Genomic DNA, 230,160 nt, shown 5'->3' with positions numbered 1-230,160 from the left:
CTCGCTCCTCGCCTTCAGCGCGGGCAGCACCCTCGGCGGCGTCGGCGGTGCGGACGACGCGCCCGCGCGAGCGCCCCGGCGTACGCTCTACGTCGCTGCGAAGACCGCCACCCTGGGATTCACGCGCACGCTCGCCGGTGAACTCGCCGATACCCCGGTCCGTGTCCAGGTGGTGTGCCCCAGCATTGTCGCGACGGAGTGGAACGGTGGCGTCTCACGCGGCAACCCCCGGGCCATGCTGCCCGAGGACGTGGCCTCGGCCAGCCTCGCGGGTCTGCGTCTCGGTGAGACCGTCTGCGTCCCTGGCCTGGAGGAACAGGACTCCGCTCTGGACGCGTTGCTCGCCGCTGAGGCCATGGTGATGGCGGGCGGCTTCCGGCCCGCCCCTGCGGCTCGCTACACGGATCAGTGATTTCAGGCAGCGACGACTGGCGGCCAGAGGATGGGTTTCCTGTCCTCTGCCCGCGCGCCTTCGGCCTGCGCCCATGCCGGTACTACGGCCTGGCCAAGGTCCGGCTACAGCACCAGCTCACCGCCACCGCCACCGCGAAACCCGTGGGCGCCGCTCCCATTTCGGCTCCCCGAGCACCGCTCATCCACAAGAGCCGAAAAAAATCGGGCGGTGATGTCGAGAACGCGTGGCCGGCTCCGTCCCCGCTGTGAACGCGACCACAATGGGTCGCACCAGTACCGAGGAGACCGACCATGGCCAAGTACCTGCTGCTCAAGCACTACCGAGGCGCCCCGGCTGCCGTCAATGACGTGCCCATGGACCAGTGGACGCCGGAGGAGATCTCGGCGCACGTGCAGTACATGAACGACTTCGCGGCCCGGCTGGAGAAGACCGGAGAGTTTGTCGACGGCCAGGCGCTCGCCCCCGAGGGGACCTGGGTCCGGTACGACGGTGAGGGGCGCCCGCCCGTCACCGACGGCCCGTTCGCCGAGACCAAGGACCTCATCGCCGGCTGGATGGTGATCGACGTCGACAGCTACGAGCGGGCCGTCGAACTGGCCGGGGAACTGTCGGCCGCCCCCGGAGCGGGCGGGAAGCCGATCCATGAGTGGCTGGAGCTGCGCCCCTTCTACGGCGTGTCGCCCACCATCACGGAGTGACCTCGTCGATGAACGAGGCCCTGCTCCGGAGCCTCACGCCGAGCGTGCTCGCCGTCCTCGTCCGCCGCGGAGCCGACTTCGCGGCGGCCGAGGACGCCGTGCAGGACGCGCTCGTCGAGGCGGTCCGCGTCTGGCCGGCCGACCCGCCGCGGGATGCGAAGGGCTGGCTGGTCACCGTGGCCTGGCGCAAGTTCCTCGACGCGACCCGCGCGGACGTCGCCCGCCGCCGGCGTGAGGACCTCGTCGAGGAGGAGCCGGTGCCCGGGCCCGCGCCCGGTGTGGACGACACGCTCCAGCTGTACTTCCTGTGCGCCCACCCGTCGCTGACGCCGTCCTCCGCGGTCGCGCTCACCCTGCGCGCCGTCGGCGGACTCACCACCCGCCAGATCGCCCAGGCCTATCTCGTCCCCGAGGCGACGATGGCGCAGCGCATCAGCCGGGCCAAGCGCACCGTCTCCGGCGTGCGGTTCGACCAGCCCGGCGACGTGGCCACCGTGCTGCGCGTTCTCTACCTGGTCTTCAACGAGGGCTACTCCGGCGACGTCGACCTCGCCGCCGAGGCCATCCGGCTCACCCGACAGCTCGCGGCGGCGATCGACCACCCCGAGGTGGCGGGCCTGCTCGCCCTGATGCTTCTCCACCACGCCCGGCGCGCCGCGCGGACCGCGCCCGACGGCAGCCTGGTGCCGCTCGCCGAGCAGGACCGGGGCCGGTGGGACACGAAAATGATCGCCGAGGGGGTCACGATCCTGCAGGCGGCCCTCGCCCGCGACCGGCTGGGCGAGTTCCAGGCCCAGGCCGCCATCGCCGCCCTCCACGCCGACGCGCCCACCGCCGAGGAGACCGACTGGGTACAGATCGTCGAGTGGTACGACGAGCTCGTACGCCTGACCGACAGCCCGGTCGTCCGGCTCAACCGCGCGGTCGCCGTCGGCGAGGCCGACGGACCACGCGCCGGCCTGGCGGCGCTCGCCGCGCTGGACGACTCACTGCCCCGCCACACCGCCGTGGCGGCCTACCTCCATGAGCGCGACGGCGACCTGGCGACGGCGGCACGGCTGTACCTCGAGGCGGCCCAGAAGGCGCCCAATCTCGCCGAGGTCGCCCACCTGACGCGGCAGGCCGCCCGGCTCAACGCCCGCCTACGCCGCTGACAGGGTCGTGCTCGGCGCCATGCACCGTCGGCGTACCCACCGTCTGCGCATGCACCGTCGCGCGACCGCACCGTCGGCGTACCCACCGTCTGCGCATGCACCGTCGCGCGACCGCACCGTCGGCGTACCCACCGTCTGCGCATGCACCGTCGGCGACCGCACCGTCGGCGTACCCACCGTCGCGCGCATGCACCGTCGGCGACCGCACCGTCGGCGTACCCACCGTCGCGCGCATGCACCGTCGGCGACCGCACCGTCGGCGTACCCACCGTCGCGCGCACGCACCGTCGGCGACCGCACCGTCGCGCGCACCCACCGTCGGCGACCGCACCAAAGCGACCGCCCCTCCGTTCTGCGGGTACGTTCCCGTCGCGCCCATCTCTCCGTCGTTCAGGACGGCGAGGTGGGCGCGGCGGGTCGGCGCCGGTCAGCGGTAGCAGGTGGTGATGCCGGGGCGCCAGGGGCAGGCGAGGGCGGCGAAGCCGCCGTTGGTGGTGATGTCGACCGTGAGGGTGTCGCCACCGCGAAGCACCCGCCGGTCCTGGACGAGGCCGTCGGTGCCGTCCCGGACCGTCTCGACCAGCCAGCGGCCGGGGGAGAGGGACAGCGGGACCTCCGCCGTGCGGGCCGGGCCGGCGTACACCCCGCCCAGGAACCAGCGGTCGCCGCTGCGGCGGGCGAGCACGGCCTCCTCGCCGGGCTGTCCGGCCAGGAGCCGCGTGTCGTCCCAGGCGGCGGGGACCTGGTCGAAGTAGGCCCGGGCGAGCGGCCGGGCGTCGTACGACTCGGGGGTGCCCGCGAACATCTGCAGGCCCGACTCGTAGGCGACGGCGAGACCGACCTCGGCCGCGTCGGAGTTGGGGCGCAGCCCGACACGCTGGAAGGCGCCGGGGGTGAAGTCCATGGAGCCGATGACGTTGCGGGTGAAGGGCAGGGTGGTCAGGTGGGCGGCCGTGTTCGTCCGCTTCTCCTCGCCCGCGACGCCCTCCAGGGTCATGACGTGCGGCCAGGTGCGCTGGATGCCCTTGGGGATCGTGGAGCCGTGGAAGTTGACCAGGAGATGGTGGGCGGCGGTCTCCGGGAGGATCGCGTCGTACCACCGGAGGGTGGACTGCGCCTCCGAGTCCATGAAGTCGATCTTGACGCCCTTCACACCCCAGCGCTCCAGGGTGGGCAGCCACTGGGCGCGCTCCTCGGCCGTGTCGAGGTCGCGCTGGTGGATCCAGACGATGATCCCGACGCCCTTGGCGCGCGCGTACTCGACGAGCTCAGGCATCCAGCTGTTGGTCTGCCAGTCCGGGTCGGTGGTGTCCCAGGCGTCGGACCTGAAGTACCAGCCCGCGTCGACGGCCTCGTAGGGCCAGCCGCGTTCGGCGGCGTAGTCGACGTAGGCCTTCTGCGCGGCGAGGCTCTGGCCGGCCGGGCGGCCGCCGGCGAGCCAGGTCCACAGCGCGGTGCCGGGCCGGATCCAGGAACGGTCGGCGACCTTGGAGGCGGGGGCGAGGTCGTCGGTGAAGGTGGAGCGGGTGACGGTCGCGAGATCACCGGTGACCATGGCCCGCCAGGGAGTGGCGAGGGGGCCGTCGGTCCTGACCCGGTCGTCGGCGAGCTTGACGCGGTAGGTGCCGGTGCCCTGGTCGTGGGCGAGCCGGGCGCCGGAGTAGGCGCCGGTGAGGTCGGACTCGGCGAGCAGGGTGTAGCCGCCGTCGGTCTCGAACAGCGCCTGGCTCGAGTACGCGCCGGTGGGGGCGCTCGCGGCGGTGTACCGGACGAACTGGCCCTCGTTGTCGGCCCGGTAGGTACCGAGCCACGCGCTCGCGTCCGGCGGCAGGTTGAACGCGGAGCTCTCGCCGAGCACATCGCCGTACCCGGCGGGCAGGACGTACCGGTAGGCCACCCCGTCGGCGGAGGCCCGGACGACCAGGTCGAGCCGGGCACCGGCGGCGGTCGCGAACGACAGCCGGGTCTCGTTCATCCGCACCCGGCGGTCCAGCCGCTTGCCGGACTTCGCCCGGTACCGCTCGTCGATCACCCGGTTCTCGCGGTGCAGGAAGCGGAGGCCCTTGGACAGATCGGCCTGTTCGGTGACGATGCCGACGGGCGACGGCTCGACGACCGTACGGCCGCCGCGTGACACCGTCAGGCTCAAGGCGCCGGTGGCGGAGTCCAGGGCCACCTGCGCGCGCGGCGCGTGTGCCGACGCGGACACAGCCCAGCCGCGGTCCCGTTGTTCGGCCCGCGCGGGCATGCTCGTGAGAAGTGTGGCCACCAGCCCGGCGCAGAGCCCGGCGACCGCGGTCCTGATCGGAACCGCCATGAGAACCCTCCCTGATGATGAGTATGTGGTCCTGACGGTGGCCTTTACGGCAGTCCCCAGGCCGCGCCCGGCTCGCTGACGGCGACGGGCGCGATGACGAGGTCGGGCCGGGAGCCCGCGTGGACGAGCACCTCGCGGTCCTGGGGCAGGTCGATGGCGAGGGTGCCGTCGCCCAGGTCCTGGGTGCGGGCCGGGGTGCCGTCGTCGAGGAGCACGGTGAGGCGGCCACTGAGTCCGTGCCGGAGCTTGAGCGGCTCGCCCGCCAGGCTCCTGATCCGGATGAACCGGGTCGACCCCGCCTTCCGGACGGCGCTGACCAGGAAGGCACCCTGGGTGCGGAAGTCGTGCAGCGTGACGTCCGCCCAGGCGGACGGGACGGCCGGGAAGACCCGGATCACGCCGCCCCAGCTCTGGCAGAACATGTCGTGCAGCGACTGCGAGGCGGACAGCGGCGTCTCGATGACCGGACCGGCCTCGGTGTAGTGGGTGTTGGCCTGGCAGGGATAGCGGGTGGTGGGGTCGAAGAACTTCCGCAGATACGTGATCGCGGTGTCGCCGTCGCCGGTCATCGCGTACATCGACGCGGCCCCCGTGTAGCTGTAACCCCGGTGCGCGCTGGGCAGGGCCTGCCAGCGGACGACCGACTTGGTGATCAGGTCACGGCTCTCGGGCTGCTCCCAGTTGACGAGGTACAGCGGGTACACCATCAGCAGATGCGAGTAGTGCCGGTGGGACTGCGCGTACGGGGTGTCCGCGCCGATCATGAAGCCGTTGTCGTCGACCGGGTACGGCGTCAGCCGGGCCAGCACCTCCTGCCAGCGCGGGATCAACTCGTCGTCCACACCGAGCAGTTCGGCCGACTCGATCAGCGTCTGGCACCCCCAGCGGATGAGGGCCAGGTCGTAGTTGGTGTCCTGCGGCGGCACGACCGGGTACTCGGGCGAGAGCGTGCTCGGCAGATGCAGCTTGCCGTCGCTGCCCGGGGTGAGGAAGTGCAGGTAGTAGTTGATCGCCCGGCGCAGCACGGGGAAGACCGTGTCGCGCAGCAGGGCCTTGTCCATGGAGTGCCGGTAGGTCAGCCACACGTTGTGCAGTGCCCAGGTGAGGTTGCCGACCTCGGTGCCGCTGCCCGGCCGGCCCACCCCCCGGTTGGCGAACATGTCGGAGCTGCGACCGACGCCGGAGCTGTCCGCGCGGTAGGCGGCGGGCACGTTGGCGATCAGCTGTTCCTGGTTCTGCCGCACGGTGGTGGCGAGTGAGTCGAGTTCCAGGTGGTTGGAGCCGTGGACGAGCCAGTACTCCAGCTGGATGTTGAGGTTCCACCAGACCGCGGGCCACGGCGTCGGCTCCAGCCACGGCCCCGAGGTGGCCATGACGGGGCCGCCCGCGCGGCTGGCGGAGGCGACCTTGTAGAGCTGGATCCAGTGGAAGCTCTGCAGCCGCTGATCGGGGAACGAGACGAAGCTCTTCGGGTAGAAGGCGTGCCACCAGCGCAGGTGCCGCCGCCGGAGAGCGCCGTACGACGCCGCGCGCCGGAGGTGGCGCAACGAGTCGGCCTCGGCGGCGGTGGTCGAGGGCGAGCTGTGCCCGACGCTGAGCAGCAGTTCGTCGCCGGAGCGGCGGTACGCGGTGGCGGTCTGGCCGCCGCCGGTGAGGGGCTGGAGCACCTGCTCGGTGCCGTCGGCGGTGGTGCGCGTCGTCCAGGGCGGGTTGGCGGTGTAGCCGGCGGGCGGGGCCTCGCTGATCTTCCGGGGGCTGATGGCCTCCTCGGGGTGGAAGGTCCAGCTGACCCGTTCGCCGCCCTTGGCCTTCGCGCGGACGGCCAGGACCTCGTCGTGGATGAGGGCGGAGAAGGTGAGGGTGCCGGCGGTGGTCGTGATGGTGCCGGTGAGTTCGGCGTTCCACAGGCTCAGCCGCCAGTCGACGGAGGTGATGGTGCCGACCGGTTCGAGTGTCAGGTGTCCGACCGGCAGTCGGCAGGTGCCCCAGCCGCTGCCGAACTCGGGCCGGTGGTCCTGGACCCGGCCGTGCTGCACGGTGAAGCGGATCTGGTGGGCGCCCGGCTCCTGGTAGATCATGCTGCCGAGCAGCCCGTCACCGAGGAACGGCCCCTCGTACCAGCGGGTGGGCAGCCTCGTCCATCGGAGGTCCTGGTCGCGCAGGAAACCCTCCCAGGAGCGGTCGGTGGTCATGGTGGAGCGGAGTCTCCAGGGGCGTCTGCCGCCTGAGGCCACCGCATCGGCATCGGCGGACGGTGCCGCCGCCGGTAAGGGCTGTCCGGCATGGGCCGTCCCGGGCAGGGCCGCCACCGCCGCTCCGCCCAGCGCGGTACCGAGCACGGCGCGGCGGGGCAGGGGTGAGTGACTCCCCGACTGCGAGGTCATCATCGTCCTCCAGACCTGAAGGGTCATCGATACATCGGGTGTATTGGCGAACCTAGGCAGACTTCGTGTACCTGTCAATGGTCGGGGTGATGGCGAGATTCGACTCAATGCAGGCCGGAATTAGGCTGTGGGAGAGCGGAATTGGGCCCCATGCTCACTTTGGCAACATGGTCCAGACGTTTGACCCCTCCGATGTATTCATTCCGGGAAGGACCCTGATGAAGAGGCGAACCGTCTTACGGGCAGGAGCCGGCGTGCTGGCCGGCGGTGCCGCGCTGACCCTGTCGCACTCCCCGCTCGCCGCCGCCGCCGCGACGGCGGTACCGGCCGCACCGGCCGCCGATCCGACCGACGGCTGGACGCGGACCTCGTTCACGTACAGCTGGCAGAAGCCCTGGAACCTCGACCTGAGCGACCGGCACAGCTACAGCGGTGGCGTCCACCGCATGTGGGTGTACAGCACCGACGAGCCGTTCGAGGAGGGCAACTCCACCGACCCGCGCACCGAGATGCGCTGGAAGAACGACTACACGACGGGCGACCACATGTGGGACGCCGACGTCTACCTCCCGGCCGGCACCGACGGCGCGTCCTTCGTCCAGACCTTGCGAACCCGCCGCCCCTCGGGCACGCCGGCCACCGACATCATGCTCAACGCCTACAACACAGGCGGCGGCACCGTGCGGCGCTACGACGGCACGGTGCTCAAGACCAACGCGTACGACACCTGGTTCAACGTGAAGATCGCCCACGAGGCGAGCAGCGGGACCGGCACCATCAAGGTCTACTTCGACGACTCCCTCGTCCTCACGGTCGACGACCGGGGCCCCGCCACCCGCTACTTCAAGAACGGCGTCTACCACCACGGCTCCGGCCGCGCCGAGGCCCGCTTCCGTAATATCGCCTACTGGACGCGGTGACCTGTGCGGGTCAGCGCCGGTCCGCGGCGGCTCGTACGAGGGCGTCGAAGAGGCCCTGTTGCGCGGGGTCCTCGTGGGCGGTGTCCTCGGGATGCCACTGGACGGCGGTGAACCACCCGGCCGCTCCGGGGAGTTCGAGTCCTTCCGTGGTGCCGTCGGCGGCGCGAGCGGTGACCTCCAGGCCCGCGCCGAGGCGGTCCACCCGCTGGTGGTGGTAGCAGGACGCCTCCACCTTCTGCGCGCCGGTGGCCTGCTCCAGCAGGGTGCCGCGCCGGATCGCCACCGGGTGCACGAGGTGCCGGTGTTCCCGTTCCGGGCCGCCCATGTCCTGTTCCAGGGTGCCGCCGAGGGCGACGTCGACGACCTGGAGGCCGCGGCAGACCGCCAGCAGGGGCAGGCCCAGGTCCAGGGCGCTGCGGGCGACTTCGAGGTCGAAGGAGTCCTGGACGTCGTCGACGTCGTAGACGCTGGCGTGGACACCTCGCGCTCCGTAGCGGTGGGGGGCGAGGTCGCCGCCGCCCGGGAGGAGGACGCCGTCGAACCGGGCGAGGCGGGACGTGACGTCTCCGGGAGCGGGGTGAACGGTCGCCGGTTCGCCGCCGGCTCGCCACACCGCCTCGATCAGGGCGCGGGCGTTGACCTCGGCGGCGTACCGCAGCGCCGAGGTCGTGGCGGAGAAGCGGGCCGGAACGGCGATCAGCGGTCGCGGGGGCGTGGTCACAGCTGGATCCACGTGGTCTTGAGCTCGGTGTACTTCTCGATGGCGTGTACGGACTTGTCGCGGCCGTTGCCCGACTGCTTCATGCCGCCGAAGGGCACGGTCAGGTCCCCTTCCTCGTAGCAGTTCACCCACACCGTCCCGGCCCTGAGCGCACGCGAGACCTTGTGCGCGGTGGACAGGTCGGAGGTCCACAGGCCGGCGGCGAGGCCGTACTCGGTGGCGTTGGCGAGCCGTACCGCCTCGTCCAGGTCGTCGAAGGTGAGGACGGACAGGACGGGGCCGAAGATCTCCTCGCGGGCCAGCCGCATGCCGGGGTCCACTCCGTCGAAGACGGTCGGCCGCAGATAGCTGCCGCCCGTGTCGGCCAGGGTGCGACCGCCGCCGGCCCGCAGCCGCGCGCCCTCGTCGAGTCCGGTGCCGATGTGGTCGAGGACGCGCTCCAGATGGCTCTCGCCCACCAGCGCGCCCATGTCGGTGGCCGGGTCGAGCGGGTCGCCGACCCGCAGCTCCCCGGCCCGGGCCACGATGGCCTCGGTGACGCGTTCGGCGACGGAGGAGTGCACCAGGAGCCGGGAGGGGGCGGTGCACATCTCGCCCTGGTTGAAGAAGATGCCCCAGGCGGCGGTGGCGGCGGCCTTCTCCAGGTCGGGGGCGTCGGGGAGGATGATGTTCGGCGACTTGCCGCCCAACTCCAGCCAGACGCGCTTGAGGTTGGAGTCGGCCGCGTAGCGCAGGAAGTGTCGGCCGACCGCCGTGGAGCCGGTGAAGGCCAGGACGTCCACATCGGGGTGCAGTCCGATCGCCCGCCCGGCCACCGGCCCGTCACCGGTGACGACGTTGAGCACGCCCGGCGGCAGACCGGCCTCGGTGGCGATCCGGCCCAGGAGCAGGGCGGACAGCGGTGCGTTCTCCGACGGTTTGAGTACGACCGTGCAGCCCGCGGCCAGCGCCGGGGCGACCTTCCAACTCGCCAGCGTCAGGGGGAAGTTCCAGGGGACCACGGCGCCCACGACACCCGCCGGCTCCCGGGTGATCAGAGCCAGGGCGTCCGGCGCGGTGTGCGGCGACTCGTCGGTGAGTTTGTCGGCCAACTGCCCGTACCAGCGGAAGGTGTTGATCGCGGCGCGCAGTTCGATGTCGTGCGCTTCCGTGAACGGCTTGCCCATCTCCAGGGTGATGGTCAGGGCGAGCTTCTCCCGCTGCTCTTCGAGGAGTTCGGCGACGCGGAGCAGGGTCCGGCCGCGGTCGGCGGGTGCGAGGCGGGGCCAGGGCCCGGAGTCGAAGGCGCGGCGGGCGGCTGCCACGGCGAGGTCGACCTCGGCGGCGCGGGCGTCGGCGACCTCGACGAGTGTCCGACCGTCTCGGGGCGACACGACGGCGAAGGAGGCGCCCCCGCCCGGCTCGTCCGTCCCGTCGATGTGGTGCTGGTCGGGCAGGTCCAGTTCCTTGGCGCGACGGAGCAGGGCGTCGTGGGCGAGGGCGGGCATCAGCTCACCTCTTCTTCTCGGTTCTTCTCGGGGGTTCGAATCGATGACGGTGGGCGGGCGGTCAGCCCGTGACGGTCTGCCCGCGCCGGGTCAGCCGGGCCACGACGAGGCCCAGGATCAGCACCACCGGGACGGTCAGCTGGAGCCACATCGCGGTGCTCTCGTCGCCGCCGATGAGCGTGGTGAAGTTCGCGATGATCAGCCAGATCGCCCCGGCGATGCCGAGCGCGCCCAGGATCGGTGCGATCAGCGTGTTCCAGGGCCGGGTGTCGGCACGGGAGCGGCGGAAGAAGACGACCACGGAGACGGAGGTCAGGAAGTACAGGAGCATGATCCCCAGTACGGCGACTCCGCTGAACCAGGAGAAGAGTGTCAGCACCGGGTCCTTGCCGAGGAGCGCGAACGGCATGACCAGGGCCGCCGCGATCACCGTCTGGACGATGCCGGCCGCCCAGGGGGAGTGGCGCCGGTTGAGCGTGGTCAGTCCGTGGGGCAGCAGACCTTCGCGGCCCAGGGAGAACAGATAGCGGTTCGCGGAGTTGTGGAAGGCGAGGATGCCGGCGAACAGCGAGGTGGCCAGCAGGATCGGCAGCACATCGCCGGTCCACGCGCCGAACCGCGCCGCGATGGGGGCGAAGACCCAGGACGAGGCATCGCCGCTCTCCAGCGCCTTGCCCGCCTCCGCGGTGGCCCGGGACGCACCGTGCGCGGAGACCAGCATCCACGAGGTGAAGGCGAAGAAGCAGGTGACCACCAGGACCGACAGATAGGTGGCGCGCGGGACCGTCTTTCTCGGCTCCCGGGCCTCCTCGCCGTAGATGGCGGTCGCCTCGAAGCCGAACATCGACGCCACGGCGAACATCAGCGCCACACCGGGTGCGCCCTGGAGCGCCGCGTCCGGCGAGAAGCTGTCGGCGAAGCCGAGCCCCTCGGGGCCGCCGCCCTGGACGAAGGTCACGAGGGCGAAGACGATCAGGATGCTGAACTCCGCCAGGACGAACACGGCGAGCACCTTGGCGCCCATCTCGATCCCGGCGGCGCCGAGGACCTGGACGACCACCATGGTGACCAGCGCCCAGACCCACCACGCGATCTGTACGCCGGCGTAGTGTTCCACCAGGCCGCTCACCGTCGCGCCGTACAGCCCGTACATCGCGGCCTGGATCGCGCAGTAGGCGAAGAGCGCGACGCCGGCGCTGCCGGAGCCGGTCGAGCGGCCCAGCCCCCTGCCGATGTACGTGTAGAAGGCGCCGGCGTCCACGACGTGCCGGCCCATGGCGACGAAGCCGATGGAGAACAGCAGGACCACGACGCCGGCCGCGAGATACGCGGCGGGCGCTCCGGCCCCGTTGCCGATGACGACGGCGATGGGGACGGCTCCGGCGATGCCGGTCAGCGGTGCCTGGGCGGAAAGGACGAAGAAGAGGATGCCCAGGACGCCGAGGGAATCGGGCTTGAGCCTGCCTGCGGGGGATGGGTCTTGTGTGCTGTGCGGGGCGACCGCCGTCTGACTGTCCACTCGGATCACCTGTCGGGGACGGGGAGGGATGGATTCGTTTCAGCCCAAACGAGTTGCCTTATCGTGGGCTCGAACTATCCGTTTGGCAAGGGGCTGCGGGAAGATTTCCGCAGGCATTCGGGAACCGGACGAGACCTGCGGCGGCACCACGGCGAAAGGCCCCGGACACCGAGCGTCCAGGGCATTGAAATGCGCAGGTCAGACGCTATTCACGGGCCTCGTCGGCGGTGTCGCCGTCGGCGTCGAGCAGCCTCAGCAGGGAGCGCAGCTCCGCCAGGGCCGCGTCGGTGACCTCGGGCTCGCCGAGGACGAGCTGATGCAGCACCAGACCGTCGAGCGCGGCGAAGACCAGCCGGGTCAGCGCCTTGTCCGCACCGGCCGGCAGCATACGGCCCAGCTCGCGCTGGGCCGCGTCGAAGTACTCGTCGTACAGCTCACGGATCTGCGGCAGCAGCTCCGGCCGACGGCGGGACTCCAGCAGCAGCTCGTACTGGAACGCCTGGGTGTCCGGATCCGCCGTGACCATGTCGGACACCCCGGTGGAGAAGTCCGCGACCCTGCCGGTGCCCGGTTCGAGGGAACTCGTGCTCAGCGAGGTGCGGATCGTGTGGGCGAGGGCCTCCTCGATCAGGGCGTCACGCGACCCGAAGTGGTGCACGACCAGACCGTGGGTGACCCCCGCCTCCTCCGCGACGGCCCGGTAGGTGAGCTTGCGCAGTCCGCCCCGCGCCACCACACGCACGGCGGCGTTCAGCAGGGCCTCACGCCCCTCGCCGTAGTGCAGACGCCTACGTGGCTTGCGGCTCTCGGAGGCGTCGGCGGAGTCGGTCATGCGGGTGACCCTACCTGCCCGTCTCCGCACCGGGAGGTCACCGCTGGGGCGGGCGGATGCCGCGGAACTCCCAGTCGCCGCCGAGGGCCGTGGACAGCACTTCCTCGGACTCCGTGGGCTGCGCGCCCACATCGGTCCGTACGGGCGTGGGGCCGGTGACGATGTGGTTGGTGAGCCGGCCGAGGCCCTCCACCTCCACCTCGACGACGTCACCGGGCTGTACGGGCCGGGAGTTGGCCGGGGTGCCGGACAGCAGGACGTCACCGGGGTGGAGGGTGATGGTGCGGGCGATGTCGGCGACGAGATAGTGCATGTCCCACTTCATCTCGTCCGTCGAACCGTCCTGGACGACCTCGCCGTTGACGTACGTCCGCAGCCGCTTGCCGTGGAAGTCCCAGTCCGTGACGAGTCCCGGCCCGAGCGGGCACAGGGTGTCCGAGCCCTTCACCCGGAGCATCGAACCGGCGTCGGTGTCGCGGAAGTCGTGCAGACCGTAGTCGTTGGCGATGGTGTAGCCGGCGATGTACCCGCCCGCCTCGGCCGGGGAGATGTTGCGCGCGGTCCTCCCGATGACGATGGCGACCTCGCCCTCGTAGTTGAGCCACTTGCAGCCCTCGGGGCGGACGATGGCGCCCTGGTGCGAGTTGAGGGACGACGTCGGCTTGTGGAAGTAGGTGGGCGTCTCGGGGAGTTCGATCCGGAACTCGTCGACGCGGCTGCGGTGGTTGAGGTGGACGGCGATCACCTTCGACGGCACGACCGGCGGAAGGTGCCGCGCCTCCTCGGTCTTGACGCGGCGGCCGTCCCCGGCGACCAGTTCGTCGCCGTCGACGGTGACCTGGACGGCGGCCCCGTCCAGGAGGATGCGGCGGTATTCGGGCATGGCGGGTCTCCTAGAAGCGAGTGGGGGGAGTGCGCGGGGCGGCGGCCGGAGCCGCCTTGATACCGTCGCCGGTCCAGCCGACGGCCGGCCGGTCGAACCAGAGATGGACCTGTCCGGTGCCGATGGAGTTCTCGTACTCCCCGTACTGCCGGGCCTTGGCGACACAGGACCGCTCGCCCAGCGCGCCCGCCAGCATCAGATAGTGGAAGAACTTGGCCTCCGGCCTGTACTTCCAGAACTCGTCCATCGTGTCGAGGACCTTGTCGTGGCGGCCCTCCTTGAACCAGCCGATCCGCTCGTGGTCGGCCGCGCGGGCCTCGGGTGTGAAGATGTGCGCCGGGTCGCTCGCCTCGTGGTCGCGCAGCTCGCGCAGCGGCCAGAAGGTGTGCGACAGCGCGCCCGAGGCGATCAGCAGCACCCGTCGCCCCGGAGTGGCGGCGATACCGTCGGCGAGCGCCCGCCCCAGCCGCAGATGGTCCTCCATGTCCCCGGTCTGGCAGACCCCGATGGTCACCCACCGCTTGTCGGGCAGACCCTCGCCGAGGAACTTCCAGAGGTTGATCGTGGCGTAGTAGATCGGCAGGTACTCGTCCTCGATCGCGGTGATCCACGTGCCGTGCTTGTCCGCGAACTTCTCGATGTTCAGGGCGAGTTCGGGGTCACCGGGGAAGTCGTACGGCATCCGGCACATCCCGCGCGGCAGCTCCTCGGAGGTGAAGAGACCGGCGCGGCGCGCCTGCGCGGTGACGACGAACTCGACCGTCGTCGCCCAGTGCGAGTCGAGGACGACCACGGTGTCGTATGCGTTGGCGGCATCACGCTCGAAGACGTCCTCGCGGAGCTGCTGGAGCCCGGTGACGAGGGTGATCTCCTTGCCCTCGTTGAGCTCGAGCCGGTCGGCCTCCGGCAGGACGATGGTGGGGACGTGGGCGAGGAGTCCCGCCCCGACGATCTCACCCATGGTGGTTCCATCCGTTCGGTGCGGTCACGGTGTTCTTGAGGTCGCAGTAGAAGTCGAAGCTCCAGGTGCCGCCCTCCCGGCCGACCCCCGACTGGCGGGTGCCGCCGAAGGGCGCCCGCAGATCGCGTACGAAGAAGCAGTTGACCCAGACGGTGCCCGCGACGAGCCGCGCGGTGACTCTTGCGGCGCGCTCGGGATCGCCGGTGGCGAGTGTGGCGGCCAGCCCGAAGCGGGTGTCGTTGGCGAGCCGGACCGCCTCGTCCTCGTCGGTGAAGGTCTGGAGCGTCAGGACCGGCCCGAAGACCTCCTCCTGCACGATCTCGGAGTCCTGGGCGACATCGGTGAGCAGCGTCGGCGCGTAGTACTGCCCGTCCTTCCGATGCCCCCCGATGACCGCACGGGCCCCGGCCGCCACCGCCCGCCGCACGAACCCGTCGATCTTCTCCAGCTGCCGGGGATGGATGGTGGGCCCGATGTCGGTGGCCTCGTCGCGCGGATCGCCCTGGACGAGCGTGGCGGCCTTCTCCACGAACCGCCGGGTGAACTCCTCGGCGACCGACTCCTCGACCAGGAACCGCGTCGCCGCCAGACATACCTGCCCCGCGTTGTCGTACTGCTCCACGGCGAGGTCCACGGCGAGGTCCAGATCGGCGTCCGCGAACACCAACAGCGGGGACTTGCCGCCGAGTTCGAGGCTGAGCGGGGTGAGATTCGGTGCCGCCGACCCGGCGATCCGCTGGGCCGTCGGCACGGACCCGGTGAAGCTGATCCGCCGCACGTCCGGATGCGAGGTGAGCGCGTCACCGATCTCCGACCCGTACCCCTGCACGACATTGAGCACCCCGGCGGGCAGCCCCGCCTCGGCGGCGATGTCCGCCAGCAGCGACGCGGTGAGCGGCGTCCACTCGGCCGGCTTCAGAATCACGGTGTTGCCTGCGGCGAGGGCCGGGGCGACCTTCCACGTGGCCAGCATCAGCGGCGCGTTCCACGGCGTGATCAGCACGGACGGCCCCGCCGGATCCCAACTCACCTGGTTGGTGTGCCCGCGCGTCTCGAAGTCCTCGTGCTCCAGCGTCAGCAACCAGTCCGCGAAGAACCGGAAGTTGTGCGCGACCCGAGGCATCACGCCCCGCCGGTGCGAGCGCAGCAGAGCACCATTGTCGTTCGTCTCGACCATCGCCAACTCTTCGAGCCGCTTCTCGACCCCGTCGGCGATGGCGTGCAGGATGCGGGCGCGTTCGGCACGGGGGGTGGCGGCCCAGGAGGGGAACGCGTCCCGGGCAGCGCCGACCGCGGCCTCGACCTCCCCCGGCCCACCGCGAGCGATCTCACCGAGAACACGACCATCGATGGGGGACACATCAGTGAACGTCCCGGCGGAGGCGACCCGCCGGCCGCCGATCCAGTGCCGGGTGTCGACGGAGACTCCGGCGACGGTGATTTTGTGAGCCATAAGAAGGGTGTTCCTTTCCGGCGAAGAGGACTGCGCCCACCCAGGGGCGCGGGGAACTGCGCGACCAGCCACAACGAACCCGCAGCGGCCCACGAACCTCACTCGGCAGACGCTTCCGACGACCTGGACTCCAACAAGCGCCCGCCGTCCCAAACGACCCCCACCTGGCGGTAATACGCAGCGATCGGCTCACGAATCTCCAAGCGGGCCAACTCCTCCGTAGGCGCCTCGAAAAGCTCCAACTCCGCGTCACCGACCCACGGCTGCCCGCCCTCGAAGTCGGCCGCCCCGGACTCGATCAACTCGTCCAGCGCCAGCCCCTTCCCTTTCTCGATGGACGGCAGCCACCGGTGATGAGCCATGGCATGCCCGTTCACGAACCCGTTCGTCTCCGACGGCTCCCGAAGCGTCACCACGGCCTGGGCCAGCCTCCGATCCGCAGCCGCCAACGTCGCCCCGAACCGAGCCCCCGCCGCAACCCGCGGAGCGGCCCCGTAGGGATGGGGCCGCGTCTGGTGGATGGACCCGAGCTTCTTCGGATACCCCTGGTGCAGCCCCCGGGCGATCGCGAAGTCCTTGTCGACCCAGATGTAGACGCACCGCGAGTACGTCCGCCCCTTGTACGCGCAGCGGACGACCGCGAAGGCCTCCTTGTACTGGGAGAGCACGGGGTCGAGCAGCTCCGCGCCCGACGCCGAGCAGGACTGCCAGTCGGCCCAGATGAGGGCGACCGCACCGGGGTCCTCGTCGGCCAACTCCAAAGGCTCCGGCAGCAGTTCACGCACCCGCGCGGGATCCGTGCGGTACTCGACGGTGAGCAGGTCGCCCGAGTAGCGCCACGGGGGAGCCGGAATCAGCGACGAGGCGCCGCTCGCCGTCTTGGGGTGGAGGTATCCACGGACACTGGTCATGGTCAGGTGGTTCCTTACGCGGTGAGGGCGGGCTGCTGGAGCAGTTCGGCGCGGTAACGGGCCGCGGCGGACACGGCGGCGGGGCCGCCGAGCGCGACGACACCGACCAGCCGGCCGGCGTGGTGGTAGCCGACCAGGACGTCCGCGGCCGGGTCGCCGTCCAGGACGCGTACGTCGTCCCGGCCGAGCGCGGGCGCGCCGAAGGACTGGAGCCGGAAGTCGTGCTGGTCGCTCCAGAAGGTGGGCAGCGGCGCGAAGGGCGCCGGCTCGGCGCCGGTGAGGACCTTCGCCGCGTGCTTGGCGGTGTCCGTGGGGATCGACCAGTGCTCGACCCGGCGCGGCACGCCGTCGTAGCGGGCGTTGGGGAAGCGGGCGACATCGCCCACCGCGACCACGTCGGGCCGCCCGCCGACCCGCAGTCGCCCGTCGGTGAGCACCCCGTCGGTCAGGTCCAGCCCGTTGCCGTCGAGCCATTCGGTGTTCGCGAGCGAACCGACCGACTCCACGACCACATCGGCGGGCAGCACGGTCCCGTCGCCGAGCACCACGCCCGTGACCCGGTCCTCGCCCTCGAACCTGGCGACGCCCGTGCCGAGCGCGAAGCGCACCCCGCGCTCCTCGTGCCGCCGGAGCAGCGCGCGCCCGAGGAGTTCGCCGAGCGGGCCGACCATGGGCAGCGGCAGCGGATCGACGACGGTCACCTCGGCGACACCGAGTCCTACGGCGGTGGCGGCCACCTCGCAGCCGATGAATCCGGCGCCCACGACGACCACCCGGACACCGGGCCGGGTCAGCTCCTCCCGCAGGCCCTGCGCGTCGGCGAGGGTGCGGACGGTGTGGCGGCCGGCGAGCGGGCCGGGGCAGCCCAGCCGCCGGGGCCGCATACCGGTGGCGACGACCAGACCGTCGTACGAGAGCTCCGACCCGTCGTCGAGTACGACGGCCCGCTCGGCGAGGCGGGACGCGACGACCTTGGTGCCGAGGCGCCACTCCACGTCGGCGACGCTCGCGCGGGGGCGGAAGGCCAGCGACTCGAAGGGTGCCTTGCCGGCCAGGACCTCCTTGGAGAGCGGGGGCCGGTTGTAGGGCATGTGCGGCTCGTCGCCGACGAGGGTGATCGCCCCGGTCCAGCCGGCCGAGCGCAGCTGCTCGGCCGCGCGCAGGCCCGCCATGGAGGCACCCGCGACGACCATGCGTCCTGTCATGGGACTCAGCCCTCGATCCGGATGGCCTGGAGCGGACAGACGTCGGCGGCTTCCTCGACCTCGTCGAGCAGCGCGTCGTCGGGGTCGTCGACGTAGGCCAGACGCCCGTTCTCGTCGAGCTGGAAGACGTCGGGGGCGGCGAAGACGCACTGTCCGTGGTCCTGGCACTTGTTCATGTCGACGACGACCTTCATGGCCGGTCCTCCTGGGAGTCAGGGCGTCGGGATGGGGGGAGAATGCTCGTTTGGCTTCAAACAACATAGGAAGTCGCCTCCCCCTGGTCAATACCTGTCCAGGTGGATAATTTTTCCCTCCCCGACCCCTTGCGGGCCGATGAAGTCGTTCTTATCGTTTGGCATCAAACAGTCGACCTAGCCGCCGAGGAGACCACGGTGAGCGCATCCGAAACACCGGCCGTCGGGCAGCACCAGGAGCGGCTGGCCGCCGAGGGCATCGACGTGGTCCGGGTGACCTATCCCGATCTCCTCGGCACCGACCGCGCCCGGGACGTCCTGCTCGACCACCTGCCGACGGCGTGCGAGCACGGCCTCGCCTTCTGCCGGGCCGTCTACCACACCTCACCCCAGGGGGACGTCGTCCCCGTGCCCGGCGGCCTGGACGCCGGTCTGCCCGACATCACCGTGCGCCCGGACCTCGACACCCTGGTCGCCCTGCCCTGGGAGCCCGGGGTCGCCTCCTGTCTCGGTGAGACCGTCGACCCGGCCACCGGGGCACCCGCCCCCGAGTCGCCCCGCGACCTGCTGCGCTCGGTGCTCGCCCGCTGCGCCGAGCAGGGCCTGCGCCCGGTGGTCGGCCCCGAACTCGAGTACTTCCTCTGCGACGAGGACCCGGCCTCCCCGAGCGGCTGGAAGCGCTACTCGGGCGCCACCGGCGTCGTCTACACGGCAGGCCTGCGCGCCGACCCCGACAACCATCTGCTGCGCACCCTGCGGCAGCTCCGCGACCTGCGCATCGGCGTCACCACCGGCAACCACGAGTTCGACGGCGGCCAGTTCGAGATCAACCTGACGCACTCGGAGGCCCTGTCGGCCGCCGACCGCTCCTTCCGCTTCAAGGCCGCCGTCAAGGAACTCGCGCGCAAGGAGGGCCGCCTCGCCACCTTCATGGCCAAACCCTTCAACGACGCGGGCGGCTCCGGCTTCCACCTCCACCTGTCCTGCGACGACGAGCAGGGCCGCAACTCCTTCGACGACCCCTCGGGCCAGTACGGTCTGTCCGGCACCGCCCGCCACGCGATCGCCGGCGTCCTCGCCCACGCCCCGGCCCTCGCCGCCCTCGCCAACCCGACGGTCAACTCCTACAAACGCTTCGGCCGGGACACCCTCGCGCCCTGGCTGATCGACTGGGGGCTGGACAACCGCAGCGCCATGCTCCGTGTCCCGCCCGAGCGCGGCTCCGGCGCCCGCCTCGAACTGCGGCTCGGCGACGCCAGCGCCAACCCCTATCTGCTCATCGCGGGCACCGTCGCCGCCGCCCTGCTCGGCGCCCGGGCGGGCGAGGAACCCCCCGCCCCGCTGGAGGGCTACGGCTACGACACCGCCCGCGCGGCCGTGCTGCCGACAAGCCTGTCCGCCGCCCTCGACGCGCTGGAGGCGGACACCGCCCTGACCGAGATCCTCGGCAAGGACTTCACCACCTCGTACCTCAGCTACAAGCGCGACGAGGTCGAACGCTTCCAACGGCATGTCACCGACTGGGAGTTCACCGAGTACGCCTACCACCTGTGAAGCCCGGGAGAACCAGCCCCATGACCACTTCCGCCCCCACCCCCTCCGTCAGCGAAGCCATGCGGGAACCCCTGCCGCTGGACGACGTGGACCTCGCCGACCTCGACAACTTCACCGACGGCATCACCCCGTGGCGCATGTTCCACACCCTGCGCCACCAGGACCCGGTGCACTGGCAGCCGGAGGAGGCCCCCAACTCCGGCTTCTGGGCGGTGACCCGGCACGCCGACATCGCCCGCGTGGACCGTGACGCGGAGACCTTCACCTCGACGAAGTTCGTCAACCTGGAAGAGGTCGACGAGGACCAGATCAAGAAACGCGCCTCCGTCCTGGAACTGGACGGCGTCCGCCACCGCGCCCTGCGCAGCGTGATCCAGCGCCAGTTCGGCGCGAACGTCATCAACAGCTACACCGACTTCCTGCGCGGCCTCACCGCCACCACCCTCGACGCGGCCCTCGCCAAGGGCACCTTCGACTTCGTCGCCGACATCTCCGCCGACTTCCCCATCAACGTCCTCGCCCGGCTCCTCGACGTACCCCCGGAGGACAACCAGCGGCTCATCGACTGGGGCAACCGCATCATCGGCAACACCGACCCCGACTACGCCGACGTCCTGCTGAACAGCGCGGAGAGCGAGCAGTACCGGCATCTGCCGTTCCGCTCACCCGCCTCCCTCGAAGTCTTCGAGTACGGCCGCGAACTGGCCCGGCAGCGGCGTGGCGGCGACGGCACCGACCTGGTGTCGAAGCTGGTGAACACCACCCCGAAGGACGGTGTGCCGCTCTCGCCACAGGACTTCGACAACTACTTCCTGCTCCTGGTCGTGGCCGGCAACGAGACCACCCGCCACACCATCACCCACTCGATGCTGGCCCTGCTCCAGCACCCGGAACAGCTCGCCCGCCTCCAGGAGGACCCGTCCCTGATCCCGGTGGCGACGGAGGAGTTCCTGCGCTGGGCGTCCCCCGTCTACCACTTCCGCCGTACCGCGACCCGTGATGTCGAACTCGGCGGCAAGCAGGTCAAGGAGGGTGACAAGGTCGTCATGTGGTACGCCTCCGGCAACCGCGACGAGGAGACCTTCGGCAACCCGTACGACTTCGACGTCGCCCGCGCCGACAACGACCACGTCACCTTCGGCAAGGGCAGCCCGCATCTGTGCCTCGGCAATCTGCTGGCCCGCACCGAGATCCGCATCATGTTCGAGGAGCTGATCCCGCGCCTCGCCGGCATCCGCCTCGTCGGCGACGTCCCGCGCGTGCGCTCCAACTTCGTCAACGGGATCAAGAAGCTGCCGGTCGAGGTGAGCCTGGCCTGACGCGGACTCGGGCACGGCGGGGGAGGACGCCGTGCCCGAGCCGCGCTTTCAGCGGGCGAGTTCCTTGGTGATGCGGTCCAGCATGAACGCGGACGACTCCTTCGCCCGCTCCTCCCACGCGAAGACGCAGGCGGTGGCCACACCGTCGAAGTCCAGCTCGCGCAGGGTGCCGAAGAAGGTGTCCCAGTCGACCTCGCCCTGGCCGATGTCCAGGTGCTGGTGGACACGGGCGGTCGTGCCGGGCGGGTTGAGGATGTAGCGCAGCCCGCTGGAGCCCTTGTGGTTGAAGGAGTCGGCGATGTGTACGTGCTTCAGCTTGTCGCCGGCGTAGCGCATCATCGCCGCGATGTCCGCGCCCACCTCCGAGGCACCCGACAGGTGGAAGGAGTGCGGGGCACAGTAAAGGTAGTTCACCCAGGGCTCGTTGATCGCGCGGACGAGATCGACGGCCGGGGTGTTCTCCTCGCAGAAGTCGTCCGGGTGCGCCTCCAGGTTCAGCGCGATGCCCTCCCGCTCGAACAGCGGCAGCAGCTCCTCCAGCGAGCGCCAGAACGCGGCCTCGCTCTCGGCGGCGCGTTCGGGGCGGCCGTTGAACTCCGAGTTCATCAGCGGACATTCGAGGTCGGCGGTGATCTCGATCATCCGCTTCCAGTAGCGGACGGCGGCCTGCCGCTCGGTCTCGTCCGGTGAGGACCACTTGTAGAGCGGCAGCACGGAGGACAACCGCACGCCGTGTGTGCGCAGTGAGGTCTTCAGTTCCGCGATGCGCTCGTCATCGGCCCGTGGATGCAGGAAGAACGGCATGAAGTCGTCGCGCGGCGACAACTCGATGTGCTCGTAGCCGAGTTCGGCGACCGTGCGCACCATCTCGTCGATGGACAGCGCGCGGAACATATAGGGGTCGAGGGCGATCTTCACGCGATGCCTCCGTAGAGTGCGGGCCGGGGCTTGAGGTCGGTGGCGACGACGCGGCCCGATTCCAGGGCCTCGACGGTCGCGCTGGTGATGACGGTGGCCGCGTAGCCGTCCCAGGCCGAGGGGCCGGTGGGTTCGGCGCCGGCGGCGACGCCCGCGATCCACTCGCGGAACTCGGTGTCGAAGGCGTCAGCGAACCGGCCCACCCAGTCGGTGAGCACCTCAGTGCTGTGCTGCCCTGCGCTGCGCAGGCCGACCGAGGCAGGGTCGGGCAGCCGGACCAGCCCCTCCTCGCCCACCGCCTCGCACTGGATGTCGTAGCCGTACTGGCAGTTGACGAAGACCTCCAGATCGATACGGACACCCTTGGCGGTCTCGAAGAGCATGATCTGCGGGTCCTTGAGGTGGGCGAACCGCTTGCTCGTGGCGCGCGGGGTGACCACCTGCGCGGAGACGATTTCGTCGTCGAGCAGCCAGCGCAGCACGTCCACCTCGTGCACCGCCGTGTCCAGGGCGGCCATGGAGGACGTGTACGACTCCGGCACGGTCGGGTTGCGGTGGGCGCAGTGCACGATCAGCGGCTCACCGATGCGACCGGAGGCGATGACCTGCTTCATCTTCCGGTAGCCGGCGTCGTAGCGGCGCATGAAGCCGACCTGGACCAGGCGGCGGCCCAGTGCCGTCTCGGCCTCGACGATCTTCAGACAGTCCTCGGCGGTCGTGGCCAGCGGCTTCTCGCAGAACACCGGTTTCCCGGCGGCGATCGCGTTCAGCACGTGTTCGGCGTGGGTCGGGCCCCACGACGTCACGAGAACGGCGTCGACGTCGTCCGCCGCGATCAGGGCCGTGCCGTCGGGCAGCACCCGGGCACCGACCGGCGCCGCCGCCTCCTCGGCCCGGGCGGCGTCGATGTCGGTGACCGCGGTGACGCGGGCGCCCGTGACGGTGTCGGTGAGACGCCGGATGTGTTCCTTGCCGATCCAGCCGGCGCCGATGACGCCTACACGTACGGTCATGGTCGTTTCCTTGGATCCTTGGAGGGAGAAGGTCAGGAGAAGCGCGCCCGGAGTTCGGCTTCGAGGGTTTCCAGCGAACGCCCCCGGGTCTCGGGGACGTAGAGCTTCACGAAGGTGAGCGAGAAGACGCCTGCCACCACGAAGAGGAAGAAGGTGTTGGAGACACCGATCCCGTCGACCAGGGACGGGAAGACGAGGCCGATCAGGAAGTTCGTCAGCCACAGCACCACCGCCGCGACACCCATGCCGAAGCCGCGCATCCGCATCGGGAAGATCTCCGACAGCATCAGCCAGGTCACCGGGGAGATCGCGCCCTGCTGGAAGGCGAGGAAGGTGACGGTCATGGCGAGCACGGCGTACGCGCGGCCGTCGCCGGCCGGCAGTGCGAGGGAGAAGATCCCGATCAGCAACAAGGCGGCTGTGGTACCGATCTGACCGGTCATCAGCATCGGGCGGCGGTTGACCCGGCCCAGCAGCCAGATGCCGACGAAGGTGGCCAGCACCGAGATCACGCCGTTGGCGATGTTCGCGGTCAGCGCGCTGTCGGCGGCGAAACCGGCGTCGGTGAGGATCTGGGTGCCGTAGTACATGATCGTGTTGACGCCCGTGATCTGCTGCACGATCGCGATGCCGAACCCGACGAACATCAGCCTGCGCACCCACGGCGTGGCCCTCATGTCCTGCCAGCCGCCCAGCTTCTGCTGCTCCTCCTTGACCGCGAGCGCGGACACCTCGCTCAGCTCGGCCTCGGCCCGCTGCCGGGACCGCACCTGCTTGAGCACGTCCAGCGCCTCACCGAAGCGGGTCTGGGAGGCCAACCAGCGCGGGCTCTCCGGCATGACGAGCATGCCGAACCAGAGCACGACGGCCGGGAGAGTGGCGAGCACCAGCATCCAGCGCCAGACACCGCCGGACTCGCCGCCCACCCGGGCGATGATCGCGTTGGAGGTGAAGGCCAGCAACTGCCCGGTCACGATCATCAGTTCGTTCCGGGTGACCAGCGCGCCGCGCCGCTCGGCGGGGGAGACCTCCGCGAGGTAGACCGGCACGGTCACCGACGCGCCACCCACCGCGAGGCCGAGGACGAACCGAGCCACGACCATGACCGCCGTGTTCGGCGCCAGCGTGCAGCCCAGCGCGCCGACGAAGAACACCACAGCGAGGACGAGGATCGTACGGCGCCGTCCTCGCGTGTCCGACAGCCGGCCACCGGTGACCGCGCCCAGGGCCGCGCCCAGCAGCAGCGAGCTGGTGACCATGCCCTCGGTGACCGGGGTCAGCCCCAGGTCGTCGGTCATGTACGGCAGAGCGCCGTTGATCACACCGGTGTCGTAGCCGAAGAGGAGTCCGCCGAAGGTGGCGATGAGCGTGATGAGCCGCAGCCGCCGCGAGACGGCCGGCGGCGCGTCGTCCGTGACCGTGGTGGCGGATGTCGTGCCGTCTTTGACAGCCATGGGCCGCTCCTACCGTTCGAGGGTGGGACGCCGGGTACCCGTCAGGCCGCAGCCCGACAGATGCTCACGGGTGCGTACGGCGATGGGCAGCGGAACCTCGGGCGCGCACGGGTAGAGGTCCTGCTCGACGATCACGAACAACTCGGCGTCCAGCCTGGCGAGTTCGGCCACGACCTCGGCCGGGTCGGGCACCCCGGCCGGAGGCGACACGCACACGCCCCGCTTCACGGCCTCGCCGAACGACAGGTCCTCGGCGGCCACTTGGGCGAGGATCGCGGGGTCCATCTGCTTGATGTGGACGTATCCGACGCGCTCGCCGAACCGGCGGATCAGGTCGAGGTTGTCGCCGCCGCCGTAGGCCACGTGCCCGGTGTCCAGACAGAGGTTGGTCCAGCGGGAGTCGGACTCGTTGAGCAGCCGCTCGATCTCCGGCTGGGTCTGGATGTGGCTGTCGGCGTGCGGGTGGACGACGAGCCGTATGTCGTACTCGTCGAGCAGCAGCCTGCCGAGCCGGTCGGCGGCCCGCCCGAACCCGGCCCACTGCTCGGCGGTCAGCTCCGGCGACTCCGTGAAGGCGCCGGTCTTCTCGTCCCGGTACATCGGCGGGATGAGGACGAGGTGGTGAGCGCCCGCGGCCGCCGTGAGGGTGGCGACCTGCCGGACGTGGGCGAGCATGTCGTCCCATGCTTCCGGCCGGTGGAGGGCGCCGAACGCGGTGCCGCCGGAGACCTGGAGGCCGCGAGCGTCGAGTTCCTCCTTCAGCCGCCTCGGGTCGGTGGGGAGATAGCCGTAGGGGCCGAGCTCCAGCCACTGGTAGCCGGCCTCGGCCAGCTCGTCGAGGAAGCGGGTGTGCGACACCTGGTGCTCGTCCTCGGGGAACCACACGCCCCAGGAGTCGGGGGCGGAGCCCAGGCAGAGGTTGCCCGCGATGGTGCGGAGCGGTGTTGGCGCCGTTGCCATGACGTGTGTCCTTCGCGAGAGGGGCAGGGACGACCAGGAAGTATCGCGCTCTACTAGCGCGCTCTAGTTCGAGTACGATGACCCCTGTCCAAATGTCATGTCAATAGCCTGTTGCCGGGAGATTTCAGGACCGCGGCCTGGGGCTGTACCGCGACCTGGGGCTGTCCTGTGTGATCCGCCGGGCAGGCCCTAAGGTGGGCGGCGATCGGAGGGTGGGTTCACAGGTGGATGCATCGGGCAAGCAGCGGCCCACGATGGCGGACGTCGCCGCGAAGGCGGGCGTCTCCCGGGCGCTCGTCTCGATCGTGTTCCGCCACCAGCCGGGAGCGAGCGACGAGACCCGGGAGCGGGTCCTGCGGGTCGCCGACGAGATCGGCTACCGGCCCGACAGCGCGGCCCGGCTGCTGGCGCGTGGCCGCAGCCGCACGCTCGGCGTGATGTTCACCGTCCAGCAGACCTTCCACACCAACCTCATCGAAGGCATCTACCCCGAGGCCGAACGTCTCGGCTACGAGGTCCTGCTCTCCGGCGCCACCCGGGGCCGCAGCGAGGAGAAGGCCGTCGAGGCGCTGCTCAGCCACCGCTGCGAGGCCCTCATCCTGCTCGGCTCCTTCGCCGAGCCCGACTTCCTCGAAGCCCTGGGGCGCCGAACCGTCGCCGTCTCCGTCAGCCGCCGGGTCCCCCACGCCCACGTCGACTTCGTGCACTCCGCCGAGGGCAAGGGTGTACGGCAGGCGATGGACCACCTCGTCGAGCTGGGGCACCGGCGGATCGCGCACCTCGACGGCGGCCGGGGTCCCGGCTCGGCCGAGCGGCGGCGCGCGTACCGGGCGGCGATGCGCCGCCACGGCCTGGAGCCCGAGGCGCGGGTCATTCCCGGTGACCACACGGAGGAGTCGGGCATCGAGACCGGCCGCCTGCTCCTCGCGGAACGCGACCGGGGGCAGCCCCTGCCGACGGCCGTCCTCGCCGGCAACGACCGCAGCGCCATGGGCCTGTTGATGTCCCTGACCCGGGCCGGTGTCGAGGTGCCCCGCGACCTGTCCGTCGTCGGCTACGACGACAGCCACCTCTCCCACCTGATGCCGATCGGCCTGACCACCGTCCGCCAGGACGCCGTACTCATGGCGGAACACGCGGTGCGGTTCGCGGTGGAGCGGCTGGAGAAGCCCGAACTGGAGCCGCGCGAGGCCGTGTTGGAGCCGAAGCTCGTGGTGCGGGGGAGCAGCGGGGCGGCGCCGGAGGGGGCATAGCCCCAGGCCATGGATCATGGGAGCGTCCGGCACCGCGTGTGCGATGCCGGACGCTCCAGGCGGTGCCATCGCGCTGATACGGGCCGCAGCGGTCAGCGGGTGCCCTTCGCCGCGAACTCGGCTACGTCGTCCACGTTCTCCTTGGTGATGAAGGCGGGGCCGGTGAGGACGGGGGCGGTGCCGCCGCCGCTGAAGTTGCCGTTGGTCTTGTGGAGCCACAGACCGTCGACGGCCAAGTAGCCCTGGAGGTAGGGCTGTTGGTCGACGGCGAACTCGACATCACCGTCCTGGACGGCCCGCACGAGGTCCTTGTTGAGGTCGAAGGTCGCGACCTTGGCCTCACTGGCCGCGTCGGACACCGACTGCACGGCGGTCAGCGCGATCGGGGCGCCCAGGGTGACCACCCGGTCGATGGACGAGTCCTGCTTGAGCTTGGCGGTGATCGTCGACTTCACGGAAGGCATGTCGGTGCCGTTGACGTAGAGGATGTCGGTCGTGCCGCCGAAGCCCTTCTTCAGGCCGGCGCAGCGGGCCTCCAGGGCGACCTGCCCCTGCTCCTGGATGACGCACAGGGCGTGCTTGGCGCCCGCCTCGTCGAGGCGTTCGCCGAAGGCCTGGCCCGCGATGTTCTCGTCCTGGCCGAAGTACTCCAGCATGCCGAGTTCTTTCCAGTCGTCGACGCCGGAGTTGAAGCCGACGACCGGGATGCCCGCGGCCGTGGCCTTCGCGACGACGTCCTTCATGGCGTCCGGCTTGGCGGCGGTGAGCGCGATACCGTCGACCTTCTGGTCGATGGCGTTCTGCACGAGGTTGGCCTGGTTGCCGGCGTTGGGGTCGGCGGAGTAGACGAGCTCGATGTTGTCCTTGGCGGCCGCCGCCTGGGCGCCCTTGCGGATGAGGTCCCAGAAGGTGTCGCCGGGGGAGGCGTGGGTGACCATGGCCACGGTCATGCGGGGGGTGTCGGCCTTGCCCGCGGCAGCGGTGTCCCCGCCCTCCTCGGACTCCTTTCCACCGGAGCTGCTGGAGCAGCCGGCGGCGAACAGGGCGCCGGCCAGAAGGGTGGCGGTCAGAGCGGCGACTCGATGGTGTCTGTGCATGTCCCTCGCACCTCGCTGTGCTGGTCAGGGTGGGTATGCGGACCTGTGGCCCGGCCACTGGCGCGCTTTACTAGTGCGCTCTAGTGGCATGACTATGGAGCCGCCCATCGGTGATGTCAACGGGTTTGTCAGGACGTCTCAACAAATCACGGTCCTGCTCGCGTCAGGCTCCTGCCGGAGCCAGGACGTCGGCACGGCCCGCCGGGACTTTCGTACCCGACCGGAGCGGGCACAGGATGTCGGGTCCGGCAGGGTGGTTCCTTCCTAACGTGGGTGATCGGAAGGGAAGGAGGCCGGGGTGCTGGAGCGGCTGAACCAGGCCATGGAGCACATCGAGCGCCACCTCGATCAGCGGATCGAGGTGGCCGACCTGGCACGGATCGCGGTGACGTCGGAGTACCACCTCCGACGGCTCTTCTCCGCGCTGGCGGGCATGCCGCTGTCGGAGTACGTCCGGCGCCGGCGGCTGACCGTCGCGGGCGCCGAGGTACTGGCGGACGAGCGGACGCTGCTGGAGATCGCGGTGCGCTACGGCTACGGCTCGGGGGAGGCGTTCGCGCGGGCGTTCCGCGCGATGCACGGCGTCGGTCCCGGGGAGGCCCGGCGGACCGGTGCGACGCTGCGGTCCCAGCCCCGGATGTCCTTCCGACTCGTCGTCGAAGGGAGCAGCAGCATGCGCTATCGGGTCGTGGAGAAGGAGGAGTTCCGGGTGGTCGGGAGGAAGGCTCGGGTCCCCCTCGTGCACGAGGGGATGAACCCGGCGATCGCCGACTTCATCCGCGGTATCGGCCAGGAGACGCTACGACAGATCGAGAGCCTGTCCGATCAGGAACCGGAGGGGATCGTCGCGGTCAGTGACAAGCTCGACGACAGCCGAGCCGAAGGGACCGAACTCGACTACTGGCACGGCGCGGTGACCCGCGCCGCCGTGCCCGAGGGCATGGACGCACTCACCGTGCCGGCCGGGACCTGGGCCGTCTTCGAGAACTCCGGGCCGTTCCCGCAGGCGCTCCAGCATCTGTGGCGCGACGTGTTCACCCAGTGGTTCCCTTCGAATCCCTACCGGAGCCGCCCGGGCCCCGAGATCCTGCGGACCCGGCTGTCGCAGGACGCGGCACAGGCGGACGCGGAGCTGTGGATTCCGGTGGAACGCACCCCACTCTGAGCGGGGGCGCGGCGGCTTCGGGTCGTCGCGCGCCTGCCTCAGGTCGTCGTCCGCCGGTAGCGTGAAGGGACGTCGACCTGAGGTGGGGGCATGAGGGCGATCGTCGTGGGTGCGGGTATCGGGGGACTGGCCGCGACCCTGAGCCTGCGTCGCGCCGGGTGCGAGGTGACGCTGGTCGAACAGACACCGCGCTTCACCGAGATCGGCGCGGGAATCCAGCTCGCGCCCAACGCCACACGGGTACTGCGTCGACTGGGTCTGCTCGACGCGGTCGTCGCGCGGTCCACCCGACCGTCCCGGCTGAGCTTCCGTACGTGGTCCGACGGCGGCGAGATCTGCCGCTACGCGCTGGGACGCGAGGCCGAGGACGCGTTCGGGGCGCCGTACCTCCAGGTCCACCGGGCCGATCTGCACCAGGCCCTGGCCGCCGCGGTGCCGCCCGAGTCGGTGCGGCTGAACACCGCGGTCGTGGGCATCGGACAGGACGACAGGTCCGCCCACGTGACGACCGCCGGTGGCGAGCGCCTGGAGGCGGACCTGGTCGTGGCCGCGGACGGCGTGCGGTCCGCGGCCCGCCGGTGGCTGTTCGGCGCGGACGAGGCCCTGTTCTCGGGAACCGCCGCCTACCGGGCGCTGCTTCCGGCCGACAAGGTCGCCGATCTGGACCTGCCGGAGTACGCGCTCTGGCTCGGACCGGGCCGGCACTTCGTGCACTACTGGGTGCGTCGCGGCGAACTGCTCAACGTCGTGGGCGTCATCGGGGCGGAGAAGGCGCGGGAATCCTGGACCGCCCGGGCCGAGCCGGGGGAGCAATTGCGGGCCTTCGACGGGTGGGACCCCCGGGTGCTCACCGTCCTCGCACGCACGGGGACGGTGTTCCGCTACGGCATCCACACCCGCGCCCCGCTCGCCCGCTGGAACATCGGGCGCGTGACCCTGCTCGGCGACAGCGCCCACGCGATGGTGCCCTTCCAGGCCCAGGGCGCGGCACAGGCACTCGTCGACGCGACCGTGCTCGGCGACACCCTCACCGGCGCGACACCGGCCGACGTACCCGACGCGCTCGACCGGTACGTACGCCGACGACTGGCCACCGCCACGAAGGTGCAGGCCAGTTCCGCGCGGGCAGGCGAGGACTACCACCTGCCGGACGGACCGGAGGCGCGGGCACGGAACGCCCGCCTGGCCGCCCAGGCGGCCCGGAACGAGTTCGGCCCCCATGCGGCCGCGTGGGCGGTCGACGCCCTTGACGAACAGGCGTGGTGAAGGACCCGACCCCGCGCCCACCGGTCGGCGGGTGCGCGGCCCTTGTCACGCGGTGTCCGTCAGACGGCTGCCGAGGCGGCGTGCGGGTTCTCGGCGGCCAGGACGAGTCCTTCGGCCGGGGAGTAGCCCTGAAGGCTCGTGTGCTCCATGGGTGGTCAGGCGGCGGGCGGGAGCATGACGGCGGCGCCACCGGCCTGGGAGGACTCGACGACGGCCTTGATGATCTCCATGGTCCGCAGCGCGACTCGGCGGAACGCTCCGACTCCGCCATCCCGCGGGCGTCTTCGAGTGATCCGGCGAGCGGCTTCTCGCACAGCACGTGCTTGCCCGCCGCGACCAGCGCCTGAGCGATCGGCCGGTGCAGGGCGTCGCCCTGCGCCGCCACGGCCTGGATGAACACATCGGCGGCCGCGTCTCGTCCTGCGGGGGACGACGGCGAAGCCCGTCTGACCGGCGCGTGGTGCCGCGTCGCGCCGGGCGCGCGCCGGTGCTCGGGCTTCTAGTGGGACGGCTGTGGCCTGTTCGCCCTGCTCATCGGCCTGGCCGCCGTCAGTCGACGACCGCCGTGGCCTCGATCTCGACCAGGTGCTCGGGGATGTCCAGGGCGGCGACGCCCAGGAGCGTGGCCGGAGGAGTCGGGGCCACTCCCAGCTTGGCGGCTGCCCGGGAGATCCCCTCCATGAGCGCGGGCATCTTGTCGGGCGTCCAGTCGACGACGTGGATGTTCAGCTTCGCCACGTCGTCGAAGGAGGCGCCGGCCTCGGCCAGAGCGGTACCGATGTTGAGGTAGCACTGCTCGACCTGGGCGGCCAGGTCGCCCTCGCCGACCGTGACTTCGGCGGCGTCCCAGGAGACCTGGCCGGCGATGAAGACCAGCTTCGAACCGGACGCGATCGACACCTGCCGGTACGCGTCGATCTTCGGCAGTCCGCCGGGGTTGACGAAGGTGATGGCCATTGCTGTACGCCTCCTTGCCGCGCGAGCCGGGCGGCCCGCGTGCTCTCTTGTGGTTACTCGGGAACCGTAGGAGAGTGCGCCCCGACATGGAAGAACGCACTTTTCAGTGACTGGGGAACCTGATGGTGACCTAGCAGTTCAGCGGCTTGCCCGAGGACGCGGACCTGCCGAGACCGGGGGCCTGAGGGTGAGACGACCCGTCAGTCGGCGGTCTTCCAGCCCGGGATCCTCGGCAGGACCTTTTCGGCGATGCGGAAGCCGGTGATCGTCGGGAGGGGAAACGGGATTCTGGCGTTCTCCGGAGGCGGCTTCGGACCAGGGATCAACGCGCCCGAGCGGATCAGCTCGCGGAGCTGATCGATGGCCTTGACCGTCAGACATGTGATGTCTCCCCCTGAGCAACCAGCTTTCTTCCGGAGCAAACCGCTCACATCCCGGTCCCGGCAGGCACATTCATCCCTGCACGACCGTTGACAGTGGTACGTCACATGCCTGACGTTCGTGCGTATGTCGCAATCGATCAGCAGGCGCAGGTTACTGGTCGGCGCCACGGCCGTCGTCGCGGCCGCAGCGGCCACCGACGTGTTCGTGGCCGGGCGCGCCCTGGCCGCCCCGAGGACCTACACACCCACCTGGGACTCCGTGAACCAACACCCCGCCGCCCCCGAGTGGTTCCGGGACGCCAAGTTCGGCATCTACTTCCACTGGGGCGTGTTCAGCGTCCCCGCGTACGACAACGAGTGGTATCCGCGCCACATGTACGACTCCGGCCACAAGGCGAACAGGCACCACATCGCCACGTACGGCGATCCGTCCGTGTGGCCGTACCACAACTTCGTCGACGGAGCGGACGACCTGGCGGGGAACCACAAGGAGTTCGCGCCGAAGCTCAAGTCGGCCGGCGGGAACTTCGACCCCGACGAGTGGGTGCAACTGTTCGTCGACGCGGGCGCCCGGTTCGCCGGGCCGGTCGCCGAGCACCACGACGGCTACTCGATGTGGGACAGCCAGGTCAACGAGTGGAACTCCGTGGCCAAGGGCCCACGGCTCGACCTGCTGGAGCTGTTCGCCGACGCCATCCGCGCCAAGAACCTGAAGCTGCTGGTGGCGATGCACCACGCGTACAACTTCACCGGCTTCTTCGAGCACGCCCCGGCGCAGACCGAGCCCAGCCTGAAGAAGTTCTACGGGCAGTTGAGCCACGCCGAGGAGAACCAGCTCTGGTTCGACAAGCTCAAGGAGGTCGTCGACCGGGCGCAGCCGGACATCCTGTGGCAGGACTTCAATCTGCCGGAGGTCGACGAGGCGCAGCGGCTGAACTTCCTGTCGTACTACTTCAACCAGGCCGACACGTGGGGCAAGGAGGTCGTCTCCACCTACAAGGACGGCTTCAACAGCCACGGTTCGGTCTTCGACTACGAGCGCGGCGGCCCCGCCGACCTCACCGCGCCCTACTGGCTGACCGACGACAGCATCTCCAACACCAGCTGGTGCTACACCGAGGGCATCGGCTACTACTCGCTCGCGCAGATGCTGCACTCGTTCGTCGACCGGGTCAGCAAGAACGGCAACATGCTGCTCAACATCGCGCCCCAGGCCGACGGCACCATCCCGCAGGGCCAGCGCGACATCCTGCTCGGCATCGGCGACTATCTGAAGCGCTTCGGTGAGTCGGTCTACGACACCCGGGCCTGGACCGCGTACGGCGAGGGCCCGACCAAGATGGGCGGCGGCTCCTTCACCCGGCCCACCGCCGGCACCGCGCAGGACATCCGGTTCACCCGCGACAAGGCGAGCACGGTCCTCTACGCGACGGTCCTGGGCTGGCCGGGCAGTTCGCTGACCGTCAAGACGCTCAACTCCGACCGGATCGACCTGGGCTCGCTGTCCTCGGTGAAACTCCTCGACACCACGGCCGGCACCTACATCGACCTCGCCACCCCGACGCAGGACGCGACCGGCCTGAAGGTGACCCTTCCGTCGGCGGCCCCCTTCGAGGCCCCCGCGTACGTCCTCAAGTTCCGCTTCTCCGGCCGGATCCCCACTCTCCAGCCCCTCACCGGCGCCCTGGTCTTCAAGGACGCCCGCTACTCGGGCGACAGCGCCGTACTCGCCCTCGGCGACCACACGGCCGAACAGCTCACCCTCTCCGGCATGCCGCCGCGCACCCTCTCCTCACTGAAGCTCGCCCCGGGCTACGAGATGGTCGGCCACTCCGGCGACGACTTCACCGGCACCGCTTGGACCTTCACCGCCGACAACCCCCGGATCCGGAACGGGATCACCTCGCTGAAGGTCATGTTCGCCCCCTCCGCCCGGTTCCGGATCACCAACGTCACCAACGGCCTGGCCCTGGACAGCGGAGGCGACGTCGCCGGCGGCTCCGACCTCAAGCAGTGGACCTGGGACGGCTCCACCAACCTCCAGTGGCACGCCGTCCACCTCGGCGACGGCCACTACAGGCTGGAGAACCGGGGCAACGGCATGGTCGCCGACGGGTGGGGTGCCACCAGCGGCGGCGCCACCGTCAAGCAGGCCGAGTGGAACGGCGGCACGAACCAGCAGTGGCTGATCACCCACCGCGGCGACGGCCGTTACTCCCTCGCCAACCGCACCACGGGACTCGTCCTCGACGGCGGCGGCAATGTCTCCTCCGGCTCGGTCGCCAAGCAGTGGGCCTGGGGCAACAGCACCAACCTGCTGTGGACCTTCACCGAGGTCTGACGCCCATCACGCCTCCCCGGACAGCTCCAGCAGCACCTTGGAGGCGACGGTGCGGTCCTGAGCCGTGTCGAACGCGGCGACGGACCGCTCCAGCGGGAAGGTGTGGGTGACGACCGGCTCGACGGGGAGGCCCTGGGCCAGCAGGGCCAGGGCCTCGTCGAACTCCGTGTCGAAGCGGAAGGCCCCGCGCAGTTCGAGCTCGCGGGTGACCGCGACATTGCCCAGCAGCCCGATCTCCCCGGGCGGCAGCAGCCCGAGCATGACGACGGTGCCACCGCGCCGCACCCGCTCCACACAGCTCCGCAGCCCGGCCGGTGCCCCGGACGCCTCCACGGCGATGTCGAAGGCCCCGGCCCAGGCGGGATCGTCGGCCCGGTCCGCCCGTACGGTGGCGGTGGCGCCCATCTCGCCGGCGATGCGCAGCGGTTCGTCGTGGAGGTCGCTGACGACGATCTCGGCGGCGCCGGCGTGCCGCAGCGCCGCCACGACGAGACAGCCGATGGGCCCGGCCCCGGCGACCAGCACGCGCCCGCCGCTCACCTGGCCCGCCCGGCGCACGGCGTGCAGCGCCACCGACAGCGGCTCGGCGAGCACGGCCCGGCGCAGGCTCAGCCCGGGCGGCAGCGCCCGGATCTGGTCCGCGGGCACGGTGATCAGCTGCGCGAAGCCGCCCTGGACGTGCGGGGTGTGCGCCGCGCTGCCCAGATAGCGGGTGTGGGCGCAGATGTTGCGCCTGCCGCGGGCGCACTCGGGGCACACCCCGCAGGGCGTGGCGGGATGGATCGCGACGGCCACGCCCACCGCCGGAGCGGCCGGCCCCTCGACCCCGGGCCCGAGCGCGGCGACATGGCCGACCACCTCATGGCCCAGCACCATGGGCTCGCTCACCGCGAAGTCGCCCACCCGGCCCCGGTGGTAGTAGTGCAGGTCACTGCCGCAGATCCCGCCGAGCGCGACGGCGACCGCGATCTCACCGGGCGCGGGACCGGTGTACGGCCGCTCCTCGACCCGGAGATCGCCGGCTCCGTGGACAACACACGCGCGCATGAGGGCTCCTTGAGGGGTCGGCCGGGTCACAGGACGGACAGCATGCCGCCGTCGACGTACAACAGTTGCCCGTTGACGAAGTCGGAGGCGGGGGAGGAGAGGAACAGCAGCGCACCGACGAGATCCTCGACCTTGCCCCAGCGGCCGGCCGGGGTCCGCCCCCGCACCCAGGCGCTGAAATCCTCGTCCGCGACCAGCGCGGAGGTCAGCTCGGTGTCGAAGTAGCCGGGGCCGATGCCGTTGACCTGGATGCCGTGCGGGCCGAGGTCGGCGCACATGCCCTTGGTGAGCATCTTCAGGCCGCCCTTGGTCGCCGAGTAGGGCGCGATACCCGGGCGTACCGCCTCGCTCTGCAGCGAACAGATGTTGATGATCTTGCCGTGGCCCCGGGGGACCATACGGCGGGCGACCTCGCGGCCCACGAGGAAGGCGCTGGTGAGGTTGGTGTCGAGCAGGGCGTGCCAGTCCTCGTCGGTGAAGTCGAGGAAAGGAGCGCGGCGTTGGGCGCCGGTGTTGTTGACCAGGATGTCGATCGGTCCGGCCCGGTCCTCGATCCGGGTGACGGCGGCGGCGACCGCGGCGGAGTCGGTGACGTCGAACGCCTCTGCGAGGACCGCCTCGCCGAAGGTCTCGGCCAGCTCCTCGCGGGTGGTCTCCAGGGCGACGGTGTCCCGGCCGTTGAGCACGACCGTGCAGCCGGCTTCGAGCAGGCCGAGGGCCAGGGCCCGGCCGATACCGCGGCTCGACCCGGTGACCAGGGCGACCTTGCCGGTGACGTCGAAGAGGGGGTGGGCCATGCGTGTCGTCCTCTCAGGCCTGGCTCGATGTGCCGGGCTGGGGCGGGTCGGCGGGTGTCGGTGTGCCGGGCTGGGCCCCGTCGTCAGGTGTCGGTGTGCCGGGGCGGGCCGTACGGCTGGATGTCGGTGTGCAGGGCTGGGCCGCGCCGTCGGATGCCGGTGTGCCGGGCCGTGCCGCGCTGTCCGGCAGTGGTGTTCTCGCCGGGCTGCCCGTGAGGACGTCGAGGATGTTGTCGACCGCGAGGTCCACCATGGCGGCACGGGTGGCCTCGGTGGCCGAGCCGATGTGGGGGAGGGCCACCACGTTGGGCTCACCGACCAGGGGCGACAACTCGGCGCCCATCGGCTCGCGTGCGAAGACGTCCAGGCCGGCGGAGTGGATGGTCCCGTCCCGCACCGCCTTGAGCAGCGCGTCCTCGTCGACGACTCCGCCCCGTGAGGTGTTGACCAGGGTGGCGGTCGGCTTCATCGCCGCCAGCTCGGCGGCGCCGATGAGGTGGCGGGTCCGCCCGGTCAGGGGGATGTTCAGCGAGACCACGTCGGACTCGGCGAGGAGGGTGGGCAGGTCCACCGGCGTGGAGAGCGCGTCGTCGCGTGCGGACCGGCTGTGGTGCAGCACCCGCATACCGAAGCCGTGGGCCCGCCGGGCCACCGCGCGCCCGATCTGGCCGTAGCCGACGATGCCGAGCGTGGCGCCGTACACGTCCAGGCCCAGGTAGTCGCCCATGCGGGGCACGTCCCACTGTCCGGCCTCGAGCGAGTCACCGGCGGCGCCGATCAGCCTGCGGGCCATCAGGACGAGCGCGAAGGTCAGATCGGCGGTGGTCTCGGCGAGGACGCTGGGCGTGTGCGTGACCACGACACCGCGCTCGGCCGCCGCGTCCCGGTCCACGCCGTCGAACCCCATGCTCGCCAGCGCGACGACCTTCAGCGAGGGCCCGGCGGCGTCCAACAGGGCGGCATCCACCCGGTCGTTGCCGAGGCAGAGGATGCCGGCGACGCCGGGGGCGAGGGCCCGCAGCTCGGCCGGTTCGGGCTTGCCGAGCCCGTCCCGGCGCACCAGCTCCGCCCGGCCTGCCAGCCGGTCCAGGCCTCCACCGGGGAGGACGGGCCGGCTGGTGAGCACTCGCTGCGTCATACACGGCTCCTGATTTTCCCGCTGAGTGGAAAGATTATCTACCCAATGGAAAACATCGTCGGCGCGACGCACGGGCGATGTCAACCACCGCGTGGCGCCGGGCACCACTGAGCGGTATCAACGAGTGGCACCACGGAGCGGTCTCAACGAGTGGCACCGCTGAGTGGGAGGTCTTTCCGCCCAGTGGTAATTTGCCGCTGTGAGCGGCAGCGAGGTACCGGCAGACGTGGTCGGACGGGCGATCCGGCTGCTCGTCCTGGTCGGCGAGCACCCGCACGGCATCACGCTGTCCGAACTGGCCCGCGCCAGCGGCGTCGCCGTCAGTACGGTCCACCGGCTGGTCAACTCCCTCTGCCGCGAGGGCCTCGTCGAGTTCGAGGCCGACGGCAAGCGTTACAAGCCGGGCCTCAGGCTCTTCCGGCTCGGCCAGCAGGCGGGCCAGGTCTACGGATTCGCCGGCACCGCCCTCCCCGTGATGCAGCGCGTGACGCGGCAGACCGAGGAAGCCACCCTGATGTCCGTCCTCGACGGCACCCGGCACCTGTATGTGCACTACGTGGACGGCCCCCTGCCGGTCGGCGTCCGCAGCGACCCGGGCCGCCACGGCCCGCTGCACTGCACCTCGATGGGCAAGGTCCTCATGGCCTTCGCCCCCGACGACGTACGCGCCGACCTCCTGGACCGCGTCGACCTCACCCCGCACGGCCCGAACAGCATCACCGACCGCGACGTCCTGCGCGCGCACGTCGCCCGCGCCGCCGAACTCGGCTACGCCACCGCCGACGAGGAGCACCACCCCGGCCTGCGTGCCGTGGCGGTCCCGATCCTGCGGCCCGACGGCACCGTCTTCGCCGCCCTCTCCACCGCCGCGCCCGCCTTCCGCCGCAGCATGGACGACCTCGTCGCCATGGTCCCGTTGCTCCGGACGGCGGCCGCCGAACTGGGCGTCCGGCTGCCCGCCCGCTGACTCCGCTGACTCCGCTGACTTCGCGGATGACTACACGACCATCATCAGCAGCATCGCCGACATGGTGCCGCCCATCCCCACATGGGCCACCAGGGCTGCCTCCGGTGCGGTGCCGCTCTTGCGGTGCCGACCGCTCTCGCGACCGCTGAGGGGCGCGTTCCGGTCGGTGCCGCGTACGCGGGCCCACACCGACGCCGCGATCGACCACAGGAAGTAGACGGCGAGCGCGGCCACCGCGATGCGCAAGCTGGTGGACGATGCCGCCGTCTCGGTGCCGGCGGAGGCGTGGGCCTCCATGGCCGGTGTTCCGGCCGTCGAGGAGCCGTGACCGTGGCCATGGCTGTGGCCCAGGGCGAGCACCGGGCCCGCCGACGTGGTCGTCATCGCCAACGTCATGATCACCATGCCGGCGCTGCCGACGACGAGGTGCACCCAGGGCAGGCCGTGCCGCCGGCCGCGCGCACGCGCGTGCACGCAGGCCAGGACGGCGCCGCCGAGCCCGAGCAGGGCGAACACCACCGCCCACACCATGCCGTGTCCGCCGTACCAGGCCGCCGTCGCGGGCAGTGCCATCGCGGCCATGCACAGCCCCATCAGCAGATCACCGCCCGCCGCGAACCGGGCCGCCCCACCCGTGGTCAGCACGCGCACCGCGCTGACGGCGGCGACCAGAGCGGCGACCGCCGCGATCGCCCAGCTCAGAGCCAGAGTTCCCATCTCCACCCTTCCTCGTACGTCGAGTCGAGGGGTACGTCGAGACCGTTGACTGTCCGGCCCTTAAGTACGCGGCGGGATGGGGGAGTGCTCAGAAGCGCGGGCTCCGATGTCGTCGGCGATCGGGGTCAGGGTCGCGGCACGGATCGCTGAGGCCGCACGCACTCGGCGTCGGATAACGGAGGTCGCGGCGCATGAAAAAACGTCCGGGCCGGCCCGTGAAGGGCCGACCCGGACGCCGTGATCGGGACGATCAGACCAGGTCGAAGCGGTCCAGGTCGGAGACCTTGGCCCAGGCCGCGACGAAGTCGTTCACGAACTTCTCCTTCGCGTCGTCGCTCGCGTAGACCTCGGCGAGGGCACGGAGCTCGGAGTTGGAGCCGAAGACGAGGTCGGCACGGGTGCCGGTCCACTTGACCTCGCCGGTGGCCGCGTCACGGCCCTCGAAGAGGGTCTGGTCCGCGGACGTGGACTTCCAGGTCGTGCCCAGGTCGAGCAGGTTGACGAAGAAGTCGTTGGTGAGCTTGCCCGGGGTGTCGGTGAAGACGCCGTGCGAGGACTGGGCGTGGTTGGCGCCCAGCACACGCAGACCACCGACGAGGGCCGTCATCTCGGGGGCGCTGAGCGAGAGCAGGTTCGCCTTGTCGAGCAACAGGTACTCGGCGGGGAGGCGGTTGCCCTTGCCCTGGTAGTTGCGGAACCCGTCGGCCGAAGGCTCCAGCGCGGCGAAGGACTCCACGTCCGTGTGCTCCTCGGTCGCGTCCACGCGGCCCGGGGTGAACGGCACCTCGACGTCGTAGCCGGCGTCCTTGGCGGCCTTCTCGACCGCGGCGGCACCGCCGAGGACGATCAGGTCGGCCAGGGAGACCTTCTTGGCGCCGGAGTTGAACTCCGACTGGACGCCCTCCAGGACGCTCAGGACCTGCCGCAGCTCGTCCGGGTTGTTGACCTCCCAGCCGCGCTGCGGCTCCAGACGGATACGGGCACCGTTGGCGCCGCCCCGCTTGTCGCTCTCGCGGAAGGTGGAGGCCGACGCCCACGCGGTGGACACCAGCTGCGAGACGGTCAGACCCGAGGCGAGCAGCTTGGCCTTGAGCGCCGCGATGTCGGCGGCGTCGATGACCTCGCCCTCGGCCTGAGGCAGCGGGTCCTGCCACAGCAGGGTCTCCGCCGGGACCTCCGGGCCGAGGTACAGCGACTTCGGGCCCATGTCACGGTGGGTCAGCTTGAACCAGGCGCGGGCGAAGGCGTCCGCGAACTGGTCGGGGTGCTCGTAGAAGCGACGCGAGATCTCCGCGTAGATCGGGTCGAAGCGGAGCGACAGGTCGGTGGTGAGCATCGTCGGGAGGTGCTTCTTCGACGGGTCGTGTGCGTCGGGGATGATCGCCTCGGCGTCCTTGGCGACCCACTGGTTCGCACCGGCCGGGCTCTGGGTGAGCTCGTACTCGTACTCGAAGAGGTTCTTGAAGAACCCGTTGCTCCACTGGGTCGGCGTGGCGGTCCAGGTGACCTCCAGGCCGGAGGTGATGGTGTCGCCGCCCTTGCCGGTGCCGTAGGTGGACTTCCAGCCGAGACCCTGCTCCTCCAGCGAGGCGGCCTCGGGGTCGTTGCCCACGTTGTCCGCGGGGCCGGCGCCGTGCGTCTTGCCGAAGGTGTGACCACCGGCGATGAGGGCGACGGTCTCCTCGTCGTTCATCGCCATGCGGCGGAACGTCTCACGGATGTCGCGGGCCGCGGCGATCGGGTCCGGGTTGCCGTTCGGGCCCTCCGGGTTGACGTAGATCAGACCCATCTGGACGGCGCCGAGCGGGCTCTCCAGCTCGCGGTCGCCGGTGTAGCGCTGGTCGTCGAGCCAGGTGGTCTCGGGACCCCAGTAGACGTCCTCCTCGGCCTCCCAGACGTCGGCGCGGCCGCCGCCGAAGCCGAAGGTCTCGAAGCCCATCTGCTCCAGGGCGACGTTACCCGTGAGGATCATGAGGTCGGCCCAGGAGATGGACTGGCCGTACTTCTTCTTCACCGGCCACAGCAGACGGCGGGCCTTGTCCAGGTTGGCGTTGTCCGGCCAGCTGTTCAGCGGCGCGAAGCGCTGCTGACCGGCACCGGCGCCACCGCGGCCGTCGCTGATGCGGTACGTACCGGCGCTGTGCCAGGCCATACGGATCATCAGCGGGCCGTAGTTGCCGAAGTCGGCCGGCCACCAGTCCTGCGAGGTGGTCAGCACCTCGGCGATGTCCTGTTTCACGGCCGCGAGGTCGAGGTTCTTGAACGCCTCGGCGTAGTCGAACTCCTCACCGAGGGGGTTCGCCACGGCGGGGTTCTTGGCGAGGATCTTCAGGTTGAGCCGCTCCGGCCACCACTGACGGTTTCCGCCGCCCTGGGTCGGGTGCGCGGCGCGCCCGTGAGCGACCGGGCAGCCTCCCGTCTCCTCGGGCTTCGCGTCCGTGACGATCGCGTCGTGGTTCTCAGTCATGGGAGTCCTTCCGGAACTGGTGGATCACGGTGCTGAACTGCTGGCTTCGGAACATGGGGGGCACAGGCCCCAGTAGATGACCTCGGCCTCGTCGATCGCGAAGCCGTGGTCGTCGGACGCGGTCAGGCAGGGGGCGTGCCCGACCGCGCAGTCGACGTCGACCACGGCACCGCACGAGCGGCACACGAGGTGGTGGTGGTTGTCCCCGACACGACCCTCGTACAGGGCAGGGCTGCCGGGTGGTTCGAGGCGGCGTACGAGGCCGGCGCCGGCGAGCGCGTTCAGGGCCTCGTACACGGCTTGGAGGGAGATGTGGCCCACACGATCGCGCACCCCTGCGGCGATCGCTTCGACGCCGAGGTGGTCGCCGTCCCGGACGGTTTCCAGCAGCGCGACGCGCGCGGCCGTCACCCGCAGGCCGGCACCGCGCAGCTCCTCGGCGGTGTTCGGAGGCTGGGATGCGGTCATGGCGACCAACCTACCCTCATAAACACGAAGAGTTCAAGAAAACGAACGACCCAAGTTTGATGGGACGCGGCGGACGCCGCCCGTGACCGCTCCGGCAGCGCCCGTACGGCCTCCCACCTGGGACGACCGGCCGCGCGGCCGCCGGGTCCCGCACCTTCCTCGGCGGCGGTTCCGTCGGACGAGGTGATCAGATCAGCCCAAGGTGAGCAGCAGTATCGCGAGCGCCGCACCCACGAGCCCGACCGTCTGCCGGATGTTCACCCGCTCGTGCGGCAGGGTCAGGCCGAGGGCCGTGGGCACCGCCGGGTGCGTCGAGGCCGGCACGGCCACGACGGACAGCAACTGCCGCTGGGCCGCCCGAGAAGAGGGGGCATTCGTCCGTGGATGCCCGGTACGCGAGAAGTCATGATGGATCCGGGACGGAGCGGGTACCCGGGAGCCAGTTCCGAGCCGGCTCCCGGTGAAGAGCTCCGGGCAGGCTCCCGGTGAAGGAGGTGGCAGCGGATGGGCACCACGAAGCACGCACGCGCTACCAGGCACCCGGCCCCCACCGAGCACACGAGCTCCCCCCGACGTGCGAGCGGAACGAAGCCCGTGAGTCCCACGAAGACCCCCTCCCAGGACCCGCGGGCCTACGACGCCGAGCCGTATCTGCCGAGCCGCGGCGGTCTCTCCGCCCATCGCCGTGCCGCGGCCGACTGCCGGGGGTGCCCCCTCCACGAGGGCGCCACCCAGACGGTGTTCGGCAAGGGGAACGAGTCCGCGCGGCTCCTCCTGGTCGGTGAACAGCCGGGGGACCAGGAGGACAGGCAGGGCGAGCCGTTCGTCGGTCCGGCCGGGCGGCTGCTGCGGCGGGCGCTGGACGAGGCCGGGATCGACATGGACGCGGCCTATGTGACCAACGCGGTCAAGCACTTCAAGTTCACCCTGCCCCCGGGCGGCGGCAAACGCCGTATCCACAAGGCCCCCGACCTGCATGAGGTCGCCGCCTGCCGCCCCTGGCTGCTCGCCGAGCTGCGCCTGGTGCGGCCGGAGGTCGTGGTGGCCCTCGGCGCGACCGCCGCCAAGGCACTGCTCGGCAGCTCCTTCCGGGTCACGAAGGACCGCGGGGCCCTGCTGCCCATGCCTCCCGGGGGATCGGACGGCGCCTCGGAAGCCGGCGAAGACCAGGCCGACCACCCCTACGTCGTCGCCACGCTCCATCCCTCGGCCGTGCTCCGCGCCGACGACCGGGAGGGCGCGTACGCGGGGCTCGTGTCGGACCTGAAGGTGGCCGCCGAAGCCTTGGCCAAGAGCGAGCCGTGATGTCTGCGGCTTCCTCTGGGCTCGCTCTACGGCTTGCGCGCCACCCCGCCGAAACAGTCGACCTCCCACGGCTCCTCGGAGCCCCGCCCGGTCCGCCACTGGGCCACGGACACGAGCCCGGGCTCCAGGAGCTCCAGCCCGTCGAAGAAGCGGGCGAGCTGCTCGGGGGACCGGTTGACGCGCGGGTTGTCGCTCGCCTCGTTCCACTGCTCGACCATGACCCGCATCGCCTTCGGCCGGTACACCTCCGTGCTGTCGCCCAGGATCAGATGGCTGCCGGAGGGCAGGGCGTCGAGGAGCCGGGTGACGACGTCGTACGCGCTCTCGTCGGGCACATGGGCGGTGATGCCGAGCAGGACGAGGGCGACCGGGCGGGTGAGGTCCAGGGTGCGGGCGGCGCGTTCGAGGATGGTGTCCGGGTCGCGCAGGTCGGCGTCGATGAACGCGGTGGCGCCCTCGGGGGTGCTGGTCAGCAGGGCCGTGGCCTGGGCGAGGACGGTCGGGTCGTGGTCGACGTAGACGACCCGCGCGTCCCTCGCGATGCGCTGGGCGACCTCGTGGGTGTTGTCCACCGTGGGCAGCCCGGCGCCGATGTCGAGGAACTGGCGTAAGCCGGCCTCCTCGGTGAGGTGCGCGACCGTTCGGCGCAGGAACGCCCGTTGGGCGCGGGCCACGTCGACGATCTGGGGGTTCACCCCGCGGATCTCCTCGCCGACCCGCCGGTCGATCTCGTAGCAGTCCTTGCCGCCGAGCCAGTAGTTCCAGATCCGGGCCGAGTGCGGAATGTCGCTGTTGATCACCGGTCGGTCAAGTGGCATGAAAACTCCCCGAGTTGACGCCTGAAGGTGCCACTCAACCTAACAAGGACGAGGCGACGGTTCCGCGACGACCCGGAGACCCCCGCCGACATCCGCGCGGCGAGCGCCGCCCCCGCCTCAGTCGCCGATCCCTGTCACCAGCACCACCTCCAGGGTGCGTGGACCGTGCACCCCCTCCACCCGGTCCAGCTCGATGTCACTGGTGGCGGACGGGCCGGAGATCCAGGTCAACGGGCGTGTCGGGTCGAGCCGTTCGAAAGCCTGCGGCACCGACGAGACGACCTGCTCCGGTACGCGTACGACGCAGATGTGATGGTCGGGCACGAGCGTGATCCGGCGGCGGCCCTGGTCGGGGGAGCCGTCCAAGACGATCGTGCCGGTCTCGGCGATGGCGAGGGCACAGGCGGTGACGACGCTGTCGACCTGGTCCAGCTCGTGCGGAGTGCTCTCCCCACGGTCCGGGACCCGCGTCACCTCGGTCGCCGCCAGCCACTCCTCCCTCAGCCCGGGCGGCGCGAGCACCGTCTTCGAGCCGTGCTCCCGCAACAGCCCGGCGACGACCCCGGCGAGCCCGTCGGCGTCCGTGCGGTGCACGAGAGCCCGGTAGTCCGCCAGGTTCTCGGCCAGCAGATCCACCGTCTCCGCGACACTCCGCTCGCCGTGCACCCGGAGGTAATCCCGCTGAACCGCCTGCTCGTACGGCGTGTCGTCCCGTCGTACGTCGGCGAGGGCGCGCCGCACCCGGCCCAGGATCAGATCCCTGCTGCTCACTTGCCCGTGTCCTTTCCGCCGTTCGTGCGCTGCCACCAGTCCCGGAACGGCTCGGCGGGCAGCGCGGGAAGATCGCGGCTGGCGCTCCACGCCTTGCCGGGGCCCGGCAGCGTACGGGGGTGGAAGCGGCGGGTGCGGGACGCGAGCCGCTGCCCGGTGCGCAGCGCGCCGGGGTGACTGAACGCCCAGCGTGCCGCGCGCATCGCCGCCCGTTCGGCGGCATGCCCCTTCGCGGGCTTGAGCACGACCTTGTTGCCCTGCTCGGTCACCGGCCCGCCCTGCGCGATGCGCTCCCGCAGATGCACCAGCACCTCCGGGATGTCGATGGCGACCGGGCACACCTCGTAGCAGGCGCCGCACAGCGACGAGGCGTACGGCAGCGAGGCGTCGATCTCGCTCGCCGTGCCCCGGAGCTGGGGGCTGAGGATGGCGCCGATCGGGCCCGGGTAGACCGAGCCGTACGCGTGGCCGCCCGCCCGCTCGTACACCGGGCAGACATTGAGACAGGCCGAGCAGCGGATGCAGCGCAGGGCCTGCCGGCCGACCTCGTCGGCGAGCGTGTCCGTGCGGCCGTTGTCGATGAGGACGAGATGGAAGGTGCTCGGTCCGTCCTCGTCCGTGGTGCCGGTCCAGGTCGAGGTGTACGGGTTCATCCGCTCGGCCGTCGAGGAGCGGGGGAGGGTCTGGAGGAAGACCTCCAGGTCCTGCCAGGTCGGCACGATCTTCTCGATGCCGACGACGGAGATCAGGGTCTCGGGGAGGGTGAGGCACATCCGGCCGTTGCCCTCGGACTCCACGACGACCAGCGTGCCGGTGTCGGCGACCATGAAGTTCGCGCCGGAGACACCGACCTTGGCGCGCAGGAACTTCTCCCGCAGATGCAGCCGCGCGGCCTCCGCCAGCTCGGCGGGCGTGTCGGTCAGGCCCTCGGGGGCGGGGCGGCCCCACTCGCTCATCTCGCGCGCGAAGATGTCACGGATCTCGCCCCGGTTGCGGTGGATCGCCGGGACGAGGATGTGCGACGGCCGGTCCTTGCCCAACTGCACGATGAGTTCGGCGAGATCGGTCTCGTAGGCGTGGATGCCCTCGGCCTCCAGCGCCTCGTTCAGCCCGATCTCCTGCGTCGCCATCGACTTGACCTTGACGACCTCGCTCTCACCGGTCGCCTTGACGAGATACGTCACGATCCGGTTCGCCTCGTCCGCGTCGGCGGCCCAGTGCACCGTGCCGCCGGCCGCCGTGACCGACTCCTCCAACTGCACGAGATACCGGTCGAGATGACGCAGGGTGTGGTCCTTGATCTGCTTGCCCGCCTCCCGCAGCGCGGCCCAGTCGGACATCTCCGCGACCGCGTTCGCGCGTTTGGCGCGGATGGTGTGCGTGGCGTGGCGCAGATTGCCGCGCAGGGTCGTGTTGTGCACGGCCTCGTGCGCGGCCTTGGGGAAGGCCGGCATACCGACGAACGTCCCGCTCATGCCGTCGGCTCCTCTTCCGTGCTCGCCAGGATCTCCGCGATGTGGACCGGCCGTACGGACGTACGCAGCCGGGTCATGGTGCCGCCGATGTGCATGAGACACGAGTTGTCGGCCGCGCACAGCACCTCGGCCCCCGTCGACTCGGCGTTGCGCACCTTGTCCGCGCCCATCGCCGCCGAGACATCGGAGTTCTTCATGGCGAACGTGCCACCGAAGCCACAGCACTCGTCGGCGCCGGGCAGTTCCACCAGCTCCAGCCCCTTCACGGCCTGGAGCAGCCGCCGCGGCCGCTCGCCCAGGCCCAGGCTGCGCAGCCCGTGGCAGGTCGGGTGGTACGTCACCTTGTGCGGGTAGTACGCGCCGACATCGGTCACGCCCAGCACGTCCACCAGGAACTCGGTCAGCTCGTATGTCTTCGGCACGACCGGCGCCAGCGTCCGCGCGAGGGTGTCTCCCCGCCCCTCCGCCCGCGCCCGCTCACCCATCCGTGGATACAGCTCCCGCACCATCGCCCCGCAGGAGCCGGACGGCGTGACGATCGCCTCGTAGTCCCGGAATACATCGGAGAACTGCCGGGCCAGCGGCTCGGCCTCATGCCGGTACCCGGTGTTGTAGTGCGCCTGCCCGCAGCAGGTCTGGCCCATCGGGAAGTCGACGTCGACGCCCAGCCTGGTCAGCAGTTTCACCACGGCGCGGCCGGTATCCGGATAGAGCGTGTCGTTGACACAGGTCAGGAACAGGGCGACACGCATCGCGGCTCCTTGGGGGTCGGTCATCGGATGAGTGCAGAGTACGACGCGAGTACGCGGAGGGCGAGAGTCCCCGCGCGCCGAGCGCCCACGGAAATGACCCGCGGGACGGTCGGCGACGGGACACCCCTGGCCGATCGGCCCGCGGGGACGGCCCCGCTCACCGCTCGGTGAGCCGGGCCTCCGCCGCGCGCCAGGCCGCCGGGTCGCCCTGCGGCTCGTACCGCACCAGCGGCTGGGTGCGGGCGAGGAGCTGCCGCATCGAGGCCCGGTCGCCCACCAGGCCATGGCTACGGGCCTGGACGAGGACATTGCCCAGGGCCGCCGCCTCCGCCGGTCCCGCCACCACCGGCAGCCCGCAGGCGTCGGCGGTGAGCTGGCAGAGCAGGGCGTTGCGGGTACCGCCGCCGACGATGTGGACGACGTCGACGGGGTGGTCGGCCAGCGCCTGGGCCTCGGTGACGGCCCGCCGGTGGGCGAGGGCCAGCGAGTCGAGGATGCAGCGGGTGATCTCGGCGGGCGTCCTGGGGACGGGCTGCCCCGACTCCCGGCACGCCTCGGCGATCCGCTCCGGCATCCGGCCGGGCGCGAGGAACGCCGAGTCCCCGGCGTCCACGACCGACCGCAGCGCGGGCACCGTCGCGGCGGCCCGCAGCAGCTCGCCGAGATCCGGGTCCCCCCACTCCCGTACGCACTCCTGGAGCAGCCACAGCCCCATGATGTTCCGGAGGTAACGGACCGTGCCGTCCAGCCCCAGCTCATTGGTGAAGTTGGCCGCCCGGCTCGCCTCGGTCAGCACCGGCGCGTCCAGCTCAAGACCGGCCAGCGACCAGGTGCCCGTACAGATGTACGCGAACCGCTCGCCGGTGGCCGGCACGGCCGCCACCGCCGAAGCGGTGTCGTGCGACCCGACCGCCGTCACCGGAACCAGGCCCGTCAGCCCGGTCTCCTCCAGCACCCGCTCCTGGAGGAACCCCGCCGGATCCCCGGGCCGCCGCAGTGGCGCGAACAGCTCCAGATCGACCCCGAGCCGCTCGGCCACGTCGTACGACCAGTCGCGCGTCCGGGGATCGATCAGCTGCGTCGTCGAGGCATTGGTCAGCTCGGTGCCCAGCTCGCCCGTCAGCCAGTACGTCAACAGATCGGGGATGAGCAACAGCCGCTTGGCGTATGCCAGTTGGGCGGAGGACCGGGCGGCGACCAGCTGGTAGAGCGTGTTGAAGGGCGCGTACTGCAACCCTGTCGCCGCGTACAGCTCGGCGGCGGGCACGGAGGCCCACACCTTCTCCGCGACGCCCTCGGTACGGGAGTCCCGGTAGTGCACCGGGTTGCCCAGCAGGGCCCCGTCACCGTCGAGCAGCCCGTAGTCGACGGCCCAGCTGTCGATGCCGACGGAGTCGACCTGCCCGGCCGCCTTCAGCCCGTCGAGCACCCCCGCGTACAGCGCGAGCACATCCCAGCGCAGCCCCTCGGGCGTCCGCACCGGCCGGTTCGGGAACCGGTGGGCCTCGACGAGTTCCAGCGAGTCCCGCCCCGCGCGGCCGACCATGACCCGCCCACTGGACGCACCGAGGTCGACCGCCGCGTACGACTTCACGGACCCGCTCATCGCAGGAACGCGGCGGCCACGCCGGCGTCGACCGGAACATGCAGACCGGTGGTGTGCGTCAGCTCCCCGCCCGTCAGCGCGAACACCGCGTTCGCCACGTGCTCCGGCAGCACCTCGCGCTTGAGGATGGTCCGCTGCGCGTAGAACTCGCCCAGCTTCTCCTCCTCCACCCCGTACACGGCGGCCCGCTGGGCACCCCAGCCCGCCGCGAAGATCCCGGAGCCGCGCACGACACCGTCCGGGTTGACCCCGTTGACACGGATGCCGTGCTCGCCCAGCTCGGCGGCCAGCAGCCGCACCTGGTGCGCCTGGTCGGCCTTGGTGGCGGAGTAGGCGATGTTGTTGGGCCCGGCGAAGACGGCGTTCTTCGAGGCGATGTAGACGATGTCGCCGCCCAGACCCTGCGCGATCATCACCCGAGCCGCCTCACGCGACACGAGGAACGAACCGCGCGCCATGATGTCGTGCTGAAGATCCCAGTCCTTCGCCGACGTCTCGAGGAGCGGCTTGGAGATCGAGATGCCGGCGTTGTTGACGACGAGATCGACACCGCCGAAGGCCAGCGCGGCCGCCTTGAAGGCCGCACCGATCTGCTCCTCGTCCGTCACGTCGACGGTCACGGCGACGGCCTTGTCGGCCCCGCCCAGCTCCTCGGCGACGGCGGCGGCGTTCTCGGCGTTCAGATCGGCGACGACGACACAGGCCCCCTCGGCGACGAGCCGATGGGCGATGGCCTTCCCGATCCCGCTCCCCGCACCCGTGACGAGCGCGACCCGCGTCGCCAGCGGCTTCGGCTTGGGCATCCGCTGAAGCTTGGCCTCCTCCAGCGCCCAGTACTCGATGCGGAACTTCTCCGACTCCTCGATCGGCGCGTACGTCGACACCGCCTCGGCGCCCCGCATCACATTGATCGCGTTGACGTAGAACTCACCGGCCACCCGCGCGGTCTGCTTGTCCTTGCCGAAGCTGAACATGCCCACACCCGGGATCAGCACGATCGCCGGGTCCGCGCCGCGCATCGCGGGGGAGTCGGGCTCGGCGTGCCGCTGGTAGTAGGCGGCGTACTCCTCCCGGTACTCGGCGTGCAGCTCCTTGAGCCGCGCGATCGCCGTGTCGAGATCGGCGGCCGGCGGAAGATCCAGCACGAGCGGCCGGACCTTCGTACGAAGGAAGTGGTCGGGGCACGAGGTCCCCAGGGCGGCGAGCCGCGGGTGCTCCGCACTCGCCAGGAAGTCGAGGACGACCTCGGAGTCGGTGAAGTGCCCGACCTGCGGCTTGTCCTGCGAGGCGATGGCCCGGATGTGCGGGGCCAGGGCGGCGGCCCGCTCACGCCTCTGGGAGGAGGCCAGGGCCGCGTACCCGTCGAGCACCGGCCCGAACGGCTCCGCCTTCCCCCGCTCGACGAGGAACTGCTCGGCGGTCCGGATGATGTGCAGCGAGTTCTTCTCGCACTCCTCGGCGGTGTCACCCCAGGCGGTGATCCCATGCCCGCCCAGGACACACCCGATGGCCTGCGGGTTCTCCCGCTTCACGGCCGCGATGTCCAGCCCCAGCTGGAACCCCGGCCGCCGCCACGGCACCCACACCACACTGTCCCCGAAACACTCGGCGGTCAGCTTCTCCCCGTCGGCGGCACAAGCGAGCGCGATCCCGGAGTCGGGGTGCAGGTGGTCCACATGGGCCGCGTCCACGAGACCGTGCATGGCGGTGTCGATGGACGGCGCCGCCCCACCCTTCCCGTGCAGGCAGTAGTCGAACGCGGCCACCATCTCGTCCTCGCGCTCCACACCCGGGTACACCTCGACGAGCGCCCGCATCCGGTCCAGCCGCAACACGGCCAGCCCGGCTTCGGTGAGCGTGCCGAGGTCCCCTCCGGACCCCTTCACCCACATCAGCTCCACGTCACCACCGGTGACGGGGTCGGTGTCGGTCCCCTTGGCGGACGTATTGCCACCGGCGTAGTTGGTGTTCCGGGGATCAGCGCCGAGCCGACGGGACCGAGCGAGAAGGGCGGCGGCTTCGGGATGGGTTGCCATGCGAGATCAATCCTTACGGTGACGTATGTACGAAAGGGGACTGCGGCGCCCCGTCAGGGGCGCGGGGAACTGCGCGATCAACCACACACGACCCGCAGTCCGCAACGGACGAGAACTGGCAGACGAGACCCGGTATCAGGCTCCCCAACCGGCTTGCTCTCCTCCCACCCGCTCCTCAACGATCTTCGAGGCCCACCCGGACCGCCGGTACGCCCCCATGGGATCGGCGTCCAACCCCATCTCCTCGCGCACCTCACGAAGCAACGGCCGCACATCCGTGTTGTACGCGTCCATCACCACGGCGTTGGCCTCGAGCACATCCCCGGCCTGCTGAGCGGAGCGCAACGCGTCCCGGTCAACCAGCAGCGCCTTCGCCGTGGCCTCCTGCACATTCATCACCGACCGGATGATCGCCGGAATCTTCGCCTCGATGTTGTGGCACTGATCGAGCATGAACGCGACCTCAGGAGTGAACCCACCGCCACGCACGACCTCGTACATGATCCGGAACAGCTGGAACGGGTCGGCGGACCCGACCATCAGGTCGTCGTCCGCGTAGAACCGCGAGTTGAAGTCGAACGCGCCGAGCTTCCCCTCCCGCAGCAGTGTCGCCACGATGAACTCGATGTTGGTGCCGGGCGCGTGGTGCCCGGTGTCGACGACGACCTGTGCCTTCGGCCCGAGCTTGAGGCAGTGGGCGTAGGCGGTACCCCAGTCCGGCACATCGGTCGTGTAGAACGCCGGCTCGAAGAACTTGTACTCCAGCAGCATCCGCTGGTCGTCCCCGAGCCGCTCGTACACCTCGGCAAGCCCCTCGGCCAGCCGGTCCTGGCGCTCACGGATGTCGTCCTGGCCGGGATAGTTCGTACCGTCCGCGAACCACAGCTTCAGGTCCCGCGACCCGGTCGCGTCCATGATGTCGACGCACTCCAGCAGGTGATCGACGGCCTTGCGGCGCACCGACGCATCCGGATGGCAGATGCTCCCCAGCTTGTAGTCGTCGTCCTGGAAGGTATTGGAGTTGATGGCGCCGAGCTTCACGCCACGCTCCTCCGCGTGCTTCGAGAGCTCTGCGTATCCATCGGAGCCCTCGACCTTGTCCCAGGGGATGTGGAGGGCCACGGTCGGGGCCACGCCGGTGAACTCGTGGACCTTGCCGGCGTCGTCCAGCTTCTCCCAGGGATTGCGCGGAACACCCGGCTGGGCGAACACCTTGAAGCGGGTTCCGGAGTTTCCGTACGCCCACGACGGCGTCTCGACGGCCTGGGTCTTGAGGGCGGCCTTCACCGCGGCGAGCTCGGTCACGTCAGGGCTCCTACCGACTTCGATGTCTGAAACGATTCAGAACGGGAAACTATGAGCGGCTCGCCAGACTGTCAACCCCCCTGGTCAAGACAGCTGCCCGTGACCCGGTTGTGACCTCTTCTATCGAAAGAATTTCGGCCGGAACCCATTGACGTGACCTGCGTGTGGTGCCTAACGTCCCGGCAATCCAGTTGAAACCTTTCACGACGCAGTGAGGCAGCTTCTCGCTAGCCACCGGCCGTCGTCGAGGAGCCCCCATGACCCACCGGTCCGACAAGGGTCCGGCCCCCGTTCTCGCTCTGAAGGGCGTCTCCAAGTCCTTCGGCGCCGTACGCGCCCTGCGGGACGTGTCCCTCGAACTGTTCCCGGGCGAGGTGCACGCACTCGCCGGGGAGAACGGCGCGGGAAAGTCGACCCTGATCAAGAGCCTCGCCGGGGTGCACCGACCGGACTCCGGTCAGGTGCTCCTCGACGGCGCGCCCACGGTCTTCCACGGCCCGGCCGACGCCCGGGACGCGGGCATCGCCGTGATCTACCAGGAGCCCACGCTCTTCCCCGACCTGTCGATCGCCGAGAACATCTTCATGGGCCGCCAGCCCCGGCGCGCCCTCGGCCGCATCGACCACAAGGCCACCCATGCGGCGACCCTCGCCCTGATGCAGCGGCTCGGCGTCGAACTCGACCCCGACCGCCCGGCGCGCGGCCTGTCCATCGCCGACCAGCAGATCGTCGAGATCGCCAAGGCGCTGTCCTTCGACGCCCGCGTGCTGATCATGGACGAGCCGACGGCGGCCCTCACCGGCAGCGAGGTGGCCCGGCTCTTCGGCGTCGTCCGCACACTGCGCGAGCAGGGCTCGGCCGTCCTCTTCATCTCCCACCGGCTGGAGGAGATCTTCCAGATCTGCCAGCGGGTCACCACGCTGCGCGACGGCGCCTGGATCTCCAGCGAACCGATCGACGGGATGACCGAGGACGACCTGGTCCGCCGCATGGTCGGCCGCGACCTCGACGAGCTGTACCCCAAGCAGGAGGTCGAGCCGGGCGAGGTCGCGCTCAGTGTGCGCCGGCTGACCCGCGAGGGCGTCTTCACCGACGTCTCCTTCGACGTCCGGCGCGGCGAGATCGTCGGCCTGGCCGGCCTCGTCGGAGCCGGCCGTACCGAGGTGGCGAGGGCCGTCTTCGGCATCGACCGCTGGGACGCGGGCGAGGTCGACGTCGACGGCAGGGCGCTCACCAACGGCGCCCCCTCCACCGCCATGTCCGCCGGGCTCGCCCTGGTCCCCGAGGACCGCCGCGCCCAGGGCCTGGTGATGGACATGTCCATCGAGCGGAACATCGGCCTCACCGGACTCCGTACGACCGTGAAGGCCGGTCTCGTCGACCGCGGCGCCGAACGAAGCCGCTCCCTCGACTGGGCGGTCAAGCTCCAGGTGAAGTACGCCCGGATCGCCGACACCGTCAACACCCTGTCCGGCGGCAACCAGCAGAAGGTCGTCCTCGCCAAGTGGCTCGCCACGGGCCCGAAGGTACTGATCGTCGACGAGCCCACCCGGGGCATCGACGTCGGTACCAAGGCCGAGGTGCACCGCCTGCTCAGCCAGCTCGCCGCCGACGGCGTGGCCGTGCTGATGATCTCCTCCGACCTGCCCGAGATCCTCGGTATGGCCGACCGCGTGCTCGTGATGCACGAGGGCCGGCTCACCGCCGAGATCCCTCGCTCCGAAGCCACCGAGGAATCCGTGATGGCCGCAGCCACCGGGAGGGCCGCCGCATGACGGTGACCACCCCTCAGAACACCCCCGTCACCGAGGTGCCCAAGTCCAGTGGCACCCGGCTGGTGGACCGCGTCTTCAAGATGCGTGAACTCGCCATCCTGGTCGTCTTCCTGGTGATGATCGTCGTCACCCAGCTGGGCAACAGCGAGTTCCTGACCGAACAGGGCATCAAGGACCTGCTGCTCAACGCGACCATCCTGGTGCTGGTCGCCGTAGGCCAGTCGCTGGTGGTCATCACCCGGAACGTCGACCTGTCGGTCGGCTCCACCCTCGGCATCAGCGCCTTCGCCGCCGGTACGTATCTCCAGGGCGGCGGGAACGCGGTTGTGGCCGTGCTGCTGGCGGTCCTGATGGGCATCGGCTTCGGTCTGCTGAACGGCCTGCTCGTCAGCCTCGGCCAGGTCCCCGCGCTCGTCGTCACCCTCGGCACGCTGTACATCATCCGGGGCATCGACTCGATCTGGGTCGGCTCCCGGCAGATCACCGCGGCCGACCTGCCCGACGGGTTCGTCGACTTCGGCTCCGGCGGTATCTCGGCGGTGCCGTACCTGGCGCTGATCGCGGTGGCGGTGCTGGTGGCGACGGCGTACTACCTGAAGCACTTCGGCAGCGGCCGCGAGCTGTACGCGCTCGGCTCCAACCCGGAGGCCGCCCGCCTCGCCGGTATCCCGGTCCGCAAGCGGATCCTGGTCGCCTACACCTTCTGCGGTGCCCTCGCCGGCCTCGCCGGAGCGCTGTACCTGGCCCGGTTCGGCAACGTCGACTCCAGCACCGGCAACGGCTACGAACTCACCGTCGTCAGCGCGGTCGTGGTCGGTGGCGTCGTCTTCACCGGCGGCTCCGGCAGCGTCTACGGGGCGGCCCTGGGCGCCCTGCTGCTGACCTCCATCAACAGCGTGCTGCCCGCCCTCGGCGTCAGCTCGGTGTGGGTGCTCGCGATCAACGGCATCCTGCTCATCCTCGCCATCGCCGTGGACCGTGTGGTCGCGCTGCGGGTGGCGACCGCCCTGAAGAAGAGGAACGCCCGCCATGGCTGACTCCACGCTGTCGCGCGCCGTCCGCTGGGACACGGTCGTCGGCGCCCTCCTCATCGTCGTACTCCTGCTGTCCTTCGGTAGCGTCGACGGCTTCGGGAACGCGCTCAACCTGTCCTTCCTCATCGGCAACACCCTGCCGATCGCGCTGATCGCCCTGCCGATGACCCTGCTCGTGGTGGCCGGCGAGATCGACCTGTCGGTCGCCTCCACGGCCGGACTGTCCGGCGCGGTGATGGGGGCCCTGTGGAACCAGGGCATGACCATCGAGACGATCATCCCGATCTGCCTGGCCCTCGGCGTGGTCTGCGGACTGATCAACGGCCTGCTGGTCACCCGGCTCGGTCTGTCCTCCCTCGCCGTCACCATCGGTACCCTCGCCGCCTACCGGGGCATCGCGCAGATCGTGCTCGGCTCCGACTCGGTGACCGACTTCCCCACGCAGTACCTGGACTTCGCGGCCGGCCGCATCGGTGACAGCTTCGTCCCGCAGGCCTTCATCCCCTTCCTGGTCCTGCTCGTCATCGCCGTGGTCGCCCTGCATCTCACCCCCTTCGGGCGCTCCCTCTACGCGATCGGCGCCAGCGAGGAGGCCGCGCGGTTCGCCGGCATCCGGGTCAGGCGGCAGAAGCTGGTCCTGTTCACGGTGACCGGCCTGATGGCCTCCCTCACCGGCGTCTTCTGGGCCCTGCACTACGCCAGCGCCCGCTTCGACAACGCGACCGGCCTCGAACTCTCCGTGGTGGCCGCCGTGTTGCTCGGCGGCATCGACTTCGACGGCGGCAAGGGCACGCTCGGCGGCGCGATCGCGGGAGTCTTCCTGCTGGGCACGCTGCAGAACGTGATGAGCCTCCAGGACGTCTCCGCCCAGTCGCAGATCGTCGTCACCGGCGTCCTGCTCGTCCTCTCCGTGCTCGGCCCCCGGGTCGCACGTCAGATCTCCGTCGCGAGGGCCGGCCGTAGAGCAGCCTCAGCGCCGGTGCCAAAGGCGCCCACTCCAGCCTCCTGAACGGCTGGGCCCCCACCGCCGACCTCGTACACGCTCACCCGCCCGTCCCTCAGTGACAAAGGAACCCTCATGCGCAAGGCAACACTCCGCCGCTCCTGTGCGGCCCTCGCCGCCGTCACCTCCTTCGCCCTCGCCGCCACCGCCTGCGGCGGCACCACCAAGGAGGACGTCAAGAGCGACACCGCCTCGGCGAGCGCCACCGGCAAGGCCGACCCGAACGCCGAGCTGAAGAAGGGCCTGACCGTCGGCTTCCTGCCGAAGCAGGTCAACAACCCGTACTTCACCTCCGCCGACAAGGGCGGCGAGGCGGCCCTGAAGGAGCTGGGCTCCACCTACAAGGAGGTCGGCCCGTCCAGCGCCACCGACACCTCCGGCCAGGTCTCCTACGTCAACACGCTCACCCAGCAGCAGGTCGACGCGATGGCCGTCTCCGCGCAGGACCCGGGCGCCCTGTGTACCGCGCTCAAGCAGGCCATGAGCAACGACATCAAGGTCGTCACCTACGACTCCGACACCAAGCCGGAGTGCCGCAACGCCTTCGTCTCGCAGGCCAGCGCCGAGGACCTGGGCCGCACCGAGGTCCAGCTGCTCGCCGAGCAGATCGGCTACAAGGGCGAGATCGCGATCCTGTCGGCCGCGCAGACCGCGACGAACCAGAACATCTGGATCGACTTCATGAAGGACGAGCTCAAGGACCCGAAGTACAAGGACATCAAGCTCGTCAAGGTCGCCTACGGTGACGACGACGCCCAGAAGTCCTTCCAGCAGACCCAGGGCCTGCTCCAGGAGTACCCGAACCTGAAGGGGATCATCTCCCCGACCACGGTCGGCATCAAGGCGGCCGCGCAGTACCTGTCGGGCTCCAAGTACAAGGGCAAGGTCAAGCTGACCGGCCTCGGCACCCCGAACGACATGCGCAAGTACGTCAAGAACGGCACCGTCGAGGCGTTCGAGCTGTGGGACCCGGCGAAGCTCGGCGAGCTGGCCGCCCGTACCTCGGTGGCGCTGGTCTCCGGTCAGATCACCGGCCAGGAGGGTGAGACCTTCACCGCCGGCGACATGGGCGAGTACACCATCGGCAAGGACGGCGTGATCAGCCTCGGCAAGCCGACCGTCTTCAACAAGGACAACATCGACCAGTTCAACTTCTGATCCCTGGAGGGGTGTTGATGAAACGCGTGTGCTTCCTGCTGAAGGTCAGGGCGGATCGCCTCGACGAGTACCGCGAGCGGCACGCCGCCGTGTGGCCCGAGATGCTCGCAGCGCTCTCGGCCACCGGCTGGCACAACTACTCGCTCTTCCTGCGCGAGGACGGCCTGCTGGTCGGCTACTTGGAGACCGAGGACTTCGAAGCCGCACAGGCCGGCATGGAGGCCACCGACGTCAACGCCCGCTGGCAGACGGAGATGGCGCCGTTCTTCGAGTCGCTGGACGGCGCCCGCCCCGACGAGGCCATGAAGCCGCTCACCGAAGTGTTCCACCTGGACTGATCTCCCCGTATCTCCCTTCCCCGCCCCCCTTCCCCGCACCTCGCTCGACAATGGAGTCCCCGAGATGAAGAGACGTACGCTGCTCGGCGCCGCCCTCGCCGGTGCCGTGGTGGCCCCCGCCCTCGGCGCCACCACCGCCCGCGCCGCCGACCCCGGCCCCTCGGTCACCCAGACCGGCAACACGCTGCTGGACAGCCAGGCCATCTTCTTCGTGTCCTACGACGGCCTCGTCAACAACAACTCGTTCCAGAAGAACGCCCTGCTGACCTACAAGGGCTACCAGTACGCCGTCTGGTACACCGCCGACCGCAACGCCGTCGTCGGCCGCCGCGTCCTCGGCTCCGGCACCTGGTCCACCGTCAAGGTCGGCCACACCCTGCGCTACAACGACTCCCACAACGTCATCTCCATGGGCGTCTCCGAGGTCGACGGCCGTCTCCACCTCAACATGGACTCCCACAGCGACGGCTTCACCTACGTCAAGTCGGTCGCCGGGCTCATGGACAACCCGGCGGGGCTGAGCTGGACCACGAGCCGCTTCGGCGCCCCGCAGTCCACCCTCGACGGACTCGCCCTCACCTCGCAGTTCACCTACCCGCAGTTCATCTCGATGCCCGACGGCAAGCTCCAGCTGAGCTACCGCGCCGGCATCTCCGGCAACGGCCGCAACGCCCTCGCCGAGTACAACGGCACCTCCTGGACCAACCTCGGCGAGTGGACCAGCTCCACCGGCACGTACACCAGTGAGCACGGCTCCTCGACGGCCCGCAACATGTACCTGCACGGCATCGACTACGACCGCAACGGGCGCCTGCACGCCATGTTCACGTGGCGTGAGCAGAACGGCGCCGTGATGTGCAACGGCGGCGGCATCACCAACCACGACACCGGCTACGTCTACTCGGACGACCTGGGCCGCACCTGGCGCAACAACGCGGGCGCCGTCGTCGGCACCACCGGCGGCTCCGACAAGGTCTCCGTCACCGACACGGGCCTCGTCGTGGACGCGCTCAACCCGGACCACTCCCTGATGAACCAGGAGAGCCAGTGGACCGACTCCGCCGGCCGACCGCACGCGATCATCAGCTACGTCCCCGGCCGCTTCGGCCAGTGCACCACGAACTACGTCGCCGACCGCACGGCCAACGGCCGCGCCTTCCTCGTCCGCAAGAGCTCCTCCGGAGCCTGGGCGAAGACCGAGATACCGGTGCCGCTGAACTCCAGCCAGCGCACCAAGCTGGTCATGGACAAGTACAACAACGCCTACGCGATCTTCCCGTTCGGCCGGATCGCCGGTGCCTCGGCGGCCTCCGGGCACACCGACTGGAAGATCCTGTTCGACGGCTCCGGGCTCAACGCCTTCGGCGAGGTCGTGTTCGACGAGAGCCGGATCGCCCAGGACAACGTCCTGTCCGTGATGTACCAGGTGAAGTCGAGCGGCACCACACCGTCGGCGCTCCGCGTCATCGACTTCGCCCTGCCCGCCTGATTCCCGTACAACGGGAACGTTCCCGCGCCTGACTAGGCCATTCTCTGCGGTGGCCCGAAGGTAATGTGAACGCATGCCCGCCGCTCCGCACCTTCCTGGAGGTTCCCACCCCATGGCCCAGTCGGTGGGTATCAAGGACGTCGCCGCTGCCGCCGGAGTCTCCGTCGGCACGGTGTCGAACGTCATCAACCGGCCGGACTCGGTGGCCTCCGGGACGCGAGCCCGGGTACAGGCCGCGATAGACCGTCTCGGCTATGTCCGAAGCGAATCGGCGCGCCAGCTGCGGGCGGGGCGCAGCCGCATCATGGGGCTGCTCGTGCTCGACATGGGCAACCCCTTCTTCGTCGACGTCGCGCGCGGTGCCGAACGGGCCGCGCGCGACGCCGGGCTCGGCGTGATGGTCTGCAACAGCGCGCAGAGCGCGGGCGAGGAGTCCGACTACCTGTCGCTCTTCGCCGAACAGCGCGTGCGCGGTGTGCTCCTCACCCCCGCCGACGCCACTGGACGCAACATCGAGGCGTTCCGCCGCCACGGCATCCCCTTCGTCCTCGTCGACCGGGTCGCCGAGGGCACCACCGAGTGCTCGGTCTCCGTCGACGACGTCGCGGGCGGCGCGCTCGCCGTACGGCATCTGGTCGACGCGGGCCACCGCTCCCTCGCCTACGTCAGCGGACCGGCGGGCCTCAACCAGGTCCGCGACCGCCGTACGGGCGCTCTCAACGCCCTGCACGAGGCGGGACTCGGCGCCGACGCGCTGCGCGAACTGCCCACCGAGCGCCTCGACGTGGCCGCCGGCCGTGACGCGGGCGCCCGCCTCCTCGGCCTCGCCGACCGCCCGACCGCCGTCTTCTGCGCCAACGACCTGCTCGCCCTCGGAGTCCTCCAGGCCATGTACGCGGCCGGCGTGAGCGTCCCCGACGACCTCGCCATCGTCGGTTACGACGACATCGAGTTCGCCGCCGCGGCCGCCGTCCCCCTCACCTCCGTACGGCAGCCCGCCGTCACCATGGGCGCCCTCGCCGCCGAACTCCTCCTGGAGGAGACCGAGGCCGAGACCGCGCCCACCCCGCACGAACACCGGCGGGTCGTGCTCCAGCCGGAACTGGTGGTGCGGCGCTCCAGCCTCTCGGCGCGCTGAGCCGTCATTCAGTAGAGGTTCGCGGGAATTTCTTGATCCACGGGCTCGGCCGGGCGAAGAATCTGTGCTGGAGTGGACCACGGCCTGGAATCCGTCCGTTCAAGGAGCCCTGTTGTCCGTCAGCTACCGGCAGCCCGGTGTCGTCCTCACCGACCGTCGCTTCACCGTCCCCCTCGACCACGAACACCCGGCGGGGGAGCGGATCGAGCTCTACGCCCGCGAGGTCGTCGCGAGCGACAAGACGGATGCCGAACTGCCCTGGCTCGTCTATCTGCAGGGCGGCCCCGGCTTCGGGGCGAACCGTTTCATCGGCCGTGAGGCCTGGCTGGAGCGGGCCCTGCGGGAGTACCGGGTCCTGCTCCTGGACCAGCGCGGCACGGGTGCCTCCACCCCCGCCAACCGCCAGACCCTTCCGCTGCGCGGCGGCCCCGTCGAACAGGCCGACTACCTCGCCCACTTCCGCGCCGACTCCATCGTCCGCGACTGCGAGGCCATCCGCACCGAGGTCACCGGCGGCGCCCCCTGGGCCGTCCTCGGCCAGAGTTTCGGCGGCTTCTGCGCGGTCACGTATCTGTCCCACGCGCCCGAGGGTCTGAGCACGGTCGTCATCACCGGCGGACTGCCCTCCCTCGACGCGAACGCCGACGACGTCTACCGGGCCGCCTACCCGCGCATCGAACGCAAGGTCGACGCGCACTACGCCCGCTACCCGCAGGACGTCGAGCGGGCCCGGCAGATCGCCGAGCACCTTCTCCAGCACGACGTCGTCCTGCCGAACGGCTACCGGTTCACCGTCGAGGCGTTCCAGTCGCTGGGCATCATGCTCGGCCGCGGCGACGGCAGCCACCGGCTGCACTTCCTGCTGGAGGACGCCTTCGTCCGCACCCCGCAGGGCCCCTCCCTCTCCGACTCCTTCCAGGAGGAGGTCCAGGGGCTCCTGTCGTACGCGGGCCACCCGCTGTACGCGCTCCTCCACGAGGCGATCTACGGCCAGGACCCGGGCCCCACGGGCTGGGCCGCGGAGCGGGTGCGCCGCCGGTTCCCGCAGTTCGACGCCGCCAAGACGCTGACCGGCGACGGCCCGCTGCTGTTCACGGGCGAGTCCGTGCACCCCTGGATGTTCGACAACGACCCCGCCCTGCGCCCGCTGCGCGAGACCGCGGAGGATCTGGCCGAGGGGCGGGGCTGGCTGCCCCTGTACGAGCCGGACCAGCTCGCCGTCAACGAGGTGCCGGTCGCGGCCGCGATCTACCACGACGACATGTACGTCGACACGGCCCACTCGCTCCGGACGGCCGGCGCCATCCGCGGCCTGCGCACCTGGGTCACGGACGAGTTCGAGCACGACGGCGTACGGGCCGGGGGACCGCGCGTGCTGGACCGGCTGCTGGCGCTGACACGCGACGAGGAGTGAGCGCGGTCAGGCTGTCGGTGCTCAGGGCTACTGTGCCGATATGACCGACCCGCAGAAGGACCAGCCAGCCCCGCTCGAACCCATGCCCGACGACTGGCGGCGCGCCCTCGCCGTGGTGGCCCACCCGGACGACCTCGAATACGGCTGCTCGGCGGCGATCGCCGCCTGGACCGACGCGGGCCGCGAGGTCGCCTACGTCCTGGCGACCCGTGGCGAGGCCGGCATCGACACCCTGGAGCCCGCGGAGTGCGGCCCGCTGCGCGAGAGGGAGCAGCGGGCGAGCGCGGCCGTCGTGGGCGTGTCCGAGGTCGAGTTCCTCGACCACAAGGACGGCGTCGTCGAGTACGGCCCCGCCCTGCGCCGGGACATCGCGGCCGCCATCCGCAGACACCGCCCCGAACTGGTCATCACCCTCAACCACCGCGACACCTGGGGCGGGGTCGCCTGGAACACCCCCGACCACGTGGCCGTGGGCCGCGCCACCCTGGACGCCGCCGGCGACGCCGGCAACCGCTGGATCTTCCCGGAACTCGTCGAACAGGGCCTGGAGCCCTGGGGCGGCGTCCGCTGGGTCGCCGTCGCCGGTTCCTGGACCCCCACCCACGCCGTCGACGCCACACCCGGCCTCGACCGCGCGGTCGCCTCCCTCCTCGAACACCGCACCTACCTGGAGGCGTTGACGAAGAAGGACCCCGAGACATACGCACGAGAGTTCCTCACCGGATACGCGCGCACCACGGGGGAGCGGTTCGGCGGCAGACCGGCGGTGGCGTTCGAGCTGTTCCCTCGGTGACGGACGTCGAGGCGTAGCCGTCGTCGGGTTCAGGCGGCGAGGGCGTGGCTCAGGGTGCGCAGCGGGGCGACGACGCTGCCGTCCGGCAGGAGCTCACCGGTGTCGTCGAAGACGATGGTGCCGTTGCAGAGGAGGCTCCAGCCCTGTTCCGGGTGGGCGGAGACGATCACGGCGGCGTGGTGGTCGGGGCTGTCGGCGGTGGGACAGGCGGGCCGGTGGGGGCACATGATGTCTCCTCAGGGGATCCGTCCGAGGTGTCCACCTCAGTCGTAGCGAAGCTTGTTTTCGGTTGTATTAGAGACGCCTCCGCCCCCGAAAACTCATCGGTGAGTTCTCGTTAGGGTGAACCGTATGGAACAAGGATCCGGTGACGCCCTCAACCTGCGTGACCTGCGCGCGGACTGCGCCAGCTGCTTCGGCCTGTGCTGTGTGGCCCTGCCCTTCACCGCCTCGGCGGACTTCGCCGTCGACAAGGCCGCGGGCCGGGCGTGCGGGAACCTCGGGGACGACTTCCGGTGCGGTATCCACACCCGGCTCAGGGACAAGGGCTTCAACGGCTGCACGGTCTACGACTGCTTCGGCGCCGGACAGAAGGTCTCCCAGGTCACCTTCGGCGGCGAGAACTGGCGTACGGGCGGCCGCGAGCACGCCCGGCGGATGTTCGACGTGTTCCCGGTCGTACGCCAACTCCACGAACTCCTCTGGTACCTGACCGAAGCGCTGACCCTCCCCGCCGCCCGGCCGGTGCACGCCGACCTGCGCCGGGCCCTCGACGAGACCGAGCGGCTGACCGGGCAAACGGCCGAGGAACTGGGGAAGTTGGACGTCTCCGCGCACCGGCAGGGAGTCAATGAGCTGCTCCTGCGGGTCAGTGATCTCATGCGGGCGGGCGCCGGGCGCAAGCAGAACCGCCGGGGCGCCGACCTCATGGGCGCGCGCCTCAAGGGTGCCGACCTCAGAAAGGCCAACCTCCGTGGCGCCTACCTCATAGCCGCCGACCTGACCGGCGCCGATCTGCGCGGCGCTGACCTGATAGGCGCCGACCTCCGCGACACCGACCTCACCGACGCGGACCTGACCGGCGCCTTCTTCCTGACCCAGCCCCAGGTCAACGCGGCACGCGGCAGCGCCGGGACCCGTCTGCCGGCATCAGTCACCCGCCCCGCTCACTGGACGGCGTGACGGCGGCGAGGGCATCGCTCCACGTTCAGCCGCAGCCCGGCCGGCATCAGTGTCAGCCGCTCGGCCACCCGCAGCCGGTACGCGGGGTCCGGCCGCACCTCGTAGCGGCGCAGCAGCAACCCCAGCACCAAGGTGGCCTCGTGGAGCGCGAACTGGCGGCCGATGCAGGCCCGCGCCCCCGTGCCGAACGGCTTGAACGTATGCGGAGGCCGGGCGCGTACGGCCCCCGCGTCGAAGCGGTCCGGGTCGAACCGCTCGGCGTCCGCGCCCCAGACCTCCGGGTCGCGGTGCAGCATCGCGGCCAGTACGAGCGTCCAGGCGCCCCGCCGCATCGGATGGACTGCGCCCAGCACGGTGTCCTCGCGCGCCTCCCGGGAGAAGGCCGGTGCCGTCGGCCACAGCCGCAGCGCCTCGTCCAGCACCCGCCGCACATACCGCAGCTTCGCCACCTGCTCATAGCCGGGCCGCGCGGTGCCGCCCCACACCCGGTCCACCTCCGCGCGGGCGCGCGCGGCCACGTCCGGATGCTGGGCGAGGTAGTGCAGGGCGAAGGAGAGGGCGCCCGAAGTGGTCTCGTGACCGGCGATCAGGAAGGTGATGACCTGACGCCGGACGTTCTCGGCGGAGAGCCGCTCCCCGGTGTCCGGGTGCGCGGTCTCCAGCATGCGGTCGAGCAGATCACCGTCACCGGCGCCACCGATACCGCCACTCGACGACCGCCGCGCCCGCACCACCGCGTCGACCGTCTCGTTCAGATACGCCATGTCCGCCCGGTTGTGCCGGGCGGCGCCCCGCAGCAGCAGCGGGGCCAGCGGGTCGGGGACGAGGTTGCGGCGCTGGGCGTAGGTCAGCGTGCCGACCATCGCGGCGACGAAGGGGTGCGGCCTGGTGCGCTCGAAGGAGCCGAAGTCGTGGCCGAAGCCTGTGCGGGCGATCGTCTCCAGCGTCAGCTTGGTCATGTCGCCGGGCACGTCCACGGTGGCGCCCGCCGCGCCCGCCCGGTCCCAGTGGTCCATCAGCCGCTCGGCCACGTCGAGCATCATCGGGTGGTAGCCCGCCATGGCCTCCCGGCTGAAGCCCGGGGCCAGGACGTCGTGCGCCAGTTGCCAGTTGGGCTCGTGGTTGTACGCCGTGAAGAGCCCGTCCCCGGCCACCGGCCGCAGATTGGCGACCCCCAGGCCCACATGCTTGGCGAACCGTGACTCGTCCGCCAGCTCGGTCGCGAGCCCGGCGCCTCCCACGAAGACGATCTCCTTGCCGAACGCCTTCCGCCGGAAGATCGGCCCGAGCCGCCGCCCGAGGCGCAGGGAGTCCTGGATCGGCGTACGGACGTTCGTGCCGAGCGCGTCGCCGATGACGGGCAGCCGGTACGGCGGACGCGGTATGCGGTGCAGCTCGGGCCAGCCCAGCTCGGCGCTGCGGAAACCCCTGACAGCCGTGGGCCCGGTCGTCGCCGTCATGACCACATCTCCCTCGCGCGCACGCCGTACGAAGCTGTTGTACTCGGGTTCAATAGCGGGTCCAGTCTCATCCTGTTGTTGAACCCGCGTCAAGTAAAGTGCCGCCATGGCAGCCAAGCAGGGAGAGCGGCCGCGCCGACGGCTCAGTACCGAGGAGCGGCGCGAGCAGCTTCTCGCGGTCGGGACCCGGCTGTTCGCGGAGAGTTCGTACGACGACGTGTGGATCGAGCAGGTGGCCGAGATCGCCGGTGTCTCGCGGGGGCTGCTCTACCACTACTTCCCGAACAAGCGGGACTTCTTCGCGGCCGTGGTCGAGCGCGAGAGCGAGCGGATGCTGCGGATGATGACCCCCGCACCGGGTCGGTCGGCGCGTGAGCGGCTGGCCAACGGACTCGACGCCTTCCTCGCGTACGTCGAGGAGCACGCCCACGGCTTCCGGGCCTTCCATCGCGCCGACGCCACCGGCGACCAGACCGTGCGCAAGGTCTATCAGCGCGCCCTGGCCGCGCAGGAGGCGCAGATTCTGGCGGCGCTGGCGTCGGACACCGAGTTCGCTGCGGCGCTCGACGGGCGGCCGGAGATGCGGCTCGCCGTACGCGGGTGGCTGTCGTTCACGACGGCCGTGTGTCTGGAGTGGCTGAGGGGTTCCGAGTTGTCCCGGGAGCAGGTGCGGGACCTGTGTGTGCGGGCGCTTTTCGGAGTGCTCGCCGACTGAGTTCGGCTCGCTCGCGAGCCGTGTTCGGTTCGCTGGGGCGAACAGGGAGTTCACCCGACTGGCGGGAGGTGGTTGGCGTACGCCCGGATCTTCGATAGGTTAGGCAAGGCTTACCTAAGGGAGGTTTTGGGATGGGTGACCGTCACATCTGGACGGCCGCGCCCGCCGCGGCGGAGCGTGCCCGCTCGATGCTCGCGGCGGCGTGGTCCTGCGCGGTGACCGCCGAGGGCGGTCGCGAGGAGTTCGTCGGCGCGCACACCGTCACCGAGGACGGCCGGGTGATCCTGTGCGTCCCCGAGGACAGTACGCTCGTCGCCGCCGCGATCTGCGCGCCGCGTGGCGAGCCGTCCGCCGTGCTGGAGTTCGCCGACGTGGCGCCCGTCCCCGTGCGCAACCGTATCCGGGCCCGGCTCTGGCTCGCCGGCTGGTTCGCGCCCAAGGACGGGGACCTGGAGTTCCGGGCCACCCGCGTCGTGCTGCGCGAGCCGTCCGGCGCGGTCGTGGTCGACCTCGACGAGTTCGCCGCCGCCCGACCGGATCCGCTGGCCACGGCCGAGTCCCGGCTGCTGACCCATCTCGCCGACGCGCACCCCGATGCCGTCGAGCGCCTCACCCGGCTCGTCCCGCACGACAGCCTGCACGGCGCCGTACGCGTCCAGCCGCTCGCCGTCGACCGGCACGGCCTCACCCTGCGCATCGAGCGGGCACGCGGCAACGGCGACGTACGCCTGGCCTTCCACAAGCCCGCCGACGACATGGCGCAGCTCACCGAGCGCATGCACATCCTGCTCTCCCGGGCGAGCGCGGCGTCCTGCCCGGGCGCCCTACAGCGGCAGCGCACAGACGGCGACGGGTGACGCGAACGGCTCGCCCGCGCGCCGCAGTTCACCGGTCTCCGGGTCGACCTGGAAGACACTGACCGCGCTCGACCGCTGAAGCGCGGCGAACAGCAGACCGCCGCCCGGCGACAGGGCGATCTGGCGCGGGAAGTCCCCGCCGACCGGCACGGTGTCAAGGAGCTTCAGCCGGGCACCGCCGGCCTCGACCGCGTAGCGCGTCAGACTGTCGTGCCCCCGGTTGGCGAGATACGCATGCGAGCCGTCCGGCGTCACGACCAGCTGCGCCGGGTAGTTCGTGCCCGAACCCGTGCCCGTGGACTGCGGGGCGCCCGGCGTGAGGCGCCCGCTGTCGGGGTCGTACGCGCAGACCACGACCGTGTTGTCGACCTCGCCCGCGAGATAGGCGTACCGGCCCCCGGGATGGAAGGTGAGATGCCGGGGCCCCGCGCCGGACCGGGTCCGCGCCCGGGAGACCTCGGTGAGCGTGCCCCGGGACTCGTCCAGGCGGTAGGTGTACACCGTGTCGGTGCCCAGATCGACGGCCAGGACATGACCCCCGTCGGGACTGGTGACGATCTGGTGCGCGTGCGGGCCCTCCTGACCCGGGCCCGGCGCCGGACTGCTGTGCACGACCAGGTCCGTGCGCTCGCCGATGGCACCCGAGTCCTCGACGGGGTGCACGGCCACACTGCCCGACCCGTAGTTCGCGCTCAGCAGCCACCGCCCGCTCGGGTGCACCGACAGATGACAGGGGGCCTCGCCGCCGCTGCTCCGGCTGCCGAGAACCTTCCGGTCGGACAGCCGTACGGCGGTCACCCCGCCCTCCGCCCGCTCGTTCACGGCGTACAGCGTCCGGCCGTCCGGGTGAACAGCGAGGTAGGACGGGTCGTCGACCCCGGTGATCGTCCCCTTGCCCGTGATACGGCCGCTCCTGGCGTCGTACGTCGCCACGCCGATGCCGGTGCCGCCGCCCTCGGCCGAGGTGTACGTGCCGAGGTAGAGCGGTTGGGGGCCGGTGGCGGCGGGGGAGGGGGAGGCTGCCTCGGACGCGGCGCCCGCCGCGGCCTCGGATGCCGCCTCCGCCTCCGCCGACGGAGCCGTGGAGGGGTTCCGCGCGGGGGCCGGCGAGGTGGGCCCGGCCGTCCCGTCGGAGCCCGCGCAACCGGCCAGGGAGGCCGGTACGGCCGCCCCCGCCAGCAGCCCGAGGACGCGGCGCCTGCTCCAGCCGCCTCGGTCCCCTACCGCCTCACTCGTCATGCGTGCACCTCGGGTGTCGGTCGTCTCGGCCGTCACCACCTTGACGGGTGCGAGCGCCTCGACGCAAAGCACGACGGCGGACGTTGCGCGCCATGCAACGCCCGCCGCCGGGGTCTGTCACCGGCGGAGATGCCGTGTCGGCGACCGGACGCCGTACCTAAGTCGGCTGGGATGCCGTGCAGAGATCCGTAGCGGATGCCGTGCGAAGGCCCGCTACGGGACCTGGTGCCTGCCGAGGTCCCGTGGCCGTCTCCGCTACCAGTCGCCGTCCTGGATCGGCCGGCCCGGTGCGTCGCCGAGGGGCTTGACCTGGCCGGGGGTGGGTGGCTGCCACGGGTCGAGGTCGTCGCCGAGCCAGTCGCCGACCGGCTTCACGGTGCCGAGGGCGTCGGCCGGGTCGAGATCGTGGGCGTCCTGGTCGTAGTAGTCGAACCAGGGCAGCCCCGCCCGGGTGTACGCCGCGCGGTCCACCGGCGACGGCGGCGGGGCCTCCCCGGTGATCCGGCGCCACTCGGGCGGGGTGACGAGGTGCACGAAGATCCGCCCGGCCGGCTTCTCGGCCCAGCTGCCGCGCGGCCACGTGTCACGGTAGACCTCCTGGCGCATGGAACCGCCGACCCCGAGTCCCATCGCGGCGGGAGCCCGGGGCGGGGCCGCGGGGGCGCTGCGCGCGGGCGCCGCGCCCGGCGCCGCCATCGGGTACGCGGCGCCCGGAGGCATCGGCCCGCCACCCGGCGGAGGGGGCATGGGGGCGCCGGTGAACGGGGGTGGCATCGGTGCGGCACCCGGCGGCATCGGGACCGGGCCCGTGGCGCCGTAGCCGCCGTACCCACCGATCGGGCCGATGTTCCGCTCCCGCTGGGCGCGCAGCCGCTCCCCCTCACGCCACCCGGCGAGCTGCTTGTCGTTCAGCGGGAACGACTGCAGCTGGACCCCGCCGAACACCTCCTCGCCGGTGACCTGGCCCTCGACCGTGGCGCCGAGCCCGAGCGGGACGGCCACGAACTGGCGGACCGTGCCCTTGCCGGAGTTGATGCCGTCGAGCCACGGCTGACGCGGCAGCACCACATAGTTCTGCGGGTCACGGACGAGCGTGCCGCTCCACGGCTTGCCCGACACCGCGCACACCTTGCCGACGCCGACCTGGAGCGCGGCCGGTTCCGTGGAACCGCCGAAATGCAGCCACATCGCCTCGCGCAGATACACGGGGAGCATCACACCGCCGCGCGCCCGCATCTCCTCCGGAGCGGTGTGCGGGTGGTCCTCGACCCGACGGATCGGGAAGTCGCCCAGACCGGGCGGGAGTTGGTGGGTGCCCGTCTCGGGAAGGCGCAGGGTGCGCTTGAAGCGCACCTGTACACCGCCCGGCAGATGCAGTGTGGTCCCGTCGATCCGCACGGTGCCTTCGGCCATTCCGTACGCTCCCCTCGATATCGCGTGGTGCTTTGTCACCTGGTGCGACGTCCCTTGGTGCGACGTCCCTTGGTACGACGTCACTTAGCACGTCCGGCGGGGCCGGACCGGTTCCGCTTTCGCCGGAGGGGGCGCGGGATGCGTACGCGCTCGCGGAGGCGCGTGAGCCGGGGGGAGCGCTCGCGCTGTTCGCGGGTGCAGCGGTCGAGTTCCTCCAGGAGCCGCTGGGAGCGGTGTTCGGTGTCCAGCTCGTCCAGTATGCGGTTGACCTCCGTCAGCACGGCACCGTGCAGCTGCCACTGGTTCGCGTCTCGCTGGACCTCTTCGAGGAGCAGTTGGGCGAGCTTGTCGCGGGTCGTGGTGGCCGTGGACAGCTCCGCGGCGAGCCGGTCCTCCGCGGACTCGGCGCTGCGGGTGACGTCGGTGGTGACCAGTACGGCGAAGCTGACCACGGCGTCGCCGATCTCGGCGAGCAGCCGCTCGATGGCGGCCCCCACCTGGGCGGAGAACAGCGGACTCGGCTCCCGCTCCCGGGCGAGGTCGGTCAGGGTGCGGGCCAGCACCCTGAGGACCACCGTGCAGATCTCCAGCGTGTCCAGACCGGTGCGCAGTACGACCCGGTGCAGCAGACCTTCCCGTACGCGCGGATTGAGCTTCAGGCTGTCCTCGGCCTGTCTGAGGGCCGCGTCCACCTCGACGATGTCGAAGTCGAGCTCCCGGGCCTCGTGGAGCCGGGCCGCCGCGGCCTCGGCGGGGGTGCGGCCCGCGGCCTCCTCGCCCACGCGGATCATCAACCGCCGCATCCGCCGGGCCAGATCCTCGATGGACTCGCCGGCGGCCTCCACCCACACCGGGGGAGCGAGCAGGAAGTTGAAGGCGAGCCCGACGACCGCGCCGATCAGCGTCTCCAGGACCCGCGCCCACGCGGTGTCCCCGACCCGGGTCACCCCGAGCACCAGCATGGCGCTGATCGCCACCTCGGGCACGAACTCGCTCACCCGCACGAGATGCCCGACGGCCAGCGAGGCGAGGATGATCAGGCCGAGGCTCCACCAGGTGAGCCCCACCAGGGCGCTGAAGGCAATGGCGATGACGACGCCCGCCACCACCGAGTTCACGCGGCGGACACCGGTCGTGAGCGTGGCGTAGAGGGTGACCTGCACGACGAGAAGCGCGGTCAGCGGCGCCGTCAGGGGCGCCGCCTCCGAGCTGAACTGCAACGCCACCACATAGGCCACGGTGGCGGCCGCCGCCGACCGCACCGACTGCACGATCACCGGATCCTGCCGCCACTTCGCGACCCGCGTGCGAATCAGGGCCCACACACCACGTACGTCTCGCATCCTTGCGCTGTTCCCCATCCGCCGCGGTACCGAACTCCTGAACGGGGACCCTAGCCGCACGGGTGACTCCGAAGGAGGTCCTGATCCACCTGCACGACGTCGAGGCGGCGCGGCTGCTGAACCGATGGCGGGGGGCTCAGTCGTACAGCTTCTCCAGGAACGCGGACAGATTGCCCACCGTCCGGGCGATCTGCTCCTCCGTCGTCAGACTCTCCTCGAACCGGCTCCCCGTGTCGAGCGGCTTCCTGCCCCGGACATACAGCGAGCACGCCAGGTCTGCGCACATGTACACCCCCACCGAGTTCCCCTCCCGCCCGGCCGCGCCCGCCTTCCGAGCCGTCATCAACGACACCCCGTCCCCCCGGTGCGTCGTCAGACACAACGAGCACATGCTGCGATGCAGGAACCCCCGCCGCGCGGCGGGGAAACGCAGGGTGACGCCGACCAGTCGACCCGCCCGCTCGGTGACGAGATAACTCCGGTCGGGCGCCCCCGGGTCCCGCCATCCGAGGAAGTCCAGATCCTCCCAAGGCCGTCGCTCCAGATCACGCGGTATCGAGATCCGCTTCGCCTCGCCCTTGGAGCAGTTGATGAACGAGTTGCGGATGTCCTGCTCGGTGAGCGACTTCACAGTGGGTCCTTCAGGTGTGGGGGATGGATGGGAAACCTGCGGCCTGGAAACCAGGAACCTAGGGATACTAGGTTTCCACCTAAGGTACTCGGCGTTCTGGGAGGGGACCAACGGATTACTTCGACTTGGGCGCGCGTATCGCCGGGGACGTCACCCTGGAACTCCTGGTTTGGGCCGACCGGGCCGAGGTACCCGCGCCCGGTGCACGACAGGAGGGAGCACGCCGTGACCGATCATCGGCTGGAGGGTCCCGGCGAGCACGGTGACCCCGTACCGAGGGACCTGCCCGACCAGCAGGCGGGGGCGGGCGAGGACCCGTGGGAGGCGGCGCCGACGCGCGCCACCGACGACGAGGAGAACGCGGAGAACGACGAACCGGCCGCCGATACCACCGACGTCCCCGACACGGACGAGGCGGGGACCGGCAGGCAGGGCGCACCCCGGTCGGCCGCCGCCAACCCCCAGCAGCCCGTACCCGACGAGCCGTCCGGCTGACCCCGAGGTCTTCCACGGCCGCCCCTGAGACTCGGCGCCTCCCCGGTGGGACCCGGGGAGGCGCCGTTCACGGTTCACGTCGAGTCGAGCTGCTCGACCGCAACCGATTCGATCGGCGTACCCGATTCGATCGGCGCACTCAGCCGACCTTCCGCCCCCGCAGCGGCTCCGTCTCCGCCCCGGCCCCCTGTCGCATTCCTTCCAGGAACTCCTCCAGGACCTCCACCGCCGTGCGCTCGGGCCGCCAGCCCAGTTCGTCGCGGGCCTTGGTGCAGTCCATCAGCGGCAGCCGCAGTACGGCGTCGAAGAGGTGCGGGGAGGCGGGCAGCAACCGCAGGTTCCACGCGGCGGCGACCGCGGACCGGGCCGCGACCCTGGGCAGCCGCACCGCACGGGAACCCAGCACCTCGCTGAGCAGGGCGGCGTCCACGGGCGGCTCGGCCGCGAGGTTGAAGGCCCCGCGGACGTCGGTGTGCAGCGCCAGCCGGTACGCCTGGGCGGCGTCGTCGGTGTGCAGGGCCTGCACCGTCAGCCCGGGGATGTCGGGCAGGAACGGCAGCAGGTCGGGCCGGGCCAACGGCCCCGGCAGGAAACGCCCGCCGAAGATACGGCGCTGCTCGCTCGCCGACTCCCGCTTGAACAGGAACGCCGGCCGCATCCGTATCACCCGGACCCCGGGATGCTCGTGCTGGAAGGAGTCCAGCGCGCGCTCCAGATACGCCTTCTCCCGGCAGTACGCGGCGTCGGGCCATCCGTGCGTGGGCCACGACTCGTCGACCGCGTGATCCTTCGGCCCCGGTGAGTAGGCGCCGACCGACGAGGCGTGCACCAGCTTCGGGACCTTCGCCGCCGCCACCGCCTCGAAGACACGCATGCTGCCCAGCACATTGGTCCGCCAGGTCACGGCCGGATCGTGCGTCGGCTGGAAGGCCCAGGCGAGATGGACGACCGCGTCCGCCCCTTCGAACTCCTTGACCAGATCGGCCTCCTCGGATCCCAGGTCCACGGCCGACCAGTCCGTCTTCGCGGGCGCCCCGTCGGGAATCCGACGGGCCAGTCCCCGAATCCGACCGACCTCCGCGTCCTCCGCGAGCAGCCGCACCAGACTCGTCCCCACATTGCCGGTGGCGCCAGTGACCACGATCCTGCTGCCGGATTCTCCGTCCACCGCTGACTCCTCTCGCGCGCTTCGATTCCCGCAGGGCCGCCCACGAGTACCCGGGCCGGGCGGATACAGGCAGCCGCACCGGACGAGCCCACCGATGCCCGGCCACCGTCTTGCCCGCCACGGTCTTGCCCGCCACGGTCTTGCCCGCCACGGTCTTGCCCGAGCCACCCGCCACGGTCTTGCCTGAGCCACCCGCCACGGTCTTGCCTGAGCCATCCGCCACGGTCTTGCCTGAGCCACCGTCTTGAGGCACCGGCTCGCCCGAGCCACCGGAGCTCGCCCCTGCGACCGGCCTGGCCGATTCCCGCAGAAACCGGCCGAGCCCACGAGATGATCAGCCCATGACCGAGATCATCCTGATGTCCGACCCGAAGGTGGCGGCCGTACCCGTCCACGACTGCGACGAGCCGCTCGTCGACGTACGCCGGGACGGTTCCCTGCTGGTCGACGAGCGCAAGGTCGACACCACGGGCGCCTACGCCCATCTCCGCGCGGGCGTGCTCGACCGGCTGGTCAAGGCCCAGGCCCTGCTGCCGGACGGACTGCGCCTGCTGTTCGTCGAGGGCTACCGGCCGCCGTCCCTGCAGCGCCGGTACTTCGACGAGTACGCGGCCGAGCAGCGCGCCCTGCACCCCGACTGGCCGGCCGACCGCATCCGCGCAGCGGCCAGCCGCTATGTCTCCCCGCCCGAGATAGCCCCGCACTCCGCCGGCGCGGCCGTCGACCTGACCCTCGTCGACGCCGACGGGCGGGAGCTCGACTTCGGTACGCCGGTCAACGCCAGCCCCGAGGAGAGCGCCGGCGCCTGCTACACGGGGGCCGACAACATCACCGCCGAGGCCCGCGCCCACCGGGAGACGCTCGGTGCGGCCCTCACCGAGGCAGGGCTGGTCAACTACCCCACGGAGTGGTGGCACTGGTCGTACGGCGACCGCTACTGGGCCCTGATGACGGGGGCACCGGCCGCGCTGTACGGACCGCGGGAACTCGACGCCTGAGCCGCGTCAAGGCGGTCCGACCAGGTGGGAAAGGACCAGGTGGGAAAGGACCCGGTGGGAAAGGGCCAGGTGGGAAAGGGCCAGGTGGGAAAGAGGAAGCCCCGACCGGGACGGGGGAATCACGGTCGGGGCGGTCTGTGTGTGGGCGCGGATGGCGGTCGCCTCTCGGCGAAAGGCTCCACAGGGCTTCAGCCGAACGATCGTCCCTGTGGGCAAAAGGTGAGGCCCGGGGACACTGTCCCATCCGCACCCACGGCTGGTTCAACGGAAAAGTACCAGCGGGTGTTCCTTCCGCATCCGGACATCGCCGGTGAGCTGTGTCACGTCGCCCAAGGTTGCCCACAGCCGCTGTCACCAGGTCATTCCTCCCGGCCCAGTGGGCTCTCCTCCAGCGCGGCCAGCAGATGGGCCGGATTCCGGAACACCGCCTCCGCGCCGGCCGCCTCCAGCTCGGGCCGCGGAATGCCACCGCACAGCACCGCCACACACCGCACCCCCGCCCGGACGCCCGCCCGCATGTCCCAGACCGTGTCCCCGACGAACACCGACCGCTCGGCCGACGCACCCGCCAGCTCCAGGGCCTGCTCGACCGGATCAGGCGCGGGCTTCCCCTCGGCCACGTCATCCGCGCTCGCCGTCGCCATGACGGCGTCATCGGCCCCGATCGCCCGCCGCAACGCGGCCAGCTCCGCCCCGCCCGCCGAGGTCGCCAGCACCACGCTCCAGCCCTGCCCGTCGAGCCGCCGCAACAGCCGCCCCGCGTCCGGCAACGCGGGCAGCCGGTCGAAATACGTCCCGTACAGCGCCTTGTGCGCCGCACTGAGTGCGTCCTTCTCCTCCGGATCCCGCTCCTCACCCAGCAGATGCGTGATCAGGTCCCCGGACGCCAGCCCCACCGCCCGATGAATGTCATGCATGGCCACCTGATGCCCACCCTGCCGAAACGCCTCCCACCAAGCGACCACATGCAAATGATTGGTATCGACAAGAGTCCCGTCGACATCAAAGACAGCAGCCCGGCCCATGGCCCACCTTCCTGGAAACTCCGACATTCGCGCCCGACAGGGGCGCGGGGAACTGCGCGACCAGCCACAACACACCCCGCACCCGCCAAATCACCGAACCCCCCGAGCTCTCAGGCACCCCCCACCCCCACACGGACAGGAATCTCCCGAGCCCGAGCCCACCCCAACACCTCCTCCACCCCCCACGTCGTCACCACCCGCTCCGCCGGCACCCCACACTCCTCCGCCCGAGCACACCCATGCACCTGCCACGTCAGCTGCCCCGGCGCATGCGCATCCGTGTCGATCGAGAACAACACCCCCGCCTCCAGCGCCCGCCGCACCAACCGCCGCGGCGGATCGAGCCGCTCCGGCCGGGAGTTGATCTCCACGGCCGTCCCCGTCTCCGCACACGCCGCGAACACCGCGTCCGCGTCGAACTCCGACTCGGGCCGCCCCCGCCCGGTCACCAGCCGCCCCGTGCAGTGCCCCAGCACATCGGAGTGCGGGTCGAGAACGGCGGCGACCATACGGCGGGTCATCGCGCGCGCGTCCATCCGCAGCTTGGAGTGCACGGACACCACCACGACATCCAGCCGGTCCAGCAGCTCCGGTTCCTGGTCCAGCGACCCGTCGTCGAGGATGTCGCACTCGATCCCGGTGAGCAGCCGGAACGGCGCCCACGTCTCGTTGAGCGCGGCCACCACGTCGAGCTGCTCCCGCAGCCGCTCCGGGGACAGCCCGCGGGCGACGGTCAGCCGGGGCGAGTGGTCGGTGAGCGCCGTCCACTCGTGGCCGAGGCGCGCGGCGGTCCGACCCATCTCCTCGATCGGGCTGCCGCCGTCCGACCAGTCGGAGTGGACATGGCAGTCGCCCCTGATCAGCTCCATCAGCCGCTCGCCACCGCCCGTGAGCGGTGCCTCAGTTCCCTGTTCCAGTTTCCGCAGATAGCCCGGTACCTCCCCGGCCAGCGCCTCGCGCACCACCTGCGCCGTCTTCGGCCCGACCCCCTTCAGCGACTCCAGCGAGCCGGCGGCCGCCCGCTCGGCCACCTCGTCCGCCGACAGCGCGCCGAGCACGGCGGCGGCCGAACGGAACGCGCGTACGCGATAGGTGGGGGCCCGGTCCCGCTCCAGCAGGAAAGCGATCCGGTCCAGGGCCTCGACGGGATCCATGGCACCTCCAGCCTCCAGCCTCCGGCTTCCAGCGTCGCCCAGCCCCCGGGTACCCGCACGGCGGCCGTACGACCATGCGCGCCCCGGCCGTACGCACAAGGGCGCCCCCACGGCCGTACGACCGTGGGGGCGCCCATGGCGGTGGGGCGCGCCGGACTCACCCGCCCGGACCTCGCCCGGTCACCGACCGCCCGAACCGCTCTACGCTCTAGACATGACCGAAAGCGCGAGCCCCTACATTTCCCACCCCCGGGTCATGGTGCTCGGGGTTCAGCCGGGTACGCCGCCGTTCCGGATCGTGGAGATCGACGGCCAGGTGGTCGGCGAGGCGAAGACGATGACGGACGTGCTGCGGGCCGCGGCGGCGTACGGGATCGTCGTCCACGACCTCGACGACCCGGACCAGGTGCGCTGGGTGGGCGGCGACAAGCTCACTTGGAAGCTGCACTAGCCCCCTTGCCGCGGTTTCCGCGCAGGCGCTGCGTCCAGCCGCCGCGCGGCGCCTTCCGCTGGGCGGGCGCCTTCCCCTTGGCCGGTGCCTTGCCCTTGGCCGGCGCCTTCCCCTTGGCCGGTGTCTTCCGTTGGGCGGGTGCGGCGTCCGGCTCGCGCGGGACCCGGGCGTGCACCGCCCGCCCGAGCCGTCGGCCCAGCAGCAGATAGCCCAGCAGGGCACCCGCGGTGTTGAGGATGACGTCGTCGATGTCGAAGGCGCGCCCGGTGACGACCGCGCCCTGCACCAGCTCGACGAGCAGCATCATCAACGCGGTCAGGGCGGGCACGCGCAGCAGGCCGCGTGCCCCGGGCGCCAGCACTGGCAGCAGGATCCCGAAGGGCACGCCCAGCAGGATGTTCCCGCCGATCTGTTTGACCGCGTCGCGCGGGTCGGGATGGTGCCAGTAGAGCTCCAGGGAGCTGCCGGGGCGCAGGTTGCTGTGGGTGAGCGCCTCCGAGGCCGGGGACGGCTGGAGGGTGAGTCCGGCCAGTACCGCGCCGAACGCCACCATGGCGATGAAGGCCAGCGCCATCACCAGCAGCCGCAGGGGCCACGCCAGAGAGTGCCGATCGCGCGCGGTCCCCGGAGAACGGCGGCCGGAGGTCGTGGAACGGGAACGTGACGTGGTGCGGGAACGTGATGTGGTGCGGGCCATACAACCCTCCCAGTTTCAACTTCCCTCTGTCTCACGGTGGTTACCCACCGGTCAGGCCCCGTACGTCACTTTCACCTCCTTGAAACCGAGGGACGTCAGCAGCCCTTCGAGCATGTCGGTGGTGTTGGCCTCGGCGCGGTCCGTGAGCTTGCTGTCCTTCGCGGCGTCGCCGATGTGCTTGACGGCGAGGCGTTGCACGGCCTGTTCGCCGTTGGGGTTGTCCGAGAAGAGATCGCCGAGGCGGTCGAGGAGTCCGCGCTGCTTGGAGACGGCGTAGGAGTGCTCGGTGTCGAGGGCCGGCTTGCCCAGTTGGGCGTGCGGGAGGTTGATGGTGGCCGACGTGCGGTCGTCGTTGACCTTCACGTCGTTCTCGCCGACCTTGCCGAGGTCGACATAGGCGTCGACGGTGCCCGCGCCCACGTACAGCGTGCGGGTGCCGCGGAGCGCGTCCGGGAGGTACTTGGCGTCCTTCTCCAGGTCGACGACCACCTGGAAGTTGCCCGAGGCGGCGTCGTAACGGCTCATGTCCTGGATGGACTTCAGAAGTGTGGGGCCCGAGCGGTCGTGCTCCTCGGTGCCGAACACGTCGTCCAGCCCCCCGAAGACCAGCAGCCGCAGCGCGGCCAGCAGCACCACGATGAGGATGACCACGGCGGTGAGCAGCTTGGCCCAGCCGGGAAGACGCGTGCGCTTGATGGACGTCGTCATGTCGACGGTCCTCCTTCCTATTTCAACGAATGCCCTCAAAGACCTTGGAGGAACGCCGAGTTGGGGATTGTCACCAGTTCGCCGTAGATCCGGGGTGCCGCTCGTCCGGGCCGCCGTATCGAATAGGCGTACGCCGGGCGGCCGGTAGCGTGAGTCGCGCGGCCCGCAATGATCATGGACTGAACGGGTGGGGTCACCACGTGCCGGACGTGGCCTCGGGCTGTTCCAGGGCCGCGTCCAGCGAGGGGGCCGGCGGCAGCAGCCGGGCCAGGCCCGTGACCTTGAGGACGCGCAGGGTGAGCGGATGGGTGCAGACGAGGCGCAGTTCGCCGTCGCGGTCGAGCACCCGCTGCCGGGCGCGGTAGAGCAGACGCAGGCCGGAGCAGTCGAAGAACTCGACGTGCCGGAGGTCGATCACGATCCGGGCGCCGGGGCGGCCCGTCGCCGCGTCGAGGTGCGGAATGATCTCCGCGGCCGCCGCGATGTCGATCTCACCGTGCAGTTCGAGCACGGTACGGCCGCGGTGCGTGAGGACGCGGAGGAACCCGGTCCCGGGCGGTGTGGGGTCGCTCGACACGACGGCATCGCCTCCAACCGGACTGTGTGAGGGCAAAACCCGTCCCCGCCCTGCAAGTTACCCTCGTCAGGGTGAATTTCAGCATGTTCGATTGACATATGTCTTCGATTTCTCCGGCAATCCGTCCGGAGTTTCGCGTAGGACCGCCTACGACAGCGCGTGCCACGCCTTGGACAGCGCCTGCCGGAACTGGTCGGCCTGGTGCGCGGTGAGGTCGCTGATCATGCGTTCCTCCAGGTCGCGCATCGGCTCCGCGTAGTGGGCGAGCAGCTCGCGCCCCTCGTCGGTGAGCAGGATCAGCAGCTCGCGCCGGTTGCGCGGGTTGCGCTCCCGGCGCACGAGTCCACGGTTCTCGAGACTTCGTACGAGATCCGCGATGGACTGGGCCGTGACGAACGAGTCGCGGGCGAGCTGCGCGGCCGAGAGGCCGTCGTGCCGCTCCAGGACGGTGAGGGACGTGTACTGCAGGGCCGTGATCCCGGCCGGCTTCACCAGCTCGTCGAGGCGCGAGCGGACAACGAGCTCGACCTGCTTGACCATGTAGAGGAGGGAGGGGGGTGCCTTGGTGCCGACCATGAGGTCAGCGTAAGGCATTGACAGGAAACCTGTGTGTAATGAAACTGCGAACCAACAGGAATCCTGTTGGTTGAAGACTTAGCGATCAAGGCTGAGGAGTGGGCAATGACGACCACCTTCGAGAGCGAGCCCGGGCGGCTGTTCATCGGTGGACAGTGGCTTGAGGCGACTGACGGGGCACGCGCCGACGTGATCGACCCGTCCACGGGCCAGGTGGTCACGACCGTCGCGGAAGCGGGCGCCGCCGACGTCGACGCCGCCGTGCGCGCCGCGCGCGAGGCGTTCGACAGCGGCGCCTGGTCCGGACTGAGCGGCCGCGAGCGCGGCCGGATCCTGAACCGCGTCGCCCAGCTGATCCGGGAGAACGCCGACGACATCGCGGCCATCGAGAGCCGTGACGTCGGCAAGCCCATCACCCTGGCCCACGCCGTCGACGTGACGAACGCGGCCAACGACTACGAGTACTACGCCTCCCTCGCCTGGTCCCTGGACGGCTCCGCCCGCGACGTCCCGAACAACCGCCTCGCCTACACCAAGCGCGGCCCGATCGGCGTGGTCGGCGCGATCACCCCGTTCAACTTCCCGCTGATCCTGGCCGGCACCAAGATCGCCCCCGCGCTCGCGGCAGGCAACACGGTCGTGCACAAGCCCGCCGAGGAGACCCCGCTCAGCGCCCTCTACATGGCGAAGCTCCTGAAGGAGGCGGGTGTCCCGGACGGCGTCTACAACGTCGTCACCGGCACGGGCCCCGTCGCGGGCGAGGCGCTGCTGCGCAACCCGGGCGTCGACAAGATCGCCTTCACCGGCTCCACCGCGACCGGCCGGCACGCGGCGAGCGTCGCCGGCGAGGGCCTGAAGCAGGTCACGATGGAGCTGGGCGGCAACGCGGCCCACCTCGTCTTCGAGGACGCCGACATCGAGAAGGCCATCGGCGCCATCATCAAGGGCTTCGTCTTCAACACCGGCCAGTTCTGCATGGGCGGCCCCCGCCTGCTGGTCTCCCGCCCGGTCTACGACACCGTGGTCGGCATCCTCGCCGACGCCGTGCCCGGCGTGCCCATCGGCGACCCCCGGCAGCCCGAGACCGTCATCGGCCCGATGGCGGGCGAGCGGCACCTGAAGAAGGTCGAGGAGTACGTCGAGCTGGCCCGCAAGGAGGGTGGCCGCGTCGTCTGCGGCGGCGAGCGCCTCGACCTGAACGGCGGCTACTACTACAAGCCGACCGTCATCGCCGACCTCGCCAACGACTCCCGGGTCGTGCAGGAGGAGGTCTTCGGACCGGTCCTCACCGTGCAGCCCTTCGACTCCGAGGACGAGGCCGTCGAGCTGGCCAACTCCACGCCGTACGGCCTGGCCTCCGGCATCCAGACCACCAACCTCACCCGCGCCCACCGCGTCGCCGACCGGCTCCAGGCGGGCATCGTCTGGATCAACGACTGGCCGATGCTCGACCCCGCCGTGCCCTTCGGCGGTGTGAAGGCCTCCGGCTTCGGCCGCGAGTACGGCCCCGAGGCCCTGGAGTCCTACACCAGGGTCAAGTCCGTCGTCGTCTCGCTCGACTGAGCGCCTCCCCGGGATCACTTGTGAGCCGCAGGACCGTTCCGGCGGCTCACGGACAAACAAGGAGTTCATGAGCATGTCCACCACCACACGTGCCGCAGTGGTCGAGTCCGGGGGCGCGCCCTTCACTCTCTCCGAGGTCGTCCTCGACGAGCCGGGGCAGGGCGAGGTCCTGGTCCGTATGGTCGCCACCGGGCTCTGCCACACCGACCTGGGTGTCGCGAGCGGCGGACTGCCCTTCCCGCTGCCCGGCGTGCTGGGCCACGAGGGCGCCGGTGTCGTCGAGGCCGTCGGCCCGGGTGTCACCTCCGTCGCGCCCGGCGACCACGTCGTGCTGTCCTTCACCTCCTGCGGCGGCTGCCAGAACTGCCGTGACGGGCACCCGGCCTACTGCGCCACCTGGCTCCCGCTGAACCTGATCGGCGGCCGCCGCGCCGACGGCACCAGCACCATCAGCCGCGACGGCCAGGACCTGGGCGGCCACTTCTTCGGCCAGTCCTCCTTCGCGGAGCGGGCCCTGGTCGACGAGCGCGGCCTCGTCAAGGTCGACCCCGACGTACCGCTGGACTCCATCGCCCCGCTCGGCTGCGGTGTCCAGACGGGCGTCGGCGCCGTCTGGAACGTCCTGGAGCCCCGCGCGGGCAGCACTCTCGTCGTCCTCGGCGCCGGAGCCGTCGGCCTCTCCGCCGTGATGGCGGCGGCGCTCACCCCCGCGACCACGGTCATCGCCGTGGACAAGGTCGCCGAGCGCCTGGAGCTGGCCAAGGAACTGGGCGCCACGCACACGGTGAACGGCGGCGAGGTCGCCGACATCACCGAGGCCGTCATGGAGATCACCGGCGGGCGCGGCGCCGACGGCGTCGTCGAGACCACCGGCAGCGTCTTCGTGCTCCGCAAGGGCGTCGACGCCCTCGCCGCGCGCGGCACCCTCGTCATCGTCGGCGCCCCGCCGTTCGGCACCGAGGTCTCCCTCGACGTCAACGGCATGCTCGGCGGCAAGCGCGTCGTCGGCCTCACCCTCGGCGACAACGAGATCCAGACCGCCATCCCGGTCCTCGTCCAGCTGGTCAAGGAGGGCAAGCTCCCGCTCGACCGGCTGATCAGCCGCTACAAGTTCGAGGACATCGACCAGGCGGTGGCGGACATGAGCGGCGGCAAGAGCATCAAGCCGGTCCTGACGTTCTGAGAGCTGGTGCCGATGGTCTGGCCGTCCGTGCCGACGTCCTGACGAGCCATCTCCCTCCGGGGCACGTCCTCCCCGCGTGACCCCGGCCCTGTGGGTGACCTGAAGACCAGGTCACCCACAGGGCTGTCGCGCTCACCGGCTGCGGTGCAGCGCGACCAGCAGTTGCCACGACTGGTCGGCGATCTCCTGCGGGGTGCCGTCGAGGAGGCCGTGCAGCCAGTCGGCGAGGACCCCCGCGAAGGTGGCCGCCACGGCCGAGGCCACCAGCGGGGCGTCCGCGGCGCCCGCGAGCTCGCGTTCGCGGAGGCTGTAGGCGCGCAGGTCCCGGTGCAGGACCCGACCGAGCGGCCCGCCGCCGCCGGGCGTCAGCAGGGCGCGGTACAGGGGCGCGTGCGGGGCAAGGCCCGCGAAGAACTCGGGCAGCGCCGCCGGCGCACGCACCGGGTCGGGGCGCCCGCGCCAGGCGTGCAGGGCCTCCACGGCCTCCCGTACGACATCGGCGCAGGCGTCGACGGCCAGCGCCTCCAGGTCCGGGTAGTGCACGTAGAACGTGGCCCGGCCGACCCCGGCCCGGCGGACCAGCGCGGCCACACTGACCTCGTGCAGCGGATGCCGGGCGCACTCGTCGAGGAGGGCTTCCCGCAGTTTGGCCCGGGTGCGGGCGGCCCGGGGATCCTCCGTGGCCCGGGGGTCCTCGGGAGTCATCCGGCGACGAGGACCGCGGCCAGGGCGAGTGCGCCGGGGAGCGCCTGGGCGACGAGGATGCGGCGGTTGGCGGTGGCGGCGCCGTACAGGCCGGCGACGATCACACAGGCGAGGAAGAAGATCTGGACGCGGTAGCCGGTCGGGTCACCGGCGATCAGGCCCCATACCAGGCCGGCCGCGAGGAAGCCGTTGTAGAGCCCCTGGTTGGCGGCCAACGAGGCCGTCCGCCGCGCCATCTCCGCGTCCAGGCCGTGGAAGCTCATTCCCGGCTTCTTCTGCCACAGGAACATCTCCATCACCAGGATGTACGCGTGCAGCGCCGCCACCAGCGCGACCAGCGCGTTCGCCAGGATCTCCATGGTCAACAGACTCCGTCGTTCACTTGATGCTTCCGAACTTCTTGGACAGGTGTCCACTATAGCTGGACGCCTGTCCAAGAAGTCCACTCGGGGGTGACCGTGGATCGTCGCCGACGACGGGATTGTCAGACCCCGCCGCTAGGTTCCCGTCCATGAGTGAGCAAGAAGTGATCGTGCGGCGCGCCCGCGCCGAGGACGTGCCGGGGATCGTCGTCTCCAGCTCCCTGCTGTTCGCCGAGGACGGCGGCCCCCGGGATCCGGCCCTGAACGTGGACTGGCCGCGCCGGCACGGCGCCGAGGCGTTCTCGGCCGCCCTCCAGGACCCCGGCCGGCTGCTGCTGGCCGCGCTCCGCGACGACGAGGTGGTGGGCCATCTGTCGGGAGCGATGTCCGGCCCCTCCGCCATGCGGCCCGTCGGATCGGCCACCCTGATGGCGCTGTACGTCCGGCCCGAGCACCGGCGCGCCCGGGTCGGCGCCCGTCTGGTCGACACGTTCGTGGAGTGGGCGAGGGAGCAGGGCGCGGTACACGCCGAGGTGACCGCCTCGGCGGCCAACGCGGACGGCATCCGCTTCTACGAGCGGGAGTCGTTCCGGCCCCAGGCGCTCACGCTGCGGCTGAACCTGTAGCGGACGGGTACCCGGGGAGCGTATGGGCGGCGGCGGACCTTCCCCCGCGCCCGGGATCCCGTACGGAGGAGACATGGCACTGGTACAGGCGGGCCTCGTGGTGCTGGACTGCGCCGAGCCGGAGAAACTCGCGGTGTTCTACAAGGAACTGCTCGACGCCGAGGAGACGGACGCGACCGCCAACCGCGTCGAGATCGAGGGTGCCTGCGGCGCCCGCATCGCGTTCCGCAGGGACGTCAACGCCACCCCGCCCAGCTGGCCCCGCCCCGAGAACTCCCTCCAGGCCCATCTCGACTTCTACGTCGAGGACCTGGACGAGGCCGAGCGGCGGATCGTCTCCCTCGGCGGGCGCCCGGTGGACACGAAGGAGGCGGCCGGGCCGTTCGAGGAGCGCGGCTACTCCGACCCGGCGGGCCACTCCTTCACCCTGCGCCGGAAACACCCCACGGCGCCCAAGCAGGGCTAGGGCCCTTCTGATGGATCTCCGCGGCGTCCGGCACGCACTCTCGCCGCACGGCGTGGAGGGACAGGTGGCTCCGCCACATGACCCTCCACGCCGCACGCCGAGCGCACGCACCGGACGCCGCTCCTTGACGGGCAAACCTCGGCTGACGCGGCACTAGAAGCATCCAGGGCCCGTCCGTCCGGTGGCCCAGGACCGGGCCAGCGGACGGACGGGCCCTGAGCGTCAGTCCCTGCCTTCCTTCTCGGAGGCAGGCCACACCCCGGTGGACCGCTCGATGGCCTTCGCGCCCGTGCGGTCCACCGCGCTGCGTACGACCGCGAAGATCGCGCCCTGGATGGCCGCCGCGAGCAGGACCTCGCCCCAACCGCGATCCCGGTCCAGTGCGTCGGGCGCGTCGTCCTCGTTCCGGATCGCCTTCCATGTCTTGCGGAACGCCGCCGAGGCCAGCGCACCGCTCACCCAGCCGAGGGCGAAGCCGAGGGGCTGGTAGGCGAGGGGGAGCTTCTTCTTCTTGGACATGTGGTCTGCCTCCTTCACGTGGTGATGTCGCCGACTCAGGGACGACCCTTGGCGGCCACGACCTCGGCGGCGGGCACCGGCCCCGGCGGCGTTCCGTCGCCGAACGGGCTGCCGCCCAGGTCCTCGCGGCCATGCGGCGTGAGCCAGCCCGCCAGATCGGGCCCGAGCGGCACGATGGCGGTCGGGTTGATGCCCGTGTGCACCTGGTAGTAGTGCCGTTTGATGTGGTCGAAGTCGACGGTGTCACCGAATCCGGGGGTCTGGAAGAGATCACGGGCGTACGCCCACAGCACCGGGTCCTCCGCCAGCTTCCAGCGGTTGCACTTGAAGTGACCGTGGTAGACGGCGTCGAAACGCACCAGTGTGGTGAACAGCCGGATGTCCGCCTCCGTGATCGTCTCCCCGACGAGATAGCGCTGCCGTGCCAGCCGCTCCGACAGCGCCTCCAGCCGCCGGAACACCCCGGCGCAGGCCTCCTCGTACTCCTCCTGCCCGGTGGCGAAGCCCGCCCGGTACACCCCGTTGTTGACGTCCTCGTAGACCTCCGTCATCACCGTGTCGATCTCGTCGCGCAGGGCCGCCGGATACAGGTCGGGCGCGCCGTCGCGGTGCAGGTCCGTCCACTCGGTGGCGAGGTCGAGGGTGAGCCGCTGGTAGTCGTTGGTGACCAGCTCGCCGCTCGGCACGTCGACGATCGCCGGGACGCTGACCCCGCCCGGATAGCCGCTCTCCCGCGCGTCGTACGCCTCCTTCAGGAACCGGATGCCGAGCACCGGGTCGCGGTCGCCCGGGTCCAGCGTGAACCGCCAGCTGCGGTCGTCCTGGATAGGGTCGGCGACCGCCATCGACAGGGCGTCCTCCAGGCCCAGCAGCCGCCGGGAGATCACCGCCCGGCTCGCCCAGGGGCAGGCCCGGCTGACGGCCAGCCGGTAGCGGCCCGCCTCCACGGGCCACCCGTCCCGGCCGTCGGCGGTGATCCGGTCCGTGAAGTGACTCCTGGACCGCTTGAACGCCTTCCTGCCGTACGCCTCGTTGCCCTCGCCGACACTCATGCCGCCCGTCCTCTCGATCGGTCCGGATACATGTGTCCTGATGAGAGTTCCCCGATTTCCGCGACCCCCACGGTGTGAGCGCGACCGGTCGGGGCAATCGGCGAAGGTGATGCGGACACCAGAAGACACGGAGACGACGGACGACCAGGACGGGGCGGTTCTCGAAGGGCCGGAACCGCACGAGGAACGGAAGGACCGAGCGGACCGCAGGACCCGCGTCACCGTCCTCGTCGCCCTCGGCGCCAACCTTCTGATCGCCGTCGCCAAGACCATCGGCGGGCTCCTCGCCGGATCGCCCGCCCTCCTCTCGGAAGCCGCCCACTCGGTCGCCGACAGCATGAACGAGGTCTTCCTCCTCGCCGCGCTGCGCCGCAGCCGCCGCCCCGCCGACAGCCGGCACCCCTTCGGCTACGGCAAGGAGCGCTTCTTCTGGTCCCTGCTCGCCGCCGTCGGCATCTTCGTGATGGGCGGCTGCTTCTCCTTCTACCAGGCGATCCACGCCCTGACGACCGCAAGCGAGGAGTCCTACGACGGCTATGTGGCCGGCATCGCCGTCCTCGGCGTCGCCCTTCTCTCCGAGGGCGCCTCACTGCTGCGAGCCCTGCACCAGGTGCGCCGGCAGGGCGGCGGCGTCGACGGACTCCGGGACCCGGCCCTGCGCACGGTCGTCGCCGAGGACGGCACGGCCGTGCTCGGCGTGACCCTCGCTATCGCCGGGATGGCCCTGCACCTGGTGACCGGCCAGGTGATCTGGGAGGCGTCGGCCTCGTTCGCGATCGGGGCGCTGCTCGTGTACGTCGCCTACTGGCTCGGCCGGGACGCCCGCGAACAGCTCATCGGAGTCGCCGCCGATCCCGAACCCAGCCGGAAGATCCGCTCCCTGCTGGCGGCGCAGCCCGAGATCGACACCGTCGAGGCCCTGCTCACGATGCAACTCGGCCTGGACTCCACCCTCGTGGCCGCCCGCGTCGACCTCGTCCCCGGTCTCGACAGCGAACGGGTCGAGGAGGTCGCCGTCCGCATCAAGCGCTCCATCGCCCATGTCGTCCCCGAGGCCGACCAGATCTTCCTCGATGTGACGGAGAAGGCGGGGCAGGTCGAGTGGGCAGGGGAAAGCCCCGCCGCGACGGGGGAACGCGGCGGGGCCTGAGGTTCGGGTGCCCGGTACCCGATGGATCATGCGCAACCCGTAGAAGATTTTTCCGCGGGTCTTCCGGCGGACCCGGGCCGGGCGTTCTACCCGTCGGCCGGCTCCAGCACGAAGACGGGTATCTCCCGGTCGGTCTGCTTCTGGTAGTCCTCGTACGGGGGATAGGCGGCGACCGCCCGCTCCCACCACACGGCCTTCTCGTCCCCGGTGACCTCACGCGCGGTCAACTCATGCCGTGTGGGCCCGTCCTGGAGTTCCACGTGCGGGTCGGACTTGATGTTGTGGTACCAGACCGGGTGCTTGGGCGCGCCGCCCAGCGAGGCCACCACCGCGTACTGCCCGTCGTGCTCCACCCGCATCAGCGGAGTCTTGCGGATCTTCCCGCTCTTCGCACCGCGCGTGGTGAGCACGATGACCGGCAGGCCCGTGTCCCGCAACGTCGTCCCCTTGGTGCCGCCCGAGCTCTCGTACAACTCGACCTGCTCACGCACCCACTGCGTGGGGCTGGGTACGTACTCACCCTCAAGAGGCATGGCAACCGTCCCTTTCTGTCGCGTACAGACCCTGTCCCCGCATTTCAACACCCGACCCTTCCGGATTCATCCTCACCGTCGTGAAGTGTGCGGCTGCTGCTGCCACTTCACTGACGGAAGCCGGAGAGAAGAGGCGACGGCTCCAGCATCAGCACCGCCAGCACGGCGATCACGGCACTCGACAGGAGTCCGGTCACCAGCCGTCCCCGGTGGCCGGTCAGCGCCCGGCCGAGCAGCGCGCCGCCGCCCGCGAGCAGGAGCTGCCAGCTGGCGGACGCGAGGAACGCGGCGAGGACGAACACCGTCTGTTCCAGGGGGTTCACGGCTTCGGCGGAGCGGCTGCCGAGCACGAGCGCGGCGAAGTAGACCACCGTGGTGGGGTTCAGGAGGGTGATCCCCAGCAGGACGACGTAGGCGCGTGCCGGGCCGACCGGGTCCTGGCGCGGGCGGGTGGTGAGCCGGCGAGTGCGGTACTGGCGAAGGGCCGTGACCGCCCCGCGTGCCGCCAGCGCGAGGAGCACCAGGGCGGACGCCCAGCGCAGGGGCTCAAGGACCGGTCGCAACGCGGCGGCGAGGGCCGTACCGCCCACGGTGGCGAGCAGGGCGTACAGTCCGTCGGCCGTCGCGACGCCGAGCGCGGCGCAGGCTCCGGTCCGCAAGGACGTACGGGCGGTGAGGGAGACGAGGTAGGTCGCGACCGCCCCGACGGGGATGGCGATGCCATAGCCGGCGAGGAGGCCCGCGACGAGCGCGGCCGTCACGACCGGGGCGGTGTCGGCCCCCACGGTCGGCCGGACTGCTGCTGACCCCGCACGCGCGACGCGGTGGCGAGGGTCAGGGGCAGGAAGGCGTCGTTGATGAGCATGGGCAGATCCTGGGGGCGGGTGCTCCGCCCCCGCAATCGAATTACCTCTTGACCGGGATTCCCGGTCCGCCTCAGGCCTTCGGGCGGCGACCGCTGCGCCGGGGGGCGGGCTCGGCGCCGTTCAGCAGGGTGCGGCGGCGCTCCTCGCCGTGCTCCTCGACCTGGAGCACGACACTGCGCAGCCCCTCCGCGAGACTCCGGCACTCCGTGTCGCTGAGCTGCCCGGTGACGAAGGCCTCCTCCTCGTTGAACGCCGGGAACACCCGCTGCATCAGCTCCTCGCCCTTGTCGGTGAGGGCCAGCAGGACCAGCCGTCCGTCCGTCGGGTGGTCCGCCCGCCGCACCAGCCCACGTGACTCCAGCGTGCGGACCACCCCCGTGAGCGTGCCCTTGGAGATGCCCGCCTCCTCCGCCACGTGCCGGGTCTCGGACTCGCCCCACACCCACACCACCCACAGCACCACGAAGGCCGTCCAGGTGAGGTCGCAGCCGCGCAGCACGGAGTTCTCCAGGTGCTGCCGCACCGCCGAGGCGGCCCGGTAGATGTTCGCCACCGCCGCCATCTGGTCCCGGCGGATCGGGAAGTCCCCCAGTTTCGCCGCGGCGAGCTTCTCGGCTTCGGTGATGGATCGCTGGCCGGGCACGGGCGCTCCTTCGGTCTCACGGCCGGACCGGACGGCCATGTGCGGCGGCTCCTCCGGTCCCGGCTCGTCATGCGTGCGGACATTGAATCGTGCGGTCGTTCGGTCGTTCGGGATCAAATTGTACGGAGGGAAGGGAGCCTCTCATGACGCGTTCGGCGTACCCTTCGCCGTGCCCTTCGGCGGGCGCGGCGCCGGCCGCCTCGCACCGCCCGCTCAGCGCTCGAAGACCACCCCGCCGTCGAACACCGTCATGTCGACCTCGACCCGGGTGAGGTCACGCGGGTCGAGGTCCAGCAGCGGCCGGTCCAGGACGCACAGGTCGGCCACCTTGCCCACCTCCACGGACCCCTTCCACTCCTCGGCGAAGTCCTGCCGCGCCGGGTTGATCGTGTACGCCCGCAGTGCCTCGGGGAGTCCCACGCGCTGCTCGGGGCCGCTGACCCGGCCGCCGGCCTTCGACTCACGCAGCAGCATCCCGGCGACGCCCTGCCGCCAGTCGGGCTCGGTGATCGGCGCGTCCGAGCTGGCGCAGACCGCGAGTCCCGCCTCGAAGGCCGAGCGGACGGGCCACTCGTACGCCGACCGCTCCGGGCCCACCACCTCCTCCATCAGATCGGAGATCGTCCACTTGATGGCCGGGTTCATGTTGACGCCGTATCCCTGCTCGGCCAGCCGGGCGAGGCTGTCGGCGCTGATGAAGTCACCGTGGATGACGTAGTGCCGGGCGTCCGGGCGCGGCGCGGCCTCCTGCGCGGCCAGGAACGCGTCCACCACGATGTCGATGGCCCGGTCGCCCGTCACATGGACGCCCAGCTGGTAGCCCGCCTCGTGGGCGACGCGGATCATGTCGAACAGCTCGTCGACCTGGAGTTCGGCTGTCTGCCCGTGCACGCACAGGGAGCCGTGGCCGCCGTCGAGGTAGGGCTCGTTCATCCAGGCCGTACGGTTCGGCGGCACCCCGTCGGCGAAGATCTTCACGCCGATGGCGTTCAGCAGCCAGGGGTCCGCGGACTCGGGGCGGTGGAGCTCGGCGAGGCCCTTGCGGACGTCGTCGGCGGAGCCGCCCATGGGCGCGGGCAGGAGGAGGACGCTGACCCGGGCGTGCAGGCCGCCGGTCGCGGCCAGATCGGCGTACGCGGTCCAGTTGTCGGTGCTCAGCCCGCCGAACAGGGTCTCCGAACCGCCGGGGCCGAGGCCCGGCTCGGTGTAGCTGGTGATGCCGCGCGTGTGGAGTTCGGCGACGACGTTCCGGATGGCCTGGCGGCGCTGCGCGACGGTGGGGGAGGGCAGGGCGGCCTGGAGCAGGACCCCGGCGGCCTCGCGCAGGATGCCGGTGGGCCGGCCGGCGGCGTCGCGGTCGATGACTCCGCCGTCGGGCGCCTTCGTGGCGGCGTCGATCCCGCACCGGCGCAGCGCCTCGCTGTTGGCCCACACCATGTGCTGCGAGAAGTCGGTCAGACAGACGGGGTGGTGGGGCGCCACCGCGTCCAGGTCACCGCGGTGCGGGAGCCGGCCCGGATCGGCGAGGCACTCGGCGAGATAGCCGGGGTCCCAGCCCAGGCCGACGATCCACTCGCCGGGCGCGGCGGCCCGCGCCGCCCCGCCCACCACCCCGGCGATGTCGGCGATCGAACCGACCGCAGGATGGCCGACGTCGAGGGCGAACGGCGGCTTGGCCAGCCCGTGCGCGGCGCCGTGCAGATGCGAGTCGTTGATGCCCGGCAGCACGGTCCGCCCCGCCAGCTCGACGATCCTCGTCGCCGGCCCGGCCAGCGCACGCATCTCGGCGTCCGCGCCGACCGCCACGATCTCCCGGCCGCGCACGGCCACACCCTCGGCGACCGTGAAACCGGCGTCGACGGTGAGGACCTGACCGCCCGTCAGGATGAGGGAGGGGGAAGTGTCGCTCACGAGGACCTCTCTGGGTTGTCCGAACAAGGGGGGAAGCGGAGTCGTCATCGAGTCGCCCGTGGGCCGAAGTACGCGAGCGCGGCGCCCGCCACCAGGGCCACGCCCTGGGCCATCTGCTGCCAGAACGTCGGCACACTCAGCAGGGTCAGCCCGTTCTGCAGGCAGCCCAGGAACAGCACGCCGAGCAGCACACCGAGAACCGAACCGGAGCCGCCGCTCAGCGCGACCCCGCCCAGCAGCACCGCCGTGAGCACCGCCAGCTCGAAGCCCGCCCCTGAGGTGCCCGCGACCACGCTGTCCAGCACGGACGCCTTGATCGCCCCGGCCAGCGCGGCCGCCGTACCCGTGACCACGAACAGCGCGAAGGGCGTACGGCGGACATCGATGCCGGACAGATACGCGGCCTCCCGGTTGACCCCGATCGCGAAGACGTGCCGCCCGGTCGGCGTGTACGCCAGGAACAGCGCCCCGGCGACGAGCACCACCCCGGCGAGCACCACGGGCGCCGCGATCCCGGCGATCCGGGCCCCGCCCAGCCACGCGAAACCGTCCCCGAACCCGCTCAGCGGCAACGGGAAGAGCTGCTGCGCCAGTCCCCGTACGGCCGCCAGCATGCCCAGCGTCACGATGAACGGCGACAGCCCCAAGTAGCAGCAGAGCACCCCGTTCACCACACCGACCGCAGCGCCGACGGTCAGCGCACCGAGGACGGCGACCACGGGGGACTGCGCCTGCTCACCCGCGAGCCAGCCCGCCGTCACCGCCCCGAGCGCCAGCGTCGAGCCCACCGACAGATCCAGATAGCCGCTGATGACCAGCAGGGCCAGCGGTACGGCGACGATCGCGAGGGCGGCCGCGTCGGTGGCGATCCCGCGCAGATTGCCCGGGTCGAGGAAGCTTCCCGTGGACAACTGGAACACCAGCACCAGCAGAGCGAGAACGACGATCAGAGGCTGCCGCCGCACCGTCACCAGCCCGTGCGCGGCCAGGGCGCGGGGGCCGGGGACGACGCGTTCGGCGGCGGTCGCGGTGGTCATGCTGCTCCTTCGTGGGGCGGGGTGTGCGGGGGCGCCGGGGCGGCGGATCCGCGTGGTGCGGCTGGATCGCCGTCGGGCGCGCTCGGTCGGGGCGGGGTGGCGCCGGCGGTGCGCCGTGCCGGTGGTGCGGCCGGATCGCCGGCCGACGCGGGGTGTGGCTGTCGTGCCGTCGGCCCCGCGTCGTGGACGGCCGCCAGCAGGGCCTCTTCCGTGAGGTCGGGGCCGGAGAGTTCGCCGACGATCCGGCCCCGGTCGACGATCAGACAGCGATGGGCGAGTGAGGCCGCCTCCTCCGGGTCGCTGGAGGCGAACAGCACGGCGGTGCCGCGCTGTTCGGCGAGCGTGGCGACGACGTCGTAGATCTCCTCGCGGGCACCGACGTCGACGCCCTGGGTCGGCTCGTCCAGGAGCAGGACGCCGACGGCACGGGCCTCGTTGATCCACCGGCCGAGCAGCAGCTTCTGCTGGTTGCCGCCGGAGAACGCCGAGGCCGGCAGTGCCGGACGCGTGGGCCGCAGCCCGACCGCCTCGGCGAGCGAGTCGAACACCCGCCGCTCCGCGCCGAGCGCCCGCACTCCGCGCCGGGCGAGGGTGCGTACCGAAGGCAGCAGCACGTTGTCCTGCGCGCTCAGCCCCGGGAGCAGTCCCTGTGCGCGCCGGTCCGCCGGCACGAGCGCGATCCCGGCGGCCAGCGCGTCGGCGGGCCGGGCGGGCGAGACGGCACGGTCTCCGACGCGGACCGTCCCACCGGCGACACGGCGCCTGCCGAACAGCGTCTCCAGCACCCGCGTTCGCCCGGACCCGATCAGCCCGTACAGCCCTACGATCTCGCCCTCGCCGACGGTCAGGTCGACCGGTCCGAAGCCGGGGCCGCGCAGACCACGCACGGTGAGACGGGCGGTGAGGGGTGCGCCGGGGGAGGAGGGCGCCATGGTCCCGGCGGGGGCGGTGACGGATCGCCGGGGGCGATCGTCCGCTTCCGCTTCCGCTTCCGCGGCGAGGCCGTCTTCGCGGTGGCCGGGCCCGGCGGTGCCGTGTTCCCCGTGACGGGCGGTGTCGTGGTCCGTTCCGCCGGCGGCCCCGATGGCCGTGGCGGCCGCACCGAGGGCGGCACCCGAAGCGCCACCGTCACCGCCACCGTCACCCGCAGTGGGCGTCGCCCTGCTCGCCGAGGCACGAGCAGAGGCCGGCCCGGTCCCGGCGGAACCCGCCGACACGGCTCCCCGTCCACCCGTGATCGCCTCCACCAGCTCCCGGCGATGGTGACCCCCCGTCGCCGAATGATGAGCGACCCGCCCGTCCCGCAGCACGGTCACCGCGTCCGCCAGCCGTTCGACCTCCGCCAGCAGATGGGTGACGTAGACGATGGCGAGGCCCTGGGCGCGGAGGTCTTCGACGCGGGCGGCCAGGGCGTCGCTCTCGGTTCCGGAGAGGGCGGCCGTGGGCTCGTCCAGGACCAGGACCGAGGCGCTGCGGCTCAGGGCTTTGGCGATCTCGACCAACTGCTTCTGCCCCATGGGCAGTTCGCCCACCCGGTCGCGGGGCGAGCAGCTCGCGGCGACGCGGTCGAGGAGTTCGGCGGCCACCTTCTCCTGGGCCCGGCGGTCGATCCGGCCGTATCGCGTCCACTCCTGGCCGAGGAAGATGTTCTCGGCCACGGTCAGGGAGTCCACGACGCTGAGCGTCTGGAAGATGATCGCCACCCCGGCCGCGATCGACTCGCGCGGGCTGAGCCGGGTGTACGGGACACCTCCCACCCCGATCGTCCCCGCGTCCGGCGGGAACGCGCCGCCGAGGCACTTGATCAGGGTCGACTTGCCGGCGCCGTTGTGCCCGAGCAGGGCGTGCACCTGCCCGGCGGGCACGGTGAGGTCGACCCCGTCCAGGGCCCGGACCCCACCGAAGGACTTGCTCAGCGAGGTGATCCGCAGATTCGGCGGGTTGGCCACGTCGGTAGCGCTGATCGCGCCGGTAGTCGCCCCGCCCGTGTCGCTCATGTCGGCCATCGCGCGGCCCTACCCGTTCTGGGCGAGCAGCGCGTCGATCTCCGCCGTGTCGCCGCGCTGGACCAGCTTGACCGGCACCTGGACACTCGGGTCGGCCTTCCCGGCGGCGACCGCGAGCGGCACGTCGACGATCGCGTTCGCGATGTCCTGCGGGGCGAGGGCGGAGGACGCCCGGTAGAAGGTGCCCTGCTTGATGGCGAGAAGGGAGGGGGCCGCACCGTCCTGGCCTCCGACGAACGTCTTCTTGTCACCCGCCTTCCGCCCGGCCTGCTGCAACGCCTTGAAGCCGCCGTACGCCGCCGCGTCCGTGATCCCGAGGACGATGTTGAGGTCGGGGTGCTTGGCGAGGATCGCGTTGGACTTCGACAGCCCCGTGTCGGGGTCGATGGCCTGCTCCTGCGCCACCACGTCGACACCGGGCGCGAGCTCGGTGAACGCGTCGACCATGCCCTTGGTGCGCTCCCGGCCCAGTTCGATCGTGTTGTCGACCAGGAACGCCACCTTCCCCTTCCCGCCCAGTTCGTTGTTGGCCCACTTCGCGGCCGCCTCGCCGAGCAGCGTGCCGCTCTCGCGGAAGCTGAACTGGATGTCGGCGCTCTGGTGCTCCAGCGTCCCGCCGTACGTCACCCAGATGAGGCCCGCGTCCAGCGCCGTCTCGGCGATCGACTCGGCTGCCTCGAAGACCATCGGGAACGACACGATCGCGGGCATCTTCTGCGTGACCCAGGTGGTGAGGTTGGTCGCCTGGGTGTCGGCGTTGCTCGCGTCGCTCGTCGTCAGCAGCCTGACGTCGTGCTTCTTCGCGGCGGCCGTCGAGAGCTTCACCAGCGTGGTGTAGAGCGGGAGTTGGGTGAAGGGGTAGTCGAGGCCGATCCGGGTGAGCTTCGTCGTCGAGGGGGACGCGCCCGCGGCCCTCGCCGAGCCGGACCCGCTCTCCGGGGCGCTGCAGCCCGCGGCGGCGAGGCCGGTCGTGGCGAGGGCTCCGGCGGACCACGCGAGGAACTGTCTGCGTGAGGCCGGGGAGATGGAAGTCGGGCGTCTGGTCATGGCGGGGATCTCCAAGGGGACGGGGCCCGTCAACGGCGGGCGTCCTGCTGTGCCGAACAGAAAAGACCCCGGCGCCCCGCCCCACCATCCGTACAAATACCGAGTGCGTACGGCGGGCCGGACACCCGGTGCGTACAGCGGCCCGGCAGCCGGTCCGTACGGCGGGTGGACACCGCATGCGTACGGCGGGCAGCCCTCCCATGCGTATGGAGGGCGAGGGACGGCGGACATCCAGGTCACGGATCGGTGAATGCCTTGTCCACGCATCTCCGCCCGGCCTATCGTTAGGGCCCAAAAGACCTGTCCGGTCTCGGGGCGGCCCCGGGAGGCTCGCATGCTCACCCACCACCAGATCGCGGCAGCCACCCGCATCGGCATGCTCACCCGCGCCCGCGACACCGCCTCCGCCTGCGCCGAGGCCCTCCACGAACTCGGCCGCGCCCTGCCCCTCGACGCCGCCACCCTCCTGGAGATCGACCCGGTCACCGGCACCTACGTCCAGATCGCGGGCGTCGGCTACGACGCCGACGTCTCCGAGGCCCTGGCCGCCGAGTTCGTCTCGACCCCCTGGTACGACAATGTCCTGCGCAGCGAGATCCCGCCCTCCATCTCGGAGGACGGGGAGAACACCGGGGACCCGGGGGAGCGCTACCGCGACGGCTGGTTCTACGCCGAGCGGATGCGCCCGGCGGGTGTACGCGACGCGGTGACGGGCGCCCTGCGCCACCACGGCCGCCTCGTCGGACTGATCACCCTGTCCACCGCGACCCCGGACGCCTACGACACCGGCACCCGCCACCTCCTCGCCTCCCTCCTCCCCGCCCTGGGCGTCCTCGCCGACCCCACCGCGCACGCGGGCGACCTCCACGACCTTCCCGCTGAGGGCGGGGCGAGCCTGGTCGTCGCCGACGAAGCCCTCGAACTCCCCGGCCGGGAACCCGCCGCGGTCCTGAAGGACACCGAGTTCCGCCGCCTCGTGCGCGCCTTCGCCGACTCCCAGGGCACCCGGCTGCGCCTCCTCTGGCCCGTCGGGCACGACTGGCACCGCGTCACCCTCCGCCGCCACACCCTCGGCACGGCCGTCGTACGCCGGGCGGTCCTCGTGCACGAGGCACCCGCCCCCCTGCCGTACGGGCTGAGCCCGCGCGAACTGGAGGTGCTCACGCGGGCGGCCACCGGTCATACCAACCAGGCCATCGCCCAGGCGCTGTTCCTGTCCCCGCGCACCGTGCACACCCACGTCGAGCACCTGCTGCGCAAGACCGGCGCCGCCTCCCGGGCCGAGGCCACCGCCCTCGCCGTACGCGACGGGCTGCTCCGGCCGACCGCCGAGGACGTCGAACGTTTCGTCGAGAGAGCACCCGGCGGCTGAGCCCGGTTCAGTAGGGTGCGGCGGATGACAGCGACTGCGAACACCACCGGAGCCGGAGCCGGAGCCGGAGCCGGAGCCGGGACCGGCCGGGGCGGGAAACCCTTCCTCTACGTCGTCGTCTGCGCCGCCGGGATCGCCGTGGAGGTCAGCAAGCTGATCACCGCCGCCCAGGAGCGCGACTGGGAGGTCGGGGTCATCGCGACGCCCGTCGCCATGGGCGGCTTCTTCGACACGGCCGCCGTCGAGGCGCGGACCGGCCGCCCGATCCGTTCCGCCTGGCGGGCGCCCGGCGATCCGCGTCCCTTCCCGCCGCCGGACGCGGTCGTGGTCGCGCCCGCCACCTTCAACACCATCAACAAGTGGGCCGCGGGCACAGCCGACACCCTCGCCCTGGGCACCCTGTGCGAGGCGTACGGCCTGGGCGTCCCCATCGCCGTACTGCCCTGCGTCGCCGACGCCCTGGCGGCCCACCCGGCGTACCGCGCGAGCCTGGAGCGGCTGCGCGGCATGGGCGTCAGGTTCGGCGACCCCTACGCCGGTGAGGTCGAAGAGGACGGCAGGCGCAAGGAGTTCCCCTGGGAACGGGCGCTGGATCTGCTGGGGGAGGACGCGGCGGGTACGCCCGTCACCCGCTGAACTCCGTGGCCCCGTTCAACCGAACGGTTGAACGGGTCATCCGCTTACGGGCGACGCGCGGCGGACGCCGCCGATCGCAGACTTACGGTGCCGCCGCAGCGGCACCGTCGTACAAGTCAGCAGCGGAAGGACCTTCCCCCACATGGCCGGCAACTTCAGCAGGCGACGCATCCTCACCACCGGAGCGGGCGCCGCGCTCGGCGGCCTCGTCGCGACCGGCGTCGCACAGTCCGCCGCCGCGTCGACCTCGGGCTCCCGTACGGCGGCGGGCTCCGAGGAGACCCGCTCCCTCGACGAGCTGTACCGCGACGCGGTCGCCGAGGGCGGCAAGCTCGTGATCTACGCGGGCGGCGACACCGCCACCCAGCAGGACTTCACGGCCCAGGCGTTCCGCGCCCGCTTCCCGGACATCGACCTGACGATGGTCGTGGATTACAGCAAGTACCACGACGTCCGCGTCGACAACCAGCTCGCGACCGACACCCTCGTCCCCGACGTCGTCCAGCTCCAGACGCTGCAGGACTTCACCCGCTGGAAGCGCCAGGGCAAGTTGCTGCCGTACAAGCCCGCCGGGTTCTCCAAGCTGTACAAGGACTTCCGCGACCCGCAGGGCGCGTGGACGGCCGTCGCGGTCATCGGCTTCAGTTACATGTACGGCGTCGACGCCGTCGGCGGGAACGCGCCGAAGTCGCCGTACGAGCTGGTCGACCCGCGCTGGAAGGGCGCCATCGCGTCCTCCTACCCGCACGACGACGACGCGGTGCTCTACCTCTTCGCCCTCTACCAGGAGGCCTACGGCTGGGACTGGATCGCGGAGTTCGCGGCGCAGCAGCCGCAGTTCAACCGTGGTTCGCACTCCCCGGGCGTCGCGGTGAACGCCAAGCAGAAGGCCATCGGCGTCGGCGGATCCGGCTCGCTGACCGCGCCCTCGACCGCCGCGACCCGCTGGGCCGTGGCCGACGGGCACCCCTTCATGGCCTGGGGCCAGCGCGCCGCGATCCTCAAGAAGGCCGCCAACCCCACTGCCGCCAAGCTGTACCTCAACTGGGCGCTGTCCACCGAACGCCAGCAGGGCTCCTTCAACGGCTGGTCCGTCCGCACGGACGTCACCCCGGCCGGTGGCCTGAAGCCCATCTGGACGTACCGTAACGCGCACCTCGACGGCTTCCCCCGGTTCATGGAGGACCGCGCTCAGATCGAGCGGTGGAAGCAGACCTTCGCCCTCTACTTCGGCGAGGTCAAGGGCGACCCGACGCCGGGCTTCCTGGGCCTGCACCCCGGGCGGTAACAGCCCGCCCGGAAGGACGGGCACGGTGGATTCCTTTACTCCGGTCACACTGGTCACTGTCTACACTCGGCTGGCCCCGCCAGCCCGCCGCCAGTCCGGACCGTCGCAGAGGGAATCGCCGCCGTGCCCGCCATCGCCGCCCCCGCCTTCGTACGCCGAGGTTCGCTGTCGCTCCGGCGGCTGCCGGACCTGCTGTTCCTGACCGTCGCCGTCGGCGGCGTGCTCCGCCTCGTCGACCTGAACGCCGCGCTGTGCTGGGAACTGGTCCCGCTCGTCACCCTCCTGGCGGCCGGTTACGTGGGCGGGCTCGCCCTCTGGGACCGGCTCGGGCGGTCGGGCCGGCCCGTCTGGCTCGGCGTGCTGCTGGCGCTGTGGTGCTGGGTGTCCTGGGGGATGCCCGCCCCGGTCGCCACCGCCTACGCCTGGCTCGCGCTCCCGCTGGCGATCCTCGCCCTGCGCATGTTCACGGGCCGCACGGCGGTCGCCGTCACCGGCGTGATCACCGTGCTGCTCGTCCTCGTGGTCGCCCGGAGCGCCGGAACCCTCCACCCCGAACTGGTCGTCCCCCCGGCCGCCGCCCTCTGGGCCACCGTCACCCTCTACCGCACCCAGCAGCGGCTCCTCGGCGAACTGCGGCGCACCCGCGCCGAGTTGGCGCGGGGCCAGCGCGAGGCCGGACGGCTCGCCGAACGCGCCCGCATCGCCCGCGACCTGCACGACACACTCGCCCAGGAACTCGCCGGCAGCCGTATGCTCCTCCAGGCCGCCGACCGCGACTGGGACCGCCGCCCGGACCTCGCCAGGACCCAGGTCCGCACGGTCGTCGACGCGCTCGGCGCCAACCTCGCCGAGACCCGCAGCATCATCAGCGACCTCACCCCGCCCGCCCTGGAGCACGACGACCTCGCGACCGCGCTGCGCACCCTCTGCGCCCGGCACACGGCCACGCCCTCACGGGTGGCGTTCCGCACCGAGGGCGAACCGGGCGACCTGACCCCGGACCGGGCCGCGGCCCTGCTCCGCGTCGCCCAGGGCCTGCTGGCCAACGCCTGCGAACACGCCCGCGCCCGGCACGTCTGGGTCACCCTCGACCACCGCGACGACACGACCGTCACCGTCGAGGTGCGGGACGACGGGGTGGGCTTCGACATGGCGGCGGCGACGGCGAAGCCGGGCGACCGAGGCCTCGGCCTGACCGCCGGCCGGGAGCGACTGGGTGCCCTCGGCGGCTCGCTCACCGTCCGCAGCGCACCCGGCCGCGGCACCCTGGCCCGCGCCTGCCTCCCCGTGGACGCCCTCGCCCTGGCGGGCATGGCGGGCAGCCGGTGACCGACCCGAACGGCACCCCGCTGCGCGTCCTCATCGTGGACGACCACGTCGTCGTACGCGCCGGGCTGCGCGCCCTCCTCACCGGCGAACCCGGCTTCGACGTCGTCGGCGAGACCGGCGACGGCGAGGAGGCCGTGCGGCTCGCCGCGCGCCTCGGCCCCGACGTGGTGCTGATGGACCTCCGCCTGACCGACGACACGGCCCCCGGCGCCCGGGTCAACGGCCTCGACGCGACCCGGCGGATCACCGCCGAGGCCCCCGGCACCCGAGTCGTCGTCCTCACCAGCTCCGGCACCCAGGGCGATGTCGTCCGGGCGATGGAGGCCGGCGCCCGCGGCTACATCCTCAAGGCGGGTCCGCCCGAGGAACTGTTCCGCGCCGTACGCGCCGCCGCGGCCGGCGGTATGGGCCTCGCCCCCGAGGCCGCCGGACATCTCGCCGGTCACCTGGCCGATCCGGGGACCGTCCTGAGCGACCGGGAGATCGAGGTCGTACGGCTGCTGGCGCAGGGGCACAGCAACCGGTCCATCGCCGCCTCCCTGTATCTGACCGAGGCCACGATCAAGACCCACCTGGTCCGCATCTACCGCAAGCTCGGCACCGAGAACCGGGCGAGCACGGTGTCCGAAGCTGTCCGGCGGGGGCTGCTCGAACTGGGCTGAGCCGGGGCGGAGGCCGGGGCCGGTCGGTCGTGGCCGTTCGTGTCGTGCGCCGCCGTCAGTGGGCGCCCATCGGCTCGAACTCCGTGCCGCACGGGCCCGCTCCTTCGCTCTCCGGCAGGGAGACCGGGGCGCCGGTCATCGTCAGGGCGTCGTAGTAGCGGCCGATGCGTTCCGTGGAGCGGCCCACGTAGTGGCCGATGAAGGAGCGGCGGAAGCGGTCGGTGGTGCGGTTGGGCTGGGATCCGTGGACGAGGCTGCCGTTGAAGAAGAGGACGTCGCCCGGGGCCATGTCGACCGGTACGGGGGTCAGGCCGGGCGGCGGCGGTACGTACTCGCGGACGAAGGACAGCTCCTGGTCCGCCTCCTCCGGGCAGAAGAGGTCCATGCGGTGCGTCCCCGGCACGACCTCCAGGCCGCCGTTGTCCCGGTCGATCACATCGCAGGCGATCCACGCGGCCACGCAGGTGCCCGGCTCGACCCGGAGATAGAAGTTGTCCTGGTGCAGCGCCTGGCCTCGGGCGCCCGGCGGCTTGAAGTAGAACATGCTCTGCGCGGCCAGGACCTCCTCCCCGAGCAGCCCTTCGAGGATGTCCCGCAGCCGCGCGTCGAGGAGCACCCGCAGCGACAGCTCGTCGATGCGGTGCGGGTGCATCACCCGGGGGTAGATGTGGAGCGGGTCGGCCGGTCCGTCGGTCGTGGGCGGGCGGGGCTGGAAGTGCCCCGGGATCGGGCCGCCCGCCCGCAGCGCCGTGAACCGGTCGCACAGCTCCTCGATCTCGGCGGGCGCGAACAGCCCGCGCGCCACCAGATAGCCGTTCTCCTCGAACTCCACCTTGCCTGTGACTGTCATCCGCGCGTCCCTTCGCACCGTCGACCGCTGTGCTCCACGCTAGGTCCGAGCGACCTTCGGGAGGATGCCTGTGCATGCTGACGACCTGCCTGTGACTGTCACGCCCGCAGATCCGTCGCCGCCGCCCGGCCAGGTGATCATCGGGCGCTTCGACCAGCGGCCGCCGTACGCCGTGAACCGGCCGCGCGGCGCGGACAGCTGGCTGTTCACCTGGACCACGGGTGGCGGCGGACTGCTGCGACAGGGCGCGGCGGAGACGGCGGCGGGCCCGGGCGACCTCGTGGTCCTCGGCCCGGGCATGCCGCAGCACTACACGGTCCGACCCGGCGCCGGGCACTGGGCGTTCTGGTGGGTGCACTGCCAGGTACGAGCGTCCTGGACGGCCTGGCTGCGCCCGTACGAGACCGGCGACTGGCTGTACGCCGTCCCGTCGCCCCCCGACGGCATCCGCGAACGCGTCGAAACGGCCTTCCACCGCATGCTCGCCGACGCCCGCTGGACCGGCGAGGGCACACCACCGACGCCCGGGACTGCCATGCCGGGTTGGGCGGGAGCATCGGCGGCGTCGGGGATCGTCACGCCGGGTTGGGCGGGAGCATCGGCGGCGTCGGGGATCGTCATGCCGGGTTGGGCGGGAGCATCGGCGGCGTCGGGGACTGCCATGCCGGGTTGGGCGGGAGCATCGGCGGCGTCGGGGACTGTCACGCCGGGCGGGGCGGGCACATCGGCGGCGCCTGGGGCCGGTAGGCCGGGTTGGGAGGGCGCACGGGCGGTGTCGGGGACTGCCACGCAGGGTGGGGCGAGTACCCCGCCCGTGCCCGGGACCGCCCCGCCGGGCTGGGAGGGCACATCGGCGGCGCCCGGGACCGCCCCGCCGGGCCGGGTGGGCACATCGCCGACGTCCGGGGCCGTCACTCCGGGCGGGGCGGGTGCACCGCCGGCGCCCGAAACCGTCCCGCTGGGCAGCGAGGGCACCCCGCCCACGCCCAGGACCGCACCGCCCGGCGGCGAGGTCGCCGTGGCGCACGGTGCGGCGGCACGCGAACTCGCCCTGTGCTCCTTGGAGGAGGTCGTGCTGCTCGCCGCGGCCCGGGCCGAGTCCCGCCGGTCGGGGGTGGACCCGAGGATCCGCCGGGCCGAGGACCTGATCACCGCGGACCCCGGCGCCCCGCACACCGTCCGTTCCCTCGCCGAGTGCGTCTCCCTCTCCCCGTCCCGCTTCGCGCACCTCTTCACCGAACAGCTCGGCCACTCCCCGATGCGCGCCCTCCTCCAGGCTCGTCTGCTTCATGCCGCCCGGCTCCTGGAGGTCACCGAACTGCCCGTCGAGCGCGTGGCCGCCGCCTCCGGGTTCGGCAGCCCGTTCCACTTCAGCAGGGTGTTCCGGCAGCGCTACGGTGTGCCGCCGGGGGAGTACCGGCAGGGGCTCAGGGACGGCGACTGACCGGTCACCCCTCTCGGACGCCCGCTCCTCAGTCGTCGAGCGACCGCCCAGCCATGAGGGCGAGTTGGGCCCGTAACACCCCGGCGGGGACCGGCTGACGGCCGGCACCGCCGCGATCGTGCCGCGCGGGCGCCGGCACCGCATCGAACTGGACGCTCCCGAGCGACATCATGTCCGTCACCTGCCCCGGGGCAGCCACGGGAGAAGCGGGCCGCAGCCTGATCGGCCGCCTCAGCCCCCGAAGACGAGCAACGACAGCCACAGCGCCACCACGGACGAGACCAGCGCCGCCGGCACGGTCAGCAGCCCGAGTCGGGTGAACTCGCCCAGGTCCACGTCGTGTTCGTGCTGGTGGACGATACGGCGCCAGAGGAGGGTGGCCAGGGAGCCGGCGTAGGTGAGGTTCGGGCCGATGTTGACGCCGAGGAGAACCGCGAGGACGGCGCCCGTGCCGAGCGGGGCGGCCAGCGGGGCCAGGACGAGGACCGCGGGCAGGTTGTTGATGACGTTGGAGAGGAGGGCGGCGAGGGCGGCGACGCCCAGGAGGGCGAGCAGGCCGGAGCCGGACGGCAGCACACGGCCCAGCGCGTCGGCGAGGCCGTTGTCCACCACCGCGCGCACCACGATGCCCAGCGCCAGCACGAACGCGAGGAAGGGCAGGGAGACGGACCGGAACAGTGCGACCGGGGTCGTGGTGCGGCGGACGAGCGCGCGGACCGACAGCACCACGGCCCCGGCCAGCGCGGCCCACGCGGGCTCGACGCCGAGCGCGGACGTCACCACGAACCCGGCGAGCGTGCACAGGACCGTGACCAGCGCGAACATCGGCAGCTCGGTCGGCTCGACCGCTTCCCCGGCAGGCGGCGCCCCGGCGTCCAGGTCGGCCGCGAAGAACCGGCGGAACACCACGTACTCGGCGGCCACGGCCACCGCCCAGGGCGCCGCCATCAGCAGCGCGAACCGGGTGAAGGTCAGCCCGCTCGCCGTGAACGCCAGCAGGTTGGTGAGGTTGGAGACGGGCAGCAGCAGCGAGGCCGTGTTCGACAGATGAGCGGTGGCGTACACATGGGGCTTGGGGCGGGCGCCCAGCCGGGCCACGGTCGCGAACACCACCGGCGTGAGCAGCACGACCGTCGCGTCCAGGCTGAGCACCGCCGTGATGCCGGAGGCCAGCGCGAACGTCGAGCCCAGCAGCCGCCGGGGCTTCCCCGCCGACGCGCGCGCCATCCACGCCCCGCACGCCTGGAAGAGCCCCTCGTCGTCGCAGAGCCTGGCCAGCACGAGGACGGCGGCGAGGAACCCCAGCACCGGGCCCAGCAGTTCGGCCTCGGCACGGGCGTGGCCGAGGGAGACGGCACCGACGGCGACGGCGATCCCCGCGGCCGGTGCGGCGACCACCGCCTCCGGCAGTCCGAACGGGCGGGCCACCGCGCAGCCGAGCACCACGACGAGCAGGACGACGGACAGGACCTCGGCGAGGGCGGTGTTCACAGGGGGCTTTCATGACGTTCGGTGGCGCGGGGACCGGTGCACCCTACAACTGCCCCGCGGCGCACACCGAACGCATGCGCGACTACGGTGAGGCCCGTCTCACTCCTCCGACAGCGTCAGCTCCGCCCAGATCGTCTTGCCGTCCCCGGTGTGCCGGCTGCCCCACCGCTGGGTCAGCTGGGCCACCAGCAGCAGGCCGCGCCCGCCCTCGTCGAAGGTCTTGGCCCGGCGCAGATGCGGGGCGGTGCCGCTGCCGTCCGACACCTCGCAGATGAGGGTGGTGTCGTCGTGGATCAGGCGCAGCTGGATCGGCGGGGCGCCGTGCCGGATGGCGTTGGTGACCAGCTCGCTCACCACCAGCTCCGCCGTGAACGCCGACTCGCTGATGCCCCACAGCGCCATCTGCGTCAGCACGTACTGGCGGGTCCGGGCGACGAGCGCCGGGTCGGCCGGTATCGACCAGGTCGCGACCCGCTCCGCCCTGAGCCCGCGCGTGCGGGCCAGCAGCAGCGCCACGTCGTCGGGGGCGCCGTTCGCGGGCAGCAGGGAGTCGATGACCTCCTGGCAGATGTCGTCCAGTGAGCCCTTGCGGCCGGACAGGGCGCCGGCCAGCAGCTCCTGGCCCGCGTCGATGTCCCGGTCGCGGGTCTCGATCAGCCCGTCCGTGTAGAGGGCGATGACCGTGCCCTCGGCCAGTTCGAGTTCGGCGGACTCGAACGGCAGTCCGCCGAGGCCCAGGGGCTGCCCCGACGGCACTTCCACCTCCATCGGCCGCCCGTCCGGGTCCAGCACGACCGGCGGCGGATGCCCGGCCCGGGCGAAGGTGCAGCGGCGGGTCACCGGGTCGTAGACGGCGTAGAGGCAGGTGGCGCCCACCTCACCGGTCACGCCCTCGCTGCCGGCCTCCGCGGACAGCCGTATGACAAGGTCGTCGAGGTGGGTGAGCAGTTCGTCCGGGGCGAGGTCGACATCGGCGAGGGTGCGTACGGCGGTCCGCAGGCGGCCCATGGTGGCGGAGGCCTGGACGCCGTGGCCGACGACGTCGCCGACGACCATGGCGACCCGCATCCCGGAGAGCGGGATGACGTCGAACCAGTCGCCGCCGACCCCGGCCTGCGCCGCCGGGAGGTACCGGGAGGCGGCCTCCAGGGCGGGCATGCGGGGGAGGGTCTGGGGGAGGAGACTGCGCTGGAGGGCGAGGGCGGTCTCGCGTTCACGGGAGTAGCGGCGGGCGTTGTCGATGCAGACGGCGGCCCGGGCCGTCACCTCCTCGGCCAGCAGCTCGTCGTCCGAGGTGAACGGGTCGAGCCGCTTGAAGCGGGTCAGGACGGCCACGCCGAGGGTCGTGCCCCGGGCCCGGATCGGCACCGACATCGTGGTGTGGATGCCCAGCTCCTTGACCCGCGAGCTGCGTACGGGGTCCCAGGCGAGCCAGTCCACCAGGGTGTTGGCCGGGTCCCTCGCCACGATCGTGTGCCCGACCGCCAGGGACGCGGCCTGCGGGGCGGTGGCCGGGTACACGTCCGTCCGGCCCACCTCGACCACCGCCTCGGGGCAGCCCGGGGTGACCGACTGGTGGGCGGCGCGGCGCAGGGTGAACGGTGGGGAGAGCGGACCCTCGTGCGGCTCGTCGCCGTGGTCGATCGACTGCATGAGGTCGACGCTGACGAAGTCGGCGAGGGCCGGGACGCACACATCGGCCAGCTCCTGTGCGGTGCGCTGGACGTCGAGCGTGGTCCCGATACGGATGCTCGCCTCGTTCACCAGCTGCAGCCGCTGCCGGGCCAGATACTGCTCGGTGATGTCGTGCCCGGTGACACAGACCCCGATCGGCACCCCGGAGTCGTCGGTGAGCGGGGAGATCGCCGCCGACCAGGCGTGGGCGCGGTCCTCGTCGGCGGCCCGCAGGAAGGTCTGTACATCCTTGCGGCGGCCCTGGGCGAGCACCTCGCGCAGCTGCTGCTCCAGCCGCTCGCCCTGCCGGCCGCCCACGATCTCGGACATGTGCAGGCCCCGGAGGTTCTCCTCGGGCATCCCCACGGCGTCCGCCATCAGGTCGTTGATGCCGCGCAGCCTGAGCCGGTCGTCGAAGACCGCCATGGCGCACGGCGACTGGACCATGACCGCCGCCGCCAGCGGATCGTCCCGTACCAACGGGCCGGGATCGTCCAGCGGGCAGAGAACCAGCCAGCCGCCGCTGCCGTCGCCGTCCTTCGCACGACGGCGATGGGCGAGCAGCCATGCGGTCACGGTCCGGCCGTCGCGGTGACGCAGCGTGAGCGTGCCGCTCCAGTTGAGGCTGCCCGACGGGGGCGGCAGGAAGGAGCCCCCCGGAGCGACCAACTCCTTGGCGGGGCGTCCCACGACCTCCGTGGCGGGCCAGCCCAGCAGGCGTCTCGCCCCTTCGTTCCACTCGACGACCGTGCCGTCGCCGTCCATGACCGCCCGCGCCGTGGCGGCACCGTCCAGGGCATACGCAGGTGCATCACCGTGCGTTACCTTGCGGCTCCTCATCGTCGCGAGTTCCATTCCGCCGGTCCGAACGGGCTTACGGGTGAATTCAAGCCTATGTGCTCCGCCGGGAAAGCGGACTGGAAACCGCACGCCTGCGGGATTTGTCGCGCGAGTGTTCGCCGAGTGGTGCGAGGGACTCTTGACGCCTCTGGGGCGCTTCGTCAAATTCTGTTTGGTCACGATCAGTTGTGATTGCTTGTGGGGCCTAGTGCTTCGCGGCACCCGGAACGTCCACCCGCACGTTCGACGAAGGGAACAGCATGACTGTCACACGCAGGTCCTTACTCATCGCGGGCACCTCCGCCCCGATGGTGGGAGCGTTGGCGGGCACCGCGGCCGCCGCGCCCCAGGCGAGACCCTCGTCCGCCGGCCGGGCCGTCCCGCTCCGCGACGGCTGGCGCTTCGTCCTCGTCAACCCGGGCGGCATCACCGACCCGACCGGCGAGTACGCCGATGCCGCGACCCCCGGCCATGACGACTCGGCCTGGCGCCGGGTCGCCGTCCCGCACGACTGGTCCATCGAGTTCGCCCCGACCACCGAGCACGGCACCACCAGCGGCACCGGCTTCTTCCCCGGCGGCCTCGGTTGGTACCGCAACACCTTCACCCTGCCGTCCGCCCTCGCCGGGAAGCGGATCTCCGTCGAGTTCGACGGCGTCTACATGGACTCGTACGTCTACTGCAACGGCACCGAGGCCGGCCGTCACCCCTACGGCTACACCGGCTTCGCCTTCGACCTCACCGACCTGCTGCACACCGACGGCACCACCGAGAACGTCATCGCGGTCAAGGTCCAGAACCGCCTCCCCAGCAGCCGCTGGTACTCCGGCAGCGGCATCTACCGCGAGGCCCGCCTGGTCGTCACCGAGCCGGTGCACGTGGCGCGTTGGGGCACCTACGTCACCACGCCGGACATCACCGAGGAGCGCGCCCTCGTCCGCGTCCGGACCTCCGTGGTGAACGCCTCCGGTGAAGCCGCCGACGTCGAGGTCGTCTCCCGGGTCGTCGATCCCCGAGGGCGCACCGTGGCCCGTACGTCCTCCAAGGTGAACGTCACCGACACGGCCACCGAGTCCCACGAACTCACCGTCCGGGAGCCGAAGTTGTGGGACTTCACGGCCCCGCACCGCTACACCCTGAAGACCGAGCTGCGCGTCGCCGGCAGAACCACCGACACCCACCGCACGACCTTCGGCATCCGCACGTTCCGCTTCGACCCGGACGAGGGCTTCCACCTCAACGGCACTCATCACAAGATCAAGGGCGTCGACCTCCACCACGATCTGGGCGCACTCGGCGCCGCCGTCAGCGCCGACGCGATCCGCCGGCAGATGACGATCATGAAGTCGATGGGCGTCAACGCCTTCCGTACCTCGCACAACCCGCCCTCGCCGGAGATGATCGAGATCTGCGAGGAACTCGGCATCGTGATGATGGTGGAGGCCTTCGACTGCTGGAGGAGTCCCAAGACCCGCTACGACTACGGCCGTTTCTTCGACGAGTGGGCCGACCGCGACGTCACCGAGATGGTGCTGGCGGCCCGCAACTCGCCCGCCGTCCTCATGTGGTCGATCGGCAACGAGGTCTCCGAGTTCACCTCCACCGTCGGCCTCGCCATGGCGGACCGGCTGATCACCGCCGTCAAGGCCTCCGACGACACCCGCCCGATCGTCATCGGCTCCCACCGCCACCGCAGCGTCCCCGCACCCGGCACCCCGGGCGACCTGATCCTCGCCAAGCTCGACGGCCTCGGCCTCAACTACAACACCGCCAAGTCGGTGGACGCCCTGCACGCCCGCTACCCGAACCTCTTCCTCTTCGAGTCGGAGTCCTCCTCGGAGACGTCGACCCGCGGCGTCTACCAGGAGCCGGAGCACCTCAACACCGGCGAGAACCACACCCCCGGCAAGCGGGGAGTCTCCTCCTACGACAACAACCTCGCCTCCTGGACCATGAGCGGCGAGTACGGCCACAAGAAGGACCGGGACCGGAAGTGGTTCGCCGGGCAGTTCCTCTGGTCGGGCATCGACTACATCGGCGAGCCCACGCCGTACGACGTCTTCCCGGTGAAGGCCTCCTTCTTCGGCGCGGTCGACACGGCCGGCTTCCCGAAGGACATGTACTACCTGTTCCAGAGCCAGTGGATCAATGAGCCCATGGTCCATCTGCTGCCGATGAGCTGGAACCACGCGGAGGGCGACACCGTCGAGGTGTGGGCGTACGCCAATGTCGACACCGTCGAGCTGTTCCTCAACGGAAAGTCGCTCGGGGCAAGGAAGTTCGACGAGAAGAAGACCGTCGACGGGCGCCCCTACCTGGAGACCACCGAGGCGACCGGCGACGACAAGACCTTCACCGACGGCCCCTACCCCGGCAGCTACACCAGCCCCAACGGCAGCGCGGGCAAGCTCCACCTCAGCTGGAAAGTCCCGTACGCGCCCGGCGAGTTGAAGGCCGTGGCGCGCCGGAACGGCAAGGTCGTCGCCACCGACGTCCTGCGCACGGCCGGCGAGCCGCACGCCGTGCGTCTGACCGCCGACCGCAAGTCCCTCGCGGCGGACGGGCGTTCGCTGGCCTTCGTCACCGCCGAGATCGTCGACGCCAGGGGAGTGGTGGTCCCCGACGCCGAGCGTCTGATCTCCTTCGACGTACAAGGAGGCTCCCTCGCCGGCCTCGACAACGGCCGCGAGGAGAGCGCCGAGCGCTACCAGGCCAGCACCAGGACCGCGTTCGGCGGCAAGGCGCTCGCGATCGTACGGGCTGGCGTCGAGCCCGGTTCGGTCACGGTGACGGCGCAGGTGGAGGGCCTGCGCACCGGAAAGGCGACCGTGCGCGCCACCCCTGCGCGCGGTAGGTCGACGACCCTGGCCGCCGAGTTCGGGCCGGACTACCCGGCCGCCGTCAACTACCCCCATGCCGATGCCAGTTACTCCGGCCGCCCGGACACCCTGCCCGCCGCCATGCTCGACGGCGACCCCGCCACCGGCTGGTCCAACGCCTTCCTCAAGGCGGCCACGGCCCTGTTGCCGGCGTTCAGCGGCGCGCGGCCGGAGGACTGGGTGTCGGTCGACTGGGAGAGGGCCAGGACGGTCGACCGTGCCGAGGTCTCGTTCACCGTCGACGCGGGTCACACGCTGCCCGAGACCGTCGAGGTCGAGGTGTGGGACGGCAAGCGCTACCTTCCCGCCGAGGATGTGAAGGTCGACTGGGCCACGGCCTCCGACGCCCCCACGGTGATCACCTTCACCCCGCTGCGCGGCGCCCGGATCCGGTTCACACTGACGAGCCGCCATCCGGGCGAGGCGCGCGGCGCGGTGCGGATCAGCAGGCTGGACGTTCTCGCAGTCTGACCGCGTGTGGAGACGCCACTTCGGTCCGGACGCGAAACCAGTCCCGTCCGGACCGTTGACGGGCTGTCATCTCTCTAACAGCATGGCCAACGTCGACATCTGGGAGCGCTCCCACGTCATCCGTCACACGCGCCCTGTGCCACGACCCGTCACCGCTGTGCGTCCCCACCTCCCCCGAGGAGCCCAGACGTGAAACGACGCAAAACGACCCTGCTCGCCCTTACGGCCCTCCTCGCGGCGGCGCTCACCGCGCTGCCCGCCGGGTCGGCCCAGGCCGAGGAGGTCGAACAGGTCAAGAACGGCACCTTCGACACCACCACCGCCCCCTGGTGGACGACCGCCAACGTCAGCGCGGCCCTCACCGACGGCCGCCTCTGCGCCGACATCCCCGGCGGCACCACCAACCGCTGGGACGCCGCCGTCGGCCAGAACGACATCACCCTCGTCAAGGGCGAGTCGTACCGGTTCAGCTTCTCCGCGTCCGGCACGCCCCAGGGGAACATCCTGCGGGCGATCGTCGGCCTGTCGGCGGCGCCGTACGACACCTACTTCGAGGTGAGCCCGCAGCTGAACGTCTCGGGCGACTCGTACTCGTACACCTTCACCTCGCCCGTCGACACCGCGCAGGGCCAGGTCGGCTTCCAACTCGGCGGCAACGGCGACCCGTTCACCTTCTGCATGGACGACGTGTCGCTGCTCGGCGGAGTGCCGCCGGAGGTGTACGAGCCCGACACCGGGCCCCGGGTGCGCGTCAACCAGGTCGCCTATCTGCCCGCCGGGCCGAAGAACGCCACCCTGGTCACCGACGCCACGGCGAAGCTCCCCTGGCAGCTGAAGAACGCCACGGGCGCCGTGGTCGCCCACGGCCGGACCACCCCGCGCGGCCTCGACGCCTCCTCCGGGCAGAACGTCCACTCCCTCGACTTCGGCTCGTACCGCAAGCGCGGCACCGGCTTCACCCTGGTCGTCGACGGCGAGACCAGCCGCCCGTTCGACATCGACCCGGCCGCCTACGAACGCCTGCGGCTCGAGTCGCTGAAGTACTACTACACCCAGCGCAGCGGCATCCCGATCAGCGACGACCTGCGCCCCGGCTACGGCCGCGCCGCCGGCCATGTCGACGTGGCACCCAACCAGGGCGACGGGAACGTGCCCTGCCAGCCCGGCGTCTGCGACTACACCCTCGACGTGACCGGCGGCTGGTACGACGCCGGTGACCACGGCAAGTACGTCGTCAACGGCGGCATCTCCACCTGGGAGGTGCTGAGCACCTACGAGCGCGCCCTGCACGCCCGCACCGGGCAGGTCGACAAGCTCGGGGACGGCTCGCTCGACATCCCGGAGAGCGGCAACAAGGTGCCGGACCTGCTGGACGAGGTCCGCTGGCAGCTGGACTTCATGCTGAAGATGCAGGTGCCGAAGGGGCAGCCGCTCGCCGGCATGGCCCACCACAAGATCCACGACGAGCAGTGGACCGGCCTGCCCCTGATGCCCGCCGACGACCCGCAGAAGCGCGAACTGCACCCGCCGAGCACCGCGGCCACCCTGAACCTGGCCGCCACCGCCGCACAGGCGGCCCGGCTCTACCGCCCGTACGACCCCGCCTTCGCGGCGAAGGCGCTCGACGCGGCCCGCACGGCCTGGGCGGCCGCCCGGGAACACCCGGCCGTCCACGCCTCCGAGAGCGACGGCATCGGCGGCGGCGCCTACGCCGACAACAACGTCACCGACGACTTCTACTGGGCGGCCGCCCAGCTCTACCTCACCACCGATGAGAAGGCGTTCCAGGAGTACGTCCTCACCTCACCGGTGCACACCGCCGACATCTTCGGCCCCATCGGCTTCGACTGGGCCCGCACGGCCGCCGCGGGCCGGCTCGACCTCGCGACCGTCCCGAACAAGCTGCCCGGCCGTGACAAGGTCCGCCAGTCCGTGATCAAGGGCGCCGACCGCTATCTGGCCACGCTGAAGGCCCACCCGTACGGCATGCCGTACGCCCCCGACAACAACCTCTACGACTGGGGCTCCAACCACCAGATCCTCAACAACGCGGTCGTCATCGCCACGGCCTACGACATCAGCGGGGCGGCGAAGTACCGCGAGGGCGCGCTGCAGAGCATGGACTACCTCTTCGGCCGCAACGCCCTGAACATCTCCTACGTCACCGGCTACGGCGAGGTCGACGCCCGCAACCAGCACAGCCGCTGGTACGCCCGCCAGCTCGACCCGGACCTGCCCAACCCGCCGGCCGGCACGCTCGCGGGCGGCCCGAACTCGAGCATCCAGGACCCCTACGCACAGGGCAAACTCCAGGGCTGCGTCGGCCAGTTCTGCTACATCGACGACATCCAGTCCTGGTCCACCAACGAACACACGATCAACTGGAACGCGGCGCTGGCGCGCATGGCGTCGTTCGTGGCGGACCAGACCTGAGTTCTTCCCGTGCCCCTGTGCGGCCGACGTCCTCCGGGACGTCGGCCGCCGTGCTTCGGTACCGCACTCCATACCACTTGACCTGCGACTATTTACGGGTAAGTACCCGCGCGGTACCGTTGGTGCATGCCAGCTCTGAATGTGGAGTTCAGCGACCGCGAGCTTGAGGACCTGCGGCAGATAGCCAAGGAGCGCGGTACGTCGATGAAGGCGCTCGTGCGCGAGGCGGCCGCGGCCGACATCGTGCGACACCGGGCGCTGAAGGAGGGCGCGGAGGCCTTCCGCGAGTTCTTCACCGCGCACGCCGACGAGTTCGCCGCCGCCTTCCCGGACGACGAACCCGCCGCCAAGGTGGAAGGACGGGCCGTCTGACCGATGGCTTCCGTCATCCATATCGACGTGCCCTGGCTGCTCCAGCGCCACGAAGAGGTCATGCCCGAGCAGCCCACCATCAACGACTTCTCCGCCCTCGTCGCCGCCGTGGCCCGGCACCGCGTCGACCCGCCGCGCCTCGGCGTGGACTCCGACCCGGCCTGGCGGGCCGCCGCGCTGCTGCACACCCTCGCGCTGCTCAAGCCCCTGCCGGCCGCCAACGCCCGCTTCGCCTGCGCGACGGCCGTGGCGTACATGTTCGTCAGCGGCGTCGGCATCGACCCGCCGTACGGGGCGCTCGTGGACCTCGCGCGCGATCTGCTCTCCGGGAAGACGGACGTCTACGGGGCGGCGGACCGGCTGCGGTCCTGGCAGATCTGAACGTCCCGGGCGGTCGGCCTGACCTGAGCGGTCCGGCCCTCAACCGCCTCCCTGTCTGGGCGAGTTGAGGGAACCGGCCCCCCGGGGCCGCCGACCGAGGGCGGGAGGAACAAGGTCGGCGGCCCGTTTCGCGCGGGAGAGCCGCCGTTCCGCGCGGGGCCTTGGAGTTGGCCGATTTCAGTGAACAACGAACCACCTGTGTGCCGACAGCGTGCGCGGGTCACCGGGGTGTGCGTACGGTTCACACGGGGTGCTTGAGACCTTGAATGTCAGAGATCCGGAAGGCTTCGTTCTGCGAAGCGGAAGCATTCGTACCGGTCATCTGACCTGCTTTTAGTGATGCGGATGTTGCCCAAGTGCCTTGTTAGCCATGAGTAACTTGTGCAAGGGTGAACTTCCTGCGCATGGGCAATGGCCCGGCCAAAAAAGGCCACTTGGCTTTTTCTGGTCGCCGATGGGCCCAAAAGGCTCAAGGACGACGGTCATCGTGCGGCTCGGTCCCCGGCCGCTTTCCCGGCGCCCGCCAAAAAGGTACGCACCAATCCAGGGCCCTTTTAGGCGGTCACAACTCCGTGTGCCATCTTGCGCCTTGGAAGGAACCCGCTCTGTGCACACCCCCCACCCTCCCCGCCCCACTTACGCGCCCGCTCCCGGGCCGGTTCCCGGAGAGTCCGACGAGACTCTCGCCGCCCGGCTCAGAGGCTGGCCGGAAGGCGGCACCGGTGATCCCGTCGCGCTGTTGATGGCGCGGCACTGGCAGTCGACGTACGACTACGCGGTCATCTGCCTCGCCTCCGGGTCCGCTGTCGCCTCGATGGTGACCGCGACCGCCTTCCATCGGGTGCTCGACGGGCTGATGAGGGGCGAGTCGGGCGTCGCCCTGCGGCCCCGACTGCTGGTGGCCGCGCGTGACACCGTCAAGGAATGGTCCGAGGAAGGGGGCGTGTCCGGTGTGCTGCCGGACCTGCGCAAACCCGCCGGCGGGCGCGGTATGCGGGCGGCGAAGTCCATGACGCCCGAAAATCGCAAGCTCATCGAGCGCTCTTTCCAGGCCCTCCCCGCGGTCGCCCAGTGCCTGCTGTGGCACACCGAAGTCGAGGGCGAAATGATAACCATACCCACTGGTCTGCTGGGGCTGGACGTCGACAGCGCGGCGGCCACCCTGGAACAGGCACGCGACAAATTCCGTGAGGGTTGCGTCCGCGCCCATCGGGAACTCGCGCCGTCCAAGGATTGCCGCTTCTACAACCGGCTGCTGGACGTGCCGATTCGCCGCGGCGGCGCCCTGCTGCCGGATGTGCAGCAGCATCTGCTGGAGTGCCGCTACTGCCGTTACGCCGCGGAACAACTCAGTCATTTCGAGGGCGGGCTCGGCGGGGTCATCGCCGAAGCCGTACTCGGCTGGGGCGCCCGGCGCTATCTCGACTCCCGGCCCGGCCGGATGCCGCAGAAGGGGAACTCAAGACGCCCGGGGAGCGGCGGCCGGCACCGCCTGCTCTCCCAGATCCCCGCGCAGCGCCGCCGGATCACGTCCGGAGCGCGCAATCCCAGAGCCCTGCTCACCGTCGGCGTGTCCTCCGGAGCGCTGCTCGCGGCCGTCCTGGGCGCCGCGTTGCTGTCGGACAGCGGCAGCGGTGCCGATCCCGCCGCCTCCACCAGCGCCGGCGGGGGCGTCGCCACGGCGCCGGACACCGGCGACCAGAGCACCGGAGACACCGCCTCGCCGACTCCGCCCACCAGCGCCGGGCGGCCCACGGCACCCCAGACGACCCGGCTGCGCAACCAGGCCGCCGACCTGTGCCTCGACATCCAGGGCGGCGAGGCCGAGAAGGGCGCCTCGACCGAGCTCGCGGTGTGCGACTCCGGCTGGACCCAGAAGTGGTCGTACGAGGAGGACGGGCTGCTGCGCAGTGTCGCCGACCCCGAGCTGTGCCTGGACTCCCAGGTCGACGCCGGTGTCGTCGTCCTCGGCATGTGCGCCGACGAGGACTCCGAGCGGGGCGACGATGTGCGCTACGACTTCACCGCGCGGGGCGAGTTGCTGCCCCGGTGGGGGGAGGGGCTCGCCGTCGCGCCCACCACCACGGATCCCAAGGCCGACATCGTGGTCAAGGTCCGCGACAACTCCGACACGCAGCGCTGGCTCACCGACGGGGTGACCGCCAGCCCCGAGTCGCTCTCCGTCTCCGGTTCCGAGGCGCCCACGCCCGAGACGGAGACGGTCTCCGAGGAACCGGACGATGCCTCTCCGACGCCGGGAGAGAAGAAGTCCGACTCCCCGGAGCCGAGTGCCTCCCCGGAGGCCGGGCAGGGCGGCTCGATCCTGTCGATCGGCGACGGCGCGACGACGGAGCCCGAGTCCGAGACCGATTCCGGGTCCCTGCTGCCCCTGACGTCGCTTCAAGTGCCGGACCTTCTTCCGGGGCTGGGCCTGTAGGCGGTCACCTGGAAGCGTTCTTCGCCCCCGCCGCCCCTACCCGTCCCATCCCCAGGGGCTGCCGCCCCTTCGACCCCGTACGCGGGAGAGCTCGGGGGTGGGGATTCGTCGGCGGGTGCGGGTGGTGTGTGGTTGCTCGCGCAGTTCCCCGCGCCCCTTAAAAGCCCCGGGCGTGACCCATGCCGTCAAGGGGCGCGGGGAACTGCGTGACCAGCCCCCAACCGCCCGCACGCATCCACGCACCTCAGACACCCCTACCCCACTACGCCAGGCTGTCCGGGCCGACCGTCGTGGGGACGCGGTGGCCGGTGAGGGCGAGGGTGAGGTCGAGGTCGGCGAGTAGGCAGCGGATGACGTGGTCCACGCCCGCCTGACCGTCCAGGGCGAGGCCGTAGGCGTACGGGCGGCCGACGAGGACCGCGCGGGCGCCCAGGGCCAGGGCCTTGAAGATGTCGGCGCCGGTGCGGACACCACTGTCGAAGAGGACGGTCAGGCGGTCGCCCACCGCCCGGGCGACCCGCGGCAGGGCGTCGGCGGCCCCGATGCCGCCGGCCACCTGCCGGCCGCCGTGGTTGGACACGACCACACCGTCCATACCGGCGTCCGCGGCGAGCCGGGCGTCGTCGGGGTGGAGGACACCCTTGAGGACGATCGGCCCGTCCCAGTGCTCGCGCAGGAACGCCAGATCGGGCCACGTCTTGCCGGGGTCCCCGAACATGCCCGCGAAGTGCAGCACGGCCGCGTTCGGATCCTCGTGGACCGGCTTGGCGAGGCCGGCCTGGAACGCCGGGTCGGAGAAGTAGTTGGCGGTGCCGACGCCGTGCAGGAACGGCAGATACGCCCGATCCAGGTCGCGGGGCCGCCAGCTGAGCAACGGGGTGTCGAGGGTGACGACGAGCACGGAGTACCCCGAGGCCTTGGCCCGCTCCAGGAAGCTCCGGGTGACCTCGCGGTCCTTCGCCCAGTACAGCTGGAACCAGCGCTCCGCGTCGCCCAGCACCTCCGCGACCCGCTCCATGGGCGTGCTGGACGCCGAGGACAGGATGTACGGCACGCCCTGCGCGGCGGCGGCCCGCGCGGCCGCGGACTCCGCCTCCGGGTGCACGATCGACAGCACGCCCACCGGAGCGAGCGCCAGCGGCGCGGGCAGCGCACGGCCCAACACCTCGACGGACAGGTCCCGTTCACTCACGTCCCGCAGCAGCCGCGGCACGATCCGGTGCCGCTCCAGGGCCGCCCGGTTGGCACGGGCGGTGCTGCCGTCGCCCGCGCCGCCCGCCACATAACCGACCGGCCCGGCGCCGAGCCGATGCTCGGCCAGTTCCTCCAGCCGGGTCAGATCGGTGGGCAGCCGTGGCACGGCCCCCGCCATCCCGCCCAGGTAGATCTCGTACTGGAAGTCCGCCCAGTGCTTCGCCATCCGTCCGACCCGCCCCTCGCCGTCGAGAACACCCTGTGTCGCCGATGATCCTGGCGAGCCGGGCGGACGGCGTCCACCGTCATACACACATGGCCGGAACGCGGCGGTTCAACTCCGCTCTCAGCTCCTCTCGGTGGCGAGTGCCGGTGACGTCGTGTCCGTCGGTGCCGCGGGGCCCGTGATCGGCGGTACCGGCACGTCGGCCGTGCGGGCCAGGCGGGCGCCTTCGGGGCCGTACACCGCGCGGGGTTCGGGGAACAGGCGGAGCAGGGTGAGGAACAGGACCGCCGACACGACCAGCGACAGCGGGAGGCTGATGTCGACGCCGCCCGCGAGATCACCGAGCGGGCCGACGAACTGGCCCGGGATGTTGGTGAACAGCACACCGAGCACCGCCGAGACCCACCACGCGGTCATGCCGCGCCAGTTCCAGCCATGGGCGAACCAGTAACGACCGCCTCGCTGACGGCGGTTGAAGACCTGGAGGGCCTCGGGGTCGTACCAGCCGCGCCGGGTCCAGAAACCCAGGATCATCACGACCATCCACGGGGTGGTGCAGGTGATGATCATCGTGGCGAAGGTGGAGATGGACCGGACGAGATCGAGGCCGAAGCGGCCGACGAAGATGAACGCGATGGACAGCAGGCCGACCAGCACCGTCGCCTGGACACGCGACAGCCGGGGGAAGACGGACGAGAAGTCCAGGCCCGTGCCGTACAGCGAGGTCGTACCCGTCGACAGGCCGCCGATCAGGGCGAGCAGACACATCGGCAGGAAGAACCAACTCGGTGAGATCGCCAGCAGTCCGCCCACGAAGTCGGGGGCCGCCGGATCGACGTACTGAGGGGCCTTCGCCGCGATGATGCTCGCCGTGGACAGGCCGAAGAGGAACGGCAGCAGTGTCGCGATCTGGGAGAGGAACGCGGCCCCGATGACCTTGCGGCGCGGGGTGCTCGCCGGGATGTAGCGCGACCAGTCGCCGAGGAACGCGCCGAACGACACCGGGTTGGACAGCACGATCAGCGCCGCGCCGATGAAGGACGGCCAGAACAGCGACCGGGTCGCCGCGTCCGCCGAGTCCGTGAAGACACCCGCGTACGACGGGTCGAAGTCACCGGCGAAGGCGATCGCGCCGAGCAGGAACAGCAGGCTCGCCGAGGTCACCGCGACCTTGTTGACGAAGAGCATGAACCGGAACCCGTACACGCACACCGCGAGGACGAGCACCGCGAAGAGGGCGTACGCGACGACGTACGACGGTGTCGAGCGCTCCAGGCCGAAGAGCCGGTGCGCGCCGCCGACCAGGGCGTCGCCGGAGCTCCACACCGAGAGGGAGAAGAACGCGACGGCCGTCAGCAGGGAGAGGAAGGAGCCGACCACACGGCCGTGGACGCCCAGGTGCGCGGACGAGGAGACGGCGTTGTTGGTGCCGTTGACCGGGCCGAACACCGCCATCGGGCACAGGATCAGCGCGCCGGCGACGACCCCGAGGAGGGTGGCCGCGAGCCCCTGCCAGAAGGAGAGACCGAACAGGATCGGGAAGGCGCCCAGCACACAGGTGGAGAAGGTGTTCGCACCGCCGAACGCCAGCCGGAACAGGTCGAGCGGTGTCGCGGTGCGGTCCGCGTCGGGGATGCGCTCGACGCCGTGCGACTCGACCTCCGTGAGGGACGGGGGCGGGGCGGCGGGGGAGTGGGCGGAGGTCGGGGGCTTCTCGGGCAAGGGGGCTCCAGCGGGGGACCGGCGGTGAGGCGTGTGGTGGCGCTGTGGGCAGGAGGGCCGGTGTGCCGCCGGGTGTGCGACAGGAGCGGGAGCCGTCCTCATGGGGTGAGGCGACGTTAAGGGTGCACGTCAAGCAGGCGCCAGGGGGCGCTTCATCCACCTTGTGGCGGTGAGGTGGACGAATCATCCACATGTTCACCTGAGGGGTAGTCCAGCTGTTCGCCCTGTTTGCCTCATTCGTCTGTCGGCTCGTCTGTCGGCTCGTCCGCCGGTGATGTGGGCGCCCGGTCATTCCCGGCTGTCGTGTCCGGTCCCTGCGCCCGTACCCGCTGGACGTGCTCCAGCGACTCGCGCAGCTCGGTGAGCCAGTCGTCGGTGTGCCGCTGGACCAGGCGTACGCACCAGGCGAGGGCGTCGCTGCGACTGCGGGCGACGCCGGCGGCGATGAGGGTGTCGAGGACCTGGCGCTCGGGCTGGCGCAGCCGGGTCATCACAGGGGCGGCGATGTGGGTGAACAGGGCACGCTCGCCACCGCACTCCACACCCCAGGAGACCTTCTTCCGGAACCGGTGCTCCGCCTCGCGGGCCACCTCGATCCGGTCCTCGCGGGTCCGTTCCCGGAACTCCTGGATGCGGCCCTCGACGGCCGCCGCACGCTCGCCGGCCGAGGCGCCCTCGGTCAGCCGGGGCTCGGGAATGCGGCCGACGACGGTGATCTCCTCACGGTCGACCGTCACCGCCGCGAGGCTCTCGAAGAGATCGTCGGGCAGTCGGCCGACGAACCAGCCGCGTAGCTTCTCGTTCTGCTCCGTTGTAATCATGTAATAACGATTACTCCGCAGCGTCATGAACGCAAGGGGTCGTGCGGCGGTCCTCCCGGAGTCCGCCGCGAGCTGAAGCGGAATGTTTCAGGCCGATTGCCCGGCCATGGGGATTTGGCCATCCGCAAACGCCGGACGATCAAGAACCGCTCAGATTCGGGGTTTGCATGGTCGAATTCCGTGACTTCTCGCCACTGATTGAACACTCAAAGTTACCGAAACCTGTGGGGTCGATGTGTGTTCCGGTGTCGGACCCGGCAGACTCGCGCTCGCCGATCCGGCACCGATCGGACAGGCTTCGCATACGCGACAGATGTGGCGAAGCCGTCCGGACATTCCCGCAGAGCGGAAGGATGCACACCATGCCGAACACCGCGCGTTGGGCCGCGACTCTCACCCTGACGGCCACCGCCGTCTGCGGCCCCCTCACGGGGTCCGCGCTCGCCGCCCCCGAGCCCGCCGCGTCGGGGCTCTACGCCCCCTCGGCCCTGGTCCTGACCATGGGCCACGGCGAGAGCGCGGCCGCCGTCACCCCCGAGCGCGCGGTCACCCTGACCTGTGCGCCGAAGGCCTCCGGCACGCACCCGGCGCCCCTCGACGCCTGTGCCGAACTCCGTGACAGCGGCGGGGACTTCGACGCCCTGGCCGACAGGGCCGGGGCGATGTGCAGCAAGCAGTACGACCCCGTGGTCGTCACCGTCCAGGGCGTCTGGCAGGGCAAGCGCGTCGCGTACGAGCGCACCTTCGCCAACGAGTGTCTGAAGGATTCCGCCGCGAGCGTCCTTTACGCCTTCTAGGCGCCGACCGCTTCGCGTGCGGAGGGCCGCTTCGCGGCCCGGAGACCGGGGTCGCGTGGCCCCGCGAGTGATGAGCGAGGGCCCGTGGCTGGGGAGCGCGAGCCCTGTCGCGGTGTGTCACGCGATCCCCGTCCGGGGGTCGGCCGAGCGGAGTGGGGCCGCCGGCCGACCCCCGGCATCACCTGCCGGTGACTACTTTCACCCCGGCATCACCGTGCCGGTGACTCTCAGCCGTCACTCGGAGAGGTGTCGGACGTGATGGTCCAGCGCCCGACCTCCTGGTGGCCGGAGTCGTACAGGGGCTGGCCGTCCCCGGGTTTGATCTCGCAGTGCCGGAGGTTGCCGCCCCAGTACCGCAGGATGCGCTCCAGCTCCTGAACGGTGGTGCCCTCGTCCCAGTCCGTGCCGTCCAGGTCGACCTCGAGAAGGAACTTCACTTCGCGCGTCTCCACTTCTGTTTCGCTCGGATTCCGTGCCGGTGTCGGCCGGAACGGTGTGCGCCTGCCGCAGGTCCTTCAATCGTTTCATTGAACTGCTACTTGAGACTTGGCCGTTGCGGCGGAGGGGACGACGCAGGGGCTGGAGCGCCAGGGCCCTTCTGATGGATCTCCGTGGGAGAAGGAGCGGCGTTCGGTGCGTGCGCTCGGCGTGCGGCGAGAGTGCGTGCCGGGCGTCGCGACGCCGCGGAGATCCATCAGAAGGGCCCTAGTCGTGGTGGGATTCCTCCTGCGCCTGCTCGTTGGGGGTGATCGCGTCGCCCGCTTCGCCCCGGTCACGCCGCCGCTTCTCGGAGTCGGTGACGCGGGTCTCGGCCTGCTCCGCCTCGTGCAGGACCTCGTCCAGGGCGGTGTCGGGCTTGTCGTCCGGGTTCCGCTTGTCGTGTCGGGTCATGGGAGTGCTCCTTTCGGTGAGGAGAGGTGAGGAGAAGTGAGGAGAGGTGAGGAGAGGTCAGCCGGTCGGCGCGGCGATACGCAGCGGTACCGCGCCCGGCGCGCTCGAACCGCCCCGCCCGGTGTCTTCGAAGTCCCGCGTCACCTCCGACCACCACGCCGGGCCGTCCTCGATGTGCCGCAGCAGTACTCCTTCGCGGATCGCCCAGGGGCAGATCGTGACCGTCTTCAGACAGGTGAGCTTCATCGTGGTGTGCCCGACCAGCGCCCCCGCGAGGCTCTGCGTCGCCCGGGGCGCGGAGATGCCCGGCAGGGCGGCCCGCTCGGCGGCGGGGAGCGCGGCGAGGCGGGTGACCGCGCGCGCCAGGTCCACGCGTCGCAGCTCCCGCTCCTCGAAAGGCCCGTGGCGGCCCGGTGCGGAGCCGCACAGCCGGGAGAGCTGCTGGAAGGTGCGCGAGGTGGCCACGGCGGTGCGCGGTCCCTCCCAGCGGATGCGGGCGGAGGCGTCGCGCAGCTGATGGCGGACCTTGCGGCGCAGCGCCTTGACGCTGTCGGGCGACGGAGGGTCCTGCCCGTGGAAGAACTCATGGGTCAGCCGGTTCGCGCCCAGCGGCAGCGAGGCCACGAAGTCCGGCAGCCGGCCCCGCCCGAAGGCCACCTCCAGCGAACCGCCCCCGATGTCGAGCAGCGCGAGCGGCCCCGACCGCCAGCCCATCCACCGCCGGGCCGCGAGGAAGGTGAGCTCCGCCTCCACCTCGCCGGGCAGGGTGTACAGCTGTACCCCGGTCTCCGTACGCACGGTACGCAGCACGTCCGGGCAGTTGGGTGCTGAGCGCACCACGGCGGTCGCGAACGCCAGCGGGGCCGACGCCCTCCACCGCTCCGCCGTGCGTGCCGCCGCCGCGACCGCGTCGGACAGCCGTCGTACGGCCTCGTCGGGCACGTTCCCGCCGGGCGGCACCTCTTCGGACAGCCGCAGACGCCACTTCGCGGTGTGCACCGGAAGCGGCACACCGCCCTCGGCGTCCGCCACCACGAGTCGTACGGTGTTCGATCCCACATCCACCACGCTCATCCGCATGACCGACGGTTACCCGGTGGCCGCGTCAACACGCCTGACCCGCAGGGCGGCTGGTGGCGCACGGTTGTATACCGGCCGTCCGGGCGCTCCCGCTCACCACCCGGGCGGAGGCCGGCCGATCGCACCGCTGACGCAGCCCTGATGCACCCCCTGATCAAAGTGATCAGCCTTATTGCATATGATGTGCAGGTGCAGAAATATGACATCAGGGTGGCAGGACCCGACGACCTCGACGCTGCCCGCACGGTGATGCTCGACACCGTCTACCGGGACTTCGGCACGGGCTATGTGCCGCGCTGGCACCGGGACATCATCGATCTGCACGGCGCGTACGTCGCCCCCGACCGGCATCTGCTCCTCGTGGCGGTCGACGGGCGGGACGGCGCGGTCGTCGCCACCGGCGCGCTGGACTCGCGGGGCCCCGCCCATCCGCCCAACCCCCGTCGGCTGGCCGAGCGTTACCCGTCCGGCGAGACCGCCCAGCTGCGCCGCGTGTACGTGCGCGCCGAGCACCGGCGGCGCGGACTGGCCCGGCGGCTGGTCGCCGCGCTGCTGGACTTCGCGGCGGCCGACGGCGGTTACCGCTCCGTCTATCTGCACACCGACCCCGCGGTGCCCGGCGCCGAGGACTTCTGGCGCTCGCAAGGTGTGGCCGTGTGCGACGAGCGCGAGGAGACCGGGGAGCGGGTCGTGCACTTCGAGATCCCGGTGCCGGCGATGGCTCGCACCCTCGCCTGTTAGACGCCCCCTCACAGAGAACCAAGGACCATGCGCCCTCCCCGCCGCCGTCGCATCGTCGCCGGCCTGCTCCTCGCCCCCGTGCTGACCGGCTGCTTCGCCCCGGGCGGTGACCCGTCCGAGGACGACTCCGCCGACGGCTCCCGGCTGCGCGTGGCCCTCGCCTTCCCGCCCGCAGAGAACTTCTCTCCCTACGGCGCGGACGCCACCCTCCTCAGCCGGCTGGGCGTCACCGAGGGGCTCACCAAGCTCGACGCCAACGGCGCCGCTGCCCCCGCGCTCGCCGAGTCCTGGACGCGCGAGAACGACCGGAACTGGCTTTTCACCTTGCGCGAAGCGACGTTCCAGGACGGCACCGAGGTCACCCCGGCCACCGTCGTCGCCGCCCTCACCCAGGCCACCGAGGCCGAGCCCGTCACCGCCGCGCTCTCCGGCATCACGCTCACCGCGAAGGCGAGCGGCGACCGCCGGGTACGCGTCACCACGAAGGACCCGGACCCCGCCCTGCCGCTCCGGCTCACCAGCCCCGGCCTCGCGATCCTGTCCGCCAAGGCCTACGGCGGCAAGCGCGTGAACCCGGTCGGCACGGCCACCGGCCCGTTCGAGGTCACCAAGGTCACCGGCACCACCGCCGCCACCCTGGACCGCTTCGACGAGTACTGGGGCGGGCGTGCCCAGGCCTCCGGCATCGACGCCAGGTTCACAGCCGACGGCTCCGCCCGCACCAACGCCCTGCGCACCGACCAGGCCGACATCGCCGAGGCCGTCCCCGTGTCGCAGGCGTCCACCCTCGACGAGGGCACCCGGCGCGAGACGGCCACCACCCGCACCACCAGCCTCCTGCTCAACACCAAGTCCGGCGCCTTCAAGGACCCGAAGCTCCGGGCCGCCGCCCGTGAGGCCGTCGACGGCGCCGTACTCGCCAAGGACGTGTACGAGGGCCACGCCGACGCCGGTGTCGGCATCTTCGGTCCCGCCGTCACCTGGGCCGCCGGCGCGCGAAGCGCGATGGGGGTCCCCCCGGCCGGAGGCTGGGGGAGGGTCGAACCCTCCGGTCGCGCGAAGGCCGCCGACCCCGACGGCACCCCGGTGACCATCGCCACCTACGACAACCGGCCCGAACTGCCCGAGGTCGCCCAGGTGCTGCAACAGCAGCTCCAGAAGGCCGGGTTCAAGGTGAAGCTGGAGGTCCGCGAGTACTCGCGGCTGGAGAGCGACGCCCTGGCCGGCAGGTTCGACGCGTTCGTCGGCGCCCGCAACTCCCTGCTCGACACCGGCGACCCCGTCTCCGTTCTCGCCGGCGACTTCACGTGCGACGGCAGCTACAACCTCGCGCTGCTCTGCGACAAGAAGGTCGACCAGGCCGTCGCCGCCGCCCAGAAGGAGTCCGACACCGCCGAGCGGCAGCAGGCGGCCATGAACGCCGAAGCGGCGATCCTCGGCACCGACGCCACCGTCCCGCTCGTCCACCAGCGGATCATCACCGGCGTCGGCACCTCCGTACAGGGCCTGATCCTCGACCCGTACGAGCGCACGCTGATCGGAACGGGGACCCGGCGCTGATACGGCTACTCTGGCGCGTCCTGCTCGCCGTCGCCCTGCTGTGCGGCATCGGTCTGCTGCCGTGGCTGTCGCGCACCGACCCGGCGCTCACGGTCCTCAAGGCGCGCTCGGCCGAACGCGACCCCACGCCTGAGGTATTGGCGGCCGTACGGGACGAACTCCGCCTCGACGCGGGCCCGTCGAAGCTCCTGGGGGAGTGGTTCGGCGGGCTGGCGCACGGTGACGCGGGCCGCTCGTGGATCTCCGGCGCCGAGGTCACCCCGGCCGTCGTCCAGGCCCTCGGCGTCTCGCTGCTGCTGATGGCCGCCGCACTCGTCGTGGCGGCGGTCACGGCCGCGGCGGTCTGCTCCCGCACCCTGCGGCTGGGCGCACGCCGCCGCCTCGACGACCGGCGCGGCGGCGGCAGCCCGGCCGCGATGCTCGCCGCGCTGCCCGAGTTCCTCACCGCGTCCGTGCTCGCCGTCGTCGTCGGCGTGCACCTCGACTGGCTGCCCGCGGTCGGCTGGTACGGGCCACAGTGGATGGTGCTGCCCGCCCTCGCCCTCGGCCTGCCCGCGGGCGCGCTGCTCGGCCGGATGCTCGACGACCTGCTGCCCGGCGCCTTCGCCGAACCCTGGGCACTGGCCGCCGCCGCACGCGGCATACCCGGGCGGGCCACGGCCCGCCAGGCCGTACGCCGCTGCGTACCCGGACTGCTGCCCAACCTCGGCCTGTTCGTGGTCGGCCTCACCGGCGGCGCCGTCACCGTCGAGCAGATCTTCGACATACCCGGCCTCGGCCGCACCACCCTCCAGGCCGCCCTCGCCCAGGACCTCCCCGTCCTCCAGGCCGGCACCCTCGCCCTCGTCCTGCTGGCCGCTCTCGCCGGAGCCCTCGCGCGCCTCACCGCCCGCCTCCTCATCGGCCCGGCCCTCCGTGACGGCGCGCTCCACTCCCCGCACCGTCCGAAGCCACCCGCGCCACGCCGCACCCCCTTGGTCCACGGCACGGTGCTCCTCGCGGTCGTCGTGCTCGGCCTGACTCGCGACCCGCTCGCCCTCGACACCGGCGCCCGACTCCAACCCCCGTCCTGGGCACACCCGTTGGGTACCGACGCGCTCGGCCGCGACCTCCTCGCCCGTATCGGCCACGGGGCGTTCACCACCCTCGCCCCGGCCGTCGCGATCAGCGCGGCCGCACTGCTGACCGGCGTCCTGCTCGGGCTGCTGCCCCGCCTCTCCGCGCCCCTCGTCGACACCGTCAACGCGGTACCGGCGGTCCTCGCGGGCCTCCTCGTCGCCGGAGTCGCCGGCAGCGGAGCGGCGACGCCCGCGGCGGCCGTGGCCGCCGTCGCCTGGGTGCCGCTCGCCGCGCACACCACGGCCCTGCTCGAACAGGAGCGGGCCACCACACACATCACGGCCACGAAGGGGCTCGGCGCGGGCGAGCCGTATCTGCTCCGCCGCGAGCTGCTCCCCGCCGTCCTCCCCCCTGTCGCCCGGCACGCCCTCCTGCGGCTGCCCGGTGTGGCCCTCGCCCTCACCTCCCTCGGTTTCCTCGGCCTCGGCGCGCAGCCGCCCGACCCGGAATGGGGCCTCCTCCTCGCCGAGAACCAGCCGTACGCCGAACGCGCCCCCTGGGCCGTACTCGCCCCCGCCGCCGCACTCGCCCTCCTGGGCGCCCTCGCGGTCACGGCGTCGGGTGGAGTGCGGTGGCCGCGTCCGTTCGCGGCTGCCGTACGGCAGCCGAAGCCCGCCGTCGCCACCACCCTCGGAGAGACCGGATGACCGAGCCACAGCAGCAACCGAGCAGGACCACCCCGCCGAACCAGCCGACCCCGCCGATCCGGGCCAGGACCGTCAAGGTCTCCCGGCGGGGCACCTGGGCGAACCTCAACCCCCTGCTGCGGCTGCTGATCCTCACCCAACTCGCCTTCAACATCGGCTTCTTCGCCGTGCTGCCGTTCCTCGCCGAGCACCTCGGGACGGCGATAGGCATGGCCGGCTGGATGGTCGGCTTCGTGCTCGGGCTGCGGACCTTCAGTCAGCAGGGACTGTTCGTGGTGGGCGGCGCGCTGGCCGACCGTTACGGCGTACGGCCGGTGGTGCTGGCGGGGTGTGTGCTGCGGATCGCCGGGTTCGCGTGGCTCGGCTACGCGGACGCGGACTGGTCGGTCATCGGATCGGTCCTGCTGATCGGATTCGCCGCGGCGCTGTTCTCCCCGGCGGTCGAGTCCGAGGTGGCCCGGCAGGCGGTGGTCTGGGAGGAGTCGGGAGGCGGCCCCCGTACGAGTGTGCTCGCGCTGTTCACGGTGGCGGGGCAGGCGGGGGCGTTCGTCGGACCGCTCATCGGCGCGCTGTTGCTGGCCGTGGACTACCGGGTGGTGTGCCTCGCGGGCGCCGGGGTCTTCGTCCTCGTCCTCGCCGGGCACTTCTGGCTGCTGCCGCAGCACATTCCGGGCCGGGAACGGGTCGAGGTGAAGGGCGGGCTGGGCGGGCTGCTGCGCAACCGGCGGTTCCTGGCGCTGTGCTGCGCGTACGGCGCGTATCTGCTGGCGTACAACCAGCTGTACCTGCTGCTCCCCGACGAGGTCGAGCGGGCCACGGGGTCGCAGTCGGCGCTGGCCTGGCTGTTCGGGTTGTCCTCGCTGCTCGTCGTGACCGCGCAGTTGCCGGTGACGCGGTGGGTGGCGGAGCGGTTGGACCTGCGTCGGTCCATGACGGCGGGGCTGTCGCTGATCGCCGCCGGGTTCCTGGTGGTGGCCGTTGCGCAGCCTGCCGGGTGGACGGGCAATGTGGGGTTGGTGCCCGCGGCCGGGTTCGTGGTGTTGCTGACGGTGGGGCAGATGCTGGTGGCTCCGGCCGCGCGGGCCTGGGTGCCGGATCTCGCGGCTGAGGGGCGGCTCGGGCTCTACACCGGGGCGATGTCTTCCGTGTCGGGGTTGATCGTGTTGGTGGGGAGTGCGGGGGTCGGGGCCTTGATGGATGCAGGGGTGCCGGGGGCTGTGCCGTGGGTGGTGCTCGCGGTGGTTCCGGTTGCGGTGGTGGGGCTTTTGCCGCGGCATACCGTTCGGCGCTAGCAGGGCTTGCGGGACATTCTTCGCCCCCGCCGCCCCTACCCGTCCCATCCTTCAGGGGCTGCGCCCCTTCGACCCCCAGCCGCGGGTCCGGTGGGGGCTGGTCGCGCAGTTCCCCGCGCCCCTGAAAGAGCAGGGGCTGCGCCCCTTGCTTTTCGGGCCGCAGGTGACGTGTCTTTAAGGGGCGCGGGGAACTGCGCGCCAGCCACCACTCACCCGCACCCGGCCACCCACCTCAGGCCATCTGTCGGCGTACCAGCTCGTGCAGGCGGCCCGTCGGGTTCGCCAGGAGTTGGGACGGTGCTCCCACCTCCGCCACCTTGCCGTCCTCCATCACCACCACCCGGTCCGCGTCCATGACCGTGGACAGGCGGTGGGCGATGACGATGCGCGTGGCGTTCAACGCCCTCGTGCTGTCGATGACCGTGCGCTGGGTCTCGTTGTCGAGGGCGCTGGTGGCCTCGTCGAAGAAGAGGATGCGGGGGCGGCGGATCAACGCCTGGGCGATCATCAGGCGTTGGCGCTGGCCGCCGGAGATCGCGCCGTTGCCCTGGACGATGGTGTGCAGCCCCATCGGCATACGCTTGATGTCCTCGGCGAGCCCCGCCATCTCGGCCGCCGCCATCGCCTCCTCGGGCGTGAACGGCTCCGTGCCGCAGATGACGTCCAGGATGGAGCCGGTGAACGGCTGGGCGTGCTGGAGGACGACACCGCACTGACGGCGTACGGCGGACTGGTCGAGGGCGCCCAGGTCCTGGCCGTCGTACAGGACACTCCCGGAGACCGGCTTGTCGAAGCCGATGAGCAGGCGCAGCAGAGTCGATTTTCCGCAGCCGCTCGGGCCCACGATCGCCACGAACTCGCCCGGCCTGATGTCGAAGGACACGTCGTCCAGCACCAACGGGCCGTCGTCCGCGTACCGGAAGGACAGCCGGCGGGCCTCGATGCCGCCGGAGAGCACACCGGGACGCGTACTCGCCGTACGTACCTCGGGCGTCGCCTCCAGCACCGGCTTGATCTCCTCGAACAACGGCAGCACGGCCACCGCCGACACGAACGCGCCGGTCAGCTGGGTGACCGACGTCAGCAGCATCGTCACCGACGTGTTGAAGGTGAGGAACTCCGCCGCCGACATCGAACCCCGTGCCGGGCCCGCCAGCAGCATGAACATCACCAGGGTGCACAGCGGGAGATACACCGCGCCCAGCACCGTGTTGAGGTTCTTGATCCCGCCGACCTTCTGTTGCAGCTCCCGGCTGCGCGCGAACTCGCCCGCCCAGGCCGCGTACGCGTAGTTCTCGGCGGCCGCCACCCGCAGCTTCGGCAGGCCGCGCAGGGTCTGGAAGGCCTGGTTGTTCAGCTTGTTGCTCAGGACCACCAACCGGCGTTGCCAGCGCACCTGCCACAGGCCCAGCCCGAGGAACACCGCCGCCACGACCACGAGCATGCCGATCGCCGCCAGCGCCATCGGCACGCTGTACCAGAGCAGCAGACCGAGGTTCACGGCACCGACGGTCACCGACTGCGCGACCACCGGGCCGACCCCGGCCAGGGTGCGGCGGATCGCGCTGATGCCCATGGCCGCGCTCGCCAGTTCACCGGTGGAGCGGGAGGCGAAGAACTTCGTGGGAAGCCGCAGCAGACGGTCCCAGACCGCCGGTTGGAGGGTCGCCTCGATACGGCCCTCCATACGGAGGATCGTCAGGTTCTGAAGGAGCAGGAACGCGGCCGACACCACGCTCGCCAGCATGATCGCCAGGCAGACCTGCACGATCAGGTTCTCCTGCGCCTTCGGCACGTACTCGCCGAGGATCTTGCCCGTCGCGATGGGGACGAGCGAGCCGAGCACCACCGTCACCAGGCCGCTGAGCAGCAGGCCCGTCATGTCGCCGCCGGTGCCGTGGAGGCTCCAGCGCATCAGCCGCAACGGAGTCGGCACCCGTTCGGGCAGCGGGCGGTAGAACATCACGGCACGCGGCTCGAACTCCGCCGCGTTCGCCTTCTCGATCGGCGTCTCCCGGCCGGACGAAGGCTGCACGGCCACATAGCCGCCGCGCCGCCACAGCAGCGCCACCGGCGCGCCGGACAGGGCCCGGTGCCCGACCAGCGGACCCACGTTCTCCCGCCACCAGCCTCCGGCGAGGCGTACGGCCCGGACCCGGACCCGGGAGGCGAGCGCGATGCGCTCCACCGGGTCGAGCCGGTCGCTCTCGGTGCCGCTCTGCGCGGGCTCCGAGAGGGTGATCCCGGCGGCCTGGGCGACGACCTTGCAGGCCGCGTAGGTGGCGTCCGCGTCGGCGGCCGTAGTACGCCGGGCCGCGGAGGACTTGCCGATGGACGCGAGCAGCGTGCGGTCGGCCTGGACGCGTACGGCCTCACCGGCCTTGATGCCCGCGGCCGTACGGTCCTCGTGGGTGCGCTCCAGCTGCTCGATCCAGCGGTCCAGCGTGGCCAGCAGCCGGTACTGCTGGTCGACCATGCTCTGCCAGACCCCCGGGTCCATCAGCAGATCGGCCGCCGCCTCCGCGCCGTAGAGGGAGCCGTACTGGACGCTGCCGGGCGGCACCTGCATCCAGAACACGTCGTCGTCGGTGAGCGCGGCGGCCTGCTCGGTCGCCATCGGCGCCTGGAAGAGGATCGACAGGCCGCGGCCGACGCCCAGGGCGAGGGCGTACTCCAGTGGGCTCGTCTGCGGGGGTACGAGTTGGGCGTTGCCCCATTCGTCGTACGACCAGGTCTCGGTGCCCACCTGCTGGTACAGCTCGCGCAGACCGATGCGCCGGACCACACAGTCACGGAGCGGACGCGCGACCAGGGTGTGCTGGGGCCCGGCGACCGGGCCGAGCAGCAGCGAGCCCGCTTCGAGACGGCCCAGGTGGTGCCAGTGGCCCTGCTGGACGGCGTCGACCGCGAACAGGTCCAGGGCGCCCGAGGCCACCAGCCACAGGGTCTGGGGGCCTTCGAGGTCGAGGCGGGTGTAGCCGGTGCAGTCGAGAGGGGTGCCCATGGCGCCGAGAGCACCGAGGACGAGATCGCCCTCCTCAGGTACGGACGTCATCTCATCGCTCCCTGACCAGCTGGGCGTACGCGCCGCCGCGTGTCACCAGCTCCTCGTGCCGGCCGCGCTCCACGATCGTGCCGTGTTGCAGGACGACGATCTCGTCGCTGTCGCGGACCGTGCTGAGCCGGTGGGCGATCACCACACAGGCGCAGCCGCGTTTGCGGAGGTTGTCCATGACGGTCAGTTCGGTCTCCGCGTCGAGCGCGCTGGTCACCTCGTCGAGGACCAGGATGCTGGGCCTGCGGACCAACGCCCGGGCGATCTCCAGGCGTTGACGCTGGCCGCCGGAGAAGTTGCGGCCGTCCTGCTCGACCCTGCTCTTGATACCGCCCGGGCGGCGGGTCACCACGTCGTACAGGGCCGCGTCCCGCAGCGCCTCCACCACGGCCTCGTCCGGGATCGACGGGTCCCACAGGGCCACGTTGTCGCGGACCGTGCCCTCGAAGAGGAAGACCTCCTGGTCGACGAAGGAGACGGACGCGGCGAGCGCGCCGCGCGGGATGTCCTCCAGACGCCGGCCGTCGATGCGGATCACGCCCTCCCAAGGCGTGTACAGGCCCGAGATCAGCCTGGACACCGTCGACTTGCCGCTGCCGGAGCCGCCCACCAGCGCCACCTGCTGGCCCGGGCCGACGGTGAGGTCGAAGCCGGTGAGCAGGGGCTTGTCGAGGGGGCTGTAGCCGAAGGTGATGTTCTCCAGCTCCACATGGCCGTGCAGCCGGCGGGTGGACTCGGCCGCGTCCGGGCGGGCGTACAGCGGGTCCGCCTGGAAGTTCTCCACGTCCTTGAGGCGGGCCACGTCGGCCGCGAAGTCCTGGATGCGGCCCGCGACGCCGTTGAGACGGGTGATCGGCGCGGTGAAACGGGTGACCAGCGCCTGGAAGGCGACCAGCAGACCGACGGATATGTGGCCCTCGACCGCGCGCATGCCGCCGATCCAGAGGATGAGCGCGCTGTTGAGCGTGGCGAGGGTCGGGGCGACGACCCCCAGCCAGGCGCTCGGCACCCCGAGCCGCTGCTGCTCCTCCAGCGTGGTGGCGTGCTGCCCCGCCCACTTGCGGAAGTAGCCCTCCTCGCCGCCGGTCGCCTTCATCGTCTCGATCAGCTGGAGGCCGGTGTACGCCGTGTTGGTCAGCCGGGCCATGTCGGCCCGCAGCTTCGCCGTACGGGTCGCGCGCAGCCGGATCACCACCCGCATCGCCACCACGTTCAGCAGCGCCACCGCGATGCCGACGAAGGTGAGCTGCGGGTCGTACGTATAGAGGAGCACGGCGTAGAGGACGACCACGACCGCGTCCACACCGGCGGCCGCGAGATCGCGGGCCAGGGTCTCGGCGACCGCGTCGTTCGACTGGAGCCGCTGGACCAGGTCGGCGGGGCTGCGCTGGGAGAAGAAGGTGACGGGCAGGCGGAGGAGGTGGCGCAGGAAGCGGGCGCTGGACAGGGTGGAGGAGATCAGGCGGCCACGCAGCAGGTTCGCCTGTTGCAGCCAGGTCAGCAGGACCGTCAGCAGCACACACGCGCCCATCGACGCGAACAGCACGCCGAGCAGGGAGGTCTGGCCGCCGATCAGGAACATGTCGATGTACGTGCGGCTCAGCGCGGGCACGGCCGCGCCGACCGCCACCAGGAGCAGGCTCGCGAGGACGGCGGCGGGCAGCGTGCCGGAGGTGCCGCGCATCCGGGCGGGCATGGCACCGAGGACGCCGGGCTTGCGGCCGCCCTTCTTGAAGTCGTCGCCCGGCTCCATGACGAGGACGACACCCGTGAAGCTGGAGTCGAAGTCCTCCATCGGCACGAACCGGCGGCCCTTGCCGGGGTCGTTGATGTGGACGCCGCGCCGGCCGAAGCGGCGCCCCATGCCGTCGTAGACGACGTAGTGGTTGAACTCCCAGAACAGGATGGCCGGGGCCTTCACCTCGGCGAGGGCGGCCACGTCCATCTGCATGCCCTTGGCGGTCAGGCCGTAGCTGCGGGCCGCCTTCAGGAGGTTGCTGGCGCGCGAGCCGTCCCGGGAGACACCGCAGGCGATGCGCAGCTCCTCCAGCGGGATGTGGCGTCCGTAGTGGCCGAGGACCATGGCGAGGGAGGCGGCGCCGCACTCCACGGCCTCCATCTGGAGGACGGTCGGTGTGCGGACGGCCTTCTGCCCGCCCTTGGGCACCGGGCGCTTCTGCGGGGCGGCCTTGCGTCTGCCGCGTGCCGGAGGCCGCGCGGTGTCCTGGGATGCGGTCACGGGAGCAGCCAATCGATCGGACGCTCGTCGGCCATGCGGATCGAACCGGTGGCCATGGTCATGGAGGTCAGCTCGAACGGCGGCCCGTCCTGCGAGGACCACTTGTAGCCGGACTCGGTCGACGCCTTGCGGTCCAGCCGTACGGTGACGGCCACCGGCCGGCCCTTCTTGGTGAACTGCTCGCCCAGCTGGCTGTCGCCGAGGAACGCGCTGATCGACTGCGGGGTCTGCGCGGTGCGGTCCACCTTCTTCACATGGCCGCGCAGCACGCCGTACCGCTGGGTGGGCACCGACTGCACGGTCAGGTCCACCTCGGCGTTCTCGGGGATCGAGGCGGCGTTCTCGGCGGGGACGTACACCGTGGCGTACAGCGGGTCTTCGGCGTCCGCGACCTTCTCGATGGCCGCGACATCGGCGCCGGTCTGGATGATCTGGCCGATGGTGGCGGCGAGCGCGGAGACCCGGCCGGCCGCGACGGACCGGACGACTGTCTCGCCCTCGGTGGTGGCGACCTTCAGGACCGGGGACTTGGCGGGCAGCCGCTCGCCCTGCTTCGCGAGCACGGCGGTGACCTGGCCGGCGACGGGGCTCTGGAGGACGTAACTGCCCTGCCCGTGGGTGAGGACGGCGGGCGCGCCGACCGTGGACGTGACGGAACCCGTGACGGCCCACACGGACGCGGCGGCCATGGCGACCACCGTCACGGACAGCACCAGCCAGCCCTGCGGGCGGGCGAAGCGCACCGGGAGGTCGAGTTCCTCCGGTGACTGGAGTTTGGCGAGGGCCTGTTGGCGGAACTGCACGGGACTTCCCTCACCTGCGCACCAGGAGACAAAGGACTTTCAGGGCGCCCGAGAGTCCCGGAACCTGTCAGGTGGTTCCGGGACTCAACGGTGCTAGGGCTCGATCAGAGACCGGCGACCAGGCTCGTGACCGGGGCGGTGTTCAGCCCGGTGACACCCTCGACGGTGCCGACGGCCGTGTTGACCAGGCCGGAGACCGGGGCAATGCCGTCCACCAGGCCGGTGACGGTGCCGACGGCGTTGACGGACAGGCCACCGGAAACGGCGTCGAGGGCGGCGTCCGAGATCTCGGCGGTCTCAACCTGGGGGGTGGAGTTCATGATGGAACTTCCCTTCGTATAGCTATTCATAAGGGGGGAGCGGCCCCCTTCTGGGGACAGAACGACGGCCGCACACGTGGGTGCCCCACATCTCGTCTCCGAGAGCTTGGCGGCCCCCGCGGTGCGATGGATCAAAGCAGATCCGCGCTGCGCACATCCAATCAACATGGCCCCTCACCAGGGCACTTGGTGACCATGACGGTTCATCCGTGCAGGACTGCGCACGCCTTGGGGGCAGCTTCTTCACACGGATCGCGACATCGTCGTACGTCGTTCATTGCCGACCGGAAAACGAATGGGACAGTCCGGCCCCAAAGGCGCGGCGGGCGGGGATCGGTGTGCAGATCTTTCGCTCGCCGTGACCCCGCTGAGCATTCGGTGTGGAGATTCCCTGAAGCCGGTTTTCCGGTCGGAAGCGGGAACGGACCGCTGTCGACCGGTGGCTGAACGTATTTGCCAGGCTGGTGAGTTGTGTGAAGTCGTGACATGGCGGCCGAACTGGGGCCGTACCGCACTTTGCGAAATGGAAGATCGAAATCTTTTTACGGGGCGTTGAACACCCCACCGGAACCATCCGTACCAACTGGCAACCAGGCGCCCCCAGTTCACCCGCCGGACGGCGGCACGGACCCCGTCCCCAGGAGGTCAAGAGTTGAGTCACAAACGAGCCACCAAGCGCAAGGCCTTTATAGCCGCAGGCGGCGTGGCGGCAATCGGAGCGGCGGCCCTCATCCTGCCGAACGCCATGGCGTCGCAGACGGAGTCCAACGAGGCAGCCCCGAAGACGCTCGCCGCGAGTGACGCCGGGGATCTCGCCTCCCAGCTCCAGGAGTTGCTCGGCGACGCGTTCGCAGGCGCGTACTACGACTCGGGCGAGCAGCAGCTCATCATCAACGTCATCGACGGCCTCGAGATCGACGGCGACGACAACAACGTGATCATCCAGGCCCAGTCGGCCGGTGCGGAGGTCCGTGAGGTCGACAACAGCTGGACCGAGCTCCAGGAGGGCGCGGCGACGCTGAAGGAGCAGGCCAGCGTCCCGGGCACCGCCTGGGCGATCGACCCCCGCACGAACAAGATCCAGGTCACCGCCGACTCCACGGTCACGGGCGAGAACTGGGACACCATCGAGTCGACCGTCAAGTCGCTCGGCTCGGGCATGGCGACCATCAAGAAGTCCGCCGGCACGTTCAAGACCTTCCTCGAAGGCGGCGACGCCATCTTCGGCGGCGGCGCACGCTGCTCGGCCGGCTTCAACGTCGTCAACGCCGAAGGCGCCCCGGCCTTCCTGACCGCCGGGCACTGCGGTGTCGCCGAGGCCGAGTGGTCCGAGGAGGAGGGCGGCGCGCCGATCGGCACGGTCGACGCGGCGACCGCCACGTTCCCCGGCACCGGTGACTTCGCCCTGGTCAACTACAACGACCCGGCGACCCAGGCGGCCAGCACGGTCGACCTCGGCAACGGCGAGACGGTCGACATCAACGCGGCCGGCGAGGCCGCGGTCGGCCTCCAGGTCTTCCGTATGGGCAGCACCACCGGTCTCGCCGACGGCCAGGTCACCGGCCTGGAGGCGACGGTCAACTACCCCGAGGGCACGGTCACCGGTCTCATCCAGACCAACGTCTGCGCCGAGCCCGGCGACAGCGGCGGCTCGCTGTTCACCGAGGACGGCCAGGCCATCGGTCTGACCTCCGGCGGCAGCGGCGACTGCACTGTCGGCGGCGAGACCTTCTTCCAGCCGGTCACCACCGCCCTCGCGGCGGTCGGCGCGACCCTCGGCGACGCCGGCGCGGGCGCCGGTGAGGAAGCAGCCGGCGGTGCCGGTGACGCCGCGGGTGCCGGCGAAGAGGCTGACGGCGGCGCCGCCGCGGGCGCTGGTGAAGAGGCTGACGGTGGTGCGGCCGCGGCCGCGGGCGCCGGTGAGGAAGAGGCCGCCGCGGCCGGGGCGGGCGAGGAAGAGGCTGCCGCCGCCGGTGTCGGTGAGGAAGAGGCCGCCGCGGCCGGTGCCGGTGAGGAAGAGGCTGCCGCCGCCGGCGCGGGCCAGGAGGAGCACACCGGCGACCAGGGCGTCGACGAGCAGGGCGTCGAGCAGTAGGCGGACGCCACCGAAGACGTGGACGACGGCCCCGGGATCAGCGGCCACTGACCCCCGGCCGTCCACCCCACAACCCACCTACCGGCCACACCACAGCGGTTCCGGCCGGCAGGTGGAACGGTCCGGCCCTCCGGCGGGAGGGTCGGACCGATTCGTGCTTCCGGGACGCCCGCGCCCTGAAGGGGCGCGGGGAACCGCGCGACAAGCCACGACGAACCCGCAGCGGGCGAACAACCCGCAACACGCGGAGCGTCACCCCACCGCAGCCGCCTGAAGCAGCAGCAGTGCCACATCGTCCGCCCGCTCCTCCGCCGCCGCGACCTCCCGTACGAGACTGTCCGCCAGCGCCTCCAACGGCCCCTCCCCGGCCGCCGCGAGCCGCTCCCCGAGATCGGCCAGCGCGTCCTCGATGTCGACACCCGGCGACTCGATCAGCCCGTCGGTGTAGAGCGCCAGCACCGACCCCTCGGCCAGCGCCACCTCGGTCGTCGGATACGTCGCCGCCGCGTCGATGCCGAGCAGCGGACCACCCGCGAGGTCGAGCACCTTCACCTTCCCGTCCGGCCGGCGCAGCAACGGCGGCGGATGCCCCGCCCGCGCCATGACGGCCGTCCCGTGCGCCGGGTCGAGCCGCAGATACAGACAGCTGGCGAACAGTTCGGAACCGAGGTCGATCAGCAGCCGGTTCGTGCTGCCCATCACGTCCTCGGGGGCCTGACCGACGGTGGTGTACGCGCGTACCGCCGTACGGATCTGCCCCATCAGGCCCGCCGCCGTCACGTTGTGCCCCTGCACGTCGCCGATCACGGCCGAGGGCCGCCCGTGCGAGAGGACCAGGTCGAAGAAGTCGCCGCCGATGTCCATGCCCCGGCTGGCGGGCAGATAGCGGGAGGCTGCCTCGATACCGGGGATCGACGGCAGCGAGTGCGGCAGCAGGGCCTGCTGCAGCCCGTGCGCCAGCTGGTGCTTGGCGTCGTACAGCAGCGCCCGCTCCAGCGCCTGGGCGATGAGGCCGCTGAGGCTGGTGAGCACCGCGCGCTCGTCGGCCGGGAAAGGATGCGGCTCCGCGTACCCGAGGACCCAGGTGCCCACCGGCCGTCCCGAGGCGATCAGCGGGAGATACGCCCAGGCGCCCAGGCCGTCCGGGGTGTCCCGCCGTATCGGATAGAGGCGCTCCAGCTGCTGCCGGGACTCGAAGAAGGCGGGCACCCCGGTGGTCAGCACGTGCGCACCGGGCGTCGGCGCGGTGAGCGGCATTCCGTCGAAACGCTCCACGACGTGCGGGTCCGCGTAGCCGCGATGCCCGAGCACATGCAGGCGCCCGGCGCGCGAACCGAGCATCACGAGGGCCTGGCTGCCGAGGGCCGGGATGATCTCGTCGGCGACCAGGTCCACCACGTCCTGCACGCCCACCGCCTCGGTGAGCGCGCTCGCCAGCGCCAGCACCAGGTTGATGGTCACCAGGCGGCTCGGCCCGTCGCCCTCCTCCGGCGCCGCGTGCTCGGCCTGGGCGACCGCCCGGGCCCGGGAGATCCGTACACTCAGCCCGTTCGTCCCCGGATACAGCCGGAACGACAGCCAGTCGCTCGGCGGTCTGAGGGCCACGAACGACGTCACGTGCTGGCTCATCAGCGCCGCCCGGTACCGGTCCTCGTACGCCGGATCGTTGAGCCACGGCACGGACGCCCACAACTGGGTGCCCAGCAGACCGCTCACCGGGACGCCCAGCAGCTCGGCCGTCGCCGCGTTGGCGAAGGAGATCCGCCCGTGCAGATCGAGCGCGCACATCCCGTACGGCAGCCGCGCCACCATCCGCGCCGCCTCCACCGTGCCGAGCGTCCCGGCGACCATGGTCGTCGACGGCGCCGACAGGTCCGGCTCGGGTCGCACCGGCCGGCCCTCCTCCTCCGCGCGCCGCAGCCGGATCGCGAGCCGGTCGCAGGCCGAGGTGAGATGGTCCCGCTCGCGGTCGCTGAGCTCCGGCGGGTGCGAGCCCGGCCAGGTCAGGAAGACGGCGCCGTACGTGGTGTCGTGGGTCGCCACCGGCAGCGCGGCCAGGGCGAAGGGGTAGGGCAGGACCACGGCGATCCGGGGATAGCGGCGGGCCATCTGCTCCTCACCGTTGACCCACACCAGCCGTCGCCCCCGTACGGCCTCGGCGACCGGGACCGGCGCGCTCAGGCCCACCCGCTCCCAGGGCGCGGCGAACGACCTCGGCAGCCCCGCCATGACCGCCATCTCCAGGACCGGCTCGTCGGGCGTCAGCAGATACACGGCGCCCGAGTGCGCCCCGACGTCGTCCATCATCGCGGCCAGCGCCAGCGACAGCAGCGGATGGCCGAGGCGGGCGGTCTCGACGGTCGTCCGCTCCCGGGACGCGTGGACATCCGACATCCCGACCACCTCCTCGCACGGCCGCGCGACGGCCCCAGGGTCAAGGCTCCCCCCTAGGGGCCGCCCGCGCACGGCGAGCGCCGTGCCGTGGAGGAACCGCGGTACCCCCTCCCGCCCGGACCATGCCCCCCAGGTGATGCGCGGCATCGCACACGAGCGCCGAAAGTGCGCCCCCGCGCACCCCGTTGGCTGGTTCTTCGCGCCTGGGCGTGGTCGGGGGCGCCAACAATGGGCACGCGCTGAGGCGGAGGAAGCGGCGGCCGGCAGGCGGAGGGACGAACGTGATCCGGGTTCTTCTCGTGCATGACGAGTGTCTGGTCAGGTCGGTGCTGGCGGAGTGGCTCCGCCGGGAACCCGACCTGGCGGTGTACGACGCGCCGTGGCGCATGGCGCCGGGGCGCGTCCGGTCCCTGCGCCCCGACGTCTGCGCGGCGGACCTGGACTGCGCGGACGCGGTCGGCATCCCGCCCCTCGTCGACCTGCGCGGCGCGGGCGGCCCCGCCCCCGGGCTCCTGGTGCTCGCCCACGCGAGCAGACCCGGACTGCTGAAACGCGCGGCGGAGGCGGGGGCCCTCGGGTACGTGGACAAGGAGGGCTCGCCGGAGCGGCTGGTCTCGGCGATACGCGAGGTCGCCCGAGGGAAACGTTTCATCGACGACTCCCTCGGCTTCGGCTTCCTCAAGGCCGCCGAGATGCCGCTCACGCGCCGGGAGTTGAGCGTCTTATCCCTGGCTGCCGAGGGAGCCTCCGTCGCGGAGATCGCCGGCAGCCTGCACCTCTCCCACGGGACCGTGCGCAACTACATGGCCGCCATCACCCGCAAGACCGGGGCGCGCAACAGGATCGACGCGATCAGGATCTCCCAGGGGGAGGGCTGGCTCTGAGGGACGCCCCGACGGACGTGGTTCGTGGGGGCGCGGCGTCGGACGCGGTTCGTGGGGGCGCGGCGTCGGTACGGGCGACCAGGCTCCCACCAGGTCCCGGTAGAGCGGCGAGCGCGTCAGCAGTTCCTCGTGCTCCCCGTACGCGACGCACCGCCCGTCCATGACCAGCACCCGGTCCGCGCGCCGGGCCGAGCTGACGCGATGGGCGACCACCACGAGGGTCGTGCCCGGCCGCCGGGCGAAGGCCCGCTCCGCGCGCTCCTCCGCCTCCGCGTCCAGATGACAGGTCGCCTCGTCGAGGATCACGACCGACGCGTACGACAGGTGCGCCCGGGCCAGCGCGACGAGCTGCCGCTCCCCGGCGGACAGCGCGCCCGGGTCGACCTCGGCGGCCGGTCCGCCCAGCCGGACCATCAGGTCGGTGAGCCCCACCGCCTCCGCGGCGGCCCACAGCTCGTCCTCGGGTACGGGTTTCGGCCGTAGCTCGCCGAGGTTTTCTGCGAGGGATCCCCTGAAGACGTACGCCTCCTGCGGAATGAGCACCCGGTGTGCCCGGGATGTGGCGCCGGGTACCGGCTGCCCACACAAGTGGACGGTGCCGTGCCGGGGGCGCAGGAGACCGGCGACGAGCCCGGTGAGGGTGGACTTGCCGATGCCACTGGGACCGACGACGGCGAGGTGCGTGCCGTGGGGGACCCGGAGGCTGAGGTCGTCGATGACAGGGGTGCCGGAGGAGCCGTAGGCGAAGGTGACGGAGGAGAGGGTGAGGGCGTCGGGGGTCGGGTGGGACGGGGGAGGGGTGTCGACGGTCGGGTGGGAGGGGCAAGAGGCGTCGACGGTCGGGCGGGGCCGGGGAGGGGTGCCGGCGGCCGGATGAGGTGGGGGAGCGGTGGCGGTGATCGGCTCGGTCTGTGATGGGGGCGTTGTGTTCGCGGGGCGCGACCGCTCGCGTGGTGGGGCCAGCCTGCGCAGGACCACCGCGAGCCGGGAGCCGCTGGTGCCCAGGCCGTGGACCAGGTTCTGGAGGGCGGGGAGGAGCGACTGGGTGACGTAGGCGAGGGCACCGATCAGGGCGCCCTCGGTGACTCCGTGGTCGAGCAGCCAGGGGGCGGCGGCCAGGAGCAGCACGACGGGCAGTTGGCCGCCGATCGCGAGGGAGGCGACGCGTACGACGCCCCAGCGGGCCAGTGAGCGCGCGGCCCGGTGCTCGGCGTCGACGCACCGGCCGGTGTCGGCGGCGACGATCTCCTCGGCCCCGGCCGCCGTGATGTCCCGCAACCCCGGGCAGGCGACGCCCAGGCGGTCGGCGAGGGCCTCGTCGGCGACGAGGAACGCCTCCTGCCTGCGGGCCAGCGGACGGAGTGTCGCCAGGAAGAGGGCCACGCCGACGACCAGCGGGGGCCCCACGACGAGCAGCAGCGGCGGGGCCAGCGAGAACAGTCCGATGAGTGCCCCGGCGGCGGTGAACAGGAACGAGCGCGACACCATCACCAGCCCGGCGAAGGTGTCCCGGGCGATCTCCACCTGCTGGGTCAGCCCGGACAACGCCCCGCCGTCCGCCTCCCGCACCCCCCGCTCGACCACCCCCCGCACCAGCCGGTCCCGCAACGGCTCCACCAGCGCGGCCACACACCCGTACACCCGCCCGGTCCCGAACGCCCCGACGGCCACCGCCACCGCCCCGACCCCGAGCCACCCCAGCCCGACCCCCGCCCGCCCCACGAGAAACCCGTCGTCGAGCGCCCGCGCGAGGGCGTACCCCATGAGGAACGTCTGCCCCGTCTCCAACACGGACCACAGAGCCAGCCGTACGACCACCCGCGCGCGCCGCCGCAGAAAGCGGAGGCCGCGACGCGGGAGGCCGGGGGCGGAGGGCTGCCGTCCCGTCGGGCCGGTGGCGCCTGGGAGGTGATCGGGAGGAGTGGTGCCCCCGGGCTCGGCAGGCGCGCCAGGCGGTGTGGTGCAGGGCCGGGTCGGTGTGGGTTCGGGTGGTGTGGTGGAGGGTCGGGCCCGCGTGGGTTCGGGTGGTGTGGTGGAGGGTCGGGCCCGCGTGGGTTCGGGTGGTGTGGTGGAGGGTCGGGCCCGCGTGGGTTCGGGTGGTGTGGTGGAGGGTCGGGTCGGCGTCGGTTCGGGTGGTGCGGTGGAGCACCACGCCCGCGTCGGTTCGGGCTCGGGGGAATGCCCGGCCTCCGGCGATCCGTGTTCCTCCGAGGCGCTCGGTGCCGGTGCGCGACGAGTGTCGGGTGCCGCGGTGGGCTCGGTGGACGGCGGTCGGGAGGTCGGGCCCGCCGCAGACGCAGGGCGGCCGGCCTTCGGTGAACCGGCAGAGCCTCGCCCGTCCCGCTTGCCCGTCACCGGCCCCCTCCGCCCGGCGGGCCGTGCGGTGCGGCGTCGTCGTCGACGATCTCCGCTCCGTCGGCGTCGCCCTTCACCCCGGTCGCGACCCCGGCCCCCGCCCCGAACAACTCCCGATACCCGGGCACACGCCACAACTCCCCAGGCGGCCCCACCGCCCGCACCCTCCCCTCGTCCAGCCACACCACCGAGTCCGCGCGGGCGGCCGTGGAGGCGCGGTGGGCGATGATCAGGCGGCTGCCGGCGGTGGTGGGGCCGAGGAGCGCCTCGGTGATGTGGTGCTCGGTGACGGTGTCGAGGCTGGAGAGGGCGTCGTCGAGGACGAGGAGGCGGCTGTCGCGGGCGAACGCCCGGGCGAGGCCGAGGCGTTGGGCCTCGCCGCCCGACAGAGGGGCGTCGGCGCAGGGGGTGGCGTAGCCGTCGGGGAGGCGGCGGACGAAGGTGTCGGCGTGCGCGGCGCGGGCGGCCTCCCGGATACGGGCCGGGGAGGGGCGGAGGACGCCGAAGGCGATCGTGTCCTCGACGGACTCGCCGAGCAGGGCCGGGCGTTCGAAGGCGTGGGTGATCGCCCGGCGCAGCTCCCGGCGGTCCAGTTCGGGCAGGGGCACGCCGTCGAGCCGTACCTCTCCCTCGTCCGGGTCCGTGAGCCGCCCGGCGATCGCCGCGAGCAGCGACTTGCCCGCGCCCGACCGACCGACGACGGCGACCGTGGTCCCGGCCGGTACGACGAGATCGACGCCGTCGAGCACGGTGCGCCCACCTCGGCGGACGGTCACACCGCGCAGCTCCAACTGCCCTTGTTCTGAGGGGCCGTGCGGCTCCGGCCGCCGCTGTCCGGAGGGATCACGCGAGTGCGGCCCCTCTCCAGTGGGATCGCGCAGATCCAGTTGCCCGTCTCCGGAGGGGGCGTGCGGGTCCGGCCGCCGCTGCTCGGAGCGATCGCGCGCATCCATCCCCTCTCGCTCCGACCCCACCCGCCCGGCCGGTGGGAGCAGGCGCTCGCCGTAGGCGATCGCGCGTTCGCCCAGCACCTCGTCGAGACGTCGGGCCGACGCTCGCGCGCGGACCAGCCCCGAGAGGTGCCCGACCAGTACGCCGACGCCCGCCGCCAGCACGGCGTAGCGGGACGCGGCCAGCAACTCACCTACAGACAGGCGCTGTTGGGCGAGCAGGACGCCTGCGGTGGCGACGACGCCGAGCTGGAGGAGCGGTGCCACGGCGGCCGCTCGTGCGGCGGCGCGGCCCTGGACGCGCCACATCCGGTGGCCCTCACAGGAGAGTTCGGGCAGGGGACGGAGGACACGTGTGACGGTCCGGTCGGCCGTTCCGGCGGCCGCGATCGTACGGAACCCGGCGACGGCCTCGGCCAGGCCGCCCGCGATACGGCCCTGGGCCCGCTGATAGCGCGTCACGCACGCGGAGGAGTCACGGGCGAGCGCACGCAGGAGGAGGGCGAGCAGCGGGGCGCCGATCAGGAACACCGCCGCGAGCCAGGGGCTGATCAGGCCCAGCGCCACCACCGCGCCCACCGGCGCCGCGAGCGCGGCGAGGAGCGCGGCGACCGTGGCGGGTGCCGTCCCCGCCTGGGCCGCGTTCCCGACGAGCCGGGCCACCAGGTCGCCGGGCCCGAACCGGCCGACGGCCCGTGGCCCCACGGCCAGTACGTGCCCGACCAGCCGGTGGCGCAGCCACGCGGTGACCCGGGCGTTCGTGGTCCCGCCGAGCACGGTCTCGACGGCATCCAGCAGGGCGAGGGCGAGGACCAGCCCGGTGCACCACAGCACCCGGCGCGAGCCGTCCGGGTCACCGGCCAGCAGCAGATCCAGGGCCTGGCCCAGCGCGAGCGGCAGCAACAGATTCGCCCCCGTGGCGGCCACGGCCACGAGCGCCAGGACCGTGCAACGGGGGCCGGACTGCCGGACGGTCGAGCGCAGCAGGGGGACGGACGCGGCTGCCGGGCTGGGAGCACCGGCTTCGGTGAGGGTCGTCATACCCGTCCTGACGTGGGATGACCGGATGAGTGAGCCCCGGACGGCCCCTCCCCGGACACGGGAGAGGAACCGTCCGGAGCTGTGGCACGACTCAGGCGCCGTGCCGGTTCGACGGACCTCCAGGACGTCCAGGACGCCCTGTCCGGGTCAGAGGCAGAGCGTGATGCTGGCCGCGCTCACACAGGACAGCACGCTCAGGGAGCTGGGGCCGCCGGTGCCGGTGGTCTCGTCGGCTTCCATCGTCTGCAGGTCGAGAAGTGCCATGTCGCTTCCTTTCGATCGGTGGCCCGCACAGGGCCTTTGGGGACGGGGGTGTTGCGTCACGACTCCGCCGGGCGGCGGAACCGCGTCATTGGGGCCGCCGTAGTGGCGGCAGGAACGGCAGCTGGGCCGTGGCGTCGGCGTCGGCGGCGAGCGCCGCGCCGAGGGCCAGCAGACACCCCGCCGTTCCGGTACCGAGGTCCATGGAGAGCCGCATCAAGTGGTTGCCGGGGAAGGCCAGCTGCCCCTGGTACGGCATCGCGTGCCAGCCGAGCGCGGCGATCTGTTCCGCCAGCCGCTCCCGTGGGGCACCCGTCCGGGCGAGATGGAGGATCATCCCGGCCCGGCCCTCGAACAGCCCCGGCTGCGCGTAGAAGCGATAGCCGGCGGCGGCGAGGACACCCGCACGCGTCTGCGTGAACGCGTCCGTTCCGGTGCCGGCCGCCAGGCCCGGACCGGTGCCGGCCGCCAGGCCCAGATAGTCGTCGAGCACCATCCCGACGCCCACGCTCCCGTCGCCGAGGTACGGCATCGTCCGCCATCCCTCGTCGACGGCCAGCCCGCCGTTCTTCTGCACGACCAGACACTCCAGGTCGTGCCGCAGGGCCTCGCCCGCCGCGTCGAGCCAGGTGGGGTCGCCCGTCGCCTCATGCCGGCGCAGCAGGAACAGCGCGGGACCGCTCGCTCCGCGCAGCAGGCCGGCGCGGCGGCGGGGCGGGTCCAAGCGGGGCTCGGCGAGGCGGCGTACGAGGAGGTGCGCGGCCTCCGCCGCCCGTTCGCGCAGCTCGGACTCGCCGGTGGTGCGCGCCAGGTGGTCCAGGACCAGACCCAGCCCGGCGAGACCGCCGCGCAGGTCGGACGAGAGCTTGTGCCACTTCTCGCTGAGGATCCGCTCGACCAGGTCCAGCGCCCGTTGCCGATGGCCGAGCCGGTCCAGGGTGTACGCGACGCCCGCGAGCCCGTCGTACAGGCCGAGCGGGGTCCCGATCGGCACCGGGTCGGTGTGGTCGAGCAGCCAGCGCTCGCCCTCCTCGTACCGCTCGGCGCCGGTCTCGGCGAGCGCGTACAGCACACCCGCGGCGCCGTGTGCGAGGCCGAGGCCACCCCCGTCGGAGAACTGGGCGACATCCCCGGGGAAGAGCCGGTCGTCCCGCTCCGGCGTGGCCGAGGCCAGGATCGCCTTGACCATCGAGTCACGGCTGTACGGCCAGTCACCGGGCTCGGCGAGGGACCAGCCACCGGGTTCGGCGGCGAGGGAGGGGAACGGCGAGGCCGAGGGGCCGCCCGGCGCGGGAGCCGCCACGGCGGGCCGAGGCACCTCGGACGCACCGGCCCCCACACCCTCCGCACGGGCCCGAGCCCCCTCCGCCCCGGTCGGTACGCGCTCCGCGGGACCGCTCCCACGGGTGATCTCCTCGACCGCCTCGTCGAGGAACGCGCGCGGCACCTCCGGGAACTGCTCCGCGATCACCTCGGCCAGATGCGCGGCCTTCGCCCGGTCCACCACGAACAGCGACGTGACCGGCAGGAACAGGGCGAGGCGCAGGCATGCCAGGGCGTAGCGGTCGACGTCCGGGCCGGTCCGGTCCGGGGGTGCCAGGAACCCGGGGTGGGCGACGATCTGGCGGCCGTTCTCCTCGGCGGGAGCCGCCGCCTCGAAGTCCAGGAGGGACACCGAGCGCTCGTCGGGCGCCACCATGATGTTGAAGACATGGAGGTCGTTGAAGACGATCCCGCGCGCGTGCACCGCCTCGACCGCCTCCTCGACGGCCCGGTGGACGTGCAACGCCCAGGCCGTGTACGCGGCGACCGCCCCCTTCTCGGGGTCCGAGGCGAGCAGCGGGTGCCGTTCGGCGACGTACGAGTTGAGCGGGCGGCCCTCGACGAAGTCCATGACGAGGAAGCGGTGGTCGCCGAGCGTGAACCAGTCGCGCACCTCGGGCACGACCCCCAGCCCCGCCAGCCGCTCCAGCGCGGCCTTCTCCCGCTCCAGCCGGGCCACCGCGTCGGCCCCGTCGGCGGCCAGCCCGGCGTGCGGGCGCCCCTCCTTGAGGACCACCCGGCGGCCGTCACGGGTGTCGGTGCCGACGTACACCCCGCCGCCGTTGGAGAAGTGCAGCGCCTTCTCGATGCGGTACGGCAGATCGCCGACCGTGGTCGTGTTGCGCGCCGCCAGCTGCGGTTCCAGGAACGCGGGCAGGGTCACCCAGTCGGGGACATGGAAGGTCGGCTTCCGCTGGTCCGGCACCAGGGTGTCCTCGCCGTCACGGACGGCCGGGACGAGCGTGCCGCGCTCGTCGACGACGAAGGAGCGGGCGAAGGCGCCGTAGCGGACGTACAGCGGTCCGTCGTTCCAGCGCAGGTCGGTGAGGATGTACGGCCCGTCGAGGCCGTCGAGGAGTTCGCCCAGCTCACGCAGGACGAGGTGCAGCTGCTTCTCGTCGGCCGGGTAGACGGTCACGAACTTGCCGCTGGTGTCACGGGCCGCGTACTTGGCGTTGCGCAGGTGCAGCAGGTGGGGGCCCGGCACGAACTTGAACGGGATCCGCCGGGGCACGCAGTAGTCCCACACGATCGCCGCGATCCGGTCCGCGTTCCCCCGGGTGGCGGAGGCGTGCACCTTCCATCCCTGGGTGGGGCCGGGACGTGGGCGGCCGCCGTCGTCGACCGGGGTCAGCGTCAGCCAGTCCCCGATCCGGGCGGCCCGCCAGCCCTCGGGGACCGCGCGCCGTGCCGTCTCGTAGCCGGGCGCCGCCGCGCCGGCGCGGTCACCGGCCGAGAGCCGGTCCGGTGTCTCGTAGAAGTGTCTGTCGGCGAGCGCGTACGCCTCGTACCGCTTGTCCATGCCAGTTCCCCCGGGTCGTGTGCCGTCTCCCCTGGGCCGGGTGACGACGAGCCTTCCAGCCCGCCGGAACGCCCGACAGTCACGGCTGTCACCAGAAAGCCGTCACGCGTGTCACGCGGTCACCGTGCGGAACGCACGCGTAAAGATTTGTTCGGGGCCTTTCGATACCGGCCGTAGGCGGTGGACTTCACGCAGGCCAGGGGGCCGAGTCTCGCGGAGCGGTCGCAGGGGCTGCGCGAGCGTGCAGGACGCGCTGTAATTGCGGACGTGGTCAGTGAGGGAGCAGCGGCACGCGGAACGCGGACCCTGCGTGCCGAAGTCGCCCTCAAGACGCTGACCGGCGATCTCGATCCGCAGGAGCGGCTGCACGCCATCCTCGAACAGGTGCTCGTCTTCGCGGGTGCGACCGTCGCGGCCGTGTACATCCCGGACGGCGAGGGCGATCTGCTGTCGCTGGCCGGCTCGGCCGGCGTACCGAGGAGCCTGTACGGGCTCCGCGACAGCTATCCGGCGTCCGGGACCGCCCCGGTCGCCGAGGCGTGCCGCACGGGCCGGCGGCGCTGGCTCGGCTCCGGCGAACTCCACCAGGACGACGACGTCCGCCGCGCCCACGCCAAGGACTTCTCGCTGGGCGTGCTGCCGCTGCGCGTGCGCGGCTGCCTGGTCGCCGTCGGGGACGGCACGGCCGGCTTCGACGCCGAGGACCGGCAGTGCCTGGATCTGCTCGCCGAGGCGGTCACCAGCGTCGCCCCCGCCCCGCCCGCCGGGCCCGGCGCCTCGTTCGACCTGGTCATGGACAGCGGGCGGGTCGACGTCGACGGCGGGCTGCTGGAGCTGTTCGGCATGGGCCCGGACGACTTCGACGGCCGGGTCGAGACCCTGCTCGCGCTGACGGTTCCCGAGGACCTGCCCGCACTGATGTCCGTCGTGGAGGCGGACCACATGTCCATCGGCGACCGGGAGCTGGAATTCCGCATTCTGCTCCCCTCCGGCGAGCAGAAGTGGCTGCGGCTGCGTGGCCGGCTGCTCCCCGGCGATCCGGCCAGCCCCGCCCACCTCGTGGGCCACGTCGCCGACGCCTCCACCCTGCGCACCGGCCGCGGCGACGTGGCCCGCATCCAGCGTCTCGCCGCCGCCCTGGCCACCGCCGGCACCGTCCGCGACGTCAGCCAGGCCGTGGTCACCGCCCTGCGCAAACCGCTCCACGCCGACCGGATCGCCCTCGCCGAGCTGGAGGCCGACCGCCTGGTCGTCACCGTCCTGGACCCGCCGCAGCCGGAGGCCTGGCCCGAGGTGTGGCGCTCCGAATGGCGCTACGAGTGGCCGGACGCGCCGGTGCGCACCATGCCGACGCTCGCCACCGCCCTGCGCGAGGGCCGCGCCGCCATCTGGCCCGCCGGAACCCCACTGGAACCCGCCCTCGCCGAAGTCGGCCCCGGCGGCCTCGCCGTCCTCCCGCTGCCCGCCGGCGGCCGGATGGCCGGGGCCTGCCTGATCGGCTGGGACACCCCCCACGACTTCGGCCCCGAGGAGCGCGCCCTGCTCACCGCCGCCGCGGGCCTCGCCGGGCAGGCCCTGATGCGCGCCCACGCCTTCGACGCCGAGCACGAACTCGTCGGCATGCTCCAGCGCACCCTCCTCCCACGCCGTCTGCCCGAGCTGCCCGGCGCGGTCGCCGTCGCCCGCTACCTGCCCACCACCGCGGGCCTGGAGGTCGGCGGCGACTGGTACGACGTCATCCCGCTGCCCGACAACCACGTCGCCCTCGTCATCGGCGACGTCCAGGGCCACAACGCGGGCGCCGCCACCCTCATGGGCCAGATGCGCACCGCCCTGCGCGCCTACGCCGTCGAGCGACACCCCCCGGACGTCGTCGTCTCGCACGCCAACCGGCTCCTCATGGACATGGAGACCGACCTCTTCGCCACCTGCTGCTACGTCGACATCGACATGGAGGAGGGCTCCGCCTGGTACGTCCGGGCCGGACACATCCCGCCGGTGCTGCGTCACCCGGACGGCACCACCGAGATCACCGAGTCGGAGGGCGGGCCCCCGCTCGGCGTCGTCCGGCAGGCCGACTTCCCGATGAGCCCGCTGCGCCTGGCCCCCGGCACCCTGCTCGCCCTCACCACGGACGGCCTCGTCGAATCCGCCGACCTGGATGTCGAGGACGGACTCGACCGCCTGGCCGAGGAACTGTCCGCCGCCGACCCCGCCCACCTCGGCGCGGTCGCCGACACCCTGCTGGCCGGCGCCAACCGCGACGACGACGTCGCCCTGCTCCTCATGCGCTACGACGGCATGGCCCTGCGCCCCCAGCGCGAGAACTGGACCGTCTGGCGCGTCCCGCAGGCCGTCGGCCAGGCCCGCCGCTACACCCGGCGCGTCCTGCGCGCCTGGGACATCGAGTCCGAGGCCGACACCGTGCTCCTCGTCGTCTCCGAACTCGTCACCAACGCCCTCGTCCACACCGACGGCCGGGTCCGCCTCGACCTCACCCTCCTCGGCGACCGCCTCCGCGTCGCCGTCGCCGACGCCTCACCCCGTACGCCGATGAAGCCCACGATCATCGGCTGGGAGGCCACCGGGGGCCGCGGCATCCTCCTCGTCGAGGCCATGTCCTCGGCCTGGGGCACCGTCCCGGTCAGCGGCGGCAAACAGGTGTGGGCGGAGATCCCCATCGGGTGACACCCTGACCCCGTGCGCCTGCTGCTGATGTCCGACACCCACCTGCCCAAGCGCGCGAAAGCGCTGCCCGAACCGCTGCTCGCCGAACTCCCGCACGCCGACGTGGTCGTCCACGCCGGCGACTGGGTCGACGAGGCCACCCTCGACCTTCTGGAAACCCGCTCCCACCGCCTGATCGCCGTGTACGGCAACAACGACGGCCCCGCCCTGCGCGCCCGCCTTTCCGAGGTGGCCCACGCCGAACTCGCCGGCCTGCGCCTCGCCGTCGTCCACGAGACGGGCCCCGCCCAGGGCCGCGAACCCCGTTGCGCCGCCCGCTTCCCCGACACCGACGTCCTCGTCTTCGGTCACAGCCACATCCCCTGGGACACGACCACGGCCACCGGCCTGCGCCTCCTCAACCCCGGCTCCCCGACGGACCGCCGCCGACAGCCCCACTGCACCTACATGACGGCGACGGTGACGGACGGCGCGCTGACGGACGTCCACCTGCACCGGCTGCCGCCCAGGACCTGACCGCACCGGGACGGGTCGGCGGATGGATCCCCCCGTCGTCGCCGTAAGCGGCACTCCGCTGCCGCCCCACTCCCCGACAGGGGAGCGCAGCCTTGGGGTCGGAATGTCGCGTGCGGGCGCGTCGTGGTCGCTCGCGCAGGTCCCCGCGCCCCTTCCAGGGGCGCGGGGAACTGCGCGAACGGGGTCCGGGGCGGAGCCCCGAGTCTTTGACGGGGGTCGAAGGGGCGCGCGGCCCCTGGGGGATGGGACGGGTAGGGGCGGCGGGGGCGAAGAAATTCGCTGGGAGTGCGTCAAGCGTTCTGCTTCACTGCACACGAAGCCCCACCGACCGACCAAGGAGCCCCGATGCGCGCCACGTCCATGTCCACCCAGGAAGGAATCACCCCCACTTCGAAGGACATGACGCTTGTCACGCACGCTCAATCTGGGCATCCTCGCGCACGTCGACGCAGGTAAGACCAGCCTCACCGAACGCCTGCTGCACACCGTCGGAGTCATCGACGAGATCGGCAGCGTCGACGACGGCAGCACCCGCACGGACTCCCTCGCGCTGGAACGCCGACGCGGCATCACCATCAAGTCCGCCGTCGTCTCCTTCGAGATCGACGACATCACCGTCAACCTCATCGACACCCCCGGCCACCCCGACTTCATCGCCGAGGTGGAACGGGTCCTCAACGTGCTCGACGGCGCCGTCCTCGTCATCTCGGCCGTCGAGGGCGTCCAGGCCCAGACCCGCGTCCTCATGCGCACCCTGCGCCGCCTGCGCATCCCCACACTGATCTTCGTCAACAAGATCGACCGCCGAGGGGCGCGTCACGGCGAACTCCTGGAGACCATCGCGACACGGCTCACCCCGGCGATCGTCCCCATGGGCGAGGCCCGTGAACTCGGCACACCCGCCGCCCACTTCACCCCGTACGACCCCCTCCCGCCCCGCCTCCTGGAACTCCTCGCCGAGCAAGACGACGGCCTGCTCGCCGCGTATCTCGACGACGAGACGACCGTCCCCGACACCCGACTGCGCACGGAACTCGCCGCCCAGACCGCCGAGACCCTGCTGCACCCGGTCTTCCACGGCTCCGCCATCACGGGCGCGGGCATCGACGAACTCGTCGCCGGAATCAGGGAGTTGCTGCCCGCGACCGAAGCGACCGAAGCGACCGAAGCAACGGAAGCGACCGAGGGCGACGCCGAGGGCCCGGTCTCCGGCACGGTCTTCAAGGTCGAACGCGGCCCGGCGGGCGAGAAGATCGCCTACGTGCGGATGTTCGACGGAACCGTACGCACCCGCGACCGCCTGACCTTCCGTGACGGCGAGCAGGAAGGCAAGGTCACCGCCATCAGCGTCTTCGAACACGGCACCGCCGTACGGGACACAGCCGTGTCGGCCGGCCGGATCGCCCAACTGTGGGGCCTCGCCGACATCCGCATCGGCGACACCATCGGCGTACCGCGCAAGCGAGCGGCGGCCGAGCACCACTTCGCGCCGCCCACCCTCGAGACGATCGTCCTCCCCGTCCACGCCGAGGACAGGGGCGCACTCCACCTCGCCCTCACCCAACTCGCCGAACAGGACCCGCTGATCGCCCTCCGGCACGACGACCTCCGTCAGGAGACCTCCGTGTCGCTGTACGGGGAGGTGCAGAAGGAGGTCGTGCAGGCGACGCTCGCCGACGAGTACGGCATCGACGTCATCTTCCGCGAGACGACGACCATCTGCGTCGAGCGCCTCGTCGGCAGCGGCTCGGCCGTCGAGTTCGACAAGAAGGACGGCAACCCCTTCCTCGCGACGGTCGGGCTGCGCGTGGAGCCGGCGCCGGTCGGCTCCGGGGTCGAGTTCCGCCTTGAAGTGGAGCTCGGGTCCATGCCGTACGCCTTCTTCAAGGCCGTCGAGGACACCGTGCGGGAGGTGCTGGAGCAGGGCGTCCACGGCTGGCGGGTCCCCGACTGCACGGTCACGATGACGCACTGCGGTTACTCGCCCCGGCAGAGCCACGCCCACCAGGGCTTCGACAAGAGCATGTCGAGCACGGGCGCGGACTTCCGCGGCCTGACCCCGCTGGTGCTGATGGACGCGCTGCGACGGGCCGGCATCCGGGTCCACGAGCCGATGCACCGCTTCCGCATCGGCGCCCCGGCGGACACCCTGAGCGCGGTCCTGCCGGTGCTGGCCGCCCATCGCGCCGTACCGCAGCACACGGAGACGATCGGAACGGCCGTACGGCTGGAGGGGCTCGTACCGGCCGCCCGGGTGCACGGGCTGGAGCAGCGGCTGCCCGGGCTCACCAGCGGCGAGGGCGAGTGGGAGACCGCCTTCGACCACTACGCGCCGGTCAGCGGCACCACCGTCCCCGAACGGCCGCGCACCGACCTCAATCCCCTCGAGCGCAAGGAGTACCTCCTGAACCTGACCCGGCGGGTCGGCGCCTGAAGGTGTGAGGCAAAGAATCAGCCGTGGCAGGTGAACCGTCTTGCGAAAACGGGTACTTACTCGTGCGTCAGTTGCTATTGACGGCCCGCCTGCCCATTGGGACGGTGGTGCGCATGTCGAATGTGGCGGACATGTCAAGATTGCGCACTCGTCTGCTCGGTGTCCTGGTACTCGTCACCGGCTTCCTGACCACGGCGGGCCCCACCCAGCCCGCCTCCGCGCTCACGGACGAACTCTGGTTCGACTCGCAGGCCGCGGCCACCCTCACCGTCGAGGGCGGCCGCTTCAAGGACGGACTCGGCCGCGAGGTCGTCCTGCGCGGCTACAACGTCTCGGGTGAGACGAAGCTCAAGGAGAACAACGGTCTGCCCTTCGCCTCGGTCGCCGACGCGAAGAAGTCGGCGACCGCGCTGAGGGCGCTCGGCGGCGGCAACTCCGTCCGCTTCCTGCTGTCCTGGGCGTACGCCGAACCGGTGCGCGGGCAGGTCGACACCACCTACCTCGCGGCGGCCACCGCACAGATGGGCGCGTTCCTGGACGCCGGGATCCGCGTCTACCCCGACTTCCACCAGGACCTCTACTCCCGCTGGCTGTTCGACTCGGACAGCTGGTACACCGGCGACGGCGCCCCCAAGTGGGCCGTCGACCTCGGCGACTACCCCGACGAGTACTGCGGGATCTGCCCGTTCTGGGGCCAGAACATCACCTCCAACGCGGCCGTGACGGAGTCGACGTACGACTTCTGGCACAACACCCACGGGCTCCAGGACTCCTTCCTGGCCACCGCGCAGAAGACGATGACGTACGTGAAGTCGAACCTCACGGCCGCCCAGTTCCAGGGCGTCGTCGGCTTCGACCCGTGGAACGAGCCGCATCCCGGGACCCTCGACTCGGGACAGACCAGCCGGGCCTGGGAGAAGGACGTCCTGTGGCCGTTCTACGTCAAGTTCCGCGCCCGCATGGACGCGGCGGGCTGGCAGTCCAAACCCGCCTTCGTCGAGCCGAACCTCTTCTGGAACGCCAACATCGACTTCCAGAAGCAGGAGGGCGGACTCCTCGACGCGGGCACGATCGGACCGCGCTTCGTCTTCAACACCCACTTCTACGACCAGAAGGCGATCTCCGGCGTCTTCATGTGGGGCAAGGCGGAGGACGGCCAGTACGTGACCGACTTCCAGGCCGTGCGTGACCGGGCCACCGCCGGCGGCACCACGGCGATCATCAGCGAGTTCGGACACCCGCTCGCCGGCTCGGTCTCCGACAAGGCGCCCACGGTCTACAAGGCCATGTACCAGGCGCTCGACTCCCGGGTGAAGGGCGCGAACTGGTGGTCGGAACCGGCCTCCTCAGGCCCGGTCCTCTCCGGCTCCCAGTGGCAGTGGGACATCTACAACGGCCGCCACCACGAGCTGATGAACGACAACCCCGACAAGGTGCGGACCGAGGGCGACGCCTGGAACGACGAGGACCTCTCCGCCGTACGCCTCGACGACTCCGGTAAGGCCGTGCTCCGCCAGGACGCCCGGATGCTCGACCGGATCTACCCGAGCGCCACGGCGGGGAGCACGGTCGCCTTCACCTACGAGGACCGCTCGCGGGACGGCTCCACGACGATGACGTGGAACCCGGTGCCCAGCTCACTGCCGAATGTCTCCTCGCTCGTCGGCTCCGGCCAGTACTCCCTGCTGGTCTGGCGCTCGGACGGCAGCACCGAACCGACCGAGCTGCACCTCCCGGCGTCCTTCCCCACCGCGTCCACCACGGTGGTGTCCGACCTCGGGGTGACGGCCACGCCGCCGGCGTACACCACGTCGACCCCGATCGCCGCCGCCAGGGAACCGGGCGGCACCGGCAGCCGCCGACTGCTCCTCACCGCCGCCGACTCGGGCAAGCTCCACTACGCCCTGGTCACCAACGGCGCGACAGCCCCGTCCGCCGCGCAACTGAGCGCGGCGCGGACGGAGCTGTCGAGGTGGCTGGCCTCCGAGTTCAGTTAGCGGAAGCTCCGGTCCAGTCGGCGGGCACCCGCGCCAGGCGCACGCGCTGCGGGTGGTCGCCGACCGCGACGGACACGGTCTTCCGTCCGGTGGCGAAATCGATCGCCGTGACCTGGTCGGCGCCGCTCTCGGAGACCACACAGGACTTGCCGTCACCGCTGACGGTCGACCAGTACGGCTTGGAGACGGGGACGAGCGGGCCCTCCTGGAGGGTCGCGCGGTCCACGACGGTCGCGTAGTCGTCCATCGTGCCCGCGACGCACAGCTTGGTGCCGTCCGGCTTCATCGTGAGGCCGTGGTGGCGGGAGTCGTTGACGAAGGTGGTGCGGTCGTCGCTGGTCGCCGGGTTCTTCGGCAGGGTCTTGGTACGGGTGATCTTGTCGGTGGCGATGTCGTACTCGAAGAAGCCGTTGAAGAACGACACCTGGAAGTACAGCTTCGTCTCGTCGGGCGAGAACGCGGCGGGGCGGACCGCGTCCGAGTAGTCGCCGAGCCCGATCGCGTCGAGCCGCTGCCGCATGTCGATCACCTTGACCTGCTGGAAGGTGTTCGCGTCGGCGACCGTGATCTTCCGGTCGCCCTTCGTCCAGTCCAGCCACGGAGCGTCGGTCTGGGTGTTCACATCGCCGATCGCCATGTTCCAGATGTACTTGCCGTCGCCGGTGAAGATGTTCTCGTGCGGCTTGTCGCCGGTCTTGAACGAACCGATCTGCCGGCCGGTGGCGATGTCCAGCACATGCACGGTGTTCCCCGTCGAGGCGGACACCGCGACCCGCTTGCCGTCGGGGGAGACCGCCATGTGGTCGGCGCGGTAACCCGACACGGGGAAACGCCAGTTGATGGCGCCGGTGGTGAGGTTGATGGAGACCACGTCGGCGAAGCTCGGGCGGGAGACGACCATCGACGAGCCGTCGGGCGTGGAGTACATGTCGTCCACGAACTGGTCGTGGCCCTCGCCCACGCTGTTGCGGATCGTCATGAAGGCGATCCACCTGATCGGATCGGCGTTGATCTCCGCCATCCGCTCGTCCTTGTCCGGGATGACATCGACCCGGCCGATCTTCGCGAAGTCGCCGGAGGACTTGATGACGTCCGCGGTGCCCTCCCAGTTGTTGCCCACGAACATCACCTCCCGCAGATCGGCCGCGGCGGTCGCCGGGGTGGCGGTCGCGGCGGCGGAGGCGGTCAGCGCGAGGGCGGCGGCGACGGCACCCAGGTGGCGGGTTCTACGGCGGCGAGGGCCGGGGGAGACGGTCATGGTCGGTTCCTCCTGCGCGGGTGGAGTCTGAACACACCTGTGTTCAGAGCAGACTTACTGGAAAGTAAGGAACTGTCGCGCTTCACCACAAGACCAGGGACACGACAAAATCGACCGACGGCCGAACCGGTCGTCGCGACGACTGAGGTGCCGGCGGGAGGAGAAGCGTGGAGGGCAGACTCAAACAGCCCACCGGCCGATACGGGGGCAGGTCCGCGGCGGAGCGCCGGGCCGAGCGCCGCGGCCGCTTCCTCGACGCGGGCCTCCAGCTCTTCGGCGACAGCCCCGGCTACCGGGGGACCACGATCGCGGCGCTGAGCGAGGCCGCCGGACTGTCGACCCGTCAGTTCTACGAGGAGTTCCGCACCCTGGAGGACGTGCTCGCCGCTCTCCATCTCCAGGTCAACGACTGGGCCGAGGAGGCCGCGCTCACCGGCCTCGCCACGGCGGACGGGCAGCCGATCGCCGAGCGCGCCACCGCCGCGTTCCGCGCCTACGCCGCGAACGTCACCGGCGACCCGCGCCGGCTGCGCATCACCTTCACCGAGATCATCGGCGTCAGCCCCCGCCTGGAGCGCCAGCGCCTCGAACGCCGCTCCCGCTGGGTCGACTTCATCTGCGCCGAGGCCGCCGCGGCCGCCGAACGCGGCGAGGCCGACCACCGCGACTACCGCATCGCCGCCACCGCCTTCATCGGCAGCGTCAACGGCCTCCTCCACGACTGGCAGGCCGGCTGGGTCGACGCACCCCTCGAGGAGGTGGTCGACGAACTCGTCCGACTGCTGCTGGGGACACTGCGACCGGCGGGGTGGCGGCCGGAGGAGACCTGAGGCAGGAGCCCACCGCAATCAGGACGGCCGGTGCCCGGGGCGGGGAAGTCGGTTCACCGGTGTCAGGAAAGCCGGTTCACCGCCGCCAGGACCGGCCCCACCCCGTCCTCCGCGCGCACTTCCTCGGCCAGGGTGTGGGCGCGGCGGCCGTACGACGGATCGCCGGTCGCCCGCCGCAGTGCGGCCTCCAACGCCGCGGCCGTGAAGCCGCGCAGGGGCACGGCCCCCGGAGACACCCCGAGGGCGACCAGGCGGGCGGCCCAGAAGCCCTCGTCGAACTGCACGGGTACGGGCACGGCCGGGACCCCGGCGCGCAGGCCGGCCGCCGTGGTGCCCGCGCCCGCGTGGTGGACGACGGCCGCCATCCTCGGGAAGAGCAGGGAGTGCGGGACCTCGCCCACGGTGAACATGTCCTCGCCCTCACCGCGCAGTTCGCCCCAGCCGCGCTGGATCACCCCGCGCAGCCCGGCCGCCCGCAGGGCCCGTACGACGTCGGTGCTCATCCGCTCGGGATCGGGCACGGTGGCGCTGCCCAGACCCACGAAGACCGGGGGCGGCCCGGCGTCGAGGAAGTCCAGCAGCGGGGCGGGCAGCCGGTCCTCGCGGTCGTACGGCCACCAGTAACCGGTGACGTCCAGCCCGGGCCGCCAGTCGCCGGGACGGGGGACCACCCGGGGGCTGAAGCCGTGGAACACCGGCCAGCCCAGCCGGTCCCGGGTGCGCCGCGCGGCGACCCGCCCGGTGCGCGGAAGGCCGTACTCGGCGCGCAGCCTCCGTACCTCCTCGGTGAAGATCCACTCGACAGCCGTGTTCACCGCGTGCCCGGCCGCCCGGTTGACCACCGGGCCCCAGGAGCGGACCCCGGTCATCGGCGGCGCGAACTCCCGTGTCGGTGCCAGGGGTTGGAGGTTCACGCCCAGGCTGGGGATCGACAGCCCCTGGCCGATGGTGTGGCCGAGCGGCGCGAGGGTGCCGGCCAGCAGCAGGACGTCACTGGCGCGGGCGGCGGCCACCAGATCGCCCGCCATCCGCCCCACGAGACTCCGGGCCATCTCCACCGCCCGGTACAGCTTGCCCGCCCCGGTGGAACTCCGGTGGAGCCCCTGCCCGCGCTCCGACTCCAGTTCCTCCCGCGGATCCACGGGCAGGGAGTGGAAGGCGACCCCCGAGTCCGCCACCAGGGGCTCGAACCGGGCATGGGTCACCAGTGTGACCTCGTGCCCGGCCCGCAGGAGCCCGTGTCCCAGTCCGGTGTACGGGGCCACGTCGCCCCGGGAACCCGCCGTCATGATCGCTACGCGCACGCCCGCCAGTATGGCGGCGCGACCGCGCCGGCACAGGCGTACCGGACGCGATGACCCGAAAGAGCCCCTGAAGATGACCGGCCGGCACGACGGGGGAGCGGAGCGGTGACGTACGCGCGGAACGAAGTACGTGAGGGGCTGGCCGGGAACCCGTCACTGCCGCCCGACCGAGGACTTCGTGGTCCGGTTGATGATCTGTGAGGATGGCGCCAGGATCGACGAGCTGCTGCGGGACCGCGCCTGGCGGCGTCCAACTCCGCGCTCCCCGTGACGGACATGCACCGGATCCTGGACGAACTGGGGCATCCCGGCCCGACGTTCCTGCTACTCGTCCTCGTCCCAGGCCTGGACCATGGTCTGGTCGACGATCTTGCCGTCCCGCAGGGAGATCATCGAGCTCGCCAGGACCCGCACCCCGTCGGGGTATTCGCAGGACTCGGTGAAGGCGACCTGGTCGCCCTGGACGACGCACTGCTCGACCTTGTGGGTCATGTCCCGGCCGCAGACGTCCTCCAGCATCGCGGCGATCTCGGGCCGGCCGTGCAGGACCTTGGGATGGCTGGGCTGGGTGTTGCGGTCCACGACGCGCATCTCGGCGTCGTCCGCGTAGAGCGACACCAGTGTCGCCGCGTCCGCCTGCTCGGTGCCCCGGCGCAGCGCTTCGGTGTCGAAGGCGGGGCTTGTGGCTGTGCCCATGGGTGACCTCCTCGGTAGGCCGCGGCCCGGCAGGGAGGAGCGGGCCGCGAAAGGCCTCTCCTCCGAGGCTCCTCCGCCGTGCGGGACCCGGCAAACGCAGCCGGGGCGTGCGCTTCATGGGTGAGCGGCCGTGACCGTCGGGGACCGGGCACCGTTGCTGAGGGCATGATCTCAACTCGACGTATCGTCGCCGCCGTGGGTCTCGCCGTCGGTGTCACGGGCCTGGCCGCACCGATGGCGCACGCGGGCGCCACGGCGGACGGGACCAGGTTCAGCCCGATGGCCACGCTGGACTCGCTCACCGTCACCGACCTCCCCGAGGAGCACAAGGCCACCATGCCGCGCCCCTCGCAGCAGGTGAAGAACCTCGACAAGGTCCACGAGCTGAACCGGTTGAACGAACTGCACCAGGTCACCGACATGGCCGCGCCCGCCGTCGGGCTGCTGGGCGCCATCGAGTAGCGAATTCGCCCTCCGACCGAGAGCCCCGCCGCGTGGACACAGCGGCGGGGCTCTTGACATTCCCGGGGCCCGGGCAGAGCATCACGGAACAGTAACGTGAATTGAATTTCACATTACGAACGAACCTGAGCGATCAAGCTCGATCACGTACCGTCGTCGATACGTACCCCGAGGAAGCCGCACCATGGCCATAACCCGTGACCTGTTGATCGGCGGCAAGGACGTGCCCGCCACGTCCGGCCGCACCGCCGAGGACCTCGACCCGTACACGGGGGAGGTGTACGCGACGGTCGCGGCGGCCGGACCGGAGGACGTCCGGCGGGCCGTGGACGCCGCCGACGCCGCGTTCGAGGAGTGGGCCGCGCTCACCCCCTTCGCCCGGCGGGCGATCTTCTTCAAGGCCGCCGATCTGCTGGAGGGCCGGGGCGACCAGGTCGCCGACATCATGGCCCGGGAGGCGGGCGGCACCCGCCCGTGGGCCTACTTCAACGTGGCACTCGCGGCGAACATCCTGCGCGAGGCGGCGGCCGCGATCACCGCTCCGCGCGGTGAGGTCCTCAGCAGCCAGAAAGAGGGCGCACTGAGCCTCGCGGTGCGTGAACCCCTGGGCGTGGTGGCCGCCTTCGCTCCGTGGAACGCGCCCGTCATCCTCGGCGTACGGGCCGTGGCGGCACCGCTGGCCGCCGGCAACACCGTCGTCGTCAAGCCCAGCGAGGACGCGCCGATCGCCTGCGGACTGCTGGTCGCGGACGTGCTCCGGGAGGCGGGCCTGCCCGACGGCGTGCTCAACGTGGTCACCAACGCTCCCGAGGACGCGGCGGAGATCGCCGAGGCGCTGATCTCCGACGAGCGGGTGCGCGCGGTGAACTTCACCGGCTCCACCCACGTCGGCCGGATCATCGGTGAGCACGCGGCCCGCCACCTCAAGCCCGCCGTACTGGAGTTGGGCGGCAAGAACGCGGTCATCGTGCTCGACGACGCCGACGTGGACTACGCGGTCGACGCCGTCACCTTCAGCGTCTTCATGAACGCCGGACAGATCTGCATGTCCGGCGACCGGATCCTCGTCCACGAGTCGCTGGCCGAGGAGTTCGCGCAGAAGTTCACCGCCAAGGTCGCCACCCTCCAGGCGGGCGACCCGAACCACCCGCACACGGTGGTCGGCCCGCTGGTCAGCGCCGACGCCGCCCAGCGGATCGCGGCGCTGGTGAAGGACGCCGTCGCCAAGGGCGCCACGGTGCTCACCGGGGGCGGGCAGCCGGAGGGCGCGGTGCACCCGGCGACCGTGCTCACCGACGTCCCCAAGAACGCCGACCTCTACCACCAGGAGTCCTTCGGTCCGCTCTGCGTGCTGGAGACGTTCGCCGCCGACGACACCGCCGTGGCCGTCGCCAACGACACCGACAACGGCCTGAGCTGCGGCATCATCACCGAGAACGCCACCCACGGACTGGCCGTCGCCCGCCGTATCCGCACCGGCATCGTGCACGTCAACGACCAGTCGGTGGCCGACGAGCCGATGGCCCCCTTCGGCGGGGTGAAGGCCTCCGGTTACGGGCGCTTCGGCGGCCGGTGGGGCATCGAGGCGTTCTCCAACACCCGCTGGGTGACCATCGCCACCCAGCAGGCGCACTTCCCCTTCTGATCCTTCCTGACCCTTCCGACGCCCCGGTCAGCCGGCCGTCGCGAGGAACTGAGTGGCCGCCAACTCCGCGTAGAGCGGGTCGGCGGCCACGAGTTCGCGATGGGTGCCGACGGCGCGGACGCGGCCCGCGTCCATGACCACGATGCGGTCGGCCATCGTCACCGTGGACAGCCGGTGGGCGACGACCAGCACCGTGGTCGTCCGGGCCACATCGGCGACCGTGTCGCGCAGCGCCGCCTCGTTCACCGCGTCCAGCTGACTCGTCGCCTCGTCGAGCAGCAGCAGCCGGGGGCGGCGCAGCAGCGCCCGGGCGATGGCCACCCGCTGGCGCTCACCGCCGGAGAGCTTGGTGCCCCGGTGGCCGACCAGAGTCTCCAGGCCCTGCGGGAGCTTGGCGACCAGACCGTCCAGGCGGGTCGTCCTGAGCACGCGCCGGACATCGCCCTCGTCGGCCCGCGGGTTGCCCAGCAGCAGGTTGTCGCGCAGGGTCCCGGACAGCACGGGTGCGTCCTGCTCGACATAGCCGATCGCGGACCGCAGTCGGGACAGCTCCCACTCGGCGACATCGCGGCCGTCGACCGTGATGAGGCCCGCCTCGGGGTCGTAGAACCGCTCGATGAGCGAGAACACCGTCGTCTTGCCCGCGCCCGACGGGCCCACGAACGCCGTCATACCCCGGGCCGGGACCTCGAACGTCACGCCGTGGTGGACGTACGGCAGATCGTCGGCGTACCGGAAGCGGACCTCGTCGAAGGCGAGGGCGGCGGGCGGTGCCTCCGGGGACGGCAGCGGCGCGGGTCGGGTGGCCGGCTCGGCGGGCAGACGCAGCGCCTCCTGGATGCGGGCGAGCGCGGCGGCGCCGGTCTGGTACTGGGTGATCGCGCCCACGACCTGCTGTATCGGCGACATCAGATAGAAGACGTACAGCAGGAACGCCACCAGCGTGCCGACGTCGATCGCGCCGGTCGCGACCCGGGCGCCGCCCACCGCCAGCACGGTGATGAAGGCGATCTGCATGGCGAGCCCGGCCGTGTTGCCCGCGGCCGCCGACCACTTGGCGGCCCGGACGCTCTGCCGCCACGACTCCTCGGCCGCCGCGTGGATCGACTCCTCCTCGCGGTGCTCGGCACCGGACGCCTTCACCGTGCGCAGCGCGCCGAGGATCCGCTCCAGCGAGGCGCCCATCGCGCCGACCGCGTCCTGCGCGGCCCGGCTGGCCCGGTTGATACGAGGCACGATGACCCCGAACACCACGCCCGCGCCCACGATCACGCCCAGGGTCACGGCCAGCAGTACCGGGTCCACCAGACCCATCAGCACCACCGTCGCGACCAGCGTGAGCCCGCCGGTGCCGAGACCGACGAGGGTGTCGGTGGTGACCTCGCGCAACAGGGTGGTGTCGGAGGTGATCCGCGCCATCAGGTCGCCCGGCTCGCTGCGGTCCACCGCCGTGATCCGCAACCGCAGCAGATACGACGACAGGGCGCGCCGCGCGCCGAGCACCACCGACTCGGCGGTGCGCCGCAGCACGTACGAACCCACCGCGCCCACCGCCGCGTTGGTGACCACCAGCGCGGACATGAGGACGAGCGCCCAGGTGATGGTCCGGTCGTGCGACAGGTCGTCGATCAGCTCCCGGGCCACCAGTGGCAGGGCGAGCCCGGTGGCGCCGGTGACGAGGGACAGCAGTGCGCCCAGCAGCAGCGCCCAGCGGTGGGGTCGTACATAACCGAGCAGCAGCCGCCAGGTGGGCGGCTGCTGCTCGGCTGTGGTCTCAGGGGTGCTCACGGGGCTCCTCGGCAGATCGGTCGGGGAGTGGGGACGGGGCGCGGAGCCTCAGCCTACGTCGGAGGTGAGGAGCACCGGGAACGACTTTCAACCGCCCGGCAGGGCTTCCCGTCAGCCGAGGCCGTACGGGACTTCATACGCTGGAGGGAGCGGCGGGAGGTGCGGGCTCGTCGTGGCCCGCGCCTCCCGCCGGGGCCGGTTACCGGGCGGAGAGCGCGGCGAGCGTGGCGTCGAGATCCGCGGCGCGCGGACGGTTGTGGGGCAGCCTGCCGAGGATCGCCGCCATGCCGCAGGTGTCGGTGAGCGCCGAGAAGACGAGACCGCCCGCGATCCCCGCCGACAGCAACTGCCAGGCCGGGTGCAGCAGTCCGAGGCCCAGCCCGGCGAGGACGAGCATGCCGGCGGTGAACCGCACCTGACGCTCCATCGCCCAGGTGGCCCTGGCGCCGCCGGCCGGGCGGTCCAGCTCATGGCCGCCGGCTGCCCAGGCGAGTGTGCCGCCGGTGAGCGTGGCGGCCGTGACCCCGTGCTCGGCGAGCAGCAGGCACGCCTTCTCGGACCGGGCACCCGACCGGCAGACCATCAGCGGTTCGGCGGTGGACTCCTTGAGCGCGGGCAGCGCGCGCTCCAGCTGGTCGAGCGGGACGTTCAGGGCGCCGGGCAGATGCCCGGAGGCGTACTCGCCGGGCGTACGGACATCGACGACGATCAGTTCGGACAGCCGCTCGCGGGCCTGCTCGATACCGAGCGCGCGCGGGGTGAGGGGAGTACGAGGAGTGGACATGCTGGACTGCGATCCTTTCCTGAGGGGGGCGGTAAAATACCCCCAAGGGTATGTAGAGGAGTGGAGTGGTCGTGGAGCTGCAGTTCGAAGGCGATGAGCTCAAGTCGGTGTTGAACCGGCTGCGGAGGGCCCAGGGACAGATCTCCGGGGTGATCAAGATGATCGAGGAGGGGCGCGACTGCGAGGACGTCGTCACCCAGCTCGCCGCGGCCTCCCGTGCCCTGGACCGGGCGGGCTTCGCGATCATCGCCACCGGGTTGCAGCAGTGCCTCACTGACGCCGAGAAGAACGGGCGGGACGGCGAGACGAACGAGCAGATGCGGGCGCGGCTGGAGAAGCTGTTCCTTTCGCTGGCGTGAGGGGGACGGGTCGGGAGCGTGGGGGCGGGTTCTGCCGCCGGCCGGGCGGGTCCGGTGGCCGGTCCGTGGCTCAGCCGAGTGATGCCAGCGCGTCGATCAGCATGAACGCGGACACGGCCAGCAGCACCCAGGCGAAGATCCGCCGGAGGGTGTCCCCGGTGACCTTGGCGGCCAGCCGCCTGCCGTCCCAGGCACCGAGGATCGCGGCCCCGGCGAAGGGCGCGACGACCGCCCAGTCGAGCTGTTCGGCCGCACCCGTCCGGGCCGCGAGCGCGGCCAGCGAGTTCACGGTGATGACGAGCAGGCTGGTGCCGACGGCATCGCGCATGCGCAGGCCCACCACGTTCACCAGGGCCGGTACGGCGAGGAAGCCGCCGCCCACCCCGAGGACACCGGTGACCCCGCCGAGCCCCGCGCCGGACAGCGCCACCCGGCTCGGCCGCACGGTCGACTCCTCCCGCCGGGTGCCCGAGGGGCGCAGCATCCGGTAGGCGGCCACTCCCGCGACCAGGGCGAAGGCTCCCGTCAGCAGAGTGGACGGCAGACCCGCCGACAGTGCGCCCCCGAGCGCCGCGGGCACCAGACCGGCCGCCGCGAACAGGGCCCCGCCGCGCAGACGGACCGTGCCCGCCCGGAGGTGCGCGGCCAGCGCGGTCGCCGAGGTGAGCGCGACGATCACCAGGCTGGAGGTCGCCGCCGCGCCCGGGCTGAAGCCGAGCAGATAGATCAGCGCCGGTACGGCGAGCACACTCCCGCCGCCGCCCAGCGCCCCGAGCGAGAGCCCGATCACGCCCCCGGCGAGCAGGGCGAGAACGAGGGTCGTCATGCCGCGGGGACACCGGTCGGTGCGGAAGCGGCGAGGGGTGCGTCCCGCGCCGGGGTGGTGTGCGCCATGGGGAACCCCGCCTCGGCCGCCGCCCCGAAGCCGTCGTCCACCGCCACGACGTCCCGGCCCGCCGCGTCGAGGAGCGACGCGGCGATGGCGGCGCGCATGCCTCCGGCGCAGTGCACCCACACCGTGCCGTCGGGTATCTCGCCGAGCCGGTCGCGCAGCTGGTGCACCGGTATGTGGACCGACCCCGCGATGTGGCCCTCGGCGGCGCGCTCGGCGGCGCGGCGGACGTCGAGGATCACGATCCCGTCGTTCTCGTCGGCCTTCGCCAGGCCGGCGAAGGTCCCGCGCGGAAAGGAGCGCGCACGTTCGCCCTCGCGCAGCCAGTCGGCGGGTGAGCCGGTCGCCGCGGCGGCAGGCCGGTCGATGCCGACGCGCACCAACTCCCGCTGCGCTTCAGCGAGTTGTTCCGCAGAGTCGGCGAGCAGCGTCACCGGCTTGCCCCACGGCAGCAGCCAGGCGAGATACGTGGCGAGCTGCCCCTCCGCCTCGAAGTTCACCGCCCCGGCGACATGCCCCTCGGCGAACGCGACCCGGTGGCGCAGATCCACGACCCACTCGCCCGCCGCCAGCCGCGCGGCGATCTCCCCCGCGCCGGCCGGGGCCGGCGGCGTCAGATCCACCGGCGCGGGTCCCCGCGCGTTGGCGGGGCCCATGTGGGCGTAGTACGCCGGTACGTCGTCGAGGCCGGCCAGCAGTTCGGCCACGAAGGTCTCGACGTCCTTGATCAGGGCCTCGTTGGTGACCCGCTCCTGCCCGATGGTCGTACGGTCGCCCGTCGGCCGCCCGGCGGAACAGAAGCTGCCGAAGCCGTGCGTGGGCAGGACGGCCGTGTACTCCGGCAGCCCTTCGGCCAGCCGGTGCGCCGAGGCGTGCTGTGCGCGGGCCAGCTCACCCGTGAGCCGGGGCTCGACGAGATCCGGGCGTCCGACCGTGCCGATGAGCAGCGAGCCGCCGGTGAACGCGGCCACCGTCACCCCGCTCTCCTCCAGGACGTACGCCGTGTGATGCGGGGTGTGCCCGGGCGTGGCGACCGCGCGCAGTGTGAGATCCGTTCCGATCTGCACCGTGTCGCCGTCGTGCACCGGCACCCGCGCGTAGGCGACCCGCGCTCCGGCGGGCACCAGGTAGGCGGCGCCGGTCAGCCGGGCCAGTTCCAGGCCGCCGGTGACGTAGTCGTTGTGGACGTGCGTCTCGACGACGTACGCGATCCGTACGCCCCGCCGGGCGGCGGCCGCGATCATCCGGTCGATGTCACGCGGCGGATCGACCGCCACGGCCCCGCGTGGACCGCCCGCCAGATAGCTGCGGTTGCCCAGCCCCGGCACCTCGATGGTGTCGACGAAGTACACGGCAGCGCTCCTCTCCTCTTCGATGCGTGTGACCCCTGGAAATTACCCCCGGGGGTATATGTGCAACGGTAGCAGATATACCCGGGGGGGTATTTGACCCGGTCGGGTGCACCACGAAGGACACCCACCGGAGGCCCTACTCGCTGGTCACTCCGTAGGGTGACCAGGGGCGGGAGACCGTCCCATCTCGGATCGACGGAAGGGTTCACCATGGCGCAGGAAGTCCGCGGCGTGATCGCACCGGGCAAGAACGAACCGGTGCGGATCGAGACGATCGTCGTACCGGACCCGGGGCCGGGGGAGGCCGTGGTGAAGGTGCAGGCGTGCGGGGTGTGCCACACCGATCTGCACTACAAGCAGGGCGGCATCAGCGACGACTTCCCCTTCCTCCTCGGCCATGAGGCGGCCGGTGTGGTGGAGTCGGTCGGCCAGGGCGTCACGGACGTCGCCCCCGGCGACTTCGTGATTCTCAACTGGCGTGCGGTGTGCGGCAATTGCCGGGCCTGTCGGCGCGGGCGCCCCTGGTACTGCTTCAACACGCACAACGCCGAGCAGAAGATGACGCTCGCCTCGACCGGCCAGGAGCTGTCGCCCGCGCTCGGCATCGGCGCCTTCGCGGACAAGACGCTCGTCGCCGCCGGGCAGTGCACCAAGGTCGACCCGGCCGCCGCCCCGGCGGTCGCCGGTCTGCTGGGCTGCGGGGTGATGGCGGGCATCGGTGCCGCGATCAACACCGGCAACGTGGGCCGCGGCGACACGGTCGCCGTCATCGGCTGCGGCGGCGTCGGGGACGCGGCCATCGCCGGGTCCCGGCTGGCCGGCGCCGAGAAGATCATCGCCGTGGACATCGACGACCGGAAACTCACCACCGCCAAGAGCATCGGCGCCACCCACACCGTCAACTCCAAGGACACCGACCCCGTCGAGGCGATCCGTGAGCTGACCGGCGGCTTCGGCGCCGATGTCGTCATCGAGGCGGTCGGCCGCCCGGAGACGTACAAGCAGGCCTTCTACGCCCGCGACCTGGCCGGCACGGTCGTCCTCGTCGGCGTCCCCACCCCGGAGATGAAGCTCGAACTGCCGCTCCTCGACGTCTTCGGCCGCGGCGGCGCCCTGAAGTCCTCCTGGTACGGCGACTGCCTGCCCGACCGCGACTTCCCCATGCTGATCAACCTCTACCTCCAGGGCCGCCTGGACCTGGAGGCGTTCGTCACCGAGACCATCGGACTCGACGACGTGGAGAAGGCCTTCGAGCGGATGCACGGCGGCGACGTCCTGCGCTCGGTGGTGACCCTCTGATGGCCGCCCGCATCGAACACCTCGTGACCTCGGGCCAGTTCAGCCTCGACGGCGGCACCTGGGACGTCGACAACAACGTCTGGCTCGTCGGCGACGACCGCGAGGTCATCGTGATCGACGCCGCCCACGACGCCGAAGCCATCGCCGAGGCGGTGGGCGACCGCAGACTGTCGGCGATCGTCTGCACCCACGCCCACAACGACCACATCGACGCCGCGCCCGCCCTCGCCGAGCGCACCGGCGCGCCGATCTGGCTCCACCCGGACGACCTGCCGCTCTGGAAGCAGACCCACCCCGACCGGCTGCCCGACCACTGGCTGGCCGACGGCCAGGTCATCGAGGCCGCCGGAGCCGACCTGACCGTCCTGCACACCCCCGGCCACGCACCGGGCGCCGTCTGCCTGTACGACCCGGGCCTCGGCACGGTCTTCACCGGCGACACCCTGTTCGCCGGCGGCCCGGGCGCCACCGGCCGCTCCTACTCCCACTTCCCGACGATCATCGACTCCATCCGCGACCGCCTCCTCGCCCTCCCGCCCGACACGACCGTCCACACGGGCCACGGCGACAGCACGACGATCGGAGCCGAGGCTCCGCATCTGGAGGAGTGGATCGCGCGCGGCCACTGACAACCATGGGGCGCCCGGCTGCCGAGAAGGCATGGCAGCCGGGCCCCGCCCTCAAGGGGCGCGGGGAACTGCGCGACAAGCCACAGACAACCCGCAGGCGCCCTCTCGTCAAAGTGACCGAGCCCTTGGGCGCAGCCCAAAAAACCCGACACAAGATGTCCGGGTTCCACGACACCCTTCGTGTCGAAGACGCGAAACGCACCCGGTGTCGCCAAGGCGGCACCCGTACGCACAGGAGGTCGGACATGTCGAAGCCGCTGCAGGGCAAGGTCGCACTGGTCGCGGGGGCCTCGCGCGGAGCGGGCCGCGGGATCGCCGTGGAGCTGGGGGCGGCCGGGGCGACGGTGTACGTGACCGGGCGCTCCACACGGGAGCGACGGTCGGAGTACGACCGCCCGGAGACCCTGGAGGACACCGCCGACCTGGTCACGGAAGCGGGCGGCAAAGGCATCGCCGTACCCACCGACCATCTCGAACCGGCCCAGGTCCGGGCCCTGGTGGACCGGATCGCCGACGAGGAGGGCCGACTCGACGTCCTCGTCAACGACATCTGGGGCGGCGAGAAGCTCTTCGCGTGGGACAGCCCGGTCTGGGAGCACGACCTCGACAACGGCCTACGGCTGCTGCGGCTCGCCGTCGAGACCCACGCCATCACCAACCACTTCGCCCTGCCCCTGCTGCTGCGCCACCCCGGCGGCCTGGTGGTGGAGATGACCGACGGCACGGCCGAGTACAACGGGGCCAACTACCGGGTTTCCTTCTTCTACGACCTCGCCAAATCGTCCGTCCTGCGTATGGCGTTCTCCCTCGGCCATGAACTCGGCCCGCGTGGCGCCACCGCCGTCGCCCTCACCCCCGGCTGGCTCCGCTCGGAGATGATGCTCGACGGCTTCGGTGTCACGGAGGACAACTGGCGTGACGCCCTCGACCGCGAACCCCACTTCGCCATCTCCGAGACCCCCCGCTACGTCGGCCGGGCCGTCGCCGCCCTCGCCGCCGACCCCGAAGTCGCCCGCTTCAACGGCGACTCCCTCTCCAGCGGCTCCCTCGCCCGGACCTACGGCTTCACCGACCTCGACGGCAGCCGGCCCGATGCCTGGCGCTACCTCGTCGAGGTCCAGGACGCGGGCAAGCCGGCGGACACGACCGGATACCGGTGAGCCGGGTTCATGTGCCATGCGTCGGCGTCGGCGTCGACGGAGGCGTCGGCGTCGATGTCACCGGCAGCTGCCAGCGTGCCGAGTGGCCGGGCGGGAGCGCCAGATCCTCCCGTACCGCCGTGTAGTAACCGTCCCGGCAGGCGCGCTGCCGTTCCAGCAGGGCCTGCCAGGCGCCCGGATCCCGGGTCTCGGCACGCAGGAACTCCTCCATCTCCATCACCGTGACGACCCAGGCCCGGGCCTTCTCCACCACCTCGGGACTGCCGAGGAGCAGAAGCGCCTCACCGGAGGGGTCCCGGGCGACCGTCGCCTCCGCCATGAGGGGCGCGGCCTCCTGGGGCGACAGGGGGTGGGGATGCGGGTCGTTGCCGAGGTGGGAGGCGACCCGGTAGGTCAGGGTGACGGACTGCTTCAGGGCCCGCGCCCAGTCGGCGTACACCGTGAGCCGCCGCTCCTCCCAACGCGCGGCCTGCTCACGGCGGAACCGGATCTGCTCGCCCCGCATCATCACCAGATACGAGCCGAGCGCGCCTATCACCACGCCGATCAGCGCCGGGAGTTGCTGGATGAAGGTTGACATGATCGCACGGTAACGAACCACCGGCAGTGGACCAACGGCCGCAGCCGAACGGCGCTCCACTCACCCCATCGCCGCGACGATCCCGTCCCAGAACCGCGACCTCGCCTCCAACGCGAGCGTCGCCGTCTCCACGGCCTCCTGCCACCGCGCATCCTCACCCCCGCACAGATCCGCCACCATGGCCATCGCCATCGGCGTGTGCTCCTCCCCGTCCACCTCGATATGCCGCGCGAGGTAGTCGCAGAACAGCGGGAAGCGCTCGGTGCCCTCCTTCTTGATGACCTGGTCGAACATGTCGGGGATCAGGTCCTCCCGGGAGAACGCGAAGGCCGCGGCCCGGCAGTGCAGCGGCCGCTCCCCGATGATCTCGAAGGTCGTACCGACGAACTCGGCCGCAGGGCCGGGCACTTGGGCGACGCGCAGCGCCGCGGGCACCTCGTGGCCCTCGCCGACGAGCCCGAGGAAGGTGTCGAGGCGGGAGGTGTCCGCCCCGGCCTCGCCCATGCCCGACCGGTACAGCTCGAAGTGACTGGTGAACCCGCCGTTCAGCTCGTCGCTCTCCTCGACCAGCACGATGTCGTTGATGAGCCGCCGGCTCACCTCGGACCCGCGCGGCACCCAGGGGACGTCCACACAGGTCAGGTCCCGCTGAAGGGATTTGAGGAGCGACATGAAGTCCCACACCGCGAATACGTGGTGCTCCATGAACACCGCCATGTCAGCACGGCTGTTGATGCGCTGATAGATCGGGTGTGCGGTGACTTCCTTGCGTACGGGTTCGATCGCGGCGCGTGCCCGTTCGATTCCCTCGTGGTTCATATCCCAGTCGTACCTGGACATGGCTCTCCTTTGCTTTCTTGCGTTTTCATGCGGAGCCCGATGGCGATGGTGCGCCTTTATCGCACTGCCGGGCAACCGCTTCCGGGAATTGCCGGAAGTTACCCGGCCGTACCCCTCGACAGAAGGAGCCAAGGCGGATGAAGGTGCCATAGTCGCACGATCCGGACACCTTGAAAATGTTTCGTTGAGGTTTGAACGGGGCCTTGCTTGCTCGCGTATTCGACGGCGTGAGCAGGATTCCCGTTACCGTCACCGTCGCGTACCACGTGGTGCCGGGGCGCGAGGCCGACTTCCACTCATGGGGGTGGGCCGCGCTGCGTACGAGTGCGCAGCAGCCGGGTTTTCTGGGGGGTGGCGTACTCGTCGACGGAGAGGCGGAGTGGCATGTGGTCTACCGCTTCGACAGCGAGGACTCGGCCCGGACCTGGGAGAACTCCCTGGTCTGGGCGCAATGGTCGGCCCGTGCCGAAGGACTGGCCCGGGAGACCGGCCGCCGGAGCATCACGGGTTCCAAGGCCTGGTTCGACTCCCAGACCTCCCGGGCCCCGGCGCCGGCCGTCCCTCCGGGGCCACCCCCGAAATGGAAACTGTGGTTGGTGAATATGAGCGCGGTCTTCCCGCCCGTGCTCTTGTTCAACCTGGCGATACTTCCCTATCTCAACGACCTGAATCCGCTTTTCCGTACACTTCTGCTGTGTCTGTCCGTGACAGCCATCGTCACCTGGATTCTCATGCCGAGACTCCAGCGATTTTTGAAGAAATGGCTGTATCCGCCGCTGCAGGCGCTGCGCGGCCGGCACAAACGACGGACCGCCTAGGTCCGAGAACGATCAGAGGGGGGTGGGCGGGTGAAGACCTTGCTCATCGACAATTATGATTCGTACACGTACAACCTGTTCCAGCTGATCGCCGAGGTCAACGGCGAGGAGCCGGTGGTGGTGCTCAACGACGCCCCGGAGGACGCCATTCCGGAGCTGCGGGAATTCGACAACGTGGTGGTGTCGCCGGGACCCGGACACCCCTCCGAGCCCCGTGACTTCGGCATCGCCGCCCGGGTGATCGCCGAGGCCACGATCCCCGTGCTGGGCGTCTGCCTGGGGCATCAGGGCATCGCGGTGGGGGAGCGGGCCGCTGTCGAACCGGCCCCGTGGCCGCGCCACGGGCACCTGTCGACGGTCCGGCACGACGGCCGCGACCTGTTCCGCGGCCTGCCGCAGAACTTCAGCGTCGTCCGCTACCACTCGCTGTCCGTGCGGGAGCCGCTGCCGCCGACCCTGGAGGCGACCGCCTGGTCCGAGGACGGCGTCCTCATGGGCCTGCGCCACCGGGAACGGCCGCTGTGGGGCGTCCAGTTCCACCCCGAGTCCGTCCTCACCGACCACGGGCACCAGCTGCTGGTCAACTTCCGCGACCTCACGGCGGAACGGGCCGGCGGCCCGCGTACCGAGAACACCGCGGTCATCCCCCTCGCCGGCGCGATCCCGCGCCCCCGCCGGGCCCCCGGCCCCGCCTACCGGCTGCACACCCGCCGTATCGCCGGCGCCGTCGACGCCGAGGCCGCCTTCACCCGCATGTACGCCGACGCGCCGCACGCGTTCTGGCTGGACAGCTCCCGCGTCGAGCCCGGACTGTCGCGGTTCTCGTTCTTCGGCGACGGCAGCGGTCCCCTCTCCGAGTTCGTCCGCTACGACATCGACAGCGGCCTGTGCGAGATCGAGCGGGAGGGACGGCCCACCCGCCGGGTCCAGGCGAGCGTCTTCGACTATCTGAAGCGGCAGCTGGCGAGCCGCAAGGTCGACGCGACGGGCCTGCCGTTCGACTTCACCGGCGGCTACGTCGGTTACTTCGGCTACGAACTCAAGGCCGACAGCGGCTCCACGAACCGGCACACCGCCGAAACCCCGGACGCCTGCTGGCTGTTCGCGGACCGGCTGATCGCCGTGGACCACGAGGAGGGCTTCACCTACGCGGTCTGCCTGTCCGAAAACACCCCGGCCGCCTCGCGCGAGGCCGGCGACTGGCTCGACACCGCGCTGGCCCAGCTGACCTTCGTCTCCTCGGACGCCACGGTCCCCCTCAGGCCCGGCACGCCGCCCTACCCGCGCGCCGCCGAGCCCTGGCTCGTCCGCGACCGCGCCACCTACCTCGCCGACATCGAGGCCTGCAAGGCGGAACTGAACGCGGGCACGAGCTACGAGGTCTGTCTGACCAACGCCGTCCGGTTACCCGCGCCGTACGACCCGTACGACTTCTACCGGGTGCTGCGCCGGACCAACCCGGCCCCGTACGCCGCCTTCCTCAGGTTCGGTGACCTCGACATCGCGGGCTCGTCCCCCGAGCGCTTCCTGCGGATCACCCCGGACGGCGTCGTCGAGGCCAAGCCCATCAAGGGCACCGCGCCCCGGGGCGGCACCCAGGAGGAGGACGACCGGCTGCGCGACGAGCTGGCCGCGGACGCCAAGACGCGCGCCGAGAACCTGATGATCGTCGACCTGCTCCGCAACGACCTGGGCCGGGTCTCCCGGACCGGCTCCGTGAAGGTCACACGTCTGATGGCCACCGAGACGTACGCCACCGTGCACCAGCTGGTCTCCACCGTCGAGGGCAGGCTGCGCGAGGGCACCGACGCCGTCGACTGCGTCCGGGCCTGCTTCCCGGGCGGATCGATGACCGGGGCGCCCAAGCTCCGCACGATGGAGATCATCGACTCGCTGGAGAGCGAGGCGCGCGGCGTGTACTCCGGGGCGCTCGGCTACCTCGGGTGCGGCGGCGGCGCGGACCTCAACATCGTCATCCGTACCGCCGTGTTCCAGGGCGGCCGTATGCACCTGGGCGCGGGCGGCGCGATCGTCCTCGACTCCGATCCGGCCGCCGAGTACGACGAGATGCTGCTGAAGACCGCGGCCCTGATGCGGGCCCACCGGGAGCACGCCTCCGCCCCGGCTGTCACCGAGGAGCCGACGCGATGACGATCACCACGATGTCCCAGCCCACCCGGCTCCAGGCCGACGCCGGCGCCCCCGGCAACCTCGCGGCCCATCTCACCGCCCTCGCCGAGCGACGCGGCTGGTCCGACCGCCCGGCCTTCCACCAGGGCCACCGGGCCTACTCCCACGGCGAGATCCACGACCTCGCGGCCCGAGCCGCCACCGTCCTGGCCGACCACGGAGTCCGCCCCGGCGACCGAGTCCTGCTGGCCCTGCCGGACTCCGTCACCTGGGTCACCACGTTCCTCGCCCTCGCCCGCCTCGGCGCGGTGGCGGTCCTGGTGAACCCCGAACTCACCCCACCCGAACTCCAGTACATGGCGGAGGACACGAAGGCGGTCCTCTGGGTGACGGGACCGGGGCTCGACAATCACGTCCCGGCCCGCGCCACCGTGCCCCGTCAGGGGCGCGGGGAACTGCGCGACCAGCCCCCTACGACCCGCACCGTGAAACCGGCCAAGCCGGCGCCGCGCCTCGGTGCCGACCAGCTGACCGCTCTGTGCGCCACAGCCACACCCACCACGCACGCCCACCCAGTAGACGCCCACAGCCCCCTCTACATCCAGTACACCTCCGGCACCACAGGCCACCCGAAGGGCGTCGTACACGTCCACGGCGACCCCAAGACGTACCACGACCTCATCGGCAGACGACTGCTCCGCATCACCCCGGACGACGTCACCCTGTCCGTCTCCCGGCTGTACTTCGCCTACGGCTTCGGCAACGCCCTGGTCTTCCCCCTCTTCTCCGGCTCCTCCGCCGTCCTCGCCGACCGCCGCCCCACCCCCGCCGCCGTGGACGAACTCGTCGCCCGGCACCGCGTGACCCTCCTCTACTCGGTGCCCTCGGCGTACGCCGCCCTGGTCGCCGACCGGGCGAACGGCCACGAGGACTGCTTCGCCTCGGTACGCGCGGCGGTGTCGGCCGGCGAGGGCATGCCCGCCGGACTCGGCAAGCAGGTCACCGAACTGCTCGGCGCACCCGTCCTGGAGCAGATCGGCTCCACCGAGGCCGGCCACGCCTTCTGCGCCAACAGCTTCGACCACAACCACCCCGGCACGGTCGGCCGCCCCGTCCCCGGCTTCGAGGTCGAACTCCGTGACCGCGCCGGCAACGCGGTGCCGGAGGGCGCGACGGGCGAACTCTGGGTGCGCGGCCCGACGGTGACCCCCGGCTACCTCAACCGGCCCGAGGAGACCGAGCGCGCCCTCGTCGGCGGCTGGCTCAACACCCGGGACCGGGCCTGCCGTGAACCGGACGGCACCTACCGGCATCTGGGCCGCGCCGACGACATGGAGATGGTCGGCGGCATCACCGTCTCCCCGCTGGAGGTGGAGGCCCTGCTGCGCACCCACCGCGGGGTCCGGGACGTCGCCGTCGCCGCCGTCACCGACGAGCGCGGCGCCAGCAAGCTACGGGCCTTCGTCGTCCCCGTCCCGCCCATCGCGGTGGGACTGGAGGCCGAACTGATCTGCATGGCCCGCGACAACCTCGCCGCCTTCAAGGTCCCCCGCAGCGTCAGCTTCGTACCCACGCTGCCCCGCACCGCGACCGGCAAGCTCCGCCGGCACCTCGTCCGCCAAGGGGCGTGGTGAGCCATGGCCGTCACCCGCCCCGGGCCCGCCCCGCACACCCCCGCAGAAAGGTCCGGTCCCATGCGTGACCAGCTTCAGGCCGACCGGCAGTCCGCCCTCACCGGTCGTGGCTTCTACCTCGGCTCGATGCTCAGAGAGGCCGCCGACCGCCACGGGCATGTCTTCGTCACCCTGGACCGGCCCCTCGACGTCAACCCCGGCCTCGGGACCGACCTCGCCTACACGACCCTCGCCGAGGTGGTCGACGAACTCTCCGGCCGCCTCTGGGAAGCGGGCGTCCGCCCCTCCGAGGAGGTGGTCGTCCACAAGACCGACAACGTCGACATCGTGCTCCTGACCTGCGCGGTCTCCCGTATCGGCGCCGTCCCGGTCCTCCTCTCGCCCGGCCTCGCGGGCCCGGTGGTCGGGCAGCTCCTCGAACGCCTCCACAAGCCCTGGCTGATCACCGACCGGGCCAAGCTCGAAGGCCCCCTCCAGGACGTCGGACTCTCCGGTCTCGTACGGCGCACGCTCTCCGTCGACGACGCCCCCGGCGCCGAGCCGCTGGAGAAGTACGCGGGCGCCGCGACGCCGGCCGCCGTACGCCTCCACCCCCGCGACCCCTCCCTCATCACCCACAGCTCGGGCACCACCGGCCTCCCCAAGCTGGCCGTGCACTGCCCGAACACCATGTGGAACCGGCTCGTCCCGCAGAAGGCCATGGGCTGGCCCACGCGCGGCGAGACCGCCGCCCTGCACATGTCGTTCGTGCACTCGCGCTTCTACCATCTGCTCGGCGTCCTGCTGCACTTCGGCAGCCCGCTGCTCCTCATCACCGACCCGGAACCGGCGAACGTGGGCCCGCTCCTGGCCCGCCACCGCCCCGGCATCGTCGAGACCCACCCCAACACCTTCGTCCTGTGGGAGGAGTTGGCCGACGCACCCGGCGCACCGCTGTCCCGCGTCCGCTCGTACGGCTCCACCTTCGACGCCATCCACCCGCGCACCGTGCAGCGGCTGTTGGACGCGTCCAAGCGGCGCTCCCCGTGGCTCATCCAGCTGTACGGACAGAGCGAGACGGGCCCGGTCGCCTTCCAGTGGTTCACCCGCCGCAGCGCCGCCCGCGCCGACGGCCGCCGGGTCGGCATCGGCATCCCCGGCTTCACCCGCGTCCGCGTCGCCGACGACGCCGGACGGCGGGTCGTCCCCGGCACCCCCGGCCGTATCGAGGCCCGCACCCGGGGCCGCATCCTCACCTACCTCGGCGCGCGCGAGCGCTATCTGCGCCAACTCGACAGCGGCTGGTGGCAGATGGGCGACATGGGCTACCAGAGCCGCTGGGGCGCCCTCTACCTCATCGACCGCGAGATCGACCAGATCGACTCCGTGCACAGCAACCTGGAGGTCGAGGACACCCTGATGTCCCGCCTGGAGGAGCTGCGCGAGGTCGTCATCGTCCCCGGCGTCGACCGTGAACCCGTACCCGTGGTGTGCGTACGCGGCGAACGCCCCCTGGACCTCGGGCGCTGGCGGGAGGCCACGGCCGATCTGCCGACCATGGCGGAGCCCCGGCAGTGGCGGTTCGAGGAACTGCCGATGACCTCCACCTGGAAGGTCAAGCGCGTCGAGATCACCCGCATGCTCACCGAAAGCACCCGCGCATGACGACCCCCGACCCCGTGCTCGTCGTGGGCGCCGGCCCCGTGGGCCTCTCCGCGGCCCTCGCCCTGCGCGCCCACGACCTCCCCGTCACTCTTCTCGAAGCCGACCCCGAGGGCCGCGAACGCCCCGGCAGCCGCGCCCTGTTCGTGCACCGCGAGACCCTGGAACTCCTCGAAGGGATGCACCCGGGACTCGCGGTCAACATCGCCGCGTACGGCCAGACCTGGCACACCAAACGCACCCTCTACCGCGGCCGCGAGGTGTACGCCCGGACGTTCCCGCCGCCCACCGGTACCCCGCCCTTCACCAGCCTCCGCCAGGTCGACACCGAGCGCTTCCTGCTCACCGCCTGCCAGGACGCCGGCGTGGAGTTCGTGTGGGGCGCCCGGATCACCGGCGTACGGACCGACCCGGACGCAGTGACCCTCACCGGCGAGGACGGCCGCACCTGGACGGGCACCCACGCCGTCGCCGCCGACGGCGCCCGCTCGGCCGTACGACGCGAACTGGGCATCCCGCTGGAGGGCACCCACGGCGAGGGCTTCCACGTCGTCGCGGACATCGCCGACATCCCCGGCGCCGAACTGCCCCTGGAGCGGGTCTTCCACTACGAGCACCCGGCGCTCGGCGGCCGCAGCGTCATGCGGGTGCCGTTCACCGGCGGCTTCCAGCTCGACCTCCAGTGCCGCGACGACGACGCGACGCAGGAGTACGGCACGAAGGAGGCCGTACGGCGCTGGCTGCCGGAGGTCGTCGGCGACGGGTACGGCGAGCGCATCCTGTGGGTGTCCACCTACCGCTTCCTGCGCAAGGTCGCCGCCGTCTTCACCGACCCGCACCACCGGGTGCTGCTGGCCGGCGAGGCGGCCCACCTCTTCCCGCCGTTCGGGGCGCGCGGCATGAACAGCGGCATCGCGGACGCGGCCGCGGCGGCCCGGGCGATCGCCGACGGCACGCCCGCGGCGGTCGCCTCCTTCGCCGAGGTCCGGCGCTCGGCGGGCCTGTTCAACAGCGCCGCCGCCGGCACGGCACTGGACCATCTGCGGCCCCGGCGCCGTATCGTCCGCGTCAAACAGCGGGCGGCGGCCGTCCTCGCGCCCGTCGTGCCCCGGTGCGGCGCCTGGCTGGAGCACGCGCCCTACGGACCCCGGCACGGCTCCCCGGCCGTCGCGGGCCGCAAGTACTGAACCGGACGCAGGTATGGAACCGAAAGACCCACAGGAGCACTGAGTGACACAACCCGCCATCGCGGAAGGTCTGTTGACCTGGTCACGCGAACACGGCCTCGTCCCCGGCCAGGCCCAGGGCGGACGCCTCCTCGTCGCGGACTCGTGGCTGCTGCGCGACGGACGGGTGCGCGGCTTCGACCGGCACCGCGAACGGTTCCTGCGGTCCTGCGGCGAGTGCGGCGCACCGCCCCTGGGCCAGGTCGTCGACTTCTGGCAGGACATGACCCGCGCGCTGCCGCGCACGGGCGAGTGGTTCCCCCGGGTGGAACTCGCCGCCGGCTCGCTGGAGTTGAGGCTTCTGCTCCGGCACGCGCCGCCCATCACGGCCGAGGTACGGGTGTGGGCGGCCGGCCAGCCCGACCCGCGTACCGTGCCCCGCCGCAAGGGACCTGATCTGGACGCCCTGGCCCGCGTACGCAGACGGGCGTCCGGCGCGGACGCCGACGAGGCCGTGTTGATCGCGCCCTCCGGCCTGGTGCTGGAGGCCGCCAACTCCAGCCTGTTCTGGTGGGAGGACGACACCCTCTGTCTGCCGCCGCCCCGCCTGCCCCTCCTCGCCGGCGTGACCATGGCCCTCGTCCAGGAGCGGGCCGCCCGCACCGGCGTCCGGGTCGCCCACCGCGAGCGCTCCCTGGCCGAGCTGGACGGCCGCGAGGTGTGGCTCGTCAACGCCCTCCACGGCATCCGCCCGGTCGCCGCGTGGACCGGCCGGCCGATGACCCCGGGCCGGGCCGTGCACGCCCCGGAATGGCGGAAATGGCTGGACAGCCTGATGGAGCCGCTGCCGGACCACTGAATCCACAGCGATATACGGGCATGCAGAAGCGCCGGGCCGAAGGAAATTCGGCCCGGCGCCAAAAGTCATTTCTGAATTGTCGGGGAATGGGTTCCCGGGGGCTTCGGGACTACTTCTGGACGGGCTGGTAGGCGCCCGGCACCATCCGTGTCGCGATCGCGATCCGGTTGTACGCGTTGATCACGGTGGCCGCCCAGATCAGCGCCGCGATCTGCTCCTCGTCGAAGACCTCCGCGGCCGTCGCGTAGACGTCGTCGGGCACATGCCCGTCATGTACCAAGGTCACAGCCTCGGTCAGCGCCAGGGCGGCGCGCTCGCGGGCGGTGAAGAAGGGGGTCTCGCGCCAGGCGCTGAGCGCGTAGATCCGCTGCTCGGTCTCGCCCTGCGCACGGGCGTCCTTGGTGTGCATGTCCAGGCAGAACGCGCAGCCGTTGATCTGCGAGGCGCGAATTCTGATCAGTTCGAGGATCTCCGGCTCGACCTTCGCGTCCCGCGCCGCGGAAACGGCGGCACCGTGCAGGGAGCCCATCGCTCCGGACACGTCGGGCGTGATTTTCTTCAGGGCCACGCGAGATATGGAATCGCTGTTGCTCATGGGGAGAACTCTATATCTGAATTTCCGGCCGTGTAACTGTTTCGTCTCGACAGGAGCCGTCCCACAACCGTCACCCCCGATCGCCTGTCTAGGCATACAGAGCCAGCAGAGCGCGCGAAAGGGAAGGCTTGCCATGGGGGACATAGGCAGAAGAGGCGCAGTCGCACTCACCATCACAGGACTGCTGACACCGCTCACGCTCGCGTTGGGCACCGCGCCCGCGCAGGCGGCGAGTTGCACGACGTCGACGGGGCCGTACCAGAAGCAGGTGGAGAGGTTCCTCGGCCGACCGGTCGACGGCAAGCAGTCCACCGCCGACTGCAAGGCCATCAAGGCCTTCCAGACCAAGCACGGCATCACACCGAACATCGGCTACGCCGGATCCGTCACCTGGGGTGTGATGGACCTGATGAACAAGCAGAAGGCCGTCGGCAAGAACCCCAACAAGGCGGGCACGTGCCCGACCAACAAGGGCCGCATCGCCTGCGTGAACCTGACCCTCCAGCTGAGCTGGATCCAGGACGGCAAGAAGCTCGTCTACGGGCCGGTCCCGGTCCGTACGGGCCGCGACGGCTACGAGACCCGCACCGGCCTGAAGAAGATCTACTGGCGGAACATCGACCACGTCTCGTCCATCTACCACGTGCCCATGCCCTACGCCCAGTTCTTCGACGGCGGCCAGGCCTTCCACTCCGTCGGCGTCAGCATGTGGAACCCGCCCGGCTCCCACGGCTGCGTCAACATGACCAGGACCGACGCCAAGAAGTACTGGTCGCTGCTGAAGAAGGGCGACGACGTCTACGTGTACGGCCGCAAGCCGGGCACCTGACAGGCAACCGGGAGCCCGGCTCGGCGAGGGTGGCGAAACGTCACGCCTCGGGGGCGTCCCCGAAGTCCGGGATCTCCAGCCGCACCCCACCCTGCCGCGCGGACTCGTGCGCGACGATGCCCGGCAGGGTGTAGCGGGCCGCCACCCAGGCGTTCACCGACGGCAGCGTCCGGGTGTTGACCGCGGTCACGAAGTCGTCCACCAGGAAGTGGTGGCTGCCCTCGTGCCCGTTGTGCAGATGGTCGAACTCCCGCGGCAGCCGCGACCGGTCGTGCACCGGCGCCGACCCGGAGGTGAAGGCGGCCCGCAGATCCGGCGCGATGTGCTGGAGCGAGGGGTCGTCAGGAGACAGGGTGGGCTTCGGCTCAAGCAGCTCACTGATGTCCTTCACCCCCTTCTTGTCCTGCCAGAACGCCACCGTGGCCAGCTGCTCCATGCTCGCGTCCGTGCCGAAGAACCGGAAACGCGACTCACGGATCTGCGAGGGGTAGCCGACCCGCCGGAACTCGTTCGTGCGGAACGACCCGCCGCCCGCCACCTCGAACAGGGCGGTGGCATTGGAGAAGTCGTTGCCGAACTGGCTGACGTCCTTGTCGAACACCCCGTCCCCGCGCCCGTCCACGACCCCGATCGCCGACACGCTCACCGCGTGCGTCCGCCAGGCGCCGAGCACCCCGCCCACCGAGTGTGTCGGGTACAGCAGCGGGGGATAGCTGGCCGTCTGCTTCCAGTTCTCGCCGCCGCTGTACTGGTAGGCCTCGTAGAACCCCAGGTCCATGTCGTGGACGTAGTCGCCCTCGGCGTAGAAGATCCGCCCGAACGCGCCCTCCGCGATCTGGTTGCGGGCGTGCACGGTCGCCGGGTTGTACTGGCTCGTCTCACCCATCATGTACGTCAGCCCGGTGGCTTCGACCGCGTCGATGATCGCCGCGATCTCCTCGGTGGTGATGGCCATGGGGACCGCGGAGTAGACGTGCTTGCCGGCGTCGAGGCCTTGGAGCACCAGCGGGCCATGCGTCCACCGCTGGGTGAAGATCGCGACCGCGTCGACGGCCGCCGACTCCAGCATCGCCTGGTACGAGGGGAACGTGCCGGCCAAGCCCTGGGCGGCCGCGAGCTCTTCGGCTCGCTCGGGCAGCAGATCGGTGACGTACACGTCGCCGACGCCGGGGTGCGCCTGGAACAGCGTGGCGAACTGACCGGAGAACTGGCCGGCGCCGACGATGCCGAGGTTGAACGTCATGGAAGAGGTGTCCTTCACTGGTCGAGGCTCCTCCCGCTTACTTTCACGGCGGAAGAATTGTGCCGTCAAGGGGTGGGGATCATCTTTTGCGGTGAGTGGCCTGGCACCTAGAGTGCGCCTATTATTTCCATGACAGAAGAAACGTGTGGGAGCCTGACCCTCATGACCGCACTCGCTGCCAGCTGGCTGCCGCTCAGTTCCGGGGAACGCGCGGTGGCGATCGAGGTGCTCGTGCACGGCCCGCTCTCGCGCACGGAACTCGCCCGGCGGCTCGGCCTGTCCGCGGGCAGCCTCACCCGGCTGACGAAACCGCTGATCGAGTCGGGACTGCTGGTCGAGACCGCCGAGGGCGCCGCGCTCCCCGAAGTCCGTCAGGGGCGCCCCTCGCAGCCGCTGGACATCGTCGCCGAGTCCCGCTCCTTCATCGGTTTCAAGATCACCGACGACATGGTGTACGGCGTGGTCACCACGCTCAGGAGCGAGATCGTCACCCGCTACGACCGCCCGCTCACCACGCACGAGCCGGAGCGCGTCGCCGACCTGCTCGCCGAGATGGCCGGCGAACTCGCCCGCACCCACCCCTCGCTCGCCGGTATCGGCATAGGGGTCGGCGGTCTGGTCCGGCAGCGGGCGGTCGTCGGGGAGTCTCCCTTCCTGTCGTGGCGCGACGTGCCGCTGGCCGAACTCGTCGAGGAGCGCACCGGGTTGCCGGTCGTCGTCGAGAACGATGTCGCCGCGTTCGTCGAGGCGGAGACCTGGTTCGGCGCGGGGCGTGGCCTCGACCGGTTCGTCGTCCTCACGATCGGCGCGGGCATCGGCTACGGGCTCGTCCTGGGCGGCAAGCGGGTCGCCCACGACGAGCAGGACCGGGGCTTCGGCCGCCACTGGATCGTGGACCCCGGCGGACCGCTCACCCCGGACGGGGAGCGGGGCAGCGCCGTCTCACTGCTGAGCATCCCCAGCATCCGCTACCAGATCCAGGCGGCGACCGGACGTGAGATGTCGTACGAGGAGATCCTGGCCGGGGCGGCCGAGGGGGAACCGATGTGTGCGCGGGTCATCGGCGAGGCGGGGCGGGCGCTCGGCACGCTGGTGGCCCAGATCTCCAACTTCGTGATGCCGCAGAAGATCCTGCTCGCGGGGGAGGGGGTGGGGCTGATGGGGGTCGCGGAGAAGGCGATGGACGAGGCCGTCCGTGCTCATCGTCATCCGCTGGCCGCTCCCGTGCCGTTGGAGACCAAGGTGTCCGACTTCCATGACTGGGCGCGAGGGGCGGCGGTGCTGGCCATTCAGGTGCTTGTGCTCGGGACCGTGGAGGCGTAAACGCAGAGTGATCAGCTTCACGGTCCGTAATGTCTGAAGTGGGATCTTTACTCACGTCGGCTTCACGTTCGAGGACATATGGTTTACAGCATGTCCACTACCCCTGATGTCGTCCTGGAAAGATCGGAAACACCGGTAAGAACGGCCGCCGAGGTCAACGAGGAGATCCGGGCGCTCTGGTTCCGGAGCGGTGGGACGTTGAACATGGAGCAGCGGAGCGAGTACGAGCGCCTTGTCCTGGAGTGGGCCGCCGTTTCGTAGTTCGTCGGCTGTGGGCCGGTGGGGGCTGGTCGCGCCCACGCGGCGGAGCCGCATATCGATACAGCCCCGCGCCCCTTACAGGGCGCGCCCACCGGGCGCGCCCAAGCCGTGGGCCTCTCAGCCCCAACTCTGTGAATACTGGCGGCGGTATGCCTGCCTGTCCTGTTCCGTGCGGATGAAGCGGGTTGCCGCCAGGGCCACCAGGCTGCCGGCGACGACCAGGAGGCCCGGGCCCACGTTGCGGGGGTCGGCGAGACGGTCGATGAGGTCGGAGGCGGCCTCGATGGACTCGACGGATTCCACGGCGCCCGGTTCGGCGGAGCCCGGGGCGGCGGCGCCCTGGGAGTCGTCGTCGGAGGAGCCGTCGGCCGCGCCGGTCGGCTGGACGGGGGACTGGGGCAGGCCGGCCAGCTCGACGCCGAAATCGTCCAGGGCGTCGGAGAGCGGCTGGAAGAACGTCGTACCGCCCTGCTCGCAGTCGCCGTTGCCGCCCGAGGTCACACCCAGGGCAACGCCCTCCGAGAAGAGCGGGCCGCCGCTGTCGCCCGGCTCGGCGCAGACCGTCGTCTCGATGAGCCCGCTGACCGTGCCCTCGGGGTAGTTGACCGTGGCGTCGAGGCCGGTCACCTCGCCGTTGCGGAGGCCGGTGGTGCTGCCGCTGCGGAAGACCCGCTGGCCGACCGCCGCGTCACCGACCGAGGTGATGCGCACCCCCTGGCCGTCACCGACGGCGACGACGTTGGTCGAGTTGCTCGGCGCGTCCTGGAGGTACTGGACGAGCGAGGAGTCACCGCCCGGGAAGTTGGACTCGATCGTCCGGCCGATCTCCTGCCGGCCCTGGTTGTCCGAGAACCAGACGGAACCGGCGGGACCACAGTGCCCGGCGGTCAGCATGAACTCGTTCTCGCCGTCGGTCACGTTGAAGCCGATCGAACAGCGCCCGCCGGTACCGAAGATCGGCTGGGCGCCGTTGAGCCGCATCGTGTACGCGCCCTCGGTGCGCTCCATCCGCACGGAACCGCCGATCTCCTCGGCGAGGTCCGTGAGGCTCGACCAGTCGTCGGCAGAGACCGTGCTGTCGGCCCGCACCACGACCTCGTTCGAGGCGGGGTCGATGGCCCAGGAGGTGCCCGGCACCCGGGGCGCCGAACGCAGCGCCTCCGTGGCGGACTTCAGGTCCTCGGCGCTGTACTCGACCATCTTGGGGCGGGCGCCCGCCTGTTTGACCTCGGCGGCCGCCTTCTCGTCGGTGACCGCGACGACCGGGCTGCCGTCGTCCGCGATCCAGGTCCCCGCCGTACGGGAGGAGCCGAGTTCGCTCACCAGACCGTTTCCGGTGCCGGACGCGGCCAGCACCGAACTCCGGGTCGCGGGCGGGGAGGTGGTGGTCTCGGTCGCCATCGCCGCCTGCGTGAGCATCAGGGCTCCACAGAGCAGTCCACCGACGGCCGTCAGCCGCGCCACCCGCTTCACGACTCGTCGTCGTGCGTGCCTCATTACTTGGCTCCCGAACCCCGTCCGACACGGTGTCAACACCGCGAGGGCGTCCGGTCCTTGAGCGCCCTCCTTTCATACGTGCGGACGTGGGCGCGTGTTCACCAGTCGGCGTCGACGTATCCCAGTGTCCGGTTCATGGCGATCGCGCGCGCGTTGGCCGGGTGGTGCACCGTACGGATGGTGCTCACCCCGCAGATCCCGGCGAAGCCGATGCCGAAGGTCTTCATGGCCACCGAGATGCCGCGCCCCCGGTGGCAGGCCCGCACTCCGGTCATCTCGTTGAACACGAATCCGGACGTCCGCCGGTCCGAGGTCGCCGCCATGCCGACCCACTGGCCGCCGTCGATGGCCAGCACGACACCGCGCGGATCGTAGGCGGGCACCTCGAAGCGGAGCCGGTGGTACTCGTCGTAGTCGTGGAAGTCGCCGCGCTCCGGGATGTCCGCCGAGCACTCCTTGTTGAGTTCGTACAACGCCCGGCGGTGTTCCGGGGTGTCGCCGAGTTCGGAGAGCGTCGTCAGCCGGATGCCGGACGTCCGGCACTTGTCGACATACGGCTGGAAACGGGCCAGGTCGAAGTCGGTGACGTCCAGTTGGAGCCGGACCCGGTCGATCGCCATCAGCGCTTGCCTCCCACTCCGCAGTACATGGCCACTTCCGCCGGTTCCTCGGACGGGGGATCGCCGGTGATCTCCGGCCGCCAGCGCGTGCACGAGACGATGCCCGGCTCGAGGAGGTCGAGCCCGTCGAAGAAGCGGGCGATCGCCTCCGGCGTGCGCTGGGTCAGCGGCGGGACGCCGTGCGCGTTCCACCAGGCGGCCGCGACGTCCACGTCGGCCCACTCCGGGCCGGTGATGGTGTGCGAGAGCACCAGATGACTGCCGCCGGGCAAAGCGTCCATCAGGCGGCGCGCGATGCCGTACGGGTCCTCGTCCTCGCGGATGAAGGCCAGCACGTCGAGCAGCATCAGCGCGACCGGCTGGGTCAGGTCCAGGGTTCTCGCGGCGTGTTCGAGGATCGAGTCGACGTTGCGCAGATCCTCGTCGACGTGGTCCGTACGGCCCTCGGGTGAGCTTGTCAGCAGGGCGCGGGCGTGCACCAGGACCAGCGGGTCGTTGTCGACGTAGACGATCCGGGCGTCCGGGGCGATGCGCTGGGCGACCTCGTGGGTGTTCTCCGCGGTCGGCAGGCCGGCGCCGATGTCCAGGAACTGCCGGATTCCCACGTCGGCGGCCAGATGACGCACGGCCCGCCCCAGGAACTGCCGGTCCGCGAGGGCGTAGTCGCCGATGCTCGGATGCAGTCGGCGTATCTCGTCCCCGGCCTTCCGGTCGACCTCGTAGTAGTCCCCGCCGCCGAGCCAGTAGTTCCAGATCCGCGCCGCCGCCGGCCGCGTGGTGACGATGCGGCTGTTCAGCGACGAGAAGGGGAAGTCCGAGGCTGCCGGGTTGTCCGTCACGGCGTCAACTCCTGGATCTTCTGTGAAGGTGCTTCATCCCTCGGGCAATGTAGACCCGCCGGTTGGTATTTGCCGACACTTCGGCGATCTTCACAGGGGCCGGGTCCGACCCCTACTCGTCGTCCTCGTTGTCCCGTGGACATCATCGCGCAAGTGGCCCCGGGGAGACGGCGATTGATCGTCGAGACCCCTCTACTAATCAGTAACTTCCAGGTAGTCTCCCGGCCACTAATGGGCATGACCATGACGAGCGCGGCGAAGGTTCCATCGACCTCGCCGCTTTGACATGAGAAAAAGGGGACGAACATGACAGCAAGCGGTGTGGGACGCCGCATCACGACGGTCGCCGCGGTGGCCGTACTGGGTCTGGGCGCTTCGGTGACCGCGGCGGTTCCGGCCGCCGCCGCGCCGAGCACGGCCGCGGTCAGCGCGACCGCCGCCGCCGAGGTGGACTACGCGACCTGGCAGTCGGACGTGAAGGCCGCCATCGGCACGGCCACCCCGTACATACAGCAGCGCACCGCGAACGCCTCGGGGCAGAAGCTCGCCATCGTCTTCGACATCGACAACACGACGCTGGAGACGCACTACACCCCCTGGTACCAGCTGCCCACCCCGGCGCTGAAGCCCTCCCTGGCACTGGCCAAGTACGCCAAGTCCCGTGGGGTCGACGTCTTCTTCGTCACCGCCCGCCCGGGCATCATCGCGAGCATCACCGAGTGGAACCTGGAGAGCGTCGGCTACCCCGTCGACGGCCTCTACGTCCGCGACCTGCCCGACCTGTTCGACGAGGTCTCCGCCTACAAGACCGCGTCGCGCGCCGACATCGAGTCGGACGGCTACACGATCATCGCGAACGTCGGCAACAACACCACCGACCTCGTCGGCGGTCACGCCGAGCGCACCTTCAAGCTGCCCGACTACGACGGCCTGCTCGACTGACGCCGCTTCACCGCTCGCTCCTGGGCGTACGGCCGCCGGCTCCCGCCGACGGCCGTACCCCTAGACTCCCGCCATGGCCGACGACACCTCGCTCGACGCGCTCGGCGCGGGCAAGTACCTGCTGATCACCACCTACCGCAAGAACGGCACCGCCGTCCCGACGCCGGTCTGGGTGGTGCGGGACGGGGACGCGCTCGGCATCTGGACGGTCGCGGACTCCTGGAAGGTCAAGCGCATCCGGAACCGCGCCGACGTCCTCGTCGGCCCCTGCGACCTGCGCGGCAACCCCACCGGCGACTCCGTCCCCGCCCGCGCCGAGATCCTCGACGCGACCGGCTCCGCCGCCTACCGCCGGCTCATCGCCCGCAAGTACGGCGTCCTCGGCCGCCTCACCCTCCTCGGCAGCCGCCTGCGCCGGGGCGCCGACGGGACGGTCGGCATCCGCGTCGCGCTCACGCCGTGAGCTGAGCGGGGCTCGACGGCACCGCGTCAGGCGTAGAACGGCCCTGGTGTGGTCCAGGTCGTCCTGCCGAACACGTTCGGGTCATCGATGCCGATCTTCACATTGGTGACCTTGAGGCCGTACTGGGTCGCCGTCGTCCCCTCTGGGCAATTCACTTCCACCGCCGGGAAGTTGACGAAGAAGGGCGGCCCGAAGTCCTGGTCCGGATAGCTCCTGAACTGGGAGAGCAGCCAGTTGCTGTCCGGCGTGTAGTACACCGGCGACAAGGGCTGCTGTTCCGTGCGGACCACGAAGCTCGTGCTGTGGTCGAAGGTGCCGTCCGGCAGAAGGCAGCCGAACGTGCGGGCCGTGTCCGCGTACGCGCTGAAGTAGCCGCCGGCGCTGCTCAGTCCGGCGAGATAGCCGGGCTGGTTGCGGACGTTGTGCAGCTTGACGCCGAGCTCGAAGCCGCCGCAGCCCGGCGTCGCGTAGTACTGGTGGTACCGCAACAGGCACTGGCGGTCGCCGTCGGAGGCGGTGGGATCCGGGTTGTAGGGCTGGGGCACGACGGTCCGGCGGAACTCGACGGTGGCCGAGATGCCGCCCTCGGTGGGTGCCGGGATCTCGACCGTGGTGTCGGCCTGGGCCGACCCCGGCCCGACAAGGACCAGGGCGGCCCCCGCGAGTAAGGCGACGGTCAGTCGCGCCAACAGTGCGCGCATGCTTCTCATGTGTCGGATTCCCCCTCCGTGCACCGGGTGCACGCTCACTCGAACTGTGACATGGGCACGCTACCGGCATAGAGGGATCTCACCCGGCAAACGCCCCAACCCTCACAAACGGAACGCAGGACCCGCTGCCCTCCTGGCGGCCCGTCACGGACGGTCGTCCGCGTGCCCCGTCCGCCACGCCCACGCCGCGATCTCCACCCGGTTCCGGGCGGCGAGCTTGAGCTGGATGCTGCCGAGATGGGTCTTGACCGTGGAGAGGGAGACGAACATCGAGGCGGCGATCTCGGCGTTGGTGTGCCCGAGGGCCACCAGCCGTACGACGTCGAGTTCCCGCTCGGTCAGCGGCTCCTGGGGACGCGGCGCCTCGGGGCCGGGGGCCGTGTCCGGTTCCGCCGTGACGTGCTTCAGGAGCCGGACCGTGACCGACGGCGACACCAGCGAGTCGCCCACCGCGGCCGCCCGTACGGCCTCGGCCAGCAGGGTCGGCCCCGAGTCCTTGAGCAGGAAGCCGCAGGCGCCGCCGCGCAACGCCCCGTAGACGTACTCGTCGAGGTCGAACGTGGTCACCACGACCACCCGCAGCGGATCGGCCACGCCCGGACCGGCCAGCAGCCGGGTGGCCTCCAGACCGTCCAGCTTCGGCATACGGATGTCCAGCAGGCACACATCGGGCCGCACCTCACGCGCCAGCCGCACGGCCGTCTCGCCGTCGGCGGCCTCGGCGACCACGGTGATGTCCGGCTGTGCGTCGAGGAAGAAACGGAAGCCGGTGCGGACCATGTCCTGGTCGTCGGCGATCAGGACGCGGATCGGGCTGCGGTCGTTCATGGGCGCATCATGCCTGAGGGACGGAGGGGAGGACGGGACGAGGGTGGGTCAGTCGGGGCTCGCGGGAGGTTTCGAGTGTCCAAGAGCTCGATCGAATCGGTGAGCGGGCGCGTGCGGGCCGTATGGGGCCGGTCGCGCAGTTCCCCGGCCCCTACAGGGCGCTCACGCCACCGTGTACTGGCTGTAGCCGCTCACCCGGCCGTCGCGTACCTGGAGGATGCGGTCGCAGTGGGCCGCCACCTCGGCGTCGTGGGTGACCATGACCAGGGAGGCGCCCTGGTCCCGGGTGACCGAGGTGAGGAGGCGGACGACCTCCTCGCCGGTGGACTGGTCGAGGGCGCCCGTGGGCTCGTCGGCGAAGACGACGTCGGGTTCCACGGCGAGGGCGCGGGCGATGGCGACGCGCTGGGCCTGGCCGCCGGAGAGCTGGCCGGGGCGGCGGTGCTCCAGGCCCGCGAGGCCGAGCGGGGCGAACCAGCGGCGGGCCCGCTGCACGGCCTGGCGGCGGGGCATCCCCTCCAGCATCAGCGGGAGGGCGACGTTCTCCTCGGCGGGCAGTTCGGGCAGCAACTGGCCGAACTGGAAGACGAATCCGAAGCGCTTGCGGCGCAGGGCGCTGAGCTTGTTCTCGCCCCAGTGGTCGATGCGTTCGCCGCGCAGCAGCACCTGGCCGTCGTCGGGGCGGATGATGCCGGCGAGGGTGTGGAGCAGAGTCGACTTGCCGGAGCCGGACGGGCCCATGATGGCCAGGGACTCGCGCGCGGCGACCTCCACGTCCACGCCGGCGAGGGCGGTGGTGGGGCCGTACTTCTTGATGAGGCCGTTGCCGGCCAGGACGGTGCTCATGAGGGGTGAGGGGTCCTTTCCGGTCCGGACTAGGCGCGCTCGAACGTCCAGGTGACGCTGGAGGCGTCGGCCTTGACGACGGTGACGGGGATGGAGAGGTCCTTGCCGCCGCCGTCCCGCGCGGTGCACATCACCTCGGTGCCGGCCACCGCCTTGAGGTCGGGGCACTCCAGGCCGGACGTCTCGCCGCCGATCCAGGGCAGCGGGCTGTACTTCGACATGGTGCGACCGGCGACGATCTTCCCGCTGAGCGCCTTGTGGCCGTCGACGGTCACGGTGGTGGACTCGTCGAGCCCGGTGGTCGACTCGGTGCCGCTCATCGCGTAGGTGAGGGCTCCGCCGCCGACGGCCAGGGCCGCCACCGCGGCACCGGTGATGAGGAGGGGCGTGCGTTCCATGAGGTGCTCCTGGTGGAGAGGGGGTGGGGTTGCGACACCCAACCTCTCCCGGCGGCGGGGACGCCCGCCTCGGCCGAACGGCCAGGCTTCCCGGCCCGCCGGTCGGCTCCCTCGGCCGTACGGCCGATACGGCGGACACCGGGGCTGCCTGCTCCGATCCGCGTGAACCTCGCCCCCGACACCAAGGAACCCGCGTGCGGCGCCACCGGACGGCCGGTGCGCCCCGCCAAGCGGTCGCCGTGCTCCCGGTCGGCCCGGTGAGCGCCGGGTGGACTGAACCGTCGGGTCGGACTTCCCGTATCTCCTCACGGGGATGGCGGGAGACCGCGTGCACGGAAGGAGAACAGCGTGTCGAAACCGCCCGAACCGGGCCGGACGGCGAAGCGTCCCACGATCGAGCCCACCTACGTCATGCGCCGGCGCCGGACCGAGGCCCTGGCGGAACTGCTGCGTGAGTTCGAGCTGTACAAGGGGACGACCGCCCCGAACGACGAGTACGAGACCGTCGCCGTACCGCCGGCACGCGCACCGGAGCCGCCGCCGGCACGCGCACCGGAGCCGCCGCCCGCACCGGAACCGCCTCCCGCTCCCCGGCGGATCCTGCCCCGGACGGAGTACGAGACCGAGGAATTGCCCCCGGTCATGGTCGGCGAGGACTTCGGCTCCGGCACGGCCCCGCGCGGTGAGCGACGGCAGCGGCGGCGCCCGGCACCCGGCGGCGGATCCGGGCTGAAGCGCGCCGCGGTGGTCGTCGGCGTCGGCGCGGCGGCCCTGATCGGCTTCGGCGCCGCGCTCCTGCTGCCCGGCGGCGACACGGAGAAGGAGGCGCGGGCCGTCACCCCGACGCCCACCCCGTCGGCCCCCGCCACCTCGGCCCCGCCCCGGAACGACGGCGTTGACCCGGACGGCCCCGGCACCCTCCGCGAGGGCGACAGCGGACCCGAGGTCTCCGAACTCCAGCAACGGCTGCGCCGTATCCCGAATGTGTACGACAACGGCTCCACCTCCGGCGAGTACGACGGCGTACTGAAGGAGGCGGTGGCGCGCTTCCAGCTCTGGTACGGCATCAGGGGCGACGAGACGGGCGTGTACGGCAACGACACCCGCCAGGACCTCGAATCCCGCACCGCTCTCTAGGCGCACGGCGGGGCCGCGACCGGCGGTACGCCACGGGTGTATCCGGGTTGTTGCCCCGCCTAGGACGGACCATCCTTGCCCTATGGTGACGAAGGCGTCCGGCGCGTCGCGGGCCGCCACGGCCGGTGAGGCGATGGCGGTGGTCGACGCGCGCGGCCTCGTCACCGGCTGGAGCGAGGGCGCCCGGCGCCTCACGGGGTACACCGCCGAGGACGTGACCGGGCGGCCGGCGGCGGACCTCGTCGACGGGGACGCGGCGGCGGTGTGGCGGACCCTGCTGACGCACGGCGACACGGTGGTGGTCCTGCGCTACCGGGACGGACGGCGCCAGAAGGTGGCGCTGCGCGTGTGCCCGCTGTGGGTGCCCGAAGGCGAGCGGCGCGGGTTCGTCGTCACCACGACACCGGACCGGACCGAGCGGGGCCTCGGCCAGCTGGCCTTCGAACAGGCGTCGATGTCCATGTCGGTCTTCGACACCGGGCAGCGCTATCTGCGGATGAACGACTGGGCGTGCCAGGTCATGGGGCAGCCGGAGGAGGAGTTCCGGCACCAGTACTTCCTCGACACCGTGGAGGACGCCGAGCACAGCCGGGGCTTCCTGCGCCATCTGGAGATCGTCGTGGAGACCGGGCAGCCCGTCCGCTACGAGAGCTGGACCCGTTCGCCCTCCGGTCGGCGCATGCATGCCTGGACCTCCGAGATGTGGCCGGTGCGGGACCACTCCGGACAGCTGATCGGCACCGCGCTCGCCGCGTTCGACAGCAGCGAGCAGTTCGCGGCGCGCCAGCGTCTGGCCCTGCTGAACGAGGCCGCCGGATCCATCGGCACCAGGCTCGACGTCGTGCAGACCGCCCGCGAACTCGCCGAGCTGGTGGTGCCCCGGCTCGCCGACTTCGCCAGCGTCGACCTGCTGGAGTCGGTGCTCCAGGGCGAGGAACCCGAGATGGGCCCCGTGGACGGCGACGTGGAACTGCGCCGGGCCGCCCACCACTCCGGTACTCCCGGCGTTCCGGAGGCGGCGATCGACCTGGGCTTCGCCGACCTCTACCCACCCTCCTCACCACCCGCCCGCGCCCTGCTCACCGGCGAACCCGTCCTCACCCGCACCGGCGACCGCTCTCTCGACTCCTGGTTCGCCCAGCACGGCGCCCGCTCCGCCAAACTCCAGGAGGCCGAGGACCACGACCTGTCCCTGATGGCCGTCCCGCTGGTGGCGCGCGGCACGACCCTCGGTGTGGCCGTCCTCGTCCGGCTCCTGACCCCCGAGCACCCCGACGCCTTCGACCAGGACGACGTTTCGCTCGCCGAGGAGCTCTCCAGCCGGGCGGCCGTCTGCGTCGACAACGCCCGCCGCTACACCCGGGAACGCACGACAGCGCTGGCGCTCCAGCGCAGCCTGCTGCCGAAGGCGGTCGCCGGACAGGCCGCCGTCGAGTTCGCCTCCCGCTATCTTCCGGCGCTGTCGCAGGCCGGGGTGGGCGGCGACTGGTTCGACGTGATCCCGCTGTCCGGGACCCGGGTGGCGCTGGTCGTCGGGGACGTCGTCGGCCACGGCATCCACGCCTCCGTCACCATGGGGCGGCTACGGACGGCCGTGTGGGCGCTCGCCGACGTGGACCTGCCGCCCGACGAACTCCTCACCCACCTCGACGACCTCGTCGAACACCTCGCGGCCGGCGACGCCACCGGCGACGGGGAGATCGGCGCGACCTGCCTGTACGCGGTCTACGACCCGGTGGACCGCAGCTGCACGATCGCCTCGGCCGGCCATGTGCCGCCCGTGGTGGTGCGCCCCGACGGCAGCGTCCAGGTCGTCGAGGTGGCCGCGGGACCGATGCTCGGCGTCGGCGGGCTCCCCTTCGAGGCGACGGACCTGGAGCTGCCCGAGGGTTCGCTCCTCGCCCTCTACACCGACGGCCTGGTCGAGGCCCGCGACCGTGACGTCGACACGGGCACCGCCGCCCTGTGCACCGCCCTGCAGGGGCCGGCGGGCAGTCTGGAGATCGCCTGCGACGCCGTGCTCAAGGCGCTGCTGCCCGACACCCCGGCCGACGACGTGGCGCTGCTGCTCGCCCGCACCCGCGCCCTCGACGCCGAACAGGTCGCCGTCTGGAACCTCTCCGACGACCCGGCCCTGGTCTCCAACGCGCGCAAGCTCGCCACCGAACAGCTCACCCGCTGGGGCCTGGAGGAGTCCGTCTTCGTCACCGAACTCGTCGTCAGCGAACTCGTCACCAACGCCATCCGCTACGGCGGCGCCCCCATCCAGCTGCGGCTCATCCGCGACCGCACCCTCATCTGCGAGGTCTCCGACGCCAGCAGCACCTCACCCCATCTGCGCCGGGCCCGCAGCTTCGACGAAGGGGGCCGCGGCCTGCTCCTGGTCGCCCAGCTCACCGACCGCTGGGGCAGCAGGCCCAGCGGCGCGGGCAAGACCATCTGGGCCGAACAGGCCCTGCCACCGAGCCTGTGAACGACTGTTGGGGGCGGCTCGCGCCACCCCCAACAGCCTTACCAGCGAAGGAAGTCACTTCTTCCGCAGGCGCACCGACACACCGTGCGCCGTGAAGACCTGCTCGGCCGTCCAGCCCTCGACGGCCACCGAGACCTCGGTGAACCGGCCCTGCAGGGACCGCGCCCCGATGACCGCGACCGTGCTGCCGGAACGCGGCGCCTGCTCGGCGTCGAAGCGGACCACCAGCTTGCTGCCCCGCTCCAGGACCGCGCGCCCGTCCACCACGAGGGCCGGGTCGGTGCCCCGGTCCAGCGTCACGTCGAGGACTCCGGCCTGCGCGTAACCGCCGCGCACCCGGACGGTGTGGTCGCCCGTGCTCAGCGTGCCGCCCTTCACCCGGACGTCACCCCGGCCGAACGCCTCCTTCGAGCCCGCCGCGAGCACCCCGGCCTCCACGACGGTGCCGCCCGTGTACCGGTTGGCGCCGGCCAGCGTCAGCGAACCGCTGCCCTTCTTGACGAGACCGCCCGAGCCGGTGATGTCGTTGCGCCAGGTGTCGGCCGCGTGGAAGCCGCCGAGCGCCGCGTCCAGCGTGACGGTGACGTCCGGGTCGAAGGCGCCGTAACCGTCCGCCGCCTCGAACAGGTTGAGCCGGCCCCACTGCTCCCAGCCGTCCAGCAGCACATAGCCGGACGGCAGCGCGGTCGTGCGCAGCACCTCGCGCCGCTGCGCCGCGTCGAGGTACGGCAGCCGCGTCTCCAGCAGGACCTCGGCGCCCTTCGGCACGGTCAGGTCCGTGGAACGGCCGCTCCGGGTCAGCACGTACGTCAGCTTCGGCTCGACTGTGCGGGCGTTGGCCCGGCGGTCGGCGTACGGGTCGGTGTCGGTGCCCGCCGAGTGCGCGTACGCGAACAGCGTGTCGGCCGTCGTGCCCGTCTTCGCCTGGAAGTACTCGGCGGCCTGCTTGCGCGCGGCGGCCTTGAGGTCGGCGTTCTTCGGGTCGGCGAGCGCGGCGGCGGCCAGCGCGGTGGCCATGACCCGGCCGCCGAGGACGTCGATCGTGGAGTGCATGCCCGAGATGATCCGGTCGTGGCTCGCTTCGAAGGCGCGCGTCACCATCTCCTGGAAGCGCTCCGGGACGGCGTACGCGTAGGCCAGGGCCGCCAGGTGGAGGGCGTTGGTGTGACCGCTGGGGAAGCCGCCGTCCTCGGCGGGGTTCTCGCCGCGCTGGCGCAGCAGCTGCGGGACGACGATCACGTCGGAGTCGTAGACCGGGAACCCGAGCTCGTCGGTCTTACCGGTGTCGACGACCTCGCTGTTCTCGTTCATCCGCCAGGGGCGCGGGTACTGGTAGGAGAACTTGGCCGGGTTGCCCGACGCGAACGGCCCGCGCACGGTGTTGACGAGCTGGGCCACCTTCCCGAGCTCGGAGGTGGTGGACCCGGCGCCGTTCGCGGACCCGGCGGGAGCGTCGGCGGGGACGGAGTCGCTGATCTTGCCCGCCGGGACGCCGTCCGGGGCGGAGGTGATCGAGGTGACCGCCATGGCGCCCGCCTTGTACAGCTCCGCGAGCGGGCCGAGACCCGTGATCACCGAGTAGCTCTGGTGCTGCCGGTCGGTGATGAACGCCTGGCGCGCCTGCGCCTCGGTGCGCCGCGAGGTGACACGCGCGCAGTAGCGCATGTTGGCGCGCAGGATCTCCGGCAGCAGCGGGGTGCCGGTGTTCCAGGCGTCCCCGGTCTTCCAGATCTGGGCGAAGCCGCCGAGGGCGCGGACCACGGCGTTGGTCTCGGGGGTGAGGTTCGCCGTGGTGTTGGTGGTGTAGTCGTCCACGAACGCGGCGAACGCGGTAGCGGCCTTGTTCTCGGCCCCGGAGGCCTGCCACATGGTCGCGAGGGTCGGAGCGGCGATCAGGCCGGCCGAGACGCCGAGTGAGCTTCTGAGGAAGACGCGGCGGTTGAGTCTGTGGTGCCCGGCAGCTGACGGCATGAGGTGCCGCTCCTTTCGCGGTGTGATGATCGTGCGGGCTGAGCGTGGGGTTGGCGTGTGACCGGTTGATGTCCGGTCGGCGACCGGACGGTGATCAGCGGGTGACCGGTCGGAGGAGAGTTCGTGAGAGTGTCAACGCCCCTTCGACCGGCGGTACTTGGAGCACACGCGGTCGCGCGGACGGTACAGCGTCCAGGAGTGCTTCGGCGAATGCGGAGTACAGCGCGGGCCGGGACAGGATCGTCCCGCCGGCCACCACCACGTCGTCCACGGCGACCCCGCGGGCGGCGAGCCGCGCGACGAGCGAGGCGAGCGCGCGGCCCCCGTCGGCGATCACCCGGTGGGCGAGCACAGAGCCCTCCTCGGCGGCCTCGAACACCGCGGGAGCGTGCCGGCCCCAGTCGGCGGAGATGGCCGTGGCGGCCTCCAACGCCCCACCGAGGGCCGGGACTTCGCTCACCTGGAAGGCGGCGACGAGCCGGTCGGCGAGTGCGTCGGGCGCCTCGCCCCGGTCGTGCGCCGCCCAGACGGCACGGGCCGCCTCACGGACCAGACCCGCGGCGCCGCCCTCGTCGCCGAGGACCGCACCCCAGCCGCCGACCTGCACGGAAGTGCCGTCGGTGGACCGGCCGACGGCCACCGAACCGGTGCCCGCGACCAGACCCACCCCCTGCTCGAAACCGGCGGCGGGCACCAGTAGTTCGGCGTCCCCCACCACCAGGCACGGCACCTGAAGCCGTTCCTGGAGAGCTAGACGTATCCCTTCGCACTGCCGGGGCGTCTCGCAGGCATGGGCGCCGACGGCCACAGCGGACGGAAGGGTGTGCGCGGGCAGCGCCTCCCCGACCAGCGTGGCCAGCCATGCGGCGGCGGCCACCTGGTCGTGCGGCCGCCAGCCGCGGCTCGCACGGACATGATCGGCGACGGAGTCCGTCCCCGTGGCAGCACGGAGATGGGTCTTGGTGCCGCCCACGTCGATACCGACCGCGACGGGCCTGGGGTCCTGCACGAAAGGCCTCTTTCGTCGTTGCGTGGCGATGGCGCAGCGACGGCTGGGCGAAACCGTGCCTGGACGCACAGAGTCTGTGGGGAGTGCTAGGGAAGCCCCGGGACGGGCCTCTGCTGGTGCGGCAGGCGAGTACCGCTTGACTTCGTTAGGAAATTAACTAACGAATAAGGGTGCGTCAAGGGTTCGGACCGGATACCGCACGACCGTGCGGCCGGATGATCGCCGTACGACTGGGGAGAGCATGCACCTGAGCGAGAGCGCCCGCGCTGTCTTCGCCGTACTGGCCGCGTCGAGCACCGCCACCCGCCCCCAACTGGCCACCGGGGCGCGGCTTTCCAAGCCGACCGTCTCCTCCGCCGTGGCCGAACTGGAGGCCGCCGGTCTCGCCGCCCGCTCGGGCACCCTCTCCGGCGGCACGGGCAGGTCAGCGGCCGTATACGATCTCGGGCGCGCCGCCGGCGCGGTTCTCGCCGTCGACCTCGGCCCCAGCGTCACCCGGGTGCGGATCTGTGCCCTGGACGGCACGCTGCTCGCCGAGGGCACCGGCCTGCGGGCGGACACCGTCGGCGTGGTCGAGGACGTCCTGTCCGGGCTGTCGGCCGACGCGCCGCTGCGCGCCATCGTCGTCGCCGTGGGCGACGTCACCACCCAGGGCCGGGAGGGCACGGCCGTGCGCCCGGCGACCGCCAAGGCCGGCCCCATCTTCGACGCCCTGACCGTGGCGCTCCCGCCGGGCGTGCCCGTCCACGTCGAGAACAACGTGAACTGCGCCGCCCTGGCCGAGCTGCACGAAGGCGCCGCCCGTGGCCGGGACACCTTCGGGTATCTGCGGATCGGCGTCGGTATCGGTCTCGGTGTCGTCATCGGCGGCCACGTGCTGCGCGGCGCGAACGGCGCCGCCGGTGAGGTGGCCCGCCTGCCCTACCCGTGGGACGCGGACCGCGAACCGCGCCACGAGGGCCTGGAGGAGCACATCGGAGCGCGCTCCCTGCTCCGCCGGGCGGCGGACGCCTGGCGGGACACCGACGGCCTGTGCCCCGACACCGTCGACGGGCTGTTCGCGCTGGCCGACGCCGGGCACACCACCGCCCGCGCGGTCGTCGGCCGCCATGCCGCCGACGTGGGTCGGCTCGCCGCCGCGGCCACCGCCGTCCTGGACCCCGGGCTGATCGTGCTGGGCGGCGCCGTCGGCTCGAAGCCCCAGCTCCTGCCCGGCGTACGGGCCGAACTGGCCAGACTCAGCTGGCCCACCGAGGTCATGAGCAGCGCGCTCGGCGACAGCGGCACCGTGGTGGGAGCCAGTCGGCTGGCCGTGGCCCGCGGAATCCAAACCGTGACCGGAGGGGCGGCGGTGAAGCATTGACGGACTCCACCGACATCTGCCAATGTCCGGACAAGCGCTTTCTAAGTCGGCCGGGACGCCGACTTGGGGTGAGCCTCCCGCCCGTACTCGACGTACGGCAACCGCACGAGGGCGTGCCCGTGCGGTGACGGCCAGAACGGCCGGGGATCCCGCCCCGCGTGGACGACGCGGCCGGGCGAGGCCGCGCCCCCGGAAAGCAACTTCTCCTGCAAACTGCACCCGTGCCGCCTCGGTCGGCGCCGTGCTCTGTCCCCTACCGAAAAAAGGGATCGAAGATGATCACTGTGGGTGTGCGGCGCTCCCGCCGACTCGGCCGCGGCGGAATGCGCCGCCTGGTTCCCCTCGCTGCCGGCGCCTCGGCAGCCGTCCTTCTGCTCTCCGCCTGCGGAGGGGGATCCGAGTCGGGCGGGACCTCCAAGTCGCTGACGTTCTGGATCTCCACGGTTCCGGGGCAGGACGCGGGCTGGAAGAAGATGGTGGCGCAGTACGAGAAGGAAACCGGCGTCAAGGTCAAACTCGTCAACATCCCCTACGACGGCTATGCGACGAAGCTGCGCAACTCCGCGCAGGCGAACTCGCTGCCCGACGTGGCGGCCGTGCCGGCGCTGGACCCGATCTGGTCGAACAAGCTGATCGACCTCAGCGACATCGCCAACAACAAGACCAACAAGATCAACGCCAACTTCGTCGCCAAGGACTCGTCCGGGAAGGTGCTGTCCATTCCCTCGGACGTCACCGCGTCCGGCATGTTCATCAACAAGTCGCTCTTCGAGAAGGCCGGCGTCGACTACCCGACCTCGCCCGACAAGACCTGGACCTGGGACGAGTTCATCAAGGCGGCGGACGAGGTCCGGGAGAAGACCAAGGCCAAGTACTCCCTGACCTTCGACCAGTCGCCGTCCCGGCTGCGCGCCATGGTGTACGAGATGGGCGGGAAGTACGTCCACGCCGACGACTCCGGCAAGTTCTCGGTGGACGCGGCGACCAAGAAGGCCGTGAACACCTTCGTCGGATGGAACGACGACAAGACCATGCCGAAGTCGGTGTGGACCAGCGGCGCCGACCCGTCGGCCATGTTCCAGAGCGGTGACGTCGTCGCCTACTGGTCCGGCGTGTGGCAGGTCGCCGCCTACGCGGAGAGCATCACGAAGTTCGAGTGGGCGAGCGTCCCGACTCCCGCCCAGCCGGTGCAGGCCAGTGACGTCAACAGCGGCGGCATGACGGTGGGCTTCAATAACAACGCCGACGCGGCCGCCGCCGCGGAGAAGTTCCTGTCCTGGCTGTACGAGCCCGACCACTACAAGGCGCTGTGCGAGGCCTCCGGCTTCCTGCCGGTCGAGACCGGTCTGAACCCGAAGTACCCCTTCAAGTCCGAGGCGGCGCAGGCGGCGTTCAAGCTCTACAACGAGTCCATCCCGCTCTACGACCCGATCTCCGGCTACTTCAACAGCGCGCAGACGAACTGGGTGCTGAAGGGCAAGAGCCTCGCCGACGACCCGACCAAGGCGGAGCTCGGCAAGGCGATCAACGGCGAGCAGTCGGCCGACAAGGCCCTGCAGAACATCGTCGACGGCTACAACACGCAGGTCGGCGGCTGAGCGCAGGCCGACAGGCCCGGGCGGCGGTGTCTCGGCCCCGCCGCCCGGGCCCCCGGTCTCCACGTGATGCCGGGCTCATGGCCTGAGCCCACCGGAATCCATTCCACCAGCACGGAGTCAGGAAGATGACAAAACGCGCCTCGGACGCTTCGGACGTGTCCGTGAGCCCGCCCAGGAGACGAAGCAAGTACACCCTCGCACCGCTCGTCCTCATCACGGGCAATGTCGTGCTCTTCGCGCTGTTCTTCGTCTGGCCGGCGGTGATCGGGCTCGTCTACTCCTTCACGAACTACACGGGTGTGGGGTCGTTCCAGTTCGTCGGACTGGACAACTACCAGAAGCTGCTCGGGGACTCGACCTTCTACTCCGCGACGACCCGCACGCTGCTGTACACCGTGCTCTTCGTCCCGCTGAACTTCGTGTTGTCGCTGCTCATCGCCAACGTGCTGGTGAGCAAGCACGCCAAGGGCGCGTCGGTCGCCCGTATCTTCTTCTTCATCCCGTGGCTGCTGTCGCCCATCATCGTGGGTGTCCTGTGGCGATGGCTGTTCGGTGAGAACTTCGGACTGGTCAACTACCTCATCGAGAAGGTCGGCGGAAGCGCCGTTCCCTGGCAGTCGAACGCGGACCTGTCACTGATCGTGGTCGTGGTGGCGGCAGCCTGGGCCTGGACGGGCTTCTCCATGCTGCTGTTCATCGCGGCGATCAAGAACGTACCGACGTCGTACTACGAGGCGGCGGCGCTCGACGGCGCCGGTCCGTGGCGCCAGTTCATCAGCATCACCCTGCCGAGCATCGCCCCCACGTCCTTCATCGTCATCCTGCTCAACACGATCCACGCGATGAAGGAATACGCGGTGTTCGCCTCCCTCAACAACGGTGGACCCGGAACGTCGAACAACCTGCTTGTCCAGTACATCTACCAGACGGGGTTCAAGACGGGCCAGATCGGCTACGCGAGCGCCGCGTCGTTCGTGCTCATGCTCATCCTGATGGCCGTCGCGATCATCCAGATGATGGTCAACCGGCGGGTGGAGAACCGATGACAACCACAGACACAGTGCGCAAGGTCGACACCGATTCCGTGCCGGCCGTCTCCAGGAAGCGGTCCCGCGGCGCGGCGAGCGGCGGGCTTCGGCGCGCGATTGCCCCGACGACTCTGCTGTGGGTCCTGGCGGGCCTCTACGGGCTGCCGGTGCTGTGGTTCGTCCTCAGCTCCTTGAAGCCGGCGGGAGACCTGTTCTCCCTTCCGCTGACGCTGTTCCCGGACGACCCCACCGTGTCGGGTTACAAGGAAGCGTGGGCAAGCGCCAACTTCTCCGGGTACTTCATCAACACGATCATCGTGTGCGTGATCGCGACGATCCTCACGGTGGGGGTCAGCTGCTGCACCGGGTACGCGCTGGCCAAGTACGACAACAAATGGCTCAAGGCCTTCTTCCTCTGCATCCTGGCCACCACGATGCTGCCGGCCGAGGTCATGCTCGCCCCGCTGTTCCTGGTGGTCCGCGACCTCGGCCTCTACAACTCGCTCTCCGGCATCATCCTCCCGGCCCTGCTCACCGCGACCGGGTGCTTCATGTTCCGCCAGTTCTTCCTGACGGTCCCCGACGAGCTCATCGAGGCCGCCCGCATCGACGGCGCGCGTGAACTGTCGATCTTCATGCGGATCATGGTGCCGCTCTCCCGGCCCATCATGCTGACGCTCGCCATCCTGTCGTTCCAGTGGAGGTGGAACGACTACATCTGGCCGCTGCTGATGCTGAACGACCCCGAGAAGTTCACGGTGCAGATCGGCATCCAGAGCCTCGTCGGCGCGCAGAACATCAACTGGTCGGTGCTGCTCGGCGGATCGGTCATCTCCATGGTCCCGCTGATCGTCGTCTTCCTGGTGTTCCAGAAGTACGTCATGAACGCCGACATCAACGCCGGACTGAAGGACTGACCTTGCCCACCCCGCTCGACCACGAGTTCGTCCGGTCGGCGGCCCGCGCCGCCGACCGGACGGCCGCCCCGCTCGCGGCCCGCCCCGACGAGGAACCCGCCGGTGTGCCGCACCGTGGTCTGGCGCGGCGGGTGAAGACCCTGGTCGCGGCATACCGATCCCCGGACTCGGCACTGCACGGCAGCGGCCAGGCCGTCGCCGCCGCGATGACCCACCTCGGCGCCCTGCGGGCCGCGCAGACCACCACCGGCCTCTTCGCCGGCGGCGACAACGTGCAGTCACCGCCGGACTCCGCCTTCACCGTCAACGACGTGTGCGACGCGCACGTCCTCGCCGCCGACGCGGGCCCGGAACTGCGCGACGTCACGGCCGCGCTCGCCGAGATCGCCGGCGCCGCCACCGGCAGCCTCCTGACGGGCGGGGTGCACACCCCGAACCACCGCTGGGAGCTGTGCGCGGCGCTGGCCCGGCTGCACCGGTCGTTCCCGGACGACCGGCTGCTCGACCGCGTCGAGGAGTGGCTCGCCGAGGGCGTCGACATCGACGCGGACGGCCTGTACTCGGAACGCAGCGCCAACTACGCGGCCCATGTGTCCAACCCGTCGCTGCTGCTGCTGGCCGAAGTGCTCGGCCGCGCCGACCTGCTGTACGCCGTCGAACGCAATCTCGCCACGACCCTGGACCTGATCAGGCCGGACGGCACGGTGGAGACCGTCCATTCGCGACGGCAGGACCAGTACCACCCGTTCCCGCTGGCGCCCTACCTGCCGCACTACCGGCTGCTCGCGATCCGCACCGGCCGGGGCGACTTCGCCCGGGTGGCGCGGCTGGCGGCCGCCGGCGGTATCGACGACCCCGACCTGCTCGCCGAGACCCTCCTCACCCCGGACCTGTGCCGCGCCCTGCCGGCCCCGACCCCGGAGGCCCTTCCGCGCGACCGGTACCTCACCACCGCACGCCTCGCCGCACGCGCCTCGGCCACCGCGCACACGGTGGTGTACGGCGGCTCCGACGTGCCCGAGCACCGGCGCATCCGCTCGGGCCTCGCCTGCAACCCCACCTTCCTGCGCCTGTTCGCCGGCGAAGCCGTCCTCGACGCGGTCCGTCTCTCGCGGGGGTTCTTCGACCTGGGCCCGTTCCGCGCCGCCGACATGCGGCAGCCCGCCGACAACCGGTACCGGCTCACCGAAACCCTCACGGCCGCCTACTACCAGCCGCTCCCGACGGACCAGAGGCGGGACGACGGCGTCTACCGGCTGGTGGACGACGGACGCTTCTCGGCCTCGATGGCCTTCCCGGACCGGCCTCGGGACGAGGTCTCCCACACGACCCGCGTCGAGGTGGACCTGCGGGAGGACGGTGCCGACCTGCGGATCGACATCAGCGGACCACGGGTGCCCTGGTCCCTCGAACTGACCTTCCGGCCGGGCGGTGTGCCAGAGGGCGCCGTACCGATCGGCGACGGACGCTGGTGCCTGACGACCGGGCCGATGACCTACCGGGTCGGTGACGACGAGATCCGGATCGAGGCCGATGTCGAGGCAGGCGAACCGCTGGCCGGGCCGGACCGGAGCGACGTACTGCGGTACGACCCGGGGCAGGACTACACCGTGGTGGGCGGCACCGACGCGACGACCGGGAACCGTGTCCACATCGGTGGACTCGGCCCGCACACACTGACCGTCACACTGCGCGCCCGCCGGTCCGCACCCGTGGTGTGACTCCGACGAACCACGCCATGGCCACCCCAGGCATGAAGGGCTGATCCCCGTGCACCTCGCGTCCCCTTCCGTGTACCTCACGCACCAGCGCGGCCCCCTGCACGACCTGCCCGACACCCCCGAGGCGTACGACGAGGTCCTCGCCGCGGTCACCGAGGAGGCCCTCGCCCGGCTCACGCCCGAGGGCAACCTCGAACACCCCGACTGCGTCGACGACATCGGCGACACCTCCCTCGGCGTCACCTCGCTGCTGGCCCTCGCCTGGCACCGCACCGGGGATCCGCGCCTGCCGGAGGCCGTGCGCCGCAGCACGGACTTCCACCTCCGCGAGCGCGTCTACACGGACGACAACCCCGGCTACCCGAACCTGAGACTCCGCAACTCCGGCTTCCCGTACGCCCGTTACACCCTGGCGTCGGGCGCCCACCCGATCGGCGACTGGCCGAGCACGGTGTGGGCGCTGCTCCAGGCCGTCAACCTGCTCGACCTCGCGGACGGTCTCCTGGACGCCGAACAGACCGACGCCCTGCGGGAGATGAGCCGCGGCTACTGGCGCTGGCTCACCGAGGCGACCTTCTTCAACCCGCAGGAGGCCGGCAACCAGGCGATCGGCTGCGTCGTGGGCGGCCTGATGCTGGCCCGCCACCTCCTGCCGGAGGAGGGACAGCGGGTCCGCGCCCACGCGATCGCCCTGTACCTCGAGGAGATCCGCGCCCACCGGGTACGCGACCGGGGCGCACTCCTCCCGCCGGAGCACGGCGGCGCGTACGACAACAACTACGGTCCGATCTCCCTGTCCTTCCTCGCCAAGGCCCACCTGGTCAGCGGCGAGGAGATCTTCGCCGAGGACGGGGAAGCGGTCGCCCGCTACATCGACGCACGACTGACGGTCGGCGGCTTCGACAACGGCGGCCCGCGCTACAGCGAACAGCACTCCGGCTTCGAGTCGGTCCTCGGCCTGCGCTACTTCGGCCACCGCATCGGCGCCGACCTGGGCCGCTACCGGGGCGACACCCGCTGGGGCCGGCACGCGGTCAAGCCCGACGGCGGCGTCGACGGCCACTTCGCATGGATGCTGGTCTGGCAGATCCAGGACACCACGCCCTGGCACCGCACCCCGTCCACCGAACCGGTCCGGCACCAGCTGCGCGCGGGCGGAGTCTCGGTCGCCTTCGACTCGAAGATGACCCCGTCGCTGATCGAAGCCGACGGAACGTACTTCCTCCCCGCGGCCGTCAACCGCCGGCACGGCTTCGGCCCGGTCGTCGACGGCTTCCTGCTGTGCCGCCCCATGGGCGAGACCCGCGTCCGGGACGTCCGGACCGACGGCCTGACGGCCAAGCTGGTCACCAAGCCGGTCGTCACCCGCGACCACGTGCTGTGCCACGTCCAGTCCCTGTACGTCACCGACGGCACCCGCCTGTGGACCACGGTCGCCGTCGAACGCCTCCCCGGCGAGCCGTACCTCCTCGCCGGCCTGCCGTACGTGTCGGACGACGGCGACGGCCTGCGCCGCATCGCCGAGGCCCAGGTGACCTCCGCCGGTGACCTCCGCCTCACCCACCCGGCCACCGAGGGCCCGGAGTTCTTCGACGCCCGCACCGACACCACCCAGGAACTCGCCGCCTTCGCCCTGGCCGCCGACCCGCGCGGCTACGGCAACCCGGACGAGGGCTGGTCGCACTTGGTGGCCTCCACCGCTATCGAGGCGACGCCCGCACCGGGAGCTCCGGAGGACCTGAACGTTTTCGCCGTCCGTTATGGCGGCTCAGGAGACACCTTCGCCCCTGCCTTCGACCGCACTCCGGAGGGCCTGATGATCCGCACGGAGGCGTTCACGGCGGTGATCGGCCCCCCTGCCGGAGACGAGAAGGGCGAACCGACCCTGACACTGCGCGCCTGAGCATCGGCCGTCCCAGCAGCGAGAGGGACAGGCTTGCCTTGCACAGCTGCGGGCAGTCGTGCCGCTGGGGCGCGCCCACCCGCAGCGGGACGGGGAAGCCTGCCTGTCGTAGTTGCGGGCAGTCGTGCCGCTGGGGCGCGCCCACCCGCAGCGGGACGGGGAAGCCTGCCTGTCGTAGCTGCGGGCAGTCGTGCCGCTAGGGGCGGCACGGGTGGGCGCAGCGGCACCCGGCAAGCGCCGGTGAGCGCAGCCCGCCCCCGCCCAGCCGCAGCCGCCGGGCGCCCTCACCCCTCACCCCTCAGGCCTCCGCCCCCACCTGCGGCATGGCCGACGCCGGCACCACCAGGTCCGCCCGCCCCCGAGTCGCCGCCACCAGCTCCGCGTTGCGCTGATCCGTGCCGAGGACCCAGGTGACCGCCTCCTCGTGCTCCTTGCCGAACTCCTCGTGGCGGGCGACGAGGCGGCGTACGCGTTCCGTTTCGTCGAGGTCGCAGAACCAGACCTCGTCGAGGTGGGACCGGACGCGGGGCCAGGGGCGGTCTCCCAGGAGGAGGTAGTTCCCCTCGGTGACGACCAGACGGGCCGTGGGCGGCACCGGGATCGAGCCGGCGACGGGCTGCTCCAGGGTGCGCTCGAAGCCCGGTGCGTAGACGATGTCGTCCTCGTCGCCGTGCAGCCTCGCCAGCAGGGCCGCGTACCCGGCCGCGTCGAAGGTGTCCGGCGCGCCCTTGCGGTCCGGGCGGCCGAGGCGGGCCAGTTCGACGTCGGCGAGGTGGAAGCCGTCCATGGGGACGTGGACGACCCAGGGCTCGCCGTCGCCGTTGAGTGTGCGCGTCACCTGCTCGGCCAGGGTGGTCTTCCCCGCGCCGGGGCTGCCGGCGATACCGAGGAGGGCCCGGCGGCCGGGTCGGACGAGGGAAGCGGCCCGCTCCAGCAGGTCGTCGAAGGTCAGGGGCATACGGACGACGGTAGACCGGAATCGGCGTAGGCGGGCCGAGAGCGGGCAGACGAGCCCTGCTGTCGGTCGGAGCGGGGGGAACGAGGAAAAGGGGAAGACGCCGCATGACGGAGAGGACCTGGTCGGAGCCCGACGGCGAAGGCGAGGCGGTGCGGGAGGAACTGGCGCGGCTGCGTGCGGAGGTACGGCAGCTGCGCACCCGTATGGAGGGCCGGCCACTGGTCGCCCAGGCCCAGGGCATGCTGCGGGAACGCTATGCGCTGCCGGACGCGGAGAGCGCGTTCGCGCTGCTTCAGCGGGCCTCGCAGCAGTACAACGTCAAGCTGCGCACCCTGGCCGAGGCCGCGGTGAGCGCACCGCGCCCGGACGAGCGGGACGCCGTGTGGTTTCCCGGCCGGGCCCGGCACGCCGAGCCGGTTCTCAGCTTCGACGAGGCCCGGACCCGTCGGGTCGGACGCGCCAACCGGAGCGAGGTCCTCGGAGCGGTCCTCAGCCAGGCACTCGCCGTCGTCGGCACCGACATGGGCAACGTCCAGATCACCGACCGCACCATGGGCGGACTGCGCATCGAGAAGCACACGGGGCTCACGGAGGACTTCGTCGACTTCTTCGCCTACGTCGACGACGACGGCACGGCCTGCGCGGCCGCCGCGCAGAGCACCGCACTTGTCACCGTCCAGGACGTCGCCACGGACCCGGTGTTCACCGAACCGGCCCGCGAGACCATCCTGCGCGCGGGCTGCCGCGGCGTCCACAGCGTGCCGCTGACCACCGAGTCCCACCGGTGTGTGGGCGTCGTGTCCGTCCACACCGACCGCCCGGTAAGGGAATTGACGAAAGGTCAGACGAAGGAACTGGAGGTGGTCGGCGCCGAGGTGGGCCGCTGGCTCGCCTGGTACGACCGCACCGTCGTCCTCGATGCCCTCGAACACCTCCACACCCTCGGCCGCGCCCACGGCGGCGGCCGCATCAGCCGCCGATGACCGGTTGTCGCGCTCCCGGCCCACTGACTTCCGCCACGCGGGGAACCCCGTCCCCCATGACAGAGACGACCGAGCTGACCGAACTGGGCCTGCCCCAGCGGATCCGCGCCTGCCTCTTCGACCTCGACGGGGTCATCACCAAGACCGCCGTGGTGCATGCCGCCGCCTGGCAGCGGGCGTTCGACGAGTTCCTGCGCCGACGCGACGGCGACGCCTTCCGGCCCTTCGACCCCGCCGCCGACTACGACGAGTACGTCGACGGCCGCCCCCGCGCCGACGGCGTACGCACCTTCCTCGCCTCCCGCGACATCCACCTCCCCGAAGGCACCCCCGACGACCCGCCCGACGCACCCACCGTGCACGGCCTCGGCAACCGCAAGAACGAGCTGCTGCTGGACCTCATCCGCACCGACGGCGTCGAGGCCTACGACGGCACCCTGCGCTATGTCGAGAAGGTCCGCGCCCAAGGCCTGCACACCGCGGTCGTCTCCTCCAGCGCCAACTGCCGGGACGTTCTGCGCTCGATCGACGCCGAGCACCTCTTTCAGGTACGCATCGACGGCGTGGTCGCCGCCGAGCGCGGCCTGCCCGGCAAACCCCGCCCGGACACCTTCCTCGCCGCCGCCCGCGACCTCGGCGTCGAACCCGCAGAGGCGGCCGTCTTCGAGGACGCCCTCGCCGGCATGGACGCCGGACGCGCGGGCCGTTTCGGACACGTCGTCGGCGTCGACCGCGTCGGCCAGGCGGACGCCCTGCGCGCCCACGGCGCCGACGTCGTCGTAGCGGATCTGACGGAACTGGGGGACTGGGCGTGATCACCCAAAGGTCGTACGGCGTCGAACCCTGGGCCCTGCGGGAACGGGGACTCCATCTCGACGTCCTGCCGCAGAGCGAATCGGTGTTCGCCCTGTCCAACGGGCACATCGGCTGGCGCGGCAACCTCGACGAGGGCGAGCCGCACGGGCTGCCCGGCACCTACCTCAATGGCGTCCACGAACTCCACCCGCTGCCGTACGCGGAGGCCGGCTACGGCTACCCCGAGTCCGGACAGACGGTCATCGACGTCACCAACGGCAAGATCATCCGCCTGCTCGTCGACGACGAGCCCTTCGACCTGCGCTACGGCCGACTCCACTCCCACGAACGCGTCCTGGACCTGCGCGCGGGCGTGCTGCGCCGCAGCTGCGAGTGGACCTCCCCGGCCGGGACGACCGTCCGGGTGCGCTCCACCCGCCTGGTGTCGTTCACGCAGCGGGCGATCGCCGCGGTCGCCTACGAGGTCGAGGCGGTCGACAGCGAGGCACGGATCGTCGTCCAGTCGGAGCTGGTGGCCAACGAGCAACTGCCGCAGCGGAAGGGCGATCCACGGGCCGCCGTCGCCCTGAAGGCGCCGCTGGAACCGGAGGAGCACTTCGCGGACGGGCCCCGGCTCCGGCTCGTCCACCGCACCCGGCGCAGCGGCCTGCGGGTCGGCGCCGCCGCCGACCACATCGTCACCGGGCCCGGCGAGATCACCACCGACGGAGAGAGCAGGGACGACGTCGCCCGCCTCACCGCCACCACCGTCCTGAAGCCCGGCGAGCGGCTGCGGGTGGAGAAGACCGTCGCCTACGGCTGGTCGAGCACCCGCTCGCTGCCCGCCGTCGGCGACCAGGTCGACGCCGCCCTCTCCGCCGCCGCGTACGGCGGCTGGCAGGGCCTCGTCGACGAACAGCGGTCCCGCCTCGACGACTTCTGGGCCCGCGCCGACGTCGAGGTCGACGGCGACGAGGAGATCCAGCAGGCCGTACGGTTCGCCCTGTTCCACGTCCTGCAGGCGGGCGCCCGCGCCGAACAGCGCGCGATCCCCGCCAAGGGCCTCACCGGCTCCGGCTACGACGGCCACGCCTTCTGGGACACCGAGACCTTCGTGCTGCCGCTGCTCACCCACACCGCGCCCGACGCGGTCACCGAAGCCCTCCGCTGGCGCCAGAACACCCTGCCCGCCGCCCGCGACCGCGCCGCCCAACTCGGCCTGAAGGGCGCCGCGTTCCCCTGGCGGACCATCGACGGCTCGGAGCGCTCCGCGTACTGGCCCGCCGGCACGGCCGCCTTCCACGTCAACGCCGCCGTCGCCGACGCCGTGGTCCGCCACACGGCCACCACCGGCGACACCGCCTTCGAACGCGACACCGGCGTCGAACTCCTCGTGGAGACCGCCCGGCTCTGGCGCTCCCTCGGCCATCACGACCACCACGGCGCCTTCCACATCGACGGGGTGACCGGCCCGGACGAGTACAGCGCCGTCGTCGACGACAACACGTACACCAACCTCATGGCCCGCGCGAACCTCCTGGCCGCCGTCGACGCCGTCGAACGCCACCCCGACCGCGCCGAGCGGCTCGGCGTCGACGACGAGGAGAGCGCCGCCTGGCGCGACGCCGCCCAGGCCATGCACATCCCCTACGACCACGAGCTGGGCGTCCACGAGCAGCACGCCGGGTTCACCCGCCACCAGCGCTGGGACTTCAAGAACACCGGGCCCGACCAGTACCCGCTGATGCTGCACTTCCCCTACTTCGACCTCTACCGCAAACAGGTCGTCAAGCAGGCGGACCTGGTCCTCGCCATGTACAAGTGCGGCGACCGCTTCGACGACGAGCAGATGGCCCGCAACTTCGCCTACTACGAGCCCCTCACCGTCCGCGACTCCTCCCTGTCCGCCTGCTGCCAGGCCGTCATCGCCGCCCAGGTGGGCCACCTCGATCTCGCCTACGACTATCTGACCGAGACGGCGCTGATGGATCTGGCGGACCTGGAGGACAACACCCGCGACGGCCTCCACATCGCCTCCCTCGCCGGCACCTGGACGGCGCTCGTCGCGGGCTTCGGCGGAATGCGCCACGACGGCAGGACCGTCGGCTTCGCCCCCCGCCTCCCCGAGCGCCTGAGCCGGCTCGCCTTCAACCTCGGCCTGTCCGGCACCTGCCTGCGCGTGGAGATCAGGCCCCGGTACACCACCTACGAACTGCTCTCCGGCGACTCCCTGACCATCCGCCACTACGGCGAACCGGTCACCCTCGACGGCGACAAACCCCGGCGGCTGGACATCCCGGCACCCCAACCACCCGGCCCGGCGCCGGAACAGCCGCCGCACCGGCGTCCCGGCCACCACCGTCGCAGGCGGACGGGCTGAGACACCGGGCGGGTTCGGACGATCGGCCGCCGGCCGGTCAGCCGCAGAAGGTGGACTCCAGGGTGCGGTTCATCGTCGCGTACACCGTGCCGTTGTTGGACGTGTTGGCGAACGACGTCACACTGCGCTTGCCGCTCTTCGAGGTGAACGCCCAGGTGTAGTAGCCCTGCACGGTCCCCGTGTGCCCGTACACCGAGACCCCGCACGACAGATCACGTCGGCGCAGCCCCAGCCCGTACGCCTGGGTGCTGCTCACCGGCGTCCACTTCAGCATCTGGTTCAACTGGGCGGCCGAGGTGAGCTTCCCCTTCACCAGCGCGGGAAGGAACTTGTTGAGGTCCTTGGCATTGGACACCAGAGCCCCCGCGCTCTGCGCCCACGACGTCGTCTGCCGCGTCGAGTCGATCTTCTTCCCGGTGGAGTCGGCGGTCATATAGCCGCGGGAGTACTTCCCCGGGATCGTGTTCTTCGGGTGGACGTAGAACGTGTCGGTCAGCTTCAGCGGCTTGATGATCCGGTCCTGGTACGCGGTCGCCACCGGCTTCTTGGTGATCTTCTCGATGAGCATGCCCGCCACGACGAAGTTGGCGTTCGAGTACGCGTAGGCCACGCCCGGCTTGCCGGTGAGCGGCTTGGCGAGCGACAGGTCCATCAGCTGGCGGTAGGTGAAGACCCTGTCGCGCACGTTCTCGAAGCCCGCCACGCTGGGGGAGAAGAGGGTGTTGGCGTAGTCGTACAGGCCGCTGCGGTGGCTGAGCACATGGCGCACGGTGATCCGCCGGTCGGGCAGCAGCCCGGGCAGATACGTGTTGACCGAGGTGTCGAGCTTGATCTTGCCCTCGTCCACCAGTTGCAGCAGGACCACCGCCGTGAACGTCTTGGTGACGCTGCCGACGCGGATGCGGTCTCCGGTGCCGAGGGCCCGCTGGGTGGACCGGTCGGCGACACCCTCCGCCAGATGGTGCACCGTGCCGTTGTCGTCGATCCTCGCGAACGCGCCCGGCGCGCCTTGCGACAGCGCCGTGCGCAGCACTTTTCGCAGTGCGGTCGTGTCGGGCCCCGCGGACGTGGCCGCCTGGGCGGGGGCCGTGAGGAGGGACAACACGACCGCGCCCAGCGTCGCCGCGCCCGTGCCCACCGTTCTCGAAACCATGTGATTCGTCTCCCCTTGCCTGCTGTCATCGACAAGCCGCATTGGAGTCGAGTGATCACATAGAGTCAAGTAGCCCGGTGCGGGGGCGAGTTGACCGACTCGAAAGAGGGACGGTTCCGGCGGATCGGTTTCAGCCGCCGAAGAGCTGGGTCCAGTACGTGCCCGCGGAGCCGCCGCCGACGAACCCGATACCTATATGGGTGAAGCCGGGTTTGAGGATGTTCGCCCGGTGCCCGGGGCTGTTCATCCAGCCGCGCACGACCTCGGCGGCGGAACGCTGGCCGCACGCGATGTTCTCTCCGATGGACCGACGGGTGGAGCCGGCCGCCGCCGCGCGGTGCCAGGGTTCGCCGCCGTCGGGGGAGGTGTGCGCGTAGAAGGCCCGCGCCACCATGTCGGCGCTGTGCGCCTGCGCGGCGTTGGTGAGGAGGGGGTCGGGGGAGAGCGGGGGCAGGCCGGCGCCGGCTCGTTCGGCGTTGGTGAGGGCGATGACGTCGGTGGCGGTTTGTCGGAGGCCGCCGGGGGAGAAGGGGTGGGCCCAGAGCGCCGTCCAGAACACGGTTCCTGAGCGGGGGTCGGTCGCGTGGCCGAGGCCTGCCTCGCTGTATGTGGGTGCGCAGAGGGTCTGCCTGGCCTGTTGGTCGGAGAGGCAGTAGTCCACGAACTCGGCGGGGGTTCGGGGGCCGGAGACCAGGTGTTCGCCGATGGTGAGGTAGGCGTAGCCGCCGGCCGTGAGGCGTTGGTAGACCGAGAGGCCGTCCGTGCCTTCCGAGGCGAGTCGGCCCTGTGCGGCCATCGCTGTGGCGTGCGCTTGGGCCGCTGCGGTGAGCCGGGGATTCAGGGATACGGTCGGGGAACCCGTGGCGGTGCGGGTGGAGTTGACCAGGCCGAGGAAGCCGTTCGGGGTGGGTGCCGGTGGGGTTGTCAGGGTGCGGGCCGGTGGGGGCTCGTCGCGCAGTTCCCCGCGCCCCTTCAGGGGTGCTGCTGTGGGCGTTTCTTCTTCCAGCACGTCCACGCCGAAGTCCCTCGCGACCCCCGCCAGCCCGTCCGCATAGCCCTGTCCCAGCGCCCGGACCTTCCACCCGGCCCCCTTGCGGTACAGCTCCGCCAGAAGCAGTACGGTCTCCCGCTGCGGCCTCGGCGGTGTGAAGCGGACGATGGTCCGGCCTGCCGCTCCTGTGACGAGCAACGTCGGTGCGGGCAGGTGGCCCAACGGCGTGTCCGGGTCGGCCGGGCTGATCGCGACGGTGAGGCGGGTCGCTCCGGCGCGCAGTGCGGGTGGGTCCACTGTCAACGTCTCGCCGGCCAGGCGGGCGCCCGGTGCCGTCGGCTGGTTGTAGAAGACGAAGTCGGTGTCGCCGCGGACCTTGCCTGTGTCGTCGGTGATGAGGGCGGACACGTCGAAAGGGCCCGGCACCCTGATCGTCAGGGTGCCGTCGGGCAGGGGGAGGTTGCCCCCTGGTGTCAGCTCGCTCATCGGTGCCGTCCGTCGCAGTGACCGTCAGCCCGACAACGTGTCACCCCCGCAGGGCGGTTCCCGTGTCCTTCTGCCGTTCGGTGGCCAGGGCGTCCTGGCGGCCGGACCGCATCGTTTTCAGGGCCAGGAGGAGGACGCCGATGTCGTCCAGATAGACCGGGTCCGGTACCAGGTCGGTCGGGAGGACGAGATAGAGGACGGCGCCCCAGAAGACCCACTTGGGTCCGGTGGGGAGTCCGGCCCGGCTCAGTTCACGCCGGGTGCGGACGAGTCGGAGGAGCAGCCAGACGGCCACTCCGAGGACGGCGGCCGCGATCAGCGCGATCGCGGCGATCACGCCCCAGGTCCAGGAATCCATCGGTCCCGCCCCTCAGTCGAGCCGGGCGGTGCGCCCGGCTTGTGCCTGTCCATCGTCTTCCCCGTGGGGGCGCGGTGTACCGCGGCGCGCGGGGAGCGGGGGCGGGTCAGTGCGAGGCACGGGCGAGGTTGTGGTCCACGAGGGCCTGGCTGACGGCCCGGATGGAGCGGGCGATGTGGTTGAGCTGCATGACCTCGGCGGCGTACATCTTGATGGTGTGCTCGATGACCGACTCGGACATGCCGAGGCTGGGCAGTTCGGCGCGGGCGGTCTGCAGGGCGGTGCGGGCGACCCGGATCTCGTGCTGGACCTGGATCTGGGCATGGCGGGCGAGCAGCACGGGGTGGCGCATCATCGCCGGGTAGGTGCCGTAACGGGCCGGCACCAGCTCGCGCAGCCACTTGGCCGCTGACCTCTCCCAGTCGTAACTCCCGGGTGTCTTGACCTGGCACGGCCAGTCCGTGCGGATCGGCGAGGAGGTGAGGGCCATGTTCAACGCTCCGGTCTTGCATCGACGCCATTGGGTCAGCGGGTGTGGAGTCTGGGCGGCCCCGGTCCAGGGGATGGGGGCCGGGGCCGCGAGCAGTATTTATATATACCGATGAGTTTGCAAGAACATGAAAAAATTCATGCCGGGAAAGTGGTGAATAATCCGCTGCTGTACTGGCATGTGGGGAGGAACGGGATCACTCCCTGAGGAAGAACTGGTGCTGCTCCGAGACCTGCTCGTACGCCTCCAGCCGGGCCTGGGTCCGCTCGGGGTCGGCGTCGGTCATGGCCTGGAGCAGGGCGGAGGACATCATCACGGGGGCGGCGTAGGAGTCGAAGACCAGGCGTGAGCCGGTGCCGGTGGCGAAGACGGCGTCGGCCTCGTCCGCGAGCGGCCCGAGCGCCAGGTCCGTGACCAGGGCGACCTTCAGCCCGGCGCCGTGGGCGACCCGCAGCGCGGTCAGGGTCTCCTGCGCGTGCCGGGGCATGGAGAACGCCAGCACCCAGGTGCCGCCCGCCTCCCGGGACTGCAGCAACGCGTCGTACGCGACCGTGCCGCCCTTCGTCACCAGCCGGACGTCGGGGTGGATACGGCGGGCGGCGTACGCGAAGTACTCGGCGAGCGCGCCGGAGATCCTCAGGCCGAGGACGGTCAGCGGTGTCGAGCGGGACAGGGCGCGGCCGACCTCGATCACCTGGTCGGGGTCGGCGAAGTCGCGCCGCAGGTTCTCCAGGTTCTCGATCTCGGCGTCCACGGCGGCCTGGAGTTCGTTGCTGCGGTCGGCCGCGGTGGTGGCCGGGGCGCTGCCCAGGGTGGCGAGCGCGATGGCCTGGAGCCGCTCGCGCAGCGCGGGGTAGCCGCTGAAACCGACGGCCGCGGCGAACCGGGTCACCGAGGGCTGGCTCACGCCGACCCGCTCCGCGAGATCGGTGATCGACAGGAACGCGGCCTCGGTGATGTGCTCGATCAGATACTGGGCGATCCGCCGCTGCCCGGGGGAGAGCCGGGGGCCGTCGAACAGTTCCCTGAGCCGGGACGTGGGCGACTGCTCGGTCTCCGGGGCGGTCCGCCCGGACGTGATCGCTGATGCCTGCGCACGTGCCTGCTGCGGCGATGGCACCCGCGCGCCTCCTTCGTCTCCCACGACCACTCAACATAGCCCACGGCCCGTGCGGCCCCGGGCGGATCGGGCCACGCTCCCGGGGCGGAGGGGGCGGCCCCGCCATCGGCGGGCGCCCTCTCGCGCGACCTGCGAGAACCCCGTTTCGGGCCCACCATGGGGGTACCCGCCCCCTGTCGTCGACACCAGGGAGAACGCTCGTGACCCTGCCCCATCTGCCCGTGTCCCAGGTCGAGGTCGTGCTCTGCGACTGCTCCGCCCGGGACGCCGAACGCGTCTTCGCCTGTCTGCGCGCCCACTTCGAATCCGACCGGCGCTCCGACGACCCGCCGCACGAGACCGGCACCGACCGGCCGACGATGTGGACGGGGATGTACGACACGGCCGCCGTCCCCGCCGACGCCGAGAAGCACCCGGAACCGCTGACCGCGCCCGTCACGGTCGATGTCCAGGGCAGCCCGCCCGCCGTACGGCTGCTGCGGGCGGCCCTGGAGGAGGAGTACACCGTGCATCAGGTCGGCGTGGACGCCGGTGACCAGGAGGTGCAGCTCCAGCTGCGGGTCGAGGGGCGGGAAGGACGCGGCTGATGACGACCTTGGGGGTGGGACACGGGCGCGTGGCACGGGGTTCGGTGACGGAGGGCGCGGCGCGGGCCGGACTGACCGCGCGCGGCGTCATCTATCTGCTGGTCGGGGCGCTGGCCCTGCAGATCGCCTTCGGTGGGAGCTCGGAGCAGGCGGACCGTCAGGGCGCGCTCGCGGAGATCGCCGAGAAACCGCTCGGCTCCGTCATGCTGTGGGCCCTGGGCATCGGCCTCGTGGGCATGGCGCTGTGGCGTCTGTCGGAGGCGGTGTTCGGCGCGGCGGGCCCGGACGGCCGCGAGTGGACCAAGAGGCTCGCGTCCACCGCGCGCTTCGTCTTCTACTCCTTCGTCGCCTACTCGGTGCTCGCCTTCGCGGCGGGCGAGGAGAGCGGCGGCGGCGGTTCCAGCGACCAGCAGTCCCGGGACGTGACGGCCCGGGCTCTCGAACTCCCCGGCGGCCAGTGGCTGGTGGGCGTGGCGGGCGTCGGCGTGATCGTCGGGGGCGGATGGATCGGCGTTCGGGCCCTGATGCGCTCGTACCACAAGCACCTCCGGCTCGGCGAGATGTCCCGCCGGACGCGCCGGGCCGTCGACGTGACCGGTGTGGTCGGCGGGGTCGCGCGCGGCCTGGTGTTCGCCGCGGCGGGCGTCTTCGCCGTCCGCGCCGCGATCGAGTACGAACCGGACCGGGCCAAGGGCCTCGACGACACCCTCCGCTCCTTCGCCGAATCCCCGGCCGGCCCGGCGCTCCTGGTCTGTGTCGCGGCGGGGCTTGTCCTCTTCGGCCTGTTCTCCTTCGCCATGGCCCGCTGGCGTCGCGTCTGAGATTCGCTCAACGAAACAGTCGGTCGAGGAAGGCGTTCCCGTACACGCGGTGCGGATCGAGCCGCTCCAGGATCTCCACCGCCCCGTCCCAGCCCGGTCCCTCGCCGTCGTCGAAGGACTGCGGTACGACGGTGCCGAGCACCTCCTCGTCGCTCCAGGCGGCCTCGTCCGTGTAAGCCCAGCCCTTCGACCACTCGACCCGGGTGAGGGCGTGGCCGCCGTCGTACGTCGCGAGCAGGAACCGCTCCAGCTCCCGGAAGAACGCCTCGGCGTCCGGCGTCCCCGGCAGTGTCAGCACATCGAGCCACACGGCCGTGTCCCACTCGGGCCGGTCGGCGCGCGGCCGCAGCGCCGACAGCAGTGGGGCACGCGCCCCGGCCACCCCGACGTCCGCCGGGTCGTCGAGGCCGGTCACCCGGATCTCGACCGAGCCGTTGACGGGGAAGCGCCCCTGGGCCGCGTACGCGGTGAGCCGCTCCCGGTAGAACGCGGCGAACTCGGAGACCACGCGCTGCACCTGGTCCCGCGAGGTGAGCACCGCGTATCCGTTCGCCGTCACCCGCAGCGTCGTCGGCTTCAGATACAGCAGTGTGTTCTTCGACGGCCCCCAGATGTCCGCCGAGAACGTGGTCGTCAGCCCCAGTGAAGCCGTGGTCAGCTGCGCGTTGCCCAGCACCGGCGCCAGATACCAGGCGCCCTCGGACACGATCCGCCCGGCGAGGTCGGCGACGACGGTCGGCACGTTGTCCGAGAAGGGGTAGTTGTACGGCGACGTCACGCGCCGGGAGGTCAGCGGGCGGGTCGGCTCGACGCTCCACACCTTGAACCAGGGGAACTCGGTGAACGCGAACCAGATCGCCTCCAGACGTCCCGCCTCGTCCAGGAAGCTCGCGAAGGTACGCCCGTCAGCGCCGGGCGCGGCGAACAGTTCCCCGGCGGGGATGTCGGTCCGGCTCAGACACCGCAGATGGGTGTTGGCCCCCACCCGCAGGACGAACTCGGTGACCAGCGCCCGCCCTACATGGGTGAGCAGGGCGGCGCCGTCCGCGTCGTCCCGCGTACAGGTCCGCAGCACGTACGCCTCGCTGTCGGCGTCCCACACCACCGCCGTCAGCGACAGCACGAGATTGCTGAGCGAGCCGTAGGTGTGACCGGGCAGCCGACTCTCCCCGTCCGCCGGTACGGCCGTGCCGTGGGCGCCGATGGCGAGGGCGCCGCCGATCGAGAGATCACCCGGCGCCGGGCAGGCCGTCACACCGAGCCCGTGGCCCTCCAGGAAGGTCAGCAGCCCTTCCAGGGTGGCGCCGGAGCCCACCCGGACGGCGGCGGGGTCGGTGGACTCCAGCGTCATGCCGGTGAGGTGCGTGGTCGTGTCGACCAGCAGCACGGGGGCTCCGGAGTCGGTGCCGGGGGTGATGGTGAGCGGCGACCAGCCGTGCGAGAGGCCGCGCGGACGGACCGTCCAGCCTTGCTTCCGGGCCCAGTTGACGACCGCCACCACCTGGTCCCCGTCGGCGGGCGCGCACGACCACAGCCCGGACGCGGTGATCTCCCCGTCCCAGTTGCGGTACGCCGACCTGTACAGCTCGACGTCCGCCGGGAACCCGGGCAGGTCGGCCGCGGCGGCGGCCGGGTCCTGGCGGACGAACTGCGGAGTGAGGGCGAGCGCGGCGGCGCCGAGGAGGAAACCCCGGCGGGACGTTGCTGAGAAGTCGGTCACCGCAGTCACGCTAGGCGCGGATTGACACAAGTGACCGATGCGCCAACCGGATTCACTCGTGTGGGTGAAGCGGTGGAGGTGCGTGCTTGCCCGGCGGGACCACGGCGCCATCCAGGGAAGGGGACACCGACCGACCGGGAGGACGCGTGAGCGAGGTGCACGGCAACCAGGGCCGGGGCCGCGACGAGACCGAGGACGAGCGGGCCGACCGCCGCTGGAGCGAGCTCATCCAGGAGGTGCGCGTCGCCCAGACCGGGGTGCAGATCCTCTTCGGCTTCCTGCTGACCGTCGTGTTCACCCCGCGCTACGAGGAACTGCCGCAGACCGACAAGACCATCTACATCGTGACCGTGGTCCTCGGCGCCGCCGCCACCGGCGCCCTGATCGGGCCCGTCTCCTTCCACCGGATCGTCTCCGGGCGCCGCATCAAACCGGCCGCCGTGCGCTGGGCGGCCAAGCTGACCGTCACGGGCCTGATCCTGCTCCTCGCGACGATGACAGCCGCGCTGCTGCTGATCCTGCGCGTGGCCACCCACGACGAGTACGTGCCATGGCTGGTGGGGTGCGTGCTCGTCTGGTATCTGCTGTCCTGGTTCGCGCTCCCCGCGTGGATCCGGGGCCGCCACACGCGAGAGTGACATCTGTCCATGGCGTGAATGGTTCTGTTGCCCCTGAGTCACGCGGTGCGCGAGCGTGGGGTGTCATGGACCGTGACCCGAGCAGCCGTCCCTCCGCCCTGACCCGCCGCCGTCTCCTCGCCGCCACCGGGGCCGTCGCGGTCCTGGGCACGGCCGCACCCGCCGTCGCCCGATCCCGCACGCCCGGTACCGGCCTCTCCCTCACCTTCACCCGGGCCACCAACGGCTCGGCGACCCTCGCACCCGCCGGCGACACACTGATCGCCGAGATCCAGAGCGGCCTGTGGTCCCTGCCGCGCACCGGCGGCAAGGCGGTCCCCCTCACCCCGGCCGGCCTCGAACCCAACCGGCCCACGTACTCCCCGGACGGCGACCTCATCGCGTTCTGCGCCTACCGGGGCGGCGGCTTCCACCTGTGGACCATGCGCCCCGACGGCTCCGACCTGCGGCAGCGCACCGACGGCCCCTGGGACGACCGGGGCCCGTCCTGGTCGCCCGACGGCACCCGGCTCGCCTTCGGCTCCGAGCGCGGCAGTGACCCCGGCCATCCTTCCCACGGAAGCCCCTACCGCGTCCACGTCCTGGACCTGAGCACCGGCGACATCACCCGCGTCACCGGTCTCCCCGGCCAGGACGGGCCCCTCCAGGACGGCGCATGGGAGGACTTCGACCCCACCTGGTCGTCGGACGGCACCCGACTGCTGTTCGTGCGCGCCAAGGTCGTCACCGCGGCCACCGGCCCGTCCGTCGAGTCCCGCACCGTCGCCGCCGTGGCCGCCGACGGCACCGGCCCGGTGACGGTCGCACACACCGAGACCGCCGCCGCCCAGGTCATGACCCCTGCCGTCGCTCCCGACGGCCGCCTCGCGTACCTGCGCACCACCGCCTCCCCGAACGGCTCCTGCACCCTCGTCGTCGACGGCGAGCCCGTCCCGGTCGACGGCGACATCGCGCCCGTGCCGCCCCGCTGGACGGCGGCAGGCGAGCTGCTGCTCACGCTGGACGGCCGGTTCACCCTCGTACGCCCCGAAGAACCCGCGCGGCCGGAAGCGATCCCCTTCGAGGGGGTGCTCCCGGTGGACCGGCCGCGCTACCGGGTCAAGGAGTACGACCTCGGGGAGGCGCGCGTACGGCCCGTGCGGGGCATCCACCTGCCCGCACTGTCGCCGGACGGTCGGAGCATCGCCTTCGCCGCCCTCAACTCACTGTGGCTCGCCGGTACTTCGGGCGGACGGCCGCCGAAGCGGCTCCGGAAGTCGCCACCGACCCGCTACCTCCTGGCGCCTTCCTGGGCACCCGACGGGAGGTCCCTCGTCTATGCCGACGACCGCGACGGACTCCTCGGCGTGTACCGGCACGATCTCGCCACCGGCGAGGAGACCGCCCTCGCGACCGGCGGCCGTGTCATGCCCGTCCTCTCGCCCGACGGGCGCCGACTGGCCGCCCTCGACATGACCGGACGGCTCGTCGTACGGGACCTGGCGAGCGGCGAGGAACGCGTCGTCGCGGCGCCGCTCGGCGGGGGCGGGATCCCCGGCAGGCCGAGCTGGTCGCCCGACGGCCGGTATCTCGCCCTGTGCGATCGCAACCGTCTGGGCGCCCGCTTCCGGGAGGGCTACAACCTGATCCGGATCGTCGACACCACGACCGGCGCCGACCGCCTGCACATGGTCGCCCCCCACACCTCGATCGCCGACCGGTACGACTCCGGGCCCGTCTGGTCGCCCGACGGCCGCTGGCTGGCCGTGATCGTCGAGTCCGCGCTGTGCCTGCTGCCCGTCACCGCCGACGGCACACCGCGCGGCGACCTCCGCCCCCTCACCACCGAACCCGCCGACCACCCCACCTGGTCCGGCGACTCCAAGACCCTGCTCTACCAGTCCGGCACCCGGCTCCGCATCGTCGATGTCTCCGGCGACCACGCCCGAACCGTCCGGGTGCCGCTCGACCGCACCCGCCTCACACCCGCCGACACCGTCGTCCAGGCCGGACGCCTGTGGGACGGCACCGGCGAGACGGTCCGCGACGACGTCGACATCGTCGTCCGCGGCGGCCGTATCACCGCCGTGGAACCCCACCGGGGCAGCCGCCGGGCCGCCCTCCGCCGCGTCGACGCCTCCGCGCACACCGTGCTCCCCGGCCTGTGGGACACCCACACCCACCCCTGGCACAGCACCTACGGCAGCCGCCAGGCCACCGGACAGCTCACCTACGGCATCACCACCGCCGTCTCCCTCGGTGGCTTCGCCTACGAACAGGTCCGCATCCGAGAGGAGGTGAACGCCGGCCGGCTCGCCGGACCCCGGCTGCTCACCACCGGCGAACTCCTCGACGGCGCGCGGGTCGCGTACAGCATGGGGCGCGCCCACCGGACGAAGGCGGGACTGCGGCGTTCACTGGAGCGGGGTGCGGCGCTCGACTGGGACTTCGTCAAGACGTATGTGCGGGCGCCCAGTTGGGTGATGAGCGAGGCCGCGCAGTTCGCACACGAACGCCTCGGTGTACGCACCGGCGGCCACCTGCTCTCCCCGGGCGTACAACTCGGCCAGGACCTGACGACCCATCTGCAGGCGACCCAGCGCGTGGAGTTCGGCCACGCCATCACCACCACCGGGCAGGCGTACCAGGACGTCGAGGAGATCTACACCGCGAGGGGCGTGGACTTCTCCCTCATCGCCACCCCGTTCACCGCCGCGCCCCTCCTGGGCGCGGACCCGTCCCTCGCCGACGACCCGCGCGTGAGTGTCGTGATGGCCCCGTGGGACGCCGCCTTCGTGCGACAGGCCGCGGGCGTCCCCCCGACCCCCGCCCAACTCGACGCGCTGCGCACCGAGACGGACATCTACCGGCGGATCCTCGGAGCCGGCGGCACCATCGCCCTCGGTACCGACCAGCCGCTCGGCCCCGTCGGCCTGTTCCTCCACATCGCCCTGCGCGCCCTGCACGACGGCGGACTCACCCCCGCCGAGACCCTGCGCACGGCGACCGCACTCCCGGCCCGCCTCTTCGGTCTCGACGACGACCTCGGCACGGTCGAGACGGGCAAGCTCGCCGACCTGACCGTCGTCGACGGCGACCCCTTCACACACTTCGCCGACCTCGTCCGAACGGTGTCGGTCCTCAGGGGCGGAACCCCCTACAGCACCGAGGAGTTGGTGGCCGCGTACCGGCCCACGGCGCGGCGCGCGAAGGCCGCCGAGACGGAGGAGGACTGGCTGGAGATGGGGCGGCTGATGCGGTGGGACGGGTGCTGCCACGACGACTACTGAGGCCGCTGCGCGGGGCTTTCAAAACACCCCCTAGTGGTCGGTGTCCTTGCCGATGAACAACTCGGCGAAGGTCGACGCGGCGGCGGGCGAGCCGAGGACACGGCGCAGCCGGGCGGTCGCCGCTCCCGCCCGGAACGCGTCGCCGGACGACGGTCCGTGCAGCAGCTCCGCCAGCCACTGCGAGAACTCCTGGTAGTGCCAGACACGGCGCAGACATGTGTCCGAGTACCCGCGCAGCCCGCTGTCGTCGCCCTTGCCCAGGTAGGCGATCAGGGCGTCCGCGAGGACCAGGGAGTCGTGCAGCGCCAGGTTCATGCCCTTGGCGGCGATGGGCGCGACGAGGTGGGCGGCGTCACCGGCGAGGTGGAGGCGGCCGTACGTCATCGGCTCGGTGACGTAGTTGTGCATGTCGAGCACCCGCTTCTCGATCAGCGGGCCCTCGGTGAGCGGCCGGGTGCCGGGCACCGCGAGGCGGGTGTGCAGCTCGGACCAGACCCGCTCGTCCGGCCAGTTCGCCGGGTCGTCGCCGGCGGGGACCTCCAGGTAGTAGCGGGTGACCTCCGGGCTGCGCGCCATGTGCCCGGCGAAGCCCCGGGGATGCACGCCCAGGATGACGCAGTCGGACGACGGGGGTGCCTCGGCGAGCAGCGCCAGCCACCCGACGCCGTGGTCGTGCCGGGCCACGGTGACGTGCTCGGCCGGCAGCACGGTCCGCGTGACACCGCGCGCGCCGTCGCAGCCGGCGATGAACTCGCAGCGGAGAAGGTGCTGTTCACCGGTCTCCGGATCCGTGTACGACACGGACGGCTGCTCGCCGGCGACGTCGTGCAGCTCGACATCGCGTACACCGAAGCGGATGTCGCCGCCCCGGACGTCCGCGTACTCCCTGACGAGATCCGTCACGAGCAGCGGCTGCGGGTACACGTAGTGGTGGTGCCCGGTGATCTCCGTGTACGGGAACCGCTGTCGCTCACCGGCGAAGCGGAACTCGAACTCCGTGTGCACCGGCGCCCGTCCCACGATCCGGTCGGCCAGCCCGCGCCGCTCCAGCGCACGCACCGCCCACTCCTCCAGGAACCCGGCCCGCGGCCGCTGCTCGATGAACGCCCGGCTCTCGGTCTCCAGCACCACACAGTCCACGGCGGCGGCCCGCAGGATGTTGCCGACGGTCAGCCCGGCGGGTCCGGCGCCGACGATGACGACGGGTGTGCGCTCGGGCGACGAGGCGTCGGAGCCGGAGGCGGGGGAGGTGGGGGTGGTCACTCGAGCATTATGCCGGGTGCCCGTGTGGGCGTCTTCAACTCGCTTGAGGGGCAGGGCTGTTGAGATGCCGGGGTGCCGAAGTCCCTACAGCTCGAATCGCCGGGCCCACTCCGTGATGTCCGCCATGGTCGCGTTGCCCCCGCACACCACGAGCCCCAGCCGGGCCCCGTCGCCGACCCGCTCCAGCACCTGCCGGGCGGCGGGCAGCAGGCATCCGGCGGCGGGCTCCGTCCATACCTTGGCGTGCTCGGCGAGGTCGAGGACGCCCTGGACCGCCTCGGCGTCCGAGACCACGAGCACGTCCTCGACGAGGGCGGACACATGGTCGTACGTGAGCGGGGAGACGGCGGGCGGGCTGAGCGTGGTGACGATGGAGGAGAGGGCGACCGTCACGGGGCCGCCCGCCGCGAGCGCCTCGGTCATGGTCGTGGCGCCGACGGTCTCCACGCCCCAGACGCGGACGTCCGGGCGCAGGGCCTTGAAGGCGGCGGCGACACCGGCGACGAGGCCGCCACCGCCGATGCTGACGAGCACGTCGGTGAGTGCGCCGGTGCCCCTGCCGTTGTCGTGGCCCTCGTCGCCGCTGCCGGCGTCTTCGGCGAACTCCAGGCCGACGGTGCCCTGACCGGCGATCACCACCGGGTCGTCGAACGGGTGGACCAGGGTGAGGCCCTCCGACCGCAACCGTTCGGTGAGCGCGAACGCCTCCGCCATGCCGTCGGTGAGCCGCAGCGACGCACCGGCCGCCTCGACGAGGTCGGCGGCCCGCTTCGGGGCGGTCCTCGACATCACCACCGTCGCCTTGATGTGCAGCGCGGCCGCCATGTGCGCCAGCGCGATCCCGTGATTGCCACCGCTGACCGCCACGACTCCGGCCGCCCGCTCGGCGTCCGTCAGCGTCAGCAGCTTCGCGGTGGCGCCGCGGGCCTTGAACGAGCCGGTGCGCTGCAGCAGTTCCAGCTTCGTGGTGACCGGGACGCCGAGGAGTGCGGACAGGCCCGGGCTCGGAACCGTCGGTGTCCGCACGACATACCCCGCGATCCTCTCGGCCGCCTCCCGGATCTCGGATATCCCGATCAACACGCCCACCCCGTTCCACGCTGCCTTGTCGACGCCCGGTGCCCCGGGCGCCTGCCCTTCCGACCTTGATCGACCGGAGCCTTCGGGTCAAGCGGACTTTCCTCGCTCCGACAGCTTTTAGGGGGCGCGGGGAACTGCGCGACAAGCCCCCACCCACCCGCAGACGAACAACTCACCCCTCCGACGGGGGTCGAAGGGGCGCAGCCCCTGGAGATGGGACGGGTAGGGGCGGCGGGGGCGGGAAACGCCCCCGGCGTCACCGAAGGGCTTCGGTCCAATGCGCCGGGACACGCCCCGCAGGGCCCGGCGCCGGCTGGTCGGCGGGGTGGCTGAGGGGCGGGGTGAGGTCGGGCCCCGACTCGTACATCTCGGAGGTCTCGTAGTTCCAGAACCAGGACTCGCCGGGCTCGTAGCTCTGGACGAAGGGGTGCCCGGTGGCTCCCGCGTGGGCGGTGGCGTGCTGGGCGGGGGAGGAGTCGCAGCAGCCGATGTGCCCGCACTGGGCGCAGCGTCGGAGATGGAACCACCAGCCGCCGGCCGCGTCGCACTCCACGCATCCGTCGCCGCTCGGCGGGACGGCGGGATCGATTCCGGCGGGCAGGGTCATGACGTCTCCTCGGGCGTGTCGGGGGCATGGTCCAGGCCGTCGTCCGGGTCGTCGGCGAGCGTCAGGTCCAGGTCGGCCGCGGGCGCCGTGAGCGGCAGGAAGACCTGGAAGCGGGTGTCGCCCGGCCGGGAGTGGACCTCGATGTGACCGTGGTGCTTGTTGACGACGATCCGCCAGGAGATGTCGAGGCCGAGCCCGGTGCCCTGTCCGACCGGCTTGGTGGTGAAGAACGGGTCGAAGATACGGCCGCGGATGTCCGCCGGGATGCCCGGGCCCGTGTCGCGGAACTCGACGAGTACCTGGTCACGGTGGTCGAGGGCGGTCCGTACGGTCAGCGTGCCCGCGCCGCCCCTGTCGTTGATCGCCGCGACCGCGTTGTCGATCAGGTTCGTCCACACCTGGTTCAGCTCCCCCGGATAGGCGGGGATGCGCGGCAGCGTACGGTCGTAGTCCTTCACCACCTCGATGCGGTCACCGATCTTCCCGGACAGCATCAGGAGGGTGCTGTCCAGGAGTTCGTGCACATCGGCGTTCTGGTACGGCGCGCGGTCCAGCTGCGAGTACTGCTTCGCCGCGTCGACGAGCTGCGTGATACGCGTCGTGGAGTCCTCGATCTCGTTCATCAACAGCTCGGTCTCGACGGTGTAGTTGAGCCAGCGGACCGCCCCTTCGAGGGTGTGCTCGTCCACCGCGGCCGCGACCTGGTCCAGCCAGTCGGTGTCGAGCCCGGCCTGCACGAAGTTCGGCGCGAGCTGCCAGCCGCCCGCGATGCCGTGGTCGTCCAGCCAGTCCGCCAGCGCGTCCTCCCGGTCGGAGGCCTCCAGCGGACTGAGCGGGGCCGCCTTGGCGACCTGCTCGGCGGTCCGCTCCTGGAGCTCGACCAGCGACTCCAACATGGCCCGTTTGGACGGCCCGGCGGCGATGGCCCCGAGCTTGTGCCGCATCCCCGCCACCCGCTCCCGCAGCGCGGAGGTGGCCCGTACGGCCGCCGCGGCGGGGTTGTTGAGCTCATGGGTGAGCCCGGCGGACAACGAGCCGAGCGCCAGCAGGCGTTCGCGCTGGCCGATGGTCCGCTGGGTGTTCTGGCCGCCGAAGAACAGGCCCTCCAGCAGATGGACGGCCATGGGGAACCAGTCGCGCATGATCTGGGCGAAGGAGGCCGCGGGGAGAACGAAGAACCGCGAGGGGACCGTGACCCGCATGGAGCCGTTGTAGCGGGCCTGGTCCGCCTGGTCGCCGAGGTACGCCTGGAAGGCGCCCGCGTACACCCCGACCTGGGAGCTGCGGCTGACCTCCACGTCGTCGTCGCCGACCTGCCGGGACAGCACGACCGTGCCCTCCAGGAGCACGAAGAAGCAGGTCGCCGGCTCGCCCTCCCGGTAGACGAAACCGGGTTCGAACCGCTCCACCCGGCCCTCACGGCACAGCCGGTCCAACTGCTCGTCGTCCAGCTTCTCGAACAGGAACAGCCTGCCGAGCTCCGCCCGGTCGCAGGGCGACGGCTGCCCGCTCACGACGACGCCCGTACGGTTGTCATGACTGCTCCAGATATCTGTGCACCAGCATCACGGCCATCGCTCCCTCTCCCACCGCGGACGCGACCCGCTTCGCGGACTCCGACCGCGCGTCCCCGGCGACGAACACGCCGGGCACATTGGTCTCGAGGTGGTACGGCGGCCGGTCCAGCTCCCAGCCCGCCGGTGGACCCCCGTCGCTGGTCATGTCGGGCCCGGTCACGATGAACCCGCGCTCGTCGCGGAGCACGGTCCCCTCCAGCCAGTCGGTGTGCGGCTCGGCCCCGATGAACACGAACAGCCACTGCGCGTCGACCAGTTCCTCGCGCCCGCTCGCTATGTCCTTGAGCGTCAGCTGCTCCAGCTGGTTCGTGCCGTGCGCGGCCTCGACGACGGTACCCGGGCGCACGAAGATGTTGGGCGCCTCGGCGAGTTGCTGGATCAGATAGTGGGACATGGACGCGGTGAGAGAGTCGCCCCGTACGAGGAGGGTGACCGACTTGGCGCCGCGGGACAGGTACATCGCCGCCTGCCCGGCCGAGTTGGCGCCGCCCACGATGTACACGTCGTGCCCCTGGCAGCCGGCGGCCTCGGTGAGCGCGGAGCCGTAGAAGACGCCGCAGCCGGTGAGGTCCGCGCAGCCCGGCGCGGCGAGCTGCCGGTACGACACGCCGGTCGCCAGGATCACGCTGTGCGCGGCGACCGCCGCCCCGTCGGAGAACCGGATGGTCCGCGCCGCCCCGTTCACCTCAAGACCGCTCACCTCGCGCGCGGTGAGGATCTCCGCCCCGAACTTGGTGGCCTGCCGCCGGGCCCGGTCGGTGAGCTGGCCGCCGGACACCCCGTCGGGGAAGCCGAGGTAGTTCTCGATCCGTGAACTCTGCCCGGCCTGGCCGCCCGTGGCCGACCGCTCGACGAGCAGCGTCCGCAGCCCCTCCGAGGCCCCGTACAGGGCCGCGCCGAGCCCGGCCGGTCCGCCGCCGATGACGACCAGGTCGTAGAAGTCCTGGGCCGGTGTCGTCGCCAGCCCCACCCGCTCCGCCAGCTCCGCGTCCTCCGGCTCGACCAGCGGCGTACCGTCCGGGGTGACGACGAGCGGCAGCCGCCGCCCGTCCGCACCGGCCGCCGCGAGCAGCCGCCGCCCCTCCGGCTCGTCGGACGAGTACCAGCGGTACGGCACCTGGTTGCGCGCCAGGAACTCCCGTACGCCCGACGACCGCGCCGACCACCGGTGCCCGACGACCTTCGTGGTGCCCACACACGTACGGTCGGCGGCCCGCCAGGCCAGCAGCAGGTCGTCCACGACCGGATAGAGCTTCTCCTCCGGCGGGTCCCACGGCTTCAGCAGATAGTGGTCGAGGTCGATCACGTTGATCGCGTCGATCGCCGCGCTGGTGTCGGCGTACGCGGTGAGCAGGATCCGCCGCGCCCCCGGATAGACGTCCAGCGCCTGTTCCAGGAACTCGATGCCGTTCATCTGCGGCATCCGGTAGTCGGCCAGGATCACCGCCACCTGGTCCCCGCGCAGCTTCAGCTCCCGCAGGGCCTCCAGCGCCGCATCCCCGGACTCCGCCCGCACGATCCGGTACGACTCGCCGTACCTGCGCCGCAGGTCCCGGGCCACCGCACGGGACACCCCCGGATCGTCATCCACGGTGAGGATCACGTTCCGTGCCGCACCGACAGCCTGAGTCATACGCCTCCACCCCGAGCCAATGGGGCCATCGTATGTTCGACCGTCCCGGTTCGCTCGGTTTCCGGAGAGCCGCAGGCCCGGGCCCTCGCGGGGGCTTCAGCTCCTGCGCGGGGCGAGTACGCAGAACTCGTTGCCCTCCGGATCCGCGAGCGTGACCCATGGCTCGTCGCCACTCTGCCCGACGTCCGCGTGACGGGCGCCGAGGGCGAGGAGGCGGGTGACCTCCGCCGCCTGGTCGTCGGGGCGGAAGTCGAGGTGCAGGCGGTTCTTGACGGTCTTGGCCTCCGGGACGGAGCCGAAGATCAGGCCGGGCAGACGGTCGGGGGCCGGACGGATCTCGTACTCCTCCGGGGAGTCGTTGAGGACGACCCAGCCCAGTGCCTCGGCCCACCAGCGCCCCAGGGCCACCGGGTCCGCCGAGTCCACCACGATCTGCTCCCACTCCAAGGTCATGCGGCGAGGGTAGTGAAGACTGGGCCCGTCAGCCGTGACGTGACACAGAGAGGTGACCGATGACGACGGGCCCGATCACCGCCGCAGTGGACGGTACGACCGAGAGCCTCGCGGCGCTGGCGTGGGCCGGCCGGGAGGCCGTACGCCGGGGCCTGGCGCTGCGGGTGGTGCACGCGTGGCGGTGGGAGCCGCACGAGGCGATCACCGTGGACCGGGACGGACAGGCGCGGTGGGCCCGGGAGGCGCTCGCGGAGGCGGCGCGCAGCGTCGCCGAGCGGCACCCGGAGCTGGAGGTGACGACGGAACTGGTCGAGGGCCCGCCGGTCGGCTCCCTCGTCGCCGCCGCGGAGCACGCCGAGACGCTGGTGCTCGGCTCGCGTGGGCACGGCACGCTCGTCGGCTTCCTCCTCGGCTCCGTCGGACAGCAGGTGATCGTCGAGTCGTCGCGTCCCGTCGTCCTCGTCCGCGCCGAGGACAGCCCGTCCGGCGAGGCCGCCGGACGCGAGGTCGTCGTGGGCCAGCAGGGCACCCCGGAGGACAGCGCCGACGTCCTGCGGTTCGCGTTCGAGACCGCGGCGGCCCGGGGTGCCGCCCTGCGCGCGGTCCGGGCGTGGACCCTGCCGCCGCTGTACGCCTACAGCCCGGGCTCGCTGAAGCTCCTCGACGAGGCCGGTGGCCTGGAGCCGTTCGAGAAGAAGGCGCTGGCCGCCGCGTTGGAGCCGTGGCGGGAGCGGTTCCCCGACGTGCCGGTCACCCAGCATGTCGAGATGGGCAGCGCCGGGCAGGTCCTGCTGTCCGTGGCCCAGCGGGCCCAGCTGATGGTCGTCGGGCGCCGCGCCCACCGCAGGGCCGTCGGCGCCCGTATCGGCTCGGTGGCCCACGGTGTCCTGCATCACGCGCACTGCCCGGTGGCCGTGGTCCCGCACGGGTGACCCGGGACCCGGCGGCTCACATGGGGGTGACGTCGTCCACCGACGGCGGCAGCAGGGCCAGGGTCTTCGGCAGGACGTTGTCGATGTAGTCCTTCACCGCTATGTCCAGGCCGATGTCGTGCTGGGCCCGCTCGGACAGGTACCAGCGGTGTTCGAGGAGCTGGTGGTAGATCTCCGCCGCGTCCATCGAGCCGCGCAGTTCCAGCGGGACGGCCCGCACGGTCGGGCGGAACACCTCCCGCACCCAGCGGTGGGCCAGCACCTCGGGGCGGGCGCCGAGGGGGTCGCCCGGGGCGTAGTCGTCCTGGGTGGCCATCCAGCTCTCCAGGTCGTTCAGCAGCCGCCGGGCCTGGTTCTCCTCGGTGTCCAGACCGGTCAGCCGCAGCAGCTGGCGCTGGTGGTGACCGGCGTCCACGACCTTGGGCACGAAGGTCACCGTGTCACCGTTGTTGGAGTGCTCGATCTGCATCTCGGCGACATCGAAGCCGAGCTCGTTGAGGCGGCGGATCCGGCGCTCGATGTAGTGGTACTTCCCGGCCGGGTACACCGACCTGCGTGTCAGCTCCTCCCACAGCTTGTCGTAGCGGGAGCAGATCTCGTTGCCGAACTCGATCGCGTCCACCGAGGGGTGCAGCGCCCCGGACGCCTCCAGGTCCAGCAGCTCGCCGCTGATGTTGACCCGGGCGAGATCGAGGTCGTACTCGCGCTGCCCGCCGCTCAGTTGAGGATGCAGATCGCCCGTCTCGGCGTCCACCAGATACGCGGCGTACGCCCCCGCGTCCCGCCGGAACAGCGTGTTGGACAGCGAGCAGTCCCCCCACGCGAACCCGGCGAGGTGCAGCCGCACCAGCAGGACGGCGAGGGCGTCCATCAGGCGGTGCATGGTGGCCGGACGCATGGTCGTCTCGAACATGGAGCGGTACGGCATCGAACCGCCCAGGTGCCGGGTGATCAGCACCGGTTCCAGGGGCGCGCCCGCGTCGTCGGTGCGGCCGGTGACCACACCGAGCGCGTCCACGGCGGGGATGCCGAGCCGGTCCAGGTCGCGCAGCAGCTCGTACTCGCGCAGGGCGGGCCGTTCGGCGAGTTCCTTGACGGCGACGACCTCGTCGCCGGCACGGGCGTAGCGCACCACGTGGCGGGAGATACCGCGGGGGAGCGGCACGAGGTGGTGCTCGGGCCACTCCTCCAGCGGCAGGTGCCACGGCAGTTCGAGCAGCAGCGCGGGGTGTTCCGGGTTGGTGGCGCTGATCTGCAGTGCCATGGGTCCTAGTCCTCTGCCTTCGTGTCACGGTGGTGCGGAGTGCGCGCGGGCAAGCGGTTTCCCGCGTCTTCCCGGAGCATCTCCGCATCCGGAGGACCGTTTCGTCAACAAGGGCTCGACCTGTGGTCAGGCGGGAACCGGTGCGGTCGGCTCCTCCTTCGTCCCCCTGAGCGCGGACCGGACGTTCCAGCCGCCCACGACCAGGCACAGCAGCCCGGTCGCGCCCGGGTACAGCCATACGCCGTTGTCCCGCACGACGGCCGTGGTCGACGACTCGTCGTCCACGAGGGCCGGCACCGGTCCGGTGGGCTTCGTCGCGAACGTCGTGTCCACCTCGACCTCGGGGAGGAGGAACGAGTCGTCGTTCGCCCGGAAGGAGCCGCCGCACTTCCACTCGTCGTCGCCGCGCGACTCGGACACCTCGCACTGCCCGACCACGAACACCCCCGCGACACCGGTCAGTCGGGTCTCCAGCCGAAGCACCGCCGCTCCGAACAGAAACACCCCGCCGCCCAGCGCCACCACCGTGGCCA

General features: G+C 71.4%; 195 protein-coding genes and 4 pseudogenes (1 of these 199 running past the window's edge). 89 read left to right on the top strand and 110 right to left on the bottom strand.

Annotated features, from left to right (window positions below; genetic code table 11):
• From JIX56_RS03205 to JIX56_RS03195, 3 genes are all read left to right on the top strand, one after another.
• Positions 1–412, top strand: the 3' portion of a protein-coding gene (locus JIX56_RS03205) for an SDR family NAD(P)-dependent oxidoreductase (protein WP_257537233.1). It extends 404 nt beyond the left edge of the window; the window shows 412 of its 816 coding nt (coding positions 405–816); its start codon lies beyond the left edge, outside the window; its stop codon occupies positions 410–412.
• 293 nt (positions 413–705) lie between these two features.
• Positions 706–1,113 (top strand): YciI family protein, encoded by a 408-nt coding sequence (locus JIX56_RS03200; protein ID WP_257537232.1) that lies wholly within the window; start codon positions 706–708, stop codon positions 1,111–1,113.
• 8 nt (positions 1,114–1,121) lie between these two features.
• Positions 1,122–2,267: an RNA polymerase sigma factor gene (locus tag JIX56_RS03195; protein WP_257550709.1), complete on the top strand. Its 1,146-nt coding sequence runs from the start codon at positions 1,122–1,124 to the stop codon at positions 2,265–2,267.
• Between the two features lie 427 nt (positions 2,268–2,694).
• Here JIX56_RS03195 and JIX56_RS03190 read toward each other — a convergent pair whose 3' ends face one another.
• Together JIX56_RS03190 and JIX56_RS03185 are read right to left on the bottom strand one after the other, a co-directional pair.
• Positions 2,695–4,584, bottom strand: coding sequence for a glycoside hydrolase family 97 protein (locus JIX56_RS03190; protein WP_257537231.1), 1,890 nt, complete (start codon positions 4,582–4,584; stop codon positions 2,695–2,697).
• Positions 4,585–4,628: 44 nt separating this feature from the next.
• A complete protein-coding gene (locus JIX56_RS03185; protein ID WP_257550708.1) occupies positions 4,629–6,968 on the bottom strand; it encodes a glycosyl hydrolase family 95 catalytic domain-containing protein in 2,340 nt (779 codons plus the stop codon).
• Between the two features lie 218 nt (positions 6,969–7,186).
• Between JIX56_RS03185 and JIX56_RS03180 the strand changes: the two genes are divergently transcribed.
• Complete coding sequence (locus JIX56_RS03180; RefSeq protein ID WP_257537229.1) at positions 7,187–7,888, top strand: polysaccharide lyase family 7 protein; 702 nt, start codon at positions 7,187–7,189, stop codon at positions 7,886–7,888.
• Positions 7,889–7,898: 10 nt separating this feature from the next.
• Here JIX56_RS03180 and JIX56_RS03175 read toward each other — a convergent pair whose 3' ends face one another.
• From JIX56_RS03175 to JIX56_RS03130, 10 genes are all read right to left on the bottom strand, one after another.
• Positions 7,899–8,609: a gamma-glutamyl-gamma-aminobutyrate hydrolase family protein gene (locus tag JIX56_RS03175; RefSeq protein ID WP_257537228.1), complete on the bottom strand. Its 711-nt coding sequence runs from the start codon at positions 8,607–8,609 to the stop codon at positions 7,899–7,901.
• The gene (locus JIX56_RS03170) at positions 8,606–10,096 is read right to left on the bottom strand and encodes an aldehyde dehydrogenase (protein WP_257537227.1); all 1,491 of its coding nucleotides are present in this window, start codon (positions 10,094–10,096) and stop codon (positions 8,606–8,608) included. Before JIX56_RS03170 ends, JIX56_RS03175 begins: the two co-directional genes overlap by 4 nt.
• A gap of 61 nt (positions 10,097–10,157) precedes the next feature.
• Positions 10,158–11,615, bottom strand: coding sequence for an APC family permease (locus JIX56_RS03165; protein ID WP_257537226.1), 1,458 nt, complete (start codon positions 11,613–11,615; stop codon positions 10,158–10,160).
• Positions 11,616–11,820: 205 nt separating this feature from the next.
• Positions 11,821–12,447 carry a TetR/AcrR family transcriptional regulator gene (locus JIX56_RS03160; RefSeq protein WP_257537225.1) on the bottom strand — a complete coding sequence of 209 codons (627 nt, stop codon included), beginning with the start codon at positions 12,445–12,447 and terminating at the stop codon, positions 11,821–11,823.
• Between the two features lie 37 nt (positions 12,448–12,484).
• Positions 12,485–13,330: a fumarylacetoacetate hydrolase family protein gene (locus tag JIX56_RS03155; RefSeq protein ID WP_257537224.1), complete on the bottom strand. Its 846-nt coding sequence runs from the start codon at positions 13,328–13,330 to the stop codon at positions 12,485–12,487.
• A 10-nt stretch (positions 13,331–13,340) separates the two neighbouring features.
• Complete coding sequence (locus JIX56_RS03150; protein WP_257537223.1) at positions 13,341–14,291, bottom strand: 3,4-dihydroxyphenylacetate 2,3-dioxygenase; 951 nt, start codon at positions 14,289–14,291, stop codon at positions 13,341–13,343.
• Positions 14,284–15,744: an aldehyde dehydrogenase gene (locus tag JIX56_RS03145; protein WP_257537222.1), complete on the bottom strand. Its 1,461-nt coding sequence runs from the start codon at positions 15,742–15,744 to the stop codon at positions 14,284–14,286. The genes JIX56_RS03150 and JIX56_RS03145 overlap by 8 nt, the downstream gene beginning before the upstream one ends.
• A 98-nt stretch (positions 15,745–15,842) precedes the next feature.
• Complete coding sequence (locus tag JIX56_RS03140) at positions 15,843–16,655, bottom strand: acetoacetate decarboxylase family protein (RefSeq protein WP_257537221.1); 813 nt, start codon at positions 16,653–16,655, stop codon at positions 15,843–15,845.
• 14 nt (positions 16,656–16,669) lie between these two features.
• Positions 16,670–17,860, bottom strand: coding sequence for an NAD(P)/FAD-dependent oxidoreductase (locus JIX56_RS03135; RefSeq protein ID WP_257537220.1), 1,191 nt, complete (start codon positions 17,858–17,860; stop codon positions 16,670–16,672).
• A gap of 5 nt (positions 17,861–17,865) precedes the next feature.
• The gene (locus JIX56_RS03130; protein WP_257537219.1) at positions 17,866–18,054 is read right to left on the bottom strand and encodes a ferredoxin; all 189 of its coding nucleotides are present in this window, start codon (positions 18,052–18,054) and stop codon (positions 17,866–17,868) included.
• Positions 18,055–18,252: 198 nt separating this feature from the next.
• Here JIX56_RS03130 and JIX56_RS03125 point away from each other — a divergent pair, with 198 nt between their 5' ends.
• Both JIX56_RS03125 and JIX56_RS03120 read left to right on the top strand, forming a co-directional pair.
• Complete coding sequence (locus JIX56_RS03125; RefSeq protein WP_257537218.1) at positions 18,253–19,608, top strand: glutamine synthetase family protein; 1,356 nt, start codon at positions 18,253–18,255, stop codon at positions 19,606–19,608.
• Between the two features lie 20 nt (positions 19,609–19,628).
• The gene (locus JIX56_RS03120; protein WP_257537217.1) at positions 19,629–20,927 is read left to right on the top strand and encodes a cytochrome P450; all 1,299 of its coding nucleotides are present in this window, start codon (positions 19,629–19,631) and stop codon (positions 20,925–20,927) included.
• Between the two features lie 48 nt (positions 20,928–20,975).
• Here the strand turns inward: JIX56_RS03120 and JIX56_RS03115 are convergent, their stop codons facing one another.
• The 4 genes from JIX56_RS03115 to JIX56_RS03100 are packed head-to-tail and all read right to left on the bottom strand — an operon-like array spanning position 20,976 to position 25,272.
• Positions 20,976–21,845 (bottom strand): sugar phosphate isomerase/epimerase family protein, encoded by an 870-nt coding sequence (locus JIX56_RS03115; RefSeq protein WP_257537216.1) that lies wholly within the window; start codon positions 21,843–21,845, stop codon positions 20,976–20,978.
• Positions 21,842–22,858, bottom strand: coding sequence for a Gfo/Idh/MocA family protein (locus tag JIX56_RS03110; protein WP_257537215.1), 1,017 nt, complete (start codon positions 22,856–22,858; stop codon positions 21,842–21,844). The genes JIX56_RS03115 and JIX56_RS03110 overlap by 4 nt, the downstream gene beginning before the upstream one ends.
• A gap of 32 nt (positions 22,859–22,890) precedes the next feature.
• Positions 22,891–24,312, bottom strand: a complete 1,422-nt coding sequence (locus JIX56_RS03105; protein WP_257537214.1) for a sugar porter family MFS transporter — start codon at positions 24,310–24,312, stop codon at positions 22,891–22,893.
• A 9-nt stretch (positions 24,313–24,321) separates the two neighbouring features.
• Positions 24,322–25,272 carry a sugar phosphate isomerase/epimerase gene (locus tag JIX56_RS03100; RefSeq protein ID WP_257537213.1) on the bottom strand — a complete coding sequence of 317 codons (951 nt, stop codon included), beginning with the start codon at positions 25,270–25,272 and terminating at the stop codon, positions 24,322–24,324.
• A 254-nt stretch (positions 25,273–25,526) separates the two neighbouring features.
• Between JIX56_RS03100 and JIX56_RS03095 the strand changes: the two genes are divergently transcribed.
• Complete coding sequence (locus JIX56_RS03095) at positions 25,527–26,525, top strand: LacI family DNA-binding transcriptional regulator (RefSeq protein ID WP_257550706.1); 999 nt, start codon at positions 25,527–25,529, stop codon at positions 26,523–26,525.
• Between the two features lie 92 nt (positions 26,526–26,617).
• On the opposite strand, the gene JIX56_RS03090 is transcribed toward JIX56_RS03095, so the two are convergent.
• Positions 26,618–27,622, bottom strand: a complete 1,005-nt coding sequence (locus JIX56_RS03090) for a sugar ABC transporter substrate-binding protein (RefSeq protein WP_257537212.1) — start codon at positions 27,620–27,622, stop codon at positions 26,618–26,620.
• Between the two features lie 298 nt (positions 27,623–27,920).
• On the opposite strand from JIX56_RS03090, the gene JIX56_RS03085 reads away from it, so the two are divergent.
• Positions 27,921–28,787, top strand: a complete 867-nt coding sequence (locus tag JIX56_RS03085) for an AraC family transcriptional regulator (protein WP_257537211.1) — start codon at positions 27,921–27,923, stop codon at positions 28,785–28,787.
• Positions 28,788–28,877: 90 nt separating this feature from the next.
• Positions 28,878–30,053: an FAD-dependent monooxygenase gene (locus JIX56_RS03080; protein ID WP_257537210.1), complete on the top strand. Its 1,176-nt coding sequence runs from the start codon at positions 28,878–28,880 to the stop codon at positions 30,051–30,053.
• A 549-nt stretch (positions 30,054–30,602) separates the two neighbouring features.
• Here the strand turns inward: JIX56_RS03080 and JIX56_RS03075 are convergent.
• Both JIX56_RS03075 and JIX56_RS03070 read right to left on the bottom strand, forming a co-directional pair.
• Positions 30,603–31,010 (bottom strand): RidA family protein, encoded by a 408-nt coding sequence (locus JIX56_RS03075; RefSeq protein WP_257537209.1) that lies wholly within the window; start codon positions 31,008–31,010, stop codon positions 30,603–30,605.
• 296 nt (positions 31,011–31,306) lie between these two features.
• A pseudogene (locus tag JIX56_RS03070) lies at positions 31,307–31,387 on the bottom strand (GntR family transcriptional regulator); the annotation flags it as partial.
• A gap of 130 nt (positions 31,388–31,517) precedes the next feature.
• Here JIX56_RS03070 and JIX56_RS03065 point away from each other — a divergent pair.
• Positions 31,518–33,734 (top strand): alpha-L-fucosidase, encoded by a 2,217-nt coding sequence (locus JIX56_RS03065; protein ID WP_257537208.1) that lies wholly within the window; start codon positions 31,518–31,520, stop codon positions 33,732–33,734.
• 6 nt (positions 33,735–33,740) lie between these two features.
• Here the strand turns inward: JIX56_RS03065 and JIX56_RS03060 are convergent, their stop codons facing one another.
• From JIX56_RS03060 to JIX56_RS03050, 3 genes are read right to left on the bottom strand one after another with little or no spacing between them, the layout of a single operon-like run.
• Positions 33,741–34,781 (bottom strand): L-idonate 5-dehydrogenase, encoded by a 1,041-nt coding sequence (locus JIX56_RS03060; protein ID WP_257537207.1) that lies wholly within the window; start codon positions 34,779–34,781, stop codon positions 33,741–33,743.
• A gap of 26 nt (positions 34,782–34,807) precedes the next feature.
• A complete protein-coding gene (locus tag JIX56_RS03055; RefSeq protein WP_257537206.1) occupies positions 34,808–35,578 on the bottom strand; it encodes an SDR family oxidoreductase in 771 nt (256 codons plus the stop codon).
• A 13-nt stretch (positions 35,579–35,591) separates the two neighbouring features.
• On the bottom strand, positions 35,592–36,716 hold the full coding sequence (locus JIX56_RS03050; protein ID WP_257537205.1) for a 2-hydroxyacid dehydrogenase: 1,125 nt from the start codon (positions 36,714–36,716) through the stop codon (positions 35,592–35,594).
• Between the two features lie 199 nt (positions 36,717–36,915).
• Between JIX56_RS03050 and JIX56_RS03045 the strand changes: the two genes are divergently transcribed.
• The gene (locus JIX56_RS03045; RefSeq protein WP_257537204.1) at positions 36,916–37,683 is read left to right on the top strand and encodes an IclR family transcriptional regulator; all 768 of its coding nucleotides are present in this window, start codon (positions 36,916–36,918) and stop codon (positions 37,681–37,683) included.
• Positions 37,684–37,713: 30 nt separating this feature from the next.
• Here JIX56_RS03045 and JIX56_RS03040 read toward each other — a convergent pair whose 3' ends face one another.
• The 4 genes from JIX56_RS03040 to JIX56_RS03025 all read right to left on the bottom strand — a co-directional run bounded on the left by JIX56_RS03040 (position 37,714) and on the right by JIX56_RS03025 (position 41,665).
• A complete protein-coding gene (locus tag JIX56_RS03040) occupies positions 37,714–38,400 on the bottom strand; it encodes a DUF5134 domain-containing protein (protein ID WP_257537203.1) in 687 nt (228 codons plus the stop codon).
• Positions 38,401–38,650: 250 nt separating this feature from the next.
• Positions 38,651–40,867 carry a catalase/peroxidase HPI gene (gene katG / locus JIX56_RS03035; RefSeq protein ID WP_257537202.1) on the bottom strand — a complete coding sequence of 739 codons (2,217 nt, stop codon included), beginning with the start codon at positions 40,865–40,867 and terminating at the stop codon, positions 38,651–38,653.
• A 24-nt stretch (positions 40,868–40,891) separates the two neighbouring features.
• Positions 40,892–41,335, bottom strand: a complete 444-nt coding sequence (locus tag JIX56_RS03030; RefSeq protein WP_257537201.1) for a Fur family transcriptional regulator — start codon at positions 41,333–41,335, stop codon at positions 40,892–40,894.
• Positions 41,336–41,527: 192 nt separating this feature from the next.
• Complete coding sequence (locus JIX56_RS03025; RefSeq protein ID WP_257537200.1) at positions 41,528–41,665, bottom strand: hypothetical protein; 138 nt, start codon at positions 41,663–41,665, stop codon at positions 41,528–41,530.
• Positions 41,666–41,929: 264 nt separating this feature from the next.
• On the opposite strand from JIX56_RS03025, the gene JIX56_RS03020 reads away from it, so the two are divergent.
• Positions 41,930–42,640, top strand: coding sequence for a UdgX family uracil-DNA binding protein (locus tag JIX56_RS03020; RefSeq protein ID WP_257537199.1), 711 nt, complete (start codon positions 41,930–41,932; stop codon positions 42,638–42,640).
• A gap of 26 nt (positions 42,641–42,666) precedes the next feature.
• Here the strand turns inward: JIX56_RS03020 and JIX56_RS03015 are convergent, their stop codons facing one another.
• The 7 genes from JIX56_RS03015 to rhaI all read right to left on the bottom strand — a co-directional run bounded on the left by JIX56_RS03015 (position 42,667) and on the right by rhaI (position 51,403).
• Positions 42,667–43,458 carry an SAM-dependent methyltransferase gene (locus JIX56_RS03015; protein ID WP_257537198.1) on the bottom strand — a complete coding sequence of 264 codons (792 nt, stop codon included), beginning with the start codon at positions 43,456–43,458 and terminating at the stop codon, positions 42,667–42,669.
• 117 nt (positions 43,459–43,575) lie between these two features.
• Complete coding sequence (locus JIX56_RS03010) at positions 43,576–44,229, bottom strand: LutC/YkgG family protein (RefSeq protein WP_257537197.1); 654 nt, start codon at positions 44,227–44,229, stop codon at positions 43,576–43,578.
• The gene (locus JIX56_RS03005) at positions 44,226–45,704 is read right to left on the bottom strand and encodes a LutB/LldF family L-lactate oxidation iron-sulfur protein (protein WP_257537196.1); all 1,479 of its coding nucleotides are present in this window, start codon (positions 45,702–45,704) and stop codon (positions 44,226–44,228) included. Before JIX56_RS03005 ends, JIX56_RS03010 begins: the two co-directional genes overlap by 4 nt.
• On the bottom strand, positions 45,701–46,456 hold the full coding sequence (locus tag JIX56_RS03000; RefSeq protein ID WP_257537195.1) for a (Fe-S)-binding protein: 756 nt from the start codon (positions 46,454–46,456) through the stop codon (positions 45,701–45,703). Before JIX56_RS03000 ends, JIX56_RS03005 begins: the two co-directional genes overlap by 4 nt.
• 157 nt (positions 46,457–46,613) lie before the next feature.
• Positions 46,614–48,062 (bottom strand): rhamnulokinase, encoded by a 1,449-nt coding sequence (locus JIX56_RS02995; protein WP_257537194.1) that lies wholly within the window; start codon positions 48,060–48,062, stop codon positions 46,614–46,616.
• On the bottom strand, positions 48,059–50,098 hold the full coding sequence (locus JIX56_RS02990) for a bifunctional aldolase/short-chain dehydrogenase (RefSeq protein WP_257537193.1): 2,040 nt from the start codon (positions 50,096–50,098) through the stop codon (positions 48,059–48,061). The genes JIX56_RS02995 and JIX56_RS02990 overlap by 4 nt, the downstream gene beginning before the upstream one ends.
• A gap of 135 nt (positions 50,099–50,233) precedes the next feature.
• Positions 50,234–51,403 carry an L-rhamnose isomerase gene (rhaI, locus tag JIX56_RS02985; RefSeq protein WP_257537192.1) on the bottom strand — a complete coding sequence of 390 codons (1,170 nt, stop codon included), beginning with the start codon at positions 51,401–51,403 and terminating at the stop codon, positions 50,234–50,236.
• A 257-nt stretch (positions 51,404–51,660) separates the two neighbouring features.
• Here rhaI and JIX56_RS02980 point away from each other — a divergent pair, with 257 nt between their 5' ends.
• From JIX56_RS02980 to JIX56_RS02940, 9 genes are all read left to right on the top strand, one after another.
• The gene (locus JIX56_RS02980) at positions 51,661–53,178 is read left to right on the top strand and encodes a sugar ABC transporter ATP-binding protein (RefSeq protein ID WP_257537191.1); all 1,518 of its coding nucleotides are present in this window, start codon (positions 51,661–51,663) and stop codon (positions 53,176–53,178) included.
• Positions 53,175–54,215 carry an ABC transporter permease gene (locus JIX56_RS02975; protein ID WP_257537190.1) on the top strand — a complete coding sequence of 347 codons (1,041 nt, stop codon included), beginning with the start codon at positions 53,175–53,177 and terminating at the stop codon, positions 54,213–54,215. The genes JIX56_RS02980 and JIX56_RS02975 overlap by 4 nt, the downstream gene beginning before the upstream one ends.
• Complete coding sequence (locus tag JIX56_RS02970; RefSeq protein WP_257537189.1) at positions 54,208–55,221, top strand: ABC transporter permease; 1,014 nt, start codon at positions 54,208–54,210, stop codon at positions 55,219–55,221. Before JIX56_RS02975 ends, JIX56_RS02970 begins: the two co-directional genes overlap by 8 nt.
• Positions 55,222–55,290: 69 nt before the next feature.
• Positions 55,291–56,373, top strand: a complete 1,083-nt coding sequence (gene rhaS, locus JIX56_RS02965) for a rhamnose ABC transporter substrate-binding protein (protein ID WP_257537188.1) — start codon at positions 55,291–55,293, stop codon at positions 56,371–56,373.
• A 17-nt stretch (positions 56,374–56,390) separates the two neighbouring features.
• Positions 56,391–56,711 carry an L-rhamnose mutarotase gene (locus tag JIX56_RS02960; RefSeq protein WP_257537187.1) on the top strand — a complete coding sequence of 107 codons (321 nt, stop codon included), beginning with the start codon at positions 56,391–56,393 and terminating at the stop codon, positions 56,709–56,711.
• Between the two features lie 64 nt (positions 56,712–56,775).
• Positions 56,776–58,200, top strand: coding sequence for a BNR repeat-containing protein (locus JIX56_RS02955; protein ID WP_257537186.1), 1,425 nt, complete (start codon positions 56,776–56,778; stop codon positions 58,198–58,200).
• A gap of 112 nt (positions 58,201–58,312) precedes the next feature.
• On the top strand, positions 58,313–59,338 hold the full coding sequence (locus tag JIX56_RS02950) for a LacI family DNA-binding transcriptional regulator (RefSeq protein ID WP_257537185.1): 1,026 nt from the start codon (positions 58,313–58,315) through the stop codon (positions 59,336–59,338).
• A gap of 112 nt (positions 59,339–59,450) precedes the next feature.
• Entirely contained in the window at positions 59,451–60,752 is a 1,302-nt protein-coding gene (locus JIX56_RS02945) for an alpha/beta hydrolase (RefSeq protein WP_257537184.1), read from the top strand.
• 40 nt (positions 60,753–60,792) lie between these two features.
• Positions 60,793–61,545: a PIG-L deacetylase family protein gene (locus tag JIX56_RS02940; protein WP_257537183.1), complete on the top strand. Its 753-nt coding sequence runs from the start codon at positions 60,793–60,795 to the stop codon at positions 61,543–61,545.
• A 29-nt stretch (positions 61,546–61,574) separates the two neighbouring features.
• Here JIX56_RS02940 and JIX56_RS02935 read toward each other — a convergent pair whose 3' ends face one another.
• Positions 61,575–61,772, bottom strand: a complete 198-nt coding sequence (locus tag JIX56_RS02935) for a DUF5999 family protein (RefSeq protein WP_257537182.1) — start codon at positions 61,770–61,772, stop codon at positions 61,575–61,577.
• 124 nt (positions 61,773–61,896) lie between these two features.
• Here JIX56_RS02935 and JIX56_RS02930 point away from each other — a divergent pair, with 124 nt between their 5' ends.
• Positions 61,897–62,727 (top strand): pentapeptide repeat-containing protein, encoded by an 831-nt coding sequence (locus JIX56_RS02930; RefSeq protein WP_257537181.1) that lies wholly within the window; start codon positions 61,897–61,899, stop codon positions 62,725–62,727.
• Here JIX56_RS02930 and JIX56_RS02925 read toward each other — a convergent pair.
• Positions 62,712–64,187 (bottom strand): cytochrome P450, encoded by a 1,476-nt coding sequence (locus tag JIX56_RS02925; RefSeq protein WP_257537180.1) that lies wholly within the window; start codon positions 64,185–64,187, stop codon positions 62,712–62,714. The two genes, JIX56_RS02930 and JIX56_RS02925, sit on opposite strands and share 16 nt — an antisense overlap.
• Before the next feature lie 106 nt (positions 64,188–64,293).
• On the opposite strand from JIX56_RS02925, the gene JIX56_RS02920 reads away from it, so the two are divergent.
• On the top strand, positions 64,294–64,902 hold the full coding sequence (locus JIX56_RS02920) for a TetR/AcrR family transcriptional regulator (protein ID WP_257537179.1): 609 nt from the start codon (positions 64,294–64,296) through the stop codon (positions 64,900–64,902).
• A gap of 131 nt (positions 64,903–65,033) precedes the next feature.
• Positions 65,034–65,759 (top strand): DUF2470 domain-containing protein, encoded by a 726-nt coding sequence (locus JIX56_RS02915; protein ID WP_257537178.1) that lies wholly within the window; start codon positions 65,034–65,036, stop codon positions 65,757–65,759.
• Here JIX56_RS02915 and JIX56_RS02910 read toward each other — a convergent pair.
• The 4 genes from JIX56_RS02910 to JIX56_RS02895 form a co-directional block, all read right to left on the bottom strand.
• Positions 65,727–66,998, bottom strand: coding sequence for a lactonase family protein (locus JIX56_RS02910; RefSeq protein WP_257537177.1), 1,272 nt, complete (start codon positions 66,996–66,998; stop codon positions 65,727–65,729). The two genes, JIX56_RS02915 and JIX56_RS02910, sit on opposite strands and share 33 nt — an antisense overlap.
• Before the next feature lie 255 nt (positions 66,999–67,253).
• A complete protein-coding gene (locus JIX56_RS02905; protein ID WP_257537176.1) occupies positions 67,254–68,411 on the bottom strand; it encodes a hypothetical protein in 1,158 nt (385 codons plus the stop codon).
• A gap of 80 nt (positions 68,412–68,491) precedes the next feature.
• Positions 68,492–69,754 carry an aromatic acid exporter family protein gene (locus JIX56_RS02900; protein WP_257537175.1) on the bottom strand — a complete coding sequence of 421 codons (1,263 nt, stop codon included), beginning with the start codon at positions 69,752–69,754 and terminating at the stop codon, positions 68,492–68,494.
• A 136-nt stretch (positions 69,755–69,890) separates the two neighbouring features.
• On the bottom strand, positions 69,891–70,385 hold the full coding sequence (locus JIX56_RS02895; RefSeq protein WP_257537174.1) for an FBP domain-containing protein: 495 nt from the start codon (positions 70,383–70,385) through the stop codon (positions 69,891–69,893).
• Positions 70,386–70,610: 225 nt separating this feature from the next.
• Here JIX56_RS02895 and JIX56_RS02890 point away from each other — a divergent pair, with 225 nt between their 5' ends.
• Entirely contained in the window at positions 70,611–70,880 is a 270-nt protein-coding gene (locus JIX56_RS02890; protein ID WP_257537173.1) for a hypothetical protein, read from the top strand.
• A 139-nt stretch (positions 70,881–71,019) separates the two neighbouring features.
• On the opposite strand, the gene JIX56_RS02885 is transcribed toward JIX56_RS02890, so the two are convergent.
• The gene (locus JIX56_RS02885; RefSeq protein WP_257537172.1) at positions 71,020–72,048 is read right to left on the bottom strand and encodes an SDR family oxidoreductase; all 1,029 of its coding nucleotides are present in this window, start codon (positions 72,046–72,048) and stop codon (positions 71,020–71,022) included.
• Positions 72,049–72,389: 341 nt separating this feature from the next.
• On the opposite strand from JIX56_RS02885, the gene JIX56_RS02880 reads away from it, so the two are divergent.
• A complete protein-coding gene (locus JIX56_RS02880) occupies positions 72,390–73,046 on the top strand; it encodes a M15 family metallopeptidase (protein ID WP_257537171.1) in 657 nt (218 codons plus the stop codon).
• Between the two features lie 359 nt (positions 73,047–73,405).
• Here the strand turns inward: JIX56_RS02880 and JIX56_RS02875 are convergent, their stop codons facing one another.
• Positions 73,406–74,071: an HAD family hydrolase gene (locus JIX56_RS02875; protein WP_257537170.1), complete on the bottom strand. Its 666-nt coding sequence runs from the start codon at positions 74,069–74,071 to the stop codon at positions 73,406–73,408.
• Positions 74,072–74,181: 110 nt separating this feature from the next.
• Positions 74,182–75,225 carry a PHP domain-containing protein gene (locus JIX56_RS02870; RefSeq protein ID WP_257537169.1) on the bottom strand — a complete coding sequence of 348 codons (1,044 nt, stop codon included), beginning with the start codon at positions 75,223–75,225 and terminating at the stop codon, positions 74,182–74,184.
• A gap of 214 nt (positions 75,226–75,439) precedes the next feature.
• Here JIX56_RS02870 and JIX56_RS02865 point away from each other — a divergent pair, with 214 nt between their 5' ends.
• Complete coding sequence (locus JIX56_RS02865) at positions 75,440–75,676, top strand: hypothetical protein (RefSeq protein WP_257537168.1); 237 nt, start codon at positions 75,440–75,442, stop codon at positions 75,674–75,676.
• Here JIX56_RS02865 and JIX56_RS02860 read toward each other — a convergent pair.
• The 4 genes from JIX56_RS02860 to JIX56_RS02845 form a co-directional block, all read right to left on the bottom strand.
• Complete coding sequence (locus JIX56_RS02860) at positions 75,657–76,373, bottom strand: VanZ family protein (protein WP_257537167.1); 717 nt, start codon at positions 76,371–76,373, stop codon at positions 75,657–75,659. The two genes, JIX56_RS02865 and JIX56_RS02860, sit on opposite strands and share 20 nt — an antisense overlap.
• A gap of 51 nt (positions 76,374–76,424) precedes the next feature.
• A complete protein-coding gene (locus JIX56_RS02855) occupies positions 76,425–77,081 on the bottom strand; it encodes a DUF4230 domain-containing protein (RefSeq protein WP_257537166.1) in 657 nt (218 codons plus the stop codon).
• A 193-nt stretch (positions 77,082–77,274) separates the two neighbouring features.
• Positions 77,275–77,658 (bottom strand): anti-sigma factor antagonist, encoded by a 384-nt coding sequence (locus JIX56_RS02850; RefSeq protein ID WP_257537165.1) that lies wholly within the window; start codon positions 77,656–77,658, stop codon positions 77,275–77,277.
• 147 nt (positions 77,659–77,805) lie between these two features.
• Positions 77,806–78,234: a MarR family winged helix-turn-helix transcriptional regulator gene (locus JIX56_RS02845; RefSeq protein ID WP_046706461.1), complete on the bottom strand. Its 429-nt coding sequence runs from the start codon at positions 78,232–78,234 to the stop codon at positions 77,806–77,808.
• A gap of 105 nt (positions 78,235–78,339) precedes the next feature.
• On the opposite strand from JIX56_RS02845, the gene JIX56_RS02840 reads away from it, so the two are divergent.
• A complete protein-coding gene (locus tag JIX56_RS02840) occupies positions 78,340–79,797 on the top strand; it encodes an aldehyde dehydrogenase family protein (RefSeq protein ID WP_257537164.1) in 1,458 nt (485 codons plus the stop codon).
• A gap of 73 nt (positions 79,798–79,870) precedes the next feature.
• Positions 79,871–80,980 carry an NAD(P)-dependent alcohol dehydrogenase gene (locus JIX56_RS02835; RefSeq protein WP_257537163.1) on the top strand — a complete coding sequence of 370 codons (1,110 nt, stop codon included), beginning with the start codon at positions 79,871–79,873 and terminating at the stop codon, positions 80,978–80,980.
• 132 nt (positions 80,981–81,112) lie between these two features.
• Here the strand turns inward: JIX56_RS02835 and JIX56_RS02830 are convergent, their stop codons facing one another.
• Both JIX56_RS02830 and JIX56_RS02825 read right to left on the bottom strand, forming a co-directional pair.
• Entirely contained in the window at positions 81,113–81,685 is a 573-nt protein-coding gene (locus JIX56_RS02830) for a TetR/AcrR family transcriptional regulator (RefSeq protein WP_257537162.1), read from the bottom strand.
• Complete coding sequence (locus tag JIX56_RS02825) at positions 81,682–82,044, bottom strand: DUF1304 domain-containing protein (protein WP_257537161.1); 363 nt, start codon at positions 82,042–82,044, stop codon at positions 81,682–81,684. Before JIX56_RS02825 ends, JIX56_RS02830 begins: the two co-directional genes overlap by 4 nt.
• 152 nt (positions 82,045–82,196) lie before the next feature.
• Here JIX56_RS02825 and JIX56_RS02820 point away from each other — a divergent pair, with 152 nt between their 5' ends.
• Positions 82,197–82,673: a GNAT family N-acetyltransferase gene (locus JIX56_RS02820; protein ID WP_257537160.1), complete on the top strand. Its 477-nt coding sequence runs from the start codon at positions 82,197–82,199 to the stop codon at positions 82,671–82,673.
• 73 nt (positions 82,674–82,746) lie between these two features.
• The gene (locus JIX56_RS02815; RefSeq protein WP_257537159.1) at positions 82,747–83,139 is read left to right on the top strand and encodes a VOC family protein; all 393 of its coding nucleotides are present in this window, start codon (positions 82,747–82,749) and stop codon (positions 83,137–83,139) included.
• A 222-nt stretch (positions 83,140–83,361) separates the two neighbouring features.
• On the opposite strand, the gene JIX56_RS02810 is transcribed toward JIX56_RS02815, so the two are convergent.
• Both JIX56_RS02810 and JIX56_RS02805 read right to left on the bottom strand, forming a co-directional pair.
• Positions 83,362–83,658, bottom strand: coding sequence for a DUF4235 domain-containing protein (locus tag JIX56_RS02810; protein ID WP_257537158.1), 297 nt, complete (start codon positions 83,656–83,658; stop codon positions 83,362–83,364).
• Between the two features lie 35 nt (positions 83,659–83,693).
• The gene (locus JIX56_RS02805; protein ID WP_257537157.1) at positions 83,694–84,710 is read right to left on the bottom strand and encodes a glutathione S-transferase family protein; all 1,017 of its coding nucleotides are present in this window, start codon (positions 84,708–84,710) and stop codon (positions 83,694–83,696) included.
• A gap of 106 nt (positions 84,711–84,816) precedes the next feature.
• Here JIX56_RS02805 and JIX56_RS02800 point away from each other — a divergent pair, with 106 nt between their 5' ends.
• Positions 84,817–85,860: a cation diffusion facilitator family transporter gene (locus JIX56_RS02800; protein WP_257537156.1), complete on the top strand. Its 1,044-nt coding sequence runs from the start codon at positions 84,817–84,819 to the stop codon at positions 85,858–85,860.
• 86 nt (positions 85,861–85,946) lie between these two features.
• Here the strand turns inward: JIX56_RS02800 and JIX56_RS02795 are convergent, their stop codons facing one another.
• The 7 genes from JIX56_RS02795 to JIX56_RS02765 all read right to left on the bottom strand — a co-directional run bounded on the left by JIX56_RS02795 (position 85,947) and on the right by JIX56_RS02765 (position 93,903).
• Positions 85,947–86,393 carry a nitroreductase family deazaflavin-dependent oxidoreductase gene (locus JIX56_RS02795; protein ID WP_257537155.1) on the bottom strand — a complete coding sequence of 149 codons (447 nt, stop codon included), beginning with the start codon at positions 86,391–86,393 and terminating at the stop codon, positions 85,947–85,949.
• Positions 86,394–86,500: 107 nt separating this feature from the next.
• On the bottom strand, positions 86,501–87,154 hold the full coding sequence (locus tag JIX56_RS02790) for a LysE family transporter (RefSeq protein WP_257537154.1): 654 nt from the start codon (positions 87,152–87,154) through the stop codon (positions 86,501–86,503).
• Positions 87,155–87,329: 175 nt separating this feature from the next.
• Positions 87,330–87,902 (bottom strand): MarR family winged helix-turn-helix transcriptional regulator, encoded by a 573-nt coding sequence (locus JIX56_RS02785; protein WP_257537153.1) that lies wholly within the window; start codon positions 87,900–87,902, stop codon positions 87,330–87,332.
• A gap of 213 nt (positions 87,903–88,115) precedes the next feature.
• Complete coding sequence (locus JIX56_RS02780; RefSeq protein ID WP_257537152.1) at positions 88,116–89,813, bottom strand: amidohydrolase; 1,698 nt, start codon at positions 89,811–89,813, stop codon at positions 88,116–88,118.
• A 44-nt stretch (positions 89,814–89,857) separates the two neighbouring features.
• Positions 89,858–90,850, bottom strand: a complete 993-nt coding sequence (locus JIX56_RS02775; RefSeq protein ID WP_257537151.1) for an ABC transporter permease — start codon at positions 90,848–90,850, stop codon at positions 89,858–89,860.
• Positions 90,847–92,856 carry a sugar ABC transporter ATP-binding protein gene (locus tag JIX56_RS02770; protein ID WP_443031745.1) on the bottom strand — a complete coding sequence of 670 codons (2,010 nt, stop codon included), beginning with the start codon at positions 92,854–92,856 and terminating at the stop codon, positions 90,847–90,849. Before JIX56_RS02770 ends, JIX56_RS02775 begins: the two co-directional genes overlap by 4 nt.
• Positions 92,857–92,865: 9 nt before the next feature.
• The gene (locus JIX56_RS02765; RefSeq protein WP_257537150.1) at positions 92,866–93,903 is read right to left on the bottom strand and encodes a sugar ABC transporter substrate-binding protein; all 1,038 of its coding nucleotides are present in this window, start codon (positions 93,901–93,903) and stop codon (positions 92,866–92,868) included.
• A gap of 334 nt (positions 93,904–94,237) precedes the next feature.
• On the opposite strand from JIX56_RS02765, the gene JIX56_RS02760 reads away from it, so the two are divergent.
• The 5 genes from JIX56_RS02760 to JIX56_RS02740 all read left to right on the top strand — a co-directional run bounded on the left by JIX56_RS02760 (position 94,238) and on the right by JIX56_RS02740 (position 99,190).
• Positions 94,238–95,275 carry a helix-turn-helix transcriptional regulator gene (locus JIX56_RS02760; RefSeq protein WP_257537149.1) on the top strand — a complete coding sequence of 346 codons (1,038 nt, stop codon included), beginning with the start codon at positions 94,238–94,240 and terminating at the stop codon, positions 95,273–95,275.
• Between the two features lie 24 nt (positions 95,276–95,299).
• The gene (locus tag JIX56_RS02755; protein ID WP_257537148.1) at positions 95,300–95,911 is read left to right on the top strand and encodes a flavoprotein; all 612 of its coding nucleotides are present in this window, start codon (positions 95,300–95,302) and stop codon (positions 95,909–95,911) included.
• A 142-nt stretch (positions 95,912–96,053) separates the two neighbouring features.
• Entirely contained in the window at positions 96,054–97,199 is a 1,146-nt protein-coding gene (locus tag JIX56_RS02750; RefSeq protein ID WP_257537147.1) for an ABC transporter substrate-binding protein, read from the top strand.
• 123 nt (positions 97,200–97,322) lie between these two features.
• Entirely contained in the window at positions 97,323–98,528 is a 1,206-nt protein-coding gene (locus JIX56_RS02745) for a sensor histidine kinase (protein WP_257537146.1), read from the top strand.
• Positions 98,525–99,190 (top strand): response regulator transcription factor, encoded by a 666-nt coding sequence (locus JIX56_RS02740; RefSeq protein ID WP_257537145.1) that lies wholly within the window; start codon positions 98,525–98,527, stop codon positions 99,188–99,190. Before JIX56_RS02745 ends, JIX56_RS02740 begins: the two co-directional genes overlap by 4 nt.
• A 55-nt stretch (positions 99,191–99,245) precedes the next feature.
• Here the strand turns inward: JIX56_RS02740 and JIX56_RS02735 are convergent, their stop codons facing one another.
• Entirely contained in the window at positions 99,246–100,040 is a 795-nt protein-coding gene (locus JIX56_RS02735; protein ID WP_257537144.1) for a phytanoyl-CoA dioxygenase family protein, read from the bottom strand.
• Positions 100,041–100,104: 64 nt separating this feature from the next.
• Here JIX56_RS02735 and JIX56_RS02730 point away from each other — a divergent pair.
• Together JIX56_RS02730 and JIX56_RS02725 are read left to right on the top strand one after the other, a co-directional pair.
• A pseudogene (locus JIX56_RS02730) lies at positions 100,105–100,569 on the top strand (AraC family ligand binding domain-containing protein); the annotation flags it as partial.
• Positions 100,570–101,010: 441 nt separating this feature from the next.
• Positions 101,011–101,484: pseudogene (locus JIX56_RS02725) on the top strand (helix-turn-helix domain-containing protein); the annotation flags it as partial.
• A gap of 231 nt (positions 101,485–101,715) precedes the next feature.
• Here JIX56_RS02725 and JIX56_RS02720 read toward each other — a convergent pair.
• Together JIX56_RS02720 and JIX56_RS02715 are read right to left on the bottom strand one after the other, a co-directional pair.
• Positions 101,716–102,975, bottom strand: coding sequence for an SLC13 family permease (locus tag JIX56_RS02720; protein ID WP_257537143.1), 1,260 nt, complete (start codon positions 102,973–102,975; stop codon positions 101,716–101,718).
• A gap of 99 nt (positions 102,976–103,074) precedes the next feature.
• The gene (locus JIX56_RS02715) at positions 103,075–105,489 is read right to left on the bottom strand and encodes a SpoIIE family protein phosphatase (RefSeq protein WP_257537142.1); all 2,415 of its coding nucleotides are present in this window, start codon (positions 105,487–105,489) and stop codon (positions 103,075–103,077) included.
• Positions 105,490–105,749: 260 nt separating this feature from the next.
• Here JIX56_RS02715 and JIX56_RS02710 point away from each other — a divergent pair, with 260 nt between their 5' ends.
• The 5 genes from JIX56_RS02710 (at position 105,750) to JIX56_RS02690 (ending at position 114,462) form a co-directional block, all read left to right on the top strand.
• Positions 105,750–108,839: a glycoside hydrolase family 2 TIM barrel-domain containing protein gene (locus tag JIX56_RS02710; RefSeq protein ID WP_257537141.1), complete on the top strand. Its 3,090-nt coding sequence runs from the start codon at positions 105,750–105,752 to the stop codon at positions 108,837–108,839.
• A 189-nt stretch (positions 108,840–109,028) separates the two neighbouring features.
• Positions 109,029–111,272 carry a glycoside hydrolase family 9 protein gene (locus JIX56_RS02705; RefSeq protein ID WP_257537140.1) on the top strand — a complete coding sequence of 748 codons (2,244 nt, stop codon included), beginning with the start codon at positions 109,029–109,031 and terminating at the stop codon, positions 111,270–111,272.
• Positions 111,273–111,398: 126 nt separating this feature from the next.
• A complete protein-coding gene (locus JIX56_RS02700) occupies positions 111,399–111,644 on the top strand; it encodes a hypothetical protein (RefSeq protein WP_257537139.1) in 246 nt (81 codons plus the stop codon).
• Positions 111,645–111,647: 3 nt separating this feature from the next.
• Entirely contained in the window at positions 111,648–112,025 is a 378-nt protein-coding gene (locus JIX56_RS02695) for a toxin Doc (RefSeq protein ID WP_257537138.1), read from the top strand.
• 607 nt (positions 112,026–112,632) lie between these two features.
• Positions 112,633–114,462 carry an RICIN domain-containing protein gene (locus JIX56_RS02690; protein ID WP_257537137.1) on the top strand — a complete coding sequence of 610 codons (1,830 nt, stop codon included), beginning with the start codon at positions 112,633–112,635 and terminating at the stop codon, positions 114,460–114,462.
• A 262-nt stretch (positions 114,463–114,724) separates the two neighbouring features.
• Here the strand turns inward: JIX56_RS02690 and JIX56_RS02685 are convergent, their stop codons facing one another.
• The 3 genes from JIX56_RS02685 to JIX56_RS02675 all read right to left on the bottom strand — a co-directional run bounded on the left by JIX56_RS02685 (position 114,725) and on the right by JIX56_RS02675 (position 118,425).
• Positions 114,725–115,882: an alpha-hydroxy-acid oxidizing protein gene (locus JIX56_RS02685; RefSeq protein ID WP_257537136.1), complete on the bottom strand. Its 1,158-nt coding sequence runs from the start codon at positions 115,880–115,882 to the stop codon at positions 114,725–114,727.
• Between the two features lie 120 nt (positions 115,883–116,002).
• Entirely contained in the window at positions 116,003–117,604 is a 1,602-nt protein-coding gene (locus JIX56_RS02680; RefSeq protein WP_257537135.1) for a purine-cytosine permease family protein, read from the bottom strand.
• A 233-nt stretch (positions 117,605–117,837) separates the two neighbouring features.
• Positions 117,838–118,425: a hypothetical protein gene (locus tag JIX56_RS02675; RefSeq protein ID WP_257537134.1), complete on the bottom strand. Its 588-nt coding sequence runs from the start codon at positions 118,423–118,425 to the stop codon at positions 117,838–117,840.
• A 362-nt stretch (positions 118,426–118,787) separates the two neighbouring features.
• Here JIX56_RS02675 and JIX56_RS02670 point away from each other — a divergent pair, with 362 nt between their 5' ends.
• On the top strand, positions 118,788–119,222 hold the full coding sequence (locus JIX56_RS02670; protein WP_257537133.1) for a protease inhibitor: 435 nt from the start codon (positions 118,788–118,790) through the stop codon (positions 119,220–119,222).
• Positions 119,223–119,449: 227 nt separating this feature from the next.
• Here the strand turns inward: JIX56_RS02670 and JIX56_RS02665 are convergent, their stop codons facing one another.
• The 3 genes from JIX56_RS02665 to JIX56_RS02655 all read right to left on the bottom strand — a co-directional run bounded on the left by JIX56_RS02665 (position 119,450) and on the right by JIX56_RS02655 (position 121,193).
• A complete protein-coding gene (locus tag JIX56_RS02665) occupies positions 119,450–119,659 on the bottom strand; it encodes a hypothetical protein (RefSeq protein WP_257537132.1) in 210 nt (69 codons plus the stop codon).
• Between the two features lie 268 nt (positions 119,660–119,927).
• Positions 119,928–120,113: a hypothetical protein gene (locus tag JIX56_RS02660; RefSeq protein ID WP_257537131.1), complete on the bottom strand. Its 186-nt coding sequence runs from the start codon at positions 120,111–120,113 to the stop codon at positions 119,928–119,930.
• Between the two features lie 57 nt (positions 120,114–120,170).
• Positions 120,171–121,193 carry a Ppx/GppA phosphatase family protein gene (locus JIX56_RS02655; RefSeq protein WP_257537130.1) on the bottom strand — a complete coding sequence of 341 codons (1,023 nt, stop codon included), beginning with the start codon at positions 121,191–121,193 and terminating at the stop codon, positions 120,171–120,173.
• A 189-nt stretch (positions 121,194–121,382) separates the two neighbouring features.
• Here JIX56_RS02655 and JIX56_RS02650 point away from each other — a divergent pair, with 189 nt between their 5' ends.
• The 4 genes from JIX56_RS02650 (at position 121,383) to JIX56_RS02635 (ending at position 126,552) form a co-directional block, all read left to right on the top strand.
• Entirely contained in the window at positions 121,383–121,934 is a 552-nt protein-coding gene (locus JIX56_RS02650) for a GNAT family N-acetyltransferase (RefSeq protein WP_257537129.1), read from the top strand.
• Positions 121,935–121,961: 27 nt separating this feature from the next.
• Positions 121,962–123,494 (top strand): ABC transporter substrate-binding protein, encoded by a 1,533-nt coding sequence (locus tag JIX56_RS02645; protein WP_257537128.1) that lies wholly within the window; start codon positions 121,962–121,964, stop codon positions 123,492–123,494.
• 299 nt (positions 123,495–123,793) lie between these two features.
• Positions 123,794–125,260, top strand: coding sequence for an ABC transporter permease subunit (locus JIX56_RS02640; RefSeq protein ID WP_257550703.1), 1,467 nt, complete (start codon positions 123,794–123,796; stop codon positions 125,258–125,260).
• The gene (locus JIX56_RS02635) at positions 125,257–126,552 is read left to right on the top strand and encodes an MDR family MFS transporter (protein WP_257537127.1); all 1,296 of its coding nucleotides are present in this window, start codon (positions 125,257–125,259) and stop codon (positions 126,550–126,552) included. Before JIX56_RS02640 ends, JIX56_RS02635 begins: the two co-directional genes overlap by 4 nt.
• A gap of 232 nt (positions 126,553–126,784) precedes the next feature.
• On the opposite strand, the gene JIX56_RS02630 is transcribed toward JIX56_RS02635, so the two are convergent.
• From JIX56_RS02630 to JIX56_RS02615, 4 genes are all read right to left on the bottom strand, one after another.
• Positions 126,785–129,607 (bottom strand): NHLP bacteriocin export ABC transporter permease/ATPase subunit, encoded by a 2,823-nt coding sequence (locus JIX56_RS02630; protein ID WP_257537126.1) that lies wholly within the window; start codon positions 129,605–129,607, stop codon positions 126,785–126,787.
• Position 129,608: 1 nt separating this feature from the next.
• Positions 129,609–131,774 (bottom strand): NHLP family bacteriocin export ABC transporter peptidase/permease/ATPase subunit, encoded by a 2,166-nt coding sequence (locus JIX56_RS02625; RefSeq protein WP_443032019.1) that lies wholly within the window; start codon positions 131,772–131,774, stop codon positions 129,609–129,611.
• Positions 131,775–131,842: 68 nt separating this feature from the next.
• On the bottom strand, positions 131,843–132,649 hold the full coding sequence (locus JIX56_RS02620; protein ID WP_257537124.1) for an HlyD family efflux transporter periplasmic adaptor subunit: 807 nt from the start codon (positions 132,647–132,649) through the stop codon (positions 131,843–131,845).
• Positions 132,650–132,753: 104 nt separating this feature from the next.
• Complete coding sequence (locus JIX56_RS02615) at positions 132,754–132,969, bottom strand: hypothetical protein (protein ID WP_033528587.1); 216 nt, start codon at positions 132,967–132,969, stop codon at positions 132,754–132,756.
• Positions 132,970–133,621: 652 nt separating this feature from the next.
• Here JIX56_RS02615 and JIX56_RS02610 point away from each other — a divergent pair.
• Entirely contained in the window at positions 133,622–135,064 is a 1,443-nt protein-coding gene (locus tag JIX56_RS02610) for a S1 family peptidase (RefSeq protein ID WP_257537123.1), read from the top strand.
• Between the two features lie 252 nt (positions 135,065–135,316).
• Here the strand turns inward: JIX56_RS02610 and JIX56_RS02605 are convergent, their stop codons facing one another.
• Positions 135,317–137,458: a SpoIIE family protein phosphatase gene (locus JIX56_RS02605; RefSeq protein ID WP_257537122.1), complete on the bottom strand. Its 2,142-nt coding sequence runs from the start codon at positions 137,456–137,458 to the stop codon at positions 135,317–135,319.
• A 386-nt stretch (positions 137,459–137,844) separates the two neighbouring features.
• On the opposite strand from JIX56_RS02605, the pseudogene JIX56_RS02600 reads away from it, so the two are divergent.
• Positions 137,845–138,258 (top strand): annotated as a pseudogene (locus JIX56_RS02600) (LuxR C-terminal-related transcriptional regulator); the annotation flags it as partial.
• Here the strand turns inward: JIX56_RS02600 and JIX56_RS47595 are convergent.
• From JIX56_RS47595 to lanKC, 4 genes are all read right to left on the bottom strand, one after another.
• Positions 138,181–140,106, bottom strand: a complete 1,926-nt coding sequence (locus tag JIX56_RS47595) for an ATP-binding cassette domain-containing protein (protein ID WP_306819935.1) — start codon at positions 140,104–140,106, stop codon at positions 138,181–138,183. The pseudogene JIX56_RS02600 and the gene JIX56_RS47595 overlap by 78 nt on opposite strands.
• A gap of 587 nt (positions 140,107–140,693) precedes the next feature.
• Positions 140,694–142,688: an ATP-binding cassette domain-containing protein gene (locus JIX56_RS02590; RefSeq protein WP_257537120.1), complete on the bottom strand. Its 1,995-nt coding sequence runs from the start codon at positions 142,686–142,688 to the stop codon at positions 140,694–140,696.
• Positions 142,689–142,835: 147 nt separating this feature from the next.
• Positions 142,836–142,952, bottom strand: coding sequence for a SapB/AmfS family lanthipeptide (locus JIX56_RS02585; protein ID WP_005483995.1), 117 nt, complete (start codon positions 142,950–142,952; stop codon positions 142,836–142,838).
• An 85-nt stretch (positions 142,953–143,037) separates the two neighbouring features.
• Positions 143,038–145,794 (bottom strand): class III lanthionine synthetase LanKC, encoded by a 2,757-nt coding sequence (gene lanKC / locus JIX56_RS02580; RefSeq protein ID WP_257537119.1) that lies wholly within the window; start codon positions 145,792–145,794, stop codon positions 143,038–143,040.
• Positions 145,795–146,061: 267 nt separating this feature from the next.
• Here lanKC and JIX56_RS02575 point away from each other — a divergent pair, with 267 nt between their 5' ends.
• The 4 genes from JIX56_RS02575 to JIX56_RS02560 all read left to right on the top strand — a co-directional run bounded on the left by JIX56_RS02575 (position 146,062) and on the right by JIX56_RS02560 (position 153,429).
• Positions 146,062–148,482 (top strand): SpoIIE family protein phosphatase, encoded by a 2,421-nt coding sequence (locus tag JIX56_RS02575; RefSeq protein ID WP_257537118.1) that lies wholly within the window; start codon positions 146,062–146,064, stop codon positions 148,480–148,482.
• 12 nt (positions 148,483–148,494) lie between these two features.
• Positions 148,495–148,998, top strand: coding sequence for a metallophosphoesterase family protein (locus tag JIX56_RS02570; protein WP_257537117.1), 504 nt, complete (start codon positions 148,495–148,497; stop codon positions 148,996–148,998).
• Positions 148,999–149,404: 406 nt separating this feature from the next.
• The gene (locus tag JIX56_RS02565; protein WP_257537116.1) at positions 149,405–151,432 is read left to right on the top strand and encodes an elongation factor G; all 2,028 of its coding nucleotides are present in this window, start codon (positions 149,405–149,407) and stop codon (positions 151,430–151,432) included.
• A 131-nt stretch (positions 151,433–151,563) separates the two neighbouring features.
• Positions 151,564–153,429, top strand: coding sequence for a cellulase family glycosylhydrolase (locus JIX56_RS02560; protein ID WP_257537115.1), 1,866 nt, complete (start codon positions 151,564–151,566; stop codon positions 153,427–153,429).
• Here JIX56_RS02560 and JIX56_RS02555 read toward each other — a convergent pair.
• Positions 153,422–154,687 (bottom strand): YncE family protein, encoded by a 1,266-nt coding sequence (locus tag JIX56_RS02555; protein ID WP_257537114.1) that lies wholly within the window; start codon positions 154,685–154,687, stop codon positions 153,422–153,424. The two genes, JIX56_RS02560 and JIX56_RS02555, sit on opposite strands and share 8 nt — an antisense overlap.
• A gap of 167 nt (positions 154,688–154,854) precedes the next feature.
• Between JIX56_RS02555 and JIX56_RS02550 the strand changes: the two genes are divergently transcribed.
• Positions 154,855–155,517 (top strand): TetR/AcrR family transcriptional regulator, encoded by a 663-nt coding sequence (locus tag JIX56_RS02550; RefSeq protein WP_257537113.1) that lies wholly within the window; start codon positions 154,855–154,857, stop codon positions 155,515–155,517.
• A 62-nt stretch (positions 155,518–155,579) separates the two neighbouring features.
• Here the strand turns inward: JIX56_RS02550 and JIX56_RS02545 are convergent, their stop codons facing one another.
• Positions 155,580–156,806 (bottom strand): glycosyltransferase, encoded by a 1,227-nt coding sequence (locus JIX56_RS02545; protein WP_257550702.1) that lies wholly within the window; start codon positions 156,804–156,806, stop codon positions 155,580–155,582.
• 339 nt (positions 156,807–157,145) lie between these two features.
• Positions 157,146–157,517, bottom strand: a complete 372-nt coding sequence (locus tag JIX56_RS02540; protein ID WP_257537112.1) for a nuclear transport factor 2 family protein — start codon at positions 157,515–157,517, stop codon at positions 157,146–157,148.
• A gap of 165 nt (positions 157,518–157,682) precedes the next feature.
• Between JIX56_RS02540 and JIX56_RS02535 the strand changes: the two genes are divergently transcribed.
• Both JIX56_RS02535 and JIX56_RS02530 read left to right on the top strand, forming a co-directional pair.
• Positions 157,683–157,979 (top strand): hypothetical protein, encoded by a 297-nt coding sequence (locus JIX56_RS02535; RefSeq protein ID WP_257537111.1) that lies wholly within the window; start codon positions 157,683–157,685, stop codon positions 157,977–157,979.
• Positions 157,980–158,163: 184 nt separating this feature from the next.
• Positions 158,164–159,624 carry an aldehyde dehydrogenase family protein gene (locus JIX56_RS02530; RefSeq protein ID WP_257537110.1) on the top strand — a complete coding sequence of 487 codons (1,461 nt, stop codon included), beginning with the start codon at positions 158,164–158,166 and terminating at the stop codon, positions 159,622–159,624.
• 27 nt (positions 159,625–159,651) lie between these two features.
• On the opposite strand, the gene JIX56_RS02525 is transcribed toward JIX56_RS02530, so the two are convergent.
• Together JIX56_RS02525 and JIX56_RS02520 are read right to left on the bottom strand one after the other, a co-directional pair.
• Positions 159,652–161,412 (bottom strand): ABC transporter ATP-binding protein, encoded by a 1,761-nt coding sequence (locus tag JIX56_RS02525; RefSeq protein WP_257537109.1) that lies wholly within the window; start codon positions 161,410–161,412, stop codon positions 159,652–159,654.
• Between the two features lie 199 nt (positions 161,413–161,611).
• A complete protein-coding gene (locus JIX56_RS02520) occupies positions 161,612–162,196 on the bottom strand; it encodes a rhodanese-like domain-containing protein (RefSeq protein ID WP_257537108.1) in 585 nt (194 codons plus the stop codon).
• 71 nt (positions 162,197–162,267) lie between these two features.
• On the opposite strand from JIX56_RS02520, the gene JIX56_RS02515 reads away from it, so the two are divergent.
• Entirely contained in the window at positions 162,268–162,555 is a 288-nt protein-coding gene (locus JIX56_RS02515) for a metal-sensitive transcriptional regulator (RefSeq protein ID WP_257537107.1), read from the top strand.
• Between the two features lie 70 nt (positions 162,556–162,625).
• Here the strand turns inward: JIX56_RS02515 and JIX56_RS02510 are convergent, their stop codons facing one another.
• Complete coding sequence (locus JIX56_RS02510) at positions 162,626–163,381, bottom strand: sulfite exporter TauE/SafE family protein (protein ID WP_257537106.1); 756 nt, start codon at positions 163,379–163,381, stop codon at positions 162,626–162,628.
• Positions 163,378–164,799, bottom strand: a complete 1,422-nt coding sequence (locus JIX56_RS02505; protein ID WP_257537105.1) for an MBL fold metallo-hydrolase — start codon at positions 164,797–164,799, stop codon at positions 163,378–163,380. Before JIX56_RS02505 ends, JIX56_RS02510 begins: the two co-directional genes overlap by 4 nt.
• 210 nt (positions 164,800–165,009) lie before the next feature.
• On the opposite strand from JIX56_RS02505, the gene JIX56_RS02500 reads away from it, so the two are divergent.
• The 3 genes from JIX56_RS02500 (at position 165,010) to JIX56_RS02490 (ending at position 167,887) form a co-directional block, all read left to right on the top strand.
• On the top strand, positions 165,010–166,098 hold the full coding sequence (locus JIX56_RS02500) for an S-(hydroxymethyl)mycothiol dehydrogenase (RefSeq protein WP_257537104.1): 1,089 nt from the start codon (positions 165,010–165,012) through the stop codon (positions 166,096–166,098).
• A complete protein-coding gene (locus JIX56_RS02495; protein WP_257537103.1) occupies positions 166,098–166,727 on the top strand; it encodes an MBL fold metallo-hydrolase in 630 nt (209 codons plus the stop codon). Before JIX56_RS02500 ends, JIX56_RS02495 begins: the two co-directional genes overlap by 1 nt.
• A gap of 245 nt (positions 166,728–166,972) precedes the next feature.
• The gene (locus JIX56_RS02490) at positions 166,973–167,887 is read left to right on the top strand and encodes an SDR family oxidoreductase (RefSeq protein WP_257537102.1); all 915 of its coding nucleotides are present in this window, start codon (positions 166,973–166,975) and stop codon (positions 167,885–167,887) included.
• A gap of 7 nt (positions 167,888–167,894) precedes the next feature.
• Here the strand turns inward: JIX56_RS02490 and JIX56_RS02485 are convergent, their stop codons facing one another.
• Both JIX56_RS02485 and JIX56_RS02480 read right to left on the bottom strand, forming a co-directional pair.
• Positions 167,895–168,467: a hypothetical protein gene (locus JIX56_RS02485; protein ID WP_257537101.1), complete on the bottom strand. Its 573-nt coding sequence runs from the start codon at positions 168,465–168,467 to the stop codon at positions 167,895–167,897.
• Between the two features lie 60 nt (positions 168,468–168,527).
• A complete protein-coding gene (locus JIX56_RS02480) occupies positions 168,528–169,307 on the bottom strand; it encodes a DUF3050 domain-containing protein (RefSeq protein ID WP_257537100.1) in 780 nt (259 codons plus the stop codon).
• A gap of 227 nt (positions 169,308–169,534) precedes the next feature.
• Between JIX56_RS02480 and JIX56_RS02475 the strand changes: the two genes are divergently transcribed.
• Genes JIX56_RS02475 through JIX56_RS02450 form a run of 6 tightly spaced genes read left to right on the top strand, consistent with a single transcriptional unit; the run spans position 169,535 to position 177,555 of the window.
• On the top strand, positions 169,535–170,125 hold the full coding sequence (locus tag JIX56_RS02475; protein ID WP_257537099.1) for an antibiotic biosynthesis monooxygenase: 591 nt from the start codon (positions 169,535–169,537) through the stop codon (positions 170,123–170,125).
• A gap of 30 nt (positions 170,126–170,155) precedes the next feature.
• Positions 170,156–172,276 (top strand): aminodeoxychorismate synthase component I, encoded by a 2,121-nt coding sequence (gene pabB / locus JIX56_RS02470; RefSeq protein ID WP_257537098.1) that lies wholly within the window; start codon positions 170,156–170,158, stop codon positions 172,274–172,276.
• Positions 172,273–173,889 carry a benzoate-CoA ligase family protein gene (locus tag JIX56_RS02465; RefSeq protein WP_257537097.1) on the top strand — a complete coding sequence of 539 codons (1,617 nt, stop codon included), beginning with the start codon at positions 172,273–172,275 and terminating at the stop codon, positions 173,887–173,889. Before pabB ends, JIX56_RS02465 begins: the two co-directional genes overlap by 4 nt.
• A 60-nt stretch (positions 173,890–173,949) precedes the next feature.
• Positions 173,950–175,533 carry a class I adenylate-forming enzyme family protein gene (locus tag JIX56_RS02460; RefSeq protein WP_257537096.1) on the top strand — a complete coding sequence of 528 codons (1,584 nt, stop codon included), beginning with the start codon at positions 173,950–173,952 and terminating at the stop codon, positions 175,531–175,533.
• Positions 175,530–176,717 carry an FAD-dependent monooxygenase gene (locus tag JIX56_RS02455; RefSeq protein ID WP_257537095.1) on the top strand — a complete coding sequence of 396 codons (1,188 nt, stop codon included), beginning with the start codon at positions 175,530–175,532 and terminating at the stop codon, positions 176,715–176,717. Before JIX56_RS02460 ends, JIX56_RS02455 begins: the two co-directional genes overlap by 4 nt.
• A gap of 43 nt (positions 176,718–176,760) precedes the next feature.
• Entirely contained in the window at positions 176,761–177,555 is a 795-nt protein-coding gene (locus JIX56_RS02450) for an aminotransferase class IV (protein WP_257537094.1), read from the top strand.
• A 109-nt stretch (positions 177,556–177,664) separates the two neighbouring features.
• Here the strand turns inward: JIX56_RS02450 and JIX56_RS02445 are convergent, their stop codons facing one another.
• Positions 177,665–178,150 carry a carboxymuconolactone decarboxylase family protein gene (locus JIX56_RS02445; RefSeq protein ID WP_257537093.1) on the bottom strand — a complete coding sequence of 162 codons (486 nt, stop codon included), beginning with the start codon at positions 178,148–178,150 and terminating at the stop codon, positions 177,665–177,667.
• A gap of 133 nt (positions 178,151–178,283) precedes the next feature.
• Between JIX56_RS02445 and JIX56_RS02440 the strand changes: the two genes are divergently transcribed.
• Positions 178,284–178,979 carry a L,D-transpeptidase family protein gene (locus JIX56_RS02440; protein ID WP_257537092.1) on the top strand — a complete coding sequence of 232 codons (696 nt, stop codon included), beginning with the start codon at positions 178,284–178,286 and terminating at the stop codon, positions 178,977–178,979.
• A gap of 40 nt (positions 178,980–179,019) precedes the next feature.
• Here JIX56_RS02440 and JIX56_RS02435 read toward each other — a convergent pair whose 3' ends face one another.
• On the bottom strand, positions 179,020–180,222 hold the full coding sequence (locus tag JIX56_RS02435; RefSeq protein WP_257537091.1) for a Gfo/Idh/MocA family protein: 1,203 nt from the start codon (positions 180,220–180,222) through the stop codon (positions 179,020–179,022).
• Between the two features lie 162 nt (positions 180,223–180,384).
• Here JIX56_RS02435 and JIX56_RS02430 point away from each other — a divergent pair, with 162 nt between their 5' ends.
• Positions 180,385–181,545 (top strand): ROK family transcriptional regulator, encoded by a 1,161-nt coding sequence (locus JIX56_RS02430; protein ID WP_257537090.1) that lies wholly within the window; start codon positions 180,385–180,387, stop codon positions 181,543–181,545.
• Between the two features lie 78 nt (positions 181,546–181,623).
• On the top strand, positions 181,624–181,806 hold the full coding sequence (locus JIX56_RS02425; protein ID WP_257537089.1) for a hypothetical protein: 183 nt from the start codon (positions 181,624–181,626) through the stop codon (positions 181,804–181,806).
• Between the two features lie 117 nt (positions 181,807–181,923).
• Here JIX56_RS02425 and JIX56_RS02420 read toward each other — a convergent pair whose 3' ends face one another.
• The 3 genes from JIX56_RS02420 to JIX56_RS02410 all read right to left on the bottom strand — a co-directional run bounded on the left by JIX56_RS02420 (position 181,924) and on the right by JIX56_RS02410 (position 184,762).
• Positions 181,924–183,303, bottom strand: a complete 1,380-nt coding sequence (locus tag JIX56_RS02420) for a S1 family peptidase (protein WP_257537088.1) — start codon at positions 183,301–183,303, stop codon at positions 181,924–181,926.
• Between the two features lie 98 nt (positions 183,304–183,401).
• Positions 183,402–183,923 (bottom strand): GNAT family N-acetyltransferase, encoded by a 522-nt coding sequence (locus JIX56_RS02415; protein WP_257537087.1) that lies wholly within the window; start codon positions 183,921–183,923, stop codon positions 183,402–183,404.
• Positions 183,923–184,762 (bottom strand): SAM-dependent methyltransferase, encoded by an 840-nt coding sequence (locus tag JIX56_RS02410; protein ID WP_257537086.1) that lies wholly within the window; start codon positions 184,760–184,762, stop codon positions 183,923–183,925. Before JIX56_RS02410 ends, JIX56_RS02415 begins: the two co-directional genes overlap by 1 nt.
• 306 nt (positions 184,763–185,068) lie before the next feature.
• Between JIX56_RS02410 and JIX56_RS02405 the strand changes: the two genes are divergently transcribed.
• Together JIX56_RS02405 and JIX56_RS02400 are read left to right on the top strand one after the other, a co-directional pair.
• Positions 185,069–185,704, top strand: coding sequence for an HAD family acid phosphatase (locus JIX56_RS02405; RefSeq protein WP_257537085.1), 636 nt, complete (start codon positions 185,069–185,071; stop codon positions 185,702–185,704).
• A gap of 73 nt (positions 185,705–185,777) precedes the next feature.
• Entirely contained in the window at positions 185,778–186,167 is a 390-nt protein-coding gene (locus tag JIX56_RS02400) for a PPOX class F420-dependent oxidoreductase (protein ID WP_257537084.1), read from the top strand.
• A 26-nt stretch (positions 186,168–186,193) separates the two neighbouring features.
• On the opposite strand, the gene JIX56_RS02395 is transcribed toward JIX56_RS02400, so the two are convergent.
• The 4 genes from JIX56_RS02395 to JIX56_RS02380 form a co-directional block, all read right to left on the bottom strand.
• Positions 186,194–186,877 (bottom strand): hypothetical protein, encoded by a 684-nt coding sequence (locus JIX56_RS02395; RefSeq protein ID WP_257537083.1) that lies wholly within the window; start codon positions 186,875–186,877, stop codon positions 186,194–186,196.
• Between the two features lie 144 nt (positions 186,878–187,021).
• Positions 187,022–187,705 (bottom strand): response regulator, encoded by a 684-nt coding sequence (locus tag JIX56_RS02390; RefSeq protein ID WP_257537082.1) that lies wholly within the window; start codon positions 187,703–187,705, stop codon positions 187,022–187,024.
• 162 nt (positions 187,706–187,867) lie between these two features.
• Positions 187,868–188,551: an ABC transporter ATP-binding protein gene (locus tag JIX56_RS02385; protein ID WP_257537081.1), complete on the bottom strand. Its 684-nt coding sequence runs from the start codon at positions 188,549–188,551 to the stop codon at positions 187,868–187,870.
• A 29-nt stretch (positions 188,552–188,580) separates the two neighbouring features.
• Positions 188,581–188,949: a hypothetical protein gene (locus JIX56_RS02380; protein WP_257537080.1), complete on the bottom strand. Its 369-nt coding sequence runs from the start codon at positions 188,947–188,949 to the stop codon at positions 188,581–188,583.
• Between the two features lie 348 nt (positions 188,950–189,297).
• Here JIX56_RS02380 and JIX56_RS02375 point away from each other — a divergent pair, with 348 nt between their 5' ends.
• Both JIX56_RS02375 and JIX56_RS02370 read left to right on the top strand, forming a co-directional pair.
• Positions 189,298–190,086 (top strand): peptidoglycan-binding domain-containing protein, encoded by a 789-nt coding sequence (locus JIX56_RS02375; protein WP_257537079.1) that lies wholly within the window; start codon positions 189,298–189,300, stop codon positions 190,084–190,086.
• An 82-nt stretch (positions 190,087–190,168) separates the two neighbouring features.
• A complete protein-coding gene (locus JIX56_RS02370; protein WP_257537078.1) occupies positions 190,169–192,559 on the top strand; it encodes a SpoIIE family protein phosphatase in 2,391 nt (796 codons plus the stop codon).
• A gap of 54 nt (positions 192,560–192,613) precedes the next feature.
• On the opposite strand, the gene JIX56_RS02365 is transcribed toward JIX56_RS02370, so the two are convergent.
• Entirely contained in the window at positions 192,614–194,530 is a 1,917-nt protein-coding gene (locus JIX56_RS02365) for a phosphatase PAP2 family protein (protein WP_257537077.1), read from the bottom strand.
• Positions 194,531–194,624: 94 nt separating this feature from the next.
• The gene (locus JIX56_RS02360; RefSeq protein ID WP_257537076.1) at positions 194,625–195,539 is read right to left on the bottom strand and encodes an N-acetylglucosamine kinase; all 915 of its coding nucleotides are present in this window, start codon (positions 195,537–195,539) and stop codon (positions 194,625–194,627) included.
• Between the two features lie 241 nt (positions 195,540–195,780).
• Between JIX56_RS02360 and JIX56_RS02355 the strand changes: the two genes are divergently transcribed.
• The 6 genes from JIX56_RS02355 to JIX56_RS02330 all read left to right on the top strand — a co-directional run bounded on the left by JIX56_RS02355 (position 195,781) and on the right by JIX56_RS02330 (position 204,069).
• A complete protein-coding gene (locus JIX56_RS02355; protein WP_257537075.1) occupies positions 195,781–196,902 on the top strand; it encodes an ROK family protein in 1,122 nt (373 codons plus the stop codon).
• Between the two features lie 275 nt (positions 196,903–197,177).
• Positions 197,178–198,500, top strand: a complete 1,323-nt coding sequence (locus JIX56_RS02350) for an extracellular solute-binding protein (protein ID WP_257537074.1) — start codon at positions 197,178–197,180, stop codon at positions 198,498–198,500.
• Positions 198,501–198,625: 125 nt separating this feature from the next.
• Entirely contained in the window at positions 198,626–199,546 is a 921-nt protein-coding gene (locus JIX56_RS02345; protein ID WP_257537073.1) for a carbohydrate ABC transporter permease, read from the top strand.
• On the top strand, positions 199,543–200,445 hold the full coding sequence (locus tag JIX56_RS02340; protein WP_257537072.1) for a carbohydrate ABC transporter permease: 903 nt from the start codon (positions 199,543–199,545) through the stop codon (positions 200,443–200,445). Before JIX56_RS02345 ends, JIX56_RS02340 begins: the two co-directional genes overlap by 4 nt.
• A 2-nt stretch (positions 200,446–200,447) precedes the next feature.
• Positions 200,448–202,166 (top strand): hypothetical protein, encoded by a 1,719-nt coding sequence (locus JIX56_RS02335; protein WP_257537071.1) that lies wholly within the window; start codon positions 200,448–200,450, stop codon positions 202,164–202,166.
• A 70-nt stretch (positions 202,167–202,236) separates the two neighbouring features.
• Positions 202,237–204,069 carry a hypothetical protein gene (locus tag JIX56_RS02330; protein ID WP_257537070.1) on the top strand — a complete coding sequence of 611 codons (1,833 nt, stop codon included), beginning with the start codon at positions 202,237–202,239 and terminating at the stop codon, positions 204,067–204,069.
• 298 nt (positions 204,070–204,367) lie between these two features.
• On the opposite strand, the gene JIX56_RS02325 is transcribed toward JIX56_RS02330, so the two are convergent.
• Positions 204,368–205,027, bottom strand: coding sequence for a nucleoside/nucleotide kinase family protein (locus JIX56_RS02325; protein WP_257537069.1), 660 nt, complete (start codon positions 205,025–205,027; stop codon positions 204,368–204,370).
• A 104-nt stretch (positions 205,028–205,131) separates the two neighbouring features.
• On the opposite strand from JIX56_RS02325, the gene JIX56_RS02320 reads away from it, so the two are divergent.
• From JIX56_RS02320 to JIX56_RS02310, 3 genes are read left to right on the top strand one after another with little or no spacing between them, the layout of a single operon-like run.
• A complete protein-coding gene (locus JIX56_RS02320; RefSeq protein WP_257537068.1) occupies positions 205,132–206,010 on the top strand; it encodes an ANTAR domain-containing protein in 879 nt (292 codons plus the stop codon).
• 56 nt (positions 206,011–206,066) lie between these two features.
• A complete protein-coding gene (locus JIX56_RS02315; protein ID WP_257537067.1) occupies positions 206,067–206,825 on the top strand; it encodes an HAD family hydrolase in 759 nt (252 codons plus the stop codon).
• The gene (locus JIX56_RS02310) at positions 206,822–209,185 is read left to right on the top strand and encodes a glycoside hydrolase family 65 protein (protein WP_257537066.1); all 2,364 of its coding nucleotides are present in this window, start codon (positions 206,822–206,824) and stop codon (positions 209,183–209,185) included. Before JIX56_RS02315 ends, JIX56_RS02310 begins: the two co-directional genes overlap by 4 nt.
• A 37-nt stretch (positions 209,186–209,222) precedes the next feature.
• Here JIX56_RS02310 and JIX56_RS02305 read toward each other — a convergent pair whose 3' ends face one another.
• The 5 genes from JIX56_RS02305 to JIX56_RS02285 all read right to left on the bottom strand — a co-directional run bounded on the left by JIX56_RS02305 (position 209,223) and on the right by JIX56_RS02285 (position 213,783).
• Positions 209,223–210,338: a serine hydrolase domain-containing protein gene (locus JIX56_RS02305; RefSeq protein ID WP_257537065.1), complete on the bottom strand. Its 1,116-nt coding sequence runs from the start codon at positions 210,336–210,338 to the stop codon at positions 209,223–209,225.
• A 130-nt stretch (positions 210,339–210,468) separates the two neighbouring features.
• A complete protein-coding gene (locus tag JIX56_RS02300; protein ID WP_257537064.1) occupies positions 210,469–211,815 on the bottom strand; it encodes a CAP domain-containing protein in 1,347 nt (448 codons plus the stop codon).
• Between the two features lie 40 nt (positions 211,816–211,855).
• Entirely contained in the window at positions 211,856–212,173 is a 318-nt protein-coding gene (locus tag JIX56_RS02295) for a YkvA family protein (RefSeq protein WP_257537063.1), read from the bottom strand.
• Between the two features lie 106 nt (positions 212,174–212,279).
• Positions 212,280–212,663, bottom strand: coding sequence for a hypothetical protein (locus JIX56_RS02290; protein WP_257537062.1), 384 nt, complete (start codon positions 212,661–212,663; stop codon positions 212,280–212,282).
• A 196-nt stretch (positions 212,664–212,859) separates the two neighbouring features.
• Positions 212,860–213,783, bottom strand: a complete 924-nt coding sequence (locus JIX56_RS02285) for a MurR/RpiR family transcriptional regulator (protein ID WP_257537061.1) — start codon at positions 213,781–213,783, stop codon at positions 212,860–212,862.
• A 200-nt stretch (positions 213,784–213,983) separates the two neighbouring features.
• On the opposite strand from JIX56_RS02285, the gene JIX56_RS02280 reads away from it, so the two are divergent.
• A complete protein-coding gene (locus JIX56_RS02280; protein ID WP_257537060.1) occupies positions 213,984–214,370 on the top strand; it encodes a hypothetical protein in 387 nt (128 codons plus the stop codon).
• Positions 214,370–215,191, top strand: coding sequence for a DUF1206 domain-containing protein (locus JIX56_RS02275; RefSeq protein WP_257537059.1), 822 nt, complete (start codon positions 214,370–214,372; stop codon positions 215,189–215,191). Before JIX56_RS02280 ends, JIX56_RS02275 begins: the two co-directional genes overlap by 1 nt.
• A gap of 7 nt (positions 215,192–215,198) precedes the next feature.
• On the opposite strand, the gene JIX56_RS02270 is transcribed toward JIX56_RS02275, so the two are convergent.
• Positions 215,199–216,911 (bottom strand): cholesterol oxidase substrate-binding domain-containing protein, encoded by a 1,713-nt coding sequence (locus JIX56_RS02270; RefSeq protein WP_257537058.1) that lies wholly within the window; start codon positions 216,909–216,911, stop codon positions 215,199–215,201.
• 146 nt (positions 216,912–217,057) lie between these two features.
• Here JIX56_RS02270 and JIX56_RS02265 point away from each other — a divergent pair, with 146 nt between their 5' ends.
• Together JIX56_RS02265 and JIX56_RS02260 are read left to right on the top strand one after the other, a co-directional pair.
• Positions 217,058–217,549, top strand: a complete 492-nt coding sequence (locus JIX56_RS02265; protein ID WP_257537057.1) for a DUF6328 family protein — start codon at positions 217,058–217,060, stop codon at positions 217,547–217,549.
• A 65-nt stretch (positions 217,550–217,614) separates the two neighbouring features.
• A complete protein-coding gene (locus JIX56_RS02260) occupies positions 217,615–220,818 on the top strand; it encodes an amidohydrolase family protein (RefSeq protein WP_257537056.1) in 3,204 nt (1,067 codons plus the stop codon).
• Between the two features lie 30 nt (positions 220,819–220,848).
• Here JIX56_RS02260 and JIX56_RS02255 read toward each other — a convergent pair whose 3' ends face one another.
• From JIX56_RS02255 to JIX56_RS02230, 6 genes are all read right to left on the bottom strand, one after another.
• Positions 220,849–222,081, bottom strand: a complete 1,233-nt coding sequence (locus tag JIX56_RS02255; protein ID WP_257537055.1) for a 4-hydroxybenzoate 3-monooxygenase — start codon at positions 222,079–222,081, stop codon at positions 220,849–220,851.
• Between the two features lie 84 nt (positions 222,082–222,165).
• Entirely contained in the window at positions 222,166–223,161 is a 996-nt protein-coding gene (locus JIX56_RS02250) for a pyridoxal-phosphate dependent enzyme (protein ID WP_257537054.1), read from the bottom strand.
• Positions 223,162–223,417: 256 nt separating this feature from the next.
• Entirely contained in the window at positions 223,418–223,768 is a 351-nt protein-coding gene (locus tag JIX56_RS02245) for a UBP-type zinc finger domain-containing protein (protein ID WP_257537053.1), read from the bottom strand.
• Positions 223,765–225,282, bottom strand: coding sequence for an ATP-binding protein (locus JIX56_RS02240; RefSeq protein ID WP_257537052.1), 1,518 nt, complete (start codon positions 225,280–225,282; stop codon positions 223,765–223,767). Before JIX56_RS02240 ends, JIX56_RS02245 begins: the two co-directional genes overlap by 4 nt.
• A gap of 19 nt (positions 225,283–225,301) precedes the next feature.
• Complete coding sequence (locus JIX56_RS02235) at positions 225,302–226,978, bottom strand: FAD-dependent oxidoreductase (RefSeq protein WP_257537051.1); 1,677 nt, start codon at positions 226,976–226,978, stop codon at positions 225,302–225,304.
• Positions 226,979–227,074: 96 nt separating this feature from the next.
• A complete protein-coding gene (locus JIX56_RS02230; protein WP_257537050.1) occupies positions 227,075–227,431 on the bottom strand; it encodes a VOC family protein in 357 nt (118 codons plus the stop codon).
• 59 nt (positions 227,432–227,490) lie between these two features.
• Here JIX56_RS02230 and JIX56_RS02225 point away from each other — a divergent pair, with 59 nt between their 5' ends.
• Positions 227,491–228,363: a universal stress protein gene (locus JIX56_RS02225; RefSeq protein ID WP_257537049.1), complete on the top strand. Its 873-nt coding sequence runs from the start codon at positions 227,491–227,493 to the stop codon at positions 228,361–228,363.
• A 16-nt stretch (positions 228,364–228,379) separates the two neighbouring features.
• Here JIX56_RS02225 and JIX56_RS02220 read toward each other — a convergent pair whose 3' ends face one another.
• Entirely contained in the window at positions 228,380–229,627 is a 1,248-nt protein-coding gene (locus tag JIX56_RS02220) for a DUF4032 domain-containing protein (RefSeq protein WP_257537048.1), read from the bottom strand.
• Positions 229,628–229,753: 126 nt separating this feature from the next.
• Positions 229,754–230,152, bottom strand: a complete 399-nt coding sequence (locus tag JIX56_RS02215) for a hypothetical protein (protein WP_257550701.1) — start codon at positions 230,150–230,152, stop codon at positions 229,754–229,756.
• Positions 230,153–230,160 lie beyond the last annotated feature (8 nt).

The sequence above is a fragment of the Streptomyces sp. CA-210063 genome (genome assembly GCF_024612015.1).
In the GTDB taxonomy this organism is placed as follows: domain Bacteria; phylum Actinomycetota; class Actinomycetes; order Streptomycetales; family Streptomycetaceae; genus Streptomyces.
The sequence above is the reverse complement of the archived record's forward strand: the minus strand, read 5'-3'. Positions and strand labels throughout refer to the sequence as shown.

Coding starts and splice junctions, on each gene's coding strand:
- JIX56_RS03200 (WP_257537232.1), top strand. CDS start 706: ATGGCCAAGTACCTGCTGCTCAAGCACTACCGAGGCGCCCCGGCTGCC.
- JIX56_RS03195 (WP_257550709.1), top strand. CDS start 1,122: ATGAACGAGGCCCTGCTCCGGAGCCTCACGCCGAGCGTGCTCGCCGTC.
- JIX56_RS03190 (WP_257537231.1), bottom strand. CDS start 4,584: ATGGCGGTTCCGATCAGGACCGCGGTCGCCGGGCTCTGCGCCGGGCTG.
- JIX56_RS03185 (WP_257550708.1), bottom strand. CDS start 6,968: ATGACCTCGCAGTCGGGGAGTCACTCACCCCTGCCCCGCCGCGCCGTG.
- JIX56_RS03180 (WP_257537229.1), top strand. CDS start 7,187: ATGAAGAGGCGAACCGTCTTACGGGCAGGAGCCGGCGTGCTGGCCGGC.
- JIX56_RS03170 (WP_257537227.1), bottom strand. CDS start 10,096: ATGCCCGCCCTCGCCCACGACGCCCTGCTCCGTCGCGCCAAGGAACTG.
- JIX56_RS03160 (WP_257537225.1), bottom strand. CDS start 12,447: ATGACCGACTCCGCCGACGCCTCCGAGAGCCGCAAGCCACGTAGGCGT.
- JIX56_RS03155 (WP_257537224.1), bottom strand. CDS start 13,330: ATGCCCGAATACCGCCGCATCCTCCTGGACGGGGCCGCCGTCCAGGTC.
- JIX56_RS03150 (WP_257537223.1), bottom strand. CDS start 14,291: ATGGGTGAGATCGTCGGGGCGGGACTCCTCGCCCACGTCCCCACCATC.
- JIX56_RS03145 (WP_257537222.1), bottom strand. CDS start 15,744: ATGGCTCACAAAATCACCGTCGCCGGAGTCTCCGTCGACACCCGGCAC.
- JIX56_RS03140 (WP_257537221.1), bottom strand. CDS start 16,655: ATGACCAGTGTCCGTGGATACCTCCACCCCAAGACGGCGAGCGGCGCC.
- JIX56_RS03135 (WP_257537220.1), bottom strand. CDS start 17,860: ATGACAGGACGCATGGTCGTCGCGGGTGCCTCCATGGCGGGCCTGCGC.
- JIX56_RS03130 (WP_257537219.1), bottom strand. CDS start 18,054: ATGAAGGTCGTCGTCGACATGAACAAGTGCCAGGACCACGGACAGTGC.
- JIX56_RS03120 (WP_257537217.1), top strand. CDS start 19,629: ATGACCACTTCCGCCCCCACCCCCTCCGTCAGCGAAGCCATGCGGGAA.
- JIX56_RS03110 (WP_257537215.1), bottom strand. CDS start 22,858: ATGACCGTACGTGTAGGCGTCATCGGCGCCGGCTGGATCGGCAAGGAA.
- JIX56_RS03105 (WP_257537214.1), bottom strand. CDS start 24,312: ATGGCTGTCAAAGACGGCACGACATCCGCCACCACGGTCACGGACGAC.
- JIX56_RS03100 (WP_257537213.1), bottom strand. CDS start 25,272: ATGGCAACGGCGCCAACACCGCTCCGCACCATCGCGGGCAACCTCTGC.
- JIX56_RS03095 (WP_257550706.1), top strand. CDS start 25,527: ATGGCGGACGTCGCCGCGAAGGCGGGCGTCTCCCGGGCGCTCGTCTCG.
- JIX56_RS03090 (WP_257537212.1), bottom strand. CDS start 27,622: ATGCACAGACACCATCGAGTCGCCGCTCTGACCGCCACCCTTCTGGCC.
- JIX56_RS03080 (WP_257537210.1), top strand. CDS start 28,878: ATGAGGGCGATCGTCGTGGGTGCGGGTATCGGGGGACTGGCCGCGACC.
- JIX56_RS03075 (WP_257537209.1), bottom strand. CDS start 31,010: ATGGCCATCACCTTCGTCAACCCCGGCGGACTGCCGAAGATCGACGCG.
- JIX56_RS03065 (WP_257537208.1), top strand. CDS start 31,518: ATGTCGCAATCGATCAGCAGGCGCAGGTTACTGGTCGGCGCCACGGCC.
- JIX56_RS03060 (WP_257537207.1), bottom strand. CDS start 34,781: ATGCGCGCGTGTGTTGTCCACGGAGCCGGCGATCTCCGGGTCGAGGAG.
- JIX56_RS03055 (WP_257537206.1), bottom strand. CDS start 35,578: ATGGCCCACCCCCTCTTCGACGTCACCGGCAAGGTCGCCCTGGTCACC.
- JIX56_RS03050 (WP_257537205.1), bottom strand. CDS start 36,716: ATGACGCAGCGAGTGCTCACCAGCCGGCCCGTCCTCCCCGGTGGAGGC.
- JIX56_RS03040 (WP_257537203.1), bottom strand. CDS start 38,400: ATGGGAACTCTGGCTCTGAGCTGGGCGATCGCGGCGGTCGCCGCTCTG.
- katG (WP_257537202.1), bottom strand. CDS start 40,867: ATGACTGAGAACCACGACGCGATCGTCACGGACGCGAAGCCCGAGGAG.
- JIX56_RS03030 (WP_257537201.1), bottom strand. CDS start 41,335: ATGACCGCATCCCAGCCTCCGAACACCGCCGAGGAGCTGCGCGGTGCC.
- JIX56_RS03015 (WP_257537198.1), bottom strand. CDS start 43,458: ATGCCACTTGACCGACCGGTGATCAACAGCGACATTCCGCACTCGGCC.
- JIX56_RS03005 (WP_257537196.1), bottom strand. CDS start 45,704: ATGAGCGGGACGTTCGTCGGTATGCCGGCCTTCCCCAAGGCCGCGCAC.
- JIX56_RS03000 (WP_257537195.1), bottom strand. CDS start 46,456: ATGCGTGTCGCCCTGTTCCTGACCTGTGTCAACGACACGCTCTATCCG.
- JIX56_RS02995 (WP_257537194.1), bottom strand. CDS start 48,062: ATGAGCGGGTCCGTGAAGTCGTACGCGGCGGTCGACCTCGGTGCGTCC.
- JIX56_RS02990 (WP_257537193.1), bottom strand. CDS start 50,098: ATGGCAACCCATCCCGAAGCCGCCGCCCTTCTCGCTCGGTCCCGTCGG.
- JIX56_RS02980 (WP_257537191.1), top strand. CDS start 51,661: ATGACCCACCGGTCCGACAAGGGTCCGGCCCCCGTTCTCGCTCTGAAG.
- JIX56_RS02975 (WP_257537190.1), top strand. CDS start 53,175: ATGACGGTGACCACCCCTCAGAACACCCCCGTCACCGAGGTGCCCAAG.
- JIX56_RS02970 (WP_257537189.1), top strand. CDS start 54,208: ATGGCTGACTCCACGCTGTCGCGCGCCGTCCGCTGGGACACGGTCGTC.
- rhaS (WP_257537188.1), top strand. CDS start 55,291: ATGCGCAAGGCAACACTCCGCCGCTCCTGTGCGGCCCTCGCCGCCGTC.
- JIX56_RS02960 (WP_257537187.1), top strand. CDS start 56,391: ATGAAACGCGTGTGCTTCCTGCTGAAGGTCAGGGCGGATCGCCTCGAC.
- JIX56_RS02955 (WP_257537186.1), top strand. CDS start 56,776: ATGAAGAGACGTACGCTGCTCGGCGCCGCCCTCGCCGGTGCCGTGGTG.
- JIX56_RS02950 (WP_257537185.1), top strand. CDS start 58,313: ATGGCCCAGTCGGTGGGTATCAAGGACGTCGCCGCTGCCGCCGGAGTC.
- JIX56_RS02940 (WP_257537183.1), top strand. CDS start 60,793: ATGACCGACCCGCAGAAGGACCAGCCAGCCCCGCTCGAACCCATGCCC.
- JIX56_RS02935 (WP_257537182.1), bottom strand. CDS start 61,772: ATGTGCCCCCACCGGCCCGCCTGTCCCACCGCCGACAGCCCCGACCAC.
- JIX56_RS02930 (WP_257537181.1), top strand. CDS start 61,897: ATGGAACAAGGATCCGGTGACGCCCTCAACCTGCGTGACCTGCGCGCG.
- JIX56_RS02925 (WP_257537180.1), bottom strand. CDS start 64,187: ATGACGGCGACGACCGGGCCCACGGCTGTCAGGGGTTTCCGCAGCGCC.
- JIX56_RS02920 (WP_257537179.1), top strand. CDS start 64,294: ATGGCAGCCAAGCAGGGAGAGCGGCCGCGCCGACGGCTCAGTACCGAG.
- JIX56_RS02915 (WP_257537178.1), top strand. CDS start 65,034: ATGGGTGACCGTCACATCTGGACGGCCGCGCCCGCCGCGGCGGAGCGT.
- JIX56_RS02910 (WP_257537177.1), bottom strand. CDS start 66,998: ATGACGAGTGAGGCGGTAGGGGACCGAGGCGGCTGGAGCAGGCGCCGC.
- JIX56_RS02905 (WP_257537176.1), bottom strand. CDS start 68,411: ATGGCCGAAGGCACCGTGCGGATCGACGGGACCACACTGCATCTGCCG.
- JIX56_RS02900 (WP_257537175.1), bottom strand. CDS start 69,754: ATGCGAGACGTACGTGGTGTGTGGGCCCTGATTCGCACGCGGGTCGCG.
- JIX56_RS02880 (WP_257537171.1), top strand. CDS start 72,390: ATGACCGAGATCATCCTGATGTCCGACCCGAAGGTGGCGGCCGTACCC.
- JIX56_RS02875 (WP_257537170.1), bottom strand. CDS start 74,071: ATGGGCCGGGCTGCTGTCTTTGATGTCGACGGGACTCTTGTCGATACC.
- JIX56_RS02870 (WP_257537169.1), bottom strand. CDS start 75,225: ATGGATCCCGTCGAGGCCCTGGACCGGATCGCTTTCCTGCTGGAGCGG.
- JIX56_RS02865 (WP_257537168.1), top strand. CDS start 75,440: ATGACCGAAAGCGCGAGCCCCTACATTTCCCACCCCCGGGTCATGGTG.
- JIX56_RS02860 (WP_257537167.1), bottom strand. CDS start 76,373: ATGGCCCGCACCACATCACGTTCCCGCACCACGTCACGTTCCCGTTCC.
- JIX56_RS02855 (WP_257537166.1), bottom strand. CDS start 77,081: ATGACGACGTCCATCAAGCGCACGCGTCTTCCCGGCTGGGCCAAGCTG.
- JIX56_RS02845 (WP_046706461.1), bottom strand. CDS start 78,234: ATGGTCGGCACCAAGGCACCCCCCTCCCTCCTCTACATGGTCAAGCAG.
- JIX56_RS02840 (WP_257537164.1), top strand. CDS start 78,340: ATGACGACCACCTTCGAGAGCGAGCCCGGGCGGCTGTTCATCGGTGGA.
- JIX56_RS02835 (WP_257537163.1), top strand. CDS start 79,871: ATGTCCACCACCACACGTGCCGCAGTGGTCGAGTCCGGGGGCGCGCCC.
- JIX56_RS02830 (WP_257537162.1), bottom strand. CDS start 81,685: ATGACTCCCGAGGACCCCCGGGCCACGGAGGATCCCCGGGCCGCCCGC.
- JIX56_RS02825 (WP_257537161.1), bottom strand. CDS start 82,044: ATGGAGATCCTGGCGAACGCGCTGGTCGCGCTGGTGGCGGCGCTGCAC.
- JIX56_RS02820 (WP_257537160.1), top strand. CDS start 82,197: ATGAGTGAGCAAGAAGTGATCGTGCGGCGCGCCCGCGCCGAGGACGTG.
- JIX56_RS02815 (WP_257537159.1), top strand. CDS start 82,747: ATGGCACTGGTACAGGCGGGCCTCGTGGTGCTGGACTGCGCCGAGCCG.
- JIX56_RS02810 (WP_257537158.1), bottom strand. CDS start 83,658: ATGTCCAAGAAGAAGAAGCTCCCCCTCGCCTACCAGCCCCTCGGCTTC.
- JIX56_RS02805 (WP_257537157.1), bottom strand. CDS start 84,710: ATGAGTGTCGGCGAGGGCAACGAGGCGTACGGCAGGAAGGCGTTCAAG.
- JIX56_RS02795 (WP_257537155.1), bottom strand. CDS start 86,393: ATGCCTCTTGAGGGTGAGTACGTACCCAGCCCCACGCAGTGGGTGCGT.
- JIX56_RS02775 (WP_257537151.1), bottom strand. CDS start 90,850: ATGACCACCGCGACCGCCGCCGAACGCGTCGTCCCCGGCCCCCGCGCC.
- JIX56_RS02770 (WP_443031745.1), bottom strand. CDS start 92,856: ATGGCCGACATGAGCGACACGGGCGGGGCGACTACCGGCGCGATCAGC.
- JIX56_RS02765 (WP_257537150.1), bottom strand. CDS start 93,903: ATGACCAGACGCCCGACTTCCATCTCCCCGGCCTCACGCAGACAGTTC.
- JIX56_RS02760 (WP_257537149.1), top strand. CDS start 94,238: ATGCTCACCCACCACCAGATCGCGGCAGCCACCCGCATCGGCATGCTC.
- JIX56_RS02755 (WP_257537148.1), top strand. CDS start 95,300: ATGACAGCGACTGCGAACACCACCGGAGCCGGAGCCGGAGCCGGAGCC.
- JIX56_RS02750 (WP_257537147.1), top strand. CDS start 96,054: ATGGCCGGCAACTTCAGCAGGCGACGCATCCTCACCACCGGAGCGGGC.
- JIX56_RS02735 (WP_257537144.1), bottom strand. CDS start 100,040: ATGACAGTCACAGGCAAGGTGGAGTTCGAGGAGAACGGCTATCTGGTG.
- JIX56_RS02715 (WP_257537142.1), bottom strand. CDS start 105,489: ATGAGGAGCCGCAAGGTAACGCACGGTGATGCACCTGCGTATGCCCTG.
- JIX56_RS02710 (WP_257537141.1), top strand. CDS start 105,750: ATGACTGTCACACGCAGGTCCTTACTCATCGCGGGCACCTCCGCCCCG.
- JIX56_RS02700 (WP_257537139.1), top strand. CDS start 111,399: ATGCCAGCTCTGAATGTGGAGTTCAGCGACCGCGAGCTTGAGGACCTG.
- JIX56_RS02695 (WP_257537138.1), top strand. CDS start 111,648: ATGGCTTCCGTCATCCATATCGACGTGCCCTGGCTGCTCCAGCGCCAC.
- JIX56_RS02685 (WP_257537136.1), bottom strand. CDS start 115,882: ATGGCGAAGCACTGGGCGGACTTCCAGTACGAGATCTACCTGGGCGGG.
- JIX56_RS02675 (WP_257537134.1), bottom strand. CDS start 118,425: ATGATTACAACGGAGCAGAACGAGAAGCTACGCGGCTGGTTCGTCGGC.
- JIX56_RS02670 (WP_257537133.1), top strand. CDS start 118,788: ATGCCGAACACCGCGCGTTGGGCCGCGACTCTCACCCTGACGGCCACC.
- JIX56_RS02660 (WP_257537131.1), bottom strand. CDS start 120,113: ATGACCCGACACGACAAGCGGAACCCGGACGACAAGCCCGACACCGCC.
- JIX56_RS02655 (WP_257537130.1), bottom strand. CDS start 121,193: ATGCGGATGAGCGTGGTGGATGTGGGATCGAACACCGTACGACTCGTG.
- JIX56_RS02645 (WP_257537128.1), top strand. CDS start 121,962: ATGCGCCCTCCCCGCCGCCGTCGCATCGTCGCCGGCCTGCTCCTCGCC.
- JIX56_RS02640 (WP_257550703.1), top strand. CDS start 123,794: ATGGCCGCCGCACTCGTCGTGGCGGCGGTCACGGCCGCGGCGGTCTGC.
- JIX56_RS02635 (WP_257537127.1), top strand. CDS start 125,257: ATGACCGAGCCACAGCAGCAACCGAGCAGGACCACCCCGCCGAACCAG.
- JIX56_RS02630 (WP_257537126.1), bottom strand. CDS start 129,607: ATGACGTCCGTACCTGAGGAGGGCGATCTCGTCCTCGGTGCTCTCGGC.
- JIX56_RS02615 (WP_033528587.1), bottom strand. CDS start 132,969: ATGAACTCCACCCCCCAGGTTGAGACCGCCGAGATCTCGGACGCCGCC.
- JIX56_RS02605 (WP_257537122.1), bottom strand. CDS start 137,458: ATGTCGGATGTCCACGCGTCCCGGGAGCGGACGACCGTCGAGACCGCC.
- JIX56_RS47595 (WP_306819935.1), bottom strand. CDS start 140,106: ATGGGGTACGCCCTCGCGCGGGCGCTCGACGACGGGTTTCTCGTGGGG.
- JIX56_RS02590 (WP_257537120.1), bottom strand. CDS start 142,688: ATGACGACCCTCACCGAAGCCGGTGCTCCCAGCCCGGCAGCCGCGTCC.
- JIX56_RS02585 (WP_005483995.1), bottom strand. CDS start 142,952: ATGGCACTTCTCGACCTGCAGACGATGGAAGCCGACGAGACCACCGGC.
- lanKC (WP_257537119.1), bottom strand. CDS start 145,794: ATGGACAAGCGGTACGAGGCGTACGCGCTCGCCGACAGACACTTCTAC.
- JIX56_RS02560 (WP_257537115.1), top strand. CDS start 151,564: ATGTCAAGATTGCGCACTCGTCTGCTCGGTGTCCTGGTACTCGTCACC.
- JIX56_RS02555 (WP_257537114.1), bottom strand. CDS start 154,687: ATGACCGTCTCCCCCGGCCCTCGCCGCCGTAGAACCCGCCACCTGGGT.
- JIX56_RS02545 (WP_257550702.1), bottom strand. CDS start 156,806: ATGACGGCGGGTTCCCGGGGCGACGTGGCCCCGTACACCGGACTGGGA.
- JIX56_RS02540 (WP_257537112.1), bottom strand. CDS start 157,517: ATGGGCACAGCCACAAGCCCCGCCTTCGACACCGAAGCGCTGCGCCGG.
- JIX56_RS02535 (WP_257537111.1), top strand. CDS start 157,683: ATGATCTCAACTCGACGTATCGTCGCCGCCGTGGGTCTCGCCGTCGGT.
- JIX56_RS02530 (WP_257537110.1), top strand. CDS start 158,164: ATGGCCATAACCCGTGACCTGTTGATCGGCGGCAAGGACGTGCCCGCC.
- JIX56_RS02520 (WP_257537108.1), bottom strand. CDS start 162,196: ATGTCCACTCCTCGTACTCCCCTCACCCCGCGCGCGCTCGGTATCGAG.
- JIX56_RS02510 (WP_257537106.1), bottom strand. CDS start 163,381: ATGACGACCCTCGTTCTCGCCCTGCTCGCCGGGGGCGTGATCGGGCTC.
- JIX56_RS02500 (WP_257537104.1), top strand. CDS start 165,010: ATGGCGCAGGAAGTCCGCGGCGTGATCGCACCGGGCAAGAACGAACCG.
- JIX56_RS02495 (WP_257537103.1), top strand. CDS start 166,098: ATGGCCGCCCGCATCGAACACCTCGTGACCTCGGGCCAGTTCAGCCTC.
- JIX56_RS02490 (WP_257537102.1), top strand. CDS start 166,973: ATGTCGAAGCCGCTGCAGGGCAAGGTCGCACTGGTCGCGGGGGCCTCG.
- JIX56_RS02485 (WP_257537101.1), bottom strand. CDS start 168,467: ATGTCAACCTTCATCCAGCAACTCCCGGCGCTGATCGGCGTGGTGATA.
- JIX56_RS02480 (WP_257537100.1), bottom strand. CDS start 169,307: ATGTCCAGGTACGACTGGGATATGAACCACGAGGGAATCGAACGGGCA.
- JIX56_RS02465 (WP_257537097.1), top strand. CDS start 172,273: ATGACGATCACCACGATGTCCCAGCCCACCCGGCTCCAGGCCGACGCC.
- JIX56_RS02460 (WP_257537096.1), top strand. CDS start 173,950: ATGCGTGACCAGCTTCAGGCCGACCGGCAGTCCGCCCTCACCGGTCGT.
- JIX56_RS02455 (WP_257537095.1), top strand. CDS start 175,530: ATGACGACCCCCGACCCCGTGCTCGTCGTGGGCGCCGGCCCCGTGGGC.
- JIX56_RS02445 (WP_257537093.1), bottom strand. CDS start 178,150: ATGAGCAACAGCGATTCCATATCTCGCGTGGCCCTGAAGAAAATCACG.
- JIX56_RS02440 (WP_257537092.1), top strand. CDS start 178,284: ATGGGGGACATAGGCAGAAGAGGCGCAGTCGCACTCACCATCACAGGA.
- JIX56_RS02435 (WP_257537091.1), bottom strand. CDS start 180,222: ATGACGTTCAACCTCGGCATCGTCGGCGCCGGCCAGTTCTCCGGTCAG.
- JIX56_RS02430 (WP_257537090.1), top strand. CDS start 180,385: ATGACCGCACTCGCTGCCAGCTGGCTGCCGCTCAGTTCCGGGGAACGC.
- JIX56_RS02425 (WP_257537089.1), top strand. CDS start 181,624: ATGGTTTACAGCATGTCCACTACCCCTGATGTCGTCCTGGAAAGATCG.
- JIX56_RS02420 (WP_257537088.1), bottom strand. CDS start 183,303: ATGAGGCACGCACGACGACGAGTCGTGAAGCGGGTGGCGCGGCTGACG.
- JIX56_RS02415 (WP_257537087.1), bottom strand. CDS start 183,923: ATGGCGATCGACCGGGTCCGGCTCCAACTGGACGTCACCGACTTCGAC.
- JIX56_RS02405 (WP_257537085.1), top strand. CDS start 185,069: ATGACAGCAAGCGGTGTGGGACGCCGCATCACGACGGTCGCCGCGGTG.
- JIX56_RS02400 (WP_257537084.1), top strand. CDS start 185,778: ATGGCCGACGACACCTCGCTCGACGCGCTCGGCGCGGGCAAGTACCTG.
- JIX56_RS02395 (WP_257537083.1), bottom strand. CDS start 186,877: ATGAGAAGCATGCGCGCACTGTTGGCGCGACTGACCGTCGCCTTACTC.
- JIX56_RS02390 (WP_257537082.1), bottom strand. CDS start 187,705: ATGAACGACCGCAGCCCGATCCGCGTCCTGATCGCCGACGACCAGGAC.
- JIX56_RS02385 (WP_257537081.1), bottom strand. CDS start 188,551: ATGAGCACCGTCCTGGCCGGCAACGGCCTCATCAAGAAGTACGGCCCC.
- JIX56_RS02380 (WP_257537080.1), bottom strand. CDS start 188,949: ATGGAACGCACGCCCCTCCTCATCACCGGTGCCGCGGTGGCGGCCCTG.
- JIX56_RS02370 (WP_257537078.1), top strand. CDS start 190,169: ATGGTGACGAAGGCGTCCGGCGCGTCGCGGGCCGCCACGGCCGGTGAG.
- JIX56_RS02365 (WP_257537077.1), bottom strand. CDS start 194,530: ATGCCGTCAGCTGCCGGGCACCACAGACTCAACCGCCGCGTCTTCCTC.
- JIX56_RS02355 (WP_257537075.1), top strand. CDS start 195,781: ATGCACCTGAGCGAGAGCGCCCGCGCTGTCTTCGCCGTACTGGCCGCG.
- JIX56_RS02350 (WP_257537074.1), top strand. CDS start 197,178: ATGATCACTGTGGGTGTGCGGCGCTCCCGCCGACTCGGCCGCGGCGGA.
- JIX56_RS02345 (WP_257537073.1), top strand. CDS start 198,626: ATGACAAAACGCGCCTCGGACGCTTCGGACGTGTCCGTGAGCCCGCCC.
- JIX56_RS02340 (WP_257537072.1), top strand. CDS start 199,543: ATGACAACCACAGACACAGTGCGCAAGGTCGACACCGATTCCGTGCCG.
- JIX56_RS02325 (WP_257537069.1), bottom strand. CDS start 205,027: ATGCCCCTGACCTTCGACGACCTGCTGGAGCGGGCCGCTTCCCTCGTC.
- JIX56_RS02320 (WP_257537068.1), top strand. CDS start 205,132: ATGACGGAGAGGACCTGGTCGGAGCCCGACGGCGAAGGCGAGGCGGTG.
- JIX56_RS02315 (WP_257537067.1), top strand. CDS start 206,067: ATGACAGAGACGACCGAGCTGACCGAACTGGGCCTGCCCCAGCGGATC.
- JIX56_RS02305 (WP_257537065.1), bottom strand. CDS start 210,338: ATGGTTTCGAGAACGGTGGGCACGGGCGCGGCGACGCTGGGCGCGGTC.
- JIX56_RS02300 (WP_257537064.1), bottom strand. CDS start 211,815: ATGAGCGAGCTGACACCAGGGGGCAACCTCCCCCTGCCCGACGGCACC.
- JIX56_RS02295 (WP_257537063.1), bottom strand. CDS start 212,173: ATGGATTCCTGGACCTGGGGCGTGATCGCCGCGATCGCGCTGATCGCG.
- JIX56_RS02290 (WP_257537062.1), bottom strand. CDS start 212,663: ATGGCCCTCACCTCCTCGCCGATCCGCACGGACTGGCCGTGCCAGGTC.
- JIX56_RS02275 (WP_257537059.1), top strand. CDS start 214,370: ATGACGACCTTGGGGGTGGGACACGGGCGCGTGGCACGGGGTTCGGTG.
- JIX56_RS02260 (WP_257537056.1), top strand. CDS start 217,615: ATGGACCGTGACCCGAGCAGCCGTCCCTCCGCCCTGACCCGCCGCCGT.
- JIX56_RS02245 (WP_257537053.1), bottom strand. CDS start 223,768: ATGACCCTGCCCGCCGGAATCGATCCCGCCGTCCCGCCGAGCGGCGAC.
- JIX56_RS02235 (WP_257537051.1), bottom strand. CDS start 226,978: ATGACTCAGGCTGTCGGTGCGGCACGGAACGTGATCCTCACCGTGGAT.
- JIX56_RS02230 (WP_257537050.1), bottom strand. CDS start 227,431: ATGACCTTGGAGTGGGAGCAGATCGTGGTGGACTCGGCGGACCCGGTG.
- JIX56_RS02225 (WP_257537049.1), top strand. CDS start 227,491: ATGACGACGGGCCCGATCACCGCCGCAGTGGACGGTACGACCGAGAGC.
- JIX56_RS02220 (WP_257537048.1), bottom strand. CDS start 229,627: ATGGCACTGCAGATCAGCGCCACCAACCCGGAACACCCCGCGCTGCTG.